The organism is Leclercia barmai, assembly GCF_049312895.1.
Lineage (GTDB): Bacteria > Pseudomonadota > Gammaproteobacteria > Enterobacterales > Enterobacteriaceae > Enterobacter > Enterobacter barmai.
Map to the genome: position 1 here is coordinate 1,142,966 of NZ_JBMNWZ010000001.1, position 224,811 is coordinate 1,367,776.

Below are 224,811 nucleotides of genomic sequence, written 5' to 3' on the forward strand. Positions count from 1 at the left end.
GTCGCTGTGCATCCTGACGTTCCTGAACCGGTTTACTGGTTTTAAGCATATAAGCCACAATATCGTCCTCGCATAGTTAAGATGATGACTGTCCTCCCGGCAGGCCGGGATAAATTACAAGTGATTAAAAATTACTGGTCGCGCGCGGGCGCGAGTGGACCGTTAATAGATAATTCCGCAGACGCAGGCATTTTACGATTATTCACCCAGCGCACGGAGAGCGGGGTGACAATCGCCGCCACAACCGACAGGCCAGCAATAAACAGATAGCCGGACGAGAGGTTAATGTGCTGCATCATCACCCCCATGATCACCGGCCCGGCAAACATCCCGCAGGAGTAGATGGTCTGGAACAGACCCATGCGCGTGGACTGCTCATCGGAGGTGGTATTGACCACGCTGAGGGACATAAAGGCCGCGAACGCCATCCCGAAGGAGAAGCCGGCCAGCGCCTGCAGCAGATAGATGACATACAGATTGCTGGTGAAGGGGATGCCAAAGGTCGACACCACCTGCAGCACAATGCCCAGCACCGCCGTCTTCAACAGCCCCAGGCGCGGGTAAAAGAGGCTGCTGCACAGGGCGATGGCCAGGGCGTAGAAGATCAGATGGATGTTGCTCAGCAACGTTAAGATCCCGGCACGCCCGCCTAACTGCTCGGCGTAGATCGGCGTCAGCGTATCGCGGGTGGCAAAAGGCACCAGGATGACGAGGGTCGCCAGAATACCAATCAGCCACACCGAGCGGTCGGCCAACTGCTGGCGGGCCCCGGCGATACAGGCTTTCAGGGTCGGGGCTTTCACCGGGTCATGCACATCCCGGATGCGGGTGGTGAGGAACAGCGCCACCAGCGCCGAGACGCAGGAGACGAAAAATGCGATGTTGTTCTCAAAATAGTGAATCAACAGGCCGCCGATGCAGTTGCCGAGGAACACCCCAAGCGGCCCCGCCAGCGCCAGAAAGGCCACCGCGGCCGGGGCGTCTTTGCGGTCAAAGTAGCGCATAAACAGGATGTTGTAGAGCACCCAGGTGGCGGCGGTGACGCCGTCAGCCGCTTTGGCCAGGTAGAGGGTGATGGCGTTCGGCTCCAGCCAGGCCAGCGGCCAGGCGATAATCGGCAGCACCAGCGCGGCCTGGATAAAGATTTTTCGACTCTTCACCACGTCGGAAATAATCCCCAGCGGGAAGCGGATCAGCAGGGTGGCGAGGCCGCTGGCCCCCATGATGATCCCCATCACCTGCGGCTCCATCCCCTGATTGATCATCATCGGGGCCAGAAACGCATCAATGCTGTGAATACAGATAAAAAACAACACGCTGATGATAAAAAACAGCCGGGCTTCAGGTCGGCGTAACAGTGCTCGAAACATGGTTGTGAACCTCTTAAGAATTAATGGGTTATAACCAGCCAAGTACAACGTTTACCGGCTCAATCCTTTTGGATACTGCCCAATCTGCCCGGTACAATTGACGGTGTGAAAACTGCGCTGCATACGTATTCAAAAATTGAAGTTACGAAAAGGTTTCAATTTTGTAAAGGTCGTTTGTCACCATTGTGAAAAAAATAATTTAGGCTGTTGCATACGCATGCAAACATGGTGTAAGTATAAAAAGTACCCGCTTCCTGCGGCGCGGTGACAGGGATTGCTCTGCCACAGACGCCGGGTCGGGAAGCGTCAGGGATAAGGAACACGGGTAATGAAACGTAAGACTTTTACAGCGGTGACCTCGCAACAGGTGGCGCAGCTGGCGGGAGTATCACAGTCGGCGGTGTCCCGCACCTTCACGCCGGGCGCCAGCATCTCACCGGCAACGCGTGAGAAGGTGCTGAAGGCTGCGCGGGAGCTGGGCTACCGACCCAACGCCATCGCCCGGTCGCTCAACACGGCCCGCTCGCGGATCATCGGGGTGGTGATCTCCTATTTTGATAACCAGTTTTACCCGCAGGTGCTTGAGGCGCTGGCGCAAAAGCTGGATACCCTTAACTATCACCTGCTGCTGTTCGTGGGCGATCGTGACGGCAATGTGGATCGCATTTTCGACCAGATCATGCAGTACCGGGTGGACGGCATCGTGCTTGCCTCGGTCACGCTGTCGCTGGATCTCTCGCAGGAGTGCCTGGCCGCCGGGATCCCGGTGGTGCTGTTTAACCGCAGCGAAGAGAGCGGAATGGCCTCGAGCGTCAACAGCAATAACGAAGCGGCCTCCCGCCAGATTGCCGAGTTTTTACTGGCGGCAGGGCATAAGCGTTTCGCCTACGTGGGCGGCGTAGCGGACTCGTCGGTGAACATTGCCCGTCAGCGCGGCTATCAGCAGGCCCTGCAGGAGCAGGGGATCGACGATATTCGGGTGGTGAACGGCAACTACGATGCCCAGGAAACCGCCCGCGCGGCCTACGCGCTCTTCTCCACGTCGCCCGCGCCGGACGCCATTTTTGTCGCCAACGACCATATGGCGGTGATCGTCATGGACGTGGCGCGCTACGAGTTTGGCCTGCGCATCCCGGAGGATGTCTCGGTGGTGGGATATGACGACATCGGCCCGTCCGGCTGGGCATCCTACGCCTTAACCTCCGCGTCGCAGCCGGTTGAAGAGATGGTCAGCGCTACGGTGGAGTTACTGATGAAGCAGATCGACAGCGGCACTATCGAACCTGAACAAATTACCGTGCCGGGCAAGCTGGTGGTACGCCACTCTGCACGCCGACCGCATGCGGGTGCCCTCGACGCAGAGGGTTATGACATGTTCCAGACGCAGGAGGACAAATGAGCAGATTGCCGGGTTTCAGCCCCCAGTTCGATTCCATTCAACAGTTTATTCTCACCCTGACTCATGTGGTCTGGGAGCAAAAGGATATCGGCCAGCTCGCCGACTTTTACGCCTCGCCGGTGGTCTTTATCACCCCGGAAAAGCAGCTGACCGACCTGCAGCAGTTTATGCGCCTGACCCTCGAGGCGATGCACAGCTTCCCCCAGCGCACCGTGCTGACGGAAGACATCCTGGCGACCGAGAATCCAGGCAATGAGTACTACGCCGCCCAGCGCACCATCGCCTGCATCCGCCACATGGGCGAAGGCTTTTTCGGTGCCCCCAGCGGCAAAACCCTCTGGGTGCGCACCTGGGCCGACCGCATCTGCGCCGACGGCGCGGTGCGCCAGGAGTGGCTCCTGCAGGACCGGGCGGCGATTGTGGCCCAGCTCGGCTTAAACGTGCAGGCGTTTGCGCGCAATCTGGCGGTGATGCAGGAGCAGCTCGGCATTACCCCTGCCACCGCAGAAACGCTCGACGCCCGCTGGGCGGGTGGCGCGGACGGGGATGACGTTGAGGGGCCGATTGCCGGCGTGGTGGAGCGCTATCTGACCATGTGGGCCGGGGGCAACAGCGGCACCGTGCCGGGGCTGTACCATCCTGCCGCCACCCTCTATGCTCCGGGCCACTGCAGCGGCACGGGAGAGCAGGAGATCGCCGCGCTGCTGTCGGGCTACCGGGCGTCATTCGCCGACAGCGAAGTGCAGCTGCACCACCTGATCGTGCGTCGGGATCCTGGCGAGCCGGTGCGCATCTCCCTGCGCTGGTCGCTCCTGACCTGGCACGACGGCTACGGTAAATTTGGCGTGCCGACCCGTAAACCGGTGTCGATTACCGGTATCAGCCAGCTTGAACTGCGCGATGGGTTAATTATTCGCGAATATCTTGGTATTGATGAATTAGCTATCTGGTCGCAAATCGTGAATTAAGCGGAGGTTCGCCTCCGTTATATTTTTTCTATGAAACGTTTTTAAATCCGCCGCAATAAATATTGCGGCTCCACTCTCCATCCATTCCGGGTGCGGGATCGTATTGTCTGAAAACAGAAGCAGGGGTTCATATGTCTTCCACTGAAGCAACGAATAAAGCACCAGCCGTACCTGAAAAAAACAATAAGCCCACCCGTGATGAACCGGTATTACAGGTTGAACGTCGCGACTTTATTGATTTAGTGCCGGAGAAACGTCCCCGTGCGCAATCATTACGCGGGTTCGATGAGTGTTATACCGATATTGTCGATTATATCGTTCGCTGCACCCATAAAATATGGGATGAACGCGACGTGGGATTAATTTACACCCACTATACCCACAACTGCGTTTTATATAACGCGCTCGGCACGCTCTATACCCGCGAGCAGGTGGTGCAGGATACGCTCCAGCGTCTGGTAGCTTTCCCGGAGCGTCGCGGCATGGCAACGCAGGTGATCTGGAACGGTAACGACGTGGACGGTTTTTATACCTCGCACCTGGTGACCGGCAGCGGGCGTCACACCCAGTTCAGCCACCTTGGCAAACCGACCAACCGCACCTTTGTTACCCGCACCGTGGCCGACTGCATGATCCACGAGAACAAGATCTACCGTGAGTGGGTGGTGAGCGACAATATGTCCCTGATGAAGCAGCTGGGGCTGAACACCGACGAAATCGCTTACAACATGGCGAAAGAGCAGTTCGACAAGGGCTTTCGCGTCACCGACATCGGCGAAAACGGCCGCATGCTGGGGCAGTATCCGCCGGAGATGGTCTGCGATGTCTCCATTGCCCATACCGACACCGAAGAGCAGTGCCTGCGCTGGATGCACGAAATCTACAACCGCCGCATGCTCGGCAAGATCAAAGAGGTCTATGCGCCGAACGTCCAGTGGCACGGCCCGCTGATGAAAGAGCTGTACGGCACGGCGTCGGTGACCCACCAGACGCTGGCTCTGATCGGCATGATCCCCGATGGCGCCTGGCTGCCGCAGCATATCTGCTCCAATCCGTGCGAGGAAGGCGGCACCAAGGTGGCGATTCGCTGGATCATCGAGGGCCATCACCTGGGCTACGGCGAGCTGGGTAAACCGACCGGGGAACGCCTGTTCGTGATGGGCATGTCTCACTACCACATTATCAACGGCAAAATTGTCGACGAGTGGGTGATTTACGATCATCTGGCGCTGCTGGCACAAATCAAACTGGGTCAAATGGAGGAAGCATAATGTCTGTACAGTCAATCGTGGACCAGGTGAGCTGGATCAAACGTCCCCAGGGGCAGGACGCGCAGGCCGACAAATCGTTGACCGATAAGGTTAGCGCCATTATCGAGCGCGTGAAGGGCGAGGGCGATGCCGCCCTGAGAGACTTCTCGCAGCAGTTTGATAAGGTAGTCCCGGCGCAGTTCGAAGTCACCCCTGAGGAGATCGAAACCGCGCTGCGCGAGATGGACCCGCAGACCCGCCGCGACAGCGAGTTTGCCATCGCCCAGGTGCGTCGCTTTGCCGAGGCCCAGCTCACCACCATGCAGCCGCTGGAGGTGGAAACCCTGCCTGGCGTGCATCTGGGACACCGGATTATCCCGGTGCAGACGGTGGGCTGCTACGTGCCGGGCGGGCGCTACCCGATCCTCTCCGCGCCGGTGATGTCCATCGTGCCCGCCACGGTGGCCGGATGCGAACAGATTATCGCCTGCCTGCCGCCTGCGGCGCACCCGTCGATGATTGCAGTCTGTCACCTGGCCGGTGCTCATCGCATCTTTAAAATCGGTGGGGCGCAGGCGGTGGCGGCGATGGCCTGGGGCACTGAGAGCGTCCCGGCGGTGGATAAAATTGTCGGGCCGGGCAACGCCTTTGTGAACGAGGCCAAGCGCCAGGTGTTCGGTAAGGTGGGGATTGACGCCCTGGCGGGACCGAGCGAAATCTTCACCATCGCCGACGACAGCGCCGATGCGCGCATTATTGCCGCCGACCTGCTGGCGCAGGCCGAACATGACGTTCATACCCGCGTCGGGCTGGCGACCACCAGCCGGGCGATTGCCGAGGGTACCCTGGCCGAGATCGAACGCCAGTTGACCACGCTGCCGACCGCCGCGACGGCGGGTGAAGCCTGGCGTCGTCAGGGGGAGATCGTGGTGTGCGACAGCGAAGAACAGCTGATCGCCTTCGCCGATTATATGGCCACCGAGCATCTGCAGGTCCATACCCGGGATCCGCACGGCACCGCGGCGAAAATTCGCAATTACGGCTCGCTGTTTATCGGCCAGAACGCCAGCGTGGTGTTCTCGGATAAATGCTGCGGCACCAACCACACGCTGCCCACCATGGCGGCGGCGCGCTACACCGGCGGGCTGTGGGTGGGAGCCTACGTTAAAATCTGCACCCATCAGTGGATCGACGAGCAGGGCATCGCCGCCATTGCGGAACCGGCGATCCGCCAGAGCCGTACCGAGGGGATGCAGGGCCACCGCCGTGCGGCGGAGATCCGTCTGCGCCCGGAAGCGCTGGACGCCATCACCTCCGGGCTGCGCGACTAACGGTGACGGGAGGCCGGGTGCAGGCCTGGCCTCCGGCATGATAAGGGATGGTATGAAAAAACAACGGCTGATTCCCCCCTGGGACTGCGTTGAGGAAATAGCCCGGCGGCTGGCGATTATCGCTGCCCAGCCGCAGCTGAACGCCATACTTGGGGTAAACCCGGACGCGCTTGCCCAGGCGCAGGCGTGCCAGGCGCTGCGCCGTCGCGGCCAGCAGCTGGGGCCCCTGCACGGCGTGCCGCTGATCGTCAAAGATAATATTGCCTGCGCCGGACAACCGCTCACGGCAGGGTGCGAGGCGCTGGCCGCGCTTCGACCTACCACCGACGCGCTTGTGGTGCAAAGATTACGCGCCGCCGGGGCGATTATTCTGGCCCGGGCCAATATGTCCGAGTTTGCTTTTGACGTCCGCTCCCGCAGCTCACTCGGCGGGGACGTGCATCACCCATTGTTTCCGGGCATCACCGCGGGCGGCTCCAGCGGGGGCAGCGCGGCGGCGGTGGCTGCCGGCATGGCGGAAGGGGCGCTCGGCACCGATACCGGCGGCTCGATCCGCATCCCGTGCAGCTACACCGGGCTGGTGGGGCTAAGACCCCGCGTGCGCCGGGCCATGATGGAGGGGATTGCGCCGCTCTCCCTGAGTAAAGATACGGTGGGGCCGATGGTCCACAGCGTGCAGGATGCGGCTCTGCTGCACGGGATTCTCCACGGCCACAGGCCGCGCGCCGTTGAGCCGGTGTCGCTGAAAGGAGTGCGCTTTGGAACAATCCGCGCCCTGGAGGGCAGTGATGCTCAGCAGCATGAGGTGTGGCACGCCGCCCTTGCGCGGCTGACGCGTCACGGCGCGACGCTTGTGGAGACAGACCTGCCGATCCTGGGGGAAATTGAGGTGGCAACCTGCCTGAGCCTGTATGAATTTCGGGTGGGGTTTGACGCCTGGCTAAAACAGCATCCGGGCGCGCCCGGGGATCTGCGGGGGATTGTCGCTTCAGGACGATTTTTGCCGGAGTTCTTGCCCCTGCTGACGCAGATGCTCGCCAGCGACAGGCTGAAAAACCCGGCATGGCTCGCCGGACGGCAGCTGCGTCGTCGGCTGCGTCAGGCTCTGGCACAACGAGCGGAGCAGGAACGTTTAGACGGTTTTCTCTACCCGACGGTGTGCCGGATCCCGGAGAGCCTGGAGAAAATGCCCCCCGGCTGCGCGCCGGAGCTTGCAGCAATCAGCGGTTACGCTGCCATCACGCTGCCCTGCGGCAGAACGCGGAGCGGCTTTCCGGTGGGGCTGGAAATTCTTTCGCCAGCGGCGGATGAAGCCCCGCTGCTGGCGCTGGCCGCCGCCTGCGAAACCGCGTTTACTCGTCCGTAAAGTCCAGCCGTCTGCGCACGCGCGAGGCGGGCTGGACGGCGGCTTTCGCTATTGCCTCGCCGATTTCGGCACAGACCACCAGACCCTGAACAAAGGGGCGATCGTGCATCAGATACGGCAGTGCGCCGAAGGCGATGCGCCCGCGCAGGTACTCCGGGGCCAGCAGGGTGTAATCGTCCCCCACGTCGGGTATCTCTTCTCCGGCGGATTCCAGCTGGTGGCGCAGCACCGGGAACGGCAGGTCTTTGGTCTTGAGCGGTTTCTGCCCGCGCGCATCGATAAAGACATCGAAATACGCGACCTCGCCCCGGGCCTCGATCACCGTCCGGTCCTCTTTTACCGCCATCTCATAGTCGTCACCAAGCGTCAGAATGCTGATGATGCCCGCCTCGCGCAGGGCCAGCAGTCGGCGGATGGACTGAGACGGGATCGCCGCATAGTTGTCGATAAAAACGCGCGCCAGCCCGACCTTAAAGCGCTCCCGGTCCTTTTTCGTCAGATGGGGAACAATCTTCTCAACGGCCTCGTGCAGCCGCAGGATCGTATAGCGCCACGGCACTGTGCGTTTGTCGCGCTTGTTGCGCTCCACTTCATTAAGGTTAGAGACCGCCCAACGGAACGGGCCATGTTTCTCGCGGTCGGCAAACCAGGCGTCGCGAATGGTGTCGGCCGTCAGGGTCTCTAACGCTACCGCGTCACTCCACTGGGGATCGGCATGCTTGAGCTCGGCAACGACAAGTTCAAAGATGCGGTCGAGCAAGCCCTCTGAACCCTGCTCGATGGCCGCGTCAATCGCCTGTTCCGTGGCGATAGTTAACGGCTCATAGGGGATCGGGCAATAAAAATCGGCTTCGGGAAGGATGCCCGAGCGGGACATCAGCACAATCTTCAGCGCCTCGCTGCCCTCATCCAGTTGGAAATGGATCTGTTCATCATCGGTCTCGATGAATTTGCCATGCTGAATGGCTACGGCCATCGCCGCGTCCAGCCCGCTTAACGAAGTGCCAAGAATGCCGACGTTACAGGCCGGGATTTTGGCCTCCATCAGCCCGGACCAGGGGCTTGGGAAGAAGGAGCGCGAGGCGGCATCTTCGTCAGGCCAGACGTGGCCGGTGGCGATAACGGCCAGATCGAACGGCTCAGGCTCGGTTTCACCCTCGGCCCATACATTGACCCCGTCAGGCGTAGCCTCCACGTCGGTGACCTGACAGGACTCGAGGACGTTAACCTCAAAGCCCTGTTTTCTTGCCTGCCCGACAAGCGCCAGGAACTGGTCGCGGAAATACTGGCCCAGCAGAATACGCGGCAGGAACTGCCGGTCGTGCAGGGCGGATTTTTGCACGCCGTAGCGCGCCAGATGGGCGTCGCTCTGGGTGCGCAGCCACTCGAGATAGGTCGAAAACAGGGGCGGGATCTCGATGCTGGCGATATTGGCCAGCATCATGCGCGAGTTATCTTCATCGCTGTAGGGCATCCCGACGCCTGCCTCTTCGGCCTGCTCATAGACGGTGACGCAGAGCGGTGTGTTCAGTTTCAGAAGCGAGAAGAGGGTATAAATACCGGTGGGGCCAGCCCCGACAATGGCGATCTTTTTCATTGTGTCCACCTGCTGTTTTTTACCGAATCCATGGGAATAATGCCATGCAGGATAAGTGTGGTAGAAAACGGGTGATGAGCAACTCAGAAACGAGGCTGAAAGCGATAAATCAGATAAGAAGAGGAGTTGCACCATTTCAGGACTGAAATGGTGCGTCCGAGTGGACTCGAACCACCGACCCCCACCATGTCAAGGTGGTGCTCTAACCAACTGAGCTACGGACGCAGAATGGTGCGTTCAATTGGACTCGAACCAACGACCCCCACCATGTCAAGGTGGTGCTCTAACCAACTGAGCTATGAACGCAATGTTGTGTGTGACAACGGGGACGGATATTAGCGGCAGTGGCCGCACGAGGCAAGAGGCAAACTGCAAATTTCTTTCAGATTTCACGCGATTGCTGTATTCCCGCGCAAAATGAAGAGAAAGTAGCCGCCCGCAGGCGGCTGGTGGGTATTTAACGCGCGGCGCGTTGCAATATCACGCTGGAGGGCTGGCGCTGCAAATAACGCATGCGCAGCATCATCATGATCGCGGCAGAGGTTAAACCGATAATAAAGCCCATCCAGAAACCGGCCGGGCCCATGCGATCCACCACCAGATCGGTGAGCGCCAGGATATAACCACTCGGCAGGCCCAGCACCCAGTAGGCGATAAAGGTAATAAAGAAGATCGAACGCGTATCTTTATAGCCACGCAGCACGCCGCTGCCGATCACCTGGATGGAGTCGGAGATCTGATACACCGCCGCCAGCATCATCAACTGGGAGGCGAGGAGCACCACTTCCGGGTTGTCGTTATAGAGCAGGGCGATCTGCTCCCGCAGCGTGACGGTAAACAGCGCGGTGCAGACCGCCATGCAGATCCCTACGCCAATCCCGGTGCGGGCCGCGATCTGCGCTTCCAGCGTGGAGCCCTGACCGAGGCGATAGCCCACGCGAATGGTTACCGCGGCGGCGAGCGATAGCGGCAGAACGAACATCAGCGAACTGAAGTTCAGGGCGATCTGGTGTCCGGCCACGTTCACGATCCCCAGCGGTGAGACCAGCAGCGCGACCACGGCGAACAGCGTCACTTCGAAGAACAGCGCCAGAGCAATAGGCAGGCCGAGCTGCACCAGGCGTTTCACCACCTCCATGTCCGGCTTGTTGAAACCCGGCTCGCTGCGGATATCACGCATCGAGCGGGCGCGCTTCACGTAAGAGAGCATGCCGAAGAACATCACCCAGTAGACCGCCGCGGTAGCGACGCCGCAGCCGACACCGCCGAGTTCCGGTATGCCGAAATGACCATAAATAAAGATGTAGTTCACCGGAATATTGACCAGCAGGCCGATAAAGCCCATCACCATGCCCGGTTTGGTTTTCGCCAGGCCTTCACACTGATTACGCATCACCTGGAAGAATAAATATCCCGGCGTACCCCAGAGCAGGGCGCGTAAATAGCCGACGGCGGTATCCGCCAGGGCCGGATCGATATTGTGCATGGCGTGAATAATATAGCCGGCGTTCCACAGCACGATCATGATTAACACCGAAACAAAGCCTGCCAGCCAGAAGCCCTGGCGGATCTGATGGGCGATACGTTCGCGACGCCCGGAGCCGTTCAGCTGGGCGATAACCGGCGTTAGCGCCAGCAGCAGGCCGTGGCCGAAGAGAATAGCGGGCAGCCAGATAGAGGTGCCGATAGCCACCGCCGCCATGTCGGTGGCGCTGTAGCCGCCCGCCATTACGGTATCAACGAATCCCATTGCGGTCTGGGCGATTTGCGCGAGTATCACCGGGATTGCCAGAGCTAATAACTGACGCGCTTCACTCATGTACTTCTGCACGTGAACACCTTTGATATTGTTGTTATTTGAAAGAATAAAAGTCGCTGTGAGAAAACAGCAAAAAGAAGATGCGGGGAAGTCCAGCTATTGTAGCGGGGATAAGCTATTTATCTAGTGAAAAAATCGCCAGAAAAGGTGGGTACTGGCAACCTCTTTTTTCAACTGTTATTGTGGTGGGATTAAACGGTGTTATCACCGAAAGAACAAACAGGAGTCGTAAGCATGTTTACTGGTATTGTGCAGGGCACCGCGAAGCTGGTGTCCATTGATGAAAAACCCAACTTCCGCACCCACGTCGTCGCCCTGCCGGATGAGATGCTCGATGGGCTGGAGACCGGGGCATCGGTTGCGCACAACGGCTGTTGCCTGACGGTAACCGAAATTAACGGTAACTTGATCAGCTTCGATTTGATGAAAGAGACGCTGCGTATCACCAATCTTGGTGACCTGGCTGAAGGCGATATTGTTAACGTTGAGCGCGCCGCGAAATTCAGCGACGAAATTGGCGGACATTTAATGTCGGGCCATATTATGACTACCGCAGAAATTGCCAAAATCCTGACTTCGGAAAATAACCGCCAGATCTGGTTTAAGGTTCAGGATCCGTCATTAATGAAATACATCCTTTATAAAGGCTTTATTGGCGTGGACGGCATCAGCCTGACCGTCGGTGAAGTGACGCCGACCCGCTTCTGCGTGCACCTGATCCCGGAGACGCTGCAGCGCACAACGCTCGGCAGCAAAAAACTGGGTCACAGGGTGAATATCGAAATCGATCCGCAAACCCAGGCGGTGGTGGATACCGTCGAGCGCGTGCTGGCGGCAAAAGAGGCCGCCGCCATCCAGCAGACGCTCAACGACGCGTGATAATAAAATACCCCGGCATGCCGGGGTATTTTATTTAGCGGGCTACCCGCAGGCCGTGCTCCACGCCGCGGCTGAATACCACCTGCCACAGCTGAATATCACGGGCGCGAAACGCCCCGGCGCAGGCGTTCAGATAGTAGCTGAACATCCGTTTAAATCGTTCAGAATAGTTGTCGGCGATCTCCGGCCAGCTGGCAATAAAGCGCTCATGCCAGGCCATCAGCGTCGTATCGTAGTCAGCGCCAAAGTTATGCCAGTCCTCCATCACAAAATGGGGTTCGCTGGCATTCGCAATCTGGCGTACTGACGGTAAACAGCCATTCGGAAAGATGTACTTATCTATCCAGGGATCGACGCGATGGTCGGTTTTTCGGGAGCCGATGGTGTGCAGCAGGAACAGGCCGTCGGGCTTCAGGTTGCGATCCACCACCTCAAAGTAGGTCGGGTAGTTTTTCGGCCCCACGTGTTCGAACATCCCCACCGAGACAATGCGATCGAACTGGTCGTTGAGATCCCGGTAATCCTGCAACAGAATAGCGACATCCAGACTGGCGCAGCGCGCCTGCGCCATGCGCTGCTGTTCCGCTGAAATGGTAACGCCCACCACGCTGACGCCATAGTGCCGTGCCATAAACTCCGCCAGACCACCCCAGCCGCAGCCGATATCCAGTACCCTCATGCCGGGTTCCAGCTGCAGTTTTTCGCAGATAAGGCGCAGTTTATCCTGCTGCGCCTGCTCAAGGCTGGTCGCCTGTTTCCAGTAACCGCAGGAGTACTGCATGGCCGGGTCGAGCATGCGGCTGAACAGATCGTTGCCGAGATCGTAATGCTCTTTGCCGACAATCCAGGCGCGCTTTTTACTTTGCAGATTGAACAGGCGGGCAGCGGCAATACGCAGGGTATCCTTCAGGTGGTTGGGCAGTTGCTGCTCCAGGCCCGCCCGCAGGACGTTATTGAAAAAAATATCGAGGCGCTCGCACTCCCACCAGCCGTCCATATAGCTTTCGCCAAGGCCAAGCGACCCTTCCTGCAGGACGCGTTTAAAAAAGTCGGGGTGTTTGACCTGCAAATCGAAGGATGCCGGGCCGTTGATGGTGATCCCTGCACGGCTCAGCATTTCATTGATTATCCGGTACCAGTTATCTTTGCGAACGCTGACTTCTTCCAGACACGATGAACTCATAGCTTCTCCACCACATGATGTGATCAGAACCCTTAAACAGCGTAGCCGCTCTTTATGGTTTGTGAGAAATCTCACGGTGTGACCCGCGAGGCTAATATCCGACGTAGAACAGAGGAAGGGAGATAACCCTTGCCGAAAGGCCATCCATGCTAAAACGGGAGCACTCCGGCTCCCGTTAATACTTAATAATTTTCGTATTTATCAGAATGCGCTAATAAGTATAGGCCTGATAAATGGGTGCTTCAACAGAAAATCGTTAGCACCCTAATCAGTTACGCCATCAGGCGCGAGAGGACTCCGCCTGCATCTCGTCATGCTGCTGGCGGGCAGGGAGATACTGCATCCGGTAGCCCAGCGCGGCCAGTATCACGGTGGCGACCATCACGCTGGTGGTGGTCAGCAGTGGGGTGGCAATCAGCCATGAGACCAGCAGGCTGGCAAGGAAGCAGAGGCCCAGCTGCAGGGTGTTCTGCAGCGCCGCCGCGCTGCCGGTGGCCTGAGGGAAGGGACGCAGTGCCTGCGCCACGACGATAGGGTAGATCGCGCCGTTCGCCACCGCCATCAGGCAGAAGGGTATCAGCAGTTCCGCCAGGCTCACGCCCGGAATAAATCCGACCGCCCAGGTGCCAATCACGCTGAGCGCAAACAGGCCCAGCAGCCACGGCAGCATCTGGTGACCCTGCCATTTTTGCAGCGCAGCGCGACAGCCGTAGCCACCAATCAGGAAGGCGATAGTCTGCGGCACGTAGCTCAGGCCGATCGCTGCCGGGCTGTAGCCCATCTCGCTGAGGATAAACGGCGAGCCGGTCAGCCAGGCGAAGAAGCTGGCGGAACAGGCGGCGTAGATCAGCACGTTACCGCGATAAACACGCGAGCGGAGCAGGGTGAAGAAGGTGACGCGGGACTCAGACCGATCCGCTTTTGCCGCGACCGGCTTCAGGAAAAAGGCCGGGATCATCAGCACCAGGGTGATGGCAAACAGCACGGCAAAAATGGCCTGCCAGCTGAAATGGGCGAGGATCCAGCTACCGAGCAGCGGTGCCAGGGCCGGTGACAGCCCCACCAGCGGCATGATGGTGGCGAAAATCCGGTTGGTCCGCGTCGCCGGGTAGTAGTCCGTCACCAGCGCCTGCCAGGTGACCGCCGCCGCGCAGACGCCTACCGCCTGGATAAAGCGCAGCACCAGCAGCCAGGTGGCATCGCGTACCCACAGCATGCCCAGACAGCCCAGCGCGAAGATGGCTAAACCCGCCAGCAGAACCGGCTTACGCCCGAAGCGGTCGGACATCGGTCCCCAGAGCAGCTGCGCGAAAGCAAAGCCCGCGAGGAAGAGGCTCAGGCTGGCGCTGATGGCGGCCGCCGGGGTTTGCAGATCTTCCTGCATGATCGAGAAGGCAGGCAGATACATATCGGTGGCGAGGAAGCCCAGTACGCTCAGGCCGCCAAGCCAGACTAAAAATCCTTTCCTGGGTTGCATTGTTTTATTGTCCTTATGGGTGCAGGTTTAGGTAGCCGCTGAGTGTAGGCAGTGCAATCCCGCTTGTGAAACGCTAATATTTGGCGGTTGCATTCAAATTTTTTGCAGGCAGAAAATGTGGTCTGAATATTCCCTTGAAGTGGTGGACGCCGTGGCGCGTAACGGCAGTTTCAGCGGCGCGGCCCAGGAGCTGCACCGCGTTCCCTCGGCGATCAGCTATACGGTGCGTCAGCTTGAGGAGTGGCTGGCGGTGCCGCTGTTTGAACGGCGTCATCGCGACGTGGAGCTCACCCCGGCCGGCATGTGGTTTCTTAAAGAAGGGCGCTCTGTTATCAAAAAAATGCAGATCACCCGCGAACAGTGCCAGCAGATCGCCAACGGCTGGCGCGGGCACATCTCCATTGCGGTGGACAACATCGTTCGCCCCGAGCGCACCCGCCAGATGATTGTCGATTTTTACCGTCACTTCTCCGACGTCGAGCTGCGGGTCTCCCAGGAGGTCTTTAACGGCGTGTGGGATGCGCTGGCGGACGGCAGGGTGGAGATGGCCATCGGCGCGACCCAGGCGATCCCGGTGGGGGGGCGCTACGCGTTTCGCGATATGGGCATGCTGAGCTGGATCTGCGTGGTGGCGAGCCATCATCCGCTGGCCGCGCTTCCCGGCCCGCTCAGCGATGATACCCTGCGCAACTGGCCGTCGCTGGTGCGGGAAGACACCTCCCGCTCGCTGCCAAAACGCATCACCTGGCTGCTGGACAACCAGCGGCGGATCGTCACCCCGGACTGGGAGTCGGCGGCAACCTGCCTCTCGGCCGGACTGTGCGTGGGGATGGTGCCGGTGCACTTTGCCCGCCCGTGGATCGACAGCGGCAAATGGGTGGAACTGACGCTGGAGAACCCGTTCCCGGATGCGGCCTGCTGCCTAACCTGGCAGCAAAACGATATGTCACCGGCGCTGGCGTGGCTGCTGGATTATCTGGGGGACAGTGAAACGATGAACAGGGAGTGGCTGCGGGAGCCAGAGGTGCTGGCTCCCTGAGGGGATCAACGGCGGTAGTCGCGGAACGGGCCATCGGCGACGGAGCGGCGTTCGATCAAACGCGGATGCACTTCAATGGACTGCGACTCTTCGCGCTTGTTGACGATACGGTCGAGCAGCATGTTGAAGGCCGTCTCTCCCAGCGAATCTTTTGGCTGGTGGATAGTGGTCAGCGCCGGGGTGAAGAACCGGGCGTTGCGCACGTTATCATAGCCGATCAGCGAAACGTCCTGCGGCACGCGCAGACCCATTTCATCGGCGGCGCAAAGGGCACCCATCGCCATAATGTCGCCGCCACAGAAAATAGCGGTCGGACGCGGGCTCTGGGAGAGGATCTGCTGCATGGCGCGATAGCCGGACTCCGGCTCAAAGTCGCCCTGCACGATCCAGTTTTCCGGCACCGTGATTAACGCTTCTTCCATCGCTTTCATAAAACCGGCCAGACGCCCGGCACCGGTATTGCGCTCCAGCGCCCCCGGAATAACGCCGATGTCGCGGTGACCGCGTTCAATCAGATAACGTCCGGCCATATAGCCGCCTTCAAAGGCATTATCAATTACCGAGTCGGTGAAGTCGGCTTTCGCTTCGCCCCAGTCCATCACCACCATCGGAATATTGCGATACTCTTCCAGCATCGTCAGCAGGGGCTCCGGGTATTCGGAGCACATCACCAGCAGGCCGTCGACGCGCTTTTGCGCCATCATCGACAGATAGGCCCGCTGCTTCTCGAGGCTGTTCCAGGCGTTGCCGAGGATCAGGGTATAGCCTTTCTGGAAGCAGTTTTTCTCTACCGCTTCAATAATTTCTGCGAAGTAGGGAGCTTCGCTGCTGGTCGCCAGCAGGCCGATCGATTTGGTGTGATTCACCTTCAGACTGCGGGCCACGGCGCTCGGAGAGTAGTGCAGCTCTTTAATCGCTGCCCAGACGTTGTTACGCGTCTCTTCCGCCACAAAGCGGGTTTTGTTAATAACATGTGATACGGTTGTAGTGGAAACGTTTGCGCGTTTCGCTACGTCTTTAATTGTTGCCATCAGATGTCACTCCAGACCATATCTAAGCTCCTGAAAAACCAATAGGTAAACGTTTGCCTTCACTCGCCCTAATTGCGCAATTTGAATTGCGGTACGCCGGGAAAACGACACAGGACGTCAGGAGGGGGTCAATGGCCGGTACGCTAATAAATTTAGCGTGGAATTTTGTCTGATCTTGACCAAAAGGGGAAGAGTAAAAATGGATATCAACCTAATTCCCGCAAGATTTTTACCCTGAACTGTGCAAAAATGAGCAAGCTCACTCTTCATGGGGTGATTAAAAGGAGAAAAATTGATGAGTACCGATCTTAAGTTTTCGCTGGTTACCACCATTATTGTTCTGGGTCTGATCGTAGCAAGCGGTCTGACTGCTGCGCTGCACTGATCTTCGCGAGGGAGTCAAGGCTCCCTCGTCTCCCTTCCTTTATTGTTACGCTCCCTGCAAAAATCTTTTGCCAAATTGTTAACTTCTCATTTTTTGTGATTGATGTCATGCTTTCGCCTTCATTGTTCTGTGTCGCCTGACGACACGGTGTCTGGAGTTGAAGTATGAGAATCAATTTTCCGCTGCTGGCCCTGGCCATTGGTGCGTTTGGTATCGGCACCACCGAGTTTTCCCCGATGGGGCTGTTACCGGTGATTGCCCGGGGTGTGGATGTTTCTATACCCGCGGCAGGCATGCTGATCAGCGCCTACGCCATCGGCGTGATGGTGGGGGCGCCGCTGATGACCCTGCTGCTGTCGCACCGCGGTCGCCGTAACGCCCTGATCTTCCTGATGGCGATCTTTACCGTCGGTAATGTTCTCTCGGCGCTCTCCCCGGATTACACCACCCTGCTGCTGTCGCGCATTCTGACCAGCCTCAACCACGGCGCCTTCTTTGGCCTCGGGTCGGTGGTGGCCGCAAGCGTGGTGCCGAAGCACAAACAGGCCAGCGCCGTGGCAACCATGTTTATGGGGCTGACCATCGCCAACATCGGCGGCGTTCCTGCCGCGACCTGGATGGGCGAAGCGATCGGCTGGCGCATGTCATTCCTCGCAACCGCGCTGCTCGGCGTGGTCTCGATGATCGCGCTGTTCTTCTCCCTGCCAGCGGGCGGGGCGGGCGAAAAGCCGGAAGTGCGCAAAGAGCTGGCGGTGCTGATGCGCCCGCAGGTACTCTCGGCCTTGCTGACTACCGTGCTCGGTGCCGGGGCGATGTTTACGCTCTACACCTACATTGCACCGGTCCTGCATGACATTAACAACGCCACGCCCGCCTTTGTCACCGCGATGCTGGTGCTGATTGGCGTCGGTTTCTCGCTTGGCAACTTCCTCGGCGGCAAGCTGGCGGACCGCTCCGTGAGTGGCACCCTGAAGGGCTTTTTGCTGCTGCTGATCGTCATCATGCTGGCGATCCCGTGGCTGGCGCGTAACGAAGCGGGCGCGGCATTTGCGATGGTGGTGTGGGGAATGGCGACCTTTGCGGTAGTACCGCCGCTGCAGATGCGCGTGATGCGTGTAGCGAGCGATGCGCCGGGGTTATCCTCTTCCGTGAATATCGGGGCGTTTAACCTCGGGAATGCATTGGGGGCTGCTGCCGGTGGGGCGGTGATCTCGGGCGGACTGGGTTACAGCTTTGTTCCGGTGATGGGGGCCATCATTGCGGCGCTGGGGCTTCTGCTGGTGCTGACCGCCGACCGAAAACAACCTCAGCCGGTATGCGCTACCGAATAAAACAGAAAAGCAGAAGGCCGGGCCTTCTGCTTTTTTCGTTATGCCGCGAAGTTCTTCGCAACAAACGCCCAGTTTACCAGCGCCCAGAAGTGCTCAAGATAGTTCGGGCGCGCATTGCGGTAATCGATGTAGTAAGCGTGCTCCCACACATCCACCGTTAACAGCGGGGTGGCGTTGCTGGTCAACGGCGTGCCCGCGTTGGACGTGGAAACGATGGCCAGTTTGCTGTCCGCCTCTTTCACCAGCCAGGTCCAGCCTGCGCCAAAGTTCTTCACCGCCGCGTCGGTAAACTTCGCCTTAAACTCTGCAAAGCTGCCGAAGCTGGTGGCGATAGCGTCTGCCAGTTCACCCGTCGGTTCGCCACCGGCCTGTGGTGCCAGGCAGTGCCAGTAGAAGGTGTGGTTCCACACCTGCGCGGCGTTGTTGAATACGCCGCCCTCGGAGCTGCGCACGATCTCTTCCAGGGTTTTCCCTTCAAAGGCGGTGCCGGCGATCAGGTTGTTCAGGTTGGTGACGTAGGTCTGGTGGTGTTTGCCGTAGTGGTATTCCAGGGTCTCCGCAGAAATATGCGGGGCCAGGGCGTCTTTTGCATACGGTAATGCAGGTAATTCAAACGACATTGCTTCTCTCCTTATTATAGTGATCCATTCAATAACCATATTGAATGTAAGGGTAGAGTAGCAAATTGAAAGGGTATGCAAAAGAGGAACTTACCCCGCTGGCGGGCCAGCGGGGTAGGGGAGATTAACGCAGGGTGTTGGCTTTCATCACGCGGCGCGCGCCGACGTAATGGCGCTGCCAGTAGTCTTCGCTCAGGGAGGTGATCTGAATGTCCTGACCGGTACGCGGGGACTGGATAAATTTGCCGTTGCCCACGTAAACGCCCACGTGGTCGGCGGTGCCGCGACCCCGGGTGCGGAAGAAGACCAGATCGCCACTTTCGAGCTCACCGCGATCGACCGGAGAGGCGTCACGCAGGTGGTACATTTCGTTCGCGGTGCGCGGAATACGGAATTTAACCAGGTCTTTATAGGCGTAATAAACCAGGCCGCTGCAGTCGAAACCGGTACGCGGCGAGGAACCGCCCCAGCGATAGGGTTTACCAATCTGGCCCATTAGTTTATTTAACGCCGTTTTTTGCGCCTTTTGCACCCGGACTTTATGCGCTTCAGCAAGGGTCGTGGTTTTGCTGGTTTTGACGCACTGCGTTTTGCGTCCTTTACGGGTGGTGCATTTTTCTGTCACAGCGCGGGAGGCGGTTTGCGTGGTGCGGGTGGCGCTGCGGGAGGAATTTTTGCTTTTCTTGCTGGAGGTGGCTGGCTGTGTTTTAGCGAGGCTACTTTTTTTGCTGCTGCTCTTTTTGCTGGTAGTGCTTTTTTTCGTGCTCTCTTTTTTGCTGGTTTTGCTGGTGCTGCTTTTTTTCTTAGGTTCGGTGGCTTTCGCCAGATGCGTTTTATGGGCGGCAGAAGGCCGCGCCTGCTCTGAGGCGTTTGCCACCGGCGTGAAGGTGAGAGATGAAAACAGCAAAGCACAGAGCGTGATCGAGAATTTATTTATTCGCGCCACTGGGCATTCCCCTGGTAATCGCAGGATATAAATAACCCTGCGTATGATTTACAAAACTCGTCGATTCTAATCTATAAAAAGGCCCGACGTTAATAAACTTTTTGCATCTAAAACTGTGTTTCGTTAGCAAGTGCAAAAATATCAGAATTTCACAGGGGCATTCTGTACATTAGCTGTGCAAAACCGCAGCTAATCTCGCGATAAGGTATGTTGTGAATGCATCTTTAAAGGACGCGCGGTAAAATCATAAAGGTGACGAAAATGTTATTTTCCGTAGTCGGCCTGAAACGCTACAATGTCAGACTATTGCCGTAACAGAAGTAAAAGGAAGCAAAACATGAGCACTACTATTGAAAAAATTCAGCAACAAATCGCTGAAAACCCGATCCTGCTGTACATGAAAGGTTCTCCGAAACTGCCAAGCTGTGGTTTCTCCGCTCAGGCGGTCCAGGCGCTGTCTGCCTGTGGCGAACGTTTTGCTTACGTTGATATTCTGCAGAACCCGGATATCCGCGCTGAGCTGCCAAAATACGCTAACTGGCCGACCTTCCCGCAGCTGTGGGTTGACGGTGAACTGGTTGGCGGTTGCGACATCCTGATTGAGATGTATCAGCGTGGCGAACTGCAACAGCTGATCAAAGAGACGGCTGCGAAATACAAATCAGAAGAGCCAGGCGCCGAATAATTCCGCGTCCCGGTAAATAAAAAAGCGACCCTGAGGTCGCTTTTTTTATGCGTTGTTCTCGGCGTCCGGCAGCGGCCAGCCGCCGAGGCGTTTCCAGCGGTTAACGATTTCACAAAACAGCTCCGCCGTCCGCTCGGTGTCATAAAGCGCCGAATGCGCCTGGGTACCGTCAAAATCGATACCGGCGGTAATACAGGCTTTAGAGAGGACGGTCTGCCCCAGCGCCAGTCCGCTTAAGGCGGCGGTATCGAAGGTCACAAACGGGTGGAACGGGTTGCGCTTGAGCGACGCGCGCTCGGCGGCAGCCATCATAAAACTGTGATCGAAGGTAGCATTGTGCGCCACCATGATCGCGCGGTTACAGTTCTGGTCTTTCATTCCCTTGCGCACCATTTTGAAGATGGCATGCAGCGCGTCATATTCACTCACTGCCCCACGCAGCGGGTTATGGGGATCGATGCCATTAAACGCCAGCGCCTCAGGCTGCAGGTTCGCCCCTTCGAAAGGTTCGACGTGGAAGTGCAGCGTGGAGTCCTGCAGCAAATTGCCCTGTTCATCCATTTTCAACGTGATGGCGGCAATTTCCAGCAGCGCATCGGTTTTGGCATTAAATCCAGCGGTTTCGACATCTATCACAACAGGATAAAAACCACGAAAACGGTCGCACAGACCGGTAAGTTGAGCGTTATCGGACATCTGGATCTCTTACAAGGGGAAAAAAGCAGTGCGCATTATGGCAAATTTCGCAATGAGATGCAGTAAAACAACGGGCGCATTGCGCGCCCGTTACAATCAGTTGCCCAGACCGCGACCGGCGTCTTTGGCTTCAATCAGTTCGATTTTGTAACCGTCCGGATCTTCAACGAAGGCAATCACCGTGGTGCCGCCCTTAACCGGACCCGCTTCACGGGTGACGTTGCCGCCGTTGCTGCGAATGCGCTCGCAGGCTTCTGCGGCGTTATCCACTTCCAGCGCAATGTGACCGTAGGCGGTACCCAGCTCGTAGCTATCCACACCCCAGTTGTAGGTGAGTTCGATAACCGCTTCTTCGCTCTCTTCGCCGTAACCCACGAAGGCGAGGGAGTATTTGTACTCCGGGTTTTCGCTGGTGCGCAGCAGGGACATGCCCAGCACGTTGGTGTAAAACTCGATGGAACGTTGCAGATCGCCAACGCGCAGCATGGTGTGAAGTAGGCGCATATTATCCTCTTAGCTTTTTATCATCTTGAACAGAAACGATGTTTTAGTATAGCGGCGAATCGCCGCCGCTATCAATGAAGGGATTATAAAGAGGGATAATCGGTATAACCTTCTGCGCCGCCACCGTAGAAGCTCTCCGGACGCTGCGGGTTCAGCTCGGCTTTGTGCTTCAGGCGGGCCACCAGATCCGGGTTGGCGATGTAGGCGCGACCAAAGGCCACGGCATCAATCAGCCCTTTGTTGATCAGATCTTCGGCTTTCTCCGGCGTGTACGCGCCCGCACCAATGATCACACCCGGGAAGCGGTCACGTACTTTCTGGCGGAACACATCCGAGTAAGGTTCGCCACCGGCCCAGTCCGGCTCGGACATGTGCAGATAGGCGATGCCGCGTTTGGCCAGCTCTTCGATCAGGTACAGGGCGTCGGCTTCTTCGTTCGGGCCGTTGTCCACGTTCTGGAAAGAGCCAATCGGCGAGACGCGGATCCCGATGCGATCTGCGCTCCACTCTTTTGAGACGGCATCAACCACTTCCAGCACCAGACGGGCGCGGTTTTCAACGCTGCCGCCGTACTGGTCGTTACGCTGGTTAGAAGACGGCGACAGGAACTGGTGCAGCAGATAGCCGTGGGCAGAGTGCAGCTCAACCAGGTCGAAACCGGCTTCGCGGGCATTGGCTACCGCCTGGCGGAAATCGTTAACGATCCCCGGGATTTCGTCCAGCTCCAGTGCGCGCGGGGTGGTAGTATCCGCACGGGTCGCATTGCCGTTTTCGTCACGCAGGGAGGTGCGGGTACCGGCGTTCAGGGCAGAGGCAGACACCGGCGCCTGACCGCCAGGCTGAAGGCTGCTGTGGGAGATGCGGCCGGTGTGCCACAGCTGCACCGCGATGCGGCCATCTTCGGCATGTACGCCGTCGGTAATTTTCTTCCAGGCGGCGATCTGCTCAGGGCTGTGCAGACCAGGTGCGCCAGCATAGCCTTTGGCCTGGGCAGAGATCTGCGTGGCTTCGGAGATGATCAGGCCCGCGCTGACGCGCTGACGATAGTATTCACCCATCAGCGGGGTCGGGATATCGCCCGGCTCAATGCTGCGCAGACGGGTGAGGGGGGCCATAAAGACACGGTTGGGTGCTTCGATCACGCCCACTTTGAGCGGGGTGAATAATTTTTCGGCTGACATAGTGACTCCTGAGTAGACCGGTCGTCTAGTGATTCGATAAATAAAAACGCCTGTTAATTGCCAGGCGTAGCAATGATGTTTTTAACATGATCCAGCGCGCTCTCCAGCGGCAGCGCGCTGCGGGACATTTTGGCCTGCAGGTTGGCGCCCAGCCACAGGGAATAAAGCACCTGCGCCTGGGTGACCGGTTCACCGATGAAGGTCAGGGATTTTTCTTCCCGCCCCTTCGCCAGCGCCTGCGCCAGCAGGGTGATGACACCCGTGGCCCCTTTATCCATCTCCGTGCGCATATCTTCAGAGAGATCGCACACTTCGGCAGAGAGTTTTACCGTCAGACAGCCGCTGATAATGCCCTGCGCGCAGAACTGGGTCAGCGTCTCCTGATAATAAGCCAGAACACGATCGCGACAGTTGCCCTTGCCGCTGGCGAAATGGCTGGCCAGACGCTGATGGTAGCCCGCATAGTGGCGCTCCAGCAGGGCCACGCCAAACGCCTCTTTGGAGCGGAAGTAGTGATAAAACGACCCCTTCGGCACATCGGCGGTTTTCAGCAACTCGCTCAGACCCATCCCGGTAAACCCGCGGTGCATGCAAAGACGCTCGCCGGTCGCAAGGAGATGTTCGCGTGTATCGTGTTCAGTATGCTTGTTCATGCCGTCAATGTAGTAGACCAATCGGTCTAATGCAAGCCTTATGTTCGACGACAGTGGGTAAGCAGATCCATTTGCGGCTGATAAACCGAGGTCTGGATATTCATCATCCCCAGCACCGTGGAGAAGAGGTTGTCCTGCGACACCGCCTCTTTCGCCGCCTGGTCGCGCAGGCACTGCTCGTCCACGCCAAAGTTCTTTTTATAATCCTGCGACAGCCAGAACATAAACGGAATGTGCGTCTGTTGTTCCGGGGCCAGCATGTACGGCGTGCCGTGCAGATAGAGTCCGTTTTCCCCCAGCGATTCGCCGTGATCCGAGAGATAGACCAGCGCCGTATTCATCGTCGCCTGACGCGCTTTCAGGGCGTCGATAGTTTTACTCAGCACGCTGTCGGTGTACAGAATGGTGTTGTCATAGGTGTTTATCAGCGCCTGATGATCGCAGTCCTGGATCTGGTTGGTGTCGCAGGTCGGGGTGAATTTGCGGTACTGCTCCGGATAGCGCTCGTAGTAGGCCGGACCGTGGCTGCCCATCAGGTGGATCACCAGCACCGTATCCTGCTTCAGGCCATCAAGGGTGTCGTTCAGCCGATAAAGGTTAACGTCGTCAATGCAGGATTTGTCCTTACAGAACTGATCCAGCTTCCACTGCGTCATATCGGTGTGCGGGATGCGATTACAGGCACCTTTACAGCCGCCGTCGTTATCACGCCACAGCAGGTTGACCCCGGCGTGGCCCAGCACATCCAGCAGCCCTTCCTGATGATGGGCAAGGTCGGCATCGTATTTTTTGCGCGGCATGCCCGAGAACATGCAGGGCACGGAGACGGCGGTTTCGGTACCGCAGGAGGAGGCCTGCGGGAAGTTAATCACGTTCTGCTTTTCAAGTTCAGGATTGGTATCGCGACCATAGCCGTTAAGGGAGTAGTTTTCCGCCCTGGAGGCTTCACCGACCACCAGCACCAGCACGGTCTTTTTCTGCTGCGCCATCAGCACCGGGCCTTTACGCGCGTCTTCACCGAGACGGATTAAGGTCTGGTCGCCCGCGAACCAGCGCGCCTTGCTGTACTTGGCGATGGCGCTGACGTAGTTGGCTGGCGTCACCATTTTGACGATGCCTTTGTTATTGCGAAACAGCGAGGCGTAGTCTTTATAGAAGACCGCCGCCACCAGAATAATCACCACCAGGCTTGCGAGGATAGCCGCCACGCGCATCAACAGCGTCTGCCACCACTTACCCGGACGGATGCGGATCATCGCCAGCACGACGGCAGGCACCAGACCGGCGACGGCCAGCCACAGCAGCAGCTGAGGCGTGATCAGCGCCGTCGCTTCCTGGGAGTTGGTCTCGAAGACGTTGACCATCATATTCTGGTCAATCACCGCCCCGTAGGTAAACATAAACCAGGTCGCCGCCGCGCAGCCGAGGGTGAGCACCACCAGCAGCGGTTTGCGGATCAACGGGATGTTCAGAATGCTGAAAACGATAACCCAGCCGCAGAACAGCACCAGCGGCACGGTAAGGGCGAAAAGAAAATCATGCAGCCGGGCCGGGGAGATCACCTGCCAGCTGCGGTGAATAAAGAGGGCGTTTAACAGGGTAAACAGGAGTGCGCAGCCCAGCGTAAATTTCGTATCGTTACACTGTAACTTTTTGAGGGTCAGCATCATCATTAAAACCAGGGATTATTTTGATGAGGCGAGTATAAAGAGCGAAGATTAGTGAAACCTTAATGCCACAATTCTGTGGTTGACCTCTTGCGTAACCCCGGCTTAAGGTCTTCACTTTACTAAATCTTGGGTCCGGGGAGGTACGTGTGGCTGAACAACTGGAGTTCTTTCCTGTCCAGAGCCCGTGCCGGGGTATCTGCCAGTCGGATGAGCGCGGATTTTGTCGCGGCTGTATGCGCAGCCGGGAAGAGCGCTTTAACTGGCAGTCCATGAGCGACGCCCAGAAACAGGAGATCCTGCGCCTGTGCCGCCAGCGTCTTTTGCGCAAATTGCGCACAAACAAGCCCCCCGAAGCCGAAGAACCGCAGCAGCCCTCACTGTTTTAGCCCCGTAAACGCGTATACTCTCCGCAGATTTTTTTAAAGGAAATAACTATGGTTCAGCGTATTACCCTTGCCCCGCAGGGCCCGGAGTTTTCCCGTTTTGTGATGGGCTACTGGCGTTTGATGGACTGGAACATGTCCGCCCAACAGCTGGTCAGCTTTATTGAAGAGCATCTGGATCTGGGGATCACTACCGTCGATCACGCCGATATTTATGGCGGTTACCAGTGTGAAGCGGCCTTCGGCGAGGCGATGAAGCTCTCCCCGGCGCTGCGCCAGCGGATGGAGATCGTCACCAAGTGCGGGATCGCCACCACCGCGAAGGCAGAGCATGCCCTCGGCCACTATATTACCGACCGCGACCACATTGTTCGCAGCGCCGAGCAGTCTCTCACCCATCTGGCGACCGATTACCTTGACCTGCTACTGATCCACCGTCCCGACCCGCTGATGGATGCCGATGAGGTTGCTGAAGCCTTCCTCGCCCTGCATCAGAGCGGCAAGGTGCGCCACTTTGGCGTTTCTAACTTTACCCCGGCCCAGTTCGCGCTGCTGCAGTCGCGTCTGCCGTTTACGCTCGCGACCAACCAGGTTGAGATTTCGCCGGTTTATCAGCCGCTGCTGCTGGACGGCACCCTCGATCAGCTGCAGCAGCTGCGCATCCGCCCGATGGCCTGGTCCTGCCTCGGCGGTGGACGTCTGTTCAACGATGAATCCTTCCAGCCGCTGCGCGATGAGCTGGCGCAGGTGGCTCAGGAGCTGAACGCCGAAACCATCGAGCAGGTAGTGTACGCGTGGATTTTACGCCTGCCATCCCAGCCGCTGCCGATCATCGGTTCCGGCAAAATCGAGCGCGTGCGTTCGGCGCTGGCGGCAGAGCAGCTGAACATGACCCGTCAGCAGTGGTTCCGCATCCGTAAAGCCGCGCTGGGTTACGACGTGCCGTAATTCTCTATTTATCTGACTTTCCGGTTAAAACCTTGCCCCTGGTATAAACTTAAGGGGCAAAAAATAACCAAGGAGGTCATATGAAGCGATTTACTCTGGCAGTGTTAACGCTGGTGGTGTGCGCAGGTGCGCAGGCCGCCAGCGAAGAAGTCAAGATGAACCTCGTCACCTCTCAGGGGATCGGCCAGTCCATCGGGACGGTGAAAATCACCGAAACCGATAAAGGGCTGGAGTTTTCCCCGGATCTCAAAGCCCTCCCGCCGGGGGAACACGGTTATCACGTCCACGCCAAAGGTTCCTGCGAACCCGCTATGAAAGACGGCAAACCCTCCGCCGCTGAGGCCGCAGGCGGCCACCTCGATCCTCATAACACCGGTAAACATGAAGGGCCGGAGGGCATGGGCCACTTAGGCGATCTCCCCGCGCTGGTGGTGAATAACGACGGTAAAGCCACCGACCCGGTCGTCGCCCCGCGCCTCAAAAAGCTGGATGAGGTGAAGGGCAAGGCACTGATGATCCACATCGGCGGCGATAATATGTCGGATCAGCCAAAACCGCTTGGCGGTGGCGGGGCGCGTTACGCCTGCGGGGTGATCTGATCGCTCAGGGTGCCCGGCGCGGGCGCCTGTTCCAGCTGGGATAGCGAGCAGTGCAGTCGCCAGATCAGGGCTGCCAGCTCCTGCCCGGCCGGTTGCGGATGATGGGACAGGGCATCACAGATGCGCTGAAGCTCGTCCAGGGTGGTGGCGAGAGGTCGCTGCTGGACGCCGCGCTCGCTCATGATGTCACGCAGCAGCGATACCGCGATGTCTCGCACCCGGGAGAGCGGATCTGAGCGGGTCTCCCAGTCGCGAAGCTGCCAGACCACGTGGCTGCAGTTGAGCAATACCACGCCCCAGCGCAGCAGCCAGCGTCGCGCGAGCGCATCCTGGCTGCTGTTCAGCTGGTTCACATGGTGATAGACCAGCGATTCGTATCCATTCTCGCTCAGCCGCGGCCTGCGGCTGAGCTGATCGACAAATCCCCGCCGCAGCTCCCGGATGTGACGACGGCTTTTCCGCGCGTCCGATCCCGGGCGCAGCACCGCAAAGGCCAGCCACGTCAGCCCCACGCCCAGAATTTTTGCCAGATCGTCATTGAGGAAATCGGCAAAGTCATACACCGGCGGGTTGGTCACCGAAATAAATGACCCCATAAACACAATCAGCTGACCCCACAGACCGGCCATGGCGGGCATCTGCTGCTTCAGCAGCTGCATGGTGGTCAGGAGCGGGAACAGAAACAGCAGGAACAACCACAGATCCGAGATCTGCACCATCAGGCCAAACTTAACCACAAAGCTGAACAGCGACAGCAGAACCAGGGTACGCAGCAGCAGGGTGAGCGAGTTAAAAGGCGAGGCCGCCACCGAATAGAGCACGCTGCTGATCGCCGCCAGGGTCAGAGCCGCTCCCCCGGCATCCCACTGGGCGGCAATGGTCCAGGCCCCCACCAGACTCAGGGCGCAGAAGGTGCGAAAGCCGCTCCACAGCGCTTCAAGATTATCGGTATGGCGTGCCAGCGCCGGACTGCGGGGCACCGCAAACTCGGTAATCGGGGTGGCCGTTTCTACAGCTTTAATCCAGCGGCTGCTGCGCAAATAGAGGCGGCTAAAGTAAATCAACCGCTGCCAGAAGGCGCGATGGCGGTAATCGGCGCTATTTTCCGGCCTGAGCGGGGCGATAATCCGCGCCACGGTATAGAAGTCGGACTCTGGCCGGGCAAGGGCGGCGAGCAGCTGGTCGATGACCTCCCGGGTGTGGGCGGGCGGGTTGGGCCAGTTCAATAGCATGCGGCGCAGGCTTGAGATGGCGCTGGTCATCCGCAACTGCTGGTGAAGAAGATAGTTGAGCAGGGCATTCTGGCGGCGAAAACGGTAGTGGCTCCAGAAGGCCTGAATGCGCAGCAGGTTCATGGTCAGGATCTGGGCGATCACCTTCTCATGGGCCAGGCGAATGGCATCGTTGCTCTCGGGCTGCCACAGCAGGCTGGCGTGCTCCAGAAGCCTGCTGTGCATGGTTTTCAGCGCGGTAATCAGGGCGGTGCCGTCGGAGGTGCTGGGGAGGATCATCATCATCACCCCGCCGCTGAGAATACCGATAATAACTTCGCACACCCGGGCCTGGGCGATATCCCACAGCTGGGTGGTGTCGAGGATGTCGATGACCGGGAAGGCGATGATCGCCGCGGTATAACCGGCAAGCTGGAAGGCGTAGGCGACGTTGTTGGTGAAATGGGCGCAGGCCCAGGTACAGACGGCGAGCCAGGCCGCCATGCTGAACAGAAACAGCCACGGGTCATTGAGGGTATGCCCGGCAATAATCAGCGCCGCCGTTGCGCCAAGCAGGCTGCCCGCCACGCGGCCGAGACTTTTACTGATTACGCCGCCCACGGTCGGGAAGCTGACCACCGCCGCCGAGGTCATCGCCCAGTAGGGTTCATCCAGGTTGAGACAGTAGGCGACGGTCAGGGCCAGGCACATCGCTATCCCGTTGCGCAGGGCATAGCGCCACTGCGCCGGGGACGCTTTAAGCCACGGCAGGTTGTGCCAGTTCACGGCGCGGTGCCGATGGAAACGGTGCAGGTGGTGCCGGAGACCAGGGTCAGGTCCGCTGGCAGCTGGTCAAAAGCGATGCGCACCGGGATGCGCTGCGCCAGCCGCACCCACGGGATATTAGGCTTAACGTCCGGCACCAGGCCAGAGTCGGTCTCCACGCTCTGATCGTAGATGGCGCGACCGATACTGGATACGTGACCCTGTAACCTTTGCGAACCGCTGTAGAGGACAATCTGCGCTGGCGCACCTTCACGGATATGCCGGAGCTTGGTCTCTTCGAAATAGCCCACCACGTAAAAGGAGTGGCTATCGACCAGAGCAAACACCGGCTGGCCGGTGGTGGCATAATCGCCCACGCGGGTGGAGAGATTGGTCACCCAGCCGTCTACCGGGGCTTTAACCACCGTCTGGGTCAGCTGCCACTGGGCCTGTTTGAGGGTTGCTTCGGCTACCGCCACGCTGGCCTGCATCGCCTTGACGTTAATGTTGGCGGTATCCAGATCTTCTGCGGAGATATACTTTTGCGACAGATGGCGGCGACGGTTGGCTTCGTTATTGGCTTTTGCCAGGTCGGACTGGGCTTTTGCCAGCTGGGCTTCGGCGTTCAGCACCGCAATATGGTAAGGCGTCTCATCAATCTGAAACAGCACCTCACCCACATGCACAAACTGATTATCTTTAATCTCAAGAGTGGTAATGGTGCCGGAGACCTGGGGCGTTACGCTGACCTGTTCGGCGCGCACTTTTCCGTCCCGGGTCCAGGGTGACTGCATGTAATAGTTCCAGAGCCACCAGCCGGCGATCAGCGCCAGGGCCAGAACCAGTAATGATGAAAAATACTTAATTGTTTTCATAATGTTAGTCACCACACAATCAACAGAACCAGTCCCAGGCATACTGCCAGGACAAACAGTGAAAGATCCATCAGCATGGGATGCCAGATTTCACCGGAATAGATCCAGTCGCGCAGCAAGCGGTGGGTGACAAGCCAGAGAACAAAACCCAGCATCACCGCTTTAAACAGGGGAGGAAAGTAAACCGAGGCACCCACTATCAGATCCTGAAGCGGTAACCCCGTGGCGTTAAGCGTGAAATTCACGTGCCGGTTCCTTTGCAAATGGGGTAGTGGCCAAAAAGCGCGGCCGCATAACGCGCTGGGGCGTCATAACAAAGTGTAAAACAGACTGTCGTCAAGGTTGAATGCAGTATTGCATTTGTTTTGGCAATATAAATGCTGCACACTATTCTAAAATCAGTATAATAACTTAGCAAGCTAATTATAAGGAGATGAAATTGGAATCGCCATTAGGTTCTGATCTGGCCAGGTTAGTACGCATCTGGCGTGCTCTGATTGACCATCGCCTGAAACCTCTGGAATTGACACAGACGCATTGGGTCACGCTGCATAACATTCATCAGCTGCCGCCCGACCAGTCACAGATCCAACTGGCAAAAGCGATAGGCATCGAGCAGCCTTCACTGGTACGTACGCTCGATCAACTGGAAGAGAAGGGGCTGATTTCACGCCAGACCTGTGCCAGCGATCGTCGTGCCAAGCGGATTAAACTCACTGAAAAAGCGACCCCCATCATCACAGAGATGGAGGCGGTCATCAGCAAAACGCGCGGTGAAATCCTCAGTGGGATCTCACCTGCTGAACTGGAACTGCTGATCGCGCTGGTTGCCCGGCTCGAGCACAATATCAATGAGCTACAGTCCCGCGACTGACCTTTAAAAAAGCCTTGCTGATGCAAGGCTTTTTCTTTACCCAAACACCACCACCCGGTTACGCCCGGTCTCTTTCGCCTCGTACATCGCCTTGTCTGCGCACCCGACGCACTCTTCAGCGCTGATTTTCGACGTGGCGGTAAACACCCCCATACTGATGGTGATGGGCTCGGGAAGCTGCCCGTCGGTACTGGCTTTATCAAAGCCGCTCAGTTTTAAGCGGATCCGCTCTGCCACCTGGCGTGCCGCCTCGGGAGGCGTATGGGTTAACAGCAGGACAAACTCCTCTCCGCCGATGCGTGCCGCAACGTCCTGTGGCCGAACCGAATCCATCAGCAGCTGGGCGACAAACTGCAACACCTTATCTCCCTGCAGATGCCCGTAGCAGTCGTTGATGCGCTTAAAACGATCGAGATCGCTGACGATAACCGAGACCGGCTCCGTCGGTTTTACCGTGCGCAGGGCGTGATTGAGGGTGTCATAAAAATAGCTGCGATTATAAAGCCGCGTCAGCGGATCGCGAATGGAGTTCTGATAAGACTGCTGATACTTCAGATGCGACTCGCGATAAAGATTAAAGACGTCATACAGCAGAACGAAAATAATCAGCAGCGTGGCGACGGCTTCAAATAACCGGGCGCGATACCAGGAGAGATCTTCCGCGTGCCCACCTAAAAACAGCATCGCAAGCGTGGCGATATAACAGATACATAAGAAGTTACCGCCAATCCAGAACAGGTTACGCACCCGCGTAATACTCATCAGGGTTGCTAATGAAATAACCCAGAGCGCAATAAGCGTGATGTTCGTTGGCTTTTTCCACAGCAACATATATTGCCGGGTTTCATTGTCAACCAGGTCTAATGTTAATAAAGGCGAGTTGCTGGAATAGAGCCAGGCCAGGATCAATATCAGAGCCGTGAAAATAAACATCCCGGAAATGACTGCTACATGGAAAGTGCGTGACAGCGAACGGTTGCGGAGAGCGAAAAGCACGGCCGAGACGATAAACAGCACGGCCATCAGCAGATGGCGGAACGTAAAGTAGATCATGGCGTCGTTGTAGTTAACGACGTCAAACTGATACAGATCCAGCCAGGCCGGGTAACTGGAAAGAGTGCCCACCATCAGCAGAGCCGAACCGGCGAAGGCGAATGAAAAGGCCATCAGATATAACCGCATCCTGTCACACCAGTATTTCATCGCCATAAAACTGGCAATAAAAAGGTGGAATACCAGTAAAAAGATGGTGAGCATGGGAAACAAAAGCGGTGAAAACGAGGGGATCTTTTCCACCAGTTCATTAAACAGAGAATGTAAGATCCCGATGACAATAAAACAGCCCACAAAGAACTGAACATACTTGTTCTTAATATAATGATTTATCGCAAGCATATATAACTTTAAAATTAAAAATATCGAAGGATTTGCGAATAGTCTCATATGCGCAGGTGTAATACTTTGCGCAGGAACAAGAGATGGAAGTATTAAATATAAGTGCGGTGAATGTATTAAGTGAATATATTCACGTGAGTGCTACTAAAAGAGAACGGACGTGGTCAGGAGACCACGTCCATAACGTTATTAACGCGGAGAAACGGTAACCTGGCTGCCGTTGCTGGCCAGGACTACGCGTTGACCTGCCGCGAATCGGGTGTTGCCCTGCTTCTGGACCACCATAATGGTGCTGCCGTCGTCCTTGCGGATCTCCAGCTCAACGCCCTGGGATTTGTTCATCGCACCCTGGACGCCCTGACCTGCAACACCACCGGCTACGGCACCCGCAGCGGTTGCCAGAGAACGGCCTGTGCCGCCACCGACGGTGTTACCGAGGAAACCACCCAGTACCGCACCACCCAGTGCGCCGATCACGTTGTTCTCGTCACCGCCCTGAATCTGTACCGGGCGCGTGTTCACGATGGTGCCATAAGTGACATTCTGAACCTGTTTCGCCTCAGAGGCACTGTACACATCCCCGGAAAGGGAACTGTCGTTCACACAGCCAGCCAGAGTAAATCCAACTAACGAAACGGCCAGTACACGTAAAATCATTTGAATCTCCTGTTCACCAAAAACGCTCTTTGAGCATCCGTTATGGCTAAATTATATGGCATCAATAGCCATAAATCCTATCTTTGCTCAAACACAATCAGAATGATACTCGAAACTCAATCAACCATAGCTATACAAGCGACGATATCACCCTGCGGGCGATGCGGATAATTCCTGGAATGATGCCCGGCGCCAGCTATTGTTAAAAAGTATTAGTCCGCCGTAGCATTGATAATCGGTTTATGGTGGAGTGAGTCATCAGCCCATACGGATAAAGGAAAACGGATGAAATCGGGTCGCTACATTGGCGTAATGTCAGGAACCAGTCTGGATGGTGTGGATGTCGTTCTTGCGGCAATAGATGAGAATATGGTGGCGCAGCAGGCAAGCCTCAGCTGGCCTATTCCTCAGCACATGAAACAAGCGATCCTGAATATCTGTCAGGGCCAACAGCTGACGCTGTCGCAGCTGGGGCAGCTGGATACGCAGCTGGGACGCCTGTTCGGTGATGCCGTGCAGGCGTTGATGGATCAGGAAAACCTGCGCCCTCAGGATGTCGTGGCGATCGGCTGTCACGGGCAAACGGTCTGGCATGAGCCGGGCGGCGAGGCCCCTCATACCCTGCAGATTGGCGATAACAACCAGATCGTCGCCAAAACCGGCGTCACGGTGGTAGGGGATTTCCGCCGCCGCGACATCGCGCTTGGCGGGCAGGGCGCGCCGCTGGTTCCCGCGTTCCACCATGCGCTGCTGGCGCATCCGACGGAGCGCCGCATGGTGCTGAACATCGGCGGCATCGCCAATCTCTCCTTATTGATCCCCGGCCAGCCGGTGCGCGGTTTCGACACCGGGCCGGGCAATATGCTGATGGACGCCTGGATCTGGCGTCAGGCGGGCAAACCCTACGATAAAGATGCCCAGTGGGCCTGCAGTGGCAAGGTCATTATCCCGCTGCTGCAAAGCATGCTGTGCGATCCCTATTTTGCCGCACCGGCGCCGAAAAGCACCGGCCGCGAATACTTCAACTACGGCTGGCTCGAACGTCAGTTGGCGAACTTCCCGGGCCTGGCTCCTGAGGACGTACAGGCCACGCTGGCGGAGCTCACTGCCGTTTCGGTGTCGGAACAGGTGTTGCTCAGCGGCGGCTGCGAGCGTCTGCTGGTGTGCGGCGGCGGCGGTCGTAACCCACTGGTGATGACGCGCCTCGCCGGTCTGCTGCCGGGTACGGAAGTGACCACCACCGACAAGGCGGGGATCAGCGGTGACGATATGGAAGCGCTGGCCTTCGCCTGGCTGGCGTGGCGCACGGTGGCGGGCCTGCCGGGGAACTTACCCTCAGTGACCGGTGCCCGTGAAGCCAGCGTCTTAGGTGCTGTTTTTCCAGCGAATCCGCGGCAAAATCAGAGTTAACCGAATTTCGCTTAAGCACGCCGTGGGTAAAAATACCGAAAAAAACGGGAGGGCGTTCGCGCCCTCCGGGACCCAAAAGTCTTCGGAATTTACCCATGAAAAAACTGCTTCTTGCTTTTACCCCCTTCCTGCTGGCGAGCTGTAGCGTCTACAACCAGTTCGTCGAGCGCATGCAAACCGACACCCTGGCCTATCAGTGTGAAGAAAAACCGCTCACCGTTAAGCTCAATAATCCGCGCCAGGAAGTCAGCTTCGTCTATGACAATAAGCTGCTGACGCTGAAGCAGGGAATGTCGGCCTCCGGTACCCGCTACAGCGACGGCGTGTATGTCTTCTGGTCGAAAGGCGACAGTGCGACGGTTTACAAGCGCGATCGCATCGTGCTGAACAATTGTCAGATCGAAAATCCGAAGCGTTGAGATTTTGCAGGGGGCGGCGCACAATAGCGTCACCCATTGTCAACGTCAGCTAACGCCATGTCAGATAACGATGAATTGCAGAAAATCGCGCACCTCCGGCGCGAATACACCAAAGGCGGCCTGCGTCGCCAGGATCTCCCCGCCGAGCCGCTGGTGCTGTTTGAACACTGGCTGAAACAGGCCTGTGAAGCAAAACTGGCCGATCCGACCGCGATGGTGGTCGCCACCGTCGATGAAAAGGGTCAACCCTACCAGCGCATTGTCCTGCTCAAGCATTACGACGATAAAGGACTGGTGTTCTACACCAACCTCGGCAGCCGCAAAGCGCAGCACCTCGAACACAACCCGCGAATCAGTCTGCTCTTCCCGTGGCATATGCTGGAGCGTCAGGTGATGGTCACCGGCACCGTTGAGCGTCTCTCCACGCTTGAGGTGGTGAAGTATTTCCACAGCCGCCCGCGCGACAGCCAGATTGGCGCCTGGGTCTCTAAACAGTCGAGCCGCATCTCTGCCCGCGGCGTGCTGGAAAGCAAGTTCCTCGAGCTGAAACAGAAATTCCAGCAGGGCGAAGTGCCGCTGCCGAGCTTCTGGGGCGGTTTCCGCGTCCAGGTCCAGCAGATGGAGTTCTGGCAGGGCGGTGAACATCGACTCCACGACCGCTTTTTATACCAGCGCGATAACGATGCCTGGAAAATCGATCGTCTGGCACCTTAATCCCCGAAATTTGTTCTCTTAAGCGCTGGTACAACGGGTGTCAGCGCTTTATTCTATGTACCTTTCGCGTCTGGCGAAAAGTCGTGTACCGGCAAAGGTGCAGTCGTTTTATACATGGAGAATTTGATGGCAAGCAGTAACTTGATTAAACAATTGCAAGAGCGGGGGCTGGTAGCCCAGGTGACGGACGAGGAAGCGTTAGCAGAGCGACTGGCGCAAGGCCCGATCGCGCTCTATTGCGGCTTCGATCCTACCGCTGACAGCTTGCATTTGGGGCATCTGGTTCCTTTGTTATGCCTGAAACGCTTCCAGCTGGCAGGCCATAAGCCTGTGGCACTGGTCGGCGGCGCAACGGGTCTGATTGGCGACCCGAGCTTCAAAGCCGCTGAGCGTAAACTGAATACGGCAGACACCGTGCAGGAGTGGGTGGCAAAAATCCGCAAACAGGTTGCCCCATTCCTCGACTTCGACTGTGGTGAGAACTCAGCGATTGCTGCGAACAACTACGACTGGTTTGGCGGCATGAACGTGCTGACCTTCCTGCGTGATATCGGCAAGCACTTCTCAGTTAACCAGATGATCAACAAAGAAGCGGTGAAGCAGCGTCTGAACCGCGACGATCAGGGCATCTCCTTTACCGAGTTCTCCTACAACCTGCTGCAGGGTTATGACTTCGCCTGCCTGAACGAGCTGCACGGCGTTGCCCTGCAGATTGGCGGCTCTGACCAGTGGGGTAACATCACCTCTGGGATCGATCTGACCCGTCGTCTGCACCAGAACCAGGTCTTTGGTCTCACCGTTCCGCTGATCACCAAAGCAGACGGCACCAAATTCGGTAAAACTGAAGGCGGCGCGGTATGGCTCGATCCGAAGAAAACCAGCCCGTACAAGTTCTACCAGTTCTGGATCAACACCGCGGATGCTGACGTCTATCGCTTCCTGAAGTTCTTCACCTTTATGGACATCGACGCGATCAATGCCCTGGAAGAAGAAGACAAGAACAGCGGCAAAGCCCCACGCGCCCAGTACGTGCTGGCAGATGAAGTGACGAAGCTGGTTCACGGTGAAGAGGGCCTGGCAGCGGCGAAGCGTATCACTGCCAGCCTGTTTAACGGCACCTTAAGCGATCTGAGCGAAGAAGACTTCGAACAGCTGGCGCAGGATGGTGTGCCGATGGTTGAGATGGACAAAGGCGCCGATCTGATGCAGGCCCTGGTGGATTCTGAGCTGCAGCCGTCCCGCGGTCAGGCACGTAAAACCATCGCCTCGAACGCCATCACCATCAACGGTGAAAAACAGTCTGACCCGGAGTACATCTTCGCTGACAGCGATCGCCTGTTTGGTCGTTATACCTTACTGCGTCGCGGTAAGAAGAATTACTGTCTGGTTTGCTGGAAATAATCATAAAAGCACAGGGGCGTGGGAAACCACGCCCCTTTATTTTTTCAGGGTTGTGGTAAGAACATGAAGAATATCCTCGCCATCCAGTCCCACGTTGTCTTTGGGCATGCTGGCAACAGCGCCGCTGAATTTCCGATGCGTCGTCTCGGGGCCAACGTCTGGCCGTTAAACACCGTTCAGTTTTCCAACCATACGCAATACGGCAAGTGGACCGGTTGCGTGATGCCGCCCGCCCATCTTACGGAGATTGTTCAGGGCATCGCCGATATCGACAAACTGAAAACCTGCGATGCCGTGCTGAGCGGCTACCTGGGTTCTGCAGAGCAGGGCGAGCATATTCTCGGTATTGTCCGCCAGGTGAAGGCGGCGAATCCGGCGGCGAAATACTTCTGTGACCCGGTGATGGGCCATCCGGAAAAGGGCTGTATCGTGGCGCCGGGCGTGGCGGAGTTCCACGTGCGTCACGCCTTACCGGCCAGCGACATTATCGCCCCGAACCTGATCGAGCTGGAGATCCTCTGCGAGCACCCGGTGAACAGCGTGGAAGAGGCCGTGGCGGCGTCCCGCGAACTGATTGCGATGGGGCCTGAGATCGTGCTGGTGAAGCATCTGGCCCGCGCCGGATTAAGCCCGGATCGCTTTGAGATGCTGCTGGTGACCAAAGATGAAGCCTGGCACATCAGTCGTCCGCTGGTGGACTTCGGCAGCCGCCAGCCGGTAGGCGTAGGCGATGTCACCAGCGGTCTGCTGCTGGTGAAACTGCTGCAGGGTGCAACGGTGCGTGATGCGCTGGAGCACGTCACGGCGGCGGTGTATGAGATTATGATCGCCACCAAAGAGATGCAGGAGTACGAACTGCAGGTGGTGGCCGCCCAGGAGCGTATCGCGAAGCCAGAACACGTCTTTAGCGCGACCCAGCTCTGATAAAAAAAGCCGGGTGGCGCTTCGCTAACCCGGCCTACGGAATCTCCAGGCCCGGCAAGCGAAGCGCCGCCGGGCAAAAAAAATCCTCTTACTTCAACCCTTCCGCTTCCAGCGCTGCCGCCACGGCAGGACGCTCCGCCATACGCTGCATATAAGCGTCAATATGGCTTAACCCTTCCATGTTCAGCTTCACGGCGCGTGCCCAGCGCAGGACGGTAAACAGATACGCATCGGCGATGGTAAAGCGCTGACCGCAGATCCACTGCTCATCTTTCAGTGATTCGTTGACGTACTGCAGCTTTTTCTCCAGCAGGGCGCGGACGGTCGGCTTGTACTCTTCCGGAGTATCCGGGCGGAACAGCGGGGTAAAGCCCTTGTGCAGTTCGGTGGCGATGTAGTTCATCCACTCGATGGTCTTATAGCGGGCAATGCTGCCGGTAGGGGCCAGCAGCTGGCGGTCTGCCACGCTGTCGGCGAGGTATTGCATGATGGCAACCCCTTCGGTCAGCAGGGTACCGTCTTCCAGCAGCAGGGCCGGAACCTGGCCTTTAGGATTCACCGCGAAAAAATCATCGCCGTTTTCCAGACGCTTTTTCATCAGATCAACACCGTTAAGGGTGAAGTCTTTACCGCTCTCGCGCAGCGTAATGTGGGAGGCAAGGGAGCAGGCGCCTGGTTTATAGAACAGTTTCATCGGTCACTCCTGTTTACGTAGGTTTACTCTATGTTAGTGCGCCACAAGGTAAAAAAAAAGCCGCTAACGCACAGTTAGCGGCTTCCGTTCAGTCGTTTCCCGATGACATTACGCGGTGGCGGTTTTGCTCGCTTTAGCGGTAGTGTCGTCGTCCTGAGTCATGCGGTTCAGTTTCGGCGCAGTCAGCATCATCAGCGCAGCGATGACCGCGGTGGCGATACCAATCTGCAGGAACACGTCGCCGTAGACATGCAGGGACTGCAGCGGATCGGTCACGTCAGATGGCACGGCCATCAGGTTCGCGATTTTACCGGCGATGATGGCAGCACCGGCAGTGGTCAGGAACCAGCTACCCATGATGAAGCCCATCAGACGCTGTGGAACCAGCTGTGCAACCATCGCGAGGCCCAGACCGGAGATCATCAGCTCACCGATAGACTGCAGCGCGTAGCTCAGGATCAGCCAGTTAACGGAGACGATACCCGCGTCGCTGGCGAACTTCGCACCCAGCGGCAGCACGAGGAACGCACCAGAGCACAGCACCATACCGACAGCAAACTTGTGCGGCATTGGCAGGCGGTCGCCCATCTTGTTGTAGATAGCAGCCAGAATCGGGCTACCAATCATGATCCAGAACGGGTTCAGGGCCTGGAACTGCTCAGGTTCGAACGCGATACCCAGGATAGAGTGCTCAACGTTACGGATCGCGAAGAAGTTCAGAGAAGTCGGCATCTGGCTGTAGAGCACGAAGAAGACAATGGCTTCAACCATCAGGATGAAGGCAACGATCATCTTACGGCGCGCTGCGCCCTGCATAGAGAAAGCTTCTTTCGCGAAGATGCAGACGATACCCAGCGCAACCACGCCCAGCACCGCACGGGCGATACCCTGGTTGTGCAGCAGCCAGGTCGCAATAGCAACCAGCACCACAACACCGACGATAGTTGCCAGCAGTTTGCCTTTCTGCACCGGGGCAAAGTCAGGTTTTGAACCGTAGTCTTTAACCCAGCTGCGGCAGAACAGGAAGTTCACCACGGTGATCAGCATACCGACGAAGCTCAGGGCAAACGCCACGCTCCAGCCGAATTTTGCGGCCAGCCACGGGGTTGCCAGCATAGAGAAGAAGGAACCGATGTTGATGGACATGTAGTACATGGTAAATGCACCGTCCAGACGTGGGTCATCTTTCTTATAGCAGGTAGAAAGCAGGGAAGACGGGTTCGCTTTGAACAGGCCGTTACCGACCGCGATGGTCGCCATACCCATATACACCACGCCGGCATCGTGACCGGACCATGCCACCAGACCATAACCGATAGCCAGAACGATGGCGCCCAGCAGGATGACACGTTTGGTACCCAGCACTTTATCGCCCAGCCAGCCGCCAATCGCGACCAGACCGTACACCAGAGCACTGAAGGAAGAGAACAGCGTGATGGAATCGGCTTCGGACATACCCAGTTGTTTAACCAGGTAAACCGCCATGATCCCTTGCAGACCGTAGTAACCAAAACGCTCCCACAGCTCAATAGAGAAAATGAGATAGAACGATTTCGGTTGTTTGAAAGCGTTAAGACTTACGCTCTCTTCAGCTGGTTTATTGTTTGCAGTAGACACATATACCTCTTTTTTTACATCCCATATTAACGGGGGTGTTCACAGCGTGATGACCGTAGTCCATCCGCTTTATAGTTATAGTGGGAGGGGAAACGGCGGGTAATGTTCACTATCCTGACCCATCTGGCAAGGTGTTTGTAATAGTCTGTTACATTTAACTCTTGCCCTATAATGCGCCAGAAACCCAAATGTTATTTAGCGTTAAATTTTACCGTTGCGTTGAAACTGGTTTTTTTCACTGTCAGTAAGGGGAAAAAATCGCCATGTGGCGATATGTTCTGCTGTAAAAGGTGTTAAGCAGTGATATGGCCTGCATTCTGAAAAATACCCGGACATATCTACGGGCATAAAGGGGATAATTCTTGATGCTGTAAGGCCTTGATAGCCTTTTTGACACATAAAATTAACAGCGTGTGAACAGGGTGATCGAGATCACATTTATATAGAAAATTTCGCTGACGAAAAAACAATTAACCTGTTTGATTGTTATATGGCCGCACAATGCGCGAAGCATGCACTTTAGCTCAGCTGGAAAAACTGCAAAAGGCGGGAGTAAAAGATAGTCATGCTTAGTGTAAGGGATTTACATCATGAAAAAACCGTCGGATGACGGTTTCAGGCATCGGTTTTCTCTTTATATTCACAGAGATCTTCAATAATACAGGAGCCACAGCGGGGCTTACGCGCAATGCAGGTGTAACGCCCGTGCAGGATCAGCCAGTGATGGCAGTCGACCTTAAATTCCGCCGGAACCACCTTCAGCAGCTTATCTTCAACCTGCTCCACGTTTTTGCCCGGGGCGAAATTCGTCCGGTTGCAGACGCGGAAGATGTGGGTATCCACGGCAATGGTCGGCCAGCCAAAGGCGGTATTCAGCACCACGTTGGCGGTTTTGCGGCCCACGCCGGGCAGGGCTTCCAGCGCGGCGCGATCTTCCGGTACTTCGCCACCGTGCAGTTCTATCAGCATCCGGCAGGTTTTAATCACGTTCTCGGCTTTGCTGTTAAACAGGCCGATGGTCTTGATGTACGACTTTACCCCCTCGACGCCCAGCTCCAGCATCGCCTGGGGCGTGTTGGCTACGGGGTAGAGCTTGGCGGTGGCTTTGTTCACGCTCACGTCCGTAGCCTGCGCGGAGAGCAGGACCGCGATCAGCAGTTCAAACGGCGAGGTGAAGTTCAGTTCGGTCGTCGGGTGCGGGTTGTTATCCCGCAGGCGCTGCAAAATAGTTAAACGCTTCTCTTTGTTCATCAGGCCTTCTCAGGGATCCCTTCCTCTGCGCTGCGTGCAGCAGCGCGGCGTTTGCGTTTCTCATCAATCAGGTATTTCACCGCCAGCATCATGCCGAGGCCAATAAACGCGCCTGGAGGCAGCATCGCCAGCAGGAACGGCGTATCGGTGTGGAACACTTCAATGCGCAGGGCTTTGGCCCAGCCGCCCAGCAGCGCGTCCGCGCCGTCGAACAGGGTGCCGTTGCCGAGGATTTCGCGCATCGAGCCCAGCACGAACATCGCCCCGGTTGCCCCCATCCCGATGGCAAAGCCATCAAGGGCTGAAATCAGCGGATCGTTTTTCACCGCAAAGGCTTCGGCGCGTCCCACCACAATACAGTTGGTCACGATCAGCGGGATAAAAATCCCCAGCGACTGATAGAGGCCAAAGGCGTAGGCGTTGATCAGCATCTGCACGACGCTCACCACCGAGGCGATGATCATCACGTAGATCGGAATACGAATTTCTGACGGCGTCCAGCGGCGCAGGGCAGAGATCGACAGATTGGTCAGGGTCAGCACCAGCGTGGTGGCAAGGCCCAGACCCAGGGCGTTGGTGGCGGTCGAAGTGACGGCCAGCAGCGGACACATCCCCAACAGCTGCACCAGGGCGGAGTTGTTCTTCCACAGCCCCTGGACAATAACCTCTTTAACCTGGCTCATGATCACTCCTCACAGGCGGGCAGATTGTTAATTTGCGCAGGCAGCGTTTGCGCGTAGACGCCCGCGCGCTTAACGGCATTCACCACCGCTCGCGGGGTAATGGTCGCACCGGTAAACTGATCGAATTCGCCGCCATCTTTTTTCACTGCAAACGCCGGATCGTCAATACCGTGGATGGTTTTACCAGCGAAATGCAAAATCCAGTCGCTTAAGCGGGTTTCGATTTTATCCCCAAGCCCTGGCGTTTCGTGATGCTGAGTCACGCGCGTGCCCAGCACGGTGCCGGAGAAATCGGTGCCGACCAGCAGCTGAATAGCGCCAGAGTAACCGTCCGGGGCCGTCGCTTCCATCACCACGCCGACCGGGGTATCGCCTTTACGGGCAATGTAAATACGGTGAGTGCCTTTGCCCAGCGCCGGAGCCTGAACAAGGTAGCAGCTCTTCTGCAGTTCGTTATCGTACAAATCGGCCGGAATAACCTGATCAAACAGCGCCTTCTGCTGACGAGCTGCCTGCTCATCAATGGTGGATTTGGTTAACCCGTTGACCAGCGCGGTCAGGCCAGTCAGCACCGCGGCAAAGAGCGCCAGGGTCACACCGTGTTTTTGCATCGTCTTTAACATGGCGTATTCCTTAGCGATGGCCGTACACGCGCGGACGGGTGTAGTAGTCGATGAGCGGTACGGTAATGTTCGCCAGCAGCACGGCGAAGGCCACGCCGTCCGGGTAACCGCCAAAGCTGCGGATCAGCCATACCAGCAGACCGGCCAGCGCACCAAAAATCAGGCGACCACGGTTCGTGGTGGAGGCCGTCACCGGGTCGGTCAGAATAAAGAACGCACCCAGCATGGTGGCACCAGAGAGCAGATGGATCTGCGGCGAAGCCAGCGACTCAGGCGAGAACGCCCAGCCCAGCCCGGAACAGACCGCCAGAGTGACCAGGAAGCTCACCGGGATATGCCAGCGGATCGCTTTCTGCCACAGCAGAAACAGCCCGCCCGCCAGATAAGCGAGGTTAACCCACTGCCAGCCTGCGCCCGCCAGCACGCCGCTGTAAATCGGGTACTGCAGGATCTGCTCCACGCTATGACCCGCGTGCAGGGAGGTTTTGAAGGTATCGAGCGGTGTTGCCTGGCTGATACCATCCACGCCCATGCGCAGGCTGTTCATATCAGCGCCGCTGGCGGTATGGCCAGAGAAGATCACCTGCACGGCATCCATAAAACCTGGCACCGTTGCGGCGATGTCATGCGGCGGCAGCCAACTGGTCATCTGCACCGGGAAGGAGATCAGCAGCACCACGTAGCCAATCATCGCCGGGTTAAAGGGGTTGTGCCCCAGGCCGCCATACAGCTGCTTGGCGATGATCACCGCAAATACGGTGCCGAGCACCACCATCCACCAGGGGGCGAAGGGGGGAATACTGATAGCCAGCAGCAGACCGGTAAGCAGGGCGGAGTTGTCCGCCAGAATTTTGCTTACCGCCATTTTACGCAGCTTAAGCACCAGCGCTTCAGCCGCCAGGGCGCTGACACAGCCGAGGATAATTTGCAGCAGCGTACCCCAGCCGAAAAACCAGAACTGAACGGCAATGCCCGGCAGCGCGGCCAGGCAAACCAGCATCATAATGCGCGATGTCTGGCGCTGGTTATGGGTATAAGGGGAGCTTGCGATTCTGAAAACCATTTAATCCTCGTTAACTGCCTGCTGTGCGGCTTTCTTCGCCTGGACGCGCGCGATGGCGGCAGCAACTGCCGCCTTGCGTGGATCGTCATTGGCTGCCGGTTCTTCTTCCTGCTGCGCCGCCTTGCGTGCTTTGGCACGAGCGATGGCCGCCTCGACCGCGGCTTTACGCGGATCGACAGGGGATTTTTCTTCCGGGGTCGTTTCCGGCTGCGCCGCTTTACGGGCTTTCGCACGGGCAATCGCCGCTTCGACCGCGGCTTTGCGCGGGTCGACCGGCGTCTGTTCGATCTGAATGTCGTCCGGCTGCGCCGCTTTGCGGGCTTTCGCGCGGGCAATCGCCGCTTCGACCGCGGCTTTACGTGGATCGACCGGAGCCGGTTCGGCCTGGCTTTCTTCCGGCTGGGCCGCTTTGCGGGCTTTGGCGCGGGCAATCGCCGCTTCCACCGCCGCTTTACGCGGATCGGCTTCCGGCTGCGCTGCGGCTGCCTGGGCTTTTTCTGCCTGCCGCGCCCGGGCCTCGGCTTTACGCGCTTCGCGGGCGGCAATCATCTCGCTGTTATCCGGGCGCTGACCTGCCGGGATCACTACATCTTCGGTAGCGGTGGCTTTCTTCTCGCGCACGCGGGCCAGGGCGGCGTTGATGGCGTCCTGATCTTTCGCCGCAGGCTGAACCGCGGCTTTCTTGTGGCGCTCCTCGCGGGCGGCTTTCTCACGCTCAAGACGCTGCTGGCGCGCTTCAAAACGTGCTTTGGCTTCGGCAGCACGCTTCTCTTCCTGGGCGATGGCGTAAATTTCGGCTTTCTCGACGCGGAAATACTGCACCAGCGGAATATTGCTCGGACAAACCCAGGCGCAGGCACCGCACTCGATACAGTCGGCCAGGTTGTGGGATTTTGCTTTGTCGTGGATCTGCCCTTTGCTGTACCAGTACAGCTGCTGGGGCAGCAGATCTGCCGGACAGGCGTCGGCGCAGGCACTACAGCGAATGCAGCCTTTCTCTTCCTGCTCTTCGCCCATTTCGCTGGCGGACGGTGCAAGCAGGCAGTTGGTAATTTTCACGACCGGGACATCGAGCCACGGCAGGGTAAAGCCCATCAGCGGCCCGCCCATGATCACCATCTGCTCAGCGCTCGGGCAGAAACCGGCCTGATCGAGCAGGTGGCGGACAGGAGTGCCGAGACGCGCCCAGACGTTGCCCGGACGGCTGACGGCTTCACCGGTGAGGGTGACGACGCGCTCGGTGAGCGGTTCGCCGTCAATGACCGCACGTTTCACGGCATAGGCGGTGCCGACGTTCTGCATCAGCACGCCGATATCAGACGAACGACCGCCGTGGGGAACCTGCTTGCCGGTTAAGATCTGGGTCAGCTGCTTCGCACCGCCGGAAGGGTATTTGGTCGGGATGACGCGCAGGCTGATGTCGTGGCTACCTGCCAGCACCGCACGCAGCATGGAGATGGCCTGCGGCTTGTTATCTTCGATGCCGATCAGGACTTCCTGCGGCTGCAGAATGTGCGCGAGGATACGAATACCCTCGACGATCTGCGCCGCGCAGTCCTGCATCAGACGATCGTCCGCCGTAATGTAGGGTTCGCACTCGGCGGCGTTGATGATCAGGGTCTTAATCTTATCGCCGCCGCCCTGCAGTTTGTTGCCGGTCGGGAAGCCTGCGCCGCCCAGACCGGCGACGCCGGACTGATGGATGCGGGCGATCAGTTCTTCCCGGCTGTGGCTGCGGTAGTCGCTCCAGCCGTCGCGCTCGATCCAGCGATCTTCGCCATCGGCTTCAATCACGATGCACATTTCAGACAGCGCGGAAGGGTGGGCCACCGTATGGGGGGCAATCGCCACCACGGTGCCGGAGGTCGGGGCATGTACAGGCAGCATACGCCCGCGCCCGAAGGTCAGGGGCTGGCCGCGTAACACGCTGTCGCCGGGCTTCACGCACAGCTCACCCTCAGCGCCGATGTGCTGTTTCAGAGGGATAATAAAACGGTTGGCCAGCGGTATCTGGCGCAGCGGCGTGCCGCTGGACTGGGTTTTCATCTCCGGCGGGTGAATACCGCCGTCGAAATCCCAGATCTTCTCTTTTCTGAAGGCAGAAAATAACTTAAGCATGTTGTTCCACAGGAATAATGCGCACCGGAATGGTCTGAAGATCCCATTTCCAGCTGTCAGTTGTGGTTGCTACCGGGCGTAACTCAATGCACTGGGTCGGGCAGGGGGCAACACAGAGGTTACAGCCGGTACACAGATCTTCCATCACGGTATGCATGGCGCGCGTGGCGCCCACGATGGCATCCACCGGGCAGGCCTGAATACATTTGGTGCAGCCGATGCAGTTGGGCTCATCAATCACCGCCAGCATGCGCACCGGCTCCTGGGCGCTCTCGTCACCGTCGACCGGCTGGGGTTCCACGTTCAGCAGTCCGGCAATTTTGAGCATTACCGCTTCGCCGCCAGGGGCACAGCGGTTAATTTTCTCTCCGCCGGTGCCCACCGCCTCGGCGTAAGGGCGACAGCCAGGGTAGCCGCACTGCCCGCACTGGCTTTGCGGCAGCAGCTCATCAATTTTTTCGACAACCGGATCGTCCTCTACCGCAAAGCGGCGTGAGGCGTAACCGAGAATAACGCCAAACAGCAGTCCCAGAACGCCGAGGACAGCAATGGCAATCCAGATTGCATTCATTACAACTTCACCAGACCACTAAAGCCCATAAAGGCCAGAGACATAAGACCGGCGGTAACCAGCGCGATAGCGTTACCGCGAAACGGTGCCGGGATATCGGCCGCCACCAGGCGTTCGCGGATCGCCGCAAACAGCACCATCACCAGCGAGAAGCCGACCGCGGCGGAAAAGCCGTACAGCGCCGACTGCAGGAAATTGTGCCCAAGGTTAATGTTGAGCAGCGCCACGCCGAGCACAGCACAGTTGGTGGTGATCAGCGGCAGGAAGATGCCGAGCAGGCGGTAGAGCGCCGGGCTGGTTTTACGCACCACCATTTCGGTGAACTGCACCACCACAGCGATAACCAGAATAAAGGCCAGCGTGCGCAGATAGGTCAGACCAAGGGGGATTAAGATCCAGGTATCTACCCACCAGGCGCAGATCGAGGCCAGGGTCAGCACGAAGGTGGTTGCCAGCCCCATCCCCATCGCCGTTTCCAGCTTTTTGGAGACGCCCATAAACGGGCACAGGCCAAGGAACTTCACGAGAACGAAGTTGTTTACCAGCACCGTGCCGACAAAGAGCAGTAAGTAATCGGTCATTATTTAGCCTGATATAAAAAAGCCGCCTATTATCGGATAAACCGCCGCAGGCGACAACAGGTTAACTGTAAGGTTATTACGGGTTCACAAAGGTGTTCTTCACACGTGCCGAGCGCTTAAAGTAGGGCACAAACAGCGCGGTCACAAGCAGTGGGAAGAGAAGTTGTCTCAGCGCCAGCGCATCGGATACCGGCGAAAAAGCGAAGGCCTTCACGGCCAGCAATACGGAGACAAGCAGCCAGATAATATAGTGCTTAGGCACACTGCGGCGGCGTTTGAAAAACGCAATGGTCAGCCACAGCGTGTAGTACCACATGGCAATCGCGAAGGCGAAGGAAATAAACCACATGACAATAGCAGTCGTATTTTGCGCACCAAGCGTCTTTAACGCGTGCGGCGTAATTAACGCAGTAGAGTAAAGTACCAGGGCCAGCGAGGCACTTAATAATGCAACCAGCAGCCAGGCAAGCGGAGCAAGTAACCAGCCGCCAATTCTTTCTCCAGCCGTAGTGGTCATGTTCTCTCCCGAAGTCATTAAAGCGCGAACCGCAAATTAGCAGGGGCGAGAGTATATAACATTTCCGGGGAATGAGTATCCTTTTAGAGCACGTAACGCCACACTGACTTAGGCACTTCGCCGACGTTGAACAGGCGTCCACCAGAGACCAGCTCTGCGCGACGGTGATCGGCGGCGCGGTACATGCTGATAATCTCCTGATTATCATTCAGGGTATAATTCAGGTGATCAAAGAGCTTTTCCAGACTTTCAAGGGAATTAATTTTGCGAAACTTTAATAAATAGTCCTGAACTGTCATTTTAATAATTTTCCATATACGAGTGAGTAATACCAAAGGAGTAATTCGGTCGAATAATAAACGGTTCAAATAAGACGTAAACATTTTGCAGAAACGCATCGGCAAAATTAAGAATATTCTTTGCTGACGAAATCAGGCGTCGGCCGACGCCTGGCGAAGAAGGGTAACGCTGTTCATGACGGCTGGCAATAAGCAACTGACATCATATGTCACTATTTTTGATCAGTGCATGAGGCTTGGCTTGATTGACCGTATTCACCGGTTCTGGCGGCTGGTAGTTATCAATATGGCTGGCAATGCCCAGCAATATCACCGACACGCCCAGCACAATCCACCCTGCTAACTCGATAATTCGATTAATTATTGTCGTCATGATTCGTTATTTGTTTTATCCATAAATACAGATCCAGAATTTTACAGCGCGCTATGCCTTCCGGCAAGCGCTTTGCATTGATGTTTTACGATTGTATTCAGCGAGTTATAAATGTTAATCAGAAATTACTGATTGCTTGTGTTGCTTTAAAGCGAGGAGTGCCAGATTAATCTATTGTGAGGTGAGAAGAGATAGTGTGAAATATGAGTGTCAAAAGATGAGAGGCGATTTCATGAGCGACAAAATCCGTGTTGGATTAATAGGTTATGGTTATGCGAGTAAAACGTTTCACGCCCCGCTGATTGATGGCACTCCGGGGATGGAGCTGGCAGCAATTTCCAGCAGCGATGCGACAAAAGTCCACGCCGACTGGCCAAACGTGCCGGTGGTTTCCGAGCCGAAGCATCTTTTTAACGATCCGACTATCGATCTGATCGTCATCCCGACGCCGAACGACACCCACTTCCCGCTGGCGAAAGCGGCCCTGGAAGCAGGCAAGCATGTGGTCGTGGACAAACCGTTCACCGTGACGTTGTCACAGGCGCGCGAGCTGGATGCGCTGGCGAAAAGCCTGGGTAAACTGCTCTCCGTGTTCCACAACCGTCGTTGGGACAGCGATTTCCTCACCGTTAAGGCATTGATTGCCGACGGCTCCCTCGGGGAAGTGGCATTCTTTGAATCCCATTTCGACCGTTTCCGTCCCCAGGTGCGTAACCGCTGGCGTGAGCAGGCGGGCCCGGGCAGCGGCATCTGGTACGATCTGGCCCCGCATCTTCTCGACCAGGCCGTTAACCTGTTTGGTCTGCCGGTGAGCCTGAACGTCGATCTGGCCCAGCTGCGTCCTGGCGCGCAGGCAACGGACTATTTCCATGCGGTGCTGAGCTACCCGCAGCGTCGCGTTGTGCTGCACGGCACCATGGTGGCCGCGGCGGAATCCGCGCGTTACATCGTCCACGGCACCCGCGGCAGCTACGTGAAGTTTGGTCTCGACCCGCAGGAAGATCGTCTGAAAAACGGCGAACGTCTGCCGCAGGAGGACTGGGGCTACGACATGCGTGATGGCGTGCTGACCCGTGTCGAAGGCGAAGAACTCGTGGAAGAGACCTGGCTGACGCTGCCGGGCAACTATCCGGCCTATTACGCCGGTATTCGCGATGCGCTGAACGGTGACGGGGAAAACCCGGTTCCGGCAAGCCAGGCGATTCAGATTATGGAGCTGATTGAGCTGGGTATCGAGTCGGCGAAACATCGCGCGACTCTCTGTCTGGCATAAAAAACAACGCCCGGCAGTGCCGGGCGTTTTCTTATCCGCGTGCGACCTTGTCGCGCAGCGCCTGCTTCTCGGCCGGCGTTAAAAATGCCATCTCCAGTCCGTTGATCTGCGCCTGGCGGATCTGCTCCCGGCTCAGCCCTGCCAGCGAGGCAGCCACGTTGTACTCATGAATGATATCCACACCCTGAACCGCCGGATCGTCGGTGTTCAAGGACGCCAGTACCCCATGCTCGAGGAAGGTTTTCAGCGGATGGTGCGCCAGCGTCGCCACGGTGCTGGTCTGAATGTTGGAGGTTAAACAGGATTCGATCCCGATGCGCTGTTCGGCGAGGAAATCCATCAGAGCCCTGTCTTCCACCGCCTTCACGCCGTGACCGATTCGCTCGGCACCCAGCTCACGAATAGCCTGCCAGATGCTCTCCGGGCCCGCCGCTTCACCGGCATGGACGGTGATGTGCCAGCCAGCATCACGGGCGCGGTTGAAGTGGGAAAGGAACAGGCTGCCCGGGAAGCCCAGCTCATCGCCGGCCAGATCCACCGCGGTAATACCGTCCCGGTGCGCCAGCAGGGCTTCAAGCTCCTGCAGGCAGGCGGCTTCGCCGAAGGTGCGGCTCATGATCCCGATCAGACGCGCTTCAACGTTAAAGGTTTTGCACCCTTCGCGAACCCCTGCGATCACCGCTTCTACCACACCGTCGACCGGCAAGTTATGGGTCATCGCCATATAGCCTGGGGAGAAACGCAGCTCGACGTAGTGCAGACCGTTGCGCGCGGCATCTTCGATATTTTCAAAGGCGACGCGACGGCAGGCGTCCAGCGAGGCGAGAACTTTTACCCCCCAGTCGAGTTTGCTCAAAAAGCTGACCAGATCCGGCTCGTTTTCCGTAACCTGCACATGCGGGATCAGTGACTCCAGGGTTTGTGCGGGCAGGGTTAAATTATACTGACGACCAAGGTCCAGAATGGTCTGGGCGCGGATGTTGCCGTCAAGGTGGCGGTGAACGTCAGTTAGCGGGAGGGTGGTATCAATCATGGTCGCACTCTTTATTAGTAGAAGTGCGACACATTATAAAAACAAAACCGATGAAAAAGCTATTTGCGCAAGATAAATATCCGTTGCGCAACAAAATCACCGCAGGGCGTTGATCCCGGCAATCAGGCGTTCGACGCCTTGCTCCAGCTTGCTGCGCGGGCATCCGGCGTTAAGGCGGATAAAACCGTTACCCTCTTCGCCGTAAGTATAGCCTGGCATAATCGCCACCTTTTGCTGCTCAATCAGCACCTTTTGCAGCGCCTTGTCATCAATGTTGAGCGGGCGGAGATCGACCCACGCCAGATAGGTCGCTTCCGGCGGTTGCCAGTTTAACGCGGGGAAGGCGGCGTTGAGCCTGTCGGCAACATACTGCAAGTTGGCCTCCAGATACCCGCGCAGCGCATCCAGCCAGGCCTCACCCTGCTCATAAGCGGCAATGTGCGCCACCAGCGCCAGCACCGACGGCGAAGAGAGCCCGTCGCGCCCCTTCAGCGCATGTAAATACGCCGTGCGGCTGGCCTCGTCGCCAATAAGCCCGTAAGCCCCGGTAAGGGCGGGAATGTTAAAGCTCTTGGAGCCCGAGGTCAGCAGGGCCCATTTGCTGCGCGCCACCTCGCACCACGGGGTATGCCGGTGGTTGCCCCAGACCATATCCATATGGATCTCATCGCTGATCACCGCTACGCCGTGACGCGCGCACAGATCCGCCATGGTGTTCAGCTCATCCCGGGTCCAGACCTTGCCGGTGGGGTTGTGCGGGCTGCAAAGCAGTAAAACAGTGTTCTGCGGCTGGGCCAGCACCGCTTCCAGTTCCGCCATGTCGCACTGCCATCCCGCAGGCGTTTTATGCAGGCCAACGGAGACCACCTGACGCTGATTGCCCGCCACGGCATTGTAAAACGCGTCGTAGGCCGGGGTGTGGATCACCACGCCGTCGCCGGGCGCTGACCACTGGCGGATCAGCTCCGACACCATATAGATCACCGACGGGCCGTAGACGATGGCGTTGGTGTCTATGGTGCTGTTAAAGCGCTGGCGAAACCAGTGCGCCACCGCGGCAAGGAATTCGTCGTTTTTCCAGCGGCTGTAGCCAAACACCCCGTGGCCGATGCGCGATTGCAGGGCGTCGATGATGCAGGGGGCGGTGGCGAAATCCATATCCGAGATGGTAAAGGGCAGCAGATCGGCGGTGCCGAAGCGGTCCGCAATGTAATCCCACTGGGTACACCAGGTGCCGTGACGATCCACGACGGCTGAAAAATCAAACATAACGTGTCCTTAAATGAAAACCCCCTCAGGTGAGGGGGCTGAGGCATCAGGCTTCTACTGTTCGCATCAGGGTCGCCAGCTCATCTTTCACTGACTGTACCTGCGGGCCGATCACTACCTGCAAATTGTGCTGGTTAAGCTGCACCACGCCGATGGCGCGGTTGGCCTTCAGGGCGTTGGTATCCACTTTGGACATATCCGCTACCGACAGACGCAGACGGGTGATGCAGTTGTCCAGCGAGGTAATGTTATCCGCACCGCCCAGCGCCGCGAGGATTGCCGGGGTATTGTAGCCGGATTTGCCGGTGACGCCTGCCACGGCCTGTTCCACGCTTGCCGCGTTATCGATATCACGTCCCGGCGTTTTAAGGTTAAAGCGGGTGATGGCGAAGCGGAAGATGCCGTAGTACACCGCAAACCAGATAGCGGCCACTACCGGTACCAGATACCACTTGGTCGACAGGCCATGAAGAATACCGAACACCACGAAGTCGATCACGTTGCCGTCGGTGTTGCCGATGGTCACGCCCAGCACCGCCATGGTGGTGAAGCCCAGACCGGTCAGCACGGCGTGAATCAGATACAGCACCGGCGCCACGAACAGGAACAGGAACTCGATCGGCTCGGTGGTGCCGCCTACCACGCAGGCGATAACGCCGGAGATCAGCAGGCCTTTAATCTTATGACGGTTTTCCGGACGGGCGCAGTGGTACATTGCCAGCGCCGCACCCGGCAGGCCGCCGAGGAAGGCAGGCATTTTACCCTGGGAGAGGAAGCGGGTGGCGCTCTCCGAGAAGCCGTGGGTGGTCGGGCAGCTCAGCTGCGCCTGGAAGATGGTCAGCGCGCCGCTCACATCGTGACCGCATACGTCCATGGTGCCGCCCGCTTCGGTGAAGCGGATCAGGGCGACAAGAATATGCTGGAGTCCAAACGGCAGCAACAGGCGTTCCCCGGTGCCGAAGATCATCGGACCGAAATCCCCCGCGCTGTTAATGATACGGCCAATGCCGGTAATTCCCATGGCAAAGACAGGCCAAATCAGCGGAATGATCAGACCAAACAGACCCATTACAACGAGGGTGATAATCGGCACAAAGCGGGTACCGCCGAAGAAGGCCAGCGCGTCCGGCAGGCGGATATTGTGGAAACGCTCGTGCAGCATCCAGATGATCACCCCTGCGATCACCGCTCCGAGGATCCCGGTATCAATAGACTGAATACCAATCACGCTCTGAATGTTGTTGGCTTTGAGCACCGCCGCGTCGGTGGTCGGCAGAATACCTTTCGCGGTCAGCCAGAAGTTGACCGCCAGGTTCATCACCGCGTAGCCAACGAAACCGGCAAACGCCGCCACGCCTTTGTTTTCACGGGCCAGCCCCAGTGGGATAGCGATACAGAACATCACCGGCAGGAAGCTAAAGGCAAAGGAGCCGACCTTGCTCATCCAGATGAAGATCGCCTGCAGCACGGGGTTACCCAGCGCCGGGATCAGGGTAACGACATCGTGACTGCTGAGCGAACTGCCGATCCCCAGCATGATCCCGCAGAAGGAGAGCAGAGCCACGGGCAGCATAAAGGTTTTACCCAGTTGCTGGAAAAACTCCCACAGCGAGATTTTTTGTGCTGCTTTCGCCGTCATAAAACGACTCCTTTGTTGTTAAAATAGATTTACCTGCCTCAGTGCTGCGAGAAGATAAAACGTTTTATCAAAGTTTAGTGCGCGCTAAATCACATTCTCAGGCTTTGGCAGAGAGTATAAAGATAACGTATTGATAAAACGTTTTAGCGTTCTCATTATCAGGGAGTCACGCCACCACATGGCTGTAGCGAAAAAGATCACCATCAACGACGTCGCGCTGGCGGCGGGGGTTTCCGTCAGCACGGTTTCACTGGTTTTGAGCGGTAAAGGACGCATCTCTCCCGCAACGGGCCAGCGCGTCAACGAGGCGGTTGAGCAACTCGGTTTTGTCCGCAACCGCCAGGCATCCGCCCTGCGGGGTGGGCAAAGCGGGGTGATTGGCCTGATCGTCCGCGACCTCACGTCGCCGTTTTATGCTGAGCTCACCGCAGGCATGACGGAAGCGCTGGAAGCCCAGGGGCGGATGGTCTTTTTGCTGGCCGGCGGGCGCGAGGCCGACCAGCTGCTCCAGCGTCTCGACATGCTGCTGACGCAAGGGGTGGATGGCGTGATTGTCGCCGGAGCCTCCGGGGTGAGTAATGAGCTGTGCGAGCGGGCCGCACAGAAGGGCGTTCCGCTGGTGTTTGCCTCCCGCGCCAGCTATCTGGACGAAGCGGATACCCTGCGCCCGGACAACATGCAGGCGGCGCAAATGCTGACCGAACATCTTATTCATCGCGGCCATCAGCGCATTGCCTGGCTGGGCGGGCAAAGCTCGTCCCTGACCCGCGCCGAACGGGTGGGCGGCTACTGCGCGACCTTGATTAAATACGGGCTGCCGTTCCACAGCGAGTGGGTGGTGGAGTGCGGCTCCAGCCAGAAGCAGGCGGCAGAGGCGATAAATGCACTGCTGCGCGCCAGTCCGACCATCAGCGCCGTGATCTGCTACAACGACGTCATCGCCATGGGGGCCTGGTTTGGCCTGATCCGTGCCGGACGACAAAGCGGGGAAGGCGGAGTTGAAACTTTCTTTGGTCATCAGGTGGCGCTCGGCGCCTTTGCGGATGTGTCAGAGAACGCGCTGGACGATCTGCCCATCGTCTGGGCGACCACGCCCGCGCGCGAAATGGGCTACACCCTGGCAGACCGCATTATGCAGCGCATCGAGAAATCCGACGTGCAGGCCGGGCACCAGATCGTTTCAGCCCGGCTGGTGACGGTGAAATAGCGTTACGCTTATGGCGTGAGCGGGTTAATCGCCAGCCGCGCCTCAAGGGCTTCAACAAACTTACGTACCTTCACCGGGATCAGTCGCGACGTCGGGTAGACGGCCCAGACGGCCAGGGCCTCCGGTTGGGCATCCTCCAGTACAATCCGCTCAAGCTGGCCCTGCGCCAGGGCGGGCTCAACGTACCAGCGGGAGAGGTTGGCGATGCCCATTCCCCCCAGACACGCCTCAAAGATCGCCTCAATGGAGTTCGCCGAAAATCGCCCGGACACCTTCTGTTTGCTGCGCTGCCCGCCCTGGTCAAACGCCCAGTGGGTAGTATCGGAGGTGGTTAAGCAGCTGTGCGTCGCCAGATCGCTGAGGGTTTTCGGATAGCCGTTCGCCGCCAGATACTCAGCGCTGGCGCACAAATCGCGGGGGTTATCACACAGGCGATGCGCCACCAGACGGTTGTCCCGCAGCGGGGCGATACGTAACGCCACGTCGATTCCTCTGGCGACAATATCAACCTGCTCATCGGTGGCGAGCAGATCCACCCGCAGGGCAGGATGCTGGCGCATAAAGTCGGGCAGCATCGGGGCGATGATCTTCCGCCCAAACGCGGCTGAAGCGGTGATGCGCAGCCGCCCGGTAAGGTGGGTGCCGTCAGGAAACAGATCGGCAAGAGCATTGGTTTTGTCCTCCAGCAGCGCCTGGGCATGGGGCAAAAATACCGCGCCGTCGCTGGTGGGGGAAAGGGAGCGCGTGGTGCGATGCACCAGCCTTACCCCAAGCTCCGCCTCCAGATTATTGAGGCACCGCGAAGCCGCCATGGCGCTCATCGACAGCCGACGCGCCGCCCCCGCCAGGCTGCCCGCTTTGATCGCTTCCACGAACACTTCTACCTCTTCCAGTCTCATTATCTCGCTTCTCGTTATACTGGCCTATCAAATTACACATCTACACTAATTGTCGTTATAGCGCCATAGTCACTTCACATTCAGATTAACGGTGAATTCGGAGTGAAGATGAAAAAGATGACCGCAGTTTTAGCCCTCAGCAGCCTGTTTGTGGCCAGCGCCGTCCTGGCTGATGCGCCCGCCCAGATTAAACAGCAGGTGCCGGGATATTACCGCCTGGCTGTCGGAGCCTATGAAGTCACGGCGCTGTTTGACGGCTACAACGATCTCTCGCCCTCCTTATTAAAAGGGCTGTCGGCCAGCAAAATACGCGAGCTGCTGGCGCAACATAAGATTGATGACGAGCGCATGCCCACCTCATTCAACGCTTTTCTGATCAACACCGGGAAACATCTGGTGATGATTGACAGCGGGGCGGGCCACTGTGTACCGCAAACCGCCGGACAGCTGATCCCCAATATGACGGCGTCCGGGTATCGCCCCGAGCAGGTTGACACCATCTTCCTGACCCACCTTCACCTGGACCATGTGTGCGGTCTGAGCGATGCCGCCGGTAAAGCGCTGTTCCCCAATGCCACGGTTTACGTGCCGCAGGGGGAAGCCGACTACTGGCTGGATCCGGCGAAAGAAGCCAGTGCCCCCGCGAATGCGAAGGAGTATTTCGCCATCGCCCGGGATGCCCTGGCAGCCTATAAAGCGGCCGGACGGCTGAAAACCTTTGTGCCGCCCGCCTCGCCCATTCCGGAGGTCCAGACCGCCTATGCCATTGGCCATACCCCTGGCAGCACCCTCTACCGCTTTGCCTCAGAAGGGAAAGCCGTTAACTTCATTGGCGATCTGATCCATGCGCCCGCCGTGCAGTTCCCGCACCCTGAAGTGACGATTCGCTTTGACGTGGACGCGAAGAAAGCCTCCGCGTCCCGTGAAAAAGAATTTAACGCCCTGGCGAAAGATGGCGAGTGGCTGGCGGCGGCGCATCTGGCCTTCCCGGGGATCGGCCAGCTCTCCACAATCCCGCAGGGTTACAGCTGGAATCCGGCGAACTACGGCCCCTGGCAGCGTGCGGCCGATGTACCACTGCTGAAATAAGGCGAGGGAATAAAGATGAAAAGTTATACCGTTATGGCAAACGGCATCCGTCAGTTTGTGGTTGAGGAGGGCGAAGGCGCCCCGGTTATCCTGCTGCACGGTTTTCCGGAAACCAATTACGCCTGGCGCTATCAGATCCCCGTTCTGTCAAAACACTACCGGGTAATCGCTCCGGATTTGCGTGGCTACGGGGAAACCGATAAACCTGCCTCCGGCTACGATAAACGCAATATGGCGCGGGATATTCGGGAGCTGATGCGCGCGCTGGGGCTGGAAAAAGTGGTGCTGGTGGGGCACGACCGTGGGGCGCGGGTCGCAACCCGCTTTGCGAAAGATTATCCGGAGCTGGTGGACCGTCTGGTGGTGATGGATAACGTTCCGACGCGTATCGTTGCGCGCGATTTAAATGCCTCCATCGCCCGGGCGTACTGGTTCTTCCTGTTCCACCTGGTGCCCGATCTGCCGGAAGCCCTGATTGCCGGTCGGGAGCATATCTGGCTGCGTCACTTCTTCTCGGACTGGACCTTTGATCCCTCAACCATCAGCGGCGAGGCATTTGATACCTATGTCCGGGCGTATCAGGCCCCCGGAGCCGTGCGCGGGGCCATGGCGGATTATCGCGCTAACGCGGAGGATGTGGCGCAGGATCTTGCCGATGCTGACGTCAAAATCGCCTGCCCGGTGATGTCGCTGTGGGGCAATGATTTCCACGCCGTCGGAAAGCTGTTCGATATGCAAAGCGTCTGGGCGGAAATGGCGGACGATCTCAGGGCGTATGCCATTGAGGAGTGTGGTCATCTGCCGCAGGAAGAGCAGCCGGAGAAGGTCAATGCCCTGCTGCTGGATTTCCTTACCGGCTGGAAAGGATAAGCGGCAATAAAAAACCCCTCCGAAGAGGGGTTAAACCGTTACTGCTGAGGAACCGCAGGTGCTGCCGGAGCGGCCGGCGCTGGCGGTACTGCTGGTGCCGCAGGCTCGGCCGGTGGCGCCAGGTTCAGGGCCGGTACGCCGAACATGCCAACGAACTCCTCCAGAGGCATTTTCTGACCGTTCAGCGTCACCTGACCATTGCTGTACTGCAGGCTGGTGCTGATGACGTTATCTTCCACGGTGGTGATGCGGAACATCTGTCCCATCGCCGCCAGGCCTTTCACCTGCTGGCTGGCCAGCTTCCCGGCGTCATCCTCGTTGTAGCCTTCCAGCTTCGCAATCTGGGTCATGAACTCGGTCGCCATGTCCATTGGGATGGTCAGCTTGCTCTCCAGCGATTTCACGCTGCGATCCACTTCCTGGGCCAGGGTCTGGGCTTCACCCGTCGCGGTAGCCGGATCTTTCATGAACAGCGACAGATTGAAGTTGGTTTCGCCTTTGCTGTTTTTCCAGCTCAGCGGGGCGAGAGTGATTACCGGCTCGCCTTTGAGCAGGATCGGCAGATTGCCGAAGAACGCCTCGGCCACTTTCTGCTGGTAGAGCGCCGGGTTATTGGTCATCAGCTCTTTATCTGCCAGCAGCGCCTGGCTCTGGGCGCGGTACTGTTGGCTGAACTGGTGCCACGCCTGACCGTCGATATTGCCGATTTTCAGCGTCAGCTTGCCGGTACCCAGGTCCTGATTCTGCACTTTCAGGCTCTTCAGGCTGTAATCCAGCTGGCTGTTGATGCTCTTGCCATCTTTAGACAGATCCGCAGTCGCTTTCAAATCCGTGCCTTCCAGCACCGCCATCTCTTTGCCTTCGATGGCGATAGCCATTTTATCAAGGGTCAGTTTCTGATCGCCGATGCGTTCATCAAAGCTGGTCAGACGGCTGTTGCCATCGATGTTCAGGTTATTGAAGGTCAGCTGGACTTTCTGATCGTACTCGTTCACCGCGTGGACCAGGCCGCTTGCCGCTTCGCCTTTCAGCGTGACGTTTTTGCCGTCGCGATCGGCATCAAGCTGGAAGTTGCCGCCGCTGAACGCCACTTTCTCGTCGCCATTCTCGTAATTCAGCGCTTTCAGGGCGATATCGGAACGGGTATCACCGGCATAGCTGATGCGGGTATTGATTTCGAACGGCGACTCATTCTTAGCCAGATCGAACAGCGGCTTAGAGGCTTCGTTGTTGACCAGGGTCGATTTCACCGAGGCCATAGAAGGGATCAGGTTGAACTTTTTCAGCTGGGCCAGCGGGAACGGGCCGTGGTCAACCTCTTCGTTCAGCACCAGGCTTTGACCCGGCTGCAGCCACGGATTTGTGCTGCCAGCAACCGGCTTAACGACCATCTGCAAATGGCTGCTGAACACGCCGCGCTGATAATCCTGATAGCTCAGCTCCAGCCCGGCTTCCGGTGCGGTACGCTTAAGCTCACCGTTCGCCTGCGCCACCATCTCTGACAGACGACTCTCCAGCTGTTTCCCTGTGTACCAGGCCGCGCCCGTCCAGACCAGCCCTAAAGCAACAATAACGCCTGCAGCTACAACCGATTTTTTCATCGTGATTATCCCTAAAATGAAACCGAGCGGTGAAAACCGCCCGGTGAGGTCATAAGATTACCAATAGCTTAGCAATAATTGTTAAAAAATTCAGCGGTTCACTAAAGCTTGTTGAAAACCCGCGCCAGACGACCCACGCCGCTGACGCTGACCGGAGAGTCATTCGCCGCAATAAAGGCTGACTCGCCAGGCTTCAGCACCAGGCGCTCGTCACCCTTGCTCAGCACGGCTTCGCCCTCAACGCAGAACAGAATGGCCGCGCTCTGCTGGGCGATACGGGTCTCGTCGCTGCCGAGGTCATGCAGCGAGAAAGCAAAGTCATCCACCGGAATCGGGAAGTCCAGCTCTGCGCCGTTTTTCACCGGTTGGGTAAGCAACTCAGCGGCCGGTTTGGCGACGAATTTGACGTTAGCCACCAGTTCAGGAATGTCGATGTATTTTGGCGTCAGCCCCGCACGCAGGACGTTATCGGAGTTCGCCATCACCTCCAGTGCCACGCCTTTAAGATAGGCGTGCGGCGTTTCGGCAAACAGGAACATCGCTTCGCCCGGCTCCAGTTTCACCACGTTCAGCAGCAGCGGAGAGAAGAGACCGCTGTCGTCCGGGTAAAATTCTGAAATGACGCGAATAGTCTCCCAGGGTTCCCCTTTCTGGCTGTTGAGGGCCGCTTTCAGCACCGCCAGGGCGCGGGATTTTTCGTCGCCCTGCATATTGAGCAGGCTGGCGAAAAGGTGGCTCAGGCGATCGGCATCCGGTTTTTCGAGGAAGTGGGCGATGGCGCTGTGCGCCCCGGCGACCGGCTGCAGCAGGGAGACGATCTCAGAGAACTCGCGGAAGGCGTTCATTGCCAGGAACGGAGTCAGGGCAAAAACCAGTTCCGGTTTGTGGTTGGGATCTTTGTAGTTACGTTCGGCGGCATCCAGCGGAATACCGGCCGCGTTCTCTTTCGCAAAGCCCTCTTCGGAGGCCTGCTTGTTCGGGTGAACCTGAATGGAGAGCGGTTGATCGGCGCAAAGCACCTTGAAGAGGAATGGCAGTTCGCCAAAACGTTCGGCGACGGCACCGCCCAACAGCGTGGTTTTATCGGCATCAATAACCTCACGCAGGGAACGCACGCCCCGGGCATCTTCAATTTTTGAGCTGCTCTTCGGGTGCGCCCCCATCCACAATTCTGCCATCGGCAGGTTGTCCGGGTTGGCGATACCGTAGAGATCCGTTAACGCAGTTTTACTTCCCCAGGCGTAGTTCTGCACTGAGTTGATGAGTTTTTGCATTATCAAGCCCTGTTTCATATGTGGAATTATCTGCCCGTATTAAAGCAATAAACCGCACGGATGTAACCTGCACGCGGAAAAAGTCGTACTAGTCTCAGTTTTTGTTAAAAAATTGTGTAGGATAGGCTAACTCGCTTTTAAGCAGGGCAGCGGAACATCTGCTCTAAATAAACAGACCGAAGCAGTAAGTGAGAGATCAATGTCGAATAAACCCTTCCATTACCAGGATCCTTTCCCGCTGGCCAAGGATCAGACCGAATATTACCTGTTAACCCGCGACCACGTTTCTGTCTCCGAGTTTGAAGGACAGGAGATCCTGAAAGTTGAGCCGCAGGCGCTGACCTTACTGGCGCAGCAGGCTTTCCACGACGCCTCGTTTATGCTGCGCCCGGCGCACCAGCAGCAGGTCGCGGATATCCTCAGCGATCCGCAGGCCAGTGAAAACGACAAGTACGTGGCCCTGCAGTTCCTGCGTAACTCCGATATCGCGGCGAAAGGCATTCTGCCGACCTGCCAGGATACCGGCACCGCCATTATCACCGGTAAAAAAGGCCAGCGCGTCTGGACCGGCGGCGGCGATGAAGCTGCCCTGGCGCGCGGCGTGTACAACACCTATATCGAAGACAACCTGCGCTATTCGCAAAACGCCGCGCTGGATATGTACAAAGAGGTCAATACCGGCACTAACCTGCCCGCGCAGATCGACCTCTACAGCGTGGATGGCGACGAATACAAATTCCTGTGCATCGCCAAGGGTGGCGGTTCCGCCAACAAAACCTACCTCTATCAGGAGACCAAAGCGCTCCTGACTCCAGGCAAGCTGAAGAACTACCTGGTGGAGAAGATGCGCACCCTCGGTACCGCCGCCTGCCCGCCGTACCATATTGCGTTTGTCATCGGTGGCACCTCGGCAGAAAGCACCCTCAAAACCGTGAAGCTGGCCTCCACCAAATACTACGACGGTCTGCCGACCGAAGGTAACGAGCACGGCCAGGCGTTCCGCGACGTACAGCTGGAGCAGGAGCTGCTGGTGGAAGCGCAGAACCTCGGCCTCGGCGCGCAGTTCGGCGGCAAATATTTCGCTCACGACATCCGCGTGATCCGTCTCCCGCGTCACGGCGCATCCTGCCCGGTGGGCATGGGCGTCTCCTGTTCGGCGGACCGCAACATCAAAGCCAAAATCAACCGCGACGGGATCTGGATTGAAAAGCTGGAAAACAACCCGGGCAAGTACATCCCTGAAGAGCTGCGTAAAGCGGGCGAGGGCGAGGCGGTACACGTCGACCTGAACCGTCCGATGAACGAGATCCTGGCCCAGCTTTCGCAGTACCCGGTCTCTACCCGTCTGTCGCTGAACGGCACCATCATCGTGGGTCGCGATATCGCCCACGCGAAGCTGAAAGAGCGTCTGGATAACGGCGAAGGGCTGCCTCAGTACGTTAAGGATCACCCGATCTACTACGCAGGCCCGGCCAAAACGCCGGACGGTTATGCGTCTGGCTCCCTGGGCCCGACCACTGCCGGGCGTATGGACTCCTACGTCGACCAGCTGCAGGCCAACGGCGGCAGCATGATCATGCTGGCGAAGGGCAACCGCAGCCAGCAGGTGACCGACGCCTGCCACAAACACGGCGGCTTCTACCTCGGCAGTATCGGCGGCCCGGCTGCGGTACTGGCGCAGGGCAGTATCAAGAGCCTGGAGTGCGTTGAGTACCCGGAGCTGGGTATGGAGGCTATCTGGAAAATCGAAGTGGAAGACTTCCCGGCGTTTATCCTTGTGGATGACAAAGGTAACGACTTCTTCAAGCAGATCCAGTCGTCCCAGTGTTCGGCGTGCGTGAAGTAGTTTGAAAAACCTGCCGGGTGGCGGCTTCGCCTTACCCGGCCTACTGAACATGTAGGCCGGGTAAGCGCAGCGCCACCCGGCACAAGCCCGGCAACAAAAAGAGCGCACAAAGCGCCATACCCTTTTCCCGATCTCATCAATACTTGTTTCTTTGAGCTGTGAGCAACCCACTTCGTTGTTATCAAGGAGAAAGTATGACCACCTCACGCAGTGAGAAAGATTCGATGGGTGCCATCGACGTCCCGCAGGACAAACTCTGGGGCGCACAAACCCAGCGTTCGCTGGAACATTTCCGTATCTCCACTGAAAAAATGCCGGTCTCGTTGATCCAGGCCCTGGCGCTGACCAAACGCGCCGCGGCGAAGGTCAACCAGGATTTAGGCCTGCTGGCGGCGGAAAAAGCCACCGCTATCATCACCGCCGCCGATGAAGTGCTGGCCGGTAAACATCCCGATGAGTTCCCGCTCGCCATCTGGCAGACCGGCTCCGGCACCCAGAGCAACATGAACATGAACGAGGTGCTGGCGAACCGCGGGAGCGAACTGCTCGGCGGGGTGCGCGGCATGGAGCGCAAGATCCACCCGAATGACGACGTCAACAAAAGCCAGAGCTCCAACGACGTCTTCCCGACGGCGATGCACGTGGCGGCGCTAATCGCCCTGCGCGAGCAGCTGATCCCGCAGCTGAACGTGCTGAAGCAGACCCTCCACGACAAATCCCAGGCTTTCGCCGATATCGTCAAAATTGGCCGTACCCATCTGCAGGATGCCACGCCGCTGACCCTCGGCCAGGAGATTTCCGGCTGGGTAGCGATGCTCGAGCACAACCTGCGGCACATCGACCACAGCCTGCCGCATCTGGCGGAGCTGGCGCTGGGCGGTACGGCGGTGGGGACCGGGCTTAACACACATCCCGAGTACGCGTTGCGCGTGGCAAAAGAGCTGGCCTCCATCACCGGGCAGCCGTTTGTCACCGCACCGAATAAGTTCGAAGCGCTGGCCACCTGTGATGCGCTGGTGCATGCCCACGGGGCGCTGAAAGGGCTGGCGGCCTCGCTGATGAAAATCGCCAACGACGTGCGCTGGCTGGCCTCCGGCCCGCGCTGCGGCATCGGCGAGATCAGCATCCCCGAGAATGAGCCGGGCAGCTCCATCATGCCGGGTAAGGTCAACCCGACCCAGTGCGAAGCCATGACCATGCTCAGCTGTCAGGTGATGGGCAACGACGTGGCGGTGAATATGGGCGGCGCGTCGGGCAACTTTGAGCTTAACGTCTACCGTCCGATGGTCATCCATAACTTCCTGCAGTCGGTGCGTCTGCTGGCTGACGGAATGGAGAGCTTTAACGAGCACTGCGCGGTGGGCATTGAGCCTAACCGCGAGCGCATCAGCCAGCTGCTCAATGAGTCATTAATGCTGGTGACGGCGCTCAACACCCACATCGGCTACGACAAGGCGGCAGAAATCGCCAAAAAAGCGCACAAAGAGGGGCTGACCCTGAAAGCCTCCGCGCTGGCGCTGGGGTATCTCACCGAGGCCGAGTTCGACAGCTGGGTTCGCCCACAAGAGATGGTCGGCAGCCTGAAATAGTCACTCCGCCACGTACAGGTGCAGCCGCGGAATGATTAAGCGCAGCGGCTGCGCCTGGGGTTTATAACGATGCTGAACGTTGTCAGCATCGTAATTCAGCAGCTCGCCGATATCCGGGATCACCGCCCCCTGATCCGCATCGTACAGGGCGATCAGCGGCGTCGGGCAGGCGTACTGCACCTGCTTTTGCTGCCCGGTATACCAGACGCGGGCAATGGGCTGCACCTTTACCGGCCGTTTGATCTTGAGCCGGGCATCCGCGGGCAGCGCGTGGATGGCGGTGTACTCCGCTTCCAGACGTTCAACCCACTGATCCCGCGACCAGGGCGCCTGGGCGCGCGGCGATTTCAGGCTTTTCTCCAGCATCTCCAGCACCTCCTCCCGGGTGAAATTTTTGATGATGTGCTTGTTGGCCCAGCCGAAGCGCAGGGTGGCGGGGTGGTTAATGACCGTCAGCGTGCGGTAGGCGTTAAGGGTAATCAATCCCGGCAACTGATGGTGCACCCACTCGAAACGGGCGGCAGGGGCGAGGCCCGACTCTTCGGTTACGATTTTTTCAAACTCTGCTTTCAGGGCGTTAATGCTGGCGATGCGGGCGGTAAGTTGCTCCCGGTGCGCGGCATCGGTCTGCAGGCAGATCACCCCCGGCAGGCGCACGGCGGCCTTGCTGCTGCGGGTCTCGGACTGCTGCTGAATAAACAGATGCCGATAGTGCTGGAGGGCCATCGTCAGCGCCTCCTGACCGAGATGCTGCTTCACCGCGATGGCGTTGAGCGGATCGTGCTCGGCGCCTTTGGCGACGTCCGGCAGGGAGAAGACCCGCCCGGCCAGCAACCGGCAGGCCTGGAGTTCGGGCGTTAACGCCGCCAGCTCGTGCTCCATCTGGCGGAAGGTGGAGTTTAAGCGTTCGATCAAATCGTAAGTAGCCATTGCACACCATAATAGTTACAACATACTGAATTTATAGCACAGCACGCCGGGTCAGGCCAGCGTGCGATTTGGGTCAGTCAGGGATGGGAAGGGAGATGTGATGCCACACGGGCCAGTTAAAGCAGAAACGGGCTCCGCCGAGGTCGCTGGCTTCACAGCTGACGTCGCCGCCCAGCGCCTGGGCGATGGAGTGAACGATCGCCAAACCCAGGCCACAGCCGCCGGTGGCGCGGTCGCGGCTCGGGTCGAGACGCACGAACGGCTCAAAAACGCGCTGGCGGGCCTCTGGCGCAATGCCCGGGCCATCATCTTCCACCGACAAACTGGCGCGGCTGCCGTCCAGCTGCAATGAAATCCGCAGACGGTTATCGCTGTAGCGCAAGGCATTGTTGACCAGGTTATCCAGCACGCGCTCCATCAACCGCATATCCAGCGCGCCATAGTCGCCGTCCATGCTGTTGATCAGCAGCGTGCGCTGCGGGTTCACGCTCTGCACATCCTCCACGTAGCTGCGCAGCCAGGCGGGCAGGTCCGGGGTGGTGAGCTTCAGCTCGTTCTGCGGCCGGTCGAGGCGGGCGTAGGTCAGCAGCTCCTCAATCAGCGCCTCGAGCTGGCTGATATCGCGGTTCAGCGCCAGCGACTCCGCCTCGGTCAGGTTTTCGCTCATCTCGAGCCGGTAACGCAGTCGTACCAGCGGGGTACGCAGTTCGTGGGCGATGCCGTCGATCAGCTGTTTTTTGCTGGCGATCAGGGCGTTGATGTTGTCTGCCATCTGGTTAAAGGCCACCCCCAGGCGCTCAAAGCTGGAACCGCTGTCGAAATGGATGCGCTCGGTTAAGTGCCCGTCGCCAAAACGCTGGGCGGCTGCTTCCAGGCGCAGCATGTCCTGCCAGTGGGGGCGCATCCAGATAAACACCGGGAAGGCGAGGGAAATGGCGATGAAGGCCAGCAGGGCGATATCCAGCAGGCGCATCTGATGCAGGAAGTAGAGATAGGGCACCGGGCCGACCGCCAGCACATAATGGCTGCGCGGAATTCGCTGGATGAAGGTGTACTGATCGTCCAGAGCCACAATGTCGCCCTGACGCAGTCGCTGCATCGTCGGGGCATCGAGGGTGTATTTCTTCAGCGGCTCGATGCGCAGTTTGAAGGACAGATTCAGATCCAGCTCTTTGATGGTCCGCGCCCAGTCGTGAGGGGGGATCTCACGCAGTTCGCTGCGCATCAGGTAGAGCGAGCTTTTCATCAAATCATCCAGCGACTGTCTGCCCGCCCGCTCGGCGGTGAATTTGTAGACCAGCCCGACCAGCATGGTCATCACCAGGAAGCAGACAAACAGCAGGAGGTAAAACTGAACGAACAGTTTTTTCATGAAATATCACCAAAATACAACGCGTTAACAATGCCGCCCGGTCTTAAGAATCATTTTCCCTGAACGGGCATCGCATACTTTACGCAATGGGCTGCCTCATGGCATAGCGAATGTTGAAGGTTTCGTCTTGCTTCATCACGTTTGCCTGCACATGCCAGGCATTTTCAATCATATTTGGCGTCAGCACGGTATCCGGCGGCCCGCTGGCTATCACCTTGCCGGATTTCAGCAGGACCAGCCGATGGCAGTAGTTGGCGGCGAGATTAAGATCGTGCAGCGCCACCACCACCGTAATGGGCAACCGGGTGATCAACGTCATCAGCTCCAGCTGATGCTCGATATCCAGATGGTTGGTGGGCTCATCGAGGATCAACACGCGCGGCTGCTGGGCCAGGGCGCGGGCAATCTGACAGCGCTGCCGCTCGCCGCCTGAAAGCTGCCGCCAGAGCCGGTGACGCAGGGCAGAGAGCTTCATCTGATGGATGGCGTTCTCCACCGCCTGGTTGTCGCTCTCGCTCCAGCCAAAAAGTCCCCGGCGGTGCGGCGTGCGCCCCAGCCGGACAATTTGCTCCACGCTGAGATCGCCATCCACCCCGGCATGCTGGGGGACAAACGCCAGCTGTTTTGCCCGATCCCGCACGGAGATTTTATTGAGCGGAGTGCCATCAAACTGAATATGGTGCGCATGCCGTGGGATTAACCCGGCCAGACAGCGCAGCAGCGTTGATTTCCCCGAGCCATTTGGCCCGAGCAGACCGACGATCTCGCCGCTCCCCAGCTCCAGATTGATATCCTGAAGCACCTTACGGGACTGCAGGGTAACCTGCAGCTCTCTCAATGAAATAGTCATACTCTTTTCTCCCGGCTGCGATAGAGCAGAACGACAAAGGCAGGCGCGCCCACTAGCGCAGTGACCACGCCAATCGGCAGCACCTGGTGGGTAATCAGCGTGCGGGAAACCACATCCGCGAGGATCATAAAGTGACTCCCGACCAGGAAGGTCAGGGGAACAGCGCGGCGGTGCCCGGGGCCGCACAGCATCCGGGTGATATGCGGGATCACCAGCCCGACAAACCCCACTGCGCCAATAATACTGACCATCACCGCCGTCACCAGGGCGCAGGTGAGCAGCAGGATGATGCGTACCAGAGTCACCGGCACGCCCAGGGTGGTGGAGACTTCATCGCCAAAGGTGAAGGTATCCAGCGAGCGTGAAAAGGCGAAGATCACGATGAACCCGGCCAGAACCACCCCCAGTGCCAGCAGCGCATCCGGCCAGCGCACGCCGCTCAGACTACCCAGCAGCCAGAACATAACGCTACGCGACTGCTCGGCGTTGGCGGAGGTGCTGACAATGTACGCGGTCATGGCGTTGAAGAGCTGCGTCCCGGCAATACCCGCCAGCAGGATGCGGGGCGGGCTGTCGGTCATGCCGTGGGTGATCAGCATGATCAGCCCGAATGCGCAGCAGGCGCCGATAAAGGCCCCGCCGCTGATGCCCAGCGCGCCGCCGCCGATCCCGAGCAGCATCACGCAGACGGCACCCAGTGAGGCGCCGGAGGAGATCCCCAGTAAATACGGCTCCGCCAGCGGGTTACGCAGGATCGCCTGCATCACCAGGCCGCAGAGCGCCAGTCCGCCGCCGCTGCAGGCCGCCATCAGCGCCCGGCTCATGCGGTACTGCCAGACAATCCCTTCCTCGACCTGAGGCATGGCATAGTTTCCCAGACCCAGGCCGTTAAGAATGGCTTTCCCCGCATTTCCATATGACACCGGCATATCCCCGACGGTGGCGGCGAAAACCAGCATCAGCGGCAGGGTCATTAACCCGACAGCCAGCAGGCTACCCTGCCGCCAGCGCGGCAGGGTAAAGGTGGCGCGCAGAGTCAGCATGCTCATCGTTCAGCCTGATAAGTCGCCAGTTTTTCGCCGATGGCCTCGACGGCATCTACATTACGCAGTGAGGGATTGAGTGACATCGCGGGCACCACAATGATGTGACCGTTTTTTACGGCGGGGATGTTTCGGGTCACCGGATCGTCGTTTAAAAATGCCTTTTTAACCGCCACGTCATCGGCGGGGTAGAGCCGACGGGACATTTCGGCGATAACGATCACGTCCGGCTGCGCCTGGGCGATATGTTCCCAGGTGACGGCGGGCCATTCATCATGTGAATCAATAATGTTTTTCAGCCCCAGCGTGTTGCTGATCCAGCCCGGCGCGCCATAATCGCCCGCCACCCAGGGATCGCCTTTCAGACGGCTGCTGGAGAACCAGAACACCACTTTCAGAGGGCGGGTCTGCTGCGTAGCTGCCAGGATCTGAGCTTTCGCAATACGCTGTTTCAGCGCCGCGTTAAGCGCCTTACCCTGCGACTGAACATCGAATATTGCTGCCAGTTCGCTGATCTCACGCTCGATCTCCGCGATGGAGAAAGGCGTGCTGCGCGCTCCGTCGGCATTCGAGCTGTCGGTGACGCTTTTGCCGATGCAGTCGGCAGGGGAGATCCACGTCGGAATGCCAAGGGAAGCAAACTGTTCCCGGGTGCCGGTTTCCCCCTGCGGCCCGATGTGCCAGTGATATTGCGCCAGAACCAGATCGGGATTTTGCGCGGTGACCGCTTCAAAGGAAGGGGCGTTATCCGCCAGTTTTTTTATTCCCTTACCGCGCGCCGTCAGGGCATCCGGTAACGGGCCAAACCAGACCGACGTGGCGCTGATTTTCTTCTCAAGCCCCAGCGCCAGCAGCAGTTCCGTCTCGTGTTGCCCCACCGTCACTACCCGCTGTGGAGCATGGGTAAAGGTCTCCTTTACCCCACAGTTTTCTACCGTCAGTGGATAAGTTGTTGCGGCGATCGCCGGTTGCGCCAGTGTCGCAAGCACTAATGCCATTGCGCTGTATTTGATAAACACGTTACCTTCCCCATAAATGTTATGTTATAACATAATACATATTATGAGGGCGGTAGCAAAAGGTTAATCACCAGGGGAAGGATAATGAATGAGGGCGCTTACCTTGGCGGCAGCCGCTTTACAGGTCCCAGGCGTGGGGCGCGAAGAGATAGCCCTTGTTACGCACGGTTTTAATGCGGAACGGCTCGGTGGCGTTATCCAGCAGTTTCTTGCGCAGGCGGGAGATCGCCACGTCCACGCTGCGGTCCATGCCATCGTAGCTGACGCCGCGCAGGTTTTTCAGCAGCGCGTCCCGGTCCATAATCTGCCCGGCATGGGTCGCCAGCTCCCACAGCAGATCGAAATCCGCCGTCGACAATGCCACCTGCTCGCCGGAAAGCAGCACCTGCCGATTCACCGGGTCGATGGAAAGCGTGCCGAAACGCAGCGCTTTATGCGGAGTGAGTTGCGGGGCCGGGGTTTCGCTGGAGGTGGCAACATGCTGGCGCAGATGCAGGCGCACACGCGCCAGCAGCACTGCCGGAGGGGTAGTTTTCAGGATGTAGTCGTTGGCGCCCATTTCCAGAGACAAGATATGGTTCATGTCGCTGTCGAGAGAGGTGAGCAGCACAATCGGGCCCTGCCAGCGGGCGCGCAGATCCCGGCACAGGGTCATGCCGTCTTTGCCGGGCAACATAATATCCAGCAGCACCAGATCGGGTTTTTCCCGCGCCACCACCTCTTCAGCACGGTCGCCGCGCGGTTCGACGATGACTTCAATATCATGTTTACCCAGGTAAGCGGCTATCAGCTGGCCTACTTCGGGTTCATCCTCAACGTATACGATCTTGTTCATTCAAAGTCTGTGTCTGCAGAAAACGCCAACATACACCGCGCAACCTTAACCTTCCATTAATCATTCGCAAAATGTTGCCGTTCCGTTATGCTGCCCGGCACTGTTATTGAGTTGTTAAGGAGAAAGGGATGGGACTGCTGATTAAGGCGGCGATTGGCGCGCTGGTGGTGTTACTGATTGGAGTGCTGGCGAAAACCAAAAACTACTATATAGCCGGGCTGCTCCCGCTGTTTCCGACCTTTGCTTTAATCGCCCACTATATCGTCGCCTCTGAGCGCGGCATTGAGGCGCTGCGGGCGACCATCGTCTTTGGCATGTGGTCGATTATTCCCTATTTTATCTATCTGCTCTCGCTATGGTATTTCACCGGAATAATGCGTTTGCCCCTGGCGCTGGGCGGAGCGGTTGTTTGCTGGAGCCTCAGCGCCTGGGTGTTAATCTTCTTCTGGAGCCGCTTTCACTAACGCAGCGGCCGTCCGCCATCCACGCCAAATGACCGGCCGGTGACGTAGCAGCTGGTCAGAATGTAGTCGATTAAATCAATCACCTCTTTTTCACCCGGGGCGATTTTCATCAGGGACTTGTTCAGCGCCTGCTGACGATAGTCGGCATCGTCGTGTTCGTTAAACATAATCAGCGACGGGGCGATGGCGTTAACTTTGACCTCCGGTGCCAGCTTGCGGGCAAAGGATCGGGTCATGTTGTCCAGGGCAGCTTTACTGGCGGCATAAGCAATGTGCTTATCGCTACCGCGCTCAACCACGTAGTCGGTAAAGTGGATGATGTCGCTGGCGGCATGGCCGTGACCGCGCAGCAGCTCCTGTAAAGCGTGGTTCAGCAGGTAAGGGGCATGGACGTGGATCTGCAGCATGCCGGAGAGCGTTTCGCTGAGCGGCGTCTCAGGGCTCTCCGGCATCCATGCACTGGCATTATGGATGATGGCGCGTAATCCCGGAGTTTCCGCTTTTATCCGTTCGGCAAAGGCCATAATGCCTTCGTCGGTGGCAAAATCGGCCTGAACACAGGTCGCACCCGCCTCGCAAAGCGTCTCTATCGCCGGATATTTCGTGCGATAGCTGATAATCACCGGCTGGTGAAGATTCAAAAAATGGTGGGCAAGCGCGAGGCCAATACGACGGCCTCCGCCAGTAATCAGGATCGGGAGCGGTTTTGCCTGTCCCATCGTGTTCTCCTTATCCGTTCGACGATGGGACGCGGTCGCTTATCCCATCAACATCCACGTTGCCGGTAGTGCGGCAACCAGTAACAATCCAATCAGCACGATTTCACGACGCTTCAGCGCGTGCTGGAGCTGGTGCGTGCGACGGGCGTAAATAAACACCAGCAGTCCCGGCGCGTAGAGCACGACGGAGAGCAGCAGATGCATCGGTCCGGAGGCGTAGAGCAGCCATAAGCCGTAAATGCAGGCACCCATTCCCACGACAGTATGCATCGGTCGGGTCGCTATTTTTAACAAATATGCACCCACCAGGAAATAGGGTACCAGAATCATCTCAGAGGCGATGGTTAACAAGGTGTTATAGTCAGAACCTGTGAGCCAGATCAGCACCAGACAAACCTGCACACTAATGTTGGTCAACCACAGCGACGCGGACGGGGCATTGTTCTTGTTCTGATGTCTGAAAAGACGCGGAAAGGCTTTATGGGTCGCGGCGAGGAAGGGCACTTCGGCCGCCATGATGGTCCAGCTCAGGTAAGCTCCACACACGGAGACGATCAGACCCGCAGCAATGACCACTTCGCCCCAGGAGCCCATCATCTTCACCATCAGGCCCGCCATTGACGGGTTACGCATCTCCGCCAGTTCAGGACGCGCCACCACGCCCAGAGACAGCAGCGTCACCAGCAGATAGACGCTCAGCGCGGCCAGCACCGCCAGCAGCGTGGCGCGGCCCACATCATGCTTATTGCGCGCCCGGGCCGAGACCACGACCGCGCCTTCCACCCCGATAAACACCCACAGGGTGATCAGCATGGTGTTTTTCACCTGCTCCCAGACCGGCACGCCCAGCGCCACGCCGGAAAAGTCCAGGCTGAAGAGATCGAGACGAAACGCGATGAACGCCAGCACGATAAACAGCCCCAGCGGCACCAGCTTCGCCAGAGTGGCGACCAGGTTGATGCTTGCCGCAGTCTGCACGCCCCGCAGCACCAGGAAGTGCACGACCCACAGCAGCACCGAGGAGCCCACAATGGATTGCCAGGTGTTGCCATCGCCGAACAGCCGCAGTTCAGGCGTATCGGTAAAGAAACTCAGCGCAGAAAAGACGATCACCAGATAAGAGACGTTGGCGATCACCGCGCACAGCCAGTAGCCCCAGGCGGAACAAAAACCTACCAGTTCACCAAAGCCTTCGCGGGCGTAGGTAAAAATGCCGCCATCAAGGTCAGGACGGATGCGCGTTAACAGCAGCATCGCGAAGGCCAGCAGCAGGATCCCGACGCCGGTGATCCCCCAGCCAATAAGCAGCGCAGACGGGCTGGCCACGGCGGCCATATTCTGCGGCAGACTGAATACACCTGCACCGAGCATAGAGCTTAAAACAAGCGCAGTTAAAGCGCTCAGGCCAAGTTTCTTTTCCATTGGCATCCTGTTTAAAAAGGGGTCAAAAGCAGAATAATTATTTTGTCGAAGCGCATAAAAATGGTGGATCACGCTAAGGCGCGGGATTTTACGGAGTGTCACGAAAGCATGCAATGAGGATGGGCCGAAATCTGGCTAAAAAGCAAAAAAAAGGCGGCACCAGGCCGCCTGAATGAAACACTTTACTTATTTGTACAGGTCTGCGCTGATGGTCATGTTATTACCGCGCTCCTGCCACTGGCGGGTGATGTGGTAATACTTGGCCCCTTTCTTCGCCGCCCGCTTCGCCACCTGATAGGAGACTTCGGTCATGTTGGAGTAGTTGCCGGTAAATTTAATGCTGTCAAACGGCACCATCTGCGCGGCAGTGGCGTTGTTCAGCTCTTCAATTTTAGTGCCGTCATTCAGCGTGACGCTGTAACGGCCACCTTTGGTGGATTGCGTTTCAAAGAATCGGCCTACGCCAGCAACGCTGGCAGCCGGTGCAGCGCTGGTCGCCACGCCCGGGATCTCAACTTTCTTCGCCTCTTCGCCACCTTTGGCGATAGCCGCACGGCCGGCATCAGAGTCAGCAGGGATAACGTCCGGGCTCTGGACGATACGTTTTTTCGCGTCTTTTTTGTAGATATAGGCAGTGATACGCTGGTTACCGCCCTGGTTTGCATCGATCTGGCGAACGATATAGAAGGCGTCAGCCCCTTTCGCTTTCGCGGCTTTGGTAATGGCATCGTTCACTTCAGGCTGGCTGCGGTAGAAGCCCTGAATGGTGACGGTATCGTAAGGCTCAAGGAGAACGGCCTGGTCTTTTGGCAGTTCCGTCACGCCATTAATAACGCGATTTTTCTCCTCATCGGCTTTCGGGGCATTTTCTTTATACAGCGCAACGAGCACGCGCTGGTTGCCGCTGTCGCCGTAGTCAGAGTTATCAACCACGTAAAATGCAGCGGCGCCTTCTTTATCGGCGCGTTTTGATGCAGCGTTAACCGCATCGCCAATTGAGTTAAAACGACCTACGATCATAACGCGGTCGTAAGGTTTCGTTGCTGCCGCTTGCTCCGGCGTTAACTCTGTCGCCGCGTTGGCGGACAGGGCGGTCGCAGAAAGGAGTGCTGACGCCAGGAGAGTGTTCTTGAGCTTCATAAAAATAATCCTTCGCCTTACGCAAACCAGGTACTGGTGTAGTTGTTAATTTGAAAACGTTGACGATTATTGCATTTAACACCCTCTGCTGTCTGCGGCATTTTTTGTGGCCATGGCGATGGGGGCGAACAATATCTATAACATTTAGTGATATGTTGAAAAAACACGCGTTTGACCAGTAAAACTAATAAAGCATATAACTTTCACAAGTTGATTTAATGTTAATAAGTTGTTTCTAGCTGGCGCTATATCGTGTTTTTCCCGCTTCGACTGAGCTAAACATCGGCCCTGGCGGATAAATAAAGGCAGATATGCCTGTCTGAGATGCCGATCGCTTATTTTTGACAGTTAAAGGCATAAAAAGTGTTTTCTTGCTGTGGATCACAGGCGGTATTTTCAGTAGGTTATAGAAAGTTTGTTACCGTTTTATTTTCTGCAGATATTGGTTAGCGGCAGGTTAACACCTGTCACTGTCGTTATATATCTGTGATGAATATTCGACAAACCATCATCAAAAACCGATGGAAGGGATTACTATGCGTATTGGGGTACCAAGAGAACGGTTTGCCAATGAAACCCGCGTAGCGGCGACACCAAAAACGGTGGAGCAGCTGCTCAAACTGGGTTTTACCGTCGCGGTTGAAAGCGGCGCAGGCAAGCTGGCAAGTTTCGATGACGAGGCGTTCGTTCAGACGGGCGCAGAGATTGTAGACGGCGCTAACGTCTGGCATTCGGACGTTATTCTGAAGGTCAATGCACCCGAAGAGGAAGAGATCGCGCTGCTGAACCCGGCCACCACCCTGGTGAGCTTTATCTGGCCAGCCCAGAACCCGGAGCTGATGGAGAAGCTGGCGGCGCGTGGCGTCACCGTAATGGCAATGGACTCCGTGCCGCGTATTTCGCGTGCGCAGTCGCTGGATGCCCTGAGCTCGATGGCGAACATCGCCGGTTACCGTGCCATCGTCGAGGCGGCGCACGAGTTTGGTCGCTTCTTTACCGGTCAGATCACCGCTGCGGGTAAAGTCCCGCCAGCGAAAGTGATGGTGATTGGGGCAGGCGTTGCGGGTCTGGCCGCCATTGGCGCGGCAAACAGTCTGGGCGCTATCGTCCGTGCTTTTGATACCCGTCCGGAAGTGAAAGAACAGGTGCAGAGTATGGGCGCCGAGTTCCTGGAACTGGACTTTAAAGAAGAAGCCGGCAGCGGCGACGGCTACGCGAAGGTGATGTCCGAGGCCTTTATCAAAGCCGAAATGGCGCTGTTTGCCGCTCAGGCGAAAGAGGTGGACATCATTGTCACCACCGCGCTGATCCCGGGCAAACCCGCACCGAAGCTCATCACCCGCGAAATGGTTGACTCCATGAAGGCCGGCAGCGTGATCGTCGATCTGGCCGCGCAAAACGGCGGTAACTGCGAATACACCGTCCCGGGCGTGGTCACTACCACCGCCAACGGCGTAAAAGTGATCGGCTATACCGACCTGCCGGGCCGTCTGCCGACCCAGTCTTCTCAGCTGTATGGTACCAACCTGGTCAACCTGCTGAAGCTGCTGTGCAAAGAGAAAGACGGCAACGTCACCGTTGATTTTGAAGACGTCGTTGTGCGTGGCGTTACCGTGGTGCGCGAGGGTGAAATCACCTGGCCGGCACCGCCTATTCAGGTTTCCGCCCAGCCGCAGGCCGCTGCTAAAGCCGCTCCGGCACCAAAAGAACCGGAAAAACCTGCCTCGCCGTGGCGCAAATTCGCCTTTATGGCGCTGGCCATTATCCTGTTTGGCTGGCTGGCAGACGTTGCGCCGAAAGAGTTCCTCGGTCACTTCACGGTCTTTGCGCTCTCCTGCGTGGTGGGTTACTACGTGGTGTGGAACGTCTCCCATGCGCTGCATACCCCGCTGATGTCGGTGACGAACGCTATCTCCGGGATCATCGTGGTCGGGGCATTGCTGCAGATTGGTCACGGCGGCTGGGTCAGCTTCCTCAGCTTTATCGCGGTACTGATCGCCAGTATCAATATTTTCGGTGGTTTCACCGTGACTCAGCGCATGCTGAAAATGTTTCGTAAGGGATAAGGGGTAACTTATGTCTGGAGGATTAGTTACAGCTGCATACATTGTTGCCGCGGTCCTGTTTATTTTCAGCCTCGCTGGGCTTTCAAAACATGAAACGTCGCAGCAGGGTAACAACTTTGGTATCGCCGGGATGGCGATTGCGCTGATTGCCACGATTTTCGGGCCGGACACCGGCAACGTTGCGTGGATCCTGGTGGCGATGATCATCGGCGGCGCTATTGGTATTCGTCTTGCTAAACGCGTTGAAATGACCGAAATGCCGGAGCTGGTAGCGATTCTGCACAGTTTCGTGGGTCTGGCGGCGGTGCTGGTTGGCTTTAACAGCTACCTGTATCACGAGCCGGGGATGGAGCCGATTCTGGTCAACATCCACCTGACCGAAGTGTTCCTTGGGATCTTCATCGGTGCGGTGACCTTTACCGGTTCTATCGTGGCGTTCGGCAAGCTGCGCGGCAAGATCTCCTCTAAACCGCTGATGCTGCCAAACCGTCACAAGATGAACCTGGCCGCGCTGGTGGTGTCGTTTGTGCTGATGGTGGTGTTCGTGCGTACCGACAGCGTGGGTATGCAGGTGCTGGCGCTGCTGGTGATGACCATCATCGCGCTGGCGTTCGGCTGGCACCTGGTGGCCTCCATCGGTGGTGCGGACATGCCGGTGGTGGTCTCCATGCTCAACTCCTACTCCGGTTGGGCGGCAGCGGCGGCGGGCTTTATGCTGAGCAACGACCTGCTGATCGTGACCGGTGCGCTGGTGGGCTCGAGCGGTGCGATCCTCTCCTACATCATGTGTAAGGCGATGAACCGTTCGTTCATCAGCGTGATTGCCGGGGGCTTCGGCACCGACGGCCAAACCTCTGACGGTGATGACGAGGTGGGTGAGCATCGTGAGATCAGCGCTGAAGATACCGCCGACATGCTGAAAAACTCGCACTCGGTCATCATCACTCCGGGCTACGGCATGGCGGTGGCGCAGGCTCAGTATCCGGTGGCGGAAATCACCGAGCGTCTGCGTGCCCGCGGCATCAAGGTGCGTTTTGGTATTCACCCGGTTGCCGGGCGTCTGCCAGGCCACATGAACGTGCTGCTGGCTGAAGCGAAAGTGCCTTACGACATCGTGCTGGAGATGGATGAAATCAACGACGACTTTTCCGACACCGATACCGTGCTGGTTATCGGCGCCAACGACACCGTTAACCCGGCGGCGCAGGACGATCCGAAGAGCCCAATCGCCGGTATGCCGGTTCTGGAAGTGTGGAAGGCGCAGAACGTTATCGTCTTCAAACGCTCCATGAACACCGGTTACGCTGGCGTACAAAACCCGCTTTTCTTTAAAGAGAACACCCACATGCTGTTTGGCGATGCCAAAGCCAGCGTGGATGCGATCCTGAAAGCGCTGTAAGCAAGGCTTCACGACTGATAAAAAACCGCCCACAACAGGGCGGTTTTCTCATTTCTGCGGGCTAAACATTCTCACTGTCTATACTTTCCTTTTTACGTTAAGGGAGGAGGGAGAATGCAGTTTTTGTCACGTTTCGATATTCTGACGTTAATGATGACCCCCACATTCTGGATTGGCTTCGCGACCGTAACGGTAGTGACGCTGTTGGTGTACTGGCTACTGAAACGCCTTATCACCTTTGTCCATAAGAGCATTACCAACTGGGGCGATAAACATCCCGCCACAAATAAGATGCATTTTATCCTTACAGAGATGCTTAACCGCACCAGCCGGATCCTGCTGTTCGTGGTGGCATTCCTGTTTAGCCTGCGCTTTGTCGAACTGCCGGATCGCCTCTACGGTGCGCTCAGCCACGCCTGGTTCCTGGTGCTGGCGATTCAGGTGGCGCTGTGGATGGATCAGGGGGTGGTCTCCTGGCTTCGGCACGTCATGCTGTCGCCGGGGAGCCATAAAAACCCGGTCACCCTGGTGATCACCGGCCTGATCCTGCGGGCGATTGTCTGGTCAGTGATGCTGCTGTCTATTCTTGCTAATGCGGGCGTCAACATCACTGCTCTGGTTGCCAGCCTTGGGGTGGGGGGTATCGCTATCGCTCTGGCGGTGCAGACCATTCTCAGTGACGTCTTCGCCTCGCTCTCCATTGGGTTCGATAAGCCCTTTGAGATTGGCGATTTCGTGGTGTTTAACGACGTTGCCGGGACGGTGGAGCACATCGGTCTGAAAACAACGCGCATTCGCAGCCTGAGCGGGGAGCAGATTGTCTGCGGCAATGCGATCCTGCTTCAGCAAACGCTGCATAACTATAAGCGTATGCAGACCCGCCGCATCGTCTTTACCTTCGGCGTGGCCAGCGACACCCCGCCTGAGAAACTGCGCGTCATTGGCGATAACGTGAAGAAGATCATCACCGATATCGGCGAAACGCGCTTTGACCGCGCCCATCTGCTCGGCTTTGATAAGGACAGGCTGACCTTTGAGGTGGTGCATATCGTCAATACTGCGGATTACAACAAATACATGGACATTCAGCAGGAGATTAACATCCGGATCCTCGAGAGCCTGAATGATGAAGGCGTGAAACTGGCCCTGCCAAGCATGGTGCTGCATGCCCCCTGGATGAAAGAGGGCGAGGGCGCACAGACGCCGTCGCAGCAACCCGTTACCGAGAGCTAAAAAAAAGCCCGCCAAACTGGCGGGCTTTTTACGGTTAATCGTCTTCGTCGTCGTCGAGTTCGACCGGGGTCTGATACTGATCCGGCTTGATAACCAGCAGGTCACAGCGCAGATGGTCGATCACCTGTTCCGCCGTGTTGCCAAGGAAGGCTGCAGAAATACCGGTGCGGCCAATGGTGCCCAGCACCACGATACCGGCCTGCAGATGTTCTGACAGATCCGGGATCACCTCTTCCGGCAGCCCTTTCTCCACGTGGGTCAGTTTCTCATCGATACCAAATTTCTGCCGCAGGGCTTTCATCGCCAGCAGATGCTGTCCGCGGATGGCGTCGTTATAAACGGTAGGATCAAATTCCGGGAGTTCGATGGCAATGTTGATAGGGGTAATCGGGTAGGCGCCAACAAGGTGGACTTCAGTATGGTTAACCTGCTCGGCGAGATAGACCGTCTCTTTGACCAGCTTCTCGTTCAGGGCGTTGTGGTAGTTCTCTTCACTGGCGAGATTGACCGCCACCACCGCTTTACCGCCTTCCGGCCACGGCTGGTCTTTGACCATCCACACCGGGCACGGGCATTTACGCAGCAGATGCCAGTCGGTCGGGGTGAAAATCACCGCCTCGAGCTTGTCGTGCTGGTGGGCCATTTTCAGCAGCAGATCGTGTTCGCCGCTAATCACTTCCTGGATGATGGCTTCAAACGGACGGTTGTGCCACACCACTTTAATCTCGATAGGCACGCCGGCATCAAGATAGAATTTTGCCTGTTCGCGTATCCACGCCGTACGCTGGCTGATCACTCCCTGACGCATAGCGGTGCGTTCGTCAGGCGACAGAAGGGTGGTCATTTCGTAAGAAAAGTCATATATCGGCAGAAACGCTTTGATTCTGCCACCAATCCGTTGATGTAAATAGACAGCTCGTCGTAACGCCGGTTGATCGTCCTGATTAGGATCGATGGCCACCAGCATGTTTTGATACTTTGCCATACAGGTCTCCTTACTACTGTCACCACAGTCTGTAATTAAAAGAGTAACCTATATATCTGAAATGAAACAGGGGGGAAGTTTTGCCAGATCAATAAATCAGTAAAATTACCGACCTGGCAAGCAGAAGTCAGATGAATTTATGCAACGTTGCGCGAGTGGCCCGCCAGCACCGCCAGCGCTTCACCGTTTTCAATGGTGATGTACTTGCCTTTTACCGCCAGCATGCCGCTTTTCTGGAAACGACCCAGCAGACGGCTGATGGTTTCAACGGTCAGGCCCAGGTAGTTACCGATATCGCCACGGGTCATGGTCAGACGGAACTCACGAGGCGAGAAACCGCGCTCGGCGAAACGACGGGAGAGGTTATAGATAAACGCGGCGAGGCGCTCTTCTGCATTCTTTTTGGAAAGCAGCAGAATCATATCCTGATCGCCTTTGATCTCACCGCTCATCAGACGCATCATCTGCTGACGCAGGTTAGGCATTTTGCCTGACAGATCGTCGAGGGTTTCAAACGGGATTTCGCAAACCATTGAGGTTTCCAGCGCCTGAGCAAAGCTCGGGTGGTTACCGGTGCCAATGGCGTCAAAGCCCACCAGATCGCCCGCCAGGTGGAAGCCGGTGATCTGCTCGTCGCCCTGTTCGGTGATGGTATAGCTTTTGATGGTGCCAGAGCGGATAGCGTACAGCGACTTCAGTTCGTCTCCCGCTTTGAACAGCGTTTGCCCTTTCTGAATCGGCTTCTTACGCTCGATAATATTATCAAGCTGATCAAGCTCGTGCTCATTCAGGGTAAACGGGATACAGAGCTGGCTGATGCTGCAGTCCTGACAATGGATAGCACAACCGCCAGACTGAATGCGTCGAATAATTCGCTTTTCCGGGATCATAGGTTTGCTCAAGCCTTAATTGATATTGGTCAATTTTAACATCTTTTTTGACCCCGCGTAAGCCTGGTAAACCATCAATAAGGACAAGTTACGTGAACATGCCAGCATCTTCTTGAAATTCCACAACTTGGCTGCGGATATTTCGTCTAACTTAAGGAATATTAAGCACTAAAAGCCTGGAACTACAGCAGTAAATAACCTTCGTGACGCAGTAACCACTCCTTGCGCTGGACCCCGCCAGCATAGCCGGTCAGGGTGCCGTTACGCCCGATTACGCGGTGGCAGGGCACCACAATGCTGACCGGATTGGAGCCGTTGGCCGCCCCAGCGGCACGTGCCGCACCCGGGCGGCCAAGCTGCTCTGCCAGCTGCCCGTAATGCATCACCTGCCCGCAGGGAATAGCGCGCAACGCCTGCCACACTTCCCGCTGAAAAGGGGTGCCGCCGGTGGCGGTCGGCAGGGTATCGATAATGCTGAGATCGCCTTCGAACCAGGCGGAGAGCTTATCGCTCAGCCCGCCCGGATTGCTGGCGCTGATGCGCTCGTAGCCCTGCGCCCGGTAGTGGATATTCAGCAGTTCCACCATCCGGTTGCTGTGCTCCTCCCACTCGACGGCGCGCAGGTTGAATTGCTCATCGGCAATCACCCACAGCGGCCCGAGGGGCGTCGCAATTTTGTCTTCGAGTAATCTCAGCATCTGGCGTTCCTTAGTTCAGTCGCGGGTAGATCCCAGGCCCGATGGGCAGGCCGACAAGATACCACGCCACCAACATCAGCAACCATACCCCTAAAAAGATAAGCGGATAGGGCAGTACCAGCGAATAGTAGGTACCCAGCTTCGCCTCGGGTTTATAGCGCTGCAGGAAGCCCAGGAACAGCGGCACAAACGGCGACACCGGGGCCAGCGGGATCACCGACGAGTCCGCCACGCGGAACAGGATCTGGGCGAACGCCGGGTGGAAGCCGAGCAGCATAAACATCGGCACGAAGATAGGGGCGAGGATCGACCAGATGGCCGACCCGCTGGCGATAAACATGCACAGCAGGGACGACAGCAGCGCCAGGCCAACGAACGCCGGCACGCCGCTCAGCCCGGCAGTTTCCAGAATGTCGGTGAGCCCCACCGCCATAAACTTGCCCATGTTGCTCCAGTTAAACATGGCAACAAACTGCGCCAGCGGGAACACCATCACAATAAACCCGGCCATCTCCTTCATCGGCTCAATCATCAGCTGGGGCAGATCCCCCTGGCGACGTATTTTGCCGGTGGCGATGCCGTAGGCCAGCGAGACCACAAAGAAGAAGAGGATGATCAGCGGCACGATGCCTTTAATAAACGGCGAAGGCAGGACGGTATGTTTCACCGGATCGCGCAGGATGCCGTTCTCCGGCACCACCATCAGCGCAATGGCGGCAATAAACAGCAGGGAGACCAACCCGGCCACGCGCAGGCCCCGGCGCTGTTCCGGCGATAACGAATCCAGCTTCTCATCGCTGCTGCCCTGCCATTTGCCGAGACGCGGCTCGACGATTTTATCGGTGATAAGCCCGCCCACGATGGTCAGCACAATCACCGAACTGGCCATAAAGTACCAGTTGTCGATCACGCTGACGTGCATCGCAGCATCAATGGATTTTGCCGCCTCGGTGCTGATGCCCGAGAGCAACACGTCGGTAGTCACAATCAGCAGGTTGGCGGTAAAGCCGCAGCCGACACCGGCAATGGCCGCCAGCAGGCCCGCCACCGGATGGCGTCCTACCGCCAGGAAGATCAGCGCCCCCATCGGCGGCATGATCACCAGCGCGGCATCCGAGGAGATATGGCTGAAGAAGGCGATAAACAGCACCATATAGCTGGCGTAGCGGGCGCTGACGTGAGAGGCCATTTTAACCATCAGCGCAGGCAGTAAGCCGGAACGCTCAGCCAGACCCGCCCCGAGAACCAGCGCGAGGATGGCACCCAGTGGGGCAAAGCCGCTGAAGTTTTTGATTACGTTCGGTAAAAACCAGTGCAGACCTTCGACGCTGAGCAGATTTTTCACCGCCACCATGCTGCCGTCAGCCGGGTTGCGGGCGCTGACGTCAAAAGCGGACAGAACTGCGGTAGCGACCATCAAAATCGCAATCAAATAGACAAAAAGCAGGAAAGGATGCGGCACTTTATTGCCGACCCTTTCAACCCAACCATAGAGCTTGCCGGATGGGGAATGCGAAGGTATGGATGACATACTCATGGGCGTTCCTCGGGAGTGTTGTGTTGTTATGTTGTTGTGTAGTTTTATTATTTTAAAGGTGACGGTGTCACGTGTTCTGGGATCGGGCAGTGATACGGTTTGTCATTGAGTTGCCGGGTAAACTCCTCCCGGCAGGCGGCCAGCAGAGCCGGGTCCTGCAACAGATTCAGGACGGTGGCGCCCATCACTTTACCGGCGTGCAGCATGCCTTTATGGGCGATGGAGGTGCGGCCCTGCGCCACTAGTTGCCAGGTATGCAGCGGCGTGCCCACGGTAAAGCAGGGGCTGAAGCACTGGGCCACCGGCATTTTCCAGCTGACATCGCCCACGTCGGTAGAGCCAGCCAGCACGTTATCGGTGATGGCGTAAGGCGCCACTTCGTCAATCAGCAGGGTCTGCTGGTGGCGGCGGGCAAACTGTTTTCCTTCTTCACCCCCGGTTGCGGCAATGTTTTTCAGGCTGTTTTGCAGATCGTTGTCGCTCAGCGTGGCGCGGATCTCCCCGGCGAAAGCGCGTTCCTCATCGTTCCATGCCGGGGTGCCGTAATGCTGCACGGCGCTGTACATGGCCGCTTCCAGCGTGCGGTTTGGCAGGTAGCTGGAACAGGCCTTTTCAAAGCGTCGTTCCACGGTAGTTTCGGTCATCAGCGCCGCGCCCTGGGCAATTTTTTCGATACGCTCATAGATCTGCTGCGCGTCGGCCATCTCCGGGGCGCGGATCAGATACAGCACTTCCGCCTGGGCCTGGACCACGTTCGGCGAGATCCCCCCGGTGTCGGTGATGGCGTAATGAACCCGGGCTTTTTCAATGATGTGTTCATTGAGGAAATTGGTGCCGGTGGTCATCAGCGTGACGGCATCCAGCGCGCTACGCCCCAGATGCGGGGAGTTCGCGGCATGGGCCGCGGTGCCGTGAAAACGCCAGGCGACCTGGATGTTGGCTAAGGTACTGACGTTAAACATGCCGGCGAAGGCTTCGGGATGCCAGGTGACGGCGGCGTCCACGTCATCGAACAGCCCCTCGCGCACCATAAAGGTTTTACCCGAGCCGCCTTCTTCCCCCGGACAGCCGTAAAAGCGCACGGTGCCGCTCCCGCCGTGCTGCTCCAGCCAGCTTTTCACCGCCACGGCGCCCGCGAGCGCGGCAGTGCCGAGCAGGTTATGCCCGCAGCCGTGGCCGTTGGCCCCGGGCGTGTCGCTTTGCGGTGCGGCGCAGTGCGCCTGCTGGCTCAATCCCGCAAGGGCGTCGTACTCCCCGAGCAGGGCGATAACCGGATTCCCTTCGCCGTAGCTGGCCATAAAGGCGTTCGGTATGCCACCAGCCTGACGTGTAAGTTTAAAACCTGCCTCTTCCAGGGCACCGGCCAGCCGTTCGGCAGACCAGAACTCTTCAAAACGGGTTTCCGGGTGATCCCAGATCTCATCGGCAATGGCGGTAAACTGCTGCGCGCGGGTGTCGATGGCATCCTCAACAAAACGGTAAATGGTCTGCATTACACACCTCGCGTCCACGGGAAGTTAAGCGCGGTACGCGCCAGGGTTTCGATGGCAATGAGCATCACCGTCTCGTCAAAGTCGAATTTTTCGTTGTGATGCCCGGCGCTGAGGGTGGTGCCGAACACCATATAGGAGGCGAGCCCGCCGTTTTGCTGAACCCGAGCCATCATTAAGGTGGCGTCTTCAGAGCCGGCCGGGGCTTTCACCTTGTCGATGGCCTGTTCAACGCCGGGAACCTGCGCCGCCTGTTCGCGTAAGTAGCTTACCCACGCCGGGGACGGCTGGCTTGAGGTAGCCGCACCCATCAGGCGCAGCTCATGGCTGACGCCGTGCATCGCTGCCGCGCCCTCAATCACCGCTTTCGCGCGCTCGAACACATAGCTGTTAATGGCTTCGCTCTCGCCGCGCGTCTCTACCTTCAGCAGGGCGCAGGCGGGCACAACGTTACGGCCGCTGCCCGCCTGCATCACGCCGACGTTCACCCTGGAAGCCCCTTCGCTGTGCGGGGCGATACTGTGCAGGCCGATGGCGGCCTGGGCGGCAGCCAGCAGGGCATTACGTCCCTCTTCAGGTTTGCCGCCAGCGTGCGCCGCCACGCCGGTAAAGCGGACGTCGAATTTGGTGGTGGCCATAAAGTTATCGCTGCCGCAGATCACGGTGCCCGCAGGCACGCCGGTGCCGATATGGATAGCGGTGAAATAGTCCACGCCGTCGAGCGCGCCTGCCGCAACCATCGCCCGCGCGCCGCGGGTGCCCTCTTCGGCAGGCTGGAAGATGAGTTTTATGGTGCCGTTCAGCTGCTCGCGGTACTGCATCAGCAGATGCGCCAGCCCAAGACCGATCGTGGTGTGACCGTCGTGGGCGCAGGCATGCATCATGCCGTCGTTACAGGAGGCAAAACCCTTCCGGAAGGGAAGATGGTCATTGTCGCGGGCTTCATCCAGATCCAGCGCGTCCATGTCCACGCGAAACGCCAGCGTTGGCCCCGGACGGCCAGTGTCCAGCGTGGCGACAATTCCGGTAAAGCCGCCTTCAAACGCGCCGAGCCATTTTTCAGGCGCGCCCTGCTGACGGGCACGGGCAAAGGCTGCTGCCAGGGTGGCATCGTCAGGCAGGCCCATACGGCTGTCGGCATCGACCACATCGCGCCCCATCGCCAGGTCGTAGCCCAGCTGGTCAAGCACCTCGGCGACCTTTGCCGCAGTGCGGAATTCCACCCATCCGGATTCGGCATAAAGGTGGAAATCGCGCCGCCAGGCGGTGAGTTGCGGGAAGAGGGCCTTCAGATGCTGCGCCAGAGTATGCATATCGATTCCTGTATCATAAGAATATGTGAACTGCTTCACACTGTGATAGTTTTTACTTATCACTAACCGTTTTTTCACAGATTTAACCTTTCGTGGCTTACCCTCGCACATTCATTTCCATTACAGTAGATGACAGTTTCTTTTCTCTGATAAACAACGGTTATCGGTGCCGACATGACATTTCAGGTAAAATTTCATCAGTTGCGGGCATTTGTGGAAGTGGCAAAGCAGGGAAGCATTCGGGGGGCCAGCCGGGTATTGAGCCTGTCGCAACCGGCGTTAACCAAATCCATTAAAGAGCTGGAGGAGGGGATCTCGGCGCAGCTGTTTGTCCGGCGCAGTAAAGGGGTGACCCTCACCGAGTGCGGCGAGAGCTTTTACCAACATGCCAGCCTGATCCTCGAGGAGCTACGCAACGCGCAGGATGATATTCGTCAGCGGCAGGGCCAGCAGGCCGGGCAGATTAATATCGGTATGGGGGCCAGTATCGCCCGCATGTTAATGCCTGCCGTCATTACCCGCTTCCATCAGCAGCACCCGCAGGTCAAGGTGCGCATAATGGAAGGACAATTAGTTTCGATGATAAATGAATTACGCCAGGGCGAACTCGATTTCACGATTAATACTTATTATCAGGGGCCTTACGATCATGAATTCACGTTCGAAAAATTGTTTGAGAAACCCTTTGCGATATTTTGTCGGGAAGGGCATCCGGCCACTGGCGCTAAATCCATTAATGAGTTACTGAAATATAGCTGGACGATGCCAACCCCGCGCGGCAGTTATTATAAGCAGCTGGAAGAGATGTTTTCCCACCGGGAGCAGATCCCGCATATTGGCGTGGTATGTGAAACCTTTTCGTCAAGTATCAGTCTGATAGCGCAAAGCGATTTTCTCAGCATTCTGCCGCAGGAGCTGGGCTGCGACCCGCTTCTGGCGCACCGTCTGGTGATGATCCCGGTAAAAGAGCCGTTACCCAAAGCAACCTATTACCTTATACAAAGAAGGGATTCCCGTCAGACGCCGTTAACCGCGTCATTAATCACACAATTCAGACGTCACGCCCGGCAGGTTATTTCTCAATCAAATTAAGGATAAAAAAATGGAGCCTGTCGACATCCAACAGACCCCACAGTACACACAGCATTGCTCCACATGCGACTCTGCTTATTGTTTCCTTAGTGCAGATACCTTTATATATAACATTTCCTGACGATAATACAGATAAGAAAGCGCCTGGTTTTAAAAAGTTTAATGTAAGTCATAAAGTTAAACATTCATAAAAATAATCTTAAGGACTGATTAAATATTAATTGCGTTAACTTTATCTATAATTCTTTTTTAATTGATGAGCAAGAACCCGTCCGGCAGGACAACACCGCATTGAGCCGGGAGTTGGGCGCAGGTATAGTAGCCTGTCAGCTAAGCAGGAGGATGCCATGAACCCAGACGATAAATCGCTTTTTCTTGATGCGATGGAAGAGGTCCAGCCTCTTAAGCGCTGCACTGATGTCCACTGGCAACCCGCCCGTACTACGCGCACCCGCCAGCCTGTGGATACCAGCCAGCTCGATAACTTTCTGACCACCGGTTTTCTGGACGTGATCCCCCTGGCCGAGCCGCTGGCTTTCCAGCGCGAAGGGGTGCAGCAGGGCGTTACCGACAAGCTGCGCTCGGGCAAGTATCCGCGCCAGGCGAGCCTGACCCTGCTGCGCCAGCCCGTTGAGCAGTGCCGCCAGCAGCTGTTTACCTTTATTCGCCAGGCTGAGCGCGACGGCCTGCGTAACCTGATCATCATTCACGGTAAAGGGCGCGACGATAATTCCCACGCCAACATCGTGCGCAGCTATCTGGCGCGCTGGCTGACGGAGTTCGACGCGGTGCAGGCGTTTTGCGTTGCCCAGCCGCACCACGGCGGCAGCGGTGCCTGTTACGTAGCGTTGCGTAAATCCGGCGAGGCGAAACAGGAGAACTTTGAGCGCCACGCCAAACGCAGCCGCTAAAACATAACGTTCATGGAAAACACCGCATTATGCTACCGCCAGTTTGGTGAGCCCGGGTCTGTCCTGCAGCGGGAGACCGCGATAAAAGCCCCGCTGCAACCGGGCGATCTTCGGGTGCAGATGCTGATGACCCCGGTCAACGCCTCCGATCTGATCCCCATTACCGGTGCCTACCGCCATCGCATTACCTTACCGGCCATTGCTGGATACGAAGGCGTGGGGCGCGTGATTGCCGCCCCCGACAGCGCTGCCTCTCTTCTCGGTCAACGGGTTTTGCCCCTTCGTGGGGAAGGTACCTGGCAGCGGTACGTGGATTGCCCGGCATCTATGGCGATCCCGGTGCCCGATACCGTTGCCACACCGCTGGCGGCGCGAGCGTTTATCAACCCGATGGCGGCCTGGCTGATGCTCAGCCTCTACCCCGTGCAGGGCAAACAGGTGCTGCTGACCGCCGCCGGTTCGGACTGCGGCATTTTGCTGGGGCAATGGGCGCTCCGGCAGGGGGCAACGGCGGTGTACGGCATTCATCGTTCGGCGATCCACGCGGAGCGACTGCGGGGGATGGGGATCACGCCCATTGCCCAGCAGGACATCGACAGCGTTCGCGCCATCGCGGCGACCAGCGATCTGGCCTTCGACGCCACAGGCGGCGAGCTTGCGCAGACCATTCTGGGTGCGATGGACAAACGCGCAGCATTTATCTGCTACGGGTTGCTCTCCGGTCAGCCCTTTACGTTACAACATCACTTCCCACCCATGCACTGGTTCCATATCCGTAACCACTTCGAGGCCCTGAACCCGCAGGCGTGGCAGGCGGCGTTCCGTGAGATCTGGCCATTGCTGGCCGCAAGCCAGTACAGTGACGCCAGGTTACTGCCGTTCACCGACTGGCAGTCGGCTCTGGCCCACTACCGGCAGGCAGGGCGTACCTGCAAGCCGGTGCTGGCGTTTGAATAATCCTTAACGAGGCTGGCTCATATCACTGAGCAGCAGGGCAATGCTTTTACCGCCTTCGGTCTGCTCCAGCGCAATTTTGGCGATAATGGTCAGGGGCACCGAGAGTAGCATCCCCACCGGCCCCAGCAGCCAGCCCCAGAATATCAGCGACAAAAAGACCACCAGCGTGGAGAGGCCCAGCCCGCGTCCCATCAGACGGGGTTCAAGAATGTTGCCGAAGATCAGGTTCACCAGCAGATAGCCGGCCAGCAGCACCAGCGCAGAGTAAAAGCCGCTGAACACCAGCACCTGGGCAATGGGCGGGATGGCGGCCAGCACCGAGCCGATGTTGGGGATATAGTTCAGCGCAAAGGCCAGCAGCGCCCAGACAAAGGCAAACCGCACCTCCAGCGCCGTCAGCATCCCCCATACCACCAGCCCGGTCACCAGACTGATGGCGGTTTTCAGCACCAGATAGTGCGAGACGCTGTCCAGCGCACGCTGAATGGCGGCCATCCCTTCCACCGGTCGGGTCATCATGGGCTGGAGCTTCGCCGGCAGCTGCGGCACCTCCAGCAGCATAAACACCACCGTCAGCAGCAGTAAAAAGATGGAGGTCATGGCGCTGGAGAGCTGTGACAGCAGGGCGGTCACGAGGGTCATGGCGGCATTGGGATCGATGTACTTCAGCAGCTCTTCCATCGACACTTCAATTCCGGCCCGCTGCAGCCAGGGCTCCAGATGCAGCAGCGGCACGGCAAGCGAAGTGCGATAGTGCGGCAGTGTGCGGGCCAGTTCATTCAGCGAGGTGCCAAGATAGGCCACCAGTAACGCCATCAGCACCACGATAAGTACGATCGGCAGGGTGATAGCCAGCACCCGCGGCAGGCGCAGGCGCATCAGACGCCGTACAACGGGCTGAAGTATCACCGCGATAAACAGCGCCAGGATAAAGGGTACGATAATATCCGCCGCAAAACGGATCCCGGTCAGGACAATCACCAGCATGCCAAGCATGATGACTATTTTTAATCCGTTGAGGGTAATAATGGGTTTCGCCATGCTGGCTCCTGATGCTGTCCTTTTTATATATTCTAACGGCGCAGCGCCTTTAATAAATTAACCAAACGCAAACGGCGAGGGTAAAGAAATGAAAAGGCTTTGAGTAAAATCCTGGCTTATGGTAAAAATCAGCTGTGTTTAACTACCGGAGACAATTTTCATCTGCACTGACGAGAAGCAACACCGCAGATAATTGTAATTTTATGGACAATTTGTTCAGCATCGTTTTATCAAATCTCAGTTCCGCTCTGTACTCCTCTTTTTGCCTGCTTTCTGGCGAGCAACACTGGCGCAACGCGCTGTAGACCCTCTCTCTGCCTGAGCTGGCGCATCGCGCCCGGCCAATCTGTTGTATTTTTTTACCCGGCTGCCGCTAACGGCGAGCCGCGAAGGATTATATTCTCAAGCAGGAGAAAAACATGTTTTACTGGATCCTCTTAGCCCTTGCTATTGTCGCTGAAATAACCGGCACACTTTCCATGAAATGGGCCAGCGTCACGGGCAGCCACAGCGGCTATATTTTAATGCTGTCGATGATTGCGCTGTCCTATATTTTCCTCAGTTTTGCGGTTAAAAAAATCGCACTGGGCGTGGCGTACGCGTTATGGGAAGGCATTGGTATTCTCTTAATTACCCTGTTCAGCGTTATGCTGTTTGATGAGTCGCTTTCCGCAATGAAAATTGCCGGTCTGACGACGCTGGTAGCGGGGATAATATTAATCAAATCCGGAACCCGCAAACCGGCGAAACCACGCGGGGAGGTGTCCCATGCAACAGTTTGAGTGGGTGCATGCTGCCTGGTTAGGTCTAGCTATCGTGCTGGAGATTGCCGCCAACGTTTTGCTGAAGTTTTCCGACGGTTTTCGCCGCAAAATCTATGGTCTGCTCTCCATTGTCGCGGTACTCGGCGCGTTCAGCGCCCTGTCGCAGGCGGTAAAAGGCATTGATCTGTCGGTTGCCTATGCCCTGTGGGGCGGGTTTGGTATTGCGGCCACGCTTGCTGCAGGCTGGATCCTGTTTGGTCAACGACTGAATCATAAAGGGTGGATGGGGCTGCTTCTGCTGCTCGCCGGAATGATCATGATAAAACTGGCCTGATAACGTCGCTGCCTGTCATTACAGGCAGCGAAATCCATGTCCTGTATTACGCTTAAACTGAGGGCATAAAACAGGACGGCCAATGCATGTATAACCCATTAAGCTGGCGTAAAATTCCTTCTGCCAGGACTTTGTTTGTTATGATCTTCATGGCAGGGGTCGGCTTAATTTTCTCTGTTGTCGCCTTGTTGTACCTCTCCCTCAACCTCATCAGCAGTAAAGCCAACGAAATCGACGAACAGCGCACGGCGCTCTCGGTGCAGGGCGCGGTACAGACCTCGGTAAACCGGGTCTGGTCGCTGGTGATTGATAATGCCGTCTGGGATGACGCGGTGCGTGAAGCCTATCGCCCGGCGCTCGACATCGACTGGCTCTACAACACCTGGGGCGCGGGCTACAAGGTGAATAACCTCTATGACGGCACCTTTGTGCTCGATGAGCGATTCCAGGTGCTGTGGGGATCGTTCAAAAGCCAGCCTTTTGCGGAGAAAAATCTCGATTTCTTTGGCGACGGCTTAAAGTCGCTGATCCTGATGCATACCAACTCCCTGCGATCGGATAAAAACATCTACGCCGGGATCACCCGCACCCGGGCGGGTATCGCTTTTGTTGGCGTGGGGCTGATCCGACCGACGATCGGCAGTCTGAGGGCGGGAGATAATACCCGCCGCTATCTGGTGATCACCCGGCATATTAACCCGCAGATCCTGCGCGACCTCGGGAATACCTTTCAGATCGACAACCTGACGTTTACGCCGGAGCGGGTTAGCGACGTCAGCGTGCCGCTGAATAGTTCATCCGGGGAAGTGCTGGGGTATCTCTCGTGGCAACCGCGTCTGCCGGGGGCGGCTGCGGCGAAAGCGGCCTCCCTCGATATCACCCAAATCGTGCTGCTCACGGCGGCGCTGATATTACTTTTTATCCTCTTCAGCTGCGTGGGGCTGTATAAACTGGCGCGCGGTGAGACGCTGGCAAGATCGGTGGCGCGCACCGACTGGCTAAGCCATTTGCCCAACCGCCGGGCGCTGATCGAAGAGCTGGAGCGGGTGAGCCAGCGCGGCGATACCGATCGCAAAAGCGTGGTGTTTATCGATCTCGACGGCTTTAAGGACGTCAATGATATCCATGGCCATGAGGTGGGCGACGAGCTGATTGTCACCATCGCAGGCGCGCTGCGCGACAATGTTCCCAAAGACGGCATGCTGGCCCGGATGGGCGGGGATGAGTTCGCCATGACCATCGGCGGCGACAACGCCGAAGCGCTGGCCTCGGCGTTTGCAGGCTTTGTTCTTGATTACCTTCACTCACCGATTACCGTCGGTGAGCGTTCGATCCACATAGGCGCCAGTATCGGCATCGCCAGCGACACGCTGGTGGACTGCACCAGCACCGAGCTGTTCCGCCGCGCCGATATCGCCATGTACCACTCCAAAATCACCGGCAAGGGGCGGGTTACGCACTATGACGTCGAGCTGAACAACGAGCGCGAGAGGCGGCTGGCGATTGAAGAGCAGATCCGCCATGGCCTGGAGCATAACGAGTTTGATGTCTGGTATCAGCCGATCATCGATGCCCGCAGCCAGAAAATGGTCAGCGTGGAGGCGCTGGTGCGCTGGCCGCGGCGACCGGAAGGGCCGCTGGCGCCGGATGAGTTTATTACCATCGCCGAAACCAGCGGGCTGATTTACGGCCTGGGGCAGTTTGTCCTCAGCCGGGCCTGTCAGGATCTGGAGCCGTACAGGGATCTGAAGCTGTCGGTCAATATCTCCCCGGCGCAGTTTCGCGACCCCGAGTTTGAAGCCAAAGTGGAGGGGGCGCTGGCGCTCAGCCGTTTTCCGGCCACCCGCCTGCAGCTGGAAGTGACCGAAACCTACGTTCTGGAGAACCCGGAGCGGGCCCGCTCGGCCATCAACAATCTCAAGGCGCAGGGCATTGCGGTGGCGCTGGACGACTTCGGCACCGGCTACTCCAGCATCGGCTATCTGCGCCGCTTTAACTTCAATACCATCAAGATCGATAAGTCGCTGGCCGGGCTGGTGGATCACGACGAGCAGGCCTCGGCGCTGGTGAGCGGCACGGTGCGCATTGCCAGCGCGCTGGGGATGACGGTGGTGGCTGAAGGGGTGGAGAACGAAAAACAGATGAAGCTGCTGCGGCTGGCGGGCTGCGATCAGCTCCAGGGTTACTGGTACAGCCAGCCAATGCCGATAGAGGCGATTATGGCGCTACGCCAGCAGCGCCAGTGCTGAGTTACTGCTGGGCCAGTTCGGCCAGCTTGTCACGAAAGCCGGTGACTGACAGGGCCCGGTTATCGGCCCGCCAGCGATCTTTCGCCGCCGGTGCCGAGCTCTGAACGCCGATAAGCTGCCAGCCCGCAGCGGTTTTCAGCATCAGCGGTGAACCGCTGTCGCCTGGCAGGGTGTCGCACTGATGGGACAGCACGCTGTTTTGCGCCCAGCCGGTGACAATGCAGTCCTGATGGGTATAGAGCACATCCAGATGATCTTCCGGATATCCCGCCTGGCTCACCTTGCGATCGGCCTGTTTCAGGGCAGCGGTCAGCTCTTCTTTGGTACCGGCAAACAGCGGCAGCGGGGTAATGCCCGACGGCGGATTGCGCAACACCACCAGACCAAAATCCCACGACGCGGCAGAAGGCGGCACGATCCAGCCATCGCCGTCGGCCTTTAACCGTCGGCCTAACGAGGCATCAACCCGGCCTTCAATGCCGTGGATTTCGTAGCGCCAGCTCCCTTTTTGCGATACGAAGCGCAGGGCAACGGCGGTATCGGGTTTGCCTTTTGGCGGCACCAGCAGGCAGTGTCCGGCGGTCAGCGCCAGCTGAGGAGTAATGAGGGTTGCAGTGCAGAGGTTTCCGCTGGCCGTTTCCAGCTGGCCAATGGCATCCCACGGCGCGCGGGAGGGGTCAGCGACACGCGTGCGATCGTCATGCCCAAAAAACAGCGTTTGTACCTCTTTTGCGTTCGCGGCCTCGTCGTCGCCATTGTCCGCATGACTTAACCCAGAAAAGAGAAAAAACGTTCCCAGTACAATCACAACAGATTTACGCATATCACACTCTGAAGGGAATAATTATGATTATTAAATATGAACCCTGGTAATTAACTATAGACGGGACAGCGCGAAAGTGGGAGTAAAATCAGCGTGCTACACTCAGGAAATATAAAACACACCTGCAACAAGTGCGCATAAAATAAGCGTGATGAGAATCACCTCAAACCGATAGCGCTGCAACATAACGCCCTCCGGATAAAAAAACGGCGCTGACACCTTGCCGGTTCAGCGCCGGATGACTAACGCGCCCGCCAGGGGCACGGTAGGTTAAGTGGCTTATGCAGCCGGTTTAGCAGCTGGAGCGGCTGCTTCGTGTTTTACTGCTTTTTTATGGTGTTTTTTTGCTGCCTGGGCTTTCTGGGCAACCGGCGCTGCTTCGTCTTTCTTCACGGCTTTTTTGTGGTGCTTTTTAGCAGCCTGCGCTTTCTGCACAGCGGCTTTCTTGTGTTTTTTGTGGTGCACAGTTTTGGCAGCCGGTGCCGCGGTGGTGGTTGCGGTCGCAGCTGGTGCAGCGGTTTTCGCGACAGTGTCAGCAGCGAATGCAGCAGAAGAGAGACCCATAGCAGCGGCAACAACCAGAGCTAATACTTTTTTCATCATCTTACCCTCGAATTGGTTTTTTCATTTAACCCCACTGCGGGGCCGTTGAAAGAACTATATCCCTGAAAATCCGGGGCTTCCGTGAGTGATTGGTATCGGCTTGTAACCTAATGTACAACGCCGGGCAGAAGCCCGGCGTGATGAGTTACAGATAGCGAGAGGTCAGATGGTCGCGGAAGTAGCGGCTGTTAAGATCTTCTCCGGTCGCCTGCTCAATCAGCTGGGCGGTGGTGAAGCGGCTGCCATGCTGCCAGATGTTCTGGCGCAGCCAGTCGAACAGGGCGCTGAAATCCCCGGCGGCGATGGAGGCGTCCAGCCCCGGCAGCGCGTTTTTTGCCGCACTGAACAGCTGAGCGGCGTACATGGCACCCAGGGTGTACGACGGGAAATAGCCAAAGCCGCCGTCGGTCCAGTGGATATCCTGCATACAGCCGTTGCGGTAGTTGTCTTTTGTCGACAGCCCCAGCCACGCCTGCATCTTCTCATCCCACAGCGCCGGGATGTCCTCCACCTCAATATCGCCATTGATCAGCGCCCGCTCGATCTCGTAGCGCAGCACCACGTGCGCCGGATAGCTCACCTCGTCGGCATCCACGCGGATATAGCCGGGCTTCACCCGCTGGTTCCAGGCGACGAAATTCTCTGGGGTGAACGCCGCCTGGCTGCCGAAACGTTCCTGAACCGCCGGTAATAGGTGGTTAAGGAAGGCCTTGCTGCGCCCGAGCTGCATTTCAAAGAACAGGCTCTGGGATTCGTGGATGGCGGTGGAACGCGCCAGGGCGATGGGCTGACCGAGCCAGTTGCGCGGCAGGTTCTGCTCATAGCGCGCGTGGCCGGTTTCGTGGATCACGCCAAACAGGGCGCTCAGCAGTTCGTCTTCGTCGTAACGGGTGGTGATGCGCACGTCTTCCGGCACGCCACCGCAGAACGGATGGGCGCTGACGTCCAGACGGCCCGCGTTAAAGTCGAACCCGAGGGTCTTCATCGCCTCCAGCCCCAGCTCACGCTGGATAGCGGTAGGGAACGGGCCCTGCGGCGGCACGAAGGACTGCTGCGCCTGCTTCTCGACCACCTGCGCCAGCAGATCCGGCAGCCAGGTTTTGAGATCGCCAAACAGATCGTCCAGCCGGGCGCTGGTCATGTCCGGCTCGAAGATATCCAGCAGCGCATCGTACGGGGTGCAGCCTTTCGCCCCGGCACGCAGGCGAGCCTCTTCCCGGCTCAGTTTCACCACCTCTTTCAGGTTGGCGGAAAAACCCTGCCAGTCATTCGCCGGACGCTGGGTACGCCAGGCATGCTCGCATTTACTGCCCGCCAGGGATTTCGCCTCAACCAGTGATTCCGGCAGCAAAGCCGCCTGCTGATAGTGGCGAGCCATCTCCCGCAGGTTGGCCTGTTCAACGTCGTTAAGATCTTCGCTTTCGGCGTTACGCAGCCAGTCGGCTACGTTTTTGTCGGTCAGGATTTGATGCTGCAACACGCTCAGTTCCGCCAGGGCTTCACCCCGGGCGGCGCTACCGCCTGCAGGCATCATGGTGAACATGTCCCAGCTGGCGATGGCGGAGAGATGGGAGAAGCGGGAGAGACGCTGGAAGGTACGGGTGAGTTGCTGATAGTTATTCTTTTTCATTAAGACCTCGTGTCTGCATCAACTGAGAGCTAAAAGTACCATCAGGTCGGGGGAAACACGAGGTCACGTAACAATATTGCAAGCGTGCAGATCGATTTTGTAGGCCTGATAAGCGTAGCGCCATCAGGCATTTGAGCTGTTAACCTTTGAAAACCTCGGTTTGCGATAAATGAATTTACAGTCCGGTGAGAATGTAGTGAAAAAAATCTCATTGCAAACGACGATGAAGGCTCCGTCCCACCAGCAATGCCGCACACAGCATCAGCGCAATAAACCCGCCGACGCCGTTCCAGCCGTACTGGTGCCAGAACACGCCGCCGAGCGTCCCGGCGATGCTGGAGCCCAGATAGTAGCTGAACAGATACAGCGACGATGCCTGGCCTTTCGCGCGGCGGGCGCGCGGGCCGATCCAGCTGCTGGCAACAGAGTGGGCGGCGAAGAAGCCGGCGGAGAAGAGCAGCATCCCGGCGAAAATCAGCCACAAACTGGAGAGCAGCGTCATCAGTACGCCTGCCAGCATTACGCCGGTGGAGACCAGCATCACCGGGCCGCGCCCGAAGCGGGTGGTCATGGCCCCGGCTTTCGGGGAGCTCCAGGTCCCGGTCAGGTAAGCCACCGACAGCAGGCCGACCAGCGCCTGGCTCAGATGCCACGGCGAAAGCATCAACCGGTAGCCGATGTAGTTAAACAGGGTGACAAACGAGCCCATCAGCAGGAATCCGGTGAGAAACAGCAGGGGCAGCCCTTTATCGCGCCAGTGCAGGCGGAAGTTAATCAGCAGCGTTTTTAGCCGCAGCGCGGTAGGGCGGAAATGACGCGATTCCGGCAGGATTTTCCAGAACATCAGCGCCGAAGCCAGCGCAAAAAAGCCGATCGCCGCCAGCGCTATCCGCCAGCTGAAGAAATCGGTAAAGACCCCGCTCAGCAGGCGTCCGCTCATGCCGCCAATGGAGTTACCGCTAATGTAGAGCCCCATGGAGAACGCAACGAAGCTGGGGTGGATCTCCTCGCTGAGGTAGGTCATCCCCACCGCCGCCACGCCGCTAAGCGAGAGCCCGATCAGAGCGCGCATAATCAAAATCCCGTGCCAGCTGGTCATCATCGTCGACAGCAAGGTACAGACCGACGCCAGCAGCAGCGCGGTGACCATCACCGGTTTGCGCCCGATAGCGTCCGAGAGCGGGCCGGTAAACAGCAGGCCGACCGCCAGCATCCCGGTGGAGATCGACAGTGAAATACTGCTGCTGGCCGGGGAGACGCCAAACTCCTGGGACAGCACCGGCAGGATCGGCTGCACGCAGTAGAGCAGGGCGAAGGTGGCAAGGCCGGCGGAGAAGAGCGCCAGGGTGACGCGCATAAACTGCGGGGTGCCGCGTTTGATTCGCTGTGCCGGTAAGGCTTTGTTCGGTAAGAGATCGATATCATTGCTGGGGGCGATATCAGCCGTTGTTGTACGACTCACGTAAGTTCCTTGCTTCAACATCCCCGTGATTTCTGGTGACGGGTATGACCACAGGGATGAGGGTAGGAAATTGTAAATATTCTGTCTAATATATTAATAATCTCAAATGATACGTTAAAAATATGAATATCGAACTGCGTCATCTGCGCTACTTTGTTGCCGTCGCCGAAGAACTGCATTTTGGTCGCGCGGCTCAGCGGCTTAATATTTCGCAACCGCCGCTGAGCCAGCAGATCCAGGCCCTGGAGCAGCAGGTTGGGGCCCGCCTTCTGGCCCGAACTAATCGCAGCGTCGGGCTGACGGCGGCGGGGCGTCAGTTCCTCGCCGACAGCCGCCAGATCCTGAGCATGGTGGACGAGGCTGCTGCCCGGGCAGAACGCCTGCACCAGGGTGAAACCGGCGAGCTGCGCATCGGGTTTACCTCCTCCGCGCCGTTTATTAGCGCTATCTCGCACACCCTGTCGTCGTTTCGCCGCCTGTCGCCGGATGTGCATATCCAGACCCGGGAGATCAATACCCGGGAGCAGATCGTCCCGTTGAACGAAGGTTCGCTCGATCTGGGCCTGATGCGCAATACCCAGTTGCCGGACACCCTGGCGTGGCAACGGGTGCTGCGCGAACCGCTGCTGGCGATGATCCATCGCGACCATCCCCTGGCGGCAAAACCTGAAATCTCCGTCACGGAACTGGCGCAGGAGCCGTTCGTCTTTTTTGACCCCCACGTCGGCACCGGCCTGTACGACGATATCCTGGGATTACTGCGCCGCCATGGGGTGAACCCGGTCATTACCCAGGAAGTGGGCGAGGCGATGACCATCATCGGCCTGGTGGCGGCGGGGCTCGGCGTGTCGATCCTTCCGGCTTCCTTCAGGCGGCTTCAGCTACATGAAATGCGCTGGGTGGCGATTGCCGAAGTGGACGCGGTTTCAGAGATGTGGCTGGTGTGGTCCCGGCATCATGAACTCAGCGCAGCGGCACAACGGTTTAAGGATCTACTGATTAGCGCCTCATCAGGCCGCTGACCGGCAAAAAAAGCGGGTAAAAATGTGCTGTAAATCACAAGGCTAAGTAAAAATTTGACGATTACTGTAGAAGTGCTTCACCATAGCCCACAGTTTATTTCGAAGCGCGAAAATAAGGGAGTACGTGGTGGTTGCTGATAGTCAGCCAGGGCATATAGATCAGATTAAGCAGACCAATGCGGGCGCAGTCTATCGCCTGATTGATCAGCTTGGGCCGGTCTCGCGCATCGATCTTTCCCGTCTTGCGCAACTGGCACCCGCCAGTATTACCAAAATTGTGCGTGAGATGCTCGAAGCGCATCTGGTGCAGGAAACAGAAATTCAGGAGCCGGGCAGCCGTGGCCGTCCGGCCGTCGGGCTGGTGGTGGAAACCGAGGCCTGGCACTACCTCTCATTACGCATCAGCCGCGGTGAAATCTACCTTGCGCTGCGCGACCTCAGCAGCAAGCTGGTGGTGGAGGACAAGCTGCCGCTTGAACTTGTCGCTGCTGAACCGCTGGAAGTACGGATCACAGCCCTTATCGATCGGTTTTTTATTGATCATCAGCAGAAGCTGGAACGTCTCACCGCCATCGCCATTACTATGCCGGGGATCATTGATACCGAAAATGGCATCGTGCACCGCATGCCGTTTTATGAAGACGTTAAAGAGATGCCGCTCGGCGAGGTGCTGAAAAATCACACCGGCGTGCCGGTCTATATTCAGCACGACATCAGCGCCTGGACCATGGCCGAGGCGCTGTTCGGTGCTTCTCGCGGCGCGCGCGACGTCATTCAGGTGGTGATCGACCACAACGTGGGGGCCGGGGTGATCACCGATGGCCGCCTGCTGCACGCGGGCAGCAGCAGCCTGGTGGAGATAGGCCACACTCAGGTCGATCCCTACGGCAAGCGCTGTTACTGCGGTAACCACGGCTGCCTGGAGACCATCGCCAGCGTCGACAGCGTGCTGGAGCTGGCCCAGCTCAGGCTCGGCCAGTCGATGAGTTCGACGCTGCACGGCCAGCCCCTGACGGTGGAGTCGCTTTGCGCGGCCGCGCAGCAGGGCGATCTGCTGGCAAAAGATATCATTACCGGCGTCGGCATTAACGTCGGGCGCATTATCGCCATCATGGTTAACCTCTTTAACCCGCAAAAAATTCTGATTGGCTCGCCCCTGAGCCAGGCATCTGACGTTCTCTTCCCGGCGATCGCCGACTCGATCCGCCAGCAGTCTTTACCGGCCTACAGCAAGCACATCGTGGTGGAAAGCACCCAGTTCACCAATCAGGGCACGATGGCCGGGGCGGCGCTGGTAAAAGATGCGATGTATAACGGCTCACTATTGATCCGTCTGCTGCAGGGTTAACTGTTTTTTTACAGTCTTACCAAAAATTGCGCTATCTCAAACCGGTCAGATAGCGCATGCCTTAGACTTCCTCCACTGAATTATTACCTTCATTTATATTTTCAGAGCATAACGGTGGAGTAAGTGATGCTTAAGCGTTTCTTTGTAACGGGTACTGATACCTCTGTCGGCAAGACGGTGGTGTCCCGCGCCTTGCTGCAGGCCATGATGGCCAGCGGAAGGAGTGTTGCAGGGTACAAACCGGTAGCCAAAGGGAGTAAAGAGACGCCGGAAGGATTGCGCAATAAAGATGCGCTGGTACTGCAAAGTGTCTCCTCTTTAGAACTGCCTTATCACGCGATCAACCCCATTGCCCTCAGCGAAGATGAGAGCAGCGTGGCGCACAGCGGTCTGGTGAATTACACCCTGTTGTCGAACGGGCTTGCCAGCCTGAGCGAGAAGGTCGATCACGTTGTGGTCGAAGGCACCGGCGGCTGGCGCAGCCTGATGAATGATTTGCGTCCGTTATCAGAGTGGGTGGTGCAGGAGCAACTCCCGGTGCTGATGGTGGTGGGCATTCAGGAAGGCTGTATCAACCACGCCCTGCTGACGGCGCAGGCCATCGCCAATGACGGCCTGCCGCTGGTGGGCTGGGTGGCGAACCGTATCAATCCGGGTCTGGCGCACTATGCCGAAATTATTGAGGTGCTTAGCAAAAAGCTGCCCGCTCCGCTGGTGGGTGAACTGCCGTACCTGCCGCGCGCCGAACAGCGCGAGCTAGCGCACTACATCGACCTCTCGGCTTTCGGCAGCGTGCTCTCCGTAGATCGAGTCGTGGCGTAACGTCCGCGACAGCACCGACGCCACCACACAGGCAATCAATAAACCGGGCAACAGGAAGTACTGCCCGGTCATTTCACAGACCATCAGCGCCGACATGATTGGCGCGTGCGTCGTGGCGGCGAGCAGCGTCGCCATTCCTGCAAGTCCCAGCAAAATCGCCGTTTCGGAGCCGGGCAGCCACAGCATAAACAGCTGGGCGAAGAGCATTCCGGTTGCCATGCCGACAAACAGCGTTGGGGTGAATACCCCGCCCGGCGCGCCAGAGCCGCTGCTGGCCAGAACGGCCAGCAGCTTGCAGATGAATACCCCCGCAATCACCGACAGCAGCGGCGGCGCGAGCAGGAACCCCTGCAAAACGCTGTAGCCATTGCCCCAGACCTTAGGCGTCAGCAGCGACAGCAGCCCGACGATGAGCCCACCCATCGCCAACTGCCACGGCGGAGAGAGCTTAAGGCGCAGGAAAAGGGAATGGCTGAAGGTCATGAGCCACATCAGCGCCGGGCCGCAGAGGCCCGCCAGCAATCCCATTCCCACAATCAATGAATAATCCACCGCGGTCAGCGTTTCGCTGAGATGCACCTCGTACAGCGTGTTCGCGCCGGGGCTGAGCAGGCGGGTGGTGAGCAGCGCCACCACGGCGGCAATCACCACCGGGCCGAGCGACGCCAGCATCAGCGTGCCAAACAGGATCTCGGCAATAAACAGGCTGCCGGCTAACGGGGCATGATAGGCGCTGGCCATCCCGGCGGCGGCCCCGCAGGCGATCCACAGCTTCCATTCGGTTTTAGGCGTAAAGCGTTGGGCGAAAAAGGAGGCGGCGAGGGCGGCCAGCAGGATCATCGCCCCTTCCCGGCCAATGGCGCTGCCGCTGGCGACCACCAGCAGCGACGCCAGGGATTTAACCAGGCTTGCGGCGTAGTCAAACTGCCCGTCACCCGTATCAAGCGCTTCCATATAGTCTGTGGGCGCATGCGGACGCTGGGCGGTCATCCGCTGCCATCCCCAGAGCAACAGCCCGGCAGCCAGCCCGCCGAGAGCAGGCGTCAGCGCGCGTCGCCATGGCGAAAGGCCGCTGGCGGCATTGACCAGGCTGCCGCTGTCGTTACTCAGAAACAGCCACTCGAGCAAATACAGGGCATGACGAAACAGGGCCACGGCCAGCGCCGCCAGCACGCCGGTGATGCTGGCAATCAGCAACCGGCGAAACATGGCCCGGATATCGGGGTAAGCATGAAGTCGATGCATGAGTTACGCACAAACAGGGAAGATACAATATTCTGGCGGGAAAACGCGGGGTTAGCAATGTGAAGAGCCGGGCAGTGCCCGGCTCACAGGATTAACCTTCGCTGTGAATATTCAGCGCCCGGCGCGTGCGGCCGGAGCTTAAGTATTCCGCAATATAGTCCTGAGAAATTTCGCCGTTGTAGCGGCCTTCCTCATCGACAATCGGCATCCAGCTGGTGTTGCTCTCATACAAACGCGAAAGTACCACGCGCAGGTTATCCTCGGCTTTACCGGTCATGCGGAACGGATGCAGCAGATCGGCACAGGTGCCGCTGGCATTGCGCGCTTCGCGGCGCTTCACGAAGCCCAGAGGTTTGCCGTTCTCATCCACCACGGTGACGGCGCGAATGTCGTTGTCATCCATAATACCAAACGCCTCGGTCAGCGGCGTGGCCGGGCGCACGGTCAGGGTAGGCTGCTGATCCGTGACGTCGCCTGCGGATACCAGCAGCAGACGCTTCAGGGTACGGTCCTGGCCGACAAACGAGCCGACAAATTCGTTGGCCGGTTTCGCCAGCAGCTCGTCCGGGCTGGCGCACTGGACAATTTTCCCCTGGCGGAAGACGGCGATACGATCGCCCAGCTTTAGCGCTTCGTCGATGTCGTGGCTCACCAGCATCACGGTCTTTTTCAGCTTGCGCTGCATCTCGAGGAACTGGTTCTGGATCACCTCACGGTTAATCGGGTCCACCGCACCGAAAGGCTCATCCATCAGCAGGACCGGAGGATCCGCCGCCAGCGCGCGGATAACGCCGATACGCTGCTGCTGGCCGCCGGACATCTCGCGCGGATAGCGGTTGAGGAACTTATGCGGATCCATCGCCACCATATCCATCAGCTCTTCGGCGCGGGTTTTACACCGGGCTTTGTCCCAGCCCAGCATGCGCGGAACCACGGTGATGTTCTCTTCGATGGTCATGTTCGGGAACAGACCAATCTGCTGGATCACGTAACCGATGTTGCGGCGCAGGGTCACGGTATCCATGTCAGTGGTGTCCTGACCGTTAATCTGGATGGTACCGCTGCTCGGCGTGATGAGCCGGTTAATCATCTTCAGGGTAGTGGTTTTACCGCAGCCGGATGGGCCCAGCAGGACGCACATCTCACCTTCAGGCACGTTCAGGTTGACATTGTCGACGGCCTTGAAAGTCTGGCCGTGCTTCTGTGAAAATTGTTTGGTGAGGTTTTCCAGTTTTATCATTATCGAATCCCCTTTGGAGTCAGTACGATCTGCAGACGGTGCAGTAACCAGTCGAGCACAATCGCTAAAAGACAAATCATCAGCGCGCCCGCAATCAACATACGAATATCGCTTCCGCCAATGCCGTTAAGCAGCAGCAGGCCCAGCCCGCCGGCGCCGATCACGGCGGCAATGGCCATCACGCCGATATTCATCACCACGGCGGTGCGGATGCCGCCAAAAATCACCGGCAGCGCCATTGGAATTTCTACCCAGCGCAGACGCTGCCAGAAGGTCATGCCGATCCCGCGACCCGCTTCGCGCAGGCCGGGCGGCAGGCTGTCCAGCGCGGTATGGGTGTTACGCACAATCGGCAGCAGCGAGTAGAGGAACACCGCCGTAATCGCGGGCAGGGCGCCAATACCCTGACCGATCAGCGAAAAGAGCGGGATCATCAGGCCGAACAGGGCAATCGACGGGATAGTCAGGACGATAGTGGCAATCCCCAGCACCGGCGTTGCCAGCCATTTGTGGCGCACAATCAGAATGCCCAGCGGCACGCCGATAATAATGGCTAAGCCCACGGCCAGCGCCACCAGCCACAGATGTTGCAGCGTCAGGCTTAACAGATAGCCCCAGTTATCAATGATGTAGTGAACGGTTTCCATAGCGCCTCCTTACAGCAGCTGCTTGCTACGCAGGAAATCACGGGCGACCTGCTGCGGTGACTGATGATCGATATCCACTTTCTTATTCAGTTCGGTGATTACGTCGTTATTGAGCTGGGCGGAGAGGGTGTTCAGCGCCTCTTCCAGGCCCGGATTGGCCTCCAGCGTGTCTTTACGCACCACAGGAGTCACCGCGTAGCTCGGGAAGAAGCCTTTATCATCTTCCAGCACCTTCAGATCGAAGCCTTTTACGCGCCCGTCGGTGGTGTAGACAAGGCCCGCATCGACAAAGCCGTCGCGTACCGCGTTATAGACCAGACCGGGATCCATCTGACGGATCTGCGGGCGATCCAGCTCCATCTGATAGGCGGCCTGCAGCGGCTTCATGCCGTCGCTGCGCCCGGAGAATTCGAGATCGAGGCCCAGCATCCAGTTGTTGTCCGGATCGGTTTTGCGCACCTGCTCAATCTTCGCCACCAGCTCCGACATGGTGTTGATGTGCTCCGCTTCGGCACGCTTACGCTGCATGGCAAAGGCGTAGGTGTTGTTCATGTTGGCAGGTTTGAGCCACACCAGGCCGTGCTTCGCGTCCAGGCGTTTCACCGTCTCGTAAGACTCTTCCGGCGACATGCGTTTGTTGATGTGGTTAAAGATGATCAGCGACGTGCCGGTGTACTCCCAGGTCATATCGATCTGCTTGTTGATCATCGCGTTACGGGAGATAACGGTAGCGATGTTGGTCTGCGGTTTAACCTCAAACCCTTTCTTCTGCAGATACTGCACGGTCATGGCCGAAAGAATATGCTGCTCGGTAAAACTTTTGGTCGCCAGGATCAGGGGCGCAGCAAGCGCCTGGCTGGTAAAGAGCGCGGCGGTACAGAGCGCCGCCAGGCCGGTAAACAGTCTCATAGAAGCTCCTTGTTATAATTATCGCGCGATATACGGGCTCATCAGACGGCCCAGCGCCGCCAGCAGCGTATCCAGGATCAGGGCAAACAGGGCGGTCGCCGCCGCGCCCAGGATCAGCGTCGGGAAGTCGTTCAGATAAATGCCGGGGAAAATCAGCTCGCCGTAGCTGCTGGCGCCAATCAGGAAGGCCAGCGGTGCGGTACCCACGTTAATGGCGGTGGCGATGCGGATCCCGGAGAGCATTACCGGCCAGGCGTTTGGCAGTTCCACCTGGCGCAGGCGCTGCCATTTGGTCATCCCGATGCCGTTTGCCGCTTCCAGTAACGACGCCGGAACCGAGCACAGCCCGGCGTAGGTGTTACGCACAATGGGCAGCAGCGAGGCGAGGAACAGGGCGATAATGGCTGGCGTATCGCCGATGCCAATCACCACCATTGCCAGCGCCAGAACCGCCAGCGGAGGCAGGGTGTTGCCGACGTTAAAGATTTGCATCACGTATTCGGCGATACCGCGTGCAGCGGGGCGGCTCAGCAGAATACCGCTGGGAATACCGACCAGCAGGGCGAAGAACATCGATGAGAAGACTAAAATCAGGTGCTGTTGCCCGAGATAGACCAGATCGACCTGGCGCGCTTTAATCGTCTCGAGCCCAATCCCCCAGACGAGGAGGGCGACAACCACGATAATGGCGCCGACAAAAAGCAGCGAACGTTTGAGTAATGGGTGCATTGCGGTGTGTCTCCCTGTGCGCATGCGTTATAGCAACCCTCGGTTGCCTGTTGTTATGCCATGTTTTGGCAGGGGTATTTGAGCTATAGCAAGGGATCGGGAAGGGTTCCAGCGAAGCGGGAAAATTCGTAACCCTATGAAACTTGGGGAAACCCGGAGTTAAGCCTTATGGGGTAAGGCCTGGTCAGGGGGCGGGCAGAATAGTCTTAAAGATGATTTCGTTAAGTGACAACGTCACTTAACGAAAGGGCGGTATCTGTTATTTCCCAAGTGCAGCGCGAACTTTTCGCACCCGCAGCGAGGTACTGATGATGGAGAAGGCGGCCACCAAAACCAGCATGAGCCCCAGGGCCAGCATCGCATGAAAGCCAAACCACCTGAACAGGATTAGCCCGGCAATTCCCCCGCTGATAAACGAGAAAAGGGTGGTGAGATGGGTTTTAAGCTGACTTCTTTGAGCTGCCGTATCTTTCGAGTAATCCCGGCGTAGCATCGCCACCACCACGGAGGCCAGCGAAATACCCGCGTCGGTTAACGTGCCGGTGATGTGGGTGGATCGTACCCGTCCGCCGGAGAGTTGGGTGGAGGTGGAATTATGGATCCCCATCAGGCCGCAGAGAAAAACAATAATTTCACGGTTTGTGGTGAAAGTATGGAAAAACAATTCATACAGGGAGACGCCGGCCAGTAATAATCCTTCTATAAATAAAACCTGACAAAAAATCAGCCGCACATTGTGAATAATGCCCCATAAAACGATTATCCGCGCAATGATTGCGCCCGTCACAAACGACAGAATAATGGTGGCAAAGAAAATAATATCGTTCAGATCCGTTGAAGAGACTTCGCTGGAAAATTGCGAAGTGTTGCCCGTCATATGAGAAGGAAAGAAGCCAAATGCCCCCAGCGCAATGGCGTTCAGCAATCCTGCGGAGGTGGCCAGCCAAAGGGCAAGGCGACGATCCTCCTGATGGGTTCGTTCTTTCTTCAGTTTAATCAGCAAAGAATACCTCCGGTTTGAGCTTTGCCTGAATAATCAGGCTAGCAAAGGCAATTCCCGGGTTGTCCAGGATAGTGCTTAATTATTAAAGCTGCACCGGAGGGTATGGATTTAGTAATTAATTAAAATAACCTTGATAAGAAAGTGATTATTAATCTCCTGAGCTTTCAGCTCACAGCATGCCATTATTGCCGTGGCGTAAAAACGCCGGGCGCTGGTTTAAACGTTCAAACCAGGCCTCAATCGCGGGCACGTCCGGATGCTCAAAAGGCGTCATCTTCCAGCGGTTCACCGACAGCCCCAGCACCACGTCCGCCAGAGTAAAGGTTTCGCCTGCCACCCAACAGCCGGTTTTTTGCAGCTGCCGTTCAAGGATCATAACGCAGTGGTTCCACTCCTTGATCCCCGCCGCAATACGGGCCGGATCGTTATAGTCCGGGTTTTTGCGCCCCAGCGCCGGGAAGACGTAGCGCCAGGCGTTGTTGAATTCCGAGGCCTGCCAGTCCATCCAGCGTTCGACGTTGGCACAGGCCTGCGGTTCTACAGGAAGCAGGTCGTCGCGCCCGGCCTTGCGCGCCAGATAGCGGCAGATGGCGTTGGATTCCCACAGCACGAAATCATTATCGATTATCACCGGCACCATGGCGTTCGGGTTCAGTTTGCGAAATGCCTCGGTTTCCGTAGAGGCAAAGCCGCTGCCGTAATCCTCCTGCTGATAGTCCAGGCCCGCTTCTTCGCAGGTCCTGAGCACTTTACGCACGTTGATGGAGGTGGTTTTGCCAAGAATTCTGAGCATTGTTTTTACGCCTTTGGGTTGAGTGCGGAGCCCCGTCCGGATGAGTGTTAACGACTTTGGAACTATGACTGTCAATGATACTGTGGCATGCAAACATATTAGGGGATTATAAGAATGAAGATTGTTTTTGTGCCCGCATTAATCGTAGTCCTGATTGATAAAGAACAGGAGATGGGGCGGGAATTAACCCGGCAGGACGTTGAATCCATCCGCGATGGCGCCACGGCCATTCGTCTGCCGGACGAGGCTGCCGAGGAGATGATCAGAGAGCGCGGCTACCGCGATATTGATCCAGAGAATGTGTGGGGCGAGTGGCAGGCGTACAAAGCTGGCTGAATGACGCCCGACATGTGAGTTGCATCCATAATCGTTATATAGTCAAATATATAGCGATTAACATGCTTAGAGGGTATCAATGAATCTGTATATGTTTTATATCGGTGGCAACGCCGGTAAATCGAATATTGAAGTGCATGACATTCAGTTTGTCGCCGCCAACCAACCGAAAGATGCCTGGCCTGCGCTACGTGAAGCCTGGTTTGGGGATAGCGATAAAATTCATATCGATGGTTACAGCCGCATCACCTGGGCCGATGGCTATTCCGTCTCGCTTTCCCCTGAGCCATCGCCGTCTGCGCAGAAACTGTTTTTCGTCAACGCGGGTGGTTACAGGCCGGATACCCTTGCCGAGCTGCATGAATTCGATCTCTTTGTCGCCGAAAATGCGCAGGGTGCGAAGAAAAAGGCGATGAAAACGCTGCTCTGTGGCGTCGATCAGCAGCATAAAGACAACCTGAAAGAGGTTGATGATTGCCTGTTGCTTGAGAAGATCGGAGATCTGTTTATTCATCTGACGCCCTGCGAGACAGGTGTCCGCGACCGACCGGAATGGCAGGGCTATCAACCGATAGGGGTGTAAGACCTCAGGGACAGCCGCACATTTCAGGCGGCGTCCTGTTCTGAAGACATTATGCTGTTGTTGACCGCTACTCAGCCTGAGCCTGCAAAACACACTCCTTGCGCGCGGGACATCGCCGGATTAACTATTATCGCCCCGGCAGGACAAATTCAGCCTGGCTGCCAGGCACCAGCGATAACTTCAATTTTTCAATAAACGTGCTGACCCGCAGGGGAAGGTAACGTGTTGTTGGCAGCACCGCCCAGACTGACAACGCCTGAGGGTTGGCATCAACGAAATTAATCTCAACAAGCGTCCCGTTGCGGATCTCTTTCATGACATCCCAGCGGGTCAGCTGCGCAATGCCCAGACCCTGGGTACACAACTCTCTTACCCCTTCGACGTTATCGGAGCTGAAGCGTCCATCAACACCGACCCTGAGGAGTTCGCCATCACGTTCGAACATCCATTGAGGAACGCTGCTGAGCCTGAGGCAATGATGCTTCAGTAAATCATCAACACGATGTGGCATACCAATCGTCTTCAGATACTCGGGTGAGGCGCAGACTATTCGCGGATTGTCAGCAATTTTGCGGGCGATGAGCGTGGAGTCCTTCAAGGGGGCGATACGTATGGCGACATCGAACCCTTTCCCTACAATATCAACCACATCTTCGGTAAATTGCAGGTCGATACGTAACGTTGGATTTTCTGATAACAGTTCTGATATCAGAGGCAAAATATGACGTCGCCCAAATCCCGAAGGGGCGGTTACCCTCAATAATCCGGTCGCGCCTTGAGTTGAAGGCGAAAACAGCGCCCGGGCTCCTGACTCTGCCTCAATAAGCGCCCGGGCATAAGGCAGAAATTCCATACCCTCCTGCGTTAATGAAACAGACCGGGTCGTCCTTTGTAAAAGACGCGTTCCCAGCTCGCTTTCAAGCGAGGCGAGGCGTCTTGAAACGGCCATAGCTGAAATACCCTGTCGTTTCGCCGCCTGGGTCAGACTGTGCGTTTCGGTTATAACCAGAAAGAGGGCAACGTCCTGCAAATTCATAATCACTCCGGTATTTGCATCGTCGAAAATGTCATTAACAGGCTAACAAAAATCACTCGATTATAACGATAATCGTTATACAGCCTTATCATTTTGCCCCGTTTAAGCCTGAATAAACAGTGATTATAGTGTGTTCACGATTTAATTTATCAGGAGCACATCATGAACACATTACCTCTTTTTACGCCGGGCAAAATTGGCACGATTGATTTAAAAAACCGGCTGGTCGTTGCGCCCATGACCCGGGTCACCGCCTCAGAGGACGGTATCGCCAGCGATCGTATGAAGGTTTACTACGAGAGTTTTGCCCGCGGTGGTTTCGGCCTGGTGATATCAGAAGGGATTTATATTGATCAAAAATGGTCCCAGACCTACGCCTTTCAGGCAGGGTTAACCAGCCCGGAACAGATGGCAGGCTGGCGCAACGTTACCGACGCAGTCCACCAGCAGAACGGGCGAATTTTTGCACAAATCCAGCACGCTGGCGCACTCTCCCAGGGAAACTATTTCAGGGAGGGTACTGTGGCACCCAGCGCCGTTCGTCCGGCTGGCAAGCAGATGACGTTTTATCGGGGTGAAGGGGAATACCCTGTGCCACGTGAACTCGCTGAAGACGAAATAGAGGACATTATTGAAAGCTTTGCCGATGCGGCTGCGCACGCCGTTTTCGAAGCAGGCTTTGATGGGGTGGAGATCCATGGTGCCAATGGTTATCTTCTCGATCAGTTCTTCACGGATTATACCAATCAGCGGACCGATCGCTGGGGCGGGGATATCGCTGGCCGCCTTCAACTCAGCCTTGACGTTATTCAGTCTGTCAGACAGCGGGTAGGTCATGATATTCCGGTAGGGATCCGTATCTCGCAGGGGAAAGTAAATGACTTTTTCCATAAATGGGCCAACGGCGAGGACGATGCCCGTGTGGTATTTTCGCTGCTTGCTCAATCGGGTATCGATTACCTGCACCTGACGGAATACGAAGCCTTGCAACCCGCATTTCCTGATAACCCGCTCTCATTGATTGAGCTGGCGCGGAAATATGCTCCCCATCTGACGATTATGGCAAATGGCAGCCTCCACGATGAGACGCGGGCGACAGAGGTGATGGAGAAGGGGGCGGATTTCATTGCGCTTGGCCGTGGCGCCCTGGCAAATCATGACTGGCCTGAACGTGTTGCTGCGGGCGGCACGGTACGCGAATTTGATACCGCGATCCTCGGACCCATCGCCAATATTAAAGATTCCGAACTTTCTCTCTGATGCTTCAGCCCCGAATCATTTTCCGGGGCTTTTCACTAACACACCACAGCGCTCTTTCGCGAAGTCCAGAACGTCAGCACCACCGCGCTCAGCAGTAAAATGCTGCTCATCGCAAAGGTGCTCTGCCAGCCAATATGATCAAAAACCATGCCGCCCGCCGTGGAACCCAGGGCAATCGACAACTGGATCACCGCCACCATCAGCCCACCGCCTGCTTCTGCATCGTCGGGCAGAGTACGGGCGATCCACGACCACCATCCCGTAGGTGCCGCTGTCGCCAGCAGTCCCCAGAGCCCCAAAAGCAGGGCCACGATCCAGAGGCTGTGTCCGGTCAGGACCAGCATTCCGGCGATGGCGGCCATCAAGAGCGGGATTGCCATTAAGGTCTGATAAAAGCGCGCGTTCAGAAAAGTGGCGATAATCAGCGTGCCCACAAAACCGGCGATGCCGATGGTGAGCAGGATCAGCGATAAACCGGAGGCGCTGACGTGGGTGACGGTCTCCAGGAACGGACGCACGTAGGTGAATAATGCAAACTGCCCCATAAAGAACAGGCCGCAGGCGAACAGGCCCACGGAAACCACCGGCTGACGGAACAGGCGCAGTACCGTACCGCGTGACGGCTGATTATTCTCCATCTTCGGCAGGCTGAAGCATTGCCAGATGAAGGCCACAACCGCAACGGGAACCAGACACAGGAAGGCGCCGCGCCAGCCAATGGTAGCCCCGAGATAGCTGCCGAGCGGGGCGGCAACCACCGTCGCCAGGGCGTTACCGCCGTTAAAAATCGCCAGCGCGCGGGAAACCTGATGCGGCGGCACCAGACGCATGGCCGTTGCCGCAGAGAGCGACCAGAAGCCGCCGATGGCAATGCCAATCAGCGCTCGCCCGGCCATATAGACCAGATAGCTAGAGGCGAGGGCGATAACGAGCCCCGACACCGCCATCAGGATCGTCATGCCTAACAGGAGCATTTTACGGTTTATGCTCCCGGCAAGCTGCGGAAGACTCAGGCTGGTCAGAACCGCCAGCGCGCCGGAGATGGCAATGCCCTGGCCTGCCATCCCCTCGGTGACGCCGAGATCTACGGCGATGGGCGTAAGCAGGCTGACCGGCATAAACTCCGAGGCGATCAGCACGAACACGCACAGGGTCATGGCAAAAATACCGCCCCAGTATGCGTGCGGAGTTTTATGATGTGTGGTTTGGCTCAGTGGTGACATATTCAGATTTCATAAAGGCCACCTGTAAGACACAGGTGGCGCAGAGGGTTATTTCAGACTGGTTTTGAAGAACTGCTCAAACTGACCGAACGGGATCTTACCGGCAGCGTTGTCGTATAAGTCGACGTGGTTGGCACCCGGGACAATCACCAGCGCTTTCTGTTTGCTGCCGACGGCCTTATAGGCGTCTTCAGCGAAGTAGCGTGAGTGGGCTTTTTCACCGGTAACGATAAGCGTCGGAATAGCGATTTCGCTGGCGTAGCTCAGCAGCGGCATATTCATGAACGACAGCGGCATGGTCGCGGTCCAGGCGCCGGTAGAGTTCACTGAACGTTCGTGGAAGCCGCGCGGCATCCGGTAGTAATCGAAGAACTCTTTCAGGACCGGGTGCGGATCGGCAGGTAACGCCTCTGGCAAAATACGGTCAGCCGCGCTCGCTTTGCCGTTCTCGACATAAATATCATGCCCGGCATGGGCAAAGGTGCCGCTCTCGGCGTCCTTCCAGCGCTGTTCGTTCAGGTACTGCAATACGGCATGGCGATCGGCAGCAGAGTAACGGTCTTTGCCATCACCCACGCCGTGGCCCATCGCCCGGCTCATGTCGTACATCACGCTGGTGGCGACCGCCTTCACGCGGGTGTCCATGGCCGCCGCGTTCAGCGCCATTCCGCCCCAGCCGCAGATGCCAATAATGCCGATCCGGTTGCGATCCACCTCTTTCTGTAATCCCAGGAAATCCACTGCCGCGCTGAAGTCTTCGGTGTTGATATCCGGGGAGGCGACATTGCGCGGCTGGCCGCCACTTTCCCCGGTGTATGAGGGGTCGAAGGCCAGGGTCACAAAGCCTTTCTCCGCCAGGGTCTGCGCATACAGGCCGCTGGACTGCTCCTTCACCGCGCCAAACGGTCCGCTCACGGCAATCGCGGCCAGCTTGCGGTTGCCCCGGTCTTTCGGCAGATAGAGATCGCCCACCAGGGTGATGCCGTAGCGGGTCTGGAATGTCACCTTGCGGTGATCCACCTTCTTGCTTTCGGCAAAGGTCTTGTCCCATGTCGTTACCATCGACACAGGAGCGTTCGGATTGGTTGTTTCTGCATAACTCATCGTCGTTACTCCACTTAAAGATGCACATAGCAGCATTGCAGGCAAGGCCGCCGTCAGTTTGTGTGTGAACGTTTTCATAAGAGGTACCGGGCTGTGTTGGGGTGAGGCCAGTATAGTTAGCAGAAATAGTGCTGATTAGAGGGTGAAAACTGCTAGGATTCATACCAAATTGTTCTGAATTGAGGGCGCGATGGCCAAACGGGAAAATTACAACGAGCTGTACCTGTTTATGCAGGTGGTGCGGGAGGGGAGCTTTACCGCTGCAGCCCAACGGCTTGGTCTGGCCCAGTCCGGGATCAGCCGTTCCGTACGCGAGCTGGAAGAGCGGCTCGGCGTGCAGCTGCTGGTGCGTACCACGCGCAGGCTGTCGCTGACGCAGGCAGGGGAGCAGCTCTATCAGGCGACGGAATCCGCTTTTGACGCGCTGGACAGCGGGCTTGCCACATTGGCGCACTATCGCGAGACCCCCTCCGGCAGGGTACGCATCAATGCCAGCCAGCATGCCATCGATAAATGTCTGTTGCCGAAGCTGGCGGTATTCAAACAGCGCTACCCGGATATCCGGCTGGAACTGATGAATGAGAGCCGTTTCGTTGACATCATCGCCGAGCGATTCGATGCCGGTGTCCGGCTGGGACCGGAAGTCGGGCCCGGCATGGTCGCCACGCGTATCACTCCTGACATGGAGATGGCGGTGGTGGGCACGCCCGACCATCTTCGCCGCTACGGATTCCCCCAGACGCCCGCAGATTTAGCCGCTCATCCCTGCATTGCCTATCAGTTTGCTGACGGCAGCCTTTATCATTGGGAACTGATTCAGGAAGAGAAAAGCATCAGGCATAGCCCTGAGGGGCAGTGGGCGCTCTCCGACAGCTATATGGAGGCCGAGGCCGCCCGCCTGGGTCTGGGGCTGGCTTACGTTCCGGTCGAGCTGGTGGAGAATGATTTACAGCGCGGGACACTGATCCGGGTGTTGCAGCGTTACAGCCTGCGTATGGACGGGTTGTTCCTCTATTATCCCCATCGCAACGTGTCACCTGCTCTGAGAGCGGTAATCGATACACTGAAAATTTGAGGGTGAATTTTGTAGGCCGGGCAAGCGCAGCGCCCCCGGCAAGCCCTTTCTGGAAGACGCCTCGCAAACCACAAAGTAACCCTGTGTAAATCAGGGTTAACGCTTTTCTTCGCAGTTTCAGGGTCGTAAAGTCAATGCGTTGCGGCACCTGATAGCCCAACTCATCGTGGGAGAAAAGTTCACCTCTTGTGTGCCTGATTGCTGGCGGAGTTTGTGAAAGAACCCTATATCACTGCGCATTGAGTGCGGGTGTAATCATTCAGGGGCTCATTGGCCCCTTTGCTTTTTTTAAAGAAAGAGGGGGAGTGGATACAACCCAATAACCAGGCAGCACTCTATTTCCTCGCGTCACTAAATTGCATTACGCGACAATTTGTCGCATAATTTTAATCGTAATGCGTCAAACTGGCGTAACGATTGAAACCATCCCAATACCTTACTGGCGCGGGTGACTAAATGATGAGGTTTAAAATGGCAACAAGCATTCGACTGGATGATGATTTCGTTGAAGAAGTGAAAATTCACGCAGAAGCGATGAGCCGTAGTGTACCCAAGCAGATTGAGCACTGGGCTAAGATTGGGCGTATTGCTGAGGATAATCCAGATCTGCCGTTTTCCTTTATTAGCGAAATTCTGCTGGCGAAATCAGAAATGGATAACGGGAGAATGAAGAAATATGTGCGCAGAAAAGACAGATCGGGAAATTGAGGTCTACCAGTCAAGTCGCTTTGAAAAAGTCTTTAAACGCCTGACCAAAGAGGAGCAGGATAGCGTTGATGTAGAGATTGAACACATCATTGAAAACCCGGAAATAGGCGAAAAGAAGAAGGGGGATCTCAGTTATCTGTGGGTGCATAAGTTTTACATGGGGAAACAGCAATACCTGCTCGGTTATACCTGGCTTGAACATAAGCTGGTGATCTACCTCCTGAGTTTGGGCACTCATGAGAATTACTATGATGAGCAAAAGCGGCACCGCAAAGCCGACCTGAAACTACTTGGTTAAGATCAGCGAGCACATTCAGAGCGGTAAAACAGTTAGTTACCCCATGATTCCCTCACCAATGAGGGAACCGTTTATCATTTTGGCATCATTCCGAAACCAGCCACATATCCGCTTCTTCAAACATCTCTTCCAGCATGCGGTTCAGCTTTTCCCGATCGCTTTTACTGGCATCGCTGTTCAGGCCGTTTGCCTGCATCGGCTTAACCTTCACTTCGGCTTCCGGAAAGATGCGGTGCACGCGCTTAGTTAATTCTTCGAGGATGATTTCCCGGGCACCTGCGAGTCCCGCAACGTTTCTTTTGTCGTAAACCAGTTCAACGAACATAACAGATCCCTATAAATACTGTTTTAATGTACAGCATTTTCACCGCAGCAATAAAATCTGTCAAGGCAATCGGCTGCCTCTGTCAGCGCCCGCATTTTCAAAGCATTTTCACTGTGTCGTTTAACCACTCGGGAAGATGTTCCTGATACCAGTTGAGATAAAGGGGAAATGCACGCTTTTGCCGCGCATCCAACAACACAATCACCTCGGTGACAATCCACGCTTTGGCAATGGCTATTTCCCGCGCCAGGTCATGGACATTATGCTGACCGGACAGCTGGCAGTAGCGTTCAGCGAGATCGATAAACCTTTGCTTCGTACCCATCCCCTTTATAAGCGGGGCGAGGTCGATACCAGGGCTCCCTTGTCCGAATCTCTCCCAGTCAAAAAGAACCCATTCACCGTTCTCTCTTCTTCCCCAGTTGCCAGCGTTGCTGTCACCCGAAACCAGTCCCTGGCCGCTAAACAGCACATCGCTGCACTGCTGAAATCGCCGTAGCTGCTGCGCGCATTTTTCAGGTATGGCCAGGAGCAGGAGCGATTTTTGCAGCGCTGATGCTGACCACTGGTGAGTGTGGTAGCGCCAGGCACTATTTACCGGGTAACGATGCAGACGTCCCAGCATACGGATAGCGTTATCACTTGCGACAGACGACTGTTCAACCGGGTGAGGAATATACTCCAGGGTTAACTTGCGCAGGTTGGCATCAGAGGACCAGAGCGTTGGCGTCGCGATGCCTGCCTGATTAAGCTCCGTCGCGGCGGAGTGATAAAAAGCGTATTCCACGTCGCCAACCGGGCACTTCTCAATAACGGTATGGCCGTCGTCATTGACCTTTTTCGCCACGCTGGCGATGCCCATCTGGGATAAATCGCTGGCAGACATGCATTATCTCTTCAAAATTCGCAGGTGTGTTGGTCTGGTTTATGAGTGTAATGCAAACGTAGAATTGCGCTACGGCGTAAAACTGCCGCCCGCGTTGCAGGCGGCATTCACTGTCAGAACAGAACTGAGTAGTTCAGGCCGAAGGTACGGCCGCGGCCTTTGTAGGTATAGAGGTTCTCAGCACCGTAGGTTGGGCTGTACAGACCCGGTGCGCGCTGGCCCCATGCGGTGGTGTAGTCTTCATCCAGCAGGTTTTCTACGCTGAAGCTCAGCTTGCCCACCGGCAGCAGGTAACTGCCGATGAAGTCAGCGGTGTTGTAGCCCTCAATCTTCTTGCCGGCTTCATCAGAGAGATCGAACGTCTGGGTACTTTGCAGACGCAACGTCCAGTCGCCCGGCGCCCAGGTAACCCATGCGCTCATTTTGGACGGGCTGGCGCTGTCGACCGTCAGCTTCTCCCATTTCCCATCGACGCGGGTTTCCGATTTGATGACGTTGAAGTTTGTCCCGGTGCTCCACTCGCTGTCGGTGAAGAAATAATCGATCTGGCCTTCAACACCGTAGATACGACGTTCGTCATCTTCGACATTGATAGTCATGTCGCTTTTATTGATGTTGATGGTCTTGTCGGAAAGGGAATAGTACCCGGCGATCTGCGTGCGCAGATTATCCCCGGTGTAGCGCCAGCCCAGCTCGTATGCATCAACTTTAATCCCGTCGAGTTTTGAGTCGTTCACGTTAACGCTGTTGACCAGACGATAATGGCCATTCACCAGCTGGTAGGTGCCGGAACCGTAGTATTTCGCCAGATCCGGGATCTCAAAGCCCTGGGAGAAGTTAAACCACAGCTGCTGGCGTTCGGTCAGATGCCCCAGAATGCCGGCGTTAAACAGCACGTTGTTGTAGTCAGTTTTCCCGCCCGGAACCGCGTCTGCGGAGGTGGCTCTGCCCGTGGCAATCGCCTGCTGTTGCGCGTAGCCAACAAAGTCATCCACCTTGTTTTCGGTGTACTGATAGCGCACGCCGCCGCTCAGGGTGATGGCGGAGAAGTCGTAACTGCTCTGCAGGAATGGCGCGAGGTTGGTGATGCTGTAGCCCGGATAGCGGCCCACGTTATAGGCGTTGTCCAGCTTCATGCCGCCGCTGGCAGCCGCCTTGTTGAGGTCGAAGAATTGCTGGTTGGCGTCGAAAGTTTCATGCTCCGCATCCATACCCCATGTCAGGGTCAGATTATCCAGCGGTTTGCTGTTAAGGGTGAGCTTGCCGCCGTAGAAATCGGTTTTTTGCTGAGACGCCCCAATGCTGGTGACCCGGCCGCCGGAAAGCGTAGGGAAGGGATAGTAGGTCAGGCTTTCATCGCGATAGTAAATCTGCGCGAGCAGATCCTGGCCCCAGAAGTCGGTGTTGGAATATTGCAGGTTGATCAGGTGGCGTTCGGTGCCCGGAATACGATCGGAGTCGAGATTATTTTTGTTGTACGCGTTGCCATCGCCCGTCACCGCTGAGAAGTTCTCGCCCAGATAGAGGCCGTGCTTGCCGTCGGATTGACTTTTGTAATACTGGGTGGTGAGCTGCAGCTGCTGGTGATCGTCAATATTCAGCGTGCCGGTGCCCATCACGTCCAGACGGTCGGAGTATTGCAGGCCGGTCTGGGTGTTATCGATGATCACCTCGTCGCCGTTGCCGTCATACCAGCCGCCAAAGCGCTGATACGCCACTGACAGACGACCGGAGGCGTTGTCGTTACCACCGCTGACAGCCGCAGCTACGTTCTCATCATTATCGTTATGGCTGTTGAAGCCGGTTTTCATGCCGGTCTGGAACTCGACTTCCGTCTCCGGCTGGCCTTTTTTGGTGACGATATTGATTAAGCCGCCGGTACTGCCGCCGCCGTAAAGGGAGGTTGCCCCCGAGATAACTTCAATGCGGGAGATATTAAAAGGATCGATAGAATCCAGCTGGCGGCTGTCGCTGCGCGAGGAGTTCAAACGCACGCCGTCGACCATCACCATCATAGAACGACCACGCATATTCATGCCGTAGTTAGTGCGCCCCTGGCTGCTGACATCCATGCCGGGGATCAGCTGCGCCAGCACCTCTTTGATCTCTTTCCCACCCTGAACCTGCTGTTCAATTTCAGCCTGTTCAATGACCCAGGTGGTTTGTGCCATGTCGGTGATGCTGTGATTCGTACGGCTGGCGGCGACCACCAGCGTGTCATCTTTTTGTACTTCAGCAGAGGCATTGGCGGCTAATGTCATAAATAAACAAGAGCTTAGCGCGCGATAACTGTGCGATTTCATTATTGTGATCATCCTGATTTTTTAAAGTGCCGGTGGCCTTGACGCCCCGTAACGCAAGAACATCACCTTCAGAGGTGATAGTGATTATCAAGATGATATGAATAATCATTACAATGTAAACAGGTTGTGTTAAAAAATGTTTCTATAAAGGCATGATATTAATGTGGTTTTTAGTGGGGGCTCATCACTGCGGTCACAAATAAAACGCGCCGTGCTGAATAAAACCGCGATGGGTAAAAACTCCCAAAGAATCATGATTCAGGTGTCTGCCCCCTATACTGACAACTGCACTGATCGCTTATACAGGAGACGAAGCGCGGTTAACGACCGGATAAAACCTCATCCCTTACTGGCAGGAGAACACTATGCAAAAGCCTAACACCTTTAAAACGCTGCTGGCCGCATCGGCAGTAGCCGCACTGTTCTGCACCGTCGGCGTACAGGCGCAGACGACGAGCGCCGCGCAGTCCAGCGCCGCAAAACCAAGCGCCTCCGGCGAGAAGCTCAGCGCCAGCGATGAAAAAGCGTTAAAAGATATGGCGCAGGCCAATATCAATGAAGTCGCCGCCGGGAAGCTCGCCCTGAGCAAGGCCGAGAGCAGCGACGTCAAAGCCTTCGCCCAGAAGATGGTTGATGACCATGGTAGCGCCCTGACCAAAGTTCAGGCGGTTGCCGAGAAAAAAGGCGTAACGCTGCCGACCGAACCGGATGCCAAACATAAGGCGATGGCCGATAAGCTGCAAAAAGCGAGCGGTGCCGAATTTGACAAAATGTATATGGAAAACGCCGGCACTAAAGATCACGAGATGGTGCTGTCTAAGCTGAAAAGTGATGCTAAAAACATCAAGGATGCGGACGTGATGGCGCTGGCCGACGCGCATACCCCGGTGGTTGAGCAGCACCTCAAGTCAGCCGAGCAGATGACCATGCATTCAGACAAGAAAGAGAACAAGTAATCCGGTTGTCCGGCGGGCGCTGGAAAGCCAGCGCCCTTCAGGGCACCACTACAGTGCACCATCCTCGTTCCCCCTCACCAAAACGGTGAAAACCCACCGCTGAAAAATCCCAATGTACTGACAAACCTCATAAAAATTTTCTGGCACACCCCTTGCAAAGCTAAACCTGAAAGGGCAGTGCACCACACAATCTGAAAATAGCTGGCTAGGGTTCCGGTCCACGCAGGTGGATGACTGGTCCAAGAGCTGGCGACCTCTGAGAGGTTACACGGCGGGACAAAAGCCCGGGAGACAGCAGCACCCACGGTGTCGCGCTGCCCCCTAATTTTGTGCCACTCAGAGGTCAAGCATGAAGAAAACGCCATTACTCCGCTCACTTGTACTGTCTCTGGCGATGCTGGTCAGTCTCCCCACCTTTGCCGCCGTCAAAAAAGAGTTCAACGTCTGCTGGACCATCTACGCCGGGTGGATGCCCTGGGGCACTATCAGCACCAGTAAAATCATCGATAAATGGGCCGACAAGTACGGTATCAAAATCAACGTTGTACAGCTCAACGACTACATCGAATCGATCAACCAGTACACCGCAGGCCAGTTTGACGGCTGCACCATGACCAACATGGACGCGCTGACCATTCCGGCGGCGGGCGGGGTGGACACCACGGCGCTGATCCTCGGCAGTTACTCCGAAGGCAACGACGGCGTGGTGATGAAAGGCGAGGGCAAAACCCTCACCGACCTGAAAGGGATGAAGATCTACCTGCCGGAGCTCTCGGTTTCTCACTATCTGCTGGTGCGCGGGCTGGAGAAGGCCGGACTGGCGGAGAAAGACGTCACCGTGGTGAACACCTCCGACGCGGATATCGTCTCCGCTTTCGGCACCGACAGCGTTAAGGCCGCCGTGGCCTGGAACCCGCAGCTGTCGGTGATTAAAGCCACGCCGAAAACCACCGAAGTGTTCAGCTCCTCGCAGGTGCCGGGCGAGCTCATCGACATGATGGTGGTCAACAGCGAAACCCTGAAGAACAACCCGGCGCTCGGCAAAGCCCTTACCGGGGCCTGGTACGAAATGATGGGCCTGATGAAAGCCCAGGACGCCAGCGCCCTGAACGCGATGGCGGCAGCGTCCGGCACCGATCTGGCGGGCTATCAGGCTCAGCTGAAAACCACTCATCTGTTCTACACCCCGCAGGACAACCTGGCGTTTGTCACGTCAGCGGAGCTTGCAAAAACCATGCAGCGCGTGGCGGCGTTCTCATTTGATAAAGGGCTGCTGGGCGAGGGGGCGCAGAGCGCCGATTTCATCGGCATGAGCTTCCCGGGCAAGGTTACTCAGGGTGATGCCGGCAACGTGAAGCTGCGCTTTGACGACAGCTTCGTGAAAATGGCCGCTGCGGGCCAGCTGTGATGAGTGACGGAGTCTCCATGCGACAGATTAATCGCCATCCCACCTCAGGTATGCGGCTGATGCTGGTAATGCTGCCGTTTGTCCTCCTGCTGGCCGCATACTTCTTTGGCTCGGCGGTGCGGCTGGACGCCAACCCGCATGACAAGCTGCTGCCCGGCCTGCAACAGATGCTGGATGCCCTCTCCCGGATGGCGTTCACCCCGGACAAACGCAGCGGCGAGTATCTGTTCTGGGTCGACACCCTGGTGAGCCTCGCCCGGCTGCTGGTGGGGCTGGCGATCGCCTCACTGATTGGCCTGTGCATCGGCATCACCTCCGGGGTGTTTCCGATGTGGCGCGCGTCGCTTTCGCCGCTGATGACGGTGCTGTCGATGATCCCGCCCCTGGCGATCCTGCCGGTGCTGTTTATCGTCTTCGGGCTGGATGAGCTGTCGAAGGTGATGCTGATTGTCATTGGCATCACGCCGATGCTGGCCCGGGATCTGGAGCATCGCGCCTGCGAAATCCCGCAGGAGATCCTGATTAAGGCCCAGACGCTGGGCGCCAACAGCTGGACGCTGGTGCTGCGGGTGGTTCTGCCGCAACTGCTGTCGCGCCTGCTCACCTCGCTGCGCCTGCTGCTGGGATCAGCGTGGTTATTCCTCATCTCGGCGGAGGCCATCTCTTCCACCGCCGGGCTCGGCTACCGCATTTTCCTCGTGCGCCGCTATATGGCGATGGACGTCATCATCCCGTATGTCCTGTGGATCACGCTGCTGGCCTGGCTGATGGATCTGGCCCTGCGCCAGCTGCACAAGCGCTGTTTCCCGTGGGCTGAAGGAGGCAAAGCATGAGTTTTATCACCATCGACAATATCTGGCAGGAGTACGGCGACCACGTGGTGCTGGAGCGCCTGAACCTGCAGATTAAAGAGGGCGAGTTCTGCTCGATGGTCGGCGCGTCCGGCTGCGGCAAATCGACCTTCCTGCGGCTGCTGCTCGGTCAGGAGCGTCCCAGCCGGGGCGTGATCACCCTCGACGGCAAACCGCTGGTCGCCGAGCCGGACAGCCGTCGGGGCGTGGTATTCCAGCGCTACTCCGTCTTTCCACACCTCAGCGTGCTGAATAACGTGGCCATCGGCCTCGAACTGCCGCAATCCCCGCTCCTGGGGCGTCTTTTTGGCGCCAAAAAACGCGCTGCCCGGGAGCAGGCGGCAGAGATGCTGGCAAAGGTCGGCCTCGGCCATGCCCTGGATAAATACCCGGCCCAGCTCTCGGGCGGGATGCAGCAGCGTCTGGCCATTGCCCAGGCCTTCATCATGCAGCCGCGCGTGCTGCTGCTGGACGAGCCGTTTGGCGCACTCGATCCGGGGATCCGCAAGGACATGCATGCGCTGCTGCTGCAACTGTGGGGCGAAACCCGCATGACGGTCTTTATGGTCACCCACGATCTCTCCGAAGGCTTCAACCTCGGCACCCGCCTGCTGGTGTTCGACAAAGTGCGCCTCGATCCCCAGGCCCCGAACGCTTACGGGGCGCGCATCACCTACGACATTCCGCTCAACGAGACGCGACTCTCGGCGATGAGCGGGAAGGTTTCCGACAACGTTTATGCATTAAGAGGGTAAACCTGTGAATACGACAACTTTACGCGACGAGATCCTGCCTGGCGGCGGCCATCTCTCCTTTGTGCTCAAGCGCGGACAGGCTCTGCGTATCACCGATATCGAAGGCGGAGCCAACGTCAGCCTGATGATGCTCAACGCCCATGAAAAGAGCGAGCGCCTGAACCTGCCGGACACCCTGAAAGGCCAGCACACCGCGCGCCTCACCGCCGGGCACTGCTTCTACTCCGATATGGGCCGCGTGCTGGCGGGCATCACCGCCGACACCTGCGGCTGGCACGACCCCTTTGGCGGGGTGCTCAATGCGACGGAAGCCATGGAGAAATACGGCCAGGGGCGCTATCAGGAGCTGCGCAACGGCTTCTTTCGTAACGGCACCGACAACCTGCTGGTGGAGATGGGCAAGTGGGATCTCAACCTTGAAGATCTGCTGATGGTGGTCAACTTCTTCAGCAAGGTCACGGTGGACGAGCAGGGCCAGTTCAGCTTCCACAGCGGCCACTCCCAGCCGGGCAGCTACGTGGAGCTGTTCGCCCCGATGGACACCCTGGTGGTGATGACCGCGCTGCAACACCCGATGGATCTTTCCAGAGAGTACGCCCCGCGCCCGGTGCAGCTGAGCTGGCGACAGGCGGACGAACAGGGGGCGATCAACGCCCTGCTGACGCGCCCGGAAAACGAACGTGCCATCACCAACACCCAACTTTTCGCCCTGTAAGGAGCCACACAATGACCGTAGCCAGCGAAAAACGTGCCCAGGACGCCAGCTTCCGCCATGTGATCCCGGCGGGAGAGCCCTACCTGTTCGAAGTGAAAAAAGGCCAGACCCTGCGTCTGCTGGATCTGGAAGGCAACCAGGCGGTAGACACCCTGTTTTACAATGCCGACAACCCACGGGAGCGCTACGACGCCCAGCGCACCCTGCGTCGCCAGAACAATGCGTATCTCACCAGCGGCAGCGTGCTTTACTCCAGCCTCGGCAACCCGCTGCTGACTATTGTGGCGGATACCTGCGGACGGCACGACACCCTCGGCGGCGCCTGCGCCCAGGAGAGCAACACCGTGCGTTACGCCCTCGATAAACGCCACATGCACAGCTGCCGGGATAACTTCCTCTGCGCCTGCCTGCACGATGGCCGCCTGCAAAAGCGCGACATCGGGGCCAATATCAACTTCTTTATGAACGTGCCGGTCACGCCAGAAGGCGGTCTGACCTTTGCCGACGGCATCTCCGCGCCGGGCAAATACGTCGAGCTGCGCGCAGAGTGTAACGTCATCGTGCTGATCTCCAACTGTCCGCAGCTGAACAACCCCTGCAACGGCTGGAACCCGACCCCTGCGGAGGTGCTGGTATGGAACTGACGCCGACACGCTGGCAGCGCCTGCGCCAGATGCTCTACCGCCTGTTTGAAGTCCGTGCCGGACGGATCCTGCCGTAAACCTTTTTTCCCCGTGGACGACCATGCGGTGAGCCAGTTTCCGGCGGGACGACCCGCCACCATTGAGTCTGAACTATGTTGACGAAACTCCTGATTGCTAACCGCGGGGCGATTGCCTGCCGCATTCTGCGCACCCTGCGCGCCATGAACATGGGCGGCGTGGCGGTCTATTCCGAGGCGGATATCAGCAGCCTGCATATCCGCGAGGCCGACGAAGCCATCAGCCTGGGCGACGGCCCGGCGGCGAATACCTATCTGGTCAGCGATAAAATCATCGCCGCAGCGCGTGCTACCGGCGCGCAGGCCATCCACCCCGGCTACGGTTTTCTCTCGGAGAACGCCGCCTTTGCCGAAGCCTGCGAAGCGGCGGGCATCGCTTTTGTCGGCCCGACGCCAGAGCAGCTGCGCCTGTTTGGCCTGAAACATACCGCCCGCGCGCTGGCGAAAACGCACGGCGTGCCGATGCTGGAAGGCACCGAACTGCTGGCGGACGTCAACGAGGCGCTGCGGGCGGCACAAGAGGTGGGCTATCCGGTGATGCTGAAAAGCACCGCAGGCGGGGGCGGGATCGGGATGCGCGTCTGCTATAGCGCGGCGGAACTGAATGACGCCTTCGACGCGGTGGTGCGTCTGGGTAAAAACAACTTCAGCGATGCGGGCGTCTTTATCGAGAAGTACATCGAGCGGGCGCGCCACCTGGAGGTGCAACTTTTCGGTGATGGCAACGGAGAGGTGATTGCCCTCGGCGTGCGCGACTGCTCCGTACAGCGTCGCAACCAGAAGGTGCTGGAGGAGACCCCGGCGCCCAACCTGCCGGACGGCATGGCGGAGGCGCTGTGCCAGGCTGCGATCAAGCTGGGCAAAGCGGTCAACTACCGCAGCGCGGGCACCGTGGAGTTCGTTTACGACAGCGACGCCGCCCGGTTCTACTTCCTTGAGGTTAACACCCGCCTGCAGGTGGAGCACGGCGTCACCGAGCAGGTGTGGGGCGTGGATCTGGTGCGCTGGATGATTGAGCTGGCCGCCGGAACCTTGCCTGCGCTGGCGACCCTGGCGGAAAGCCTGACCCCTGCGGGCCACGCCATTCAGGCGCGGGTGTATGCCGAAGATCCAGGCCGTCAGTTCCAGCCATCACCCGGCCTGCTCACCGAGGTGGCCTTTCCGGCGGACGACCGCCGCACCCTGCGCATCGACAGCTGGGTGGAATCCGGCTGCGAAGTGCCGCCCTTTTTTGACCCCATGCTGGCGAAAATCATCGCCTGGCAGCCGACGCGTGAAGCCGCCATTGACGCCCTGCACGCCGCGCTGGGGGACACCCGCCTGTACGGCGTGGAGACCAACCGCAGCTACCTGCAGCAGATTTTGACCTTCACCCCGTTTGCCAGCGGCCAGCCCTGGACCCGCTGTCTGGAAGGGCTGGTCTATCAGGCCGCGACCCTTGAGGTGCTCAGCGCCGGAACGCAAACCACGATTCAGGACTACCCGGGCCGCACCGGCTACTGGGCGGTGGGCGTACCGCCATCAGGCCCGATGGACAGCCGCGCGTTACGTCTTGGCAACCGCCTGCTCGGCAACGACGAGGGGGCAGCCGCGCTGGAGATCACCCTCAGCGGCCCGACGCTGAAATTTAACTGCGATGCCCAGCTGGCGGTGACCGGGGCGGAAATTGCCCTCACCCTGGACGGCGAGCCGCTGGAGAATAATCGGGTCTACCGGGTGCAGAGCGGCATGACCCTGCGGATGGGCGATATTCGCGGCGACGGGGTGCGCAGCTATCTGTGCCTGCGCGGCGGGTTTAACGTGCCGGATTATCTCGGCAGCAAAAGCACCTTTACCCTGGGGCAGTTTGGCGGCCACGCCGGGCGCGCGCTGCGTACCGGCGACGTGCTGCACCTCACGCCCTTGACCTCATCGTGCCCCGGGCAATCGCTGCCTGAGGCCCTCCACACCAGGCTCGATGCGGTGCGTACCCTGCGGGTGATCTACGGCCCGCACGGCGCGCCGGAGTATTTCACCCCTGGCTACATGAACACCTTCTTTACCACCGACTGGGAAGTGCATTTTAACTCCAGCCGCACCGGCGTGCGCCTGATTGGGCCGAAACCGGAGTGGGTGCGCGAGAGCGGCGGTGAGGCGGGGCTGCATCCGTCGAACATTCACGACAACCCGTATGCCATCGGCGCAGTAGATTTTACCGGCGACATGCCGGTGATCCTCGGCCCGGACGGGCCAAGCCTGGGCGGGTTTGTCTGCCCGGTCACCATCATCGAAGCCGACCTCCACGCGGTGGGGCAGCTGAAGGCGGGGGATAAAGTGCGCTTTGTGCCCGTGGATATCGCTACCGCCCGGCAGCTGGCTCAGGGGCAGGCCGCGCAGATTGCCAGCCTGCAGCCGCTGGACGTGGCGTGGCAGCCCGTGGAACCGGCCTCGCCGGTGGTGCTGGAGCAGGGGCAGGCTGATAAGCGGCTGGTGGCCCGGCTTTCGGGCGATACCCATCTGCTGCTGGAAATTGGCGATCCGGAGCTGGATCTGGTCCTGCGTTTTCGCGCCCACGCCCTGATGCAGGCCCTTGAGGCGCGGGCGCTGGACGGGGTTATCGATCTGACGCCGGGGATCCGCTCCCTGCAGATCCACTATCAGCCGGAGGCGCTCACGCTGGCGAGCCTGCTGGATACCGTAGCCGGGCTGTGGCAGGCGGTCTGCGAGCAGGACGCGCTGGAGGTGCCGTCGCGCATCGTCTGGCTGCCGCTCTCCTGGGACGACCCGGCCTGCCAGAAGGCGATCGACAAATACATGACCACCGTGCGCCGGGATGCGCCCTGGTGTCCGAGCAACCTGGAGTTTATCCGCCGGATTAACGATCTGGCGAACGTTGATGAGGTCTACAAAACGGTGTTTGACGCCAGCTATCTGGTGATGGGGCTGGGAGATGTCTATCTCGGGGCGCCGGTGGCTACGCCGCTGGATCCACGCCATCGTCTGGTCACCACCAAGTACAACCCGGCCCGCACCTGGACGGCGGAAAACTCGGTGGGCATCGGCGGGGCCTATCTGTGCGTCTACGGCATGGAGGGGCCGGGCGGGTACCAGTTTGTCGGCCGTACGCTGCAGATGTGGAGCCGCTATCACGCGGTGGCGGATTTTGACGGCAAGCCCTGGCTGCTGCGCTTCTTCGACCAGATCCGCTTCTACCCGGTCTCGGCCGACGAGCTGCTCACCATTCGCCGCGATTTCCCGCTGGGCCGCTATCCGATGCGCATCGAACACACCAGCCTGAAGCTGGCGGAGTACCAGCAGTTCCTCGCCGACGAAGCTCAGGAAATCGACGCCTTCCGCACCCATCAGCAGGAGGCCTTTAACGCCGAGCGCGAGCGCTGGATCGCCAACGGCCAGGCCCATTTCGACAGCAGCGACGTGCTGGCGGAGGAGGGCGACGATGCGCCGCTCCAGCCGGGACAGGAGGGCATCGACAGCCCGGTCTCCGGCAACCTGTGGCAGGTGAGCGTTGAGGTGGGCAAAGCCGTCCGCGAGGGCGATGTGCTGGTGGTGCTGGAGTCCATGAAGATGGAGATCCCGCTGCTTGCCACGCAGGACGGTATTGTCAGCCAGGTACGCGTCCAGCCGGGTTCCCCGGTGCGCGCGGGTCAGTGTGTGGTGGTTCTGGAGAAAACAGCATGAAGCATCCTTATGATTTGCGCCTCGACGTTCTGACGCAGGCCTACCGCGACGGCCGCCTGACGCCGCGCGAAGTGATTAACACTCTGCGCGAGCGGGCGCTGGCCCTGAACCCGGAGTTCAACGCCTTTATTTATCTGCTCACCCCGGAAGAGCTTGAGCCCTATCTGGCGGCGCTTGAAGGCGGATCGCCCCAGACGCTGCCGCTCTACGGCGTGCCGTTTGCCATCAAAGACAATATCGATCTGGCAGGCGTTGCCACGACCGCCGCCTGTCCGGCCTATGCTTACCAGGCCCGGGAAGATGCGACCATTGTCCGACAGCTGATTGCGCTGGGGGCTATTCCGCTGGGGAAAACCAACCTCGACCAGTTCGCTACCGGCCTGAACGGCACTCGCTCCCCCTATGGCGCGTGTCGCAACAGCGTCCATGCGGACTATCCGTCGGGGGGCTCCAGCGCGGGTTCATCGCTGGCGGTGGCGCTGGGGCTGGCGAGCTTTGCCCTCGGCACCGACACCGCCGGGAGCGGGCGCGTGCCCGCCGCGCTGAACAACCTCGTCGGGCTGAAAGCGACCAAAGGGCTAATTTCCACCGCCGGAGTGGTTCCAGCCTGCCGTACCCTGGACTGCGTGACCTTCTTTACCGCCACCGCGACGGAAGCCAGCCAGCTGCTGGCCCTGACGGCGATTCAGGATCCGCGCGACGACTACAGCCGCGCCAACCCGGCGTGGAACGGGGCGCAGGCGTTTGGCGTGCCCGCAGCAGGCTTTCGTTTCGGCGTGCCGGACCGGCTGGAGTTTCTTGGTTGCGCAGAGAGCGAAGCGATCTATCACGCCGCAAAAGCGCGCTTGATCGCCCTGGGCGGCGTGCCGGTAACCATCGATTTTTCGCCGTTTCTGGCGGCGGCGACGCTGCTCTATAACGGCCCGTGGGTGGCGGAGCGTTACCACGTGGCGGGCAAACTTATTGAACAGCAGCCCGATGCGGTTATGCCGGTGATTCGTGACGTGCTGGGCAAAGCCCCCGGGACCGATGCGGTGGCGGCCTTTGACGCGCAGTATCAACTGCAGGGTTACAAACGGGCATGCGATGCCATTATGGCGGAGCTGGACTGCGTGCTCACGCCAACCTATCCGCGCCCGGTGACCCTGGCAGAACTGGCGGAGGAGCCGGTGAAGCGCAACTCCGATCTTGGGGTCTATACCAACTTTATGAACCTGCTGGACTATGCCGCCGTGGCGGTGCCAGCCGGGCATATGGCGAACGGCCTGCCCTCGGGGGTGACCCTGTTTGGCCGGGCGTTTACCGACCAGTATTTGCTGAGCCTTGCCGACGCGTTACAGCGTCAGCAGAATCTGGCCTTGCCCGGAGATCGCACATTGCACGAGAGGGCACCTGCGACAGCGGCCAGCCACGATCGTCTGCCGGTCGTTGTTTGCGGGGCGCATCTGGACGGGCTGGCGCTCAATCACCAGCTGCGCCAGCGCGGGGCCACCTTGCGCGAGACAACCCGCAGCGCGCCGCACTATTGTCTGTATGCCCTGGCCGACGGCAAACGGCCCGGCATGGTGCGCGACCGCGAACGCGGGGCGGCGATTGCCGTGGAGGTGTGGGAATTGCCGCACGCCGAAGTGGGATCCTTTCTGGCGGGCATTCCTGCCCCGCTGGGGCTCGGGAAAGTGGAGCTGGAGGACGGGCGCTGGTTAACCGGGTTTATCTGCGAGAAGTACGGCCTGCAGGGGGCGAAGGATATTACCGCGTTCGGGGGCTGGAGAGCCTGGCTTACTCAGCAAAAGTAAGCCAGGGAAAGGTTAACGGTAGAGCGGCTTTTCGGCCACCGGTATCAGCAGGCCGGACTGCCACTCTGCCAGCGTCAGTTGGGTCAGTTTGCCCAGCGCGCGGTAGAAGGGGTGGCCTGCGTTTTCGGTGAACACGGTAAGAAAACGGCTGCTCCAGGGCAGCAGATGCCAGGCCAGCAGCTGTTCGCACTCTGCGTCACGGCCGGTTTCCGCCAGCCATGCCGCCATCAGCAGCAGGGCGCCAAAGTGATCTTCCGGCTCGTTTTGCGCCATCTCAAACACGATGCCATTGTCGCGCATCCACTGGCGCAGCGCGAGGGTGGAGTCGCCGAACAGCACCGATTCGCGATCCAGCCACACCGATCCCCACGGCGGGGCGGGCAGCGCCCAGGGGCCAACAAACAGACGCTGCCAGGCGGTGCGCAGGGGCTCATCGCAAGGCTCGCGCAGTTCGTCGGCGACGGCGGCCAGCCGCTCGTTATCCAGCGGCCAGTCGTGCAGCCAGTCGGTCTGGGTCAACGCCGTGACCAGCGGCGCGGCCTCGGGGCTGTCCGGCGCGTAGTAAAACAGGGCGCCCAACACGCGGGCAGTAAAAGCAAACGACTCTCTCATACTTCATCCTTCAACTGCGCGGGTTGCCCCGCGCTGACTCATTATTTACGCTTTTTCAATCTGCACCAGGTTGGTGTGCTGCGGATTACCCTTCGCCAGCGGGGATGGACGATGGGTGGTCAGGGTGTTGATGCACGAACCGTGGTCAATGCGATCCCCGGTCATGTTGGCATCGTGCCACGCCCCCTGGCCCATGGCGCTGACGCCCGGCATGATGCGCGGGGTCACTTTCGCCGGAATGCGCAGCTCGCCCCGGGCGTTCCAGACCCGCACCATGTCGCCGTTTGCTATCCCGCGCGACGCGGCGTCCACCGGGTTGAGCCACACCTCCTGACGGCAGGCGGCCTGCAGCACATCCACGTTGCCATAGCTGGAGTGGGTGCGGGCCTTGTAGTGGAAGCCAAACAGCTGCAGCGGGAACTGGCTGCGCTCAGGATCGTCCCAGCCTTCAAAGGTGGAGGCATAGACCGGCAGCGGGCTGATGGTTTCGTCTTTCTCCAGTTGCCAAGAACCTGCAATGTCGGCCAGCCTGCTGGAGTAGATCTCGATTTTCCCCGACGGCGTTTTCAGCGGGTTAGCCGCCGGGTCGTCACGGAATTTCTTGTAAGCGACAAAATGCCCGTTCGGATCCTTACGTTTATAGATACCCATCGCTTTCAGCTCTTCATAAGAAGGAAGCTGCGGATCTTTAGCCACCATCTTAGCGTAGAGGTACTGCAACCATTCTGCCTGGGTCCGGCCTTCGGTAAAGCGTTGATGCACGTTCGGGCCGAGGCGTTTCGCCACCTCGCTCATGATCCAGTAGATGGGCTTGCGTTCGAATTTTGGCGCAGTCACCGGCTGGAGGAAGATCAGATAGCCCATGTTTCCGGCGTAGTCGTTGGGAATGATGTCTTCCTGTTCGACGGTCATCAGATCCGGCAGCAGCAGATCGGCATATTTCGCCGAAGAGGTCATAAAGTTGTCGATCACCACAATCATTTCGCACTTGCTCTCGTCCTGCAGAATGTCGTGGGTTTTGTTGATATCCGAATGCTGGTTGATGATGGTGTTACCGGCATAGTTCCAGATGAACTTGATCGGCACGTCGAGCTTATCTTTGCCGAGCACCCCGTCGCGGGTGGCGGTCATCTCCGGACCGCGGGCGATAGCGTCGGTCCAGCTGAAGCAGGAGATTTGGGTTTTGACCGGGTTCTCCGGCAGCGGCATGCGTTCGATGGTTATGGTGTAGGTGGATTCACGCGCGCCGCTGTTGCCGCCGTTAATGCCGACGTTACCGGTGAGGATCGGCAGCATGGCGATGGCGCGGGAGGTCAGCTCGCCGTTGGCCTGACGCTGCGGCCCCCAGCCCTGGCAGATATATGCCGGTTTCGCGGTGCCGATTTCACGGGCCAGCTTAACGATCCGATCGACAGGAATACCGGTGATGCGCGAGGCCCACTCTGGCGTTTTGGCGGTGGCATCATCGCCCTGGCCCAGAATATAGGCCTTGTAATGGCCGTTGGCGGGCGCGCCTTCCGGCAGGGTGGTTTCGTCGTAACCCACGCAATATTTATCGAGGAACGGCTGATCGACAAGGTTTTCGTTAATCAGCACCCAGGCGATGCCTGCGACCAGGGCGGCATCCGTACCCGGTCGAATCGGGATCCACTCATCTTCACGCCCGGCGGCGGTATCGGTGTAGCGAGGATCGATGACGATCATGCGCGCATTCGAGCGTTCCCGCGCCTGTTCAAGGTAATACGTGATCCCGCCGCCGCTCATGCGTGTTTCCGCCGGGTTATTACCGAACATCACCACCAGCTTGCTGTTTTCAATATCCGAGGTACTGTTGCCCTCGTTACTGCCGTAGGTGTAAGGCATGGCACAGGCGATCTGCGCCGTGCTGTAAGTACCGTAATGGCTCAGGAAGCCGCCGTAGCAGTTCATCAAACGGGCCACCAGAGAGGCGTAAGGTGAGGAGCGGGTAATATTACCGCCGACAATTCCGGAAGAGTAATTAATGTAGACCGCTTCGTTGCCGTATTTAGCCACCACGTCGCGCAGGCTGGTGGTGAGCAGATCCAGGGCTTCATCCCAGGTGATGCGTTCGAACTTGCCTTCTCCGCGTTTGCCCACGCGCTTCATGGGATAATTAAGACGATCGGGATGATTAATGCGTCTACGGATCGAGCGTCCGCGCAGGCAGGCGCGCACCTGATGGTTGCCGTAGATGTCGTCGCCGGTGTTGTCGGTTTCTACCCAGTAAACTTCATCGTCACGCACGTGCAGGCGCAGGGCGCAGCGGCTACCGCAGTTGACCGAACAGGCGCCCCAGACCACTTTATCCGCGCGCGCCTGCTGCACGGCGGCAGCGGCAGGGCGTAAACCAAAGGGCAATGACAGGCCGCCCGCGGCAAGCGCAAGGGATCCGATGGCGGTCGATTTGACAAGGGTACGGCGGCTGATCCCGCCGCTTGGCTCATTATCTGACATGACTCACTCCATTAGGTTCGTCGTTGAGAACTGATTTCAGCCGTGATGACGATCTGGCTAATGGAGGGGAGTGTTACCCATTAAGGGGGAGTTAATATTAATGTACATCAAAACAAAGGAGATTCCCCCGCGTTAACGGGGGTAAAACTCACTGCGGCTCGCGTGGCGCCGGGGCCTGATTGCCGCCTCCGCTGACCGGATAGTTGCCGCTGCTGGTGCGGGTATAGAGGATTTTGAGGGTGTCATTGGCGCAGTGGCCTACCACTTCGGCGTCGGGCTTATCGGCCTGATCGTTAGGCACAATGTTCAGCATAAAGCCACTTTCCGGTACGCCGTTATTGATGATCCGCTGCTGGATGTCGCTTTTGATCCGTTCGCAGTTATCGGGTGCCGCCAGCGCGGCCGGGGCAATGCCCGCCAGCAAAAGTGCAGTAATCCAGGGTAACCGTTTCATATCTGCCTCCTTACGACTGTGTGTGACTATAATAATAGCTAATGTAAACGGTTGTATTTGTTAATATGCCTGGAATTATCTTCTGCTATCGGTAGGTCATGTGAATAAACACGCGCTTATGCTTGTCCTTGCAGCACTGTTGGCGGGGTGTGACAACACCGCCGCGCCGCTGTCGTTTACGCCAGAAATGGCCAGTTTTTCCAACGAGTTTGATTTCGATCCCCTGCGCGGGCCGGTGAAAGACTTCAGCCAGACGCTGTTCAATGAAAAAGGGGAAGTGGCAAAGCGCGTCAGCGGCACGCTCTCCACGGAAGGCTGTTTTGACAGCCTGGAGCTGCACGATCTCGAGGCCAACACCGGCATCGCCCTGGTGCTGGACGCTAATTATTATCTTGATGCACAAACCCAGCAAAAAAAGCTGCGGCTGCAGGGCAAGTGCCAGCTGGCGGAACTGCCCGCGTCGGGGATCTCATGGGATACCGATGACAACGGGTTCATCGTCAGCGCCCACGGCAAGGATATGGAAGTGAACTATCGCTACGATGCCGACGGTTATCCGCTGGGCAAAACCACCGTCTCCGGGGAGCAGCATCTCTCGATTACGGCGACACCGGCGGCAGACAAGCGCAAGAAGCTGGACTACACCTCGGTAAGCCAGTTGAACGAGAAGCCGCTGGGCAATGTGAAGCAGACCTGTGATTACGACAGCCACGATAATCCCGTGGAGTGCGAGCTGGAAGTGGTGGATGAAAGCGTTAAACCTGCGGTGTCGCGGAAGTACACCATCAAAAACAGCATCGAATACTACTAAGCACCGCGCGGAGTACAGCGCGGTGCCTGCGGGCAGAAATCAGGGGGCCATCACGCGGCCGGTGCGGCGGTCGAGGCAGCGCAGGGTGTTGGGCTCCCAGTAGGCGTTGACGTTGGCGCTCTGCTGGCACTTATCCCGCGCGTCAAAGGCTACATCCTCTTTATCCCACTCTTTCTCAGCGCGGGTATTCACCTTGTGGCGCAGGCTGCGGGTGTCGTTCCATTGCTCTTTATCCATGGCGGCATTCTGACGGCTCTGGGCGCTGTCGCCGGATTCAATAATCAGTTTGCTGGTGTTGGCGGATACTGGCGCGATGAAAACAGCGGCCAGCAGGGCAGCCATACAGAGGCGTGTGCTCAATTTACGCATAACGATTTCCTTATTGGCGGTGGAAATTCGAATAACCACCGGGATTCTACAACAGTCCATTTTGAGGTCATACCCACATCAGGTATGTGGAAGGGTTCCTTTCACATTCAGGTATGATAACCCATCACTCATCAGACAACGTTAAATATGTTTAAAACAACTTTGCTCTTTTTCGCCACGGCGCTGTGCGAAATTCTCGGCTGTTTTCTGCCCTGGCTATGGCTGAAAAAGGGCGCTTCGGTGCTGCTGTTAATTCCCGCGGGCGTTGCCCTGGCGCTGTTTGTCTGGCTGCTGACGCTGCATCCGGCGGCAAGCGGGCGCGTCTATGCCGCCTATGGCGGGGTGTACGTCTGCACCGCGCTGCTGTGGCTGCGGGTGGTGGATGGCGTGAAGCTGAGCCTCTACGACTGGGCTGGCGCGGCGGTTGCGCTGTGCGGCATGTTAATCATCGTGGCAGGCTGGGGGCGCGCATAAGCGCCCAATCTGTGATCAAGCGACGATTTTTCGATCTTCATACTTGTATGGTAGTAGGGTGATTGCGTAAATTTCCTGCATCACAACAAAAGATGTAAGGAACCAGAACATGAAGATCGTAGGGGCTGAAGTATTTGTCACCTGTCCAGGGCGCAACTTTGTCACGCTGAAGATCACCACCGACGAAGGGATTGTCGGCCTGGGTGATGCCACCTTAAATGGCCGCGAGCTCTCCGTCGCGTCCTACCTGAAAGATCATCTCTGCCCGCAGTTAATCGGCCGCGATGCTCACCGTATCGAAGATATCTGGCAGTTCTTCTATAAAGGCGCGTACTGGCGTCGTGGCCCGGTCACCATGTCGGCGATTTCCGCCATCGACATGGCGCTGTGGGATATCAAAGCCAAAGCCGCCAATATGCCGCTGTACCAGCTGCTGGGCGGGGCCTCCCGTGAAGGGGTGATGGTTTACTGCCACACCACCGGACACACCATCGACGACGTGCTGGAAGATTACGCCCGCCATAAAGAGATGGGCTTCAAGGCGATCCGCGTTCAGTGCGGCGTGCCGGGAATGAAAACCACCTACGGCATGTCTAAAGGGAAAGGGCTGGCGTATGAGCCTGCCACCAAGGGCAACTGGCCGGAAGAGCAGCTGTGGTCAACCGAAAAGTACCTCGATTTTACCCCGAAACTGTTTGACGCCGTGCGTAACAAGTATGGCTTTAATGAACACCTGCTGCACGACATGCACCACCGCCTGACGCCGATCGAAGCGGCGCGTTTCGGCAAGAGCATCGAACAGTACCGGATGTTCTGGATGGAAGACCCGACGCCAGCCGAGAACCAGGAGTGCTTCCGTCTGATCCGCCAGCACACCGTCACCCCAATTGCCGTGGGTGAAGTGTTCAACAGCATCTGGGACTGCAAGCAGCTGATCGAAGAGCAGCTGATCGATTACATCCGCACCACCATCACCCATGCGGGCGGTATCACCGGGATGCGTCGGATTGCCGATTTCGCCTCGCTCTACCAGGTGCGCACCGGTTCACACGGTCCGTCGGATCTGTCACCGATTTGCCACGCCGCGGCGCTGCACTTCGACCTGTGGGTACCGAACTTTGGCGTGCAGGAGTACATGGGCTATTCCGAGCAGATGCTGGAAGTGTTCCATCATAACTGGACCTTCGAAGACGGCTACATGCATCCGGGCGATAAGCCGGGCCTGGGCATCGATTTTGATGAAAAACTGGCGGCGAAATATCCCTACGATCCCGCTTATCTGCCGGTTGCCCGTCTCGAAGACGGCACGCTGTGGAACTGGTAAAGGAGCAGAAGATGAAAAGTATCGTTATTCAACAACCGAATGCGCTGGCGATCGAAGAGCGTCCGTTACCGTCTCCTGCCGCAGGCGAAGTGCGCGTCAAGGTGAAGCTGGCCGGGATCTGCGGCTCCGACAGCCATATCTATCGCGGCCACAATCCGTTCGCCAGATACCCGCGCGTGATCGGCCATGAGTTCTTTGGCGTCATCGATGCCGTAGGCGAGGGCGTCGACACCTCGCGCCTGGGCCAGCGCGTCTCGGTTGATCCGGTGATCAGCTGCGGGCACTGCTACCCGTGCTCGGTGGGCAAACCGAACGTCTGCACCTCGCTGGTGGTGCTGGGCGTACACCGCGACGGCGGCTTCAGTGAATACGCCGTGGTGCCGGCTAAAAATGCCTGGGTCATTCCGGATGCCATCAGCGATAAGCACGCGGTCATGGTTGAACCCTTCACGATTGCCGCCAACGTTACCGGCCATGCTTGCCCGACAGAGCAGGACGTGGCGCTTATTTATGGCGCCGGGCCGATGGGGCTGGTCACCGTTCAGGCGCTGAAGGGCGTCTACAAGGTGAAACAGGTGATTGTGGTCGATCGCATCGACGAGCGCCTGGAGATGGCGCAGCGCTGCGGGGCCGACTGGGTCATCAACAATGGTAATCAGTCGTTGCAGGCTGTGCTGGAAGAGAAGGGCATCAAGCCGACCCTGATTATCGATGCGGCCTGTCACCCCTCTATTTTGCAGGAAGCGGTCAATCTCGCCTCGCCGGGCGGGCGGATTGTGCTGATGGGCTTCTCCAGCGATCCAAGCCAGGTTGCCCAGCAGGGGATCACCGGCAAAGAGCTCTCTATTTTCTCCTCACGCCTGAATGCCAATAAGTTCCCGGTGGTCATCGACTGGCTGGAGAAAGGACTTATCGATCCCGATAAATTGATTACTCACACCTTTGAGTATCAGCACGTTAAAGACGCCATTGAACTGTTCGAGAAAGACCAGCGGCAGTGCTGCAAGGTATTACTGACGTTCTCTGAATAATAATAGTGAATGCGGTTTAGCGGTACGCATCTTACCCTGTTGAGATAGCCAATATGACTCAAGTACAACATGAAAGATCCACATCTGACCTGATCAAAGCCGCCGTATCCGGGTGGCTTGGCACCGCGTTAGAGTTTATGGACTTCCAGCTTTACTCGCTGGGCGCGGCGTTAGTCTTCCACGAAATCTTCTTCCCGGAGCAGTCGGCTGCGATGGCGCTGATTCTGGCGATGGGCACCTACGGCGCGGGCTATATCGCCCGTATCGTCGGCGCCTTTATCTTCGGCAAAATGGGCGACAGCGTAGGCCGTAAGAAGGTGTTGTTTATCACCATCACCATGATGGGGATCTGCACTACCCTCATCGGCGTGCTGCCGACCTATGCGCAGATTGGTATTTTCGCACCGATACTGCTGGTGACGCTGCGTATTATCCAGGGGCTGGGCGCAGGCGCTGAGATCTCTGGCGCAGGCACCATGCTGGCGGAATATGCGCCGAAAGGGAAACGCGGGATCATCTCTTCCCTGGTGGCGATGGGCACCAACTGCGGCACCCTGAGCGCCACCGCGATCTGGGCGGTAATGTTCTTTGCCCTCGACCGTGAAGAGCTGATTGCCTGGGGCTGGCGCGTGCCGTTCCTCGCAAGCGTGGTGGTGATGATCTTTGCCATCTGGCTGCGTATGAACCTCAAAGAGAGCCCGGTATTTGAGCAGGTCGCTGAAGAGGCTCCGGCACAGGCCGCTGTTGCTCAGGAGAGCACCCTGGGTGCAATGCTGAAGAGCAAATCGTTCTGGCTGGCTACCGGCCTGCGTTTCGGCCAGGCGGGTAACTCCGGCCTGATCCAGACCTTCCTTGCCGGTTATCTGGTGCAGACGCTGCTGTTTGATAAAGCGATCCCGACCGATGCCCTAATGATCAGCTCGATTCTCGGCTTTATTACTATTCCGCTGCTGGGCTGGTTATCCGATAAATTTGGCCGTCGTCTGCCTTATATTCTGCTGAGCATTTCGGCCATCATTCTGGCCTACCCGATGATCTCGATTATTGTCGATAAGTCGTACAGCCCTGGCGTGATCATGGCCTCGATTATCGTTATCCATAACTTAGCGGTACTCGGTCTGTTCGCCCTGGAAAACATCACCATGGCCGAGATGTTTGGCTCGCGTAACCGCTTTACCCGGATGGCGATTTCAAAAGAGGCGGGCGGTCTGATTGCGGTTGGTTTTGGTCCGGTGCTGGCGGGTATCTTCTGCAACATGACCGGCTCCTGGTGGCCAATTGTGGTGATGGTGATTGTCTACTCCTGCATCGGCCTGATTTCAGCCCTGCTGATGCCTGAAGTATGCGATCGCGACCTTAGCGCGCTGGAAGACGCCGCAGACGACAAATCTGCCGCAATGAGGGTGAGCGGTAAACATCGCGCCATTTCCTGATGTCCCAAGACTCTCCTGTAAAAGCAGGGGAGTCTTTTTCCTTTCAAAAGCCAGCATTAATGAGTATCCCGCCATCTCCTCACATCATTGGTTTATAGCATTGGGGTTTTTATCGAATGCTGTCACACAACTTGCAATTGATGTCACACCAGATGGTGAAAAGTTAACGTAAATCAATATCGACGTACCAACAATCAGTATGGTTAACGGCAGAGAATTTTTTATTCTGCCTACCATTCTAGTTGGGTTAGTAAGCCGGGCCAGGTGAAGCAACCGGCCCGGATCCATCGCTTAATCACATTAACGAGTACTATCATGAAAAATCCGTTATTACATGCGCAAGCCACGCTTCCTCAATACAACCGCGACAACCTGCAGACACGCATCGTGCATCTCGGGTTTGGTGCCTTCCATCGCGCGCATCAGGCAGTCTATGCCGATATATTGGCCGCCGATCACGGCAGTGAGTGGGGCTATTGCGAGGTCAATCTGATTGGCGGCGAGCAGCAGATTGCGGATCTCAAGGCGCAGGATAATCTCTTCACCGTGGCGGAAATGTCTGCCGATGCCTGGACGGCGCGGGTTGTTGGCGTGGTCAAAAAAGCGCTGCATGCCCAGGTGGATGGGCTGGAAGCGGTGCTGGATGCCATGTGCGAGCCGCAGGTGGCGATCGTCTCGTTAACCATCACCGAAAAAGGCTACTGCCATGCCCCGGCTACCGGGCAGTTGATGCTCGATCACCCGCTGATCGCCGCCGATCTGCAGAATCCTCACCAGCCGGTTTCCGCGGTGGGTGTGGTGGTAGAAGCGCTGGCGCGACGCAAACAAGCCGGGCTGCCGGCCTTCACCGTGATGTCCTGCGACAACATGCCGGAGAACGGCCATGTGATGCGCAACGTGACCTGCGCCTATGCCCGCGCGGTGAGCGCTGAGCTGGCGGACTGGATCGAAACGCACGTCACCTTCCCGTCAACCATGGTCGACCGTATTGTGCCTGCCGTCACCGCCGATACGCTGAATAAAATCGAACAGATCACCGGCGTGCGCGATCCGGCAGGGGTAGCCTGTGAGCCGTTCCGCCAGTGGGTTATCGAAGACAACTTTGTCGCGGGTCGTCCGGCGTGGGAGAAAGCCGGGGCTGAACTGGTGGCCGATGTGATCCCGTTCGAAGAGATGAAGCTGCGTATGCTGAACGGCAGCCACTCCTTCCTGGCCTACCTGGGCTATCTGGCGGGCTATCAGCACATTAACGACTGCATGGAGGACGCGAACTACAAGCGCGCCGCCCGCGCGCTGATGTTAAACGAACAGGCCCCGACCCTGAAAGTCACCGGTGTGGATCTCGAACGTTACGCCGATCTATTGATCGAACGCTACAGCAATCCGGCGCTGCGCCACCGTACCTGGCAGATCGCCATGGACGGCAGCCAGAAGCTGCCTCAGCGTATGCTGGATTCCGTGCGCTGGCACCGGGTGCATCAGAAGCCCTTCCCGCTGCTGGCGCTGGGCGTGGCGGGCTGGATGCGTTACGTCGGAGGGGTGGACGAGCGTGGTGAAGCCATCGAGGTGTGCGATCCGCTGCTGCCGGTGATTCAGGCGGCGGTCAAAGGCAGTGCGGAAGGCGAAAGCCGCGTAAAAGCGCTGCTGGGAATTGACACTATTTTCGGCCAGGAGTTACCGCAGGATAAGGTATTTGTTGATGCAGTGATGAATGCCTACGCGACATTATTAAAAGACGGGGCCAAAGCCACGGTCGCACAATACGCCGCACAGATTTAACCTCTCTTTATGCCGCCGTTCGCGGCGGCATAGTCAATAAACACTTCTTTACTTATCCCGCCTATTTCCTGACCGAGTCGTTTAAGGTTCGTTTCATAAAAACATGTCAATCTGAATATCGTTAACAAGCACATTGTCGATATAAGGAGAAGGGCGTATGTATAAGAAAATATTGATGCCTGTCGATGTCTTTGAAATGGATTTAAGTGATAAGGCTGTGCGTCACGCCGCGTTTCTGGCCCGGGCGGATAATGCTGAAATCACGCTGTTAAATGTTCTTCCGGTCAACAGCCGCGCGCTGCTGCGGGGCTTTTCGTCGGATATCGCTAAGTTCGAAGCCTATATGACCGAAGAGTCAAAGAGAAAGATGAACGAATTAAAGCGGCTCTTTGATGTACCGCCGGAGAGAATGCATACCGAAGTGCGTTTTGGCAGCGTGCGGGATGAAATTATCGCGACGGGGACTGAAGGTAAATTCGATATTATTGTTATCGGTTCGAAAAAGCCTGGCGTGACGACCCATCTGCTGGGTTCGAATGCGGAATCGGTATTACGCTATGCCAAAATTCCGGTTTTAGTGGTGCGTTAATCAAATAATTTGCCGCATCCCGAATATTCGACGGGATGCGGAAGTTTTACTCTTCGCTAAACCAGTCGCTGTTTTCCTGACGAATTAACTGCACTGACTCGCCAATTTCCTGCAGATGCAGGGTCATCGCTTTTTCTACCGCATCGGCGTCGCGCTTTTCCAGCGCATTGAAAATATCCAGATGCTGTCGCAGCAACATCTCCGGCGGAGAAACGTGGTCAAGACTCATGTAACGCACCCGGTCCATGGTCGCCTTGATATTCTCGATGGTATCCCACGCCAGCTGGCAGCCAGCAATCTGCGCCAGCTTCTGGTGAAATTCGTCGTCGAGCAGGAAGAAATCATTCAGCTGTTTACGCTCAATGGCGATGCGCTGCTGGTGCAGGTTCTGCTCCAGCTGATAACACTGGTTGTCGTCGACCAGGCCTGCCGCACGACGGACCACGGCGCACTCGATGGCCTGACGGACAAAACAGCCGTTCTGCACCTGGCTGAGGGAGATCTTATTGACGTAGCTGCCGCGCTGGGGGCGGATCTGAATCAGGCCGTTTTCGGCAAGCTTAATAAAGGCTTCGCGAACCGGCTGACGGGAGACATCAAAACGGACCGACACCTCTTTTTCAGAAAGTGGGGTGCCCGGCGGGATCAGACAGTGCACGATGTCGCTGCGCAGAATACGATAAATTTGCTGATTAACGGGTTGTGTCGGATTAAGTTGCGATTCAGCGGCCATTCGATGTGATTTCTCAGAGAGTTAACCGGGAAATACTACCATTCTTTTGCCTGGTATCCCAGTCCCGGCCCGCAGGCCGGGCGGGGAAAGATCATCCGCGATGGACGCTCAGGCCAGCAAAGCTCTGAGTCACCGGCATCATTTCAACGGTGTTGATGTTGACATGTTTCGGCAGGGTCGCCACCCACCAGACGGCTTCGGTAACATCTTCCGGGGTCAGGGCGGTGGTATTCTCGTAGGTTTTACCTGCTTTGTCGTCGTCGCCTTTAAAGCGGACGTTGGAAAACTCGGTGCCGCCAACCAGGCCCGGCTCGACATCCGTCACGCGAATGGCGGTGCCGTGCAGGTCGGTGCGCAGGTTCAGGCTGAACTGGCGCACAAAGGCCTTGGTCGCGCCATAGACGTTGCCGCCCGCATACGGCCAGCTACCGGCAGTGGAGCCGATGTTGATCACGTGACCGCGGTTGCGCTCGACCATGCCAGGCAGCACGGCGCGGGTCATATAGACCAGGCCTTTGTTATTGGTGTCGATCATCGTTTCCCAGTCTTCGACGCTGGCTTTATGCGCAGGCTCAAGTCCCAGCGCCAGCCCGGCGTTGTTAACCAGAACGTCGATATCACGCCACTCAGCCGGCAGGTTGGCAATCATCTCTTCAATGGATGCGCGGTTACGCACGTCCAGCTGTGCGGTCAGAATGCTGTCGCCGAGCTCCTCTTTCAGCTCCTGCAAACGCTCCTGACGACGGCCGGTGGCAATCACCTTATGGCCGTTGGCGACGAAGCGACGCGTGATGCTTTCACCAAAACCCGCAGTTGCTCCGGTAACTAAAATTATCATCTCACTGTTCCTCAACGCTTTTTGTGTTGTACTACCATAGCATGTGATCTGACGCAGAGTAAGATGACTTTTCATGCCCGTATGGCGGCAGATATTGCAGCGCATGTCGGGCTGGCCTACTCTGGTGAGATTCATCATATTCAGGAGTCTGATATGTCTGGCACCAATCCTTTTTTCGCAGACAGCTCGCTGCCGTACCAGGCACCGCATTTTGATCTGATCCGCGACGAGCACTACCGTCCGGCCTTCGACGCCGCTATCCGTCAGAAGCGTGAGGAGATCGCGGCAATTGCCGGATCTGCGGATGCGCCCGATTTCGCCAATACCGTGCTGGCGCTGGAGAAAAGCGGCGCTCTGCTGAGCCGGGTGAGCAGCGTCTTCTTCGCCATGACCTCGGCGCACACCAATGACTATCTGCAGCAGCTGGAAGAGGCGGTCTCAACCGAGCTGGCGGCGCTGGCGAACGATATCTGGCTCAATGATGCGCTCTTTGCCCGCGTGGATGCCATCTACAACGATCGGCAGGCGATGGCGCCGGATGCCGAGTCTCTGCGCCTGATTGAAGAACTTCATCAGCGCTTTATTCTGGCCGGAGCCCGGTTGGGCGAGGCGGAAAAGCAGGAGCTGAAGGCGCTTAATACCGAAGCGGCCACTCTGATCAGCCAGTTTAACCAGCGCCTGCTGGCAGCGGACAAAGCGGGTGGGCTGGTGGTGGATTATCTGCACCAGCTGGATGGCCTGAGCCCGGCGGAACAGGCGGCGGCTGCCCAGGCCGCGGAGGAGAAGGGGCTCAGCGATCGCTGGCTCATTCCGCTGTTGAATACCACCCAGCAGCCGGCGCTGCAACAGCTGCGCGATCGTAAGATCAGGGAAAATCTCTTCAAGGCAGGCTGGCTGCGCACGCAAAAAAATGATGCCAACGACACCCGGGAGGTGATCGCCCGGCTGGTGGCCCTGCGTGCCCGCCAGGCGGAACTGCTGGGTTACAGCAACTATGCCAGCTGGAAAATCGCCGATCAGATGGCAAAAAAACCCGACGCCGCGCTGCAGTTTATGCGCGGGATCGTCCCGGCCGCACGGGGTCGCGCCCTGCAGGAGCAGGCCGACATTCAGAAAGTGATTGATGACGAGCAGGGGCATTTCCAGGTGCAGGCCTGGGACTGGTCGTTTTACGCCGAGCGCGTGCGTCTGGCGAAATACGCTCTGGATGAGACGCAGGTTAAACCCTATTTTGCCCTCAACAGGGTCCTGACTGACGGCGTATTCTGGGCGGCGACCCAGCTGTTCGGGATCACCTTTGCCGAGCGCAACGACATTCCCGTCTACCATCCTGACGTGCGCGTCTGGGAGATCTTCGATCACAACGGTGAGGGGATGGCGCTCTTTTACGGTGACTTTTTCGCCCGCGACTCGAAAGGCGGCGGGGCGTGGATGGGCAACTTTGTCGAGCAATCTAATGAGTTCAATACCCGCCCGGTGATCTACAACGTCTGCAACTATCAGAAACCGGCGGAAGGCCAGCCGGCGCTGATCTCCTGGGATGATGTCATCACCCTGTTCCACGAGTTTGGTCATACTCTGCACGGTCTGTTTGCCAGCCAGCGTTACGCCACGCTCTCCGGCACCAACACGCCGCGTGATTTTGTGGAGTTCCCGTCGCAAATTAACGAACACTGGGCCAGCCATCCTGATGTCTTTGCCCACTATGCCCGCCACTATCAGACCGGGGAGCCGATGCCCGACGCCCTGCGCGAGAAAATGCTCAGCGCTACCCAGTTTAATAAAGGCTATGACATGACCGAACTGCTCAGCGCCGCGCTGCTGGATATGAACTGGCACGGCATCGCCGCCAGCGAAGCGCCAGCAGACGTCGAGGCATTCGAAACCGCAGCGCTGAAGCGCGAGCAGCTGGATCTCCCCGCCGTACCGCCGCGCTACCGTAGCAGCTACTTCGCCCATATCTTCGGAGGCGGCTACGCAGCAGGCTATTACGCCTATCTCTGGACACAAATGCTGGCCGACGACGGCTATCAGTGGTTCGTGGAAGAGGGCGGACTGACCCGTGAAAACGGACAGAAATTCCGCGAGGCGATTTTGTCCCGCGGGAATAGCACTGATTTAGCAGAACTTTATCGCCAGTGGCGCGGGCACGATCCACAGATTGAACCGATGCTGGTGAATCGCGGGTTGAGTGCGTAAGGGCTTTTTCAGGCTGGAAACAGAACCGGGCATCACGCCCGGTTTTTTGTTCGTTTTTTTCTTCCCCAAAACTCCTCCAAAATTCTTCCCCAAAATGAATCCTTAAATTCTGCGAAATTTGCAGGGGGATACGGCCCAATTATTCACGTAGCTACACCTTCACTTTCACCCAGTCGAGACCGCGATCATTATGATACTGCGCTGTCATTCTGTCTGATGAGTGACCCAGTAACTGCTGGGTGTTGATGCCTTGTTCCTCATACAGACGCTCCGAAAGAGATCGCTGCTCGTGAAAGGTCGGCATTGTTTTCCCGTCCTCTACGGAAATGCCGGTGCTGTCGATAGCGACCTTGAAGGAGACGCTAAGGCTGTTCTCGCCAACCTGATCGCCCGCCTTAACATTACCGCTTGATGTCACATGATGAAGAAGCCAGGGGCTTACGACCCGATCCCTACATCGCTTAATCACCTGCGCCAGGGTGATATCCAACATCTCGCAGCGTAGCGAGAGAGGTATAGCCAGTTTCACCCCCGTCTTTTGCTGCTCAACATGGAGATGGCCATCCCAGACATCAGAGAACTTCATTTTGGCGATGTCCCCGCGCCGTTGCCCGGTGACCACCGCCAGAAGCATGGAGTTTTGGACGTAGGGTGCCATATTGCCGGCTGCTTCAAATATCACTTTCCACATTTCCAGGTTCAGTCGAGAACGGGTCACTCGGACGGTGACTTTTCTTGTGGCCAGCGCCGGGTTATATCCCGGTTCAACTTCACCTGCGTGCTGCGCTTCTCTGAACAGATCAATCCAGACACTCCGGAGCGTTTGCGCCATCCGCGCTTTGCCTCTGGCTTTATATTCGTCGGTAATGGACGCCAGCATTTTGGTGGTGACCTCCTGAATACCAATGTCAGGCATCCTTTCAGCCAACACGTTGGTGCAGGTCCTTCTGGATTTAAGCGTATTATTTTTTATCTCCTTATTGCTGAGCCGCTCTTCCTGTATTTTCAAATACCGTTCGATCCATACGCGCATCCGCATCGATTTCTTTGAGTTAACCTTCTTATGGCTGACCATATCGATCAGGGCAAACGACTGTGCCGCTTCCTGCTGCGCCAGCAGGCGGTTCAGTTCAGTGGCGGCCAGTCTGGCCGCCTCCTGATCGGTACCAAAACCGATAAATTGGCCGGTTAAAGGATGCCGGTATTGCCAGTAGGTTTTGCTGTTGCGCTTATCCAGCTTGCAATAGAGATTTGGGATATCAACCCTGTGATTGCGTGGTCTGGCTGCCATTAATTACTCGCTCCATAAGCGTCTTAACCGCTTTCGGCATGCGTGGTGGTAGAACCGGCGATGCGAGTAAGCCAATGAATTTGGCCTCTTCATCGATAACCCACCGCCGGCCTTGTTTAAGCGCCCTTGGGATTGTTTGTCCTGTTTTTGCAATCCTGTGCAGTGACGCTCTGGATGGTGGTTGCTTAAAGCCGTTTGGACCGGAGGCCCAGTCCTCTAAGCTAACGAGTTGCCCCATGTAAACCTCCAGTTTGATTAATATGAGCCATCAAAGCCCGAAAGGGTGATATTTCAATATCAGGCGGCCTGCCCGGGTAAGGATCGTAGGCGGCGCATGCCGGTCATCGCCGTGGCCACGTAGCTTGCCTTCCGGTTCACCACCTCCACCCAGACCTTTACACCTTCCACCCGCACCGTGTACGTCTCCCGCATCTTGCTGCGCCCGTAATCGCCGTAGCGTTCTGCGTGGGCCGCCAGCGCGATCTCGCATGCTTTACGCGCCAGCGGTGACTGTGTGCTGCGGTTAATCAGTTTCATGGTCACCGCCTTCTGGGTTAGATGGTTGACGGAAAACCGCTCGGGACGGCGACCAGTCGCAATATGCATCGGTTTCGGTATGCCCGAAAATTGCCTTACAGCGGCGGATATGCGCGCAGTCGCCGCAGGTCTTACCCTTCGGGAGTTGCATTTTGTCGGGGTCTGCCGGGTTGTAATTCAGCTCAGTCATTCCAGGCCTCCAGTTCGTTCTGGATCTCTTCATCGATTTCGTCATTGGTGGCGGTCTTATCGAGACAGCGCCGCGCTTCTTTTTGGTAGGCTTCACGGCGTTCGTCGTACCAGGCGGAAAACTCTGGCGACCAGCCGTACGTGTACCCGCTAAAAGCAACCCTGGCGTTGTCTTCTGCCATCCGCTCAACCATGCAGTCAGCAGTTGTCAGGGCGCACTCGCGGATATAGCCGCGCAGGTCGCGCTTGTGCCACCACGGACTCACCTTCGAATCGCAAAGGCCCTTGAACTCAACTTCCCAACGGCGGATACAGCGTGCGTTTAATGATTTGCTCATCTCGTTACCGGGAGGGCGGACCCTCCCGCCTCCCTTAGGCCACGTATTCCGGTTTCATATCTGCCAGGGTGATGCTGAACTTATCGTGCAACTCGTCGCCCAGATGACGTTTTGCCGCAGCCAGCACGCGCTCGACTTCCTCGAAGCGCTCGGCACCATCTGGCTCGCCGGGCTGCGGCAGGGAGTTAACTGCCGCCTCAACCTTGTTGCGAGCATCCACCAGGTAGTAACGCTTCACGGCTTTGTTTTTCAGCTCAGTGAACAAGGTGGAGCCGAGGGTGTTCTTGGCGCTTTCGATATCGGCGCGTACTGCTTTGGCGTTGTCCACATCCTGAGCCGCTTCAATGCGATCCCGGAATTCATCGGCCATAGCATCAATGTTTGCCGCAGATTCCTGCGCGCTGTGAGTGGTTGTTACGCTGTCACCTTTGATGTCAGCCAGGCTCACGCGCTGGGCTGGCGCCGGGTTGATCTCCTTCTCGGTGCGTTGTTCGACTTCATCCGGGGTGTACACGCCCAGAACGACCGCAGGGCAGTACAGGCGCGCCCAGTATTTAAGGGCCAGATACGCGATCTGCTGTTTAGGGTTCGAAATCCACAGTGGAGAGTTACGTGTAATCACGCTGGACAGGAATACCGGTTCGCCCCAGGTGATCTCACTTTCGCCGCGAATGACGGCACCCACACGAACCGACAGGCCTTGCTCGTCGGCGCTGGTCCAGCCGCGTACCATTTCTTTCTTGTCGTACGTCCCGCCGCCTTTCGCTGGCTTTTTCACGATCTCTTCGCGGCTGCTGGCGCATTTCGACCAGTCGCCCTCGTATTCATAGTGGAAGCGGCCCACAATGGCGTTAGAGCTGGAGATCACCGCGTTTACCAGTTGCGCCTCGTAGCCCAGCACGCCGTTGACCAGGTGCGTTTTCTGCGCCACCGCGTACGGGTTCATGCCCCACTGCATTGCCTGCATGATGATGGCCATACAGTCGGCTGGGTTGCCGCGAAGGTGTTCAGGAACCGTTACGGCGGCCTGTGCCATCAAACCGGCAACGGCCTGCAGCTGGGTTAACGCCTGCACATTGAAGATGGCATTGCTGGCAGAGATAGTGTTTGGAGCCTGCTGCTCCGCATTTACGATATTCATGTTTTCCATCGTCATTCCCCTTATGCCTGAGTACGCAGCGCTTCAAGGCGGCGCAGGTCGAAGTCGTTCAGTTCGTCGGTGTAGTCTTCGGTGATCGGCGCTGACCACTCGCCAGTGTCGATCGCGTTTGCGATGCGGTTCATGGTCTGGCGGTACTCCAGCATGCCCAGCTCAATTAGCTCTTCGCTGGCCTCAACGATGGCGATCCAGTGGTAGCCCTCGTCTTTGTTGACGAAAATCCAGAAGAACTGGTCCAGTGCAGCGGCCTGCATGTACATGGCCGCGCTGAGGTGATAATCGCGGTCGATGATTTCCCGGTGCAGGCGAGCGCGCAGGCCGGACTGCTTCACGTTCCACATGCTGATGGTTTTCAGGTCGGCACCCACACGCACCGCCTCGATGTCGATTTCCAGATCCGGGCGTACGCGGATTTCCAGCCCGGTCTCTTCGTCGATACCGAAATAGCTCGTCTCAACAGCGCGATCAGGGTGCAGCAGCAGTTTCCCGGCGGTCGGATGCTCATGCAGGGCTTTCTGAATGGCCAGCGCCGTTTCCATCTGCTGGTGGGTCACCAGAATCTTGTCGCCCGGGTTCTCGCGCCACGCGTCCAGCAGTTCGTCAGCAAACACGGCATCCGGCTTAACCGACTTCACCGCCTGAATCATCTCCGCTTTGGTGCCGGACACTTTTAGCGGTGCCGGTTTCTGCGCTTCCTGCGCCACAAGGTCGGGATTGATAATCGCCAGCTGTTCCAGCAGAGCGTCTCGGCTGCCGCTGGTTTTCACCGGCGCGGGCAGGGTGGCGTTGTACTCTTTGATGCAGGCCTTCATTGCGACAGCGGTCTGCTTCTGGTCTGCCTCGATACGCTGAAACTCAGCTGGCAGCGTCATATAGCTCTGCGCTGTTTCTTCCAGGCTGCCGCCCATCGGCACCTGCGCGGGCAGGGTGGCGTTGTACTCTTCCAGCAGCGCTTTGATATCGTCAGCGCTCAGCAGCGTCGGCAGGCTGGCATTATGTTCGTCGATAAAGGCGCGCAGGGTCGCCGCGGTGGTGAATGCCCCCTCAGGGATCACCGGCTCCACGCTGAACTCTTCATCGAGATTTTCCGGCTGCAGCGCCAGCGCATGCACCAGGTTTCCCATATCCAGCACTTTGGAACCTTCGCGCGGGATGGTCTTGGCGACGTGGCGCGCGTTGAAGTACATCAGGCTGACGCGGGCATCCTTTACCTGGGTGCTGCTGATCCCGTTCGCTGCGTGGTAAACGTTGTTCGGTAGACCTTCATAGCGGCCCGGTTCGAAGTATGCAGGGAACTCCACATCTGGGATTGATTCCTGCGGCTCACTTTCCGGCGCTGCTGGCTCGACTTCCGGCTGCGTGGCGTTCGCCAGCTCCGGTGCCGCGGCGGCCAGAATCACTGCCGGGCTCAGGGCATCTGTTTGCGGATCAGTTGCATCAGCGCTTTCGCCTGGTTGAATCGGGTTACCAGCTTCTCCTTCCGCCGGGTCAGTCTCTTCCATCTGCACATCGCTGGTGGTCTCCTCTGTAACCGGTGAACGGTCATATTTTTCTGGTTGGGTTTCGTTCATCGGGACTTCGATGGAGAACATGCCGCCGCCGTGCTTAACAATCTGCGGCTGCTTGGCGGCAGTGCTCGCCCACTTCGGAAGGGTCTGCGTTTCAACTTCATCCTCCTCAGCGAGTTTCTGCTCGCCAGCTTCTGCCCATTTCGGCAATGCATGCTGTTGTTCGTCGGTCAGGTTTTCTTTAATCCACTTCGGATCGGCTGGGTCGCTGATGCCTTCCACAAATTCGCCGCGGTCGGCCGCCAACTGGTGGTTAACCTCTTCGCTGGTTCCTTCTTCCACTTTGGGCTGACGACCAGCACGAGGATCTTCATCCCACTCCGGATAGCCTTTTGAGCGCTCGCCATTTTCATAGATGCCGTTCGCGGTGAACCATTCACAAACCTGCTTACGCAGTTCGACGGTCGTCACATCTCCACTCCAGGGAAGTGCGCGAGCAATACCAAAAATACTGTCAGCGTTGTAATCGGTAATGTCAGAGGTTTTGCCGAGCACCTTAAGCGCTCTGGCGTGGGCCTCATCTTTCTTGTCCGCCAGTTCTTTGGCGGCCATCAGCTGCGCACGATTGATTTTCCCGGGTACGGCATCCGGGTACAGCAGGGCGACCGCAATCTCGATGCTCAGGTTCGCCATGTTCTGCGGCACTGCGCGCTTGTACGGTTCAGAAGGTTGTGGCTCTTCTGATTTCTGGTCTTTTGGAATACCGACACCATCAATGCGGTTGCCAGCAGCCCAATCAGTGGTCAGGATCCCGCGGTCAATATAAGGGGTAGTTACGAAGGCTTTAGTGAACTGCAGCAGCAGGCCCAGCTCGTGGCGCTTGTCCATGCTAAACACTTTGCGAATGGCATTCGTATAGCGCCACAGGTCTTTGGTGTCGAAAGCCTTAACTTCTGCAAAGTTTTCAGCGGCGAGCAGCAGATCCTGGACATAACCATTGTCGGTATCCATTTCCAGCGCGTGTAATTCCGCATTCTCGCTGCGGGTGATGTGGTGGCGCAGTTCGTCCACCGTCAGTTGGGCCAGCAGCTGTTTGCGGAATGGCATTTTGCAGACCGGATATCGCGTTGACCCATCGTCGTTTTTACTTACACGCAGGTCATTTTCATACCAATGACTCGGCTCATCTTTAGCGGGAAGCTTGCCGCTCTTCCAGTCTTCAACCAGCTGGTTGCGATCATCGGCGTTAATCCAGTCCGACATGAAGGCGGCCAGCAGCGCGGGTTCGTGTTCTTTGTCCTGCGGGAAAACGTCTTTGATGGCCTGCACCAGTTTCCACTCGGCATGCAGGCTGAGATCGCCAATATCAGCAACGTCATTTTTCGCCTGCAGCAGGTTCTGGAAGTAAACATGGCCCTCATCGGTCGCCAGTTCGTTGGCAACGATTTGCTGCTCCTGGCTAATCTCCGAAAGGTATTTGTCACCCAGCAGATGGACGGCAAAGCGGACAGCCGGGGTGCGATTCTCAAGCAGGGAAGTTTTGCCGGTGTCTGCGGTATCAGCGGAGGTTACCGGCGCGGCAGGCTGTTCCGCATCGCTGGTGGTCGTCGGGGTAGGGGTGGCTTCGCCCTGAGACGCGGCGCCGGGGATCACGTTCCAGGTGCGCTGGTCGTCGGCCAGGGTGTAGCGCTTACAGAACTCTAAGCAAACGACACCTTCTTCAGGCAGGTCGTCTACTACCGGCATGTCGGTGCGGACAGGCTTGGCGTAGTCTTTACCGCGGCCTGTTTCGATGCCTGCATCTTCCAGCGCGACATCCAGCATCAGCGCGGCGCGTGATTTAGTCGCGGCGGTGAACCAGATATAAGCGTCAGGCTTTCCTGATTTTTGCGTTGCTGGAATTAAGTGAGAATATTCCATGTCAGATCCTCATTTTGGATGTAATATCCCAAGCGGCTATTCAAACCGCCTGAGGTTGTTTAGCTAAAGTCCGGTTCGCTTTGGTCGGTGGTACCGGACGGGGAGGCCCACCTTGTGTGGGCTTTCGCTTAATGGATGGTTTTAAAAATACGGCCCGCAAATTCCTGCTTATAGTTGCGGTAATCGCCGAACCCGGCTTTATCACCGGTGGTGATGTTGGCTGAAAGAAGGGAAAGCTCAGTTACGGCGCAGTGCGGGCAGTCGAATTCGCCGAGGATGTAACCGCCATCAAGGACGACAGTGGTTGCGCCGTTTGAGGTGGAATGGATAACGCCAGAGAATTTTTCATCGCAGTTGAACAGCGCGATCTCTTTGTTAATTGCCTTGATTTTTAAATTAACGGTAATAACTTTCATAATTTCCGGTTTCCTGAATTTAGGTTGTAAGAATCCCTGCCCAAATAACGGGCGTTTCGTTTGGTGCGATATTTCAGATAATTTAATTAGGCTTCGTGGGCCATCTGGTCGTGCGAGGCGCAACGCTCAGAGCAGTACTCTTTTTCTTTCCGCGCCAGCCGATTACCCTGGAGGAATATCAGCTCGCTTTTTACCGGCTCGCCTTCAACTGGCTTGCCGCAATAACCGCATTCGATCTGCATAATCACTCCTCAGAACTTAACGGTGGTTTCCGCTGGTACTTCTTCGCTGCGGACGATCTGTTCTACCGGGTAGCAATTCCCAGAAACCTTCTGGTCAATGGCGGCCTGCTCGCATTGCTGCTGACTGTCATAGACATCGAGAACCACATCCTGGAATTCACCATTTGTCATGCCGATGGTCAGGACGAGTGCGAATAAAGCCCCCATCAATGCATCCCCGTTCCGGCGGGAACCAGATGCGGCTCCAGACTGCGGGAGGCGTACGGGCGGCGAATGTGACGCAGGTTGCCCTGCGGTTCATGCCAGTACGTGCCTTCGATGTAGTTAAAAGAGACCAGCCATGCTGCTCCGGTACGCTGGTTGCGCATAGGAACGGCACAACCGCTGTTGGGTACTGCTGGGTTAGCTTTCATCTCAATCCCCTTTTGTTTGCCCTTGTCGCCAGGCTGGCGGAACGTTTCTTGAACCTGACAACGGTGCGCTTGTTGTCGATGTAGAAACATTACAAGTATATCTAGAAGGTGTAAAGGTGATTTATAGAAAAACTTTAAATTGAGGGCGTGAGAAGTGACGCATGTGTGATTGCGTTAAAGAATTTTTAGTTCGAAATGTTTTTGATGATGTCCGCTACATCGCCTTTCAGAAGGTCGAGTTCTCTTAAAACCCCCTTCGCATGAACGATAAGACGATTCTTTTCTGCCTCAGGCATTTGGTTGAATAAAGCCAGTAGCGCCTGCTCTTTGTCATCAAGTGGAGTGGAGCGAGCTAACTCTTGCAGCTCTGCTTCAGTTGGCTCCTCTTCAGGAGGAAGAAAGAACCAGTGGCCGGGTTTGCCTGTAGCAGCTGAGAGGCGCTTAAGGCGCTCACCTCTGGCCGTTGTGTCACCTCTTGACCATTGATGAGTTGCCTGAGGGCTAACCATGACTCTGCGGGCCAGCTCTGAAAGGTTCCAGCCAGTCTGTGTAAGCACTTGGTTAATGCGGAAGGCAAAGTTCTTATTTTCTTCTTTCATGCATTCCATTTTACAAACCTACCTTGAAAACATCACTTCAAGACTTGTTCAAGAAAAACTAGAAATACTTGAAGGTTGTATGTATAGTTTTCCTTGAAACGAAAAGGAGACCATATGACCCCCGAATTAAAGCGCCTGATCTGCACGCAAATGAGCCAAACAGATATTGCTATTGCGCTTGGTACTACGCCACAAACCGTAAGCCTTTGGCTGAGCGGCCAGGTGCCGGCCAATCGCGTAATTCCGCTTTGCAAGGTTCTTGGGTGGAGCATAACGCCACATCAAACGCGTGAAGACATCTACCCAAACCCAACCGACGGTTTACCTCAGCAGGAGCCATAGCCATGCAAACACTTTCTTTTCAACAGAATAACAGAGCGCCAACAGAGCGCATGAAATTCCAATGTCACCAGGTCGAGCTGGACACTCCGAAAATTGATCACCGCGCCATCTGTTCTGCCGTTCGCGCCTGGGCAGCAGCAGAGGGCCGCGTGGCGGTCGCTCTTGCTATCAAGGAAGCGGTAGAAGAGGCGGGCCTGTCGGATATCGACACATCCGTGAATGCCGATGTGTGGAATGTGAAATTGTTCCGTTGGCTGGACCAGCCAGAAAAATCGGCAGTTTATCGAGCGAACGTCGAGCAGCTGGCGCCGGTAATTATCGCGATTCTGCCTCTTGCCTACCGGGATCGGGTTGTTAAGCACGATAACTTCGCGCTTCGCATCGCCAAGTCAGTGAAAGAGGATGCCGAGGCCATCCAAGCTGTCGTTCTCAAAGCGCCCAAACAGGAACGCTGGAAAGAGATCAGCGAAAGCATCGTTGCTAAGTACCTGTTGGATGGACCGGATTCAGTCGCGCCAATTATGGCGATGGTTACAACAATGCTGAGTGGGGCGCTATGAAGGGTTCAAAAAAGGCGAAAGCCGCGGTGCTCGAACACCAACGGCTTTCTGGTGCAAATTCGGGACGTAAATGCGAGATCATTATGGCAAATGCATGTACAAAACACCAGGCGAAAGGGGCATAGCTATGTCGAATGTCGCTTACGCCGATTTCGCGGCACGCAGTGCCGTCAGGAGCAACCGGATGGAGAACCAGAAGACCGGATTCATCCCGTTGTACCGGAGTGTATTGAAGAAGCCCTGGGCGAAAGATGTGTTCCTGCGCACGCTGTGGGAAAACCTTCTATTGGGCGCTGCCCGTCAGCCTTACACGGCAAACTTTAAAGGCCGTCAGTGGCCGTTGCAAACCGGACAACTGGTGACCACATCAGCCGATCTCGGGCTGAAATTATGTGACCGGGCGGGGGAGCCAACAAGCCGTCACGCAGTGGAGAGAATGCTGGCTCTTTTCGTCAAGGAAGGGATGATTTCTACCGCAGGAGAGAAGCGAAAAGGCACTGTGATAACCATCACAAATTACATGCTTTATGCTCAAAAAATGGACAATTTACCCGCGCATTTGGCCGAGCATAACGGCGAGCATTACGCCGCGCATGAGGAACCCAGCAACGGCGGGGCTTCCGGTGATGGTGCCGCGCATTTACCCGCGCATGAAGCCGCGCAATTCGCCGCGCATCATGAACAACAAGGTAATAACAACAATGTAAATATTAAAAGATCCTCGTCCCGGAATTCTGCCGAATCCCGAAACAAAGCGATCGAAAAATTTCTTTCTCGCCATCCTGAAGCCGTGGACGGAATTTACACCCCCTCCGGTAAATCATGGGGAACGGCTGACGACCTGAAAGCAGCCCGTTGGATTTATGCCCAGCTGCTGACGGTCAACCCAAGCCTCAGTGAGCCGAAATGGGTTGAGTGGGCCAATACCATCCGTCTGATGCGCCAGCAGGAAAACCGCACTCACTACGAAATTTGCGAGCTACTCAAGTGGGCCAGCAAGGATAGCTTCTGGAAGACCAACATCCTGAGCCCATCCAGCCTGCGAAAACAGTGGGACCAGCTAAGCACTAAACGCCTGAACAACCCATCCGGTGCCCGGCCTGCAGCCCAGGGAATCGACTTTAACAACACAGACTGGATCAACGAGGTGTTCGATGGAAAGACTATCTGAGCAGCTGGCGAACTGCGATCGCGAAAGTTTCCGCCGCATCGCCCAAAACATGCCTGAAGCCCCGGCAGAGCGCCCGCAGGTTGAGCAGACGGCTGAAATCTTCAACTCCCTGTTCAGCGCGCTGCGTGCTGCGTTTCCGGCAGCAATGGCTGCTTTCCGTGAGCAGAGCGAGTTCAACGAACTGCGCCGCCAGTGGGTGATGGCATTTCAGGAGAACGGGATCACCACCATGGCACAGGTGGCCGCAGGCATGCGGATTGCCCGCCGCCAGGAGAAGCCATTCCTGCCGTCACCCGGTCAGTTCGTTGCCTGGTGCAAAGAGGGGCGCTGCCTGCTCGGGTTCAGCGTTGATGACGTGATGACTGAGTACTGGAAATGGCGCCGCCTGGTCTTCCGGTTCCCGACTAGCGAGCAGTACCCATGGCCAGCTCCGGTCTTGTATCACATCTGCACTGAGCTGCGTCGGCAAAGTACGGATCGCCAGATGACCGAAAGCGAGATGCGCCAGGCCGCTGGCAAGGTCCTAGCTGGATGGGAAGAGCGCGCTGCAGCAGGTAAGCCGGTACCGCCGATCCGCCGCGCTATCGCCGCCCCGGCCAAGGCCAGCGGCCCTACGCCAGCAGAAATACTGATGGCTGAATACAAAAAACGCAAAGCAGCTGGTCTGGTTTAACAGGAGATCCCCATGCCAAGACCAAAAACGCCTAAGGAACGCTCCCTGTTCATCGCCTGGATTATCGAGCTGGTGAAAACGCATGGCCGCGCCACGACCAACGATATCGCCACCATGTTCGGCCTGCATCGCACCACCGCCGAGAAATACATTCGGGCGGCCATTGAGCAGGGCCATCTTATCCGCCACGGTCGCTGCGGCGTCTTCCGCGACCAGCGGGCAATTATCGACTTTGACCTTAAGCGCTACACACATCGCGGGGAGGCAGCATGATATAACCGCATCAAACGCATTCTCGAGCTGGAAAGCCTGCTGCTGTTGGATTTTGCATAATCTCGCTTTTGCGGGTATTTCGATTAGTTTGGTTGACAAAATCAGGAAAGTGCGAAAATATATGGTTTACAAATTCCAAAAAAAGCGAAACTTGAAATGAGTAACAATCAGCTAGCACCTTGTTGGGAATTTCAGCCTTACCTCGCTGAAAACAATGTTCGCCAACTGTTGGCCGAGATCGCTAACGTGCTCGAGCAACTGTACTATCACAAGCACATATTGGACAGCAACTGGTCTGAGGGTGTAAGAGCTTATGACTGGGTCAGGAATCATCTTATTCAAAGTGAAGGCGAACTTCCAGGCCTTGAAATGGTTTCTAAGGGGCTGGACTATGTGGTTGCGTTAAATAAAGTGCCGCTGCAATTCTCCAAAGATTGCATCAATAACCCTAAGAAGAAACATCGGCTTCTTCGAAATAAAGTGGAGCATGAGCAACTTTCACTGTTCGGTGAAACTGAAGCCGAGCAAGATATTACATGGCGGATCATCGCCGAGCCATTTATATCCGATGAAGAAGATGGCGAGCTGGAATCAACCTTGCCCCGCTGGGAGGTAGCTTTAGTTGGGTTTAACGCATATGGTGCCCAGGTCAGTATGGTTTCACACCAGTCTACGGCTTCAGCACCGCTTATGTCTCTTGATACCAACACCCTTCCGGATGAAGCAGTGATCGGCAAAGCCTCTCTTCGCCGTCGTAAAAAAGACCAAGATTTGGATGTGAGTATTAATGGAACATCAGGTGAATGACTTTGCAGAGTATCGTGGGGATAAGCTCAAATTAGCCAGAATGGCTATTGGTCTTTCTTGCGAAGAGTTAGCGGAGAAAATCGGTAAAACAAAACAATTCGTCAGTAAGATGGAAAAAGGATTCAAACCATCAGAGCAATTGTTAGAACTGATTTCATCTGCACTAATGATTAACTCTGATTTCCTTTTTACCGAACGGAAATATGCTTTAGAAAGTGATGTATGCCATTTTCGGAGTAAAAAATCGAGGACTCAGACACTAACCAATAGTGTTCTGGCTAGAGCAGAGATCCTCAACATTATAATTTCTGCTGTTGAGGGTGAAATTGAGTTCCCTGATGTTTGCATACCAGAGCACCCTGGTGCTGAATTGCTGACGCCAAATGATATTGAACGCGTAGCGGAAGACTGTCGAAGAACATGGAATTTAGGTCTGGGACCGATATCGTCAATGGTTAAGCTTGCGGAAAGTTTGGGGGTTATTGTTGCTCATGTGACAGGGGTGGATGATCGTGTAGATGCTTTTACTGTCCACAACAACAGACCAGTAATCATCCGGAATAACGTAAAAAAGAGCATATGTAGATTTCGTTCAGATTTAGGCCACGAGTTGGGGCACTTGGTTATGCACGAAGGTATAACTACAGGTGATAAACTGACCGAATCACAAGCAGATCGTTTTTCGAGCGCATTACTTGTTCCACGCCTGTCCTTCATTAAAGAGTTTCCCCGGATTAGAGGGAGGCAATATGATTGGAGCGCCTTGGTTGAGTTTAAGCTTAGGTGGAAGATCAGTCTTAAAATGTGTATCTATCGAGCAACCACTTTGGGACTACTAACGCAGGAACAGGCAAGAACAGGTTATATGCACCTGAACTCTAAAGGATATACAAAAGTTGAACCCGGAGATGAGTTTATTCGCTCGGAAGAACCTAGTATGTTAGCCGAGGCGATTGAAATGTTGGATGATGCAACATGGATGAACATTCTCATGAAAACTGGTTTAAGTCAGGAATTGATTAGGGAGTTATTCTCGATCAATCGCACAGTATCCAATCCAAGAAATTTGCTTAAACTTGTTTGACTCTCATTTGTAAATAACCCGCTGCATGCGGGTTTTTTCTGGCAGTTCGCTACGGCGAAGCCATTCCACAGTCGTAAAATGAAGTAGTAGAAAAAGCGAGTAAATCGAGGCTATGCCAATCGAACAATGTTGCCAGGTAATGTATAATCCACGTGTTTGTTAGGGTTTATAGATGATTTTCCGATAGATGGATGAGAAATGATTAATCAAAAAGTTGTAAATATTCTGTTATGGGTCTATTCGGCGTTTGATATAAAACTCCTCACTGTTATTGCCACTGGTTTTACTATTTATTTTGGTTATCAGAAAGTATCAAGAAAAATATGTGTTTCTTATAGTGTCAGCACAAGTAGATTATATGCAATGCATGTTACAAATCTTGTCATTGCTAACAAGAGAGATAACTCAGTTGTAATTTCTTCAATACTTCTCCGCATCGGTAATAAAGGTAGAATTCAATTGGTTAAGTTTGATGAGCCTCTAATTTTGAAGGGGTATGAAGCAAAGTTGGTAGATGTGCCTAAATATAGTGCTATATACGATAAAAATGGCCCTATCAGAATTGATATTTTTGAATCATTGTTCTTCTCGATAACTACAATGTCTGGGGAGGTGATTGAGTGTGATGTGCAAAGCCCAGTAACCATGGCCGCTTTGGAGGAAAAATTATATACCAACACCGTAAAATTTAATGATATTGTTCTTACAGATAGAATGGCATTTGTTTTTTCCTATTTAATTGGAGGCGTTAGCAAGAATGTGGTTATTGACAGAGGCGGCCTAATTGCAGGTAAATCGCCATTTAAGGGAAATATGATTCAGGATTTGTCTAAGGATTTCTTTGAAAGTTTCTTGGTTGCTGAGGGGTATCATAATTACTATGAAAATTATGCCCTGTATAAAATAAATGACAACCTCCATTCGGAGTTGGTATTAAGTAAGGCGATGGTGTCTGCTGCGCTAGAAAAGAAAAATAAATAGTCAAACGTCGGGTCTTTGTTTTTTTGAATGAGGCTTTTTATCGGCGTAAATAGCTGAGTAAAAAATATATATGCAGAGTTTTTAGCGGTTTTATAAAAAAATAAAACCCAGTCATGCTGTTGAAAATCTATGCGCAATATTTTCCCCGGATAGTATAATAAAATATGTTGAAGCAATAATGATTTTGTTTCACCTTTTAAGTATTTATGGCTATGGAAATTAGTGAATCTTCTATTATAAAAGAGAATAAACTATGTTTAGGCGTTTGGTAATGAATAGCATTGACTTAGGAATCTACTCATTATCAGGCATCAGGCATCAGGCATCAGGCATCAGGCATCAGGCATCAGGCATCAGGCATCAGGCATCAGGCATCAGGCATCAGGCATCAGGCATCAGGCATCAGGCATCAGGCTATATGGGAATCCCCATAGCGACATTTAAGGTCTCTTCGGAGACTTTTTTTGTAAATTTACTATTTTTTTCCGGCCAACTTCTAGACGCTGATCTTCTAAACAGAACAATTAGCAAACAGTTCAAGTCAGCACAATAACATCCTAATGAGTGCTGAAATAAGCAATCATTGGCCTGTGGCCCAGGCGTTAGTGATGGGGGCAGATACTAACTAATATCCTAACGATTTTTTCAACTCTACTAGTGTTAAAGAAAAGATCATTTTTTTGTTCCGGTGGCAACAATACTCCCTCAAATCAAACGGATAAATGGTGTTGCATCTATCAATAGTTTTTGTGCATACTTAAGCCAAACGAATAAATACTGTTTATCCATACAGTATTTTGCTGTATGGTTTAGATGCTAAAGAGAAAAATGAATTTTTCTTCCGGCGAACCTATTAGGAAATTTGCGCCATTTGTTATTTTGGCTCTGTGGAGTGGAGTTCTCCCCGCCGGGAGAGGGTATTTGTGGATAGCAAAGTGAGGGGGTTGACGTGGCTGAGGTATGTTCTGATGGAGGTGGGTATTTATACCAGGTGGTGCGGTCCGATGGGAAAGCGGTATGCTCGTTTCATCTCAGGCCCGGCGAACGCGTCCTCCTCTCTGGGCTCGGCTCAGAGGTTGTCCATAAACACCTCCTTGCGGATGAGCGCGTCACATCACGAGAAGTGCTGGCCGAGATTGTGAGAGAGTTATCAGCCCGCAATTGACCTTTTTAGTACCTGAATAGCATAATGATTCTACCGGCCTGAACAACCGGTAACCTGACCACGATGCGCCACGGAGAAAACGTCCATGGCGCAGTTACAACTCATCAAGCAGTCCTCAGGAATTCTGATCCCGGCCACGCCCGAGACCAGCGACTTTCTGCATTCAAAATGCAAGCTCGGCGCCGTGCTGGTGGCCGACTTCAAACAGGTCCGTAATCCGGCCTTTCACCGTCGCTTCTTCGCCCTGCTGAATCTCGGCTTCGAATACTGGGAGCCAACCGGCGGGGCCATCTCATCCAACGAACGCAAGCTGGTGACTGGCTATGCGCGGTTTTTGGCATCGTTTGGCGGAAGCGAGGGCGCATTACTGGATGCCGCTGAGCAGTATCTCGAGCAGGTGGGAAACCGCCGGGTCACCAACGGCATCAGCCTGTGCAAATCCTTCGACGCTTATCGCGCATGGGTGATCATCGAATCAGGGCACTACGACACCATCCAGCTGCCTGACGGCACCCTCCGGAAACATCCCCGCAGCATCGCCTTTGCCAATATGGACGAGACTGAGTTTCAGCAGCTCTACAAAGCCGCGCTCGATGTACTGTGGCGCTGGATATTGTCCAGGTCATTCAGGGACCAGCGCGAGGCTGAAAACGCCGCTGCGCAGCTGATGAGCTTCGGGGGCTGACCAGATGGCTAAATCATGGTTCCACTACACCGAATGCACAACCGAGCAGGCCGATGAACTTCAGCGGCAGTACCAGCGCCGCGGCGTAGCCGTTAAGCGCAGCCTCAATCCTGATTACCTCACCTGGACCGTCAGCGTAGAGCGGCAGGAGGTTACGTACCTCGAGCCCACGCCGCGGACATTCCTCCAAAAGGCGTGGAGGTGAGCATGGCTAAGAAACCCCGCCGTAAGTGCGCAAACCAGAGTTGCCGCGAGTGGTTCCATCCTGCTCGTGACGGCCAGGTGGTCTGCTGCTACGAGTGTGCCACCGCCGTTGCCAAAGCGCAGACCGCGAAAAACCGGGCCGAGGCTCTGCGTGCGGAGAAGAAGCGCCAGCGCGAAGAGGAGAAAGCGCAGCGTGCGCGGCAGGCTGAACGTCGCCAGGCAGTGAAGCCGTTAAGTTATTTCCGCAACCAGGCACAGCAGTCTTTCAACGAGTTCATCCGGTACCGGGATCGGCATCTGCCATGCATCAGTTGTGACCGATACCATGACGGGCAATACCATGCAGGACACTTCCGCACTACCGGCGCTAACCCGGAGCTGCGCTTCGACGAGGACAATTGCCATAAGCAGTGTTCGGCCTGCAATAACCACCTTTCCGGCAACCTGACGGCATACCGCCCGGCGCTGATCGCCAAAATTGGTCAGGCCCGTTTTCACGCCCTAATGGGGCCACACGAATTACCGAAATGGAAGCGTGACGACTACATCCGGATCCGCGAAGAGTATCGCGCAAAACTCAAAGAACTTAAGCAGCAGGTGGCAGCATGAAACCAGAACTGATCGAATCGCTCCGCATGCGCTGGCTGCGCCTCCGCATTTATCGCCGCCCAGGTACGGTGCTGGTGGACTATCGCATTCTTCGTAACTTTATTCGCATTTACCAGTTGGCAGGAGCTGCAGTATGAACCTCGAAAACACCGTGAAATACCACTTCGCCAAGTCCACGATGATCAGCGACTCCCCGCGCGCCACGGCATCAGATTCATTGACCGGAACAGACATCATGGCTGCCATGGGTATGACGCAGGAACGCGCCGCACTGGGTTACAGCGCTTTCCTCGGAAAGATGGGGATCAGCCAGAACGACCGGGAGCGGGCAATCACGCTGTTGGCCGAGTACGCGCTGGCCAAATGCGATAAGGTTGCCGCACTGCGCAAATTGGACGCCACGGTTAAGCCGCTGGTGATGCGCCAGTTGGCCGCGTTCGCCTTCGAGGATTATTCGCGCAGCGCCGCCAGCGTTAAGCAATGCGATTGCTGCGCTGGAGCCGGCTTCATCCTGGCCGACGTTTTCACCAATAAATACCGTAAGCCGGAAGGCAAGATGACCGTGGCCGGCATGGTGAAGGTTCAAGAGACCGTTAAAGTTCTCTGCAAAAAATGCAATGGCGCAGGTGAGGTCAGCGCAGCATGCAGCGACTGCCGGGGGCGCGGTAAAGCGGTAAATCAGGATCTGACTGAGAAGCAGGGCGTGCCAGTGCTGGCCGACTGCAAGCGCTGCGGCGGGAGAGGGTACGAGCGGATCCCTTCGACTGAGGCATATGCGGCTGTTTGCCGCATTACCAACGCGATCAGCCTGGATACCTGGAAGAAATCGGTTAAGCCATTTTACGACCTGCTGATCACGAAATTTGATATCGAAGAAGCCTGGGCAGAAGCGCAGCTCAAACAGATAACGCGATAGTGGTCACGGAAATAGCTTACGTTTCAAGCGTGAGCTATTTACTTTTCCCGAATCTGTGTTAATTTCATCCCAACGATGGGTTACTGCCTTCGTTTCAAGCCCTGCGGTTAACACCGTGGGGCTTTTGCTTTATAGCGATTAAAGAATTTCTAAATCCACCAGGCTCCAGCCCCTTTATAATTTCCTCTCACTCTACAGGAGGGGATATGGAAGAAGGTTTCTACTGGATACAGCACAACGGCAGGGTTCAGGTTGCCTACTACACCAACGACGAGACCAAAGACCTAGAAACGGGCCGGATCATAACTGGTGTCTGGCATCTGACGCAGGGCGATGACATCTGCGATAACGGTGAGGCTGAGATTTTATCAGGGCCGTTAACGCCGCCACATGCCTGAAATTAACACCGATGAGCTTCTATATATGGTATAGGATTATAAGTGGTGAATCCCCCTGTGCGGTGGGGCAATCCAGTTAACTGCTATGTGCAGATATGCTTGCGGCTCGTATAACTGGTAACGAGTCACCGGGAGGCACCCGGCACCTGTATGTAAACATAGTTAGTGCTTTTTGAGCCTGTTCTTCCGAGCAGGCTTTTTTTTATTCCCGCTTCGAAACTGGTGCTATCTTTAAATTGTGAACCAAGCCAGAACCATTGGCCGGACATCCTGACCGGTCAGTGACGCTGCTCGACACAGCTGTTAAACGGATAATGGCAAGGTAACATACCTACCTACTTAGATTGAAACTCAGTTAGGCCTGCTGAAAAGCGGGCCTTTTTTTTATTTCAGGCTCCCGGAAACCCCCATCAAGGTCTGTCGTTAATTCACCCGGCGAGCCTGAGCCCTACCCACACAGCACCCGCATCCTGGCGAGGTGAGAGAAATGTCCCGTATGAGCAAACTTGTCACCGGAGTCGCCCTCGGCACCTCAGGAGGAACCATCCTGAACGGCGTCCTCACAAAACTGAGTCCTGACGAATGGAGCGCCATCGGCGTACTGGCTGGTATTGCCGGGATAATCGTTACCGGCCTTATTAACTGGTATTTCAAACGCAAGGTCGCCAATGCGCAGGTTAAAGCGCTGGAGAAATACGGCCCGGCGGTGAAAGTTGGAGAAGACTGATATGCCAATGACCATCAGCCTTCGCAATAAACTGATCGCCGCAGCTGGTGGCGGTGCAATGCTGATTGCCTCACTTTTCCTCGGTGGGCGGGATGGTGTCGAAGGGCGCAAGTACGAGGCCTATAAAGACGTCGCCGGGGTGTGGACTGTGTGCGACGGCCATACTGGGCGGGATATCGTCAGGGGCGAGACTTATACCGATCGCGAGTGTGACCAGTTGTTGTGGAAAGACCTCCAGCCAGCCAAGAGTACGGTAGACAATCTGGTCAGGGTGCCGCTGGGCGAGTATCAGCGCGCCGCGCTTTACAGCTTTGTCTTTAATGTTGGTTCTGACGCGTTCTCGAAGTCCACGCTTCTGCGCAAGCTGAATAAAGGTGATCACGATGGGGCGTGCGAAGAAATGCGCCGTTGGGTTTACGCTGGTGGCATGAAGTGGAAAGGTCTCCAGAACCGCCGAGAGATGGAGCGATCGATGTGTCTGGCGGAGAGCAAACATGACCTTTAGCCTTCGAACGGTTTTGCTGATTGCTCTCGTGCTCATGCTGTTGGCTATTGGTTATGGCGAGCTACGGTACAGGAATGGCTGGTATGCCCACGCTAACCACATCAATGTCCTGGCCGCCGATAAGCTGGCCAAAGCCGAAAAGGCTATTCAGCCTGTCGAACAGAAGGCGGCTCAGGCCAGCGACGAAGGCCGTATTATCTACCGAACCATAACCCGCGACGTGGTGAAATATGTCCAGGATCCAAATCGTACCGTTTGTGATTTTGATGATGAGTCTGTCCGGCTGCGCCGAGAGGCCATCGACGCTGCCAACTCCATCAGCGGATTTGATGCAGGAACCCTGCAAGGGAAGTGATGCCGGGACTAATAGCGATGAAGACCTTCAGGCCGATATCGAGACTGCTGAATGCCTACGTCAGTTGCGCCTTGATAAGTACCGCTGGCAGGCCTGGTATGACGCTGTGAAGTGATCGAATTCAACAAAAAATTTCCCTTCCGAAATAAAATCCATTACCTCAGAAGGGTGACCAAGTGGTCTTCGTTTCAAGTTAATTGCAGCATAGACTAATGTGTGTAAATAGATACTGTTATCTAAAAAAACACGCAAACTGCATCTTTACTTTTTCATTAGCTATGATTTTTAGTGGATTCTGGTCGGTTTGTAGATACAGTTTTTTTTGCCGCAAGAACTTTGAACACAGGCACTCTGTACTAATGTGCCTGTGTTTAAGATTCATGATTGAATGTTTTGCTGTGTAAAACTACTGAACATCACTGATTGTATGCAGTCTGAACGGAGGGGACACAATCAATCTTTGGATTTGAACATCCTGGCTGTGTTGCAGCTTACGTTTCGGTTCTAAACCTCAGCTTTTACTTGCGCTCAGGCCATTCACTTTTTCAGAACGCTGGAGAGCCAGCCGTCGCAGCAGCATATGAACGAATCTTTATGAGGTTGATACCTAACAGCGGGCCGAGCATGCGCTGACCAGTTTGGATAGTGTGATATCTGTCATGCAACGTGGAAAGAAAAGCGATCGTTCCTGCAGTTTATACTGTTTTGAATGGAGTAGTGTCGTCCCTGACAGTTCTCCAGCCGGTGACACCTGAGCGTAACCGTAAAGTTATCTTCTACATCGTTTCCCGGCCGGAGCCGGACTACATTTAGGAGTATCTGCTCTTCTCGCCGTTCAGGCCCAATATAGTCTTAACATAAGGCACGGACTCCACATCTCTTTCGGTGGCTTGAATGAGCCAGTTTCTAGCCTTTGAGATTGAATAAATCCGTTCATCGCTTATGCTTCCCTCAGCCATACGGGTGAGTTCTCTGATAATAGATGGAACAGTAATATCCAGATCCTTGAGAGCAAGAGAGAGTGCCGCTTCTCCTATTATGACATAGCCTTTCTCGTCGTGATGATTAGACAATAAAACCTCCTGTTTGTTGATGATAACTTCACTGTTAATGCTAGCCAAAGTCAGATGAACTGCATTCAGAATTCTCTTCACTTTAATTCTGGAGTTTTTTGTCACAGCTTTGGTCGCCGCTTTTAATGGCTAAAAAAAAGCCCTCTAAGGGAGGGCAACTGGAGATTTGGGTCGTTATAGTTAGTGCTTCTTACATTGAGGTACAGACTTTCCCGGTGTTAACAGAGATTATCAGTGAATTTTCAGCTTGGACTAGGATCCCGATAAAACAAGCGTGAGCGGTATCATTGGGAATATTCTTAATGGATTGTTTTGATTTCCATACTAATGGCTATAGCGGATAAATTATAAATAACCGCCGTAGGGGATAAGGCAGGATAGCAGGCATTCACTGAGTGCTTGTGATAATGCTCAACATAAGAGGGATTATGGCAAAGCCGAATGTTGCGTTGACGGCTAACATTTATTTCATCGCCAGCTTTTAATAGTATGCCTCTGGGTACCCAAAGGAGACGTGTATGTTTGTTGCAGAAGGATTGAAAGCTGATATTGATAATGACGGCTGGGTTAAAGGCTGGGGCGTAGTTCGTAATGCCCCATGGCACCTTGCAGGTGTTTATGCGACGAAAGATGTTGCAGAGACAAAAGCAGAGATGTTGGGTGATGGCTATGAGGCTCGCTACGGCTCCCATAGGCTTGGGAGTGACGACTTTATCTCCTAGCCCGCATCAGTAAGCATAATACCTTGAGCCACTGGCATACGCTGGTGGCTTTTTTTATGGAGAAAACAATGGTGCTGGATCCACAAGATAAAGCTCGATATCTGATGTTCAAAGGCGCTTTAAGCGAATTGCCGGAAGCGAACCGCGCAAAGATTGAAGAGACCTCCGAACGCATCCTAGCAATCATGTTTGAGGACATGGAAACAGGTGGCCCCGCGGTATCGCTGGCCATGTTCAAGGCACTCGAAAAGGAATAACGATTTATGGCAAAACCGGACTGGGGCGTGCTTCAGCAACGGTTCCTGTCCGACCATGCCGAAACCGGCGTATCACCGAAGGAATGGTGTGAAGCGCAGGGACTGAATTATGCAACCGCACGCCGACACATCAAAAAGCCTACTGCGCAAACTGCGCAAAAAACTGCGCAGAAGAAAGTGCGCACTGCGCAAAAGGAAAAGTGCGCAATTGAGCTGGTGGATGATGATGGCTTGACGGACCAGCAAAGACTTTTCGTCGCAGAATACCTTAAGGATCGCAATGCCACTCAGGCAGCTATCCGGGCAGGGTACAGTACAAAGACCGCGGATCAGATAGGTCATCAGCTACTTAAGAAAACTTCAGTTGCACAGGCGATCGAGCGTCAGCAGAAAGCGTCCATTGAGCGCACGCTTGGCAGTGCCGATGAAGTTCTCTCCCAGATGTGGCAACTCGCCACCTTCGATGCAAACCAGCTTTCACAGTATCGTCGCGGTGCCTGTCGTTATTGCTGGGGCTTCGGTCATCACTACCAGTGGCGCGATGCAGTGGAGTTCGATGAGGCGCTGGCAAAGTTAGAAGGCAAGGAGGGAGTTAAACCTCCTGAGGATCCAGGCGGTTATGGCTACGACCACAACCGGGAGCCTAACCCTGATTGTCCACGCTGCAATGGCGACGGGATCGGACAGCCATACTTCGCGGATACCCGGAAACTTCCTCCTGATGCAGCCCTGGCTTATTGCGGCGTGAAGCTGGGTAAGAATGGCGTTGAGATAACAGCCATTAGCCGCGAGCGCATGTATGAAGCCGTGATGAAGCGGCTTGGCCTGGTTGATAGCGAGTTTGCGCAGCGTCTGCAACAGATTGAAATCGAGCGTCGGCAACTGGAAGTCGAAAAACTCCGTAAAGAGCTTGCAGCCGATCCTGATGATGATGTTCCTGCACCAGTTGCAATCAACATTAACGTGGTAGACGCGAGGGTTCGTGATGATAGCGCCGACGCTTAACGTTCCCCAAGCGCGCTTCCTCGCAATGCCGCATAAGTTTAAGGCCTATGTTGCCGGGTTCGGTTCCGGTAAGACGTGGGTTGGCTGCGGCGGTATCTGCAAAGGGATGTGGGAGTTCCCCAAAATCAACCAGGGCTACTTCGCGCCGACCTATCCGCAGATCCGTGACATCTTCTACCCGACAGTGGAAGAGGTGGCTTTCGACTGGGGCATGAATGTCAAAATCAACGAGGGGAACAAAGAGGTTCACTTCTACGCCGGACGTCAGTACCGCGGCACGACTATCTGCCGTTCGATGGAGAAGCCAGGCTCTATTGTCGGCTTCAAAATCGGCAACGCGATGGTTGATGAACTGGATGTTATGGCTGCCGCAAAAGCGCAGCAGGCATGGCGAAAAATCATCGCTCGTATGCGCTACAAGGTTGACGGCCTGCGTAACGGCATCGATGTGACCACCACGCCAGAGGGTTTTAAGTTCGTATACCAGCAGTTTGTTAAAGCTGTACGGGATAAGCCTGAACTGGCAACGCTGTATGGCCTGATACAGGCCTCAACGTTCGATAATGAAGCGAACCTTCCCCACGATTACATCCCTTCGCTGATGGACTCCTATCCGCCAGAACTGATTAAGGCGTATTTGCGTGGGAAATTCACCAACCTGACCAGTGGCACCATCTATCACCAGTTCGATCGCCAGCTTAACGGCTGTACTGATGAGGAGCAGGCAGGCGAACCACTGTATATCGGCATGGACTTCAACGTCGGGAAGATGGCAGCCATCGTCCATGTGCTGCGCGACCGAGAACCGAGAGCTGTACGGGAGCTGGTGAAGGTTTATGACACTCCAGCGATGATTAAGCGCATCCAGGAGGAGTTCTGGCGCTATGAGGGCGGACGTTATGTCGCCTCTCGTCAGATTTACATCTATCCCGATGCTTCCGGCGATTCGCGCAAATCAAACAACGCCAGCGCCACGGATATCGCGCAGCTTAAACAGGCCGGGTTCAGCGTGGTGGTGAACGCCGCCAACCCGCCGGTGAAAGATCGCATTAACTCCATGAACGCCATGTTCTGTAACGGCAACGGAGATCGGCGCTATAAAGTCAACGTGACCCGCTGCCCGGTATACACCGACAGCCTGGAACAGCAGGTATGGGCGGCGAATGGCGAGCCGGATAAATCAGCTGATAACGATCACCCCAATGATGCTGGTGGTTATTACATCGTGAAGCAATTCCCGATCATCAAACCAACTGGCAAAGTCACCAACCTACGGATTTAACTCCATGCCTGATATTTCAACACCCAATCTGGACTATGGGAACATGGTGCAGGCGTGGGACATTAACGACGCCCTGATGGGCGGCACGCTGTATATGCGCGAGCTGGGTGAGGCATATCTGCCGCGCTGGCCGAAGGAAGACAAAGAGGATTACAAAAAGCGCCTGGCTGTGGCTACTCTGCTGCCGGCATATGAAGAAACCATCAACCAGAACGTCGGGCGCGTATTCGCGGAGCCTATCCAGTTGGGTGAGAACGTGCCGGATGCTCTGCGCGAGTTCGCGAAGAATGTGGATCTGGAGGGCAGTCGCCTCGATGTATGGGCGCAGGCGTTCTTCAGCCTGGCGATGCAGTACGGTCTGTCCCATGCGCTGGTGGACTATCCCCGGGTGAACGCCGAACAGGTGAAGACCAAGGCTGATGAGAAGGCCACCGGCGCGCGCCCGTACGTCACTATGCTTAACCCACGTCAGGTGATCGGCTGGAGATCGAAGATGACCGGCGGCAAGGTTGCGCTCACCGAGTTGCGCATTAAAGAAGTTGTTGTTGAAGACGGTGACGACTTCGGTCAGACGAAAGTCGAACAAATTCGCTACCTGACACCCGGGAAAGTGCAGATTTACCGGAAGGCTACTGGGGACAATGCCCAGGCGAACTGGACGCTGCACGACGAATGGACAACATCCCGCAAGGACATAACGCTGGTTACACTCTACACCAAGCGCACCGGGTTCATGTGCGGCTCGCCGCCGTTACTCAACATGGCGCTGCTGAACGTCAAGCACTGGCAGAGCCAGAGCGAACAGGACAACATCCTCCATGTCGCCCGAGTGCCGATCCTAACCGTGTTCGGGCTCGAGGAGGGGCAGGAACTAGTGATTGGTTCCTCTTCTGCGGCAAGTTTTAACAATCGGCAGGAGCAGGGCCTCGAATATGTTGAGCATACCGGTTCCTCCATTGGCGCTGGCAAAGAGTCCCTAGCTGACCTGGTGGAGCAGATGCGTCAGGCGGGAGCAAAGCTGCTGCGCACCGATAACACCTCGACCAAGTCTGTTGACCAGACCTCGGAAGAGAAGATGCAGGAACAGTCGCCGCTCTACACCATGGCAACCAGCCTGGAAGATGCGATCGACAACATCCTGCAAATCATGGCCGAGTACATCGGCGAGAAAGACGGGGGCAGTGTCGATGTCCGCACTGAACTCGATGTCGAGTCGAAAGAGTTCAACCCTCCGGCGGCGCTGGCTATTCAGTCGTTGCGCCAGGGTGGTGACCTCCGACGTGTTGACGCGATTAAGGTGCTGCAGAAGCTCAACCTGATTGACGCTGACGCAGATCCTGATGTGGTGCTGAGCGAACTGCTGGCTGAATCAGCCTCACTGACGGAACCTCCACTGGAAGAGGTGTGATATGGCCCGCTCCGTTAACGATCGCCTTCAGGACGAGACGATAGCGCACGGCCTGTATGTGAACCGCTACGGCACGGGCGTCGCACGGCGCATGGTGTCGCTGCTGAATAAAATGGATGCTGACCTGGCTGCCAAACTGCTGGTGCTGCTGGACGGCAAGCGTGCCGATACCTACAGTGCCCGCCGCCTGGCTTCGCTGCTGGCTGGCGTACGCGACTTAAACCAACAGGCCTATGAACCTGTTAACGTTGCGCTGGCGCGCGAACTGGCGCATTACGTTGAATATGAGGCCGGGTATCAGCTGGACCTGTTCAGCAGCATTATCCCGAAGCAGATCCTTAAGCATGTGCTGCTGCAGAGCATCGCACCCGAGCAGGTTTATGCCGCAGCAGTGGCGCAGCCTTTCCAGGGACGATTGCTGAAAGAGTGGGGACAAAAGCTTGAATCGGATCGGCTGGACAAAATCACCAACGCAGTGCGCTCCGGTTTCCTCCAGGGCGAAACGGTAGAGCAGATTGTCCGGCGCGTTGCCGGCACGCCGAAACTCAATCGTGAAGACGGGGTGATCAACGCATCCCGGCGCGACCTTTCGGTGGTGACCCGCACCGCTGTGAATCACATGGCCGCCACGGCGCGTCAGGAGTTCGCCCAGGCCAACAGCGATATCGTGAAGGCCAAACAGTGGTCCTCCACGCTGGATACGCATACCAGCCAGTGGTGCATTATTCGCGACCGCAAACTCTACACCCTCGACGGCAAGCCGCTGGGCCATGTGGTGCCGTATCTGCGCGGCCCCGGCAAAATCCACTTCTGCTGCCGCTCCGGAGAAATCCTGATCACGAAGTCGTGGGAAGAGCTAAAGATTCCGCGTGATGAGCTGAGCAACTCCACACGCGCCTCTATGGACGGTCAGGTACCAGCGCATACCAGCTATGCAGACTGGCTCGCCCGGCAGCCATACGCGCGACAGGAGCAGGTGCTGGGTGTTACCCGTGCGCAGATGCTGCGTGACGGCAAAATCACAGTGCCGGAGATGTTCAACGATGCCGGGGAGTTCCTGACCCTGGACGAACTACGCCGCGTGGATGCGTCGGCGTTTGAGGAATAGGGTATGCGTAACGAGGATTTTCACTTTGTGGGTGATGGCCGTGGCCGGCGCAGGGTGTTCGTTAATGGCAACGAGGTAAAGTGCTGTGTATGGGCCGACCTTAAACGAGGCGTCGCCTGCGTTCATCCACTCCCGCTGCGGATCCACAAGCGAAAGCGGGGTGAGGTTTACTCCCGCAAGCTTCGCGGTGAAATAACAATCGAATTTATCTAACAGGCTGCCTTCGGGCGGCCTTTTTTATGCCTGCCGCTGAGCGGATGCGACGCGGTGACCGGGTCGGATGACCTATTACCAATGGCCGGAAGGCTGGAGCAAAACAATGAAACTCAAACTTGATGCTAACGGCAATGTGGTCGTTGAAAACGGTATGCCTGTGTACGTTCATGATGACGGCAAAGAAATCCCGTTCGACGCGGCCGCAGCGATGACCAAAATCACCTCCCTGAATGGCGAAGCCAAAACTCACCGTGAGGCGAAGGAAGCGGCGGAAGCCGGTCTCGCCAAATTCGCTGGCATCTCCGACCCGACCAAGGCACTCGAAGCCCTGGAAATGATGACCAAAATCGACCAGAAGAAGCTGATCGACGCTGGCGCCGTTGACCAGGTTAAGGCCGAAATCACCAAGGTGTTCCAGCAGCAGCTGGACGAAGCGAACGGCAAGACCAAGCAGCTCGAAACCCAGCTCTACGACGAGATGATCGGCGGCCGCTTCGGTGGTTCGAAGTTCATCTCCGAGAAGATGGCGATCCCGGCTGAGTTCGTGCGTTCCCACTTCGGACAGAACTTCAAAATCGAAGACGGCAAGGTCGTGGCTTACGACGGGCAGGGCAACAAGGTGTTCTCCCGCACCAAACCTGGCGAACTGGCTGGTTTCGACGAAGCGCTGGAATCTTTGGTCGAGTTGCATCCGCAGAAAGACTACATCCTCAAAGCGTCCGGTAACAGCGGCGGTGGCTCCCACCAGTCGCAGCATCAGGCCGGGCAAAAAACCATGAAACGCGGTGCGTTTGACGCTCTGGATGGCGCAGGCAAGCAGGCTGCGCTGAGCGACGGCGTCAGCATCGTCGATTAATCGAAAGGAGCCATAAATGGCAGGCAACACCCTTACTGGTCTGATCCCGACCATCTACACCGCACTGAACGTAGTTTCCCGTGAGCAAACTGGGTTTATCCCTGCCGTTGCGCGAAATGCCAAAGCAGATGCCGCAGCCAAAGGCCAGATTGTGCGTGCGCCAGTTGCGCCAGTAGCTAAAACTGAAGACATCACCCCAGGAGCCTCCGCGCCAAACACTGGCGAGCAGGTGATCGATGGGGTTGATGTAACCATCACCAAGTCCAAAATGGCCCCGGTCAAGTGGAACGGTGAAGAGCAGTTGGCGCTTGGCCCGGCTGGCACCTACAACACCATTCTCGCAGACCAATTCCAGGAGGCGTTCCGTGCGCTGGCCAACGAAGTGGATGCAGACCTCGCGGCGCTGTTCTTTAACTCGTCCCGCGCTGTTGGTGCGCCTAAGGATACCCCGTTCAGTATCAAAGACGACCTGACCGATGCGGCACTGGCGCGCCAGATTCTGACCGATAATGGTGCTCCAACTACTGATATGCGTATGGTGCTTGGCGGTGAGGCAATGGCATCTATTCGTGGTAAGCAGTCTGTGCTGTTTAAAACGAATGAGGCAGGAACTGACCGGATGCTGCGTGAAGGCATCATCGGCAAAATCATGGGGTTCAATCTCCATGAGTCATTCAATATCGGCCGCACCCCGAGGAGCACGGCTGCTGGCTATAAGGTCAATGGCGCGAAGGTGGCTGGCGACATCATTGTTGCTATCTCTGCTGGTACCGGCGGGATCGCAGCTGGCGCCGCGGTGAAATTTGCCGGAGACGATAACCAGTACATGGTTGTGGCTGCTACCTCCTCAAGCATCACCATCAGCGCGCCTGGTTTGCGTCAGGATCTGGCGGACCAGGCTGCGGTCACTGTGCTGAGCGAGTTTGCGCCAAACATGGCCTTTGCCCGTACCGCATTCCTGCTTGCGAGTCGCACCCCGGCGATGCCAGAAGGTGGCGATACCGCAGATGATGTCATGAACGTGACCGATCCGGTTTCCGGCATTACCTTCCAGGTAGCGCTGTACCGCCAGTACCGCCAGGTGCGCTATGAAGTCGGTCTGTCGTGGGGTGTTGCTGCCGTTAAGCCACGCCACGCATGCATCATCATGGGCTAACCACTGGGGCTTCGGCCCCTTTGTTTTTCAGGAGGCCCAATGGCCGGATTAACCAAAGAGCAGCGCGCGCAGCGTGAGGCTGAAAAGCTTGCCGCGCAGAACGGAGCTGAATATGCTCCTGCCCAGCAGGAACAGCAGCAGGAACAGCAGCAGGAACAGCAGCAGGAACAGCAGCAGGAACAGCAGCAGGAACAGCAGCAGGAACAGCAGCAGGAACAGCAGCAGGAACAGCAGCAGGAACAGCAGCAGGAACAGCCAGGTATTGAGTTGGTGGCTATGGTGCGAGATACACCAGAGTTTCCCAGCGGCCCGCTGAGCGCTGAAGTTCACCCTGACGAAGTCGATAACTGGCTGGCGGTGGGCTGGCGTCTGGAGGAGTAAGCATGCTGGTTGCCGATCCCAAATCGCCTGACTTCAACAGCTATGCCAGCGTTGTCGACCTGCGCACGTTTGCGACCGGGCGCGGCTACACCGTACCTGCCGATGACGACGAGTGCGGCCAGATGCTGATACAGGCAATGGACTATCTGGAAGGGAAGGCATGGCGTGGCCAACGCTCCAGCGGATCGCAGCCGCTGTCGTGGCCGCGCGCTGGCGTACGCTTCGACGGCGTTGACCTGCCAGATGACACCATCCCACAGCGCCTGGTTGATGCGCAGTGCCGCCTGGCTCTCGAATCGCAGGAGATTGATCTCACGCCGTCGGTCGCTGGTGGTGGTGCGGTAACGATGGAGCGCGTAGAGGGCGCAGTCACGGTCCAGTACGAACCAGGTACGAATAAGGCGGCACCGTCATTCCCCTGGTTCTACTCCTCGTTGCGTGGGCTGGTGGTGGGCGGCAATCAGATCCGCATCGAAAGGGGGTGATATGCCAATCGACTACCGCCGCATGCGAAACACCGCAACGCGACTGCTGACCGAGAACGGGAAGGCTTATCCGCTGACCCGCGGCGGCACCACAACCCGCGATCAGTTCGGCAAAGAGGTCACCACGCCCGCAGTTACAGCCACTGTCACTGGCGTCATCACCGAATACTCCGCTCGTGAGATTGACGGCTCCCTGATCGCCACCGGCGACAAGAAGCTGGCGGCCACGTTCGAAACGGAAGTGCGCATTGATGACCGTATCGAAATCGACGGCAAGAAATGGCGCGTGGTGCAACCGAATCCGGTCAAACCTGCCGATGTGCTGATTTCCTACAACATCCAACTGAGGGCGTAACTATGGCTAGTTCAGCTAATCAGCCGTTCCTGGCTGCCATTCAGTTGTTCATAGATAGTTCAAAGCAGGAAGCAGAGGAGGTGGTGCGCCGGACGGGTATTAAAATCCTCGCTCAGCTGGTGGATATGTCTCCGGTAGGCCAGCCTGATATCTGGCAGGTCAACCAGACTGCGACGGCGTACAACACTGCGGTGCGGGAGCATAACGCGACCCTGCGTGATGCTCCTGCCAACCTGACCAAATCAGGACGGCTTAAGCGTGGCCTGAGAGTTAACGACTCGATGGACATCAAAAAGCCAGATGGCTATGTCGGGGGGCGCTTCAAGAACAACTGGTATGTGGGGTTTGATAGCCAGCCGACCCAGTCCAACGATACGCCGGACGCTTCCGGCCAGGGTTCCAACTCCCGCGGTCTGGCAGTGCTCGAGGTGTTCCGGGTGGAGCAGGTCAGCTCGATTTACTTCACCAATAACCTGTCATATGCCCAAGAGCTGGAAAACGGTCATTCCACACAGGCTCCCGGCGGCATGGTGGGTATCACTGCGCTGGATGCCGCGCAAATGTTCCGTGAGGCAATGAGCGAGATGCGCAATGGCCAGTGACCAGTCAATGCGTATCGCTGGCCTGCTGGAGAGCCGTGTTGCGGTTATCTGCTCGTCGCTTGGCCTGCCGGTGGCCTGGCCGAACATCGCGTTCACTCCCCCGGATAATGCGCCATACGGGCGTGTTTATATCCTGCCTGCGCAGACCGTTGGGCAGGATCTGGAAGGCCAGTTGCGTACGTACCAGGGCATTCTTCAGCTCAACATCATCGCTCCTGCTGGTAGTGGCGTGAATCAGGCCAGAGGGCTGGCTCAGTCCATCGCTGACTCCTTCCCCGAAGGGCTGCCGCTGGTGGATGGTGACCTGACCGTATACATCAACGGCCCGCCACAGGTGCGCACGCCGATACAGGATCGCCCAACATCTGCACCCAACGGCAGTAGCGGATCCATCACCTACACTACCCCCGTCAGCATGCAGTACCGCGCTGATTACTGACCCGCCAACCGGCGGGTTTTTTATTTCCTCAATTCAGGAGAATGCAATGGCATTCGCAATCCCTAACGGGTCACGTGTGAACGTGGCCAAGGCCTATCTTGCGCCGATTGTCTTCACAGCAGCCTCCAACGCGACGGAATGCGAACTGACCGTTGCCTCCGCTGCCGGGATCCTTGCAGGCGATGTCGTCCAGGTAAGCTCTGGCTGGCTCAAACTCGATAACATGGTGCTGCGCGTTAAATCGGTGACCGGCACCAAAATTGTGCTGGAAGCGTTCGATACCACCGACACCAAGAAATTCCCGGCGGGCACCGGCGCGGGTACACTGCGCAAAGTCGACTCGTGGATCACCATGCCACAGGTCATGACGTTGTCCACTGAGGGTGGTGACCAGCAGACCATTAGCGTGCAGTTCTTAGAGGATGATAAGGCCCGTACCATCCCGACGTTCAAAAATGCCGTGGTTCAGGTCTACACCTTCGCGCACGACCCGATGCTGGCTATCTACAAACGTCTGATTGACCTGGACGACTCCAGCGACACCACGGCGGTCTGGTTCCACAACCCTCGCGGGAAAGCGGATCGTTACTACTCTGCCAAAGTGTCGTTCCAGCGCGTGCCACGCACCGAAATCAACGCCGTGGAAAGCAACGAAGCGCGCATGAACTTCGAATCGGATATGCAGATTTACCCGATCGCCGACTCCTCCGCTATGCCGCTGGCCTTCCTGACTGACCTGCCTGCAACCAAATCAGTCGCCTCTGGTTCTGCGCTGGATCTGGCGGTTGTCATGCAGGGCGGTTCCGCGCCTTACACCTACGTGTGGAAGAAAGGCGGTACCGCTATCCCGGGCAAAACGGCCTCGACGTTCAACATCCCGTCTGTGGTATCCAGCGATGCTGGCTCTTACACCTGCGAAGTCACCGACGCCGCGGGCAAGACCATCACCTCTGGTGCGTGTGTCGTCACGGTCAGCTAACCACTCTGGCCCGGTTCGCCGGGCTTTTTTACGGCCCCATCCTGCACCTTTCTAAGGAACCGAAATGACCCAATTCTCCCTGATCCCAAACCCGACCTTTCCCGCCACTGCCAGCATTCCGCGCGCTGGTGCCGAAGACGGCAAGCTGACCTTCACCTTCCGACATAAGACGCTTGAAGAACTGCGCGTTATGGACGAAAAGCTGCGCAAAGCCGCTGAAGGTAAAAAGTCCCTTATCGAGCCACAGGCCGACTACCTGATGGAGATCGTTGACGGCTGGGCACTGCCTGACGAGTTCAACCGCGATCATGTGATCGTCCTCCTGCAGAACTACCCGCGCGCGTTCGACAACATCGGCCTGGCCTATACCAAAGAGCTGATGGGTGTACGCGAAAAAAACTGAGGCAGGTCGCCGCAGCGTTGTACACGCCGGGACCGACTCTCGCGGAGTTAGCCGCTTTTGGTTTGACGCCTGAGGACGTGGAGGAAGAGGTGGGGATCCTGCCGTCGGTATGGAAATCATTCACCATCTTCTCTGCGCTGGCGACCCAGTGGCGTGTTGGCGCGAGTGGGGCGACCGGCCTTGATTACAACGTTCTCCCCTGGGTGTTTGAGTTACACGGGGTTGAGGATGCGGCGGCCTGCATGGCTGACCTTCAGATTATGGAAAGCGAGGCTCTCAAAGTAATGCACAAGGAGACGAAATAATGACAGACCAGATCGCCTCGATTACTTTGCGGGCCGATGTTTCTGACCTGAAAACTGCCAGCAATGAGCTGGATAAACTCGGTGAGGCCGCGGCTGGTGCCGTCGGCAAAGCTGATGACCTTAACAGCGTTTTCCGCGCTGGTGCTGAGTCTGCAAAGCAGGGTAGCGAAGGCATCAAGGAGCAACAGGCTGCGCTGAAAGGCCTGCTGGAGAATATCGACCCGGTCACAAAGGCGCTGAACCGCCTGGACGAACAGCAGGCTGCGCTGCGTAACTTCCAGACCAGGGGCTTTCTGGATACCGATACCTTCCAAGCCTATAACAAGATCCTGGATGACACCCGGCTGAAGCTGACCGACACCGGCGAGGCAGCGGCGCGGGCCCAGGCCGAACTGGCAGCCACCCAGGCCGCCGAGAAGCAGTCCGCCGCGCTGAAGAACCTGCTGGGCTCCATCGACCCGACGATCCGCGCATTCAACTCGCTGGACGAGCAGCATGCGCAGCTGGTGGCACACTTCGAAGCGGGGCGCATTAACAGCGCCCAGTTCGAACACTTCAACAACATCCTCAACCAGACGCGCGAGCGGCTCTCTGGCGTCGCCGACGTGCTGCCTGAGGCGTTATCCCGGCAGGAGGCCACCGCACGCCGCGCCGGTATTTCTATAGGCCAGTACAGCGCGGCCATGCGCACGTTGCCAGCCCAGTTCACTGATATCGCCACGCAGCTGGCTGGTGGGCAGTCACCGTTCCTGATCCTGCTCCAGCAGGGCGGCCAGATTAAGGACCAGTTTGGCGGGGTCAAAGGAGCGCTGACAGGTGTTGGCGATTATCTTCGCACCATGATTGGCTTCGTTAACCCATTGACGGTCGGGATAGGTTCGCTTGTTGTAGGGGCGGGGGCGCTGGCAACGGCGTGGTACCAGGGAAGCCAGGAGGCGAGTGAATTTAATCGCCAGCTACTGCTGACCGGGAACTACACAGGTAAAACCTCTGCCGATCTTGCCCATATGGCTGAGCGTATTGGTGGTAGCGCCGGTAAAATTTCTGCGGCAGCGCAGGCCATTGCGGTCGCGTTGGGTACAGGTGCATTCAAAGGTAACGCACTCGAGTCTGTAGCGGCCTCAGCCGTGGCTATGCAGAGCGCCACAGGGCAGGCTATCGATAAAACGATCGCTGATTTCAAACGGCTCGCGGATGACCCTGTAAAAGCTTCTCTGGCCCTGAATGAGCAATATCACTATCTGAATGCGACCATTTACGATCAGATTGTTGCTCTGCAAAAGCAAGGGGATGCCACAGGCGCGGCAAAATTGGCTATGGACACTTACGCCAACGCCATGAAGAGCCGTTCGAGCCAGATTAAGGAGAATCTGGGTGATATTGAGCGGCTCTGGAAGGCGATTAAAGACAGTGCGGCATCTGCATGGGAGCAGATGCTTAACGTCGGCCGGCAGGTCACGCCAGAGGACACGCTTAAGGGACTGAGAGAACGGCTTAAGGCGCAGCAGGAAACGCTAAAAACTCTCCAGAGTAGTGCTGCTGCAAGTCCTGATTATGGCTATGGTCGCCAAAGCAGCAACTTCCAGGATGTGGCTGCCGCGCAGCGTCGTAAGGACCAGGAAGCGTTGGTTGCTTCGACCAAATCGCAGATCAGTGCATTAGAAAAAACACTGGCCCTGCAAACTCAGGCCGCCGAGCAAAAAGAAAAGGAGGCCGAGGCAAACCAGCGCGATCTCGAAGCGTCGCAGCGTCGAAATAACAACCTTGAGCAATTTGAATCCAATGCCGTAAAACGCGCTAAGGAACTCAAGCAGCTTGCAGCGGATCGGGCCAAATATACCGATTCCGAATACCAGATGATTAAAGCTGGTATCGAAAAACGCTATGCTGACGTAAAAACACCAAAAACCCCTGCTACTAAAGTTGATACCGGTACGCGCAGCCTCGACAGTACCAATGCTGAAACCCTCACATTGCAAGCCCAACTGAAAACACTTCAGGAGCATCGTGATCTTAATGATGTAATAAGCCAGCAACGTAAGCAGCAATGGGATTTGATCTCAAAATTCAGCATCCTGGAGGAGGCTTCCAAAACCCGAGCGCTTTCGAAAGACGAACAGGCTCTGCTGGCGACCAAAGACCGAGCTTTGGCTCAGACAGAAGTTAATGCTGGGCTGGGTGATCAGATTGCTATTCAGGAACGACTGAATCGGTTGCAGGACAGTTCTCAGAAGTACGTTACTCAAATGGCGGAAAAGACTGCCGCATTAAGCGATAGCGCTGGTTTGAGTAGTCGGCAGGCCCAGCGCTTAAGGGAAGAGGCTCAACTACGGCAAGGGTGGCTAAATGGCAGTGGTGACCTTGAGAGCGATGGCTATCAGAAGGAGCTGGCTGCGCTTAAAAACTATTACGCTGAAGAGGATAAGCTGCGCGCCGATTGGAAAGCCGGAGCGCTTAGTGGCTGGAATGAATATCTGGACGTCGCCACGAACACCTACGATGCCGTGAAGAATGTTGCCAGCTCCACGCTAACAGGCCTGAGCGACATGCTGACCGAGCTTATGACAACAGGCAAAGCGTCGATTAAAGAGTTCGGCAAGTCGATGCTCAAGATGATCCTGGATGTGACGAACCGCCTCATGGTCGCCTACGCAGTGCAGGCCGCAATGGGATGGATCAGCGGAGGCTCTGGTGGTGGCGCTACGCCAGTCGGAGCGTATGCGAACGCAGCTGCAGGGGTGACATTCAACGCTAAAGGCGGAGTCTATGAATCGCCGGGTCTCAGCAAGTACGTAAATGGCGTCTACGATTCACCTCAGTATTTCACGTTCCAGGGTGCCTCTAAGTTTGCCAAGGGTGGGGTATTCGCTGAAGCAGGAGCTGAAGCCATCATGCCCCTAACGCGTGATTCAGCGGGGAGGTTAGGCGTTAGAGCGCAAGGCGGCGGTGGGGTGGCCCCAGTCATCAATACTACTGTGAACGTCGATGCTGGTGGTTCAGCAACAGCTCATACGTCCAGTTCCGGCGATGCCATGGGTCGTGCGCTTGCTGAGGAGATGCAAAATGCCGCGCTGCAAGTGGTCCAAAAGCACCTTAAGCCTGGCGGCATGATCTATAACTTCACCAAAGGCCGGTAGTGTTTACTTTACCCCCTGGTTATCATGGACCAAACCATGCTAATCAAGGGGATGATGATGCGTTTACTGGGAGCAGTAGCTTTGCTAATGGCTACAGCATTCAATGTAAGTGCCGCAACCGAACTATGCGAGGGGAAGGTATTCTCTCCACAGATAAATGTCGGCAAGGCGAGTTTTGATGGTGTCGATTACGAAATAATCAAAAAGGGGAGAGACGCTGCTTATAGTGGAGTGGCGATGGATCTTGATAAAAGCGGATCTCGCATGGCGTCAACATTTCTAGTGAACGATGACGCTACTCGCTGGATAAGAGTTATGCCAATTTCCGGTACTGGTGAGTTGGTTGGAGACAATTTCAACACAACATTAGTGGCAAGCGGCTTCATTGGCAAAGTTAATGGGGCGGAGCCGCCGAAGGCCAGTGTCTACCGCTGTGGACCAAAATGATGGATAAATTCTTCGATGACCCACTGTTTGCACAAGCTATAGAGTGGGTTGTTGTAAACCAGAAGCCGTCTGTTTCGGGCCTTCAGCGAAACCTTCGGATAGGATTCAATAGAGCAGAAAAGCTCATTAATTGGATGGAGGTTATTGGGATAATTACGCCCATGAGTTTTAACGAAGAAACTGAAACCTTTGGGCGTTCGGTTCTGGTTGATACCATTGAGGCTGCTGTTCTATTAAAAGATACGCATTGCGAGGCTCCAGACTTGAGCAACGTAATTCCATTCCCAAACCGAAAGTGACCATCAATCCCACCGACCACCCAGCCTCGCTAACGCGGGGCTTTTTGTCGCTAATCGATTGAGATCAATGATTCAGCATTTGCCGTTGCGCCTGTACTTTCTCCTGATAGGATTGATCTTATCTTTAACTGATGGGGATAGGGATGTGAAGAAAATTCTTGTTGTTCTATTGGTGTCACTTTTCTCGCTAACAGCAACGGCTGCAAACAAACCATGCTCAGGTAAGAAAGGTGGAATATCGCATTGCTCAGGTGAAAAGTTTGTTTGTAATGATGGAACTATCAGCAAGTCTAAGAAGGTTTGCCAGAAATAGCTGTTTATAAATGGCTCTCACTATCAAATTAAAACCCGCTTCGGCGGGTTTTTTTATGGAGTAAATATGGCAGTTGAAACCTACGGCTGGCGCTCGCAGCTCGGTGCCGGGCCTATTGAATATGACCAGACGGTGCGTGCAGCGCAGTTCGGCGATGGATACGAACAGGTCGCCGAGAACGGCATCAACTCCACGGCCATTCAGGTGCCGATGAAGCACACCGGTACCGATGCCGAGGTAAACGCGATCCGTGACTTCCTGCTGGCTCATACCGTAAAGGCTTTCATCATCACGCCGCCTGGCGAAGAGAAGGGGCTTTACCGGACTGTCGCTAACTCGGTTCGCAAGAACCAGATTAGCAGCAAATTCTCTGAGCTGACCTTCACCATCAAACGGGCCTATGGGGTATTCGCATAATGGCACTCGTCGACCAGGCGGCGAAGCTGGCACCGGGCGGCAGGGTCCGTCTGGTCGAAGTGGATGCCTCAGAGTTCAGCGGCGGGATCCACCGCTTCCACTACGCACCATTCCCCCACACGCCAGCAGAGATTGACGCGGCGAACGGCGACGAGGCCCGACTGGGACCGAAGCCGATAATCTGGGATGGCAACGCATACGAGTTCTGGCCTTTCCAGATGACCGGGCTGGAGCTGTCAACAGATCAGGCCGCAGAGCCGACGCTCAGCGTTTCCAATCTCGATGGCCATATCACCGCGCTGTGCCTTCAGTTTAAAGACATGGTTAACGCGAAGGTGAGCATCATCGACACCTACGCCGTATACCTCGATGCGGTGAACTTCCCGGGCGGCGTTAACCCGACAGAAGACCCGACCGCCTTCTCCCTGCAAACCTTCTGGCTTGATACCAAAACGGCAGAAGACGATGAAGTCGTTTCGTGGTCGCTGAGCAGCCCGGCAGACCTGCAGGGGCAGGTGATCCCGACCCGGCAGATAACCTCGCTCTGCGAATGGGCGCTGCGCGGGCAATACCGCAGCGGTGACGGCTGCACCTACAACGGCACGGCGTATTTCGATGCCAAGGGTAATGTAGTGGCCGACCCTGCGTTTGACGTATGCGGCGGCTGCCTGAGCGACTGCCGTAAGCGTTTTGGGGCCGGGCTGGCAGAGCCTAACGCAGCAAACCTCGATTTTGGCGGCTTCCCGGCAACCGTTCTCTTCTCCCGATAACCGGACATCAAAATGAACAAAACCATTATGGCGGCGATCCGTGCGCATGCGCTGGAGGAATCCCCGCGCGAGTGCTGCGGCTTCGTCATCCAGTCGGGGCGACGCCAGCGTTACATCCCGGTGCCGAACAGCCACGAAAACCCGACGGAACATTTCCGCATTGACGGCGAGCACTGGGCGAACGCTGAGGATGTCGGAACCATTATCCGGGTCATTCACTCTCACCCGGGCGACGGCGCGCGGCCTATCCCGTCTGACCTCGATCGCCAGCAGTGCAATAACTCCGGCGTGGTCTGGGGCATCTATGCGCCGGACTGCGATGAATACGCAGAGGTAACGCCGGACGCCATACCGCTGATTGGCCGCCCGTTCATTCTGGGCTCGCACGACTGCTGGGGGCTGGTCATGGACTGGCACGCCACCCAGGGCGTGATGCTTAACGATTTTCGCGTGGATTACCCGTGGTGGGAAAGCCAGTATCCGGACAATCTCTATTTTGACAACTGGGAGCGGGAAGGGTTTGTCGAATGCGATCCGGCGCCCGGCTGCATGGTCATCATGCAGGTGGAGTCTGCCAAGTGGAACCACGCGGGGATCATTACCGAAGAAGGCGAACTGCTCCACCACCTGTACGGGCAGCCATCCTGCATCACGCCATATGCCCGCGGTTACTTCAAAGACCGGACCATGATCTGCGTTCGCCACAAAGACCTGCCGCAGGAGATACAGCCATGGCGCGCTTAACCACTATCCGCCTGTATGGCGCGCTGGGAGCCCGGTTCGGGCGTGTCCATAAACTGGCCGTGCAGACATCGGCAGAAGCCGTGAAGGCACTCTGCATCAACCTGGACGGGCTGGAAAGCTACCTGATGAACGCCAAAAAGAACGGAATGACTTTTGCGGTGTTTCGCGGTAAGCGCAACATCGGGGCGGATGACTTCAGGGACTTGACTGGTGATACCGATATCCGCATCGCGCCAGTGATGGAAGGGGCAAAGAACGCAGGAATGTTCCAGACGATCCTTGGCGCGGTGATGGTCGTTGCAGGCATAGCTACGGGGATACTCACTGGCTGGACCGGTATCGGTGCGACGTTCGCTGCAGGATTGATAATGTCCGGCGGCTCAATGATGGCCGGCGGCATTTACCAGATGCTCTCGCCGCAGCCCAAAGGCCTGCAGGGGCGCGATGACCCGGACAATAAGCCAAGTTATGCCTTTGGCGGTGCCGTGAATACCCTGGCAATGGGTAACCCGGTCGCGCTGCTGTATGGCGAGCGCGAGATCGGCGGCGCCATTATCAGTGCGGGGATCGTAGCTGAGGACATCTGACGACTTCTTTATCTTCAATTAGCACCCAATCGGGTGCTTTTTTTATGGATGCAATATGGCAACGATTACTGGTGCAAAGGGTGGCAGCCAGAAGCAGCACACGCCTGTTGAGCAGCCTGATTCAGCTCAGTCTATGGCGCGCTGCCGTATGCTCCTGGCGCTCGGTGAAGGCGAATTTGCTGGTGGGCTGGACGCAACCCGGATCTTCCTCGACGGCACGCCGCTGGGCAACGCTGACGGCTCAATGAACTTTGAGAACGTCTCTTGGGATTTTCGCCCGGGCACACAGACCCAGATGCCGATCCCCGGCTTTCCCGCAGTGGAGAACGAGACCAGCATCGGTGTATCGCTGACGAAGGCTGTGCCCTGGACCCGCGCCATCAGCAATACCCAGATTGATGCGGTTCTGGTGCGCATCGGTATCACCGGCCTGCAGCAGCAGGAGAAGGACGGCGATATCGTCGGCACCACCGTCACGTATCACATCGACGTTGCGGTTGATGGCGGGGCATACCAGACAGTGCTCACCAAAACGGTAACGGAAAAGCTCAGTTCTCTGTACGAGCTGACGCACCGCATCAACCTGCCGAAAGCCACTACTGGCTGGCAGATCCGTGTGGTCCGGGATACTGCCGACAGTACCAGCCAGATGCTGCAGAACAAAACGCAGGTGCAGGCCATCACTGAGGTGATTGACGCCCGCCTGCGCTACCCGCATACCGCGCTGCTGTATGTGTCATTCAACGCTAAAGCGTTCAGCAACATCCCGAAGATTTCCTGCAAGCCGAAAGGCCGGGTCATCCGCATCCCGCAGAACTACGATCCCGACGCGAGGACCTATAGCGGAACATGGGACGGCACATTCAAATGGGGCTGGAGCAATAACCCGGCGTGGATCTGGTTTGATGTGCTGACACAGCCGCGCTTTGGCCTTGGCCGCCGGGTGACGGTGGATATGCTCGATAAATGGGAGCTCTACCGCATTGCCCAGCGCTGCGACCAGAAGGTGCCTGACGGGAAGGGCGGAACCGGCACTGAGCCGCGATTCATGTTTGACGCTTATATCCAGTCGCAGGCCGACGCCTGGCAGGTGATCAAGGATATCGCTGCTGGCTTCAACGGCATGACGTTCTGGGGCAACAACATGTTCAATGTTGTCTCGGACATGCCAGCAGACACGTCGAAGCTGCAAATCCTCACCCGCGCATCAGTGGTGGGCAAGCCAACGTATTCCAGCGGCAGCGAAAAGACGCGCTTCTCGAGCGCACTGATTAACTTCAGTGATCCGGATAACCACTATCAGGACCGCACCACCGCAGTGATGTTCCCTGACCTGGTGAAGCAGTTCAAATTCAAGCAGACGCAACTCACGGCCATCGGCTGCACGCGTGAAAGCGAGGCTCAGCGCCGCGGTGGATGGGCGGTTTATTCCAACTCGCTCGATCGCATGATCACGCTTCAGACGGGGCTGGATGGCTTCGCCTATGTGCCGGGAACCGTGTTTGCCTTTGCGGATGAGCGCGTGTCAGGACGAGTGTATGGCGGGCGCGTTGTCGCATACAACTCCGGCCTTAAGGCAGTGACAACCGACCGCGGTACCAGCGCCGTGGCAGGCGATACGCTGATGATCCGCACCCAGGGCGGCGTTGTTGAAAACCGGATAATTCAGTCGGTCAACGGCACACAGCTGATTGTGGACAGGGGCTTCACAGCAGCGCCAGCGCCAGACGCCGTTTTCGTTATCGACGCCGGGCAGTTGCGCCTGCAGTATTTCCGCGTGATGAAACTGACGTTTAATGATGAGGAGAACACCTATACCATCACCGGCACGGAATACAACGCATCGAAGTATGACGCCGTTGACAACAACGCCCGGCTGGATATCCCGCCGATCAGTCTCATCCCCACTGGTGTTGTCTCACAGCCTGGTAACATCGTGGTGTCGAGTTATGAATCGGTGCGCCAGGGGCAGCGCATTGCCACGTTGACGGCCTCATGGGATGCTCCGCTGGATAAAGCCGGGAAGCCGCAGGCCGATGTGATCGCCTATCAGGTTCAGTGGCGCCGCGGGAGCAGCGAATGGGTGAACGTTCCGCAAACCGGCCTGCGGAATATCGAAGTGCCGGGGATCTTCGAAGGTGATTACCTGGTGCGGGTCAGGGCAATTAATGCCGGTGGCGCATCCAGTCTGTGGGCAACGTCAGCGCTGACTCATCTCAAGGGCCGGGTGGGTGAAGTGCCAAAGCCAGCCAACTTCAGGACAACGCCGTTGCTCTGGGGGGTACAGCTGGACTGGGATTTCCCTGCCGGCACCGGCGATACGCTGCAAACTGAGATCCAGTATTCGACGGTCTCGACCGGCGCGAATGCACAGCTGTTGACGGGAGTACCTTACCCGCAGCACATGTATCAGCAGCTGGGCCTGAAAGCCGGGGTAGGGTTCTGGTACCGGGCGCGGCTTGTTGATCGCACCGGCAACCAGTCAGCCTGGACTGACTTCATCCAGGGTAGCAGCAGCTCGGTTGCCGCTGATTACCTGGTGGATATCGATAACCAGATCAAACAGACCGACGCCTATAAGAACGTCGTAAAAGAAATAACTGACCTGGGTGATGACCTTCAGTCAGCGCGCGATGACATCACCACAGTCACTACAGAGTCGGCGGCGACCAAAGCGGGGCTGGCGCAGGAGGTCACGGACCGTAAGAAAGCCATCACCGACGAGGCAACGGCGCGCGGGCAGGCGTTGCTGACCGAGAAGAACGAGCGTCTGGCGGATATCAGTAACGTCAACCAGACGATTCAGACCAGCACCGAATCGCTGGCGCAGCAGATCGCCCAGGTGTCAGCCGGCACCGGCTCGCAGTTCGATCCGGCCAAAATCTGGTATTTCGATACATCAGTCGAGGACTGGTCCGGGAACGGGACACCGACCATTGTCGATGGCTGGCTTCGTCCTGCTAACCATGCATCTGATCCGTGGGTGTCATCACCGGGCTCGCTGGGCATAACAGCTGCGGCTTATCGCTTTCTGAAGCTGCGCATCAAGAAAGTAGGTAATCCCGCCTGGGTGGGGGAAATTCGCTGGCGCAACACGGCTGGTTTCAACGACACCAACCGATTCACGGTGGCGGAGCCCGCTTATAACTCTGACGGCGTCGCCACTCTTGAGTGTGACGATATCCCCTGGCTGGCCGATACGACGATCAACCAGATTCGACTGGACCTGTCCACGAAACAGGACGCGACCAATTACTTACTGATTGACTGGGTGGCAGTCGGGCGACCAACGCCGGGAGCCGGGATGGCGGCGCTGCAGCAGGAAACGGCGGCGCGCGTAACAGGTGACCAGGCGGAAGCCACGGCGCGCGAGACGCTGGCGACGCAGATCCGGGGCGGCTATACCGGTGACGACCCGTCAAAACTGGCTTCGGGCCTGCTGTACACCGAACGCCAGGCGCGCATCACCGCGCAGGAAGCGGAGGTGACAGCGCGGACTCAACTGGAGTCGACCGTTAACGCCAACAAAGCCAGTGTGACGCAGGAACTGGCAACGCTGACGACGGAGCAGGAGGCGCAGGCCACTACGCTCTCGGGCCTGCAGACTACTGTTGGTAAAAACTCCGGCGATATTACGCGCATCGATAAAGCCGTCGCTGATAACAACAAGGCGCAGACCACCGCGCTGGCTGCGGTGAAGGCCACGACCGACCAGAACACGGCGGACATCAGCACGGAAACCACGGCCCGCACGGATGGTGACAGCGCGCTGGGCCGCCGTATCGACAGTCTGAAAGTTGACGTGGACGGTAACACGGCCAGCCGGGACGCCGGGATTATCGGTAACGTTACCAATGCTCTCGCCAACTTCATGGCGTTCTCGGATCAGCGCGTTACGTTCGCCGCTGGCGAAACGAAAACGATGGCCGAGATCACCGAAGCCCGGAAGACTGCAGCGGATGCCACAAGCGCCGTGGCGGAGCAGGTCACCACGCTTAAGGCCACGGTTGAGCAGAACGGCCAGACCAACGCTGCAGCCATAACGCGCATTGATAAAGCCGTTACGGATCTGGAGAGCGCCACGGCAACCAGCATTGAGCAGGTTACGGCTGCAATTGGCGATACCAATGCCAGTGTCCAGACGACCAGCCAGGCTGTTGCTGGCATTAATGACAAGCTCTCCGCGCAGTGGGGCGTTAAAGTCCAGGTGGAGGCGAACGGCACCAAGCGCATCGCGGGTATCCAGCTGGGCATTGACGGCACAGGGGCCTCAAACTTCCTGATTTCTGCCGATACGTTCGCGGTTTATAACCCGACGACGAACGGGCAGGAACTGGTGTTTGCTTCGACCGGCGGCCAGATGTTCATGCGTTCGGTGTTCATCCAGGACGGTTCTATCGACAACGGCAAGATCGGGAATTACATCCAGTCCAGCAACTGGGACGGGACCGGCAATGTAGGCTGGCATATCAATAAATCTGGGTATGCCACGTTCAACGGCGTGACCGTTCGCGGGACGATCTATGCCACTGACGGGAGTTTTAAAGGCAGAGTTGAGGCGACCAGCGGGAGCTTCAGGGGCACGGTTGAAGCGACATCTTTCATTGGAGATGTAGCCAACACTGGGGTATTCCCCGACGCCACAGGCAGATCAAACGGCATCGCAACTGCGACCGTGAACATGTATTACACCGATTCCAGCAATAACGGACTCGGCAAAAACGCCGTTGTGGAGGCGATGATCTACGTGCGGGGGATTACAGGTGCGGTCACGGCCACCGTGCAGATGGTCATTGCAGGCAACATCCGCACGATTAACTACGATGTCCCCATTGGTGGGGTATGGCTCACCGCCCGACATGCGGCGTCCGGCATGGGCGGCCAGCGTATCGACGCCAGCATCACCGTTACTTCCAGTAATGCGTCGGTCGGTGTTACCGCCCCGACAATGACGGTAACGCGCGGCACCGGCTCTTTCTCCTCCTGATCCTCATAACTTCACCTCAATAACCCGGCTCCGGCTGGGTTTTTCATTTTAAGGACATCACGAATGGCAACGATTGATGACGATTTAGCGAAATCCGTCACGGAAGGATTTCGCCAGGCGCAAATTGATATCGTCAACCAGGACCTGATTTTATCGGGTACCGGTGACGTCACAGTAACGCTGGCTGACGGTTCGAAAAAGACCGGCCCGAGCTGGTCCAAGCTTATCACCGCAGCTAACGCGGCAGGAACCAGCGCCGCTGCAGCCAAAACCAGTGAAACGAATGCTCTGGCGTCAAAAAATGCAGCAGCAACCAGCGCCACGAACGCGGCAACGTCTGAGGGGAATGCTCTCGCGTCGAAGAACGCAGCCAAGACTTCAGAAAACAACGCCAAAACGTCTGAGACGAACGCGAAGACTTCAGAGAATAACGCCAAAACCAGCGAAACGAACGCCGCAGCATCACTGGCCGCCGCGCAGCTGCTGACATCTGTACCCTATGAGGCTGCGCCGTACCCGGATGTGTGGGTGCCATTTAACGATAGTTTGAAAATGGAAGGCATCGCACCTTACGATACTTTGACTATTTCCGGGCAGATGGTGGAATTACCCTCAAAGTCTGCAACATTCACCCGGTCAACTGTCGCAACTTATATTGAGAAATCCGGAATAATGCGAAACGCGGATATTAATGAACCTCGTTTCGAGAAAGAGGGGCTTTTAATTGAGCCGCAAATTACGAACCTGTATACCTATTCTGAGCAATGGGGAACAGGTTCAAGAGTCGTTACGACCAATAATAGCGGCGACTCGCCTCGCGCCGATAAGACAATGGCGCTGGTAGTTGAAGATACAGCAACCGCGGAACACTACGCGCAAGACCGTAACATCACTTTAACTTCCGGCACGATATACTGTTATTCAGTATTTGTTAAAGCTCATACAAGCTCTCGTCTTTTATATTTACGCGTCGCAACGGGAACGACAGCGGGCGTGTTCTTTGACCCCGTTGCAGGGGCCTTCGTTGGTGGCGCTGTCGGTGCTCAATACCTTGATCGTGGTTTTGAAGACCTCGGAAATGGTGTTTACCGTGTCTGGATGGCAGTTACAGCCGGGGCTACTCAGAGTAGCGTTTTCCGTCTGCAATTAGCGAAAGATGGTGTGACCGCAAGCTATGCCGGTGACGGCAAATCAGGCCTATATGTGTGGGGCGCGCAATTAGAAGACAGCCCGTTCCCTACATCGTACATCCCAACGACAGCGGCCACGGTTACGCGCGGGGCTGATTACTGGCAAATACCGAAAGAAAACTGTGGATATACTTCTCTGGCAAATCTATTTAATCGGACTTTGGCACTTGAGTTTTTCCCTAAGTATTTCCAAGATGCCGCTGGTTATATTGAGATCGTTAAGGTTCAAGGCCCGAGTAATGATATTGCTTGCCGATGGGTTAATGACAACACATTAAAAGCATATCGCAGCAGCGGTGCTATAAGTGTGCCTTGTAAAAAAGGAGAAAGCGAGGTGTTCGCACACGCAATCGAAGGTAACAAGGTATCAACGTTCTACGGGGGTAATACTTCTTCCGCTGATAACGTACAGCCTAACGGCACAACGCAATCCGTTTCTTATATAGGGAACTCAAATCAAACCACATCCGTGAGATTCGTTTATCACATTCGAAACCTGCGTATCTGGCACCGCGTCTTAACACTCAACCAAATTAATGGACTCCGCTAATGAGAGACTTATATCTGCGCTTCAATGACGCCGACGAAATGCGCACGCAACTAATCGCGGCGGGGTTTGTGGATGATGAAGAGCAGGGTGGTTTGTATCACCCTGATATCAGCCTGGATATCGTTGGCGTTATCACTGTCCCTGCTGAAGTCATCAATCCCGGTGAAGAAAACGAAGTTATCAAATACGTCAGCCTGCCCGGATTTCACGCCAATTTGCGCGTGACAGACGATTCGCTGGAACTGGCATCGTTAGATGCCTTTGGGGTCTTCCCTGACAGCCCGTACCGGGTATGGGCATAAGGAGCACAACATGGCAAACAGAAAAGATACTATTAGCCTGGCCGCTGCGGACATCTCTGGGCTGAAGTCAGCTGCACAGCGGGATGTCGGAACGTCCTCAGGAAACGTGATGGAGGTCGGTGCTTTTGGACTGGGCAGCAGTAATTTGGCGAGCATCAACCAGGGTGATCGTAAAGGATTTGGGGCTTATAACGCCAAGATGCTGCTGGGCGGCATCGACAACAATACTGCAGTGCTGGGCATGCCTTTTGATGCTTCAACCGCATTTCAGTTTTGCTTCCCGGCGCGCCTGGATGTGCCGCCTGAGTTATACCTGCGCCTGCTCAGCTCCTCTCCAACGTATGACGGAAAAATCTGTAAGGTATATACCGATTCGAATACCACCAAAGCAGCTGATGGCACGTTAAAGTCAGCATCCCCGATCGTCAAAGTTTTTGCCGATGGCTCTTCGGAAACGAACTATGAATCTGAGGGCGTGACTGTAACGCGCCAGGGGGAAGGGGTTTATCTCATCACGGGCTGTCTCGGGCTTAACGCGGATGCGGCGTGGGGCGGTATCGATGGTGGGTTTGATATACCGAAGGACCGCAACCGGCAGCCGCTAATCTGGCTGGATTACAAGGTGAACCCGGATGGTTCGGTGCTGGTGAAAACCTATCATCGCACTCACCTGGGGGGCCCGGCGTTCGCCCGAAACGAGCGGGAAGGTTTTAACGAAGGTGACCCAATCGACATTCCAGCGGATCAGTATGTCTCCATCCGTGTGGAGATGCCGGTGGACAGCATCTGGAATCAGCGCCAGCTGGAGGCAGCGACTGCTATGGCTGAAGCACAATCTGATGAGGGTCATGACGTTCAGCCGTAATTATCAATAGGCGTTGCCGTATTGATCTGCACCACCTTTAAAACTACTGTATATAAAAACAGTAAAAAGGAGTGCAGATCATGCCCCGCCGTCACGACATTCACGCCGCATTTGTGGCTGCAGTACAGCTAAACCCCAAGGGCTACCGGTGCTTACGCACAGAAGACTTTATCCGGGAGCTGGCAAAAGTACATTGGCATTTCAGCCGGGCTGACGCCAACGAGTGGATAGAGCGCTATCAGCCAGATTTCACGGATAAGACAACTGACGGAACCGACAATCACTACTGGATCCTGCGCAACATGGGGAGGGTTCACTGATGGGCTTTCCTTCACCGGCGGCTGATTACACCTCCCAGCGGATGACACCGGAACTGATCTGTGGTGTGGGCATCGATACCCGCATTCTTGAAACGTCATCCGGGTTCGCATTAATCGAACCAGTTACCCGGTTAGTGCAGGGACAGACTCTGCTGATTCTCATTGGCGGTCGAACGCAGTTTGCGAAAATCAGAGGAAGGGCGTTAATCACGGATGATGGGGAAGCGATAGAAGGGGAAGCGGCGGAGGAAGTTGAGGTGTTGGGGCGGGTGACGTTCTTCATCAACAGCACAGATGCTGATGACATTCCAGTGTAAGAATTGGTGCGCTTTGGTAAAGGCGAAGGCCTGAGGTCTTCCCTTGGCAGGTTTGATGCCCGCTTTGAGCGAAAAGCAGACGTGTAATTATTCATCTAGTCTTAATATAGTTTCTTACATTCTGAGATGACTATGAAAAATTCGACTGGGTTTAGTGTCATGGCGTTACTCGCGTGTAACTGCTGGGCCGCTGATGGTGGCTCTGAAAGTGCAGCACAAGCAAATAATCCGCTTGCCAGTATGACAGCGTTCAACATGCAAAATTACTATATTGGTAAAGTTAGCGGGACTGATAAGGATGCTAATCAGTTCTGGTTTCGTTATGCAACACCATTCTCTCTGGGTAACAGCGACTGGCTGTTACGTGCCTCGCTACCAGTCAATACTTATCCCTCTCCACCTACCGGAGGTCATAAGACCGGGGTTGGTGATCTCAATCTTTTTACTTCCTGGCTCATTGATACCGGAAACCCGGCAGTCAGTTTTGGCGTTGGTCCACAGGTTACTGCACCGACCGCGTCAGAGGATGCCGTTGGATCAGGGAAATGGTCCGCGGGACTTGTAAACGTACTATTTAACGCGAGTAATCCAAAATTTCAGTATGGCTATCTTGCCTCCTGGCAGCATAGTTTTGCCGGTGAGGATGATCGCAGTGATGTGAATCTTACTACCTTCCAGCCCTTCCTCTTCTATCAATTGGGTGGTGGCACATATCTGCGTTCTGCACCGATTTGGGCCTACAATCTCCATAACGATAATTACAGCGTTCCGCTGGGGCTAGGTGTCGGTCAGGTAATTAAAAATAAGAAAACGGTTTATAATTTCTTCGTTGAGCCGCAGGGTAGTGTTGCCGAACGTGGGGATGGACAGCCCAGGTGGCAAATATTTGCTGGGTTAAATCTTCAGTTCCCTAATTAATTTAACATGGAGAAACGGTAAGGGTTGTGTCTCCATCAGGTCATTTTATGTGGAGGTAACAGCTAACCAAATATCGTCATGAGTAAGGTCCTCGGTGAGCGAATAGGGGCTGTTACCTCAGTAATCAAAAAAAGAAAGGCACCCTGCCACAGACAAAATGCCAACAGTATCACTTACTTCACCGTTTCAATTTTAGGCGGCTGCCAGGTGCCATCCAGAATCGACTGTTCACCCCAGTACGCGCGAATGTAGAGGGACAGATTGCCGTCAGGTGCCGGTAGCCAGTTATTGACTTTATCATCCGATGGACGGGTTTTGCTGACATACAGCGTCAGGGAGCCGTCATCGTTGTACTTCAGGTTTTTGTTTTTGGTCCCCAGCGAGAAGCGGTTCAGCTCGTTAGGGCTGAACAGATGCTTACTGTTATAGAGCGTTAATGACCAGAACCCTTTCACCGGCGGCAGTTCGCCTTTCGCGAAGGTCACCGTGTAGTCATGGTCGCCGGATAGCTGGGTACCCGCAGCATCGTTATCTGTGTAGAAATACTGGGTTTCGTTCGGTTTGTTATCGAACATGTTCGATTTTGAGGTGCCGGTACGGTTGTAGTAATCCACCCCAAACTCGGCGTTGTTTTTTGAACGGTTCCAGCCGTTGCCCGCCGGTACGCCGTTGTTCTTCCACTTAAAGAAATCAGCAATGACGGTTTTATCCGTCTCTACGGCGGCAGCATCCATCCATTTGCGGATTTCCGGGCTTTTCTTGCCAGCCTCGACAAGGTGACGGTACTGGGCGTACATGGCCTCTTCGCCAGGCAGCGGCGGCACTTTTTCCAGAACATTGGCGAACTGGTCGAAGAATTTCTCCGGAATAACCCAGCGCGTCTCGCCCGCGCTGGCATCCGGTTTATCGCCGATGGCCGGGATCTTCGAGTATTCGAAGGATTTCATTTTGCCGTCAAACTGACTCAGCGGGTAGGTCATAATCTCTTTGATCGGGGCCTGGATCGCCGCCCGGTCTTCCGGGGTGTCATCCATCTGGACGCGAGGGATCACGTTGGCCATTTCGGTGGAGGACTGAATCACACCGTTGATGCCCTGCGGGGTTTCCCCTTTCCAGTTGGGCCCGACAAGCAGATAGAAACCGGGTTTGGTGGCGTAAGGTTTACCGACGTTACCAATCTGATTGGTGCGGGCATCGTAAATGGCGTACACCCAGAAGCGATCGCCGAAATCGGGAACCTGAATGACGATCGGCTCTTTATCCAGTTCGAAGAAGCCCAGCCCGTAGGCCACGTCCTGGTTTGGACAGGTAACGAAGGTCTCCTCCGGCTTGATGTAGTCCGTCAGCATGCTGAGCTGGCCCATCGGCGCTACCGGCACCATGCCGCCGTTCAGCGCCGGGTAAGGCGCTTTGGTGATGGTTTCCCGACGGTTAAACTGATTCACCATCGGCCAGCCCCAGATATAGGCCTGCTGCGCGATGGCTTTGACATAGCTCTCCGGCATGGTGACATCCGCCGACGGCTGCGTGAGCTGATCGAACTGGGTGGCATGAGGAATGGTCAGCGGTTCGGTCTGGCCGAACGCGCCTGCGCTTAGCGCCAGAGTTGTAAACAGTGCCAGATACTTTATTTTCATCACGTCATTCACCTTTATTGGTTTGTCTGGACCAGGTCATCCGGGATCCAGGTCTGATCGTAGAAGCCGTCTTCGGTGCCATACAGACGCAGCGCCACGAGGAAATTGCGGTCAGGAACGGTTTTGATAAAGGCGCTGTCTTCCACACCGTCCGGTTTGTTCGGCCCGAACCAGAGGTCGATAGAGCCATCGTTGTTTTTCGGGATGTTGTAATAGCCGTTGGTGGACGGTAACAGCTGATCGGTTTCCGGCATGGTGCCGTCGGTAATGTTGTAGGCAGTCACGGCCCAGAACAGCGCCGCAGGTGGGTTTGGCGGCAGGTGCAACTTATAGGTATTGCTGCCGTTCAGGAACTTGCCGGACCCGTCTTTGGTGGCAAACGGATATTTGGACCCCGCGCCGGTGGTATGCATCACCATTGCCGCCGCGCTGGAATACGCAATCTGGAAGAAGGCCGCGCGCTGGTTGGCATCAAGGGTGCCGTACTGCATCCACTCTGCGGTAGCACCCGCCCAGGAGGTCTCCCACTGACGGTCTTTGTAATAGAGCTGACGCTGGTCATCACGCCCCACCTGACGACGCGCGAGGATCATGCGCGGCGCGGTTTCCACGGCTTTGTTCAGTAACTCCTGCTGTTTGGCCGTCGGGGTGAACGGCTTGCCCTTCACAATGCCGATGCTGAGCAGCGCGCTGCGGGTGGCATCCGGGATCGCGGTCAGCGGTTCATAATCCACAAAGGTTTTCAGCTTCTGCCAGTAGCTGGCGTCGGTAGGATAAACCATGTTCACGCGCTTCCCGCTGGCATCCGGGAACTGCATCGGCTTCACATCCTTTTCCACATCCCAGAGGGGATAGACCCGGGTGGTTTCGGCATTTTTCACCGCCGGGAGCGGATCGGGTTTGCCTTCACCTTTCCCCATGATGGTTCTGAAGAAGAGGAAGACGTTATAGGTTGAGGATTTAAAGGCGTAATACCCCTGCGGCACAGGACCGTCGTAATCCGGCGGCAGGAGTAAATAGAGACCACCCCGGGCGCGGTCCGGTCCGATGGCACCCACATCTGTAATGGTTTTCTGGAAGAAGTCGGTAAACATCCCGATGACGTTCGGTGGCGCTTTGATCACCAGCGGACCCGTTTCCTTCAGATCCAGATAACTCATGGAATAGATCACATCCCCGTTAGGCGTAGGCACCACCGCCCGGCTGTCCATCCGCTCTTTCCAGATCGGCAGGACGTTATAGCCTTTGCCAAACGCGGCCTCAGAGCCATCGCGCAGGCCAATGGTATTCAGCAGCGGCAGGGTCTGGATGTAGGCCTGAATCGCATCCTGATAATAAAGTTCGTCGCTTAATGACTGCGCTTCCTGCTCCGGTAACCAGTTACCGTTATTCAGCTGCTTCATCAGGGGGGAAAGAGGCGCGTCGGCGGCCATTGCGGGTTGGGCTAAAGCGAGTGACAGCAGAACGGCAGAAGTGACTATTCGGAGCTTCATAGTTATATCTCGGCTGAAGAGTAATAAAATGAAATTAATGACTTACTGGCGATAGGTATCGTCCTATGGATTAAACATAGTCAGATAGAATGTTCCTGAAAGAATAGTTGGTTTCGGAAGATTCGTAGAGTTAATAGTTATTTAATAATAAATTTTAACGATGAGTATTAAAGGTTGTTAAATGGTTTAACGGGTCATAGAGGAATCAAAATGTTTGATGTCCGCTTCTGGCACACAGCGGACGAAGTGTACGAAGCGGTGCGTACCTTCAAATCTTACAAACGGATCGATGGCAATTTTGCCAAGGTGGGTGTCGTTTTAGAGCGGCGGGTGTGATTTCTGGAAGGGGTTACGCAAAGTTTCAATGGTATGGTTTTTATGTCTCCTAGCGGTTTTTTGGTATTAATTGTGTGAAATGTGAGCATTATGAGTGGGTGATATGGGGTTTCTGTGAGAAATTCTTCCCCAAAACGATATGCAACCTACTGAATAGCATGGAGTTGTATTGGTAGCGGAAATGATGCAAATCAACACTTTAATTGCAGCTTATCCCTTTGTTTTCAATTAATAAAAATGCCATTTGAATAGTATGCTTCGCCCATATCTTCGGAGGCGGCTACGCGGCAGGTTATTACGCCTATCTGTGGACGCAAATGCTGGCCGACGACGGCTATCAGTGGTTCGTGGAAGAGGGCGGATTGACCCGCGAAAACGGGCAGAAATTCCGCGAGGCGATTTTGTCGCGCGGGAATAGTACTGATTTAGCTGAACTTTATCGCCAGTGGCGTGGGCACGATCCGCAGATTGAACCGATGCTGGTGAATCGCGGGTTGAGCTCGTAAGGGTTTTTCAGGCTGGAAAGAGAACCGGGCGCAATGCCCGGTTTTTTTTCTATTTTATTCTCACTAAAGATCCGCAATAACACTTAAAATCAATAGAATATGTTTACATAATCTGCACACATTAAAACGTCAATATGTGCAGATTTGATAGAAATTAAAGCGCAGGGGAAAATGCTTTAACTTCCACTTTACGAGCCAGGAATCTGCTTTCGACAAAGTGCCAGGACAGTGCCGCCAGGGTGACCGTTGCTATGATGCTGGTTATCATGCCCGCAAAGAAGGACATGCCGATGACGTTAATCACAAACTGTTGGACAGGGAATGCATAGATGTAGATGCCATACGAGTAATCAAACCGACCTTTTACTAGCGGATCCTGAATGGAAGTGCAAAGCGCGATAGTCCCAAATGAAATAACAATATAGCCAAGGATATTGTATTCGAGGCCGCCATCGGAATATGAATACATCCATAACGACAGAGCGGCAAGAATGAATGCTTTCACCTTGAAATCGTTCCAGCGATCAAACGTCATCGCCATAACGGCACCCAGAAAGAACGAGAGACCCCTTAATGGATACAGCCAGGAAGGAACGGAGAAATAAACACCAGTGTTATTGCCTGTAATAAATACACAAACAAGCAGCAACAAAATGAACACAACTAAAAAATAAACCCTGTTTTTATTGAATATTAATACGCACCCTGCAATCAGGTAACATAAGAATTCAAGCGGGAGAGTCCATAAACTTCCATTGATACCACCATGGATAAAACCAGTGGTAATACCATCATGAAGTACGGATGTTAATGTTATCGTTTTTATAATATTGTTAATAACAGCAATGTTTAGATAATCACCGAGATGATCTCTGTTAACAAAACTGCCTATGATGACATACATAAAAATAGCGCATGGAATCAGCGCTGGTATAAGCCTGCGCAATCGTTTGGACATAAACTCAGTATAATCAGAACATGCCATTGCAGACTTGGAAATCAGGAAACCTGAAATACTGAAAAATATAATGACTGCAATTCCGCCCATGCTTTCAAGACCCCAAAAAACAGGTTCTGGTCGACCTGAAAGGGCATAATGATGAGTAATTAAAACCATTAAGGCAGCAATAAGCCTTGCTGTATCAAAGCAGTTATTCTTATGCATTTTTAAACGAGGATTGTTTGAGTTAACTCATCATATCATTACAGATGAAGCGTAGCTAAGAATAATCTTACAATTGCGAATCAATCTCACAAAATAACTGAGAGACTACTCTTTGTTTGCACTAAATATTAAATCTCTGTAAATGAATTTGGTGGAGAGGACTCCAGAAGAAAATGAGAGTCGTTTGCAGATCCTCTATGACATGAACAGGGGGTTTTCACGGACTTATCTTCAGTTACGGCTAATAATTTCTCACTCGTATATCAACGTAAAGTATTTGTTACGGCAGTTTCGACATCCGCATACTGGAAACATTAACCGGGTTTGTGGTTATCGATCCGGTAAGCCTGCTTACATTCTTTAACCGAACCGATACTGGAAAAATGCAAATTGAGCGCGTAGACCTTTTCAGACTGGAATCAAAACCGGGGGACTTCCAGATTTTTATGTTTAATGACTTATGTTTACGTAAGCTATTGCTTGCCACATCCCATAAATAAAATAATTGCTTACGTCTTTATGCTCTCGCCTCGCTCGATATAACCATAAGCATGTCTTATATTTTAATGGCGGCAAGTTACCGCATCTACCCACAGGAGTTCAAAATGAAATCCAACGATCAAGGTGCTAACAAAGATCAGTCAAAGCAGTCTCAAAAGAACCCGAAAGACGATCAGTCCCAACAGAAACCGGGTAAAGCTAAGTAGTCTCTCATACTATGTTTGACGGAGGTTTTATGACCGATCGTCCAGATTACGTTGATCCTCTTCCTGATGATGAACCGCTTCCTGATGATGATATTCCTGACGTCCCCGATGTGAATGACCCGCCGGTCGTTGACGATCCTGACGTGACCAGGAAACCGCTATAAAAAACACTTAACCGCCTTCGGGCGGTTTTTTATGGGCATATCTGCTCTACTCTTCACCCGAGCCAACTTTACCCGTATGTTGCTGGGTTAACGTAGATATAAGAAGAGAGCGTCAGTCAGGCTTATGGATTTTTCTCCTTTAATGCACGCGTTAGCGGCAGTCACCGTTCAGTGTTTATGCGGCCTCAAGTGGGGCCGGTGGGGCGTCGGCGGAGCGCTGGGTGCGCTGTGGTTTATCGCCCGGGAGCAGACCCAGGCGGAATACCGCTGGATTGCTCTCTTTGGACACGGCAAGCGCGCCAATATGCCGTGGTGGGGCGGGTTTGACTGGCAGGTCTGGAACATGGCCAGCCTGCTCGACTGGCTGGTACCGGTGATTGCCTGCACCCTGGTGTGGCTGTTATCCCGTGCCTTGCGCCAGAAAAGTGCAATCAAACAGGGCGCGTAGAGCAAGGTTGTTTAGCCTTCATTTATCTTCGCCATGCTAGCTTGGTCAGGATCCGCAGCCTGGTATGGAATGCCGGGTCCGTAGATATCAAAATACAAATCTATCCATGCAAGCATTTACCGCCAGTCTCTGGCGGTTTTTTTTTGCCCTTTCGCTACAACATGAATTTTTTTCAACACCGATGAATTTTTCTCGTTTGCCGCGGGGCCAGCGCTGTGACATCTTTTGGACATATAGCCATCCAGAAGTCTAAAACTTCAAATAATGAATTATCACTGTCGGCAATTACCTGGCGGCAGTTAAAGGAGATAAGCATGCAGCGACAACACGCCCCGTACCGTGCCGATGTGGTAGGTAGCTTTTTACGTCCCGACGCCATCAAACAGGCGCGAGTGAAATTCGCCAGCGGCGAGATCGACGCCCAACAGCTGCGTGCGGTAGAAGATGAAGCGATTCGTCACGTGGTTGAACAGCAGTGCGCCTGCGGCCTGCATGTGGTGACGGACGGCGAGTTTCGTCGCGCCTGGTGGCACTTTGATTTCTTCGACGGTCTGCAGGGCGTGGAGCGTTACGAATCCGAGCAGGGGATCCAGTTTAACGGCGTGCAGACCAAAGCCCACGGCGTGCGCGTCACCGGCAAGCTGGGCTTCGGCAGCCATCCGATGCTCGACGACTTCCGCTATCTGCAAAGCGTCAGCGGTAATGCTCAGCCGAAGATGACCATCCCGAGCCCGAGCGTGCTGCACTTCCGCGGCGGTCGCAAGGTAATCGACGCCACGGTCTACCCGGATCTGGATGTTTACTTTGATGACCTGGCCCAGACCTGGCGCGATGCCATCCACGCCTTTTATGCGGCGGGCTGCCGCAATCTGCAGCTGGACGACACCGTCTGGGCCTATCTCTGCTCGGACGATCAGCGCCGTCAGATCCTGGAGCGTGGCGATGACCCGGACCAGCTGGCTCGCACCTATGCCCGCGTGCTGAACAAGGCGCTGGAAGGCAAGCCGGACGATCTGACCATCGGGCTGCACGTCTGCCGGGGTAACTTCCGCTCGACCTGGATTTCTGAAGGGGGTTACGAGCCGGTGGCGGAGATCCTGTTTGGCACCGTCAATGTCGATGCGTTCTTCCTGGAATACGATAACGATCGCAGCGGCGACTTTGCCCCGTTACGCTTTATCCGTCCGGGCAAGCAGCAGGTGGTGCTGGGGCTTATCACCACCAAAAGCGGCGAGCTGGAGAACCCGGAAGGGGTGAAAGCGCGTCTGGAAGAGGCGGCGAAATATGTCGCGAAAGACCAGATCTGCCTCAGCCCGCAGTGCGGCTTTGCCTCTACCGAAGAGGGTAACGCCCTGACCGAAGCCCAGCAGTGGGACAAGGTTCGCCTGGTCACCCAGATCGCCAGCGAAGTCTGGTAATCGCATTTTCACAGCGTTGCATTAATAAAGTGCAACGCTGTGCCATCCTGATCCGCACCTGCCTTTAAAATCCTCTCCCGCCCCCCTGAATCTACAGATTTTTCGTTCTGGCATCCTTTTTGCTCTGTCTGATCCTGATTGCTCTTTCTGCGTCCACGCCGTAACGGACGATTTCGCACAGCTTTCTTTTCAGGAGTGAAAATTATGCATCGTCGTACCTTGTTAAAAGCCTTTGCTTTATCGGCCTCCGTCGTGGCCATGGGGATGAGTTTCAGCGTGCAGGCCGCTGACACCATTAAAATTGGCATCATGCATTCGCTCTCCGGAACGATGGCGATTTCCGAAACGCCACTTAAAGACGTGGCGCTGATGACCATCGACGAAATCAACGCCAAAGGCGGCGTGCTGGGCAAAAAACTGGAGCCGGTGGTGGTTGACCCGGCCTCTAACTGGCCGCTGTTTGCCGAGAAGGCCCGCCAGCTGTTAAGCCAGGATAAGGTGGCGGCAGTGTTCGGCTGCTGGACCTCGGTATCGCGCAAATCGGTCCTGCCGGTGTTTGAAGAGCTGAACGGCCTGCTGTTCTACCCGGTACAGTACGAAGGGGAAGAGATGTCCCCGAACGTCTTCTACACCGGTGCCGCGCCTAACCAGCAGGCTATTCCGGCGGTGGAATACCTGATGAGCGAGGACGGCGGGGCGGCGAAGCGCTTCTTCCTGCTGGGCACCGATTACGTCTACCCGCGCACCACCAACAAGATCCTGCGCGCCTTCCTGCACTCGAAAGGGGTACAGGATAAAGACATCGAAGAGGTCTACACCCCGTTCGGCCACAGCGATTACCAGACCATCGTCGCCAGCATTAAGAAGTTCTCCGCCGCAGGCAAAACCGCGGTGGTCTCCACCATCAATGGCGACTCCAACGTACCGTTCTACAAAGAGCTGGCGAACCAGGGCGTGAAAGCCACCGACGTGCCGGTCGTCGCGTTCTCGGTGGGTGAAGAGGAGCTGCGCGGTATCGATACCAAACCGCTGGTGGGTAACCTGGCGGCGTGGAACTACTTCGAATCGGTGGATAACCCGGCCAACCAGACCTTCGTGGCGGCGTACAAAAACTGGGCGAAAGCGCAGAAACTGCCTAACGCCGATACGGTCGTGACCAACGATCCAATGGAAGCCACCTACGTGGGGATCCACATGTGGGCCCAGGCGGTGGAAAAAGCTGGGACCACCGACGTGGATAAAGTGCGTGCCGCCATGGCAGGCCAGTCCTTCAAAGCCCCGTCGGGCTTCACACTGACCATGGATGCCACCAACCACCATCTGCATAAGCCGGTGATGATTGGCGAAATCGAAGGCAACGGGCAGTTCAACGTGGTGTGGCAGACCGAAGAGCCGGTACGCGCCCAGCCGTGGAGCCCGTACATTGCCGGGAATGACAAAAAGCCCGACACGCCGATGAAAACGGCCAGCAACTGATTGCGGATCTTAAAGGGGTAAAGCCATGAACGTCATGCGCACGATCTTCGCTCTCGTATGGCTTGCCGGACTGCTGCCAGGGATGGCGCAGGCAACGGACGCCGATAACTTTGTTGCCGCCAGCCGCAGCCAGCAGGCCGTGCTGCTGGAGCAGTGGGCCGCCGCGCCGGATCCGGCCAGGCTGCCGCTGCTGCGGGCGCTAGAGCAAGAGAACCTCGTTGTCGACGACAACAAACACGCCTTTACCCGCCAGGACGGCGGGGTAATTGCCCTGGGTGATGCCGCTCAGGCGCAGGGCTCCACCAAAGCGGTGCGTCTGACTAACCGCCTCAGGGTGCTGGCCGCCACCGCGCTTGCCACCCATCAGCTTACAGGTGACAGTGTCACCGAAAGGCTGGCGGCCGCGCGGCAGCTGCAGCGCGATCCCCAGCCGCAGATGCTGCCTTTCTTACAGCGCCAGCTGGCGAGCGAAAGTGACGATACCGTGCGTCAGGTGCTGAGCCTCGCCGTCGCCAGCCTGCAACTGACCAGCCAGCAACCGGCGGTGCGTAAGCAGGCCGTGACGCTGCTGGGTGAATCGAGCGATCCGGAAGTGCAGGCCCGTCTGCTGCCTTACACCCGCGCGCAGACGGAGCCGGATGCCGGGGTCCGCGAAGCCGCAGCGGAAAGCCTGCGCCAGATCGAACATCGCCAGACAATCAGCGACCTGCTGGGCCAGGCCTTTATGGGCCTGTCGCTGGGCTCCATTCTGCTGCTGGCGGCGCTCGGACTGGCGATCACCTACGGACTGCTGGGGGTCATCAATATGGCCCATGGGGAGATGCTGATGCTCGGGGCTTATGCCACCTGGCTGGTGCAGCAGGCGATGGCGCAGTTTACCCCGCAGTGGCTCACCTTTTATCCGCTGGTGGCGCTGCCGGTAGCCTTTATGCTGACCGCGACCGTGGGCATGGCCCTTGAGCGCACGGTGATCCGCCATCTGTATGGTCGACCGCTGGAGACGCTGCTCGCGACATGGGGCATCAGCCTGATGCTGATCCAGCTGGTGCGGATGCTCTTTGGCGCGCAGAACCTCGAGGTGGCTAACCCGGCGTGGCTCTCCGGCGGCGTGCAGGTGTACGCCAGCCTGATCCTGCCGTGGAACCGGCTGGTGGTGCTTGGCTTTGTGCTGCTGGTGCTGTTCTTCACCTGGCTCATCCTCAATAAAACCCGTTTAGGGCTGAACGTGCGGGCGGTGACGCAGAACCGCAGCATGGCGGCCTGCTGCGGCGTGCCCACCGGGCGCGTCGACATGCTGGCCTTCGGGCTGGGTTCCGGGATTGCCGGTCTCGGCGGCGTGGCGCTGTCGCAGCTGGGCAACGTCGGGCCGGAGCTGGGCCAGGGCTACATCATTGACTCGTTCCTGGTGGTGGTGCTCGGCGGCGTCGGGCAACTGGCCGGGAGCGTGGCGGCCGCCTTTGGGCTGGGGATTTTCAACAAGATCCTCGAGCCGCAGATGGGGGCCGTGCTGGGTAAAATCGTGATTCTGGTGGCGATCGTTCTGTTTATTCAGAAGCGTCCGCAGGGGTTATTTGCACTGAAAGGGAGGGTAATCGACTGATGAGCCAGCCAATGACCTTAACGCTGGCGCGCAAGGCGCCGCGCAGCGTATCGATACTCGGCGCCCTTATCCTTGCGGCACTGCTGGTGCTGCCGTTTCTGGCCCTGCTGCCCGCCAGCCATCCGCTGGCGGTCTCCACCTGGATGCTGACGCTGGTGGGTAAGATCCTCTGCTACGCCATTGTCGCCGTGGCCCTCGATCTGGTGTGGGGCTACGCCGGGATGCTGTCGCTCGGCCACGGCCTGTTTTTTGCCCTCGGCGGCTACGCCATGGGGATGTACCTGATGCGCCAGGCGGCGGGCGACGGCTTACCGGCCTTTATGTCGTTCCTCTCCTGGAGCGAGCTGCCCTGGTACTGGTGGGGCACCCAGCATTTTGCCTGGGCGCTGGTGCTGATTGTGCTGGTGCCGGGCCTGCTGGCGCTGCTGTTCGGCTGGTTTGCCTTCCGCTCAAAAATCAAAGGGGTCTATTTCTCGATCATGACCCAGGCGCTGACCTTCGCCGGGATGCTGCTGTTCTTTCGTAATGAAACCGGCTTTGGCGGCAACAACGGCTTTACCGGCTTCACCACGCTGCTGGGCTTCTCCGTGACCGCCACCTCAACGCGCATCGGGCTGTTTATTGCCACCGTGCTGCTGCTGGCCGCGTCGCTGGCGGTGGGCTATGCGCTGGCGAAAAGCAAATTTGGCCGCATTCTGACCGCGGTGCGCGATGCGGAAAACCGGCTGACCTTCTGCGGCTACGATCCCCGCGGCTTTAAGCTGCTGGTCTGGACCTTATCCGCGGTGCTGTGCGGGCTTGCCGGGGCGTTGTACGTTCCGCAGGTTGGGATCATCAACCCCGGCGAGATGTCGCCCACCAACTCCATCGAAGCGGCGATCTGGGTGGCTCTCGGCGGACGCGGAACATTGATCGGCCCGGTGATTGGTGCCGCGCTGGTGAACGGGGCGAAAAGCCTTTTTACGGTGGTGATGCCGGAGTACTGGCAGCTGTTTCTGGGGCTGATCTTTATTGCGGTCACGCTGTTTTTACCGCGCGGGGTCATGGGCCTGTTGCGCAAAGGGGATAAATGATGCAGCCAGCCGAAGCGTTATTTACCCGCCAGCTTCCCGGGGATCGCTATCGCGACCAGACCGACCCGGTATTGCAGCTGGAGGGGATCAACGTCAGCTTTGACGGTTTTAAGGCGCTGACCGACCTGTCGCTGAACATCGGCGTGGGCGAGCTGCGCTGCGTGATTGGCCCTAACGGCGCGGGCAAAACCACGCTGATGGACGTCATCACCGGTAAAACGCGGCCCCAGAGCGGGCGGGCGATTTACGATCAGTCCACGGATCTCACGACTCTCGATTCAATAGCCATTGCCCGCCAGGGCATCGGGCGTAAGTTCCAGAAGCCGACGGTGTTTGAAGCCCTGACGGTGTGGGAAAACCTCGAGCTGGCGATGAAAGGCGATAAATCGGTGTGGGCCAGCCTGCGCGCCCGGTTGAGCAGCGAGCAGGGCGACCGCATCAACGAGATGCTGAGCCTGCTGCGGCTTGGGGCGGAGCGTCATCGCCGGGCTGGGCTGTTGTCCCACGGCCAGAAGCAGTTTCTCGAGATCGGCATGCTGCTGGTGCAGGAGCCGCATCTGCTGCTGCTAGACGAACCGGCTGCCGGGATGACCGACGCCGAGACCGAGTACACCGCCGAGCTGTTTCGCACCCTGGCGGGCAAACACTCCCTGATGGTGGTGGAGCATGACATGGGCTTTGTCGAAACCATTGCCGATCACGTGACGGTGCTGCATCAGGGCCGGGTGCTGGCGGAGGGCTCGCTGCGCGACGTGCAGGCCAACGAGCAGGTGATTGAAGTCTATCTTGGACGCTGAGGAGCGCGGATGCTTAAGGTTAACGAACTGAATCAGTATTACGGCGGAAGCCATATCCTGCGCGGGGTCAGTTTTGAGGCGCTGCCCGGCGAAGTTACCTGTCTGCTCGGGCGCAACGGGGTGGGTAAAACCACGTTGCTGAAGTGCCTGATGGGGCTGATCCCGGCGCGCAACGGCGAGATCCTCTGGCAGGGCAAAAACCTTACCCAGGCCAGACCGCACCAGCGGGTGCAGGCGGGTGTGGCCTACGTGCCCCAGGGGCGGGACATTTTCCCCCGCCTGACGGTGGAGGAGAATCTGCTGCTGGGGCTGTCGCGTTTCCCGGCAAAAGAGGCGAAGCAGGTGCCGGACGAGATCTGGCGGCTGTTTCCGGTTTTACAGGAGATGAAGCAGCGCCGGGGCGGCGATCTCTCGGGCGGCCAGCAACAGCAGCTGGCGATTGGACGGGCGCTTGCCAGCCGTCCGCAACTGCTCATTCTGGACGAGCCGACAGAGGGCATTCAGCCGTCGGTAATCAAAGAGATTGGCCAGGTGATCCGCCAGCTCGCCAACCGTGGCGACATGGCGATCCTGCTGGTGGAGCAGTTCTATGACTTTGCCGCCGAACTGGCCGACAGCTATCTGCTGATGTCCCGGGGAAGCATTATCCAGCGCGGACGCGGCGAGAATATGGAGCAGGAAGGGGTACGCGGACTGGTGGCGATTTAACAGGGTTGTTTTGTGGAATGTTATAATATAACATCCTCATTCTCTAAACGGAGTGAGGACATTATCTTGGCAGGACATATTGGTAAATTTGCAATAACTCTGGGGGCAATGCTGGTCAGCGGTCAGCTCTATGCCCATTCGCATGGACATCAGATGACCGAAGCGGAACAAAAAGCGGCAAACGGCGTATTCGACGATAAAGACGTCAAGGATCGCCCGCTCTCCAACTGGGACGGCGTCTGGCAGTCGGTCTATCCGTTTTTGCTGAGTGGCGATCTCGACCCGGTATTTAAAAAGAAAGCCGAGAAAGACAAGAGCAAAACCTTTGATCAGGTGAAGGCCTATTACCGCACCGGTTATGCCACCGACGTCGAGAGCATCGGCATTGAAAATAACGTGATGGAGTTTCATCGCGGAAAAAACGTCGCCAGCTGTGAGTATGTCTCTAATGGCTACAAGATCCTGACCTACACGTCGGGCAAAAAAGGCGTGCGCTATTTGTTTGAATGTAAGGACGCCAGCAGCCAGGCACCGAAATTTGTCCAGTTCAGCGACCATATTATCGGCCCGCGCCAGTCCAGCCATTTCCATATCTTTATGGGCAACACCTCCCACGAGGCGTTATTAAAAGAGATGGATAACTGGCCGACCTATTATCCAAACGAAATGTATAAAGAGCAGGTTGTCGAGGAGATGTTGCACCATTAATTTCGGTGCGGCCTGTGTGCCGGGTGGCGGCTCCGCCTTACCCGGCCTACGTTTTGTGGCCCTCGTAGGCCCGGCAAGCGAAGCGCCTCCGGGCGATATTTTGGTTGCGGCGTACGGTTTTGGACTTTGTAGGCCCGTGCAAGCGAAGCGCCGCCGGGCAATTACCGCGAGACTAAACCTGGCGCCTCAACCCACGCCTTCACCCGCATCCCGCGCAAAATCATCATCCACGCCAGCACGATGGCGACCATCATAATCACAAACAGCGACCAGTGCGGGAGATGGGTCAGGATCAGCCCGGTAATCATCGGGTTAAACGCCGCGCCGAGCCAGCCGAGCGCCTGGGCGGAGAAGTAGCTGGCTTTCATACCCGGCGGGGCGATATTGTCGATCAGCATATATTCACCCGGCGCATAAATAATCTCACCGATGGTAAACACCGCCGCTGCGATCCCCCAGTAGACCAGGTTCTCGCCGGAGAGCATAAACCCCGCCAGACCGAGGACAAAAAACAGGGTGCCGAGAGTCATTAACGGGCGGATATTACGCGCCGACAGCTTGCGGCCAATAATGTACTGCAGCGAGACCACCAATGCGGCGTTTACCGGCAGCACCACGGCCACCACGTTCTGGGCAAAATCACTGTCGTAATCGGCCGCCAGCACGTACTGCGAAATACAGCTGGCGAACGAACCGCCCACGTAGGAGGCCAGCAGGCCGGAAAGGGTATACCAGAACAGCGCCCGATCGCGCAGCAGCACCGACGGCTGCCACGGCACAGGGGCGTGTTCACCGTCGGCCGCCACGCTTTTCTGCACATAGCGCTGAATCAACACCAGCGGCAGGGCGGCGCAGAAGGCCGCGACCCAGAACGGCAGCTGCAGGCTGTACATCACCAGCAGGGTGCTGAGCGGTGGCCCGATGGTCCAGCCAATGTTCAGAAAGCTGTAGTTCAGCGAGAACACCCGCGCCTTTTCCGCCGGGCTCAGCACGTCAGAGAACCAGGCTTTCAGCACCGTGGAAAAGACCGAATAGGCGCAGTTGATCAGTGAAAAGGCCAGCACCACCAGCACCACGTTATCCACCAGCGGGATCGCCAGAAAGCCCAGCGCCACCGCGAAAATGGCGATCAGCATGTAGCGGTTTTTATCGAACTTGTCGGCCAGAATGCCAAAACCCAGGCTGAAAACCACGCCAATCGTCAGGGCCACCGTCAGGGCATAACCAATATTCTCCACGCTCATGTTGAAGACGCGGGTCAGATAGATGGTCATGAACGGCAGCGTGGCGCCGCGTCCAATGGTGAGTAATAACGATGACGCCAGCAGCGCTGCGGTTGAGCGCCTGAGTGATGTGTTCATTTTCCTGCCCGACAATTGCGTGTGAATTTTTTGTTATGTCTTATCAGGATTATCACGCCATAAGGGGCTTGTATAGCACCAAATTTATCCCTAAGTGCTTCGCCTGACTGCCAGAAATAATGATCTGTTCCTCTTCGGATTTTTTCGTTACTTTGATAAGTGTTTACAAAAATTTAATAAACAGGGGCAGGGTATGACGCGTAAAGACGGGCTGCTGGCATTGCTGGTAGTGGTGGTTTGGGGGCTAAATTTTGTGGTGATAAAGGTCGGGTTGCACAATATGCCTCCGCTGATGCTGGCCGGTTTACGCTTTATGCTGGTGGCCTTCCCGGCGCTGTTTTTTGTTGCCCGTCCGAAGATCCCGTTTCGTCTGCTGCTGGGCTACGGCCTGACCATCAGCTTCGGTCAGTTCGCCTTCCTGTTTTGCGCCATTAACTTTGGCATGCCCGCCGGGCTGGCTTCGCTGGTGCTGCAGGCGCAGGCGTTCTTCACCATCATCCTGGGGGCGCTGGTGTTTGGCGAGCGGCTGCAGGGTAAACAGCTGGCGGGGATCGCCCTGGCGGTGGTTGGGGTGCTGGTGCTGGCAGAGGCCAGTCTCAACGGACAGCACGTCGCGCTGCTGGGCTTCTTGCTGACCCTGGCGGCCGCCTTCAGCTGGGCGTGCGGCAATATCTTCAACAAAAAGATCATGCAGCTCGAGACGCGTCCGGCAGTCATGTCGCTGGTGGTATGGAGCGCCCTGATCCCGATTGTGCCGTTTATGCTGGCGTCTTATCTGCTGGATGGCCCGACGGTGATGTATAACAGCCTGGTGACTATCGATGTGACCACCATTTTGTCGCTGGTCTATCTGGCGTTTGTCGCCACCATTATCGGCTATGGCATCTGGGGCACGCTGCTCGGACGCTACGAAACCTGGCGGGTGGCACCGCTGTCGCTGCTCGTTCCGGTCGTGGGGATCGCCAGCGCGGCGCTGCTGCTCGATGAAAAACTCGGGGCGCTGCAGTTGATTGGGGCCGTTCTGGTGATGGCTGGACTCTATATTAACGTCTTTGGCTTTCGCGTACGCCGGACGGCGCGGGTGAGGGGCTAAAAAAAAGCCCCGCGCGGGCGGGGCAAAACGAATTAATTGTGCTGATTGTAATACGGCACCCCTAACTCGTCGGATTTGTCGCTGCCTGCGCCCATATGGTTAAAATCGTGGGGCGACTGACCGTTAGCGGTCGGCAGGATCATCGTGTCGCGGCTGTGAGGCTGCGGCACAGAAGGCGTTTGCTCCGCAAAACTCTGGGCAGAGACCAGCACCAGTGCGGTGAAGGCGGCGGAAGCTAACAGTTTCATATATTCCTCGATACGTCTTAATACAGGCGATTAGCAGTTACAGTGATTGATCGGAAGCAGATACCGGGATTCCCCGTGCATATTGGTAATACGGTATTTATGCGGTGGCACATCGAAGTAGTTCTTGAACGTGCGGGTCAACGTTTGCTGCGATTCAAACCCGTAACGCTCAGCCAGATACAGGATCGGCTCGTTACTTTCCTTCAGCTTCTGTGCGATTTCCGTTAATTTGCGGCTGCGGATGTACTGGCCTAATGAGTGGCCGGTCTCTTTTTTGAACATCCGTTGCAGGTGCCATTTTGAGTAACCTGAACGCTCAGACACTTTCTCAAGCGAGAGCGGCGACTCCAGGTTATCTTCGATCCAGCCCAAAATGCTATGAATAGTGATGGCGTCAGTATTGCGTCTGGACATCGTCATACCTCTTTCTGTTTACGGCAGGATTTTCTTAAGCAAGAGCTCAAGAGTTGCCACTTCGTCCGCCGTTAAGTTTTTTGTTAGTTCCTGGTGCAGTTCTTGTCCTACTAATTGATGACATTGTTCACACATTTCCGCGCCGTCACTGGTCAGTTGCAACAGCACGCCGCGTTTGTCATTCGGATTAGGGCGGCGCTCAATCCAGCCCCTGCAGACCAGCCTGTCGATCATTCGCGTCAACGCGCCGAGGTCGACGGATAAGATTTTCTTAAGCTCAACCGGGGTGATACACACCTCGCAGCGCACGGAGCAGAGCACTTTAAATTGCGTTGCGGTGATATCCAGCGGTGACAGATAGTCATTGAGCAGGCGGTCTTTCTTCTGGTTAACCATATAGATAAGGCGACCCAGCGGAATGATTTCGTTGAAGAGGTCACTGGTGCTTTTCACAATGGTTGCCCTGGCAAGTAGTTTAATCACGGCAGATATTATTGCTCAGGCAACTATAAGTCAACTGAATGCATTTGCTTATGACACGATTTGCTAAAGCGATTCAGATCACTTTTTTGCCCGCTTCGTAGAACGACATATCATCGTGGTGAATTGATTTCGGCGCGAAAATATTACTTACGAAGCGCGCGTAGTCGAAACAGGGGTTTTCACCCTATACTTGCGTGGTTCATTTTTGATAAGGACAACTCAGTAAAATGGTTGATTTAATTAAAGCAATTGGTCTTGGGCTGGTGGTTCTGCTGCCGCTGGCGAACCCATTAACCACCGTTGCGCTGTTCCTGGGTCTGGCGGGGGATATGAACCGTGAACAACGTAATCATCAGTCGCTCATGGCCTCTGTTTACGTCTTCGCGATCATGATGGTGGCGTACTACGCCGGACAACTGGTGATGAACACCTTCGGGATCTCCATTCCCGGCCTGCGTATCGCCGGTGGCCTGATCGTTGCTTTTATCGGCTTCAGAATGCTGTTCCCGGCCCCGAAACCGGCGCATGCCAGCGACGCGCAGGACACGCTTGAGGAGATGCAGGATAAAGAAGCACCGAACATCGCCTTCGTGCCGCTGGCCATGCCAAGCACCGCGGGGCCAGGTACGATTGCGATGATCATCAGCTCCGCCTCTACGGTGCGTAGCGGCTCTGACTTCCCGGACTGGGTAATTATGATTGCACCGCCGCTGATCTTCGCCCTTATCGGCGTGATCCTGTGGGGTTGTCTGCGTAGCTCGGGCGCGATTATGCGCTGGGTGGGCAAAGACGGTATCGAGGCGATCTCCCGTCTGATGGGCTTCCTGCTGGTCTGCATGGGCGTGCAGTTTATTATCAACGGCGTGCTGGAAATTATTCAGACCTATCCGTCATAACCAAACCGGGCGGCGTCCTGCCGCCCGGACTTTTCTCTAACCGTGATGCGGCTGCTCTTCCATCGTAACCGGCCATTTGCGGAAGATCAGCACCGACCAGATTAACGCCGCCAGCGCCGGTATCGCCCCCAGATAGCCAATCGACGCCATCGAAATATGCAGGCTGATCTGGTTCCCCACCAGCGCACCCGCGCCAATCCCCAGATTGAAAATCCCGGAAAAAAGCGCCATCGCCACGTCGGTGGCATCTGGCGCCAGCGCCAGCACCTTAACCTGCATCCCGAGACCGATAATCATGATAGCCACGCCCCAGACAACGCTCAGCAGCGCCAGATTCATCTCGCTGCCCGACGCGGGCAGCAGAAGCAGCAGACACGCCAGCAGCAGGCCAATGGCGCTGCTCACCAGCAGGGAGGCGTGACGGTTACCGAGCTTACCGAACAGCACGCTGCCGATAATGCCTGCGCCACCCAGCAGTAACAGCAGGATAGTGGCGAAACGGGCGCTAAACCCGGCGACCGTCTGCACAAACGGCTCGATATAGCTGTAGGCGGTGTAGTGCGCCGTCACAACCACCACCGTCAGCAGATAGAGGCTCGTCAGCGCCGGACGACGCACCAGCAGCGGCAGGCTTTTCAGCGATCCGGAGTGTTCGCTCGGCAGTTTCGGCAACAGTTTAATCAGGCACAGCAGGGTGAACAGCGCCCCAAGGCCGATAACGAAAAAGGTGGTGCGCCAGCCGAACATCTGCCCGACGATGCGCCCGAGCGGCAGGCCGAGCACCATCGCCAGGGCGGTGCCGGTCGCCAGCAGGCTCAGCGCCTGGGCGCGCTTCCCGGCCGGGGCCAGACGAATGGCCAGCGAGGCGGTAATCGACCAGAAAATCGCGTGGGCAAAGGCAATGCCGATCCGGCTAATCACCAGCACGCTAAAGTTCCAGGCCAGGAACGACAGCACATGGCTGGCGATAAACAGCACGAACAGCCCGATCAGCAGCTTGCGGCGTTCGATCTGGCTGGTGAGCAGCATAAAGGGCAACGACATCAGCGCCACGACCCAGGCGTAGATGGTGAGCATGATCCCCACCTGGGCGGTCTCCATGCCGAAGCTGCTGGCGATATCCGAGAGCAGGCCGACGGGAACAAATTCCGTGGTGTTGAAGATAAACGCGGCAACGGCGAGCGTCACCACCCGTAGCCACGCGACCCGGCGGGAAACTGTGTTGGTTGTCATAGGGATGTCCGGGATTGATTACGTAAATGAGGTGTGACGATCTTAAAACCTTCCCTGGTGGAAATACAATCATTTTGTGATGCAGATCTCACTGTGATGGCGCAGTAATCGCTGGTGAAATCGGTTCTTTTCCATGAATATAGGATGCAACATAACGTTAACAACAGGTAAAGCGATGCAGGATATCGAGTTTTTTCTGGTCGATGCGTTCAGCGATGGTGCATTTGGCGGTAACCCGGCGGCGGTGTGTCCGCTGCCGGAGTGGTTGCCGGACGAGACGCTGCTGAAGATGACGCAAGAGCATAACCAGTCGGAGACCGCTTTTTTTGTGCGCCATAATGACGGCATCGAACTGCGCTGGTTTACCACCCACGGCGAGGTCAATCTTTGCGGTCACGCGACCCTGGCCACCGCCTGGGTGCTGTTCAACGAGATGGACTATCCCGATACCCGGATCCATTTTGATACGGCGTCCGGCAGGCTCACCGTCAGCCGCGACGGCGACTGGTTAACGCTCGATTTCCCGGCCTGTCCGACGCAAGTACAGACCCCGCCGCCAGAGATGCTCCACGCGCTGGGGATAAGCCATTACGTCGAGGCCCGCAAGGGGCGCGCCTGGGTGCTGGTGCTGGAAAACCGCGAGCAGGTTGAGGCGGTAGCGCCGAATATCCACGCCATGACGCCGGGCGAGCATAAAGTGTCGATCACCGCCCGGGGCGAGGGCGAGTACGATTTTGTCAGCCGCTTTTTCTCGCCGGGCGTGGCGCTGTGGGAAGATCCGGTCACCGGCTCGGCGCACACCATGCTGATCCCGTACTGGAGCGAAAAGCTCAACAAAACGTTGCTCTTTGCCCGGCAGGTCTCTGCCCGGGGCGGCGACGTGCGTTGTGAACTGAAGGGCGACCGGGTGCTGATGAGCGGCAAGGCATCGCTGTATATGAAAGGTCATCTGTTTTTGCGCTAAATAAGGGTTAACCCAATGAAAGAAATAGAATTCTATCTGGTCGATGCGTTTAGCGACCGCGCGTTTGGTGGGAATCCCGCAGCCGTTTGCCCTCTGGAGGCCTGGCTGCCGGATGACGTTCTGTTGAAGATGGCACAGCAGCACAACCAGTCGGAAACCGCGTTTTTCGTGCGCACCGACACCGGCTTTGAACTGCGCTGGTTTACCACGCAGTACGAAATCAACCTCTGCGGTCACGCCACGCTTGCCAGCGCGCACGTGATTTTTGAGTATCTCGACTATCCGCAGACCGAGATTGTCTTCTCCACCCGCTTTGTGGGCGAGCTTAAGGTCAAGCGCAGCGGCGACTGGCTGACGCTGGACTTCCCGGCGTGGGGCTGCGAGCCGGTCGCGAACCCGCCTGAACTGCTTTTCAGCACCCTGGGTATCCGCGAGGCGAAAGAGGTACGGGTAGGGCGCGATTACCTGGTGGTGCTGGAAAACCAGCAGCAGGTTGAAGCCTTAACCCCGGATATCGACGGCATGATGCCGCTGGACAAGATGGTCTGCGTTACCGCGCCGGGGGACGAGTATGATTTTGTCAGCCGCTTCTTCTGCCCGGGCGAAGGGGTGGCGGAAGATCCGGTCACCGGCTCCGCCCATAGCATGCTGATCCCATACTGGAGCGAGAAGCTGGGTAAAACCGCCATGCTGGCGCGGCAGGTTTCTCCCCGCGGCGGGGATCTGCGCTGCGAGCTGAAGGGTGACCGGGTGTTGATCGGCGGCCAGGCGGCGCTCTATCTGAAAGGCACCGTGTTTCTGCGGAGATAAAAGCAAAACGGCAACGCAAGTTGCCGTTTTTAGTGTTTGCACCCTCGGACCAAAGGAGAGGGCCGGGGGGAGGGCATCAGACCGCACAATCCCCCTCGGCATCGCCCGGCGGCGCTGCGCTTGCGCGGGCCTACGAAACCAAAATTCAAAACACAACTCCGGCATGTTGCACCGGTGCGGCATGTTCGCCCGGCGGCGCTGCGCTTGCACGGGCCTACGAGTCAGAAGTTTGTAGGCCGGGTAAGGCGTAGCCGCCACCCGGCAAACAGGCCGCACAACTCACCCCAACGACGCCCCTCCGCACAGCACCAGCTCCTGCCCTGTGACGGGCGCTGCCTCGGCGCTCAGCAGATAACTCACCATCGCCGCCACCTCTTCCGGGGTGATTAATCTCCCCATCGGCGGCACTTTTGGCGGGGACGCTTGCCGTCCGGGGGCACTCAGCATCGGGGTCTGGGTCGCACCCGGAGCCACCACGTTGGCGGTGATCCCGCGCGGAGCCAGCTCCGCTGCCCAGCTGCGCACCATCCCCACCAGCGCCGCTTTGGTGGCAACATATTGCGAACGACCCGCCGCACCGCGGGAGGTGCGGCTGCCGATGGCCACCAGCCGTCCGCCCGCGCTCATCCGCGGCGCAAAGTGGTTAAACAGGATCTCGGCGGCGTGAATATGCAGCCCCCACAGTCTGGCGCTGACCGCATGGTCAAGCTCCCCGAGCGGGGCGGCGGCCATCATTCCTGCGGCGTGAACAATCGCCTGCGGCACCGGAAGCGCATTCAACGCAGTCGCAAACGTGACAGTGTCACTCAAATCCACGCTCAGGCTGGTGAAATTCGGATGCGCATTATCCACCCCGCGGCGGCTTAACCCCGTGACCTGCCAGCCCTCGGCCAGCAGGCGCTTCACGATGGCTTCGCCGATACCGGAACTGGCACCCGTGACGATGGCAGTGCGCATATCACACCTCCAGCAGCGCGCGCGGCACTTTGAATACCGCCTTGCGCACGGTCATCGGGGCATCAGCCGCACACAGCGCCTGATGCGGCTCGCCGGGAAGAAATACCGCGAAATCTCCACGCTTAAGGGTGATGCTCACCGGATGCACCGCCCCGGGGGCGATATAAAGATCCGGCTTGCGCTCTTCGTCGTCCTCCTGCGCCAGCGACTGCATTCCGGCGTTGATGATTTCCACACCCGACAGCACCACCTGAATATCCGCCCACTGATGATGATATTCCGTATGGCGCTGCGCCTGCGGCTGGGTCTGCGCCGGGCCGATATGGCAGAACCACGGACAGCCTTCCGGCTGCCAGCGTCCGTCATCCCGGGCGGCCAGCGCCGCCAGAGAGCAGTCCGGGCGATCGAGTATCTCACGCAGAGCGGCGGGGAGCCCTGCCAGCGGCAGGGCGTTAAGGTGTCCGATAATCACCGTTGCGACTCCTTCACCCATTCCGGCGAGACGTGCACGTATTTGATCGCCTGACGGAAATACGTATAGGCGATATGCAGCGACCCGTCGGCACCCTGTTTAATGCTCGGATAGGAGAACTCGCGGTTGAGCTTCTCCAGCGAGTTATTGGTCATGCAGTAGCCGTCGCCCTCGTCGAGGTTGCGCTGCCAGGCCCAGCTTTTCCCGCCGTCGGCGGAAATCGCCACGGTCATTGGCGCGCGCGGGGCGCCCCAGAAGGCGGCGCGGCCGTGGGTGACCTCCGGCTCTTTACGCCCGTCGCCGTCGTCGATCTCGTCGTACAGCGAGGCGCGACGCTCCAGCGCACCCGCCGCACTCATGTGGTTAAACACCAGCGCCAGCTCACCGCTGGCAAGCGTTGTAACCTGAATCGACGAGTTGTTGTTCGGCAGCTCAGTCGGCTCCGGCACAGACCAGCTTTCGCCGTTGTCGAGCGACTGGCTGATGTAGATATTGTCCGCCCAGCGGCTACGGTACAGCGCCACCAGGTGGCCGTTGTTTAGGGCGGTGATGTTCATGTGCACGCAGCCCAGGCTTTCAGGCACCTCGACATCGCGCCAGCTCTGACCCTGGTCTTCAGAGATTTTCACCGCGCTGATGTCATCGTTGCCCACCCATTTTTCACCCGGCTGTGTGCGGCAGTAAAAGACCGGCAGCAGCCAGTTGCCGTTATCCAGCACCACAATCGGCTGGCGGATAAAGGTGCCGGGCTTATCCAGCAGGGTGGCGATCTCGCCCCAGGTCTGGCCCAGATCGCGTGACTGGCGATAGCGCACGATGGCGGTATCCTGGTTGCCGGAGAGCTGGGCGGTCCACAGCAGCCACAGCACGTTGTCCGGGGCGAGGAACAGCACCGGGTTCTGCTCCGAGCGGCTGGCGTCGTCGGAGAGTTTCACCGCCTCGCTCCACTGGTTACTGCCGGGAGCCAGGCGCGACCCCCACACCGAAATATCAGCGATCCCTTCCTGGGTGCCGCCGAACCAGACGCACATCAGGGTGCCGTCCGGCAGCGGCAGCAGGTTTGCTGCGTGATTCTGCGGGCATGAAGAGGGCAGCATCGCCGTTTCCACGCGGCCATCCTCTGGCTGCGGGCGAACAATCCCGTCACGGGTTACGGTTACAGACATATCAGACTCCATTATGTTGAACAGGGGCAGGCGCTTTGCGATCCGCTTTATTCGGGATCAGACGGTCGAGGACCATAATCACCGCCGGGGTGATCAGCGCGATATACATATTGTTGATGCCAAACGGGTCGCCGAGCAGATACCACAGGGAGGTCACGACGCAGGCCCCAATCAGACCAGCGTTCGCCCCGCGGGTGCTCTTAAAGAACGGCGCATAGAAGGCAATCACCGCCACCACCGTAATCGACAGACGAATGGCGCGGGTGAAGAACGACAGCTTCAGCACCTCCGGCACCAGCAGGACGAAAATCAGCGGCAGGAAGCCAATCAGCAGCGACATCCAGCGGGTGGCTTTAAACTCCTGCTCCGGGGTTGGGTTGCGGTAAGGCACGTAGAAATCTTTCACCACCAGCGAGGCGATGGCCAGCGCCACGGTACTTACGCTGACGAATATTGACGCCACAAGTGACGTTGTCACAAGACCGGCCACCCACGGGTTCATGTCCTGCAGGAAGATAGGCATGGCGTACAGGCTGTCGATCTCCGGGTGGAGATACTTGGCGGCAACGCCAATCACCGCAATCGCCAGGGCGATCGGCAGGCAGAAGAAGAAGGCGACCCAGGTGGCGCGTTTGGCCGACTTCACGTCTTTGGTGGAGGAGATAGCCTGGATCACAAACTGGGTGCAGAAGATGGAGCCGATGGTGCCGATCAGCCAGGCAAAGATGGTGCTGGCCCCGATGTTGCCGTCCCAGGTCCAGTAGTATGACGGCATCTGCTCGATCATCGGCGTAAAGCCGCCGGTTTTCGAGAGCGCGAAGCCCATGATCACCAGGATACCGAAATACTTCAGGGCGCTGTGCAGCAGCGTCACCCAGGCCACGCCCTTCATGCCGCCAAAGGCGAAGTAGAAGGTACTGACGATAGCCGTGATAAAGGCGGCAACCGGCAGGTTGACTTTCAGGACGGTGGAGATCGCCGCCGCGCCAGAAACGTAGTTGCCAACGTTCACCAGCAGCAGGGCGTAGATCATGATAATCGAGATGATGTTTTTGGTGCTGGTGCCGTACTTCTCGGCAATCGCCCCGGAGATGGTGATTTTGCCGGTGTTATAGATGCGTTTCACCAGCAGCAGGCCGAACAGCGGGAAGCCGATAGCCGCGCCAATCACCGACCAGGAGGCGGCAAAACCGTCTTCGAACGCCGCCTGGGCGGTGCCGATGGTGGATTTAGCACCGATGTATTCAGACATCAGCAGGATCCCGACGATGAACGCCGGCATCGCCCGGGAGCCTTCCATAAAATCGCCGGAGTTTTTACTGCGCAAGCGGAAGGTCAGCCAGGTGGTAAACAGGATGTAGACAATCACGATGCCTACGATGATCAGGGTGTCTTCAGCGGTAAAATTGTTCATCTTTGCCTCTCTTCAGGGCGTAGGAAACCTGGGCACCCGTGGTGCCCGGTATTCTTATGGACGAAATCAAACGCCGGTTACTGCAGTGACTTCGTCACTATCTGGCGGATCTGTTCAGTCTGTTGCGCATCGAAAGCCACCGCGTAGCGGCTTTCACCTACCTCTTCGCCCATCACCTGCAGCGCTTTTTTCACCGCCGCCGGGGAGAAGGCCACTTTATATAAATTGGTACGCAGTTCAGTAACCCCTTCCTGCGCCTGACGCGAGCCGTCGATATCCCCCGCATGGAAACGCGTCCAGATAGCGTTAATTGCCTCCGGGGCGACGTTCGCCAGCCCGGAAATACAGGCCGAACAGCCCTCGACAAAGCCCTGATGGATCAGCGAGTCCGGGCCGTTCAGCACGTCGAAACCGTCGATACCCTCGGCGGCTTTCAGGAACCCGCTCAGGCTCTCGTAGCTGCCCGCGCTGTCCTTAATGCCGATGATATTCGGATGCGAGGCCAGCACCCGCGCGGTCTGCGGCTCGATGGTGTTGCCGGTACGCGCCGGGATGTTATAGAGGAATACCGGCACGCTCAGGGCATCGGCGATGGCGGTGTAGTGGCTGATGAGTTCCGCCTGGGTCAGGGGCACAAACCACGGGGTGATCACCGAGACGGCATCCACGCCCAGGGTTTCAACCTGCTTACCGAGTCGGATAGTGGCCCGGGTGGAGATCTCCCCGATATGCGCCACCACCGGTGCACGCCCGGCGACCTCTTCCACGCAGGCGCGGGTGACGGCCACTTTTTCCTCTTCGGTGAGGACGAAAAACTCACCGTTGGTGCCGCCGCAGAAGATGCCGTTTCCCGCCGCCAGCTGCCGCTGGATCTGACGCTTCAGCCCCGGCAGATGCAGGTCGCCGTCATCGGTAAAGGGGGTGACGATCGCCGTCAGCACGCCTTCAATCTTGTTACGCATTATTCACTCCTTCGAGTTTAAATTTCGGGGAACAGGGTCTGGTAGATGCCCTGTACCTCGGCATGGCTGACCTGACGCGGGGCATTGTTCATCAGGCGTTTTACGTTCAGCGCGGCATCGCTCAGTGAAGCGATATCTTCCCGCGGTACGCCCAGCGTCTCGAGGTTGTCCGGTAAATTGAGGCGGCGTACCAGCGCGGCAAACCACTCAACCAGCGCGTGGGATTTCTCCTCCGCCGACAGGGAGGTATCGGCACCTGGCACCAGATCCCACACCCGGGCGAATTTTTCTACCGCGTCCGGGCGCACCACGCGCATGCAGGGCGCCAGCAGAATGGCGTTCGCCACGCCGTGCGGCAGGTGATATTTGCCGCCAAGCGGATAGGAAAGGGCATGCACCAGATGGGTCCCGGCATGGGCAATCGCCACGCCGCCGTAGTAAGAGGCCCACAGCATTTCGAGCTTCGCCATCAGGTTGTGCGGCTCGGCGCAGGCGGTTTCGATGTTATTCACCAGCTTGCGCAGTCCTGTCAGCGCCGCGTTATCGCTCACCGGGTTGGCGACGGTGGCGGTATAGCACTCGATCAGATGGCAGAGGGCGTCGATCCCGGTTGAAGAGGCAATGTGCGGCGGCATGCTGGTGGTGAGTTCCGGCAGCAGCGCCACGTAATCCGGCAGCAGAACCGGGGAGATAATGCCGACTTTGGTGCTCTGCTCGGGAATGGCGAGGATGGCGTTTGGCGTGGCTTCGGAGCCGGTACCGGCGCTGGCCGGGATCAGCAGCGACGCGAGGCGCTCGGTCGGTTTTTCGCCTGCCAGCAGAGCATCCAGCCCCGGTGATGCCGGATGACACAGCACGGAGAGCAGCTTCGCCACATCCAGTACGCTGCCGCCGCCCACACCCACCACCAGATCAAAGGCGGTATCGTCGATCTCCGCCAGCAGGGCGCGGACATCGTGATGCGTTGGCTCCGGCGGCACGCTCTCAATCACGCTGAGGCTACGGTTGTCGGCTTCCAGCAGGGCGCGGATGGCGCGGGCGGCGTCCAGACGGGCGATATTGCCGTCGGTGACCAGTAAAAGGCGCGTCTTGCCTGCCAGCAGTGGTGCAAGGGCCGGGATCGCACCCGCACCGCTGATAATCGTACTGTTAATGGTTAACACTTTGCTCTCCTGTTGCTGCGTCTGTGATTGATTTCGCTCAACGCAGCCAATCACAGTCATCGTGTGTCTAAATTTATAATTTATTCGTAAACCGAATAACTTGATCTTGCTCACATATAATCAATCATGATTGAATATAATCATTAACAGGAAATGCAAACCTCTGGGGATGAAAGTGAATAACCTGAACAGAGACATCGTGGTGATTGCCGACGACTTTACCGGTGCCAACGATGCGGGTGTGAGCCTGGCGCTGAGCGGCAAAAAAGTCAGCGTCGCCTTTAAGACACCCTTTACCGACGACACCGATGCGCTGGTTATTAATAGCGATAGCCGGGCGATGAAGGCATCAGAGGCCGCTGAAAAACTGGCGCAGTATGCCGCCGACGTTCACGCCGCTCACTGGCTTATCAAGAAAATTGACTCGACCCTTCGCGGCAACCCGGGCGCTGAGGTTGAGGCGCTGCTCAGGCTCAGCGGTAAACGGCAGGCGATTATCGCCCCGGCGTTCCCGGCGGCCGGGCGCACCACGGAAAACGGCGTCTGCCTGGTGAAGGGTGTGCCGGTGACCGACACCGAATTTGCCAGCGACCCGAAAACCCCGGTGCGCCACGCGCAAATCGCGGCAGTGCTGGCGGAACAAACCGCGCTTACAAGCGTGGTGATCACCCCAGAGCAGCTTGCGGCGGCTCTGGAGAGTGACGCCCGGTTAGTGATTGTGGATGCCCGCAGTGACGAAGAGCTGGATCGGATTGTCGCTGCGGCGTTTGCCCGGGATGAGCGCCCGCTGCTGGTGGGCTCCGCCGGGCTGTGCGATGCCCTGGCCCGCCGTCTTGCCACTCCGCGCCAGCTGCTGGCGGTCATCGGTTCGATGAGTGAAATCGCTCAGCAGCAGATCCAGCGCGTGCGCGGTCAGGACAATGTCAGCACGGTACTAATAGATATCAATGATGTGTTTAACGCGGCGATGGACGGATACCAGCAGCAGATCGCGGCGGCGCTGGCGGCAGGCCAGCACTGCGTGGTGCATACCTGCGCCGATACCCATGCCCGTCATCAGATAGACGCGATGTGCGAGCAGCGCGGACTAAGCCGCGCCGCGCTGGGGGAGACCATAAGCGCGTTTCTCGGGGAGCTGACGCGCAACGCGCTGGAGACCAGCCGTCCGGCGGCGCTGTATGTTTCCGGGGGCGACGTGGCAATGGCGGTGGCCAGCACGCTTAACGCACAAGGTTTTGCCATAACCGGACAGGTGGCCCAGTGCGTGCCGTTCGGTCGATTTTTGGGTTGTCGCTGGCAGGGGCCAGTCATGACCAAAGCGGGCGGTTTTGGTACTGAAACCACGCTGCTTGAGGTTTTGCATTTTATCGAGGAGAAGATGAGTGACTAATATCATTGCTGTAACGATGGGTGACCCGGCGGGCATCGGCCCGGAAATCATTATCAAATCCCTCACCGAGGGCGAGCTGTCCGGCGCGCCGGTGGTGGTGGTCGGCTGCGCCAGAACCCTGCAACGGGTGCTGGAGAAGGGCATCACCGCCCCGGCAGAGCTGCGGGTGGTCTCCCGCGTCAGCGAGGCGCATTTTGGCCCGGCAATCATCAACGTGCTGGATGAACCCCTGGCCGATCCCGAGGCGTTACAGCCGGGCGTAGTGCAGGCCCAGGCGGGGGATCTGGCCTACCGCTGCGTGCGTCGCGCGACCGAGCTGGCGATGGCGGGCGAAGTGAAAGCCATTGCCACCGCGCCGCTGAACAAAGAGGCGCTGCATCTGGCGGGCCATCACTATCCGGGCCATACCGAGCTGCTGGCGCACCTGACCGACAGCAAAGATTACGCGATGGTGCTCTATACGGATCAGCTGAAGGTCATTCACATCACCACCCACATCGCGTTGCGCAAATTCCTTGATACCCTGAACCAGGATCGGGTAAAAACCGTGATTGGCATTGCGGATACCTTCCTCAAACGCGTGGGCTATGACAATCCGCGTATCGCCGTGGCCGGGGTTAACCCGCACGCCGGGGAGAACGGCCTGTTTGGCGACGAAGAGATAAAGATTGTTGGCCCGGCCGTTGAGGCGATGAAAGCGAAGGGGCTGAACGTGTATGGGCCGTGCCCGCCGGATACGGTGTTTATGCAGTGCCACGAGGGCATGTACGACATGGTGGTGGCGATGTATCACGATCAGGGGCATATTCCGCTAAAATTACTCGGTTTTTACGACGGGGTGAACATCACCGCCGGGCTGCCGTTTATCCGGACCTCTGCCGACCACGGTACCGCGTTCGACATTGCGTGGACAGGTAAAGCGAAGTCTGAGAGCATGACGGTTTCTATCCAGTTAGCGATGCAAATCACACGGGAATAATATGAAGGGATATAGCCGGTTAGAACAGATAATGGACTACCTGAAAGGGCACAATCTGGTGACGGTGGATCAGCTGGTGGCGGCAACGGATGCCTCGCCCGCGACCATTCGCCGCGATCTGATTAAGCTCGATCAGGAGGGGGTTATCAGCCGTACCCACGGCGGCGTCACCCTTAACCGGTTCATCCCTTCCCAGCCCACCACCAGTGAAAAGATGCACCGCAGCCTGGCGGAGAAACACGATATCGCCTGCGCGGCGGCCAGTTTTGTGAAAGCCGGCGACGCGGTGGTGCTTGATGCGGGCACCACGATGATTGAACTCGCGCGTCAGCTGACCCACCTTCCGCTGCGCGTGATCACCAGCGATCTGCATATCGCCCTGTTTTTATCGGAGTTTAAGCAGATCGAAGTGACAATTATTGGCGGGCGCATCGACGATACCAGCCAGTCCTGCATCGGCGAGCATGGCCGCCGCATGTTGCAGAACATCTGGCCGGATATCGCCTTTGTCAGCTGTAACGGCTGGGATCTGGAGCGCGGCATCACCGCGCCGACGGAAGAGAAAGCGGCACTGAAGCGCGATCTGATTGCCAACGCCCGACGCCGCGTCCTGCTGGCCGACAGCTCAAAATATGGCGCCTGGTCGCTGTTTAACGTGGTGCACCTCAACTCCCTGACGGATATCGTCACCGATAAACGTCTGGACGAAGGCGTGCAGCAGACCTTAAGCCAGCTGGATACGACCTTGACCTTAGCGCCCTGAGGGCGCAATGGTCAGACGCAGCTATAAGTTAAAAATATGCCGCTCCGTTTTTCTTCCGGCGTTAAGGTGGTGAAAAACGACAAAAGGAGCCTGCCATGTATTCCATCACCTCTGAATCACCCGCCCATCCGGACATCACCACCCTGATTGCTGCTCTGGACCAGTATCAGAGCACGCTTTATCCGGCAGAGAGCAACCATCTGCTGGATCTGACCCAGCTTCCTGAGCATGCACTGATTATGATGGTGATCCGCGATCGCCAGCTTAACGCCGTCGGCTGCGGGGCAATCGTGCTGAACGGCGACGGCAGCGGGGAGATGAAGCGGGTTTATATCGATCCGACCCATCGCGGGCAGCGGTTGGGTGAAAAGCTGCTGGCAGCGCTGGAAGATGAAGCCCAGAGCCGCGGGTGTCATACTCTGCGACTGGAGACCGGGATCAAGC

230 protein-coding genes, 2 tRNA genes, 2 pseudogenes and 1 riboswitch (2 of these 235 only partly in view) are annotated in these 224,811 nt (G+C 56.8%); of the genes and pseudogenes, 128 read left to right on the top strand and 106 right to left on the bottom strand.

From position 1 onward, the window contains the following. Together hisD (ACOYA6_RS05380) and ACOYA6_RS05385 are read right to left on the bottom strand one after the other, a co-directional pair. On the bottom strand, positions 1-58 hold the 5' end (the start) of the coding sequence (gene hisD / locus ACOYA6_RS05380; protein ID WP_156126869.1) for a histidinol dehydrogenase. Its footprint begins 1,265 nt before the window's first position; the window shows 58 of its 1,323 coding nt (coding positions 1-58); it begins with the start codon at positions 56-58; its stop codon lies beyond the left edge, outside the window. Positions 59-131: 73 nt separating this feature from the next. Then, positions 132-1,370, bottom strand: coding sequence for an MFS transporter (locus ACOYA6_RS05385; protein WP_039029125.1), 1,239 nt, complete (start codon positions 1,368-1,370; stop codon positions 132-134). Between the two features lie 328 nt (positions 1,371-1,698). Between ACOYA6_RS05385 and ACOYA6_RS05390 the strand changes: the two genes are divergently transcribed. The 5 genes from ACOYA6_RS05390 to ACOYA6_RS05410 all read left to right on the top strand — a co-directional run bounded on the left by ACOYA6_RS05390 (position 1,699) and on the right by ACOYA6_RS05410 (position 7,684). Further along, on the top strand, positions 1,699-2,769 hold the full coding sequence (locus tag ACOYA6_RS05390; protein WP_138368821.1) for a LacI family DNA-binding transcriptional regulator: 1,071 nt from the start codon (positions 1,699-1,701) through the stop codon (positions 2,767-2,769). After that, positions 2,766-3,737 (top strand): nuclear transport factor 2 family protein, encoded by a 972-nt coding sequence (locus ACOYA6_RS05395; RefSeq protein WP_422654181.1) that lies wholly within the window; start codon positions 2,766-2,768, stop codon positions 3,735-3,737. Before ACOYA6_RS05390 ends, ACOYA6_RS05395 begins: the two co-directional genes overlap by 4 nt. A gap of 131 nt (positions 3,738-3,868) precedes the next feature. After that, complete coding sequence (locus tag ACOYA6_RS05400; RefSeq protein ID WP_139564872.1) at positions 3,869-5,008, top strand: nuclear transport factor 2 family protein; 1,140 nt, start codon at positions 3,869-3,871, stop codon at positions 5,006-5,008. After that, entirely contained in the window at positions 5,008-6,318 is a 1,311-nt protein-coding gene (gene hisD, locus ACOYA6_RS05405) for a histidinol dehydrogenase (RefSeq protein ID WP_422654182.1), read from the top strand. Before ACOYA6_RS05400 ends, hisD (ACOYA6_RS05405) begins: the two co-directional genes overlap by 1 nt. Positions 6,319-6,370: 52 nt before the next feature. Further along, positions 6,371-7,684 carry an amidase family protein gene (locus ACOYA6_RS05410; protein WP_422654183.1) on the top strand — a complete coding sequence of 438 codons (1,314 nt, stop codon included), beginning with the start codon at positions 6,371-6,373 and terminating at the stop codon, positions 7,682-7,684. Here ACOYA6_RS05410 and ACOYA6_RS05415 read toward each other — a convergent pair. From ACOYA6_RS05415 to mdtK, 4 genes are all read right to left on the bottom strand, one after another. Continuing rightward, on the bottom strand, positions 7,671-9,281 hold the full coding sequence (locus ACOYA6_RS05415; protein WP_422654184.1) for an FAD-NAD(P)-binding protein: 1,611 nt from the start codon (positions 9,279-9,281) through the stop codon (positions 7,671-7,673). The genes ACOYA6_RS05410 and ACOYA6_RS05415 overlap by 14 nt on opposite strands. A gap of 148 nt (positions 9,282-9,429) precedes the next feature. After that, positions 9,430-9,506, bottom strand: a tRNA-Val gene (locus ACOYA6_RS05420). Between the two features lie 4 nt (positions 9,507-9,510). After that, positions 9,511-9,587: transfer RNA gene (locus ACOYA6_RS05425), tRNA-Val, on the bottom strand. A 151-nt stretch (positions 9,588-9,738) separates the two neighbouring features. Further along, positions 9,739-11,112 carry an MdtK family multidrug efflux MATE transporter gene (mdtK, locus tag ACOYA6_RS05430; RefSeq protein WP_422654185.1) on the bottom strand — a complete coding sequence of 458 codons (1,374 nt, stop codon included), beginning with the start codon at positions 11,110-11,112 and terminating at the stop codon, positions 9,739-9,741. A 222-nt stretch (positions 11,113-11,334) separates the two neighbouring features. On the opposite strand from mdtK, the gene ACOYA6_RS05435 reads away from it, so the two are divergent. Next, positions 11,335-11,979 carry a riboflavin synthase gene (locus ACOYA6_RS05435; protein ID WP_039029133.1) on the top strand — a complete coding sequence of 215 codons (645 nt, stop codon included), beginning with the start codon at positions 11,335-11,337 and terminating at the stop codon, positions 11,977-11,979. Positions 11,980-12,013: 34 nt separating this feature from the next. Here the strand turns inward: ACOYA6_RS05435 and cfa are convergent, their stop codons facing one another. Together cfa and punC are read right to left on the bottom strand one after the other, a co-directional pair. Next, positions 12,014-13,162, bottom strand: coding sequence for a cyclopropane fatty acyl phospholipid synthase (cfa, locus tag ACOYA6_RS05440; RefSeq protein WP_139564875.1), 1,149 nt, complete (start codon positions 13,160-13,162; stop codon positions 12,014-12,016). A gap of 280 nt (positions 13,163-13,442) precedes the next feature. Next, on the bottom strand, positions 13,443-14,639 hold the full coding sequence (punC, locus tag ACOYA6_RS05445; protein WP_422654186.1) for a purine nucleoside transporter PunC: 1,197 nt from the start codon (positions 14,637-14,639) through the stop codon (positions 13,443-13,445). Between the two features lie 115 nt (positions 14,640-14,754). Between punC and punR the strand changes: the two genes are divergently transcribed. Beyond that, positions 14,755-15,678: a DNA-binding transcriptional activator PunR gene (punR, locus tag ACOYA6_RS05450; protein WP_039029136.1), complete on the top strand. Its 924-nt coding sequence runs from the start codon at positions 14,755-14,757 to the stop codon at positions 15,676-15,678. A 5-nt stretch (positions 15,679-15,683) separates the two neighbouring features. Here the strand turns inward: punR and purR are convergent, their stop codons facing one another. Next, complete coding sequence (gene purR / locus ACOYA6_RS05455; RefSeq protein ID WP_039029137.1) at positions 15,684-16,709, bottom strand: HTH-type transcriptional repressor PurR; 1,026 nt, start codon at positions 16,707-16,709, stop codon at positions 15,684-15,686. Between the two features lie 295 nt (positions 16,710-17,004). Here purR and cydH point away from each other — a divergent pair, with 295 nt between their 5' ends. Beyond that, entirely contained in the window at positions 17,005-17,094 is a 90-nt protein-coding gene (gene cydH / locus ACOYA6_RS05460; RefSeq protein ID WP_072036634.1) for a cytochrome bd-I accessory subunit CydH, read from the top strand. Positions 17,095-17,258: 164 nt separating this feature from the next. Next, on the top strand, positions 17,259-18,425 hold the full coding sequence (locus ACOYA6_RS05465; RefSeq protein WP_422654187.1) for an MFS transporter: 1,167 nt from the start codon (positions 17,259-17,261) through the stop codon (positions 18,423-18,425). 38 nt (positions 18,426-18,463) lie between these two features. On the opposite strand, the gene sodB is transcribed toward ACOYA6_RS05465, so the two are convergent. Together sodB and ACOYA6_RS05475 are read right to left on the bottom strand one after the other, a co-directional pair. Beyond that, on the bottom strand, positions 18,464-19,045 hold the full coding sequence (gene sodB, locus ACOYA6_RS05470) for a superoxide dismutase [Fe] (protein ID WP_422654188.1): 582 nt from the start codon (positions 19,043-19,045) through the stop codon (positions 18,464-18,466). 124 nt (positions 19,046-19,169) lie between these two features. Next, entirely contained in the window at positions 19,170-19,991 is an 822-nt protein-coding gene (locus ACOYA6_RS05475; RefSeq protein ID WP_251931008.1) for a C40 family peptidase, read from the bottom strand. Positions 19,992-20,328: 337 nt separating this feature from the next. Between ACOYA6_RS05475 and grxD the strand changes: the two genes are divergently transcribed. Next, entirely contained in the window at positions 20,329-20,676 is a 348-nt protein-coding gene (gene grxD / locus ACOYA6_RS05480) for a monothiol glutaredoxin 4 (protein WP_032617810.1), read from the top strand. 45 nt (positions 20,677-20,721) lie between these two features. On the opposite strand, the gene rnt is transcribed toward grxD, so the two are convergent. The 5 genes from rnt to eptA form a co-directional block, all read right to left on the bottom strand. Further along, positions 20,722-21,372: a ribonuclease T gene (rnt, locus tag ACOYA6_RS05485; RefSeq protein WP_138368829.1), complete on the bottom strand. Its 651-nt coding sequence runs from the start codon at positions 21,370-21,372 to the stop codon at positions 20,722-20,724. A gap of 96 nt (positions 21,373-21,468) precedes the next feature. Continuing rightward, complete coding sequence (gene gloA / locus ACOYA6_RS05490; protein WP_138368830.1) at positions 21,469-21,876, bottom strand: lactoylglutathione lyase; 408 nt, start codon at positions 21,874-21,876, stop codon at positions 21,469-21,471. Positions 21,877-21,959: 83 nt separating this feature from the next. Beyond that, positions 21,960-23,057, bottom strand: coding sequence for an alkene reductase (gene nemA / locus ACOYA6_RS05495; RefSeq protein WP_422654189.1), 1,098 nt, complete (start codon positions 23,055-23,057; stop codon positions 21,960-21,962). A 53-nt stretch (positions 23,058-23,110) separates the two neighbouring features. Next, the gene (locus ACOYA6_RS05500) at positions 23,111-23,710 is read right to left on the bottom strand and encodes a TetR/AcrR family transcriptional regulator (protein WP_422654190.1); all 600 of its coding nucleotides are present in this window, start codon (positions 23,708-23,710) and stop codon (positions 23,111-23,113) included. Positions 23,711-23,748: 38 nt separating this feature from the next. Beyond that, positions 23,749-25,377, bottom strand: a complete 1,629-nt coding sequence (eptA, locus tag ACOYA6_RS05505) for a phosphoethanolamine transferase EptA (RefSeq protein ID WP_039029297.1) — start codon at positions 25,375-25,377, stop codon at positions 23,749-23,751. A 149-nt stretch (positions 25,378-25,526) separates the two neighbouring features. On the opposite strand from eptA, the gene ACOYA6_RS05510 reads away from it, so the two are divergent. From ACOYA6_RS05510 to sodC, 3 genes are all read left to right on the top strand, one after another. Then, entirely contained in the window at positions 25,527-25,766 is a 240-nt protein-coding gene (locus ACOYA6_RS05510; RefSeq protein ID WP_422654191.1) for a DUF1289 domain-containing protein, read from the top strand. A gap of 48 nt (positions 25,767-25,814) precedes the next feature. Continuing rightward, a complete protein-coding gene (locus ACOYA6_RS05515) occupies positions 25,815-26,711 on the top strand; it encodes an aldo/keto reductase (RefSeq protein WP_422654192.1) in 897 nt (298 codons plus the stop codon). Between the two features lie 80 nt (positions 26,712-26,791). After that, complete coding sequence (gene sodC, locus ACOYA6_RS05520; RefSeq protein WP_422654193.1) at positions 26,792-27,310, top strand: superoxide dismutase [Cu-Zn] SodC; 519 nt, start codon at positions 26,792-26,794, stop codon at positions 27,308-27,310. On the opposite strand, the gene ACOYA6_RS05525 is transcribed toward sodC, so the two are convergent. The 3 genes from ACOYA6_RS05525 to ACOYA6_RS05535 are packed head-to-tail and all read right to left on the bottom strand — an operon-like array spanning position 27,289 to position 30,406. Beyond that, positions 27,289-29,307, bottom strand: a complete 2,019-nt coding sequence (locus tag ACOYA6_RS05525) for an FUSC family protein (protein ID WP_422654194.1) — start codon at positions 29,305-29,307, stop codon at positions 27,289-27,291. The genes sodC and ACOYA6_RS05525 overlap by 22 nt on opposite strands. Continuing rightward, the gene (locus ACOYA6_RS05530; protein ID WP_422654195.1) at positions 29,304-30,161 is read right to left on the bottom strand and encodes an efflux RND transporter periplasmic adaptor subunit; all 858 of its coding nucleotides are present in this window, start codon (positions 30,159-30,161) and stop codon (positions 29,304-29,306) included. Before ACOYA6_RS05530 ends, ACOYA6_RS05525 begins: the two co-directional genes overlap by 4 nt. 8 nt (positions 30,162-30,169) lie before the next feature. Further along, the gene (locus tag ACOYA6_RS05535; protein ID WP_039029149.1) at positions 30,170-30,406 is read right to left on the bottom strand and encodes a DUF1656 domain-containing protein; all 237 of its coding nucleotides are present in this window, start codon (positions 30,404-30,406) and stop codon (positions 30,170-30,172) included. A 188-nt stretch (positions 30,407-30,594) separates the two neighbouring features. On the opposite strand from ACOYA6_RS05535, the gene slyA reads away from it, so the two are divergent. Continuing rightward, complete coding sequence (gene slyA / locus ACOYA6_RS05540) at positions 30,595-31,035, top strand: transcriptional regulator SlyA (RefSeq protein WP_138368835.1); 441 nt, start codon at positions 30,595-30,597, stop codon at positions 31,033-31,035. 36 nt (positions 31,036-31,071) lie between these two features. Here slyA and ACOYA6_RS05545 read toward each other — a convergent pair whose 3' ends face one another. Continuing rightward, entirely contained in the window at positions 31,072-32,430 is a 1,359-nt protein-coding gene (locus ACOYA6_RS05545) for an MASE4 domain-containing protein (protein ID WP_422654196.1), read from the bottom strand. A gap of 189 nt (positions 32,431-32,619) precedes the next feature. Beyond that, positions 32,620-33,087 (bottom strand): outer membrane lipoprotein SlyB, encoded by a 468-nt coding sequence (slyB, locus tag ACOYA6_RS05550; protein ID WP_039029152.1) that lies wholly within the window; start codon positions 33,085-33,087, stop codon positions 32,620-32,622. Positions 33,088-33,372: 285 nt separating this feature from the next. On the opposite strand from slyB, the gene anmK reads away from it, so the two are divergent. The 5 genes from anmK to pdxY all read left to right on the top strand — a co-directional run bounded on the left by anmK (position 33,373) and on the right by pdxY (position 37,955). Continuing rightward, on the top strand, positions 33,373-34,497 hold the full coding sequence (gene anmK / locus ACOYA6_RS05555; protein WP_139564884.1) for an anhydro-N-acetylmuramic acid kinase: 1,125 nt from the start codon (positions 33,373-33,375) through the stop codon (positions 34,495-34,497). 95 nt (positions 34,498-34,592) lie between these two features. Beyond that, entirely contained in the window at positions 34,593-34,916 is a 324-nt protein-coding gene (mliC, locus tag ACOYA6_RS05560) for a C-type lysozyme inhibitor (RefSeq protein WP_039029154.1), read from the top strand. A 57-nt stretch (positions 34,917-34,973) separates the two neighbouring features. Then, positions 34,974-35,630, top strand: coding sequence for a pyridoxamine 5'-phosphate oxidase (gene pdxH / locus ACOYA6_RS05565; RefSeq protein ID WP_039029155.1), 657 nt, complete (start codon positions 34,974-34,976; stop codon positions 35,628-35,630). 126 nt (positions 35,631-35,756) lie between these two features. Beyond that, the gene (gene tyrS / locus ACOYA6_RS05570) at positions 35,757-37,031 is read left to right on the top strand and encodes a tyrosine--tRNA ligase (RefSeq protein WP_422654197.1); all 1,275 of its coding nucleotides are present in this window, start codon (positions 35,757-35,759) and stop codon (positions 37,029-37,031) included. Positions 37,032-37,094: 63 nt separating this feature from the next. After that, a complete protein-coding gene (gene pdxY, locus ACOYA6_RS05575) occupies positions 37,095-37,955 on the top strand; it encodes a pyridoxal kinase PdxY (protein ID WP_422654198.1) in 861 nt (286 codons plus the stop codon). An 88-nt stretch (positions 37,956-38,043) separates the two neighbouring features. On the opposite strand, the gene gstA is transcribed toward pdxY, so the two are convergent. The 12 genes from gstA to blr form a co-directional block, all read right to left on the bottom strand. Further along, the gene (gstA, locus tag ACOYA6_RS05580) at positions 38,044-38,649 is read right to left on the bottom strand and encodes a glutathione transferase GstA (RefSeq protein ID WP_039029158.1); all 606 of its coding nucleotides are present in this window, start codon (positions 38,647-38,649) and stop codon (positions 38,044-38,046) included. Positions 38,650-38,757: 108 nt separating this feature from the next. Next, entirely contained in the window at positions 38,758-40,266 is a 1,509-nt protein-coding gene (dtpA, locus tag ACOYA6_RS05585; protein WP_039029159.1) for a dipeptide/tripeptide permease DtpA, read from the bottom strand. Between the two features lie 615 nt (positions 40,267-40,881). Beyond that, on the bottom strand, positions 40,882-41,517 hold the full coding sequence (nth, locus tag ACOYA6_RS05590; RefSeq protein WP_039029160.1) for an endonuclease III: 636 nt from the start codon (positions 41,515-41,517) through the stop codon (positions 40,882-40,884). Further along, a complete protein-coding gene (locus ACOYA6_RS05595; RefSeq protein ID WP_039029161.1) occupies positions 41,517-42,200 on the bottom strand; it encodes an electron transport complex subunit E in 684 nt (227 codons plus the stop codon). The genes nth and ACOYA6_RS05595 overlap by 1 nt, the downstream gene beginning before the upstream one ends. A gap of 2 nt (positions 42,201-42,202) precedes the next feature. Then, on the bottom strand, positions 42,203-42,823 hold the full coding sequence (gene rsxG / locus ACOYA6_RS05600) for an electron transport complex subunit RsxG (RefSeq protein ID WP_039029162.1): 621 nt from the start codon (positions 42,821-42,823) through the stop codon (positions 42,203-42,205). Between the two features lie 10 nt (positions 42,824-42,833). Further along, on the bottom strand, positions 42,834-43,886 hold the full coding sequence (rsxD, locus tag ACOYA6_RS05605) for an electron transport complex subunit RsxD (RefSeq protein ID WP_039029163.1): 1,053 nt from the start codon (positions 43,884-43,886) through the stop codon (positions 42,834-42,836). Further along, entirely contained in the window at positions 43,887-46,004 is a 2,118-nt protein-coding gene (gene rsxC, locus ACOYA6_RS05610) for an electron transport complex subunit RsxC (protein WP_223074169.1), read from the bottom strand. After that, the gene (rsxB, locus tag ACOYA6_RS05615; protein ID WP_039029165.1) at positions 45,997-46,575 is read right to left on the bottom strand and encodes an electron transport complex subunit RsxB; all 579 of its coding nucleotides are present in this window, start codon (positions 46,573-46,575) and stop codon (positions 45,997-45,999) included. Before rsxB ends, rsxC begins: the two co-directional genes overlap by 8 nt. Then, on the bottom strand, positions 46,575-47,156 hold the full coding sequence (gene rsxA / locus ACOYA6_RS05620; protein ID WP_039029166.1) for an electron transport complex subunit RsxA: 582 nt from the start codon (positions 47,154-47,156) through the stop codon (positions 46,575-46,577). The genes rsxB and rsxA overlap by 1 nt, the downstream gene beginning before the upstream one ends. Positions 47,157-47,232: 76 nt before the next feature. Then, the gene (locus ACOYA6_RS05625; protein WP_039029167.1) at positions 47,233-47,673 is read right to left on the bottom strand and encodes a DUF2569 domain-containing protein; all 441 of its coding nucleotides are present in this window, start codon (positions 47,671-47,673) and stop codon (positions 47,233-47,235) included. Positions 47,674-47,756: 83 nt separating this feature from the next. After that, positions 47,757-47,972, bottom strand: coding sequence for a transcription modulator YdgT (gene ydgT, locus ACOYA6_RS05630; protein ID WP_039029168.1), 216 nt, complete (start codon positions 47,970-47,972; stop codon positions 47,757-47,759). A 202-nt stretch (positions 47,973-48,174) separates the two neighbouring features. Then, on the bottom strand, positions 48,175-48,333 hold the full coding sequence (gene blr / locus ACOYA6_RS05635; RefSeq protein ID WP_171029932.1) for a division septum protein Blr: 159 nt from the start codon (positions 48,331-48,333) through the stop codon (positions 48,175-48,177). Between the two features lie 244 nt (positions 48,334-48,577). Between blr and ACOYA6_RS05640 the strand changes: the two genes are divergently transcribed. Beyond that, entirely contained in the window at positions 48,578-49,618 is a 1,041-nt protein-coding gene (locus ACOYA6_RS05640) for an oxidoreductase (RefSeq protein ID WP_138368844.1), read from the top strand. Between the two features lie 31 nt (positions 49,619-49,649). Here ACOYA6_RS05640 and add read toward each other — a convergent pair whose 3' ends face one another. From add to malX, 3 genes are all read right to left on the bottom strand, one after another. Further along, positions 49,650-50,651, bottom strand: coding sequence for an adenosine deaminase (gene add / locus ACOYA6_RS05645; RefSeq protein ID WP_422654199.1), 1,002 nt, complete (start codon positions 50,649-50,651; stop codon positions 49,650-49,652). A gap of 96 nt (positions 50,652-50,747) precedes the next feature. Continuing rightward, positions 50,748-51,920, bottom strand: a complete 1,173-nt coding sequence (locus ACOYA6_RS05650) for a MalY/PatB family protein (protein WP_422654200.1) — start codon at positions 51,918-51,920, stop codon at positions 50,748-50,750. A 46-nt stretch (positions 51,921-51,966) separates the two neighbouring features. After that, the gene (gene malX, locus ACOYA6_RS05655) at positions 51,967-53,559 is read right to left on the bottom strand and encodes a maltose/glucose-specific PTS transporter subunit IIBC (RefSeq protein ID WP_138368847.1); all 1,593 of its coding nucleotides are present in this window, start codon (positions 53,557-53,559) and stop codon (positions 51,967-51,969) included. Positions 53,560-53,737: 178 nt separating this feature from the next. On the opposite strand from malX, the gene ACOYA6_RS05660 reads away from it, so the two are divergent. Beyond that, entirely contained in the window at positions 53,738-54,766 is a 1,029-nt protein-coding gene (locus ACOYA6_RS05660) for a Mal regulon transcriptional regulator MalI (protein WP_422654201.1), read from the top strand. An 8-nt stretch (positions 54,767-54,774) separates the two neighbouring features. Here the strand turns inward: ACOYA6_RS05660 and ACOYA6_RS05665 are convergent, their stop codons facing one another. Next, positions 54,775-55,665, bottom strand: coding sequence for a LysR family transcriptional regulator (locus ACOYA6_RS05665; protein WP_422654202.1), 891 nt, complete (start codon positions 55,663-55,665; stop codon positions 54,775-54,777). 117 nt (positions 55,666-55,782) lie between these two features. Between ACOYA6_RS05665 and ACOYA6_RS05670 the strand changes: the two genes are divergently transcribed. Both ACOYA6_RS05670 and ACOYA6_RS05675 read left to right on the top strand, forming a co-directional pair. Continuing rightward, the gene (locus ACOYA6_RS05670) at positions 55,783-56,754 is read left to right on the top strand and encodes an MBL fold metallo-hydrolase (protein ID WP_422654203.1); all 972 of its coding nucleotides are present in this window, start codon (positions 55,783-55,785) and stop codon (positions 56,752-56,754) included. Between the two features lie 15 nt (positions 56,755-56,769). Beyond that, positions 56,770-57,624: an alpha/beta fold hydrolase gene (locus ACOYA6_RS05675; RefSeq protein ID WP_223074163.1), complete on the top strand. Its 855-nt coding sequence runs from the start codon at positions 56,770-56,772 to the stop codon at positions 57,622-57,624. Between the two features lie 38 nt (positions 57,625-57,662). On the opposite strand, the gene ACOYA6_RS05680 is transcribed toward ACOYA6_RS05675, so the two are convergent. Together ACOYA6_RS05680 and manA are read right to left on the bottom strand one after the other, a co-directional pair. Continuing rightward, positions 57,663-59,225, bottom strand: a complete 1,563-nt coding sequence (locus tag ACOYA6_RS05680) for a YdgA family protein (RefSeq protein WP_138368850.1) — start codon at positions 59,223-59,225, stop codon at positions 57,663-57,665. Positions 59,226-59,326: 101 nt separating this feature from the next. Further along, positions 59,327-60,499: a mannose-6-phosphate isomerase gene (manA, locus tag ACOYA6_RS05685; RefSeq protein ID WP_039029179.1), complete on the bottom strand. Its 1,173-nt coding sequence runs from the start codon at positions 60,497-60,499 to the stop codon at positions 59,327-59,329. A gap of 199 nt (positions 60,500-60,698) precedes the next feature. Between manA and fumA the strand changes: the two genes are divergently transcribed. Together fumA and fumC are read left to right on the top strand one after the other, a co-directional pair. After that, the gene (gene fumA / locus ACOYA6_RS05690) at positions 60,699-62,345 is read left to right on the top strand and encodes a class I fumarate hydratase FumA (RefSeq protein WP_223074162.1); all 1,647 of its coding nucleotides are present in this window, start codon (positions 60,699-60,701) and stop codon (positions 62,343-62,345) included. A 194-nt stretch (positions 62,346-62,539) separates the two neighbouring features. Continuing rightward, positions 62,540-63,934 carry a class II fumarate hydratase gene (fumC, locus tag ACOYA6_RS05695; protein WP_422654204.1) on the top strand — a complete coding sequence of 465 codons (1,395 nt, stop codon included), beginning with the start codon at positions 62,540-62,542 and terminating at the stop codon, positions 63,932-63,934. Here the strand turns inward: fumC and tus are convergent, their stop codons facing one another. From tus to rstA, 6 genes are all read right to left on the bottom strand, one after another. After that, entirely contained in the window at positions 63,935-64,864 is a 930-nt protein-coding gene (gene tus, locus ACOYA6_RS05700) for a DNA replication terminus site-binding protein (RefSeq protein WP_422654205.1), read from the bottom strand. Between the two features lie 73 nt (positions 64,865-64,937). Continuing rightward, positions 64,938-66,236 (bottom strand): two-component system sensor histidine kinase RstB, encoded by a 1,299-nt coding sequence (gene rstB, locus ACOYA6_RS05705; protein ID WP_422654206.1) that lies wholly within the window; start codon positions 66,234-66,236, stop codon positions 64,938-64,940. A 79-nt stretch (positions 66,237-66,315) separates the two neighbouring features. Then, the gene (locus ACOYA6_RS05710; RefSeq protein WP_039029184.1) at positions 66,316-67,086 is read right to left on the bottom strand and encodes an ABC transporter ATP-binding protein; all 771 of its coding nucleotides are present in this window, start codon (positions 67,084-67,086) and stop codon (positions 66,316-66,318) included. Beyond that, a complete protein-coding gene (locus ACOYA6_RS05715) occupies positions 67,083-68,135 on the bottom strand; it encodes a FecCD family ABC transporter permease (RefSeq protein ID WP_422654207.1) in 1,053 nt (350 codons plus the stop codon). The genes ACOYA6_RS05710 and ACOYA6_RS05715 overlap by 4 nt, the downstream gene beginning before the upstream one ends. Further along, positions 68,132-69,127, bottom strand: a complete 996-nt coding sequence (locus ACOYA6_RS05720) for an ABC transporter substrate-binding protein (protein ID WP_422654505.1) — start codon at positions 69,125-69,127, stop codon at positions 68,132-68,134. Before ACOYA6_RS05720 ends, ACOYA6_RS05715 begins: the two co-directional genes overlap by 4 nt. A 139-nt stretch (positions 69,128-69,266) precedes the next feature. Further along, the gene (gene rstA, locus ACOYA6_RS05725; RefSeq protein WP_422654208.1) at positions 69,267-69,983 is read right to left on the bottom strand and encodes a two-component system response regulator RstA; all 717 of its coding nucleotides are present in this window, start codon (positions 69,981-69,983) and stop codon (positions 69,267-69,269) included. 128 nt (positions 69,984-70,111) lie between these two features. Here rstA and ACOYA6_RS05730 point away from each other — a divergent pair, with 128 nt between their 5' ends. Continuing rightward, a complete protein-coding gene (locus ACOYA6_RS05730) occupies positions 70,112-70,447 on the top strand; it encodes a GlpM family protein (protein ID WP_422654209.1) in 336 nt (111 codons plus the stop codon). On the opposite strand, the gene folM is transcribed toward ACOYA6_RS05730, so the two are convergent. The 3 genes from folM to ydgH all read right to left on the bottom strand — a co-directional run bounded on the left by folM (position 70,444) and on the right by ydgH (position 73,728). Further along, positions 70,444-71,166: a dihydromonapterin reductase gene (gene folM / locus ACOYA6_RS05735; protein ID WP_422654210.1), complete on the bottom strand. Its 723-nt coding sequence runs from the start codon at positions 71,164-71,166 to the stop codon at positions 70,444-70,446. The two genes, ACOYA6_RS05730 and folM, sit on opposite strands and share 4 nt — an antisense overlap. A 39-nt stretch (positions 71,167-71,205) precedes the next feature. Further along, complete coding sequence (locus tag ACOYA6_RS05740) at positions 71,206-72,588, bottom strand: amino acid permease (RefSeq protein WP_039029189.1); 1,383 nt, start codon at positions 72,586-72,588, stop codon at positions 71,206-71,208. A gap of 186 nt (positions 72,589-72,774) precedes the next feature. Further along, a complete protein-coding gene (gene ydgH / locus ACOYA6_RS05745; RefSeq protein ID WP_039029190.1) occupies positions 72,775-73,728 on the bottom strand; it encodes a DUF1471 family protein YdgH in 954 nt (317 codons plus the stop codon). A 536-nt stretch (positions 73,729-74,264) separates the two neighbouring features. On the opposite strand from ydgH, the gene pntA reads away from it, so the two are divergent. The 3 genes from pntA to ACOYA6_RS05760 all read left to right on the top strand — a co-directional run bounded on the left by pntA (position 74,265) and on the right by ACOYA6_RS05760 (position 78,426). Then, positions 74,265-75,794: a Re/Si-specific NAD(P)(+) transhydrogenase subunit alpha gene (gene pntA, locus ACOYA6_RS05750; RefSeq protein WP_422654211.1), complete on the top strand. Its 1,530-nt coding sequence runs from the start codon at positions 74,265-74,267 to the stop codon at positions 75,792-75,794. Positions 75,795-75,804: 10 nt separating this feature from the next. Continuing rightward, on the top strand, positions 75,805-77,193 hold the full coding sequence (gene pntB / locus ACOYA6_RS05755) for a Re/Si-specific NAD(P)(+) transhydrogenase subunit beta (protein WP_039029192.1): 1,389 nt from the start codon (positions 75,805-75,807) through the stop codon (positions 77,191-77,193). Positions 77,194-77,307: 114 nt separating this feature from the next. Next, the gene (locus tag ACOYA6_RS05760; RefSeq protein ID WP_422654212.1) at positions 77,308-78,426 is read left to right on the top strand and encodes a mechanosensitive ion channel family protein; all 1,119 of its coding nucleotides are present in this window, start codon (positions 77,308-77,310) and stop codon (positions 78,424-78,426) included. 34 nt (positions 78,427-78,460) lie between these two features. Here ACOYA6_RS05760 and uspE read toward each other — a convergent pair whose 3' ends face one another. From uspE to ACOYA6_RS05790, 6 genes are all read right to left on the bottom strand, one after another. Next, positions 78,461-79,411 (bottom strand): universal stress protein UspE, encoded by a 951-nt coding sequence (uspE, locus tag ACOYA6_RS05765; RefSeq protein ID WP_039029194.1) that lies wholly within the window; start codon positions 79,409-79,411, stop codon positions 78,461-78,463. Positions 79,412-79,548: 137 nt separating this feature from the next. Next, positions 79,549-80,301 carry a fumarate/nitrate reduction transcriptional regulator Fnr gene (gene fnr / locus ACOYA6_RS05770; RefSeq protein ID WP_032617879.1) on the bottom strand — a complete coding sequence of 251 codons (753 nt, stop codon included), beginning with the start codon at positions 80,299-80,301 and terminating at the stop codon, positions 79,549-79,551. A 182-nt stretch (positions 80,302-80,483) separates the two neighbouring features. Next, positions 80,484-80,999 (bottom strand): methylated-DNA--[protein]-cysteine S-methyltransferase, encoded by a 516-nt coding sequence (gene ogt / locus ACOYA6_RS05775; protein ID WP_422654213.1) that lies wholly within the window; start codon positions 80,997-80,999, stop codon positions 80,484-80,486. 10 nt (positions 81,000-81,009) lie between these two features. Next, the gene (gene abgT, locus ACOYA6_RS05780; RefSeq protein ID WP_138368859.1) at positions 81,010-82,536 is read right to left on the bottom strand and encodes a p-aminobenzoyl-glutamate transporter; all 1,527 of its coding nucleotides are present in this window, start codon (positions 82,534-82,536) and stop codon (positions 81,010-81,012) included. Positions 82,537-82,583: 47 nt separating this feature from the next. After that, the gene (locus ACOYA6_RS05785; protein ID WP_422654214.1) at positions 82,584-84,029 is read right to left on the bottom strand and encodes a M20 family metallopeptidase; all 1,446 of its coding nucleotides are present in this window, start codon (positions 84,027-84,029) and stop codon (positions 82,584-82,586) included. Further along, positions 84,029-85,339, bottom strand: a complete 1,311-nt coding sequence (locus tag ACOYA6_RS05790) for a M20 family metallo-hydrolase (protein WP_422654215.1) — start codon at positions 85,337-85,339, stop codon at positions 84,029-84,031. Before ACOYA6_RS05790 ends, ACOYA6_RS05785 begins: the two co-directional genes overlap by 1 nt. Positions 85,340-85,513: 174 nt before the next feature. On the opposite strand from ACOYA6_RS05790, the gene ACOYA6_RS05795 reads away from it, so the two are divergent. The 3 genes from ACOYA6_RS05795 (at position 85,514) to ACOYA6_RS05805 (ending at position 88,299) form a co-directional block, all read left to right on the top strand. After that, positions 85,514-86,431: a LysR family transcriptional regulator gene (locus ACOYA6_RS05795; protein ID WP_422654216.1), complete on the top strand. Its 918-nt coding sequence runs from the start codon at positions 85,514-85,516 to the stop codon at positions 86,429-86,431. A gap of 347 nt (positions 86,432-86,778) precedes the next feature. After that, complete coding sequence (gene smrA / locus ACOYA6_RS05800; RefSeq protein ID WP_138368863.1) at positions 86,779-87,342, top strand: DNA endonuclease SmrA; 564 nt, start codon at positions 86,779-86,781, stop codon at positions 87,340-87,342. Positions 87,343-87,354: 12 nt separating this feature from the next. After that, the gene (locus tag ACOYA6_RS05805; protein ID WP_422654217.1) at positions 87,355-88,299 is read left to right on the top strand and encodes a zinc-dependent alcohol dehydrogenase family protein; all 945 of its coding nucleotides are present in this window, start codon (positions 87,355-87,357) and stop codon (positions 88,297-88,299) included. Between the two features lie 3 nt (positions 88,300-88,302). Here the strand turns inward: ACOYA6_RS05805 and ACOYA6_RS05810 are convergent, their stop codons facing one another. Further along, positions 88,303-89,340 (bottom strand): AI-2E family transporter, encoded by a 1,038-nt coding sequence (locus ACOYA6_RS05810; RefSeq protein ID WP_422654218.1) that lies wholly within the window; start codon positions 89,338-89,340, stop codon positions 88,303-88,305. Positions 89,341-89,474: 134 nt separating this feature from the next. Here ACOYA6_RS05810 and ACOYA6_RS05815 point away from each other — a divergent pair, with 134 nt between their 5' ends. The 4 genes from ACOYA6_RS05815 (at position 89,475) to ACOYA6_RS05830 (ending at position 92,687) form a co-directional block, all read left to right on the top strand. Beyond that, complete coding sequence (locus ACOYA6_RS05815) at positions 89,475-89,645, top strand: protein YdgV (RefSeq protein ID WP_419146397.1); 171 nt, start codon at positions 89,475-89,477, stop codon at positions 89,643-89,645. A gap of 114 nt (positions 89,646-89,759) precedes the next feature. Further along, the gene (gene mdtJ / locus ACOYA6_RS05820; protein ID WP_039029203.1) at positions 89,760-90,122 is read left to right on the top strand and encodes a multidrug/spermidine efflux SMR transporter subunit MdtJ; all 363 of its coding nucleotides are present in this window, start codon (positions 89,760-89,762) and stop codon (positions 90,120-90,122) included. Then, a complete protein-coding gene (mdtI, locus tag ACOYA6_RS05825) occupies positions 90,109-90,438 on the top strand; it encodes a multidrug/spermidine efflux SMR transporter subunit MdtI (protein ID WP_223074152.1) in 330 nt (109 codons plus the stop codon). The genes mdtJ and mdtI overlap by 14 nt, the downstream gene beginning before the upstream one ends. 86 nt (positions 90,439-90,524) lie before the next feature. Beyond that, the gene (locus tag ACOYA6_RS05830; protein ID WP_039029205.1) at positions 90,525-92,687 is read left to right on the top strand and encodes a bifunctional diguanylate cyclase/phosphodiesterase; all 2,163 of its coding nucleotides are present in this window, start codon (positions 90,525-90,527) and stop codon (positions 92,685-92,687) included. Between the two features lies 1 nt (position 92,688). Here the strand turns inward: ACOYA6_RS05830 and ACOYA6_RS05835 are convergent, their stop codons facing one another. The 5 genes from ACOYA6_RS05835 to ACOYA6_RS05850 all read right to left on the bottom strand — a co-directional run bounded on the left by ACOYA6_RS05835 (position 92,689) and on the right by ACOYA6_RS05850 (position 97,205). Beyond that, positions 92,689-93,510: a trypsin-like serine peptidase gene (locus ACOYA6_RS05835; RefSeq protein ID WP_039029206.1), complete on the bottom strand. Its 822-nt coding sequence runs from the start codon at positions 93,508-93,510 to the stop codon at positions 92,689-92,691. 102 nt (positions 93,511-93,612) lie between these two features. Beyond that, positions 93,613-93,696 carry a small membrane protein YdgU gene (gene ydgU, locus ACOYA6_RS23095; protein WP_479687073.1) on the bottom strand — a complete coding sequence of 28 codons (84 nt, stop codon included), beginning with the start codon at positions 93,694-93,696 and terminating at the stop codon, positions 93,613-93,615. A gap of 93 nt (positions 93,697-93,789) precedes the next feature. Then, a complete protein-coding gene (asr, locus tag ACOYA6_RS05840) occupies positions 93,790-94,110 on the bottom strand; it encodes an acid resistance repetitive basic protein Asr (protein WP_422654506.1) in 321 nt (106 codons plus the stop codon). A gap of 148 nt (positions 94,111-94,258) precedes the next feature. Further along, positions 94,259-95,743, bottom strand: a complete 1,485-nt coding sequence (locus ACOYA6_RS05845; RefSeq protein WP_422654219.1) for a carboxypeptidase M32 — start codon at positions 95,741-95,743, stop codon at positions 94,259-94,261. Between the two features lie 208 nt (positions 95,744-95,951). Further along, complete coding sequence (locus ACOYA6_RS05850) at positions 95,952-97,205, bottom strand: MFS transporter (RefSeq protein WP_039029209.1); 1,254 nt, start codon at positions 97,203-97,205, stop codon at positions 95,952-95,954. 122 nt (positions 97,206-97,327) lie between these two features. On the opposite strand from ACOYA6_RS05850, the gene ACOYA6_RS05855 reads away from it, so the two are divergent. The 3 genes from ACOYA6_RS05855 (at position 97,328) to bioD (ending at position 100,397) form a co-directional block, all read left to right on the top strand. Next, positions 97,328-98,227 carry a LysR family transcriptional regulator gene (locus ACOYA6_RS05855; RefSeq protein ID WP_223074148.1) on the top strand — a complete coding sequence of 300 codons (900 nt, stop codon included), beginning with the start codon at positions 97,328-97,330 and terminating at the stop codon, positions 98,225-98,227. A 127-nt stretch (positions 98,228-98,354) separates the two neighbouring features. Then, positions 98,355-99,575, top strand: a complete 1,221-nt coding sequence (gene mlc / locus ACOYA6_RS05860) for a sugar metabolism global transcriptional regulator Mlc (RefSeq protein ID WP_039029211.1) — start codon at positions 98,355-98,357, stop codon at positions 99,573-99,575. Between the two features lie 126 nt (positions 99,576-99,701). Beyond that, positions 99,702-100,397 (top strand): dethiobiotin synthase, encoded by a 696-nt coding sequence (bioD, locus tag ACOYA6_RS05865; protein WP_139564962.1) that lies wholly within the window; start codon positions 99,702-99,704, stop codon positions 100,395-100,397. Here the strand turns inward: bioD and clcB are convergent. The 7 genes from clcB to ACOYA6_RS05900 form a co-directional block, all read right to left on the bottom strand. Then, on the bottom strand, positions 100,332-101,642 hold the full coding sequence (clcB, locus tag ACOYA6_RS05870; RefSeq protein WP_422654220.1) for a voltage-gated ClC-type chloride channel ClcB: 1,311 nt from the start codon (positions 101,640-101,642) through the stop codon (positions 100,332-100,334). The two genes, bioD and clcB, sit on opposite strands and share 66 nt — an antisense overlap. 91 nt (positions 101,643-101,733) lie before the next feature. Continuing rightward, positions 101,734-102,882, bottom strand: coding sequence for an osmoprotectant ABC transporter ATP-binding protein OsmV (osmV, locus tag ACOYA6_RS05875; RefSeq protein WP_422654221.1), 1,149 nt, complete (start codon positions 102,880-102,882; stop codon positions 101,734-101,736). Continuing rightward, positions 102,882-103,529 carry an osmoprotectant ABC transporter permease OsmW gene (gene osmW / locus ACOYA6_RS05880; RefSeq protein WP_039029215.1) on the bottom strand — a complete coding sequence of 216 codons (648 nt, stop codon included), beginning with the start codon at positions 103,527-103,529 and terminating at the stop codon, positions 102,882-102,884. The genes osmV and osmW overlap by 1 nt, the downstream gene beginning before the upstream one ends. A 9-nt stretch (positions 103,530-103,538) precedes the next feature. Then, complete coding sequence (gene osmX / locus ACOYA6_RS05885; protein WP_039029216.1) at positions 103,539-104,438, bottom strand: osmoprotectant ABC transporter substrate-binding protein OsmX; 900 nt, start codon at positions 104,436-104,438, stop codon at positions 103,539-103,541. Positions 104,439-104,456: 18 nt separating this feature from the next. Beyond that, entirely contained in the window at positions 104,457-105,167 is a 711-nt protein-coding gene (gene osmY / locus ACOYA6_RS05890; RefSeq protein ID WP_422654222.1) for an osmoprotectant ABC transporter permease OsmY, read from the bottom strand. Between the two features lie 259 nt (positions 105,168-105,426). Further along, the gene (locus tag ACOYA6_RS05895; RefSeq protein WP_422654223.1) at positions 105,427-106,170 is read right to left on the bottom strand and encodes a YoaK family protein; all 744 of its coding nucleotides are present in this window, start codon (positions 106,168-106,170) and stop codon (positions 105,427-105,429) included. 169 nt (positions 106,171-106,339) lie between these two features. Continuing rightward, positions 106,340-106,963 (bottom strand): glutathione S-transferase family protein, encoded by a 624-nt coding sequence (locus tag ACOYA6_RS05900; protein WP_422654224.1) that lies wholly within the window; start codon positions 106,961-106,963, stop codon positions 106,340-106,342. 114 nt (positions 106,964-107,077) lie between these two features. On the opposite strand from ACOYA6_RS05900, the gene ACOYA6_RS05905 reads away from it, so the two are divergent. Both ACOYA6_RS05905 and ACOYA6_RS05910 read left to right on the top strand, forming a co-directional pair. Then, complete coding sequence (locus tag ACOYA6_RS05905) at positions 107,078-107,299, top strand: hypothetical protein (RefSeq protein WP_039029220.1); 222 nt, start codon at positions 107,078-107,080, stop codon at positions 107,297-107,299. Between the two features lie 79 nt (positions 107,300-107,378). Continuing rightward, complete coding sequence (locus ACOYA6_RS05910; RefSeq protein WP_039029221.1) at positions 107,379-107,882, top strand: DUF1543 domain-containing protein; 504 nt, start codon at positions 107,379-107,381, stop codon at positions 107,880-107,882. A 127-nt stretch (positions 107,883-108,009) separates the two neighbouring features. Here the strand turns inward: ACOYA6_RS05910 and ACOYA6_RS05915 are convergent, their stop codons facing one another. Beyond that, the gene (locus ACOYA6_RS05915; RefSeq protein WP_422654225.1) at positions 108,010-108,918 is read right to left on the bottom strand and encodes a LysR family transcriptional regulator; all 909 of its coding nucleotides are present in this window, start codon (positions 108,916-108,918) and stop codon (positions 108,010-108,012) included. Positions 108,919-109,080: 162 nt separating this feature from the next. Here ACOYA6_RS05915 and ACOYA6_RS05920 point away from each other — a divergent pair, with 162 nt between their 5' ends. Next, complete coding sequence (locus tag ACOYA6_RS05920; RefSeq protein ID WP_422654226.1) at positions 109,081-110,178, top strand: NADH:flavin oxidoreductase; 1,098 nt, start codon at positions 109,081-109,083, stop codon at positions 110,176-110,178. A 35-nt stretch (positions 110,179-110,213) separates the two neighbouring features. Here the strand turns inward: ACOYA6_RS05920 and ACOYA6_RS05925 are convergent, their stop codons facing one another. Both ACOYA6_RS05925 and ACOYA6_RS05930 read right to left on the bottom strand, forming a co-directional pair. Further along, a complete protein-coding gene (locus ACOYA6_RS05925; RefSeq protein WP_422654227.1) occupies positions 110,214-111,401 on the bottom strand; it encodes an MFS transporter in 1,188 nt (395 codons plus the stop codon). A gap of 48 nt (positions 111,402-111,449) precedes the next feature. Further along, positions 111,450-112,583, bottom strand: a complete 1,134-nt coding sequence (locus tag ACOYA6_RS05930; RefSeq protein WP_138368877.1) for an alpha/beta hydrolase — start codon at positions 112,581-112,583, stop codon at positions 111,450-111,452. 112 nt (positions 112,584-112,695) lie between these two features. Between ACOYA6_RS05930 and ACOYA6_RS05935 the strand changes: the two genes are divergently transcribed. The 3 genes from ACOYA6_RS05935 to ACOYA6_RS05945 all read left to right on the top strand — a co-directional run bounded on the left by ACOYA6_RS05935 (position 112,696) and on the right by ACOYA6_RS05945 (position 114,586). Next, a complete protein-coding gene (locus tag ACOYA6_RS05935; protein WP_422654228.1) occupies positions 112,696-113,580 on the top strand; it encodes a LysR family transcriptional regulator in 885 nt (294 codons plus the stop codon). A gap of 471 nt (positions 113,581-114,051) precedes the next feature. After that, positions 114,052-114,288: a ParD-like family protein gene (locus tag ACOYA6_RS05940; protein ID WP_039029299.1), complete on the top strand. Its 237-nt coding sequence runs from the start codon at positions 114,052-114,054 to the stop codon at positions 114,286-114,288. Further along, a complete protein-coding gene (locus ACOYA6_RS05945; protein WP_039029226.1) occupies positions 114,257-114,586 on the top strand; it encodes a type II toxin-antitoxin system RelE/ParE family toxin in 330 nt (109 codons plus the stop codon). The genes ACOYA6_RS05940 and ACOYA6_RS05945 overlap by 32 nt, the downstream gene beginning before the upstream one ends. 85 nt (positions 114,587-114,671) lie before the next feature. Here ACOYA6_RS05945 and ACOYA6_RS05950 read toward each other — a convergent pair whose 3' ends face one another. The 3 genes from ACOYA6_RS05950 to ACOYA6_RS05960 form a co-directional block, all read right to left on the bottom strand. Continuing rightward, on the bottom strand, positions 114,672-114,911 hold the full coding sequence (locus ACOYA6_RS05950) for a DinI family protein (protein ID WP_039029227.1): 240 nt from the start codon (positions 114,909-114,911) through the stop codon (positions 114,672-114,674). 97 nt (positions 114,912-115,008) lie between these two features. Then, on the bottom strand, positions 115,009-115,797 hold the full coding sequence (locus ACOYA6_RS05955) for a phosphotransferase family protein (RefSeq protein WP_422654229.1): 789 nt from the start codon (positions 115,795-115,797) through the stop codon (positions 115,009-115,011). 113 nt (positions 115,798-115,910) lie between these two features. Further along, the gene (locus tag ACOYA6_RS05960) at positions 115,911-118,100 is read right to left on the bottom strand and encodes a TonB-dependent siderophore receptor (protein ID WP_138368880.1); all 2,190 of its coding nucleotides are present in this window, start codon (positions 118,098-118,100) and stop codon (positions 115,911-115,913) included. A gap of 365 nt (positions 118,101-118,465) precedes the next feature. On the opposite strand from ACOYA6_RS05960, the gene ACOYA6_RS05965 reads away from it, so the two are divergent. From ACOYA6_RS05965 to atzF, 8 genes are all read left to right on the top strand, one after another. Beyond that, complete coding sequence (locus ACOYA6_RS05965) at positions 118,466-119,056, top strand: DUF4142 domain-containing protein (RefSeq protein WP_422654230.1); 591 nt, start codon at positions 118,466-118,468, stop codon at positions 119,054-119,056. A gap of 194 nt (positions 119,057-119,250) precedes the next feature. Continuing rightward, positions 119,251-119,349: riboswitch (guanidine-I (ykkC/yxkD leader) on the top strand. 56 nt (positions 119,350-119,405) lie between these two features. Beyond that, positions 119,406-120,464 (top strand): putative urea ABC transporter substrate-binding protein, encoded by a 1,059-nt coding sequence (locus tag ACOYA6_RS05970; protein WP_422654231.1) that lies wholly within the window; start codon positions 119,406-119,408, stop codon positions 120,462-120,464. A gap of 17 nt (positions 120,465-120,481) precedes the next feature. Continuing rightward, the gene (locus ACOYA6_RS05975; RefSeq protein ID WP_039029232.1) at positions 120,482-121,297 is read left to right on the top strand and encodes an ABC transporter permease; all 816 of its coding nucleotides are present in this window, start codon (positions 120,482-120,484) and stop codon (positions 121,295-121,297) included. After that, entirely contained in the window at positions 121,294-122,070 is a 777-nt protein-coding gene (locus ACOYA6_RS05980; protein ID WP_039029233.1) for an ABC transporter ATP-binding protein, read from the top strand. Before ACOYA6_RS05975 ends, ACOYA6_RS05980 begins: the two co-directional genes overlap by 4 nt. Positions 122,071-122,074: 4 nt before the next feature. After that, positions 122,075-122,785: an urea amidolyase associated protein UAAP1 gene (locus tag ACOYA6_RS05985; RefSeq protein ID WP_422654232.1), complete on the top strand. Its 711-nt coding sequence runs from the start codon at positions 122,075-122,077 to the stop codon at positions 122,783-122,785. Positions 122,786-122,796: 11 nt separating this feature from the next. After that, positions 122,797-123,429, top strand: coding sequence for an urea amidolyase associated protein UAAP2 (locus ACOYA6_RS05990; protein ID WP_422654233.1), 633 nt, complete (start codon positions 122,797-122,799; stop codon positions 123,427-123,429). Positions 123,430-123,581: 152 nt separating this feature from the next. Then, positions 123,582-127,184 (top strand): urea carboxylase, encoded by a 3,603-nt coding sequence (gene uca, locus ACOYA6_RS05995; RefSeq protein ID WP_422654234.1) that lies wholly within the window; start codon positions 123,582-123,584, stop codon positions 127,182-127,184. After that, the gene (atzF, locus tag ACOYA6_RS06000; protein ID WP_422654235.1) at positions 127,181-128,980 is read left to right on the top strand and encodes an allophanate hydrolase; all 1,800 of its coding nucleotides are present in this window, start codon (positions 127,181-127,183) and stop codon (positions 128,978-128,980) included. The genes uca and atzF overlap by 4 nt, the downstream gene beginning before the upstream one ends. 12 nt (positions 128,981-128,992) lie before the next feature. Here the strand turns inward: atzF and dmsD are convergent, their stop codons facing one another. The 3 genes from dmsD to ACOYA6_RS06015 form a co-directional block, all read right to left on the bottom strand. After that, positions 128,993-129,592 (bottom strand): Tat proofreading chaperone DmsD, encoded by a 600-nt coding sequence (gene dmsD, locus ACOYA6_RS06005; protein WP_422654236.1) that lies wholly within the window; start codon positions 129,590-129,592, stop codon positions 128,993-128,995. A 45-nt stretch (positions 129,593-129,637) separates the two neighbouring features. Then, entirely contained in the window at positions 129,638-132,067 is a 2,430-nt protein-coding gene (gene ynfE, locus ACOYA6_RS06010) for a selenate/tellurate reductase subunit YnfE (protein ID WP_422654237.1), read from the bottom strand. Positions 132,068-132,215: 148 nt separating this feature from the next. Then, on the bottom strand, positions 132,216-132,521 hold the full coding sequence (locus tag ACOYA6_RS06015) for a DUF1161 domain-containing protein (protein ID WP_103824474.1): 306 nt from the start codon (positions 132,519-132,521) through the stop codon (positions 132,216-132,218). Between the two features lie 100 nt (positions 132,522-132,621). Between ACOYA6_RS06015 and ACOYA6_RS06020 the strand changes: the two genes are divergently transcribed. Next, entirely contained in the window at positions 132,622-133,332 is a 711-nt protein-coding gene (locus ACOYA6_RS06020; RefSeq protein WP_223074131.1) for a YnfC family lipoprotein, read from the top strand. A gap of 39 nt (positions 133,333-133,371) precedes the next feature. Here the strand turns inward: ACOYA6_RS06020 and ACOYA6_RS06025 are convergent, their stop codons facing one another. Next, positions 133,372-133,701: a DUF1283 family protein gene (locus ACOYA6_RS06025; protein ID WP_422654238.1), complete on the bottom strand. Its 330-nt coding sequence runs from the start codon at positions 133,699-133,701 to the stop codon at positions 133,372-133,374. Between the two features lie 147 nt (positions 133,702-133,848). Here ACOYA6_RS06025 and ACOYA6_RS06030 point away from each other — a divergent pair, with 147 nt between their 5' ends. The 6 genes from ACOYA6_RS06030 (at position 133,849) to ACOYA6_RS06055 (ending at position 140,331) form a co-directional block, all read left to right on the top strand. Further along, a complete protein-coding gene (locus ACOYA6_RS06030) occupies positions 133,849-134,175 on the top strand; it encodes a YnfA family protein (protein WP_039029242.1) in 327 nt (108 codons plus the stop codon). Between the two features lie 109 nt (positions 134,176-134,284). Beyond that, on the top strand, positions 134,285-135,499 hold the full coding sequence (manD, locus tag ACOYA6_RS06035; protein ID WP_039029243.1) for a D-mannonate dehydratase ManD: 1,215 nt from the start codon (positions 134,285-134,287) through the stop codon (positions 135,497-135,499). A gap of 11 nt (positions 135,500-135,510) precedes the next feature. Continuing rightward, positions 135,511-136,530 (top strand): Zn-dependent oxidoreductase, encoded by a 1,020-nt coding sequence (locus ACOYA6_RS06040; RefSeq protein WP_422654239.1) that lies wholly within the window; start codon positions 135,511-135,513, stop codon positions 136,528-136,530. Between the two features lie 53 nt (positions 136,531-136,583). Next, positions 136,584-137,963: an MFS transporter gene (locus ACOYA6_RS06045; RefSeq protein WP_422654240.1), complete on the top strand. Its 1,380-nt coding sequence runs from the start codon at positions 136,584-136,586 to the stop codon at positions 137,961-137,963. 315 nt (positions 137,964-138,278) lie between these two features. Continuing rightward, entirely contained in the window at positions 138,279-139,742 is a 1,464-nt protein-coding gene (locus ACOYA6_RS06050; RefSeq protein ID WP_039029246.1) for a mannitol dehydrogenase family protein, read from the top strand. Positions 139,743-139,899: 157 nt separating this feature from the next. Continuing rightward, positions 139,900-140,331: a universal stress protein gene (locus ACOYA6_RS06055; RefSeq protein ID WP_039029247.1), complete on the top strand. Its 432-nt coding sequence runs from the start codon at positions 139,900-139,902 to the stop codon at positions 140,329-140,331. 46 nt (positions 140,332-140,377) lie between these two features. On the opposite strand, the gene ACOYA6_RS06060 is transcribed toward ACOYA6_RS06055, so the two are convergent. Both ACOYA6_RS06060 and ydfG read right to left on the bottom strand, forming a co-directional pair. Continuing rightward, positions 140,378-141,064, bottom strand: a complete 687-nt coding sequence (locus tag ACOYA6_RS06060; RefSeq protein ID WP_039029248.1) for a GntR family transcriptional regulator — start codon at positions 141,062-141,064, stop codon at positions 140,378-140,380. 91 nt (positions 141,065-141,155) lie between these two features. Next, the gene (gene ydfG, locus ACOYA6_RS06065) at positions 141,156-141,902 is read right to left on the bottom strand and encodes a bifunctional NADP-dependent 3-hydroxy acid dehydrogenase/3-hydroxypropionate dehydrogenase YdfG (RefSeq protein WP_039029249.1); all 747 of its coding nucleotides are present in this window, start codon (positions 141,900-141,902) and stop codon (positions 141,156-141,158) included. A gap of 153 nt (positions 141,903-142,055) precedes the next feature. Between ydfG and dcp the strand changes: the two genes are divergently transcribed. Beyond that, complete coding sequence (gene dcp / locus ACOYA6_RS06070; protein WP_422654507.1) at positions 142,056-144,101, top strand: peptidyl-dipeptidase Dcp; 2,046 nt, start codon at positions 142,056-142,058, stop codon at positions 144,099-144,101. Between the two features lie 151 nt (positions 144,102-144,252). Here the strand turns inward: dcp and ACOYA6_RS06075 are convergent, their stop codons facing one another. The 12 genes from ACOYA6_RS06075 to ACOYA6_RS06130 form a co-directional block, all read right to left on the bottom strand. Further along, entirely contained in the window at positions 144,253-145,392 is a 1,140-nt protein-coding gene (locus tag ACOYA6_RS06075) for a phage integrase Arm DNA-binding domain-containing protein (RefSeq protein ID WP_422654241.1), read from the bottom strand. Next, positions 145,361-145,630 (bottom strand): excisionase, encoded by a 270-nt coding sequence (locus ACOYA6_RS06080; RefSeq protein ID WP_422654242.1) that lies wholly within the window; start codon positions 145,628-145,630, stop codon positions 145,361-145,363. Before ACOYA6_RS06080 ends, ACOYA6_RS06075 begins: the two co-directional genes overlap by 32 nt. Positions 145,631-145,689: 59 nt before the next feature. Beyond that, positions 145,690-145,929, bottom strand: coding sequence for a DUF4060 family protein (locus ACOYA6_RS06085; protein WP_422654243.1), 240 nt, complete (start codon positions 145,927-145,929; stop codon positions 145,690-145,692). Then, positions 145,916-146,119 (bottom strand): hypothetical protein, encoded by a 204-nt coding sequence (locus ACOYA6_RS06090; RefSeq protein ID WP_285110937.1) that lies wholly within the window; start codon positions 146,117-146,119, stop codon positions 145,916-145,918. The genes ACOYA6_RS06085 and ACOYA6_RS06090 overlap by 14 nt, the downstream gene beginning before the upstream one ends. Next, entirely contained in the window at positions 146,112-146,456 is a 345-nt protein-coding gene (locus ACOYA6_RS06095; RefSeq protein WP_422654244.1) for a hypothetical protein, read from the bottom strand. Before ACOYA6_RS06095 ends, ACOYA6_RS06090 begins: the two co-directional genes overlap by 8 nt. A gap of 34 nt (positions 146,457-146,490) precedes the next feature. Continuing rightward, complete coding sequence (locus tag ACOYA6_RS06100) at positions 146,491-147,606, bottom strand: RecT family recombinase (protein ID WP_422654245.1); 1,116 nt, start codon at positions 147,604-147,606, stop codon at positions 146,491-146,493. 11 nt (positions 147,607-147,617) lie between these two features. Continuing rightward, positions 147,618-151,043 carry a RecE family exodeoxyribonuclease gene (locus ACOYA6_RS06105; protein ID WP_422654246.1) on the bottom strand — a complete coding sequence of 1,142 codons (3,426 nt, stop codon included), beginning with the start codon at positions 151,041-151,043 and terminating at the stop codon, positions 147,618-147,620. A gap of 128 nt (positions 151,044-151,171) precedes the next feature. After that, a complete protein-coding gene (locus ACOYA6_RS06110; protein WP_422654247.1) occupies positions 151,172-151,459 on the bottom strand; it encodes a DNA breaking-rejoining protein in 288 nt (95 codons plus the stop codon). An 86-nt stretch (positions 151,460-151,545) separates the two neighbouring features. Then, positions 151,546-151,701, bottom strand: a complete 156-nt coding sequence (locus ACOYA6_RS06115; RefSeq protein WP_213278958.1) for a YdaE family protein — start codon at positions 151,699-151,701, stop codon at positions 151,546-151,548. Positions 151,702-151,710: 9 nt separating this feature from the next. Next, positions 151,711-151,908 carry a DUF1482 family protein gene (locus ACOYA6_RS06120; RefSeq protein WP_422654248.1) on the bottom strand — a complete coding sequence of 66 codons (198 nt, stop codon included), beginning with the start codon at positions 151,906-151,908 and terminating at the stop codon, positions 151,711-151,713. Further along, on the bottom strand, positions 151,908-152,114 hold the full coding sequence (locus ACOYA6_RS06125) for a hypothetical protein (RefSeq protein WP_230986986.1): 207 nt from the start codon (positions 152,112-152,114) through the stop codon (positions 151,908-151,910). Before ACOYA6_RS06125 ends, ACOYA6_RS06120 begins: the two co-directional genes overlap by 1 nt. Positions 152,115-152,299: 185 nt before the next feature. After that, positions 152,300-152,713 carry a helix-turn-helix domain-containing protein gene (locus tag ACOYA6_RS06130; RefSeq protein ID WP_422654249.1) on the bottom strand — a complete coding sequence of 138 codons (414 nt, stop codon included), beginning with the start codon at positions 152,711-152,713 and terminating at the stop codon, positions 152,300-152,302. A gap of 114 nt (positions 152,714-152,827) precedes the next feature. Between ACOYA6_RS06130 and ACOYA6_RS06135 the strand changes: the two genes are divergently transcribed. The 17 genes and pseudogenes from ACOYA6_RS06135 (at position 152,828) to ACOYA6_RS06215 (ending at position 164,168) form a co-directional block, all read left to right on the top strand. Next, positions 152,828-153,055, top strand: coding sequence for a transcriptional regulator (locus tag ACOYA6_RS06135; RefSeq protein ID WP_280713172.1), 228 nt, complete (start codon positions 152,828-152,830; stop codon positions 153,053-153,055). Between the two features lie 2 nt (positions 153,056-153,057). Continuing rightward, positions 153,058-153,615, top strand: coding sequence for a toxin YdaT family protein (locus tag ACOYA6_RS06140; RefSeq protein WP_422654250.1), 558 nt, complete (start codon positions 153,058-153,060; stop codon positions 153,613-153,615). Positions 153,616-153,799: 184 nt separating this feature from the next. Next, on the top strand, positions 153,800-154,786 hold the full coding sequence (locus ACOYA6_RS06145) for a replication protein (RefSeq protein WP_422654508.1): 987 nt from the start codon (positions 153,800-153,802) through the stop codon (positions 154,784-154,786). Further along, positions 154,770-155,459 carry a replication protein P gene (locus tag ACOYA6_RS06150; RefSeq protein WP_422654251.1) on the top strand — a complete coding sequence of 230 codons (690 nt, stop codon included), beginning with the start codon at positions 154,770-154,772 and terminating at the stop codon, positions 155,457-155,459. Before ACOYA6_RS06145 ends, ACOYA6_RS06150 begins: the two co-directional genes overlap by 17 nt. A 12-nt stretch (positions 155,460-155,471) precedes the next feature. After that, positions 155,472-155,711 (top strand): annotated as a pseudogene (locus ACOYA6_RS06155) (DUF977 family protein); the annotation flags it as partial. Between the two features lie 177 nt (positions 155,712-155,888). Then, positions 155,889-156,539 (top strand): hypothetical protein, encoded by a 651-nt coding sequence (locus tag ACOYA6_RS06160; RefSeq protein WP_422654252.1) that lies wholly within the window; start codon positions 155,889-155,891, stop codon positions 156,537-156,539. Continuing rightward, positions 156,520-157,623: a helix-turn-helix domain-containing protein gene (locus ACOYA6_RS06165; protein ID WP_422654253.1), complete on the top strand. Its 1,104-nt coding sequence runs from the start codon at positions 156,520-156,522 to the stop codon at positions 157,621-157,623. Before ACOYA6_RS06160 ends, ACOYA6_RS06165 begins: the two co-directional genes overlap by 20 nt. A gap of 198 nt (positions 157,624-157,821) precedes the next feature. Next, a complete protein-coding gene (locus tag ACOYA6_RS06170) occupies positions 157,822-158,604 on the top strand; it encodes a hypothetical protein (protein WP_422654254.1) in 783 nt (260 codons plus the stop codon). A gap of 1,250 nt (positions 158,605-159,854) precedes the next feature. Continuing rightward, positions 159,855-160,454 carry a DUF1367 family protein gene (locus tag ACOYA6_RS06175; RefSeq protein ID WP_422654255.1) on the top strand — a complete coding sequence of 200 codons (600 nt, stop codon included), beginning with the start codon at positions 159,855-159,857 and terminating at the stop codon, positions 160,452-160,454. 4 nt (positions 160,455-160,458) lie between these two features. Beyond that, a complete protein-coding gene (locus ACOYA6_RS06180) occupies positions 160,459-160,659 on the top strand; it encodes a hypothetical protein (protein ID WP_422654256.1) in 201 nt (66 codons plus the stop codon). A 2-nt stretch (positions 160,660-160,661) separates the two neighbouring features. Further along, entirely contained in the window at positions 160,662-161,267 is a 606-nt protein-coding gene (locus tag ACOYA6_RS06185; RefSeq protein WP_422654257.1) for a recombination protein NinG, read from the top strand. After that, positions 161,264-161,404 carry a YlcG family protein gene (locus tag ACOYA6_RS06190; RefSeq protein ID WP_422654258.1) on the top strand — a complete coding sequence of 47 codons (141 nt, stop codon included), beginning with the start codon at positions 161,264-161,266 and terminating at the stop codon, positions 161,402-161,404. The genes ACOYA6_RS06185 and ACOYA6_RS06190 overlap by 4 nt, the downstream gene beginning before the upstream one ends. Further along, complete coding sequence (locus ACOYA6_RS06195) at positions 161,401-162,183, top strand: antitermination protein Q (RefSeq protein ID WP_422654259.1); 783 nt, start codon at positions 161,401-161,403, stop codon at positions 162,181-162,183. Before ACOYA6_RS06190 ends, ACOYA6_RS06195 begins: the two co-directional genes overlap by 4 nt. A gap of 206 nt (positions 162,184-162,389) precedes the next feature. Continuing rightward, positions 162,390-162,581 carry a hypothetical protein gene (locus ACOYA6_RS06200; RefSeq protein WP_422654260.1) on the top strand — a complete coding sequence of 64 codons (192 nt, stop codon included), beginning with the start codon at positions 162,390-162,392 and terminating at the stop codon, positions 162,579-162,581. A 496-nt stretch (positions 162,582-163,077) separates the two neighbouring features. Then, positions 163,078-163,308 carry a class II holin family protein gene (locus ACOYA6_RS06205; RefSeq protein ID WP_051916132.1) on the top strand — a complete coding sequence of 77 codons (231 nt, stop codon included), beginning with the start codon at positions 163,078-163,080 and terminating at the stop codon, positions 163,306-163,308. A gap of 1 nt (position 163,309) precedes the next feature. Further along, positions 163,310-163,813, top strand: coding sequence for a lysozyme (locus tag ACOYA6_RS06210; RefSeq protein ID WP_422654261.1), 504 nt, complete (start codon positions 163,310-163,312; stop codon positions 163,811-163,813). After that, positions 163,803-164,168 (top strand): hypothetical protein, encoded by a 366-nt coding sequence (locus ACOYA6_RS06215; protein WP_422654262.1) that lies wholly within the window; start codon positions 163,803-163,805, stop codon positions 164,166-164,168. Before ACOYA6_RS06210 ends, ACOYA6_RS06215 begins: the two co-directional genes overlap by 11 nt. Before the next feature lie 809 nt (positions 164,169-164,977). On the opposite strand, the gene ACOYA6_RS06220 is transcribed toward ACOYA6_RS06215, so the two are convergent. Then, a complete protein-coding gene (locus ACOYA6_RS06220) occupies positions 164,978-165,241 on the bottom strand; it encodes a hypothetical protein (RefSeq protein WP_422654263.1) in 264 nt (87 codons plus the stop codon). A 518-nt stretch (positions 165,242-165,759) separates the two neighbouring features. Between ACOYA6_RS06220 and ACOYA6_RS06225 the strand changes: the two genes are divergently transcribed. From ACOYA6_RS06225 to ACOYA6_RS06375, 31 genes are all read left to right on the top strand, one after another. Further along, positions 165,760-165,963 (top strand): hypothetical protein, encoded by a 204-nt coding sequence (locus ACOYA6_RS06225; protein WP_422654264.1) that lies wholly within the window; start codon positions 165,760-165,762, stop codon positions 165,961-165,963. A 23-nt stretch (positions 165,964-165,986) separates the two neighbouring features. Then, the gene (locus ACOYA6_RS06230) at positions 165,987-166,220 is read left to right on the top strand and encodes a hypothetical protein (RefSeq protein ID WP_422654265.1); all 234 of its coding nucleotides are present in this window, start codon (positions 165,987-165,989) and stop codon (positions 166,218-166,220) included. Positions 166,221-166,226: 6 nt separating this feature from the next. Further along, complete coding sequence (locus ACOYA6_RS06235) at positions 166,227-167,225, top strand: terminase small subunit (protein ID WP_422654266.1); 999 nt, start codon at positions 166,227-166,229, stop codon at positions 167,223-167,225. Continuing rightward, complete coding sequence (locus ACOYA6_RS06240; RefSeq protein WP_422654267.1) at positions 167,203-168,507, top strand: terminase large subunit domain-containing protein; 1,305 nt, start codon at positions 167,203-167,205, stop codon at positions 168,505-168,507. The genes ACOYA6_RS06235 and ACOYA6_RS06240 overlap by 23 nt, the downstream gene beginning before the upstream one ends. 4 nt (positions 168,508-168,511) lie before the next feature. Beyond that, positions 168,512-169,915 carry a DUF4055 domain-containing protein gene (locus ACOYA6_RS06245; protein WP_422654268.1) on the top strand — a complete coding sequence of 468 codons (1,404 nt, stop codon included), beginning with the start codon at positions 168,512-168,514 and terminating at the stop codon, positions 169,913-169,915. Position 169,916: 1 nt separating this feature from the next. Then, entirely contained in the window at positions 169,917-171,023 is a 1,107-nt protein-coding gene (locus tag ACOYA6_RS06250; RefSeq protein WP_422654269.1) for a phage minor head protein, read from the top strand. Positions 171,024-171,342: 319 nt separating this feature from the next. Continuing rightward, the gene (locus ACOYA6_RS06255) at positions 171,343-172,095 is read left to right on the top strand and encodes a DUF6651 domain-containing protein (RefSeq protein WP_422654270.1); all 753 of its coding nucleotides are present in this window, start codon (positions 171,343-171,345) and stop codon (positions 172,093-172,095) included. Between the two features lie 16 nt (positions 172,096-172,111). Then, positions 172,112-173,251, top strand: a complete 1,140-nt coding sequence (locus ACOYA6_RS06260; protein WP_422654271.1) for a P22 phage major capsid protein family protein — start codon at positions 172,112-172,114, stop codon at positions 173,249-173,251. Positions 173,252-173,290: 39 nt separating this feature from the next. Further along, positions 173,291-173,632: a hypothetical protein gene (locus tag ACOYA6_RS06265; protein ID WP_422654515.1), complete on the top strand. Its 342-nt coding sequence runs from the start codon at positions 173,291-173,293 to the stop codon at positions 173,630-173,632. 2 nt (positions 173,633-173,634) lie between these two features. Beyond that, a complete protein-coding gene (locus tag ACOYA6_RS06270) occupies positions 173,635-174,117 on the top strand; it encodes a DnaT-like ssDNA-binding protein (protein WP_422654272.1) in 483 nt (160 codons plus the stop codon). Between the two features lies 1 nt (position 174,118). Beyond that, positions 174,119-174,472, top strand: coding sequence for a hypothetical protein (locus tag ACOYA6_RS06275; RefSeq protein ID WP_422654273.1), 354 nt, complete (start codon positions 174,119-174,121; stop codon positions 174,470-174,472). A 2-nt stretch (positions 174,473-174,474) separates the two neighbouring features. Then, the gene (locus tag ACOYA6_RS06280; protein ID WP_422654274.1) at positions 174,475-175,074 is read left to right on the top strand and encodes a hypothetical protein; all 600 of its coding nucleotides are present in this window, start codon (positions 174,475-174,477) and stop codon (positions 175,072-175,074) included. Then, positions 175,064-175,513 (top strand): phage tail terminator-like protein, encoded by a 450-nt coding sequence (locus ACOYA6_RS06285; protein ID WP_422654275.1) that lies wholly within the window; start codon positions 175,064-175,066, stop codon positions 175,511-175,513. The genes ACOYA6_RS06280 and ACOYA6_RS06285 overlap by 11 nt, the downstream gene beginning before the upstream one ends. A 46-nt stretch (positions 175,514-175,559) precedes the next feature. Continuing rightward, the gene (locus tag ACOYA6_RS06290) at positions 175,560-176,492 is read left to right on the top strand and encodes a phage tail tube protein (RefSeq protein ID WP_422654276.1); all 933 of its coding nucleotides are present in this window, start codon (positions 175,560-175,562) and stop codon (positions 176,490-176,492) included. 64 nt (positions 176,493-176,556) lie between these two features. After that, entirely contained in the window at positions 176,557-176,895 is a 339-nt protein-coding gene (locus tag ACOYA6_RS06295; RefSeq protein WP_422654277.1) for a phage tail assembly chaperone, read from the top strand. A gap of 17 nt (positions 176,896-176,912) precedes the next feature. Further along, positions 176,913-177,200: a DUF1799 domain-containing protein gene (locus ACOYA6_RS06300; RefSeq protein ID WP_422654278.1), complete on the top strand. Its 288-nt coding sequence runs from the start codon at positions 176,913-176,915 to the stop codon at positions 177,198-177,200. Continuing rightward, entirely contained in the window at positions 177,200-180,337 is a 3,138-nt protein-coding gene (locus ACOYA6_RS06305) for a phage tail tape measure protein (RefSeq protein WP_422654279.1), read from the top strand. Before ACOYA6_RS06300 ends, ACOYA6_RS06305 begins: the two co-directional genes overlap by 1 nt. A gap of 24 nt (positions 180,338-180,361) precedes the next feature. Next, positions 180,362-180,784, top strand: coding sequence for a hypothetical protein (locus ACOYA6_RS06310; RefSeq protein WP_422654280.1), 423 nt, complete (start codon positions 180,362-180,364; stop codon positions 180,782-180,784). After that, positions 180,781-181,083, top strand: a complete 303-nt coding sequence (locus ACOYA6_RS06315) for a DNA translocase FtsK (protein ID WP_422654281.1) — start codon at positions 180,781-180,783, stop codon at positions 181,081-181,083. The genes ACOYA6_RS06310 and ACOYA6_RS06315 overlap by 4 nt, the downstream gene beginning before the upstream one ends. 154 nt (positions 181,084-181,237) lie before the next feature. Then, a complete protein-coding gene (locus ACOYA6_RS06320) occupies positions 181,238-181,396 on the top strand; it encodes a YdcA family protein (RefSeq protein ID WP_373407777.1) in 159 nt (52 codons plus the stop codon). Between the two features lie 66 nt (positions 181,397-181,462). After that, positions 181,463-181,813, top strand: a complete 351-nt coding sequence (locus ACOYA6_RS06325; protein WP_422654282.1) for a phage tail protein — start codon at positions 181,463-181,465, stop codon at positions 181,811-181,813. Continuing rightward, positions 181,813-182,583, top strand: coding sequence for a phage minor tail protein L (locus ACOYA6_RS06330; RefSeq protein WP_422654283.1), 771 nt, complete (start codon positions 181,813-181,815; stop codon positions 182,581-182,583). The genes ACOYA6_RS06325 and ACOYA6_RS06330 overlap by 1 nt, the downstream gene beginning before the upstream one ends. A gap of 12 nt (positions 182,584-182,595) precedes the next feature. Next, on the top strand, positions 182,596-183,327 hold the full coding sequence (locus ACOYA6_RS06335; RefSeq protein WP_422654284.1) for a C40 family peptidase: 732 nt from the start codon (positions 182,596-182,598) through the stop codon (positions 183,325-183,327). Continuing rightward, positions 183,315-183,914: a tail assembly protein gene (locus ACOYA6_RS06340; RefSeq protein ID WP_422654285.1), complete on the top strand. Its 600-nt coding sequence runs from the start codon at positions 183,315-183,317 to the stop codon at positions 183,912-183,914. Before ACOYA6_RS06335 ends, ACOYA6_RS06340 begins: the two co-directional genes overlap by 13 nt. Positions 183,915-183,969: 55 nt before the next feature. Continuing rightward, positions 183,970-188,901, top strand: a complete 4,932-nt coding sequence (gene gpJ, locus ACOYA6_RS06345; RefSeq protein ID WP_422654286.1) for a TipJ family phage tail tip protein — start codon at positions 183,970-183,972, stop codon at positions 188,899-188,901. A gap of 63 nt (positions 188,902-188,964) precedes the next feature. Continuing rightward, the gene (locus ACOYA6_RS06350) at positions 188,965-190,641 is read left to right on the top strand and encodes a phage head spike fiber domain-containing protein (protein ID WP_422654287.1); all 1,677 of its coding nucleotides are present in this window, start codon (positions 188,965-188,967) and stop codon (positions 190,639-190,641) included. Further along, a complete protein-coding gene (locus ACOYA6_RS06355) occupies positions 190,641-190,943 on the top strand; it encodes a hypothetical protein (RefSeq protein WP_422654288.1) in 303 nt (100 codons plus the stop codon). The genes ACOYA6_RS06350 and ACOYA6_RS06355 overlap by 1 nt, the downstream gene beginning before the upstream one ends. A 10-nt stretch (positions 190,944-190,953) precedes the next feature. Next, on the top strand, positions 190,954-191,808 hold the full coding sequence (locus ACOYA6_RS06360) for a phage tail fiber protein (protein ID WP_422654289.1): 855 nt from the start codon (positions 190,954-190,956) through the stop codon (positions 191,806-191,808). Between the two features lie 80 nt (positions 191,809-191,888). Then, positions 191,889-192,128: a hypothetical protein gene (locus ACOYA6_RS06365; RefSeq protein ID WP_422654290.1), complete on the top strand. Its 240-nt coding sequence runs from the start codon at positions 191,889-191,891 to the stop codon at positions 192,126-192,128. Further along, positions 192,128-192,445 (top strand): hypothetical protein, encoded by a 318-nt coding sequence (locus ACOYA6_RS06370; protein WP_422654291.1) that lies wholly within the window; start codon positions 192,128-192,130, stop codon positions 192,443-192,445. The genes ACOYA6_RS06365 and ACOYA6_RS06370 overlap by 1 nt, the downstream gene beginning before the upstream one ends. A 159-nt stretch (positions 192,446-192,604) precedes the next feature. Continuing rightward, a complete protein-coding gene (locus tag ACOYA6_RS06375) occupies positions 192,605-193,363 on the top strand; it encodes a transporter family protein (protein ID WP_422654292.1) in 759 nt (252 codons plus the stop codon). 173 nt (positions 193,364-193,536) lie between these two features. Here ACOYA6_RS06375 and ACOYA6_RS06380 read toward each other — a convergent pair whose 3' ends face one another. After that, the gene (locus ACOYA6_RS06380) at positions 193,537-195,000 is read right to left on the bottom strand and encodes a DUF1254 domain-containing protein (RefSeq protein ID WP_422654509.1); all 1,464 of its coding nucleotides are present in this window, start codon (positions 194,998-195,000) and stop codon (positions 193,537-193,539) included. Positions 195,001-195,014: 14 nt separating this feature from the next. After that, positions 195,015-196,493, bottom strand: coding sequence for a DUF1254 domain-containing protein (locus ACOYA6_RS06385; protein WP_422654293.1), 1,479 nt, complete (start codon positions 196,491-196,493; stop codon positions 195,015-195,017). A gap of 210 nt (positions 196,494-196,703) precedes the next feature. Between ACOYA6_RS06385 and ACOYA6_RS06390 the strand changes: the two genes are divergently transcribed. Continuing rightward, on the top strand, positions 196,704-196,829 hold the full coding sequence (locus ACOYA6_RS06390) for a hypothetical protein (RefSeq protein WP_422654294.1): 126 nt from the start codon (positions 196,704-196,706) through the stop codon (positions 196,827-196,829). 257 nt (positions 196,830-197,086) lie between these two features. Then, positions 197,087-197,335: pseudogene (locus ACOYA6_RS06395) on the top strand (M3 family metallopeptidase); the annotation flags it as partial. A gap of 154 nt (positions 197,336-197,489) precedes the next feature. On the opposite strand, the gene ACOYA6_RS06400 reads toward ACOYA6_RS06395, so the two are convergent. Continuing rightward, complete coding sequence (locus ACOYA6_RS06400; protein ID WP_039028838.1) at positions 197,490-198,500, bottom strand: acyltransferase family protein; 1,011 nt, start codon at positions 198,498-198,500, stop codon at positions 197,490-197,492. Between the two features lie 736 nt (positions 198,501-199,236). On the opposite strand from ACOYA6_RS06400, the gene ACOYA6_RS06405 reads away from it, so the two are divergent. The 9 genes from ACOYA6_RS06405 to zinT all read left to right on the top strand — a co-directional run bounded on the left by ACOYA6_RS06405 (position 199,237) and on the right by zinT (position 207,599). Beyond that, the gene (locus ACOYA6_RS06405) at positions 199,237-199,371 is read left to right on the top strand and encodes a hypothetical protein (RefSeq protein ID WP_255296466.1); all 135 of its coding nucleotides are present in this window, start codon (positions 199,237-199,239) and stop codon (positions 199,369-199,371) included. 124 nt (positions 199,372-199,495) lie between these two features. Further along, on the top strand, positions 199,496-199,819 hold the full coding sequence (locus ACOYA6_RS06410; protein ID WP_422654295.1) for a hypothetical protein: 324 nt from the start codon (positions 199,496-199,498) through the stop codon (positions 199,817-199,819). A 314-nt stretch (positions 199,820-200,133) separates the two neighbouring features. Then, positions 200,134-201,237: a cobalamin-independent methionine synthase II family protein gene (locus ACOYA6_RS06415; RefSeq protein ID WP_223074125.1), complete on the top strand. Its 1,104-nt coding sequence runs from the start codon at positions 200,134-200,136 to the stop codon at positions 201,235-201,237. Between the two features lie 204 nt (positions 201,238-201,441). Next, positions 201,442-202,713, top strand: coding sequence for an urea ABC transporter substrate-binding protein (urtA, locus tag ACOYA6_RS06420; RefSeq protein WP_039028836.1), 1,272 nt, complete (start codon positions 201,442-201,444; stop codon positions 202,711-202,713). Between the two features lie 25 nt (positions 202,714-202,738). Then, a complete protein-coding gene (gene urtB, locus ACOYA6_RS06425; RefSeq protein WP_039028835.1) occupies positions 202,739-204,313 on the top strand; it encodes an urea ABC transporter permease subunit UrtB in 1,575 nt (524 codons plus the stop codon). Then, the gene (urtC, locus tag ACOYA6_RS06430) at positions 204,313-205,386 is read left to right on the top strand and encodes an urea ABC transporter permease subunit UrtC (protein WP_138368896.1); all 1,074 of its coding nucleotides are present in this window, start codon (positions 204,313-204,315) and stop codon (positions 205,384-205,386) included. The genes urtB and urtC overlap by 1 nt, the downstream gene beginning before the upstream one ends. Further along, positions 205,386-206,183, top strand: coding sequence for an urea ABC transporter ATP-binding protein UrtD (urtD, locus tag ACOYA6_RS06435; protein ID WP_039028833.1), 798 nt, complete (start codon positions 205,386-205,388; stop codon positions 206,181-206,183). The genes urtC and urtD overlap by 1 nt, the downstream gene beginning before the upstream one ends. Positions 206,184-206,192: 9 nt before the next feature. Further along, positions 206,193-206,891: an urea ABC transporter ATP-binding subunit UrtE gene (urtE, locus tag ACOYA6_RS06440; protein WP_039028832.1), complete on the top strand. Its 699-nt coding sequence runs from the start codon at positions 206,193-206,195 to the stop codon at positions 206,889-206,891. 66 nt (positions 206,892-206,957) lie between these two features. Then, the gene (gene zinT / locus ACOYA6_RS06445) at positions 206,958-207,599 is read left to right on the top strand and encodes a metal-binding protein ZinT (protein ID WP_422654296.1); all 642 of its coding nucleotides are present in this window, start codon (positions 206,958-206,960) and stop codon (positions 207,597-207,599) included. A 161-nt stretch (positions 207,600-207,760) separates the two neighbouring features. Here zinT and ydeE read toward each other — a convergent pair whose 3' ends face one another. Next, on the bottom strand, positions 207,761-208,960 hold the full coding sequence (gene ydeE / locus ACOYA6_RS06450) for an efflux MFS transporter YdeE (RefSeq protein ID WP_138368899.1): 1,200 nt from the start codon (positions 208,958-208,960) through the stop codon (positions 207,761-207,763). Between the two features lie 193 nt (positions 208,961-209,153). Between ydeE and eamA the strand changes: the two genes are divergently transcribed. Further along, positions 209,154-210,053: an O-acetylserine/cysteine exporter gene (gene eamA / locus ACOYA6_RS06455; RefSeq protein ID WP_223074122.1), complete on the top strand. Its 900-nt coding sequence runs from the start codon at positions 209,154-209,156 to the stop codon at positions 210,051-210,053. 32 nt (positions 210,054-210,085) lie between these two features. On the opposite strand, the gene marB is transcribed toward eamA, so the two are convergent. From marB to marR, 3 genes are read right to left on the bottom strand one after another with little or no spacing between them, the layout of a single operon-like run. Continuing rightward, positions 210,086-210,301 (bottom strand): multiple antibiotic resistance protein MarB, encoded by a 216-nt coding sequence (gene marB, locus ACOYA6_RS06460; RefSeq protein WP_039028829.1) that lies wholly within the window; start codon positions 210,299-210,301, stop codon positions 210,086-210,088. A gap of 30 nt (positions 210,302-210,331) precedes the next feature. Further along, complete coding sequence (gene marA / locus ACOYA6_RS06465; RefSeq protein WP_138369239.1) at positions 210,332-210,715, bottom strand: MDR efflux pump AcrAB transcriptional activator MarA; 384 nt, start codon at positions 210,713-210,715, stop codon at positions 210,332-210,334. Between the two features lie 18 nt (positions 210,716-210,733). Continuing rightward, positions 210,734-211,168: a multiple antibiotic resistance transcriptional regulator MarR gene (marR, locus tag ACOYA6_RS06470; RefSeq protein ID WP_039028827.1), complete on the bottom strand. Its 435-nt coding sequence runs from the start codon at positions 211,166-211,168 to the stop codon at positions 210,734-210,736. A gap of 257 nt (positions 211,169-211,425) precedes the next feature. On the opposite strand from marR, the gene ACOYA6_RS06475 reads away from it, so the two are divergent. Then, on the top strand, positions 211,426-212,094 hold the full coding sequence (locus tag ACOYA6_RS06475) for a MarC family NAAT transporter (RefSeq protein WP_422654297.1): 669 nt from the start codon (positions 211,426-211,428) through the stop codon (positions 212,092-212,094). A gap of 36 nt (positions 212,095-212,130) precedes the next feature. On the opposite strand, the gene ACOYA6_RS06480 is transcribed toward ACOYA6_RS06475, so the two are convergent. Then, positions 212,131-213,327 carry a sugar transporter gene (locus ACOYA6_RS06480; protein ID WP_422654298.1) on the bottom strand — a complete coding sequence of 399 codons (1,197 nt, stop codon included), beginning with the start codon at positions 213,325-213,327 and terminating at the stop codon, positions 212,131-212,133. A 175-nt stretch (positions 213,328-213,502) separates the two neighbouring features. Here ACOYA6_RS06480 and ACOYA6_RS06485 point away from each other — a divergent pair, with 175 nt between their 5' ends. After that, a complete protein-coding gene (locus ACOYA6_RS06485) occupies positions 213,503-214,291 on the top strand; it encodes a PhzF family phenazine biosynthesis protein (protein ID WP_422654299.1) in 789 nt (262 codons plus the stop codon). Between the two features lie 15 nt (positions 214,292-214,306). Continuing rightward, on the top strand, positions 214,307-215,101 hold the full coding sequence (locus ACOYA6_RS06490; RefSeq protein ID WP_138368903.1) for a PhzF family phenazine biosynthesis protein: 795 nt from the start codon (positions 214,307-214,309) through the stop codon (positions 215,099-215,101). A 279-nt stretch (positions 215,102-215,380) separates the two neighbouring features. Here ACOYA6_RS06490 and ACOYA6_RS06495 read toward each other — a convergent pair whose 3' ends face one another. The 6 genes from ACOYA6_RS06495 to ACOYA6_RS06520 all read right to left on the bottom strand — a co-directional run bounded on the left by ACOYA6_RS06495 (position 215,381) and on the right by ACOYA6_RS06520 (position 221,235). Next, the gene (locus ACOYA6_RS06495; RefSeq protein WP_039028822.1) at positions 215,381-216,058 is read right to left on the bottom strand and encodes an SDR family NAD(P)-dependent oxidoreductase; all 678 of its coding nucleotides are present in this window, start codon (positions 216,056-216,058) and stop codon (positions 215,381-215,383) included. A gap of 1 nt (position 216,059) precedes the next feature. Then, positions 216,060-216,530 carry a NanQ anomerase/TabA/YiaL family protein gene (locus tag ACOYA6_RS06500; RefSeq protein WP_422654300.1) on the bottom strand — a complete coding sequence of 157 codons (471 nt, stop codon included), beginning with the start codon at positions 216,528-216,530 and terminating at the stop codon, positions 216,060-216,062. After that, the gene (locus tag ACOYA6_RS06505) at positions 216,527-217,696 is read right to left on the bottom strand and encodes a sialidase family protein (protein WP_138368906.1); all 1,170 of its coding nucleotides are present in this window, start codon (positions 217,694-217,696) and stop codon (positions 216,527-216,529) included. The genes ACOYA6_RS06500 and ACOYA6_RS06505 overlap by 4 nt, the downstream gene beginning before the upstream one ends. A gap of 1 nt (position 217,697) precedes the next feature. Beyond that, on the bottom strand, positions 217,698-219,110 hold the full coding sequence (locus ACOYA6_RS06510; protein WP_039028819.1) for a sodium:solute symporter family protein: 1,413 nt from the start codon (positions 219,108-219,110) through the stop codon (positions 217,698-217,700). 77 nt (positions 219,111-219,187) lie between these two features. Further along, on the bottom strand, positions 219,188-220,072 hold the full coding sequence (locus ACOYA6_RS06515) for a dihydrodipicolinate synthase family protein (RefSeq protein ID WP_422654301.1): 885 nt from the start codon (positions 220,070-220,072) through the stop codon (positions 219,188-219,190). Positions 220,073-220,089: 17 nt separating this feature from the next. Then, positions 220,090-221,235 (bottom strand): iron-containing alcohol dehydrogenase, encoded by a 1,146-nt coding sequence (locus ACOYA6_RS06520; RefSeq protein ID WP_422654302.1) that lies wholly within the window; start codon positions 221,233-221,235, stop codon positions 220,090-220,092. 169 nt (positions 221,236-221,404) lie between these two features. On the opposite strand from ACOYA6_RS06520, the gene dtnK reads away from it, so the two are divergent. From dtnK to ACOYA6_RS06540, 4 genes are all read left to right on the top strand, one after another. Next, entirely contained in the window at positions 221,405-222,625 is a 1,221-nt protein-coding gene (gene dtnK, locus ACOYA6_RS06525) for a D-threonate kinase (RefSeq protein ID WP_422654303.1), read from the top strand. After that, positions 222,618-223,604 carry a D-threonate 4-phosphate dehydrogenase gene (locus tag ACOYA6_RS06530; protein ID WP_138368911.1) on the top strand — a complete coding sequence of 329 codons (987 nt, stop codon included), beginning with the start codon at positions 222,618-222,620 and terminating at the stop codon, positions 223,602-223,604. Before dtnK ends, ACOYA6_RS06530 begins: the two co-directional genes overlap by 8 nt. A 1-nt stretch (position 223,605) precedes the next feature. Beyond that, on the top strand, positions 223,606-224,367 hold the full coding sequence (locus ACOYA6_RS06535) for a DeoR/GlpR family DNA-binding transcription regulator (protein ID WP_039028815.1): 762 nt from the start codon (positions 223,606-223,608) through the stop codon (positions 224,365-224,367). A 95-nt stretch (positions 224,368-224,462) separates the two neighbouring features. Further along, positions 224,463-224,811 carry the 5' portion of a GNAT family N-acetyltransferase gene (locus ACOYA6_RS06540; protein WP_039028814.1) on the top strand. Its footprint extends 134 nt past the window's final position, so the window shows 349 of its 483 coding nt (coding positions 1-349); it begins with the start codon at positions 224,463-224,465; its stop codon lies beyond the right edge, outside the window.

What these genes read in the sequence shown, in the direction of transcription:
- urtA (WP_039028836.1), top strand. Translation starts at nt 201,442, where the DNA reads ATGCATCGTCGTACCTTGTTAAAAGCCTTTGCTTTATCGGCCTCCGTC.
- ACOYA6_RS06060 (WP_039029248.1), bottom strand. Translation starts at nt 141,064, where the DNA reads ATGGCCGCTGAATCGCAACTTAATCCGACACAACCCGTTAATCAGCAA.
- ACOYA6_RS05935 (WP_422654228.1), top strand. Translation starts at nt 112,696, where the DNA reads ATGGCCAAACGGGAAAATTACAACGAGCTGTACCTGTTTATGCAGGTG.
- ACOYA6_RS06305 (WP_422654279.1), top strand. Translation starts at nt 177,200, where the DNA reads ATGACAGACCAGATCGCCTCGATTACTTTGCGGGCCGATGTTTCTGAC.
- ACOYA6_RS05835 (WP_039029206.1), bottom strand. Translation starts at nt 93,510, where the DNA reads ATGCGTAAATCTGTTGTGATTGTACTGGGAACGTTTTTTCTCTTTTCT.
- ACOYA6_RS06410 (WP_422654295.1), top strand. Translation starts at nt 199,496, where the DNA reads ATGGATTTTTCTCCTTTAATGCACGCGTTAGCGGCAGTCACCGTTCAG.
- ACOYA6_RS05830 (WP_039029205.1), top strand. Translation starts at nt 90,525, where the DNA reads ATGTATAACCCATTAAGCTGGCGTAAAATTCCTTCTGCCAGGACTTTG.
- rsxD (WP_039029163.1), bottom strand. Translation starts at nt 43,886, where the DNA reads ATGGTTTTCAGAATCGCAAGCTCCCCTTATACCCATAACCAGCGCCAG.
- ACOYA6_RS05670 (WP_422654203.1), top strand. Translation starts at nt 55,783, where the DNA reads ATGACCGCAGTTTTAGCCCTCAGCAGCCTGTTTGTGGCCAGCGCCGTC.
- ACOYA6_RS05970 (WP_422654231.1), top strand. Translation starts at nt 119,406, where the DNA reads ATGAAGAAAACGCCATTACTCCGCTCACTTGTACTGTCTCTGGCGATG.
- mliC (WP_039029154.1), top strand. Translation starts at nt 34,593, where the DNA reads ATGAAAAAACTGCTTCTTGCTTTTACCCCCTTCCTGCTGGCGAGCTGT.
- ACOYA6_RS05720 (WP_422654505.1), bottom strand. Translation starts at nt 69,127, where the DNA reads ATGGCATTAGTGCTTGCGACACTGGCGCAACCGGCGATCGCCGCAACA.
- marB (WP_039028829.1), bottom strand. Translation starts at nt 210,301, where the DNA reads ATGAAACTGTTAGCTTCCGCCGCCTTCACCGCACTGGTGCTGGTCTCT.
- folM (WP_422654210.1), bottom strand. Translation starts at nt 71,166, where the DNA reads ATGGGACAGGCAAAACCGCTCCCGATCCTGATTACTGGCGGAGGCCGT.
- manD (WP_039029243.1), top strand. Translation starts at nt 134,285, where the DNA reads ATGAAGATCGTAGGGGCTGAAGTATTTGTCACCTGTCCAGGGCGCAAC.
- slyB (WP_039029152.1), bottom strand. Translation starts at nt 33,087, where the DNA reads ATGATTTTACGTGTACTGGCCGTTTCGTTAGTTGGATTTACTCTGGCT.
- urtD (WP_039028833.1), top strand. Translation starts at nt 205,386, where the DNA reads ATGCAGCCAGCCGAAGCGTTATTTACCCGCCAGCTTCCCGGGGATCGC.
- ACOYA6_RS05910 (WP_039029221.1), top strand. Translation starts at nt 107,379, where the DNA reads ATGAATCTGTATATGTTTTATATCGGTGGCAACGCCGGTAAATCGAAT.
- urtB (WP_039028835.1), top strand. Translation starts at nt 202,739, where the DNA reads ATGAACGTCATGCGCACGATCTTCGCTCTCGTATGGCTTGCCGGACTG.
- ACOYA6_RS05960 (WP_138368880.1), bottom strand. Translation starts at nt 118,100, where the DNA reads ATGAAATCGCACAGTTATCGCGCGCTAAGCTCTTGTTTATTTATGACA.
- ACOYA6_RS05465 (WP_422654187.1), top strand. Translation starts at nt 17,259, where the DNA reads ATGAGAATCAATTTTCCGCTGCTGGCCCTGGCCATTGGTGCGTTTGGT.
- ACOYA6_RS06275 (WP_422654273.1), top strand. Translation starts at nt 174,119, where the DNA reads ATGCCAATCGACTACCGCCGCATGCGAAACACCGCAACGCGACTGCTG.
- ACOYA6_RS05740 (WP_039029189.1), bottom strand. Translation starts at nt 72,588, where the DNA reads ATGGAAAAGAAACTTGGCCTGAGCGCTTTAACTGCGCTTGTTTTAAGC.
- osmV (WP_422654221.1), bottom strand. Translation starts at nt 102,882, where the DNA reads ATGATAAAACTGGAAAACCTCACCAAACAATTTTCACAGAAGCACGGC.
- ACOYA6_RS05710 (WP_039029184.1), bottom strand. Translation starts at nt 67,086, where the DNA reads ATGACTATTTCATTGAGAGAGCTGCAGGTTACCCTGCAGTCCCGTAAG.
- ACOYA6_RS06040 (WP_422654239.1), top strand. Translation starts at nt 135,511, where the DNA reads ATGAAAAGTATCGTTATTCAACAACCGAATGCGCTGGCGATCGAAGAG.
- ACOYA6_RS05435 (WP_039029133.1), top strand. Translation starts at nt 11,335, where the DNA reads ATGTTTACTGGTATTGTGCAGGGCACCGCGAAGCTGGTGTCCATTGAT.
- rnt (WP_138368829.1), bottom strand. Translation starts at nt 21,372, where the DNA reads ATGTCCGATAACGCTCAACTTACCGGTCTGTGCGACCGTTTTCGTGGT.
- ACOYA6_RS06265 (WP_422654515.1), top strand. Translation starts at nt 173,291, where the DNA reads ATGGCCGGATTAACCAAAGAGCAGCGCGCGCAGCGTGAGGCTGAAAAG.
- ACOYA6_RS05650 (WP_422654200.1), bottom strand. Translation starts at nt 51,920, where the DNA reads ATGTTTGATTTTTCAGCCGTCGTGGATCGTCACGGCACCTGGTGTACC.
- ACOYA6_RS05965 (WP_422654230.1), top strand. Translation starts at nt 118,466, where the DNA reads ATGCAAAAGCCTAACACCTTTAAAACGCTGCTGGCCGCATCGGCAGTA.
- ACOYA6_RS06295 (WP_422654277.1), top strand. Translation starts at nt 176,557, where the DNA reads ATGACCCAATTCTCCCTGATCCCAAACCCGACCTTTCCCGCCACTGCC.
- ACOYA6_RS06380 (WP_422654509.1), bottom strand. Translation starts at nt 195,000, where the DNA reads ATGAAAATAAAGTATCTGGCACTGTTTACAACTCTGGCGCTAAGCGCA.
- fumC (WP_422654204.1), top strand. Translation starts at nt 62,540, where the DNA reads ATGACCACCTCACGCAGTGAGAAAGATTCGATGGGTGCCATCGACGTC.
- ACOYA6_RS05715 (WP_422654207.1), bottom strand. Translation starts at nt 68,135, where the DNA reads ATGAGCATGCTGACTCTGCGCGCCACCTTTACCCTGCCGCGCTGGCGG.
- ACOYA6_RS05675 (WP_223074163.1), top strand. Translation starts at nt 56,770, where the DNA reads ATGAAAAGTTATACCGTTATGGCAAACGGCATCCGTCAGTTTGTGGTT.
- ACOYA6_RS06480 (WP_422654298.1), bottom strand. Translation starts at nt 213,327, where the DNA reads ATGACAACCAACACAGTTTCCCGCCGGGTCGCGTGGCTACGGGTGGTG.
- ACOYA6_RS06245 (WP_422654268.1), top strand. Translation starts at nt 168,512, where the DNA reads ATGCCTGATATTTCAACACCCAATCTGGACTATGGGAACATGGTGCAG.
- ACOYA6_RS05980 (WP_039029233.1), top strand. Translation starts at nt 121,294, where the DNA reads ATGAGTTTTATCACCATCGACAATATCTGGCAGGAGTACGGCGACCAC.
- dmsD (WP_422654236.1), bottom strand. Translation starts at nt 129,592, where the DNA reads ATGAGAGAGTCGTTTGCTTTTACTGCCCGCGTGTTGGGCGCCCTGTTT.
- fnr (WP_032617879.1), bottom strand. Translation starts at nt 80,301, where the DNA reads ATGATCCCGGAAAAGCGAATTATTCGACGCATTCAGTCTGGCGGTTGT.
- pdxY (WP_422654198.1), top strand. Translation starts at nt 37,095, where the DNA reads ATGAAGAATATCCTCGCCATCCAGTCCCACGTTGTCTTTGGGCATGCT.
- ACOYA6_RS06190 (WP_422654258.1), top strand. Translation starts at nt 161,264, where the DNA reads ATGAAACCAGAACTGATCGAATCGCTCCGCATGCGCTGGCTGCGCCTC.
- ACOYA6_RS06120 (WP_422654248.1), bottom strand. Translation starts at nt 151,908, where the DNA reads ATGGGGGCTTTATTCGCACTCGTCCTGACCATCGGCATGACAAATGGT.
- ACOYA6_RS06490 (WP_138368903.1), top strand. Translation starts at nt 214,307, where the DNA reads ATGAAAGAAATAGAATTCTATCTGGTCGATGCGTTTAGCGACCGCGCG.
- grxD (WP_032617810.1), top strand. Translation starts at nt 20,329, where the DNA reads ATGAGCACTACTATTGAAAAAATTCAGCAACAAATCGCTGAAAACCCG.
- nemA (WP_422654189.1), bottom strand. Translation starts at nt 23,057, where the DNA reads ATGTCAGCCGAAAAATTATTCACCCCGCTCAAAGTGGGCGTGATCGAA.
- ACOYA6_RS05680 (WP_138368850.1), bottom strand. Translation starts at nt 59,225, where the DNA reads ATGAAAAAATCGGTTGTAGCTGCAGGCGTTATTGTTGCTTTAGGGCTG.
- ACOYA6_RS05810 (WP_422654218.1), bottom strand. Translation starts at nt 89,340, where the DNA reads ATGGCGAAACCCATTATTACCCTCAACGGATTAAAAATAGTCATCATG.
- punR (WP_039029136.1), top strand. Translation starts at nt 14,755, where the DNA reads ATGTGGTCTGAATATTCCCTTGAAGTGGTGGACGCCGTGGCGCGTAAC.
- ACOYA6_RS06085 (WP_422654243.1), bottom strand. Translation starts at nt 145,929, where the DNA reads ATGAAACTGATTAACCGCAGCACACAGTCACCGCTGGCGCGTAAAGCA.
- pntA (WP_422654211.1), top strand. Translation starts at nt 74,265, where the DNA reads ATGCGTATTGGGGTACCAAGAGAACGGTTTGCCAATGAAACCCGCGTA.
- ACOYA6_RS06165 (WP_422654253.1), top strand. Translation starts at nt 156,520, where the DNA reads ATGGAACATCAGGTGAATGACTTTGCAGAGTATCGTGGGGATAAGCTC.
- ACOYA6_RS06185 (WP_422654257.1), top strand. Translation starts at nt 160,662, where the DNA reads ATGGCTAAGAAACCCCGCCGTAAGTGCGCAAACCAGAGTTGCCGCGAG.
- ACOYA6_RS05530 (WP_422654195.1), bottom strand. Translation starts at nt 30,161, where the DNA reads ATGAAAACAATTAAGTATTTTTCATCATTACTGGTTCTGGCCCTGGCG.
- ACOYA6_RS05795 (WP_422654216.1), top strand. Translation starts at nt 85,514, where the DNA reads ATGACATTTCAGGTAAAATTTCATCAGTTGCGGGCATTTGTGGAAGTG.
- ACOYA6_RS06330 (WP_422654283.1), top strand. Translation starts at nt 181,813, where the DNA reads ATGGCACTCGTCGACCAGGCGGCGAAGCTGGCACCGGGCGGCAGGGTC.
- osmX (WP_039029216.1), bottom strand. Translation starts at nt 104,438, where the DNA reads ATGAGACTGTTTACCGGCCTGGCGGCGCTCTGTACCGCCGCGCTCTTT.
- add (WP_422654199.1), bottom strand. Translation starts at nt 50,651, where the DNA reads ATGATTGATACCACCCTCCCGCTAACTGACGTTCACCGCCACCTTGAC.
- ACOYA6_RS06475 (WP_422654297.1), top strand. Translation starts at nt 211,426, where the DNA reads ATGGTTGATTTAATTAAAGCAATTGGTCTTGGGCTGGTGGTTCTGCTG.
- ACOYA6_RS06400 (WP_039028838.1), bottom strand. Translation starts at nt 198,500, where the DNA reads ATGCATAAGAATAACTGCTTTGATACAGCAAGGCTTATTGCTGCCTTA.
- ACOYA6_RS06175 (WP_422654255.1), top strand. Translation starts at nt 159,855, where the DNA reads ATGGCGCAGTTACAACTCATCAAGCAGTCCTCAGGAATTCTGATCCCG.
- ACOYA6_RS05905 (WP_039029220.1), top strand. Translation starts at nt 107,078, where the DNA reads ATGAAGATTGTTTTTGTGCCCGCATTAATCGTAGTCCTGATTGATAAA.
- ACOYA6_RS06150 (WP_422654251.1), top strand. Translation starts at nt 154,770, where the DNA reads ATGGAAAGACTATCTGAGCAGCTGGCGAACTGCGATCGCGAAAGTTTC.
- ACOYA6_RS06050 (WP_039029246.1), top strand. Translation starts at nt 138,279, where the DNA reads ATGAAAAATCCGTTATTACATGCGCAAGCCACGCTTCCTCAATACAAC.
- pdxH (WP_039029155.1), top strand. Translation starts at nt 34,974, where the DNA reads ATGTCAGATAACGATGAATTGCAGAAAATCGCGCACCTCCGGCGCGAA.
- ACOYA6_RS06360 (WP_422654289.1), top strand. Translation starts at nt 190,954, where the DNA reads ATGGCAAACAGAAAAGATACTATTAGCCTGGCCGCTGCGGACATCTCT.
- ACOYA6_RS06170 (WP_422654254.1), top strand. Translation starts at nt 157,822, where the DNA reads ATGATTAATCAAAAAGTTGTAAATATTCTGTTATGGGTCTATTCGGCG.
- ACOYA6_RS05625 (WP_039029167.1), bottom strand. Translation starts at nt 47,673, where the DNA reads ATGACCACTACGGCTGGAGAAAGAATTGGCGGCTGGTTACTTGCTCCG.
- ACOYA6_RS06110 (WP_422654247.1), bottom strand. Translation starts at nt 151,459, where the DNA reads ATGAAAGTTATTACCGTTAATTTAAAAATCAAGGCAATTAACAAAGAG.
- ACOYA6_RS06315 (WP_422654281.1), top strand. Translation starts at nt 180,781, where the DNA reads ATGATGGATAAATTCTTCGATGACCCACTGTTTGCACAAGCTATAGAG.
- ACOYA6_RS05595 (WP_039029161.1), bottom strand. Translation starts at nt 42,200, where the DNA reads ATGAGCCAGGTTAAAGAGGTTATTGTCCAGGGGCTGTGGAAGAACAAC.
- rsxA (WP_039029166.1), bottom strand. Translation starts at nt 47,156, where the DNA reads ATGACCGATTACTTACTGCTCTTTGTCGGCACGGTGCTGGTAAACAAC.
- ACOYA6_RS06350 (WP_422654287.1), top strand. Translation starts at nt 188,965, where the DNA reads ATGGCAACGATTGATGACGATTTAGCGAAATCCGTCACGGAAGGATTT.
- dcp (WP_422654507.1), top strand. Translation starts at nt 142,056, where the DNA reads ATGTCTGGCACCAATCCTTTTTTCGCAGACAGCTCGCTGCCGTACCAG.
- ACOYA6_RS06495 (WP_039028822.1), bottom strand. Translation starts at nt 216,058, where the DNA reads ATGCGCACTGCCATCGTCACGGGTGCCAGTTCCGGTATCGGCGAAGCC.
- ACOYA6_RS06335 (WP_422654284.1), top strand. Translation starts at nt 182,596, where the DNA reads ATGAACAAAACCATTATGGCGGCGATCCGTGCGCATGCGCTGGAGGAA.
- mdtJ (WP_039029203.1), top strand. Translation starts at nt 89,760, where the DNA reads ATGTTTTACTGGATCCTCTTAGCCCTTGCTATTGTCGCTGAAATAACC.
- ACOYA6_RS06200 (WP_422654260.1), top strand. Translation starts at nt 162,390, where the DNA reads ATGGAAGAAGGTTTCTACTGGATACAGCACAACGGCAGGGTTCAGGTT.
- ACOYA6_RS06390 (WP_422654294.1), top strand. Translation starts at nt 196,704, where the DNA reads ATGTTTGATGTCCGCTTCTGGCACACAGCGGACGAAGTGTACGAAGCG.
- ydgH (WP_039029190.1), bottom strand. Translation starts at nt 73,728, where the DNA reads ATGAAGCTCAAGAACACTCTCCTGGCGTCAGCACTCCTTTCTGCGACC.
- osmY (WP_422654222.1), bottom strand. Translation starts at nt 105,167, where the DNA reads ATGCACCCATTACTCAAACGTTCGCTGCTTTTTGTCGGCGCCATTATC.
- ACOYA6_RS05500 (WP_422654190.1), bottom strand. Translation starts at nt 23,710, where the DNA reads ATGAACAAGCATACTGAACACGATACACGCGAACATCTCCTTGCGACC.
- ACOYA6_RS05900 (WP_422654224.1), bottom strand. Translation starts at nt 106,963, where the DNA reads ATGCTCAGAATTCTTGGCAAAACCACCTCCATCAACGTGCGTAAAGTG.
- rstB (WP_422654206.1), bottom strand. Translation starts at nt 66,236, where the DNA reads ATGAAAAAACTGTTCGTTCAGTTTTACCTCCTGCTGTTTGTCTGCTTC.
- ACOYA6_RS05785 (WP_422654214.1), bottom strand. Translation starts at nt 84,029, where the DNA reads ATGCAGACCATTTACCGTTTTGTTGAGGATGCCATCGACACCCGCGCG.
- punC (WP_422654186.1), bottom strand. Translation starts at nt 14,639, where the DNA reads ATGCAACCCAGGAAAGGATTTTTAGTCTGGCTTGGCGGCCTGAGCGTA.
- ACOYA6_RS06115 (WP_213278958.1), bottom strand. Translation starts at nt 151,701, where the DNA reads ATGCAGATCGAATGCGGTTATTGCGGCAAGCCAGTTGAAGGCGAGCCG.
- ACOYA6_RS06105 (WP_422654246.1), bottom strand. Translation starts at nt 151,043, where the DNA reads ATGGAATATTCTCACTTAATTCCAGCAACGCAAAAATCAGGAAAGCCT.
- ACOYA6_RS06515 (WP_422654301.1), bottom strand. Translation starts at nt 220,072, where the DNA reads ATGCGTAACAAGATTGAAGGCGTGCTGACGGCGATCGTCACCCCCTTT.
- eptA (WP_039029297.1), bottom strand. Translation starts at nt 25,377, where the DNA reads ATGCTGACCCTCAAAAAGTTACAGTGTAACGATACGAAATTTACGCTG.
- ACOYA6_RS05975 (WP_039029232.1), top strand. Translation starts at nt 120,482, where the DNA reads ATGCGACAGATTAATCGCCATCCCACCTCAGGTATGCGGCTGATGCTG.
- ACOYA6_RS06015 (WP_103824474.1), bottom strand. Translation starts at nt 132,521, where the DNA reads ATGAAACGGTTACCCTGGATTACTGCACTTTTGCTGGCGGGCATTGCC.
- tyrS (WP_422654197.1), top strand. Translation starts at nt 35,757, where the DNA reads ATGGCAAGCAGTAACTTGATTAAACAATTGCAAGAGCGGGGGCTGGTA.
- ACOYA6_RS06375 (WP_422654292.1), top strand. Translation starts at nt 192,605, where the DNA reads ATGGCGTTACTCGCGTGTAACTGCTGGGCCGCTGATGGTGGCTCTGAA.
- rsxB (WP_039029165.1), bottom strand. Translation starts at nt 46,575, where the DNA reads ATGAATGCAATCTGGATTGCCATTGCTGTCCTCGGCGTTCTGGGACTG.
- urtE (WP_039028832.1), top strand. Translation starts at nt 206,193, where the DNA reads ATGCTTAAGGTTAACGAACTGAATCAGTATTACGGCGGAAGCCATATC.
- ACOYA6_RS06270 (WP_422654272.1), top strand. Translation starts at nt 173,635, where the DNA reads ATGCTGGTTGCCGATCCCAAATCGCCTGACTTCAACAGCTATGCCAGC.
- ACOYA6_RS06285 (WP_422654275.1), top strand. Translation starts at nt 175,064, where the DNA reads ATGGCCAGTGACCAGTCAATGCGTATCGCTGGCCTGCTGGAGAGCCGT.
- ACOYA6_RS06510 (WP_039028819.1), bottom strand. Translation starts at nt 219,110, where the DNA reads ATGAACAATTTTACCGCTGAAGACACCCTGATCATCGTAGGCATCGTG.
- ACOYA6_RS06355 (WP_422654288.1), top strand. Translation starts at nt 190,641, where the DNA reads ATGAGAGACTTATATCTGCGCTTCAATGACGCCGACGAAATGCGCACG.
- ACOYA6_RS06280 (WP_422654274.1), top strand. Translation starts at nt 174,475, where the DNA reads ATGGCTAGTTCAGCTAATCAGCCGTTCCTGGCTGCCATTCAGTTGTTC.
- ACOYA6_RS06130 (WP_422654249.1), bottom strand. Translation starts at nt 152,713, where the DNA reads ATGAAAGAAGAAAATAAGAACTTTGCCTTCCGCATTAACCAAGTGCTT.
- ACOYA6_RS06385 (WP_422654293.1), bottom strand. Translation starts at nt 196,493, where the DNA reads ATGAAGCTCCGAATAGTCACTTCTGCCGTTCTGCTGTCACTCGCTTTA.
- uspE (WP_039029194.1), bottom strand. Translation starts at nt 79,411, where the DNA reads ATGGCAAAGTATCAAAACATGCTGGTGGCCATCGATCCTAATCAGGAC.
- sodB (WP_422654188.1), bottom strand. Translation starts at nt 19,045, where the DNA reads ATGTCGTTTGAATTACCTGCATTACCGTATGCAAAAGACGCCCTGGCC.
- ACOYA6_RS06140 (WP_422654250.1), top strand. Translation starts at nt 153,058, where the DNA reads ATGCAAACACTTTCTTTTCAACAGAATAACAGAGCGCCAACAGAGCGC.
- ACOYA6_RS06055 (WP_039029247.1), top strand. Translation starts at nt 139,900, where the DNA reads ATGTATAAGAAAATATTGATGCCTGTCGATGTCTTTGAAATGGATTTA.
- ACOYA6_RS05945 (WP_039029226.1), top strand. Translation starts at nt 114,257, where the DNA reads ATGTGCGCAGAAAAGACAGATCGGGAAATTGAGGTCTACCAGTCAAGT.
- cydH (WP_072036634.1), top strand. Translation starts at nt 17,005, where the DNA reads ATGAGTACCGATCTTAAGTTTTCGCTGGTTACCACCATTATTGTTCTG.
- ACOYA6_RS05920 (WP_422654226.1), top strand. Translation starts at nt 109,081, where the DNA reads ATGAACACATTACCTCTTTTTACGCCGGGCAAAATTGGCACGATTGAT.
- ACOYA6_RS06415 (WP_223074125.1), top strand. Translation starts at nt 200,134, where the DNA reads ATGCAGCGACAACACGCCCCGTACCGTGCCGATGTGGTAGGTAGCTTT.
- ACOYA6_RS06310 (WP_422654280.1), top strand. Translation starts at nt 180,362, where the DNA reads ATGGACCAAACCATGCTAATCAAGGGGATGATGATGCGTTTACTGGGA.
- hisD (WP_422654182.1), top strand. Translation starts at nt 5,008, where the DNA reads ATGTCTGTACAGTCAATCGTGGACCAGGTGAGCTGGATCAAACGTCCC.
- ydgU (WP_479687073.1), bottom strand. Translation starts at nt 93,696, where the DNA reads ATGTTGCAGCGCTATCGGTTTGAGGTGATTCTCATCACGCTTATTTTA.
- ACOYA6_RS06095 (WP_422654244.1), bottom strand. Translation starts at nt 146,456, where the DNA reads ATGAGCAAATCATTAAACGCACGCTGTATCCGCCGTTGGGAAGTTGAG.
- ACOYA6_RS06195 (WP_422654259.1), top strand. Translation starts at nt 161,401, where the DNA reads ATGAACCTCGAAAACACCGTGAAATACCACTTCGCCAAGTCCACGATG.
- ACOYA6_RS06340 (WP_422654285.1), top strand. Translation starts at nt 183,315, where the DNA reads ATGGCGCGCTTAACCACTATCCGCCTGTATGGCGCGCTGGGAGCCCGG.
- ACOYA6_RS05390 (WP_138368821.1), top strand. Translation starts at nt 1,699, where the DNA reads ATGAAACGTAAGACTTTTACAGCGGTGACCTCGCAACAGGTGGCGCAG.
- ACOYA6_RS05760 (WP_422654212.1), top strand. Translation starts at nt 77,308, where the DNA reads ATGCAGTTTTTGTCACGTTTCGATATTCTGACGTTAATGATGACCCCC.
- ACOYA6_RS05930 (WP_138368877.1), bottom strand. Translation starts at nt 112,583, where the DNA reads ATGAAAACGTTCACACACAAACTGACGGCGGCCTTGCCTGCAATGCTG.
- ACOYA6_RS06365 (WP_422654290.1), top strand. Translation starts at nt 191,889, where the DNA reads ATGCCCCGCCGTCACGACATTCACGCCGCATTTGTGGCTGCAGTACAG.
- ACOYA6_RS05410 (WP_422654183.1), top strand. Translation starts at nt 6,371, where the DNA reads ATGAAAAAACAACGGCTGATTCCCCCCTGGGACTGCGTTGAGGAAATA.
- ydeE (WP_138368899.1), bottom strand. Translation starts at nt 208,960, where the DNA reads ATGAACACATCACTCAGGCGCTCAACCGCAGCGCTGCTGGCGTCATCG.
- ACOYA6_RS05640 (WP_138368844.1), top strand. Translation starts at nt 48,578, where the DNA reads ATGAGCGACAAAATCCGTGTTGGATTAATAGGTTATGGTTATGCGAGT.
- urtC (WP_138368896.1), top strand. Translation starts at nt 204,313, where the DNA reads ATGAGCCAGCCAATGACCTTAACGCTGGCGCGCAAGGCGCCGCGCAGC.
- ACOYA6_RS05915 (WP_422654225.1), bottom strand. Translation starts at nt 108,918, where the DNA reads ATGAATTTGCAGGACGTTGCCCTCTTTCTGGTTATAACCGAAACGCAC.
- ACOYA6_RS05790 (WP_422654215.1), bottom strand. Translation starts at nt 85,339, where the DNA reads ATGCATACTCTGGCGCAGCATCTGAAGGCCCTCTTCCCGCAACTCACC.
- ACOYA6_RS06090 (WP_285110937.1), bottom strand. Translation starts at nt 146,119, where the DNA reads ATGACTGAGCTGAATTACAACCCGGCAGACCCCGACAAAATGCAACTC.
- rstA (WP_422654208.1), bottom strand. Translation starts at nt 69,983, where the DNA reads ATGAACAAGATCGTATACGTTGAGGATGAACCCGAAGTAGGCCAGCTG.
- ACOYA6_RS06260 (WP_422654271.1), top strand. Translation starts at nt 172,112, where the DNA reads ATGGCAGGCAACACCCTTACTGGTCTGATCCCGACCATCTACACCGCA.
- ACOYA6_RS05925 (WP_422654227.1), bottom strand. Translation starts at nt 111,401, where the DNA reads ATGTCACCACTGAGCCAAACCACACATCATAAAACTCCGCACGCATAC.
- anmK (WP_139564884.1), top strand. Translation starts at nt 33,373, where the DNA reads ATGAAATCGGGTCGCTACATTGGCGTAATGTCAGGAACCAGTCTGGAT.
- ACOYA6_RS05950 (WP_039029227.1), bottom strand. Translation starts at nt 114,911, where the DNA reads ATGTTCGTTGAACTGGTTTACGACAAAAGAAACGTTGCGGGACTCGCA.
- ACOYA6_RS06325 (WP_422654282.1), top strand. Translation starts at nt 181,463, where the DNA reads ATGGCAGTTGAAACCTACGGCTGGCGCTCGCAGCTCGGTGCCGGGCCT.
- ogt (WP_422654213.1), bottom strand. Translation starts at nt 80,999, where the DNA reads ATGCTGAGATTACTCGAAGACAAAATTGCGACGCCCCTCGGGCCGCTG.
- ydgT (WP_039029168.1), bottom strand. Translation starts at nt 47,972, where the DNA reads ATGACAGTTCAGGACTATTTATTAAAGTTTCGCAAAATTAATTCCCTT.
- rsxC (WP_223074169.1), bottom strand. Translation starts at nt 46,004, where the DNA reads ATGCTTAAGTTATTTTCTGCCTTCAGAAAAGAGAAGATCTGGGATTTC.
- manA (WP_039029179.1), bottom strand. Translation starts at nt 60,499, where the DNA reads ATGCAAAAACTCATCAACTCAGTGCAGAACTACGCCTGGGGAAGTAAA.
- rsxG (WP_039029162.1), bottom strand. Translation starts at nt 42,823, where the DNA reads ATGTTAAAGACGATGCAAAAACACGGTGTGACCCTGGCGCTCTTTGCC.
- ACOYA6_RS06100 (WP_422654245.1), bottom strand. Translation starts at nt 147,606, where the DNA reads ATGGAAAACATGAATATCGTAAATGCGGAGCAGCAGGCTCCAAACACT.
- gpJ (WP_422654286.1), top strand. Translation starts at nt 183,970, where the DNA reads ATGGCAACGATTACTGGTGCAAAGGGTGGCAGCCAGAAGCAGCACACG.
- ACOYA6_RS06215 (WP_422654262.1), top strand. Translation starts at nt 163,803, where the DNA reads ATGACCTTTAGCCTTCGAACGGTTTTGCTGATTGCTCTCGTGCTCATG.
- ACOYA6_RS06250 (WP_422654269.1), top strand. Translation starts at nt 169,917, where the DNA reads ATGGCCCGCTCCGTTAACGATCGCCTTCAGGACGAGACGATAGCGCAC.
- marA (WP_138369239.1), bottom strand. Translation starts at nt 210,715, where the DNA reads ATGTCCAGACGCAATACTGACGCCATCACTATTCATAGCATTTTGGGC.
- ACOYA6_RS05415 (WP_422654184.1), bottom strand. Translation starts at nt 9,281, where the DNA reads ATGAAAAAGATCGCCATTGTCGGGGCTGGCCCCACCGGTATTTATACC.
- ACOYA6_RS06535 (WP_039028815.1), top strand. Translation starts at nt 223,606, where the DNA reads ATGAAGGGATATAGCCGGTTAGAACAGATAATGGACTACCTGAAAGGG.
- clcB (WP_422654220.1), bottom strand. Translation starts at nt 101,642, where the DNA reads ATGCATCGACTTCATGCTTACCCCGATATCCGGGCCATGTTTCGCCGG.
- ACOYA6_RS05400 (WP_139564872.1), top strand. Translation starts at nt 3,869, where the DNA reads ATGTCTTCCACTGAAGCAACGAATAAAGCACCAGCCGTACCTGAAAAA.
- ACOYA6_RS05955 (WP_422654229.1), bottom strand. Translation starts at nt 115,797, where the DNA reads ATGTCTGCCAGCGATTTATCCCAGATGGGCATCGCCAGCGTGGCGAAA.
- ACOYA6_RS05730 (WP_422654209.1), top strand. Translation starts at nt 70,112, where the DNA reads ATGGGACTGCTGATTAAGGCGGCGATTGGCGCGCTGGTGGTGTTACTG.
- ACOYA6_RS06160 (WP_422654252.1), top strand. Translation starts at nt 155,889, where the DNA reads ATGAGTAACAATCAGCTAGCACCTTGTTGGGAATTTCAGCCTTACCTC.
- ACOYA6_RS06370 (WP_422654291.1), top strand. Translation starts at nt 192,128, where the DNA reads ATGGGCTTTCCTTCACCGGCGGCTGATTACACCTCCCAGCGGATGACA.
- ACOYA6_RS06075 (WP_422654241.1), bottom strand. Translation starts at nt 145,392, where the DNA reads ATGGCAGCCAGACCACGCAATCACAGGGTTGATATCCCAAATCTCTAT.
- ACOYA6_RS06135 (WP_280713172.1), top strand. Translation starts at nt 152,828, where the DNA reads ATGACCCCCGAATTAAAGCGCCTGATCTGCACGCAAATGAGCCAAACA.
- ACOYA6_RS06145 (WP_422654508.1), top strand. Translation starts at nt 153,800, where the DNA reads ATGGAGAACCAGAAGACCGGATTCATCCCGTTGTACCGGAGTGTATTG.
- ACOYA6_RS06125 (WP_230986986.1), bottom strand. Translation starts at nt 152,114, where the DNA reads ATGAAAGCTAACCCAGCAGTACCCAACAGCGGTTGTGCCGTTCCTATG.
- smrA (WP_138368863.1), top strand. Translation starts at nt 86,779, where the DNA reads ATGAACCCAGACGATAAATCGCTTTTTCTTGATGCGATGGAAGAGGTC.
- ACOYA6_RS05940 (WP_039029299.1), top strand. Translation starts at nt 114,052, where the DNA reads ATGGCAACAAGCATTCGACTGGATGATGATTTCGTTGAAGAAGTGAAA.
- ACOYA6_RS05855 (WP_223074148.1), top strand. Translation starts at nt 97,328, where the DNA reads ATGAATATCGAACTGCGTCATCTGCGCTACTTTGTTGCCGTCGCCGAA.
- ACOYA6_RS06205 (WP_051916132.1), top strand. Translation starts at nt 163,078, where the DNA reads ATGAGCAAACTTGTCACCGGAGTCGCCCTCGGCACCTCAGGAGGAACC.
- gloA (WP_138368830.1), bottom strand. Translation starts at nt 21,876, where the DNA reads ATGCGCCTACTTCACACCATGCTGCGCGTTGGCGATCTGCAACGTTCC.
- ACOYA6_RS06235 (WP_422654266.1), top strand. Translation starts at nt 166,227, where the DNA reads ATGGCAAAACCGGACTGGGGCGTGCTTCAGCAACGGTTCCTGTCCGAC.
- abgT (WP_138368859.1), bottom strand. Translation starts at nt 82,536, where the DNA reads ATGAGTATGTCATCCATACCTTCGCATTCCCCATCCGGCAAGCTCTAT.
- sodC (WP_422654193.1), top strand. Translation starts at nt 26,792, where the DNA reads ATGAAGCGATTTACTCTGGCAGTGTTAACGCTGGTGGTGTGCGCAGGT.
- ACOYA6_RS06045 (WP_422654240.1), top strand. Translation starts at nt 136,584, where the DNA reads ATGACTCAAGTACAACATGAAAGATCCACATCTGACCTGATCAAAGCC.
- uca (WP_422654234.1), top strand. Translation starts at nt 123,582, where the DNA reads ATGTTGACGAAACTCCTGATTGCTAACCGCGGGGCGATTGCCTGCCGC.
- ACOYA6_RS06180 (WP_422654256.1), top strand. Translation starts at nt 160,459, where the DNA reads ATGGCTAAATCATGGTTCCACTACACCGAATGCACAACCGAGCAGGCC.
- eamA (WP_223074122.1), top strand. Translation starts at nt 209,154, where the DNA reads ATGACGCGTAAAGACGGGCTGCTGGCATTGCTGGTAGTGGTGGTTTGG.
- nth (WP_039029160.1), bottom strand. Translation starts at nt 41,517, where the DNA reads ATGAACAAAGAGAAGCGTTTAACTATTTTGCAGCGCCTGCGGGATAAC.
- slyA (WP_138368835.1), top strand. Translation starts at nt 30,595, where the DNA reads ATGAAATTGGAATCGCCATTAGGTTCTGATCTGGCCAGGTTAGTACGC.
- ACOYA6_RS05805 (WP_422654217.1), top strand. Translation starts at nt 87,355, where the DNA reads ATGGAAAACACCGCATTATGCTACCGCCAGTTTGGTGAGCCCGGGTCT.
- ACOYA6_RS06080 (WP_422654242.1), bottom strand. Translation starts at nt 145,630, where the DNA reads ATGGGGCAACTCGTTAGCTTAGAGGACTGGGCCTCCGGTCCAAACGGC.
- cfa (WP_139564875.1), bottom strand. Translation starts at nt 13,162, where the DNA reads ATGAGTTCATCGTGTCTGGAAGAAGTCAGCGTTCGCAAAGATAACTGG.
- ACOYA6_RS05545 (WP_422654196.1), bottom strand. Translation starts at nt 32,430, where the DNA reads ATGCTTGCGATAAATCATTATATTAAGAACAAGTATGTTCAGTTCTTT.
- fumA (WP_223074162.1), top strand. Translation starts at nt 60,699, where the DNA reads ATGTCGAATAAACCCTTCCATTACCAGGATCCTTTCCCGCTGGCCAAG.
- ACOYA6_RS05385 (WP_039029125.1), bottom strand. Translation starts at nt 1,370, where the DNA reads ATGTTTCGAGCACTGTTACGCCGACCTGAAGCCCGGCTGTTTTTTATC.
- ynfE (WP_422654237.1), bottom strand. Translation starts at nt 132,067, where the DNA reads ATGTCAGATAATGAGCCAAGCGGCGGGATCAGCCGCCGTACCCTTGTC.
- osmW (WP_039029215.1), bottom strand. Translation starts at nt 103,529, where the DNA reads ATGGAAACCGTTCACTACATCATTGATAACTGGGGCTATCTGTTAAGC.
- ACOYA6_RS06505 (WP_138368906.1), bottom strand. Translation starts at nt 217,696, where the DNA reads ATGTCTGTAACCGTAACCCGTGACGGGATTGTTCGCCCGCAGCCAGAG.
- ACOYA6_RS06030 (WP_039029242.1), top strand. Translation starts at nt 133,849, where the DNA reads ATGTTTAAAACAACTTTGCTCTTTTTCGCCACGGCGCTGTGCGAAATT.
- mdtI (WP_223074152.1), top strand. Translation starts at nt 90,109, where the DNA reads ATGCAACAGTTTGAGTGGGTGCATGCTGCCTGGTTAGGTCTAGCTATC.
- ACOYA6_RS05515 (WP_422654192.1), top strand. Translation starts at nt 25,815, where the DNA reads ATGGTTCAGCGTATTACCCTTGCCCCGCAGGGCCCGGAGTTTTCCCGT.
- ACOYA6_RS05660 (WP_422654201.1), top strand. Translation starts at nt 53,738, where the DNA reads ATGGCTGTAGCGAAAAAGATCACCATCAACGACGTCGCGCTGGCGGCG.
- ACOYA6_RS06485 (WP_422654299.1), top strand. Translation starts at nt 213,503, where the DNA reads ATGCAGGATATCGAGTTTTTTCTGGTCGATGCGTTCAGCGATGGTGCA.
- malX (WP_138368847.1), bottom strand. Translation starts at nt 53,559, where the DNA reads ATGACGGCGAAAGCAGCACAAAAAATCTCGCTGTGGGAGTTTTTCCAG.
- atzF (WP_422654235.1), top strand. Translation starts at nt 127,181, where the DNA reads ATGAAGCATCCTTATGATTTGCGCCTCGACGTTCTGACGCAGGCCTAC.
- asr (WP_422654506.1), bottom strand. Translation starts at nt 94,110, where the DNA reads ATGAAAAAAGTATTAGCTCTGGTTGTTGCCGCTGCTATGGGTCTCTCT.
- pntB (WP_039029192.1), top strand. Translation starts at nt 75,805, where the DNA reads ATGTCTGGAGGATTAGTTACAGCTGCATACATTGTTGCCGCGGTCCTG.
- ACOYA6_RS06210 (WP_422654261.1), top strand. Translation starts at nt 163,310, where the DNA reads ATGCCAATGACCATCAGCCTTCGCAATAAACTGATCGCCGCAGCTGGT.
- bioD (WP_139564962.1), top strand. Translation starts at nt 99,702, where the DNA reads ATGCTTAAGCGTTTCTTTGTAACGGGTACTGATACCTCTGTCGGCAAG.
- purR (WP_039029137.1), bottom strand. Translation starts at nt 16,709, where the DNA reads ATGGCAACAATTAAAGACGTAGCGAAACGCGCAAACGTTTCCACTACA.
- ACOYA6_RS06290 (WP_422654276.1), top strand. Translation starts at nt 175,560, where the DNA reads ATGGCATTCGCAATCCCTAACGGGTCACGTGTGAACGTGGCCAAGGCC.
- ACOYA6_RS05845 (WP_422654219.1), bottom strand. Translation starts at nt 95,743, where the DNA reads ATGAAAAAGAATAACTATCAGCAACTCACCCGTACCTTCCAGCGTCTC.
- dtnK (WP_422654303.1), top strand. Translation starts at nt 221,405, where the DNA reads ATGAAAGTGAATAACCTGAACAGAGACATCGTGGTGATTGCCGACGAC.
- ACOYA6_RS06405 (WP_255296466.1), top strand. Translation starts at nt 199,237, where the DNA reads ATGACCGATCGTCCAGATTACGTTGATCCTCTTCCTGATGATGAACCG.
- ACOYA6_RS06025 (WP_422654238.1), bottom strand. Translation starts at nt 133,701, where the DNA reads ATGCGTAAATTGAGCACACGCCTCTGTATGGCTGCCCTGCTGGCCGCT.
- ACOYA6_RS05395 (WP_422654181.1), top strand. Translation starts at nt 2,766, where the DNA reads ATGAGCAGATTGCCGGGTTTCAGCCCCCAGTTCGATTCCATTCAACAG.
- ACOYA6_RS06255 (WP_422654270.1), top strand. Translation starts at nt 171,343, where the DNA reads ATGAAACTCAAACTTGATGCTAACGGCAATGTGGTCGTTGAAAACGGT.
- ACOYA6_RS05665 (WP_422654202.1), bottom strand. Translation starts at nt 55,665, where the DNA reads ATGAGACTGGAAGAGGTAGAAGTGTTCGTGGAAGCGATCAAAGCGGGC.
- tus (WP_422654205.1), bottom strand. Translation starts at nt 64,864, where the DNA reads ATGGCTACTTACGATTTGATCGAACGCTTAAACTCCACCTTCCGCCAG.
- ydfG (WP_039029249.1), bottom strand. Translation starts at nt 141,902, where the DNA reads ATGATAATTTTAGTTACCGGAGCAACTGCGGGTTTTGGTGAAAGCATC.
- ACOYA6_RS06225 (WP_422654264.1), top strand. Translation starts at nt 165,760, where the DNA reads ATGTTTGTTGCAGAAGGATTGAAAGCTGATATTGATAATGACGGCTGG.
- ACOYA6_RS05990 (WP_422654233.1), top strand. Translation starts at nt 122,797, where the DNA reads ATGACCGTAGCCAGCGAAAAACGTGCCCAGGACGCCAGCTTCCGCCAT.
- gstA (WP_039029158.1), bottom strand. Translation starts at nt 38,649, where the DNA reads ATGAAACTGTTCTATAAACCAGGCGCCTGCTCCCTTGCCTCCCACATT.